The organism is Roseateles sp. NT4 (assembly GCF_051857475.1).
GTDB lineage: Bacteria > Pseudomonadota > Gammaproteobacteria > Burkholderiales > Burkholderiaceae_C > Pelomonas.
Window position 1 is genome coordinate 833,540 of sequence record NZ_JBPZGZ010000002.1, and the last position, 218,226, is coordinate 1,051,765.

Genomic DNA, 218,226 nt, shown 5'->3' on the forward strand with positions numbered 1-218,226 from the left:
GGATACCGTCGTTGGTGCCGATCGAGCTTTTGCTGGCGGCATCCCACTTGAAGCCAAGGATCTGTTCTGCCCGTTCGTTGGACGTGTAGGGCTGCAACACGCAGACCTTCTGCCAGTCGGCAGGTCCCAGCAGGGCCATATCGATAGCAGCGGCGCCCGAGTCGACCAGCGCCGACAGCCGGTCGCTGATGCCTGGATCGGCCCGCGTACATGCCGTCAACAGCAGCGCAGAAGCGACGAGGGCCGCAGCGTTTCTCATGGCTCGCGGCACTAGGCCTCGGTCCGGCCGGAAGACCCGGCGCGCGCGAACTTTTCCCTGACGAGTTGGAGATGCTCCTTGGCCACGAACCACTCGGTGTATCCGCAGTCGCCGCAGACCCGGTTCTCGTACTTAGGCCCATGCAGGGCGCCCACCGGCAGCAGGCTTCCCGTCGTGCCGCCGGCCTGGACGGTGAAGGAAAACAGGTCCTGGCCGCCACAGTGCCGACAGGGTTGGAGAGAGGGCATGCGCTGGTCTCGCGTGGGTGACTGATGCGAGATGACTATGCCAACAAAACGCCCGCCGAAGCGGTCTTGGCCTAGCAACCGGGAATAGGCACATCGCCCATCAAGCCCTCGACCAGGACGAGGCGCCCCGGCGGCGTGGGTTTGAGCTCGCGCGAATCGCCGACACGCTTCAGCCAGCCCTTGTCCACCATGGCCTCCAGCCACGCCACCGCCAGTGGCCCGGCGAAATGGTCGCGGCGTTCGGACCAGTCCACGCAGTCGTAGAGGACACGGCCTTTGGGCAATTCGCCCTCGGGCATCAACTCCTTCAGCGCGTCACGACCCGCCTCGCTGAGGTCATAGCGTCCGTCTGCCGCCGCGGTGACCCAGCCCTTGGCCAGCAGAGCCTCGCGCCACTGCACGCCCAGCTCGCCGGCCAGGTGGCCATAGCAGCTGCGCGCATGCCGCAGGCCGCGCATCTCGGGCTTCTGCCAGCGCTTGAGGTCGGCCGCCGGCTCGTCGATGCCGTCGCGGCGGTCGGCGACGCGCAGCAGGGCTTCCAGCGCATGGGCCACATCACCATCGGCCAGGCCGAAATAGCGATGACGCCCCTGCGGCCGCACGCGGGCCAGGCCCTCGTCGACCAGCAGCTTCAAGTGCGCCGACATCGTGGCCGCGCCAACGCCCGCATGCGTGGCCAGCTCGCCCGCCGTGTGCAGGCGGCCGTCGAGCAGGCGGGCCAGGGTGCGCGCCCGCGTCGGGTCGGCAATGGCCGCCGCGATGCGCGCCAGACGCGGCTCAGCACTCATCGCGGCACCTGCTCGCGCTCGTTGAGCCCGTAGTCGCGCACGACATGCGCCACCCGCAGCCGGTAGTCCTGGAACAAGCCGCCGCGGCCGGCCGCCTGGGCCTGGCGATGCCTCTCCATCTCGCGCCAGCCACGCACGGCTTCTTCATCGCGCCAGAAGGACAGCGACAGCAGCTTGTCCGGGTTGGTCAGGCTCTGGAAGCGCTCCACCGAGATGAAGCCGTCCATCCGCTCCAGCAGCGGCTTCAAGGCGGCCGCATGGTCGAGATAGGCGGGCCGGCCCTCGGCCGTGGGTTCGACTTCGAAGATGACGGCGATCATGGGCGCACATCCTCACAGAAAGTGCGCTCCTCGCGCAGGATGAAGCGCTGGCGTCGCGCGAACTCGAAGTTGGCCCGCGCTTCGGGGTCGGCCTTCAGCCGCGTGCGGTAGTCCTCGTAGGCCGCCAGCGAGTCGAAGCCGACCAGGCCCCAGGCTTCGTAGTTCGTGCCCTCGTGGGGCAGCCAGTAGCCGAGCAGGCGGCCACCCAGGCGGGGAATGATGTGGCCCCAGGCCTGGGCGTATTCGCGGAAGGCCTCGCGCTGGACCGGGTCGAGTTCGTAGCGGATGAAGCAGGTGATGGGCATGGTGGGCTCGCTGGGCGTTGAAGGAATGCACCCAGTGTGTGGCGACCGCGCCCCTCGATGCTTCGCTGCGCAACGAAGCGTCGCGCGATGATGGCGCTGCCACCCAGGACCACAATGAAGCCTCTACGTCGCGCCCTTCTCCTCTTGCTGCTGGCAAGCCTGGCCATGACCGCGCGGGCCCAAACCCCGCAGCCCGCCCTCGAACTCGTCGTGCTCGGCTCCGGCGGCCCCGGCGCCACCGGCCGGGCCGGCTCCAGCCATGTGGTGCTGGTGGACGGCGTGCCGCGTATCCTGGTGGACGCCGGGCCGGGCTCTTTCGCACGACTGGGTGAGGCCAAGCTGGCGTTGAACAAGCTGGACCTCATCCTGCTGACCCATCTGCACGCCGACCATGCCGGCGAGCTGCCCGGCCTCGTCAAGGCGCGCGCGGTGTCGTCGGGCCGCCCCATCACGCTGAAGATCTTCGGCCCGGCCGCTCAGCGCGCGCGCCAGCGCGACGATGCCGATTTCCCGTCCACGCGCCGCTTTGTCGAGCTGCTGTTCGGCAGGCAGGGCGCCTTCGGCTATCTGCGCGACTTCTCGGCGCCGCTGACTTTCCAGGTCACCGACATCGCCGCCAGCACGAAGCAGCCCCGCGTGCTGCTGAACGAGGACGGCCTGCGCGTCACGGCCATTGCCGGCCACCACCGCGACGCGCCGGCCGTCATCTACCGCGTAGACCACGGTGGCAAGAGCCTCACCTTCAGCGGCGACATCGACCCGGCCGGCCATGCCGCGCTGCGCCGCCTTGCCGCCGACACCAGCCTGCTCGTCGTCAACAGCGTGGTGCTCGACCCGCCCGATTCGCCGCCCGTGCTCTACACCCTGCACACCGCGCCGACGCAGACCGGCGAGATCGCCGCCGATGTGCGCGCCGGCCAGCTGCTGCTCGCCCACCTGTCGCCGGCAGTCGACGGCCGGCGTGATGCGGTTCAGGCCGCCATCCGCCAGCACTACGCCGGCCCCATGACCTGGGCAGAAGACGGGCTGCACCTCGTGCCCTGACCGGGCCCTTGCAACCAACTGTGTCGGCACCCACGGCAGCCCGGCCCACGGCTATCCTCAGCGCCCCATGCCCCCCGAGCGACACCCCGTTCCCGATCCCGCGCCGTCTCGCGGGGCGGACTGGCTGCTCGGCCCCGAAGGCCAGGGCCGCGGCGCGGTCAAGCTGACGCTGCTGGCGCTGGCGGTCTATGGCTTGTTCGCACTGAACGTGGCTGTGCAAGTGAACCTCGGCCTGATGGAGGCCGGCCCCGGCGCCTGGGTCAGCGGCCTGAGCCTGGCGGGCATCACGGGCTTCTATCTGCTGGTGCGCACCGGCCTGAGCCGCCACCTGGGCAGCGACGCTTCGCTGACCCTGCCGCAGTCGGTCTTCGGCGTGCTGATCACGGCCTGGGGCTATGCCATCGACCCGCCGCTGCGCGGCGCCATCATCGCCATCATGCTGCTCAACCTGGTATGGGGCATGTTCGTGCTGAGCCAGCGCCAGGCCTTCGGGCTCTACCTGTTCGGCCTCATGTCACTGGGCGCCGCCATGGCCTATGGCGCGTCGACCGACCCGGTGCGCTTCCCGCCCGCCGTCGAGGCTCTGCACTTCAGCTTTGCGGCCATCCTGATGACGGCGGTGTCGGTGCTGTCGGTCAACATGGCGCGGCTGCGCGCCAAGCTGGGCGCGCGCACGACCGAGCTGCGCGCGGCCCTGGAGCGCATCCAGTACCTGGCCCATCACGACGAGCTGACGCGCATCAGCAACCGCCGCCACTTGAGCGAGCGCCTGGCCGCCGAGCAGCTCAACCAGCGCCAGAGCGGCCAGACCATGAGCCTGGTGCTGATCGACATCGACCACTTCAAGATGGTCAACGACCGCCACGGGCACGCGGTCGGCGATGCCGTGCTGCGTCATTTCGCGGCGGCCCTGCAGGCGGCCCTGCGCAGCACCGATTTCGCCGGCCGCTGGGGTGGCGAGGAGTTCCTGGTCGTCACGCCGCAGGCCAGCGCGGCAACGGCGGCAAGCCTGGTCGAGCGCCTGCGCGACACCCTGGCCTCGACCTCCTTCGACAGCCTGGTGCCGGGCCTGCACATCACCTTTTCGGCCGGCGTGGCCGAGTGCGCGCCGGGCGAGGATCTGCACCTCGCCATCGAACGCGCCGACCGGGCGCTTTACCAGGCCAAGCAAACCGGGCGCGACCGCACGGTCAGCCAGTTCGCTCCGCTGGTCTGAATTTGCGGGCCGAGCGCCGGGCCGCTCCCTAGCCGGGCCCGCCTTTGGCGATGTGCTTGCGGCTCGATGCCGCAAGCATCGCCGTCCCCTCGGGGGACCGACCGGACACGCCCGCGTTCAGCGGCGCGGGCCCGGGCGAGGGGCTCACAAGGGCGCGACCGGGATGCACAGTTCGCAATCGAACACCCCGGTCTTGAAGTCGAACTTCGAGGCTGGTCCATAGTGCTCGAAGCAGGGCCGCGCATCCAGCTGCAGCCCGCTGCTGGGCAGCCACTGACCCATCATGGCCGCCCAGGCGGCACCGATTTCCGCGGCCGTGCCAACAAAGTCCAGGGCCGCATAGCGGCCGCCGGGCAGCTCGGTGACGAGGGCGCCGCCATTGGGCACCCAGCTGTCGGGCACGGCCACGCCGGCGTCGTAGCGGCATTGCTCGGGCGGCACCAGGCTGGGGTCGTCGTGGCCGATGCCGAAGCGGGCCACGGGGCCGAGGTTCTGCGTGGCCAGCCAGGGGTTGAAGGTCTCGGCCCAGAAGCGGCCGAGTTCGGGGCCATAGGCGCCCTGGTAGCGCAGATAGCCCATGCGCACGGGTTGGCGGTCGATGAGGCGGACATTCACGATGGTTTCTCCTTCGTCGTCGTGACGGTTGCGGGAGAAGCCATGCTCGTCGGCGCGCCACGCGCCGCCCTGATCCAGATTGCTGTCGGCCTGATCGATATTGCGCCACTGCGTCGGTGAATGGCCGAAGCGGGTCTTGAAGGCACGGGCGAAGGCCTCGGCCGAGCCATAGCCCACGCCCAGGGCAATGCTGAGCACCGTCGACTCGGGCTGGCCGCGCAAGCGCTGGGCGGCCTTTTCCATGCGGCGGCGCGCCAGGTAGTCGCCCAGGGTCTCGCCCATCCAGGCGAGGAAGAGGCGGTGGAAGTGATAGGGCGAGAAGTGGGCGACTGCGGCCAGGGCCTCGAGGTCGAGGGGCTGGTCCAGATGCCGGTCGATATGGGCCTGCACGCGATGCATGCGCTCTACGTACTGGCGGCGGCTGGCATTGGGCGCGTTCATGCCCAGGCCTTCGCCAACGCGCGCATCACGTCGGCGTGCACCGCGTTGAGCTCATCAGCCGACGCTTTGGAGTTCGACTGGAAGGCCACGACGACCCAGGGCGAGCGGCCGCCCGGCGGGAAGACCAGGGCCACGTCGTTGGCGGCGCCGCGCGAGCCGCTGCCGGTCTTGTCGATGACGCGCCAGCCTTCGGGTGCACCGGCGCGCAGCCGCTTCAGTCCGGTCCGCGAGGCCTGCAGATCGGCCCACAAACGCGCCTGGTTGGCACGCTTCAGGCCGGAGCCGAGCAGCAGATGCTGCAGCGTCCTGGCAAAAGCGCGCGGCGTGCTCGTGTCGCGCTCGTCGCCCGGCGCGTTCTCGTTGAGTTCGGTCTCGAAACGGTCCAGGCGCGTGACCGTGTCGCCCTGCTGGCGCAGCCAGGCCGTCAGGCCGGCGGGTGCGTCGCAGCAGCGGCGCAGCAGCACATTGGCGCAGGGGTTGTCGCTCTCGACGACGATGCCCTGGACCAGCTCGGCCAGCGTCGCCTGGCCCCGTGGCAGGTAGCGGTCAAAGGCCGGCGAGTGCGGCACGCGATCGCTCTCGCGCAACGGCACAGCGTCATTCCAGCCCCAGCGGCCGGCCTCCACGCCCTGGGCCACGCGGGCGGCGAGCAGGATCTTGAAGGTCGACGCGATGGCGAAGCGCTCGTCGGCACGATGGCCCATCACGCGGCCGCTGCCGGTATCGACGGCGAAGAAGCCGAGGCGTCCCTGTACCCGGCGCTCCAGTGCGGCGAAATCCACGACCGCTGCGGGTCTCGCGAAAGCGGGCAGGGCAGCCAGCACGGCCGCTTGGAAAACCAGAGTACGACGCTTCATGCGGCGCATTCTCGCGGGCACTGGCACCAGCCCGGTGCAAGGGGCACCGACCGCGCCCGTCCGAAAACTGACGGGTCCGTCAGACTTGCGCAACAACGTCGCCATGACGCCAGCGTTTCGCATGCTGCATCCGCACAATCGCCGCCGGCCCAGCTTTCGGGCCGCCAAATTTGGAGTTGTTGCCCGATGTACGCCCCCCGTCTCAGCCTCCTGGCCCTCGCCCTCGGCGCCGCCCTGCCGGCCCTGGCCCAGGAAGCCCCCAAGGACCGCAGCCAGCTCGAAACCGTCGTCATCACGGCCGAGCGTCGCGCCGAGAACATCCAGGACGTGCCCAACGCCGTCAGCAAGATCAGCGGCGAGAAGCTCGATGTGCTGGCCTCCGGCGGCCAGGACCTGCGCTTCCTGTCGGGCCGCGTGCCCAGCCTGAACATCGAGTCCAGCTTCGGCCGCGCCTTCCCGCGCTTTTACCTGCGCGGCTACGGCAACACCGACTTCCGCCTCAACGCCTCGCAGCCGGTCAGCGTCATCGTCGACGACGTGGTCCAGGAGAACCCCATCCTGAAGGGCTTCCCCATCTTCGACACCGCTGCCGTCGAAGTGGTCGCCGGCCCGCAGGGCACGCTGTTCGGCCGCAACACGCCGGCCGGCGTCGTCAAGTTCGACTCGGTCAAGCCCAGCCACAAGCAGGACGGCTATGCCAGCGTGACCGTCGGCAACTACGGCACCGTCAACCTCGAGGGTGCGGCCAACCTGCCGCTGTCCGGTGACTGGGCCGCCCGCATCTCCGCGCAGAGCCAACGCCGCGCCAACTGGGTCGACAACACCGCCCCCGGCGCCGTCACGCCCAAGACCGAGGGCTACCGCGACACCGCCGTGCGCGCCCAGGTGCTGTTCGAGCCGCACAAGGAATTCAGCGCCCTGGCCAACCTGCATGTGCGCGACCTCGACGGCAGCCCGCGCCTCTTCCGCGCCAATGCCATCAAGCGCGGCACCAACGACTTGGCCGACGGCTTCGAGGCCGACAAGGTCGCCTTCAACGGCGTCAACGATCAGACCCTGAAGCAGTACGGCGGCAGCCTGCGCCTGAAGTGGTCGCTGCCCGGCATCAACATCTACTCGATCACCGGCGGCGAGCATGTGAAGCCCCTGTCGCGCGGCGACATCGACGGCGGCGTGCCCGGCCAGGCCGGCGTGCCCTTCCAGTCCGAAACCGGCAGCGGCATGAACGGCCACCGCCAGCTGACCCAGGAAGTGCGCCTGGAGTCCAACACCAGCGGCCCGCTGAGCTGGCAGACCGGCGTCTACCTCTTCAACGAGCGGTACACGATCGACAACATCACCTACAACACGACGACCCACGCCGACGTCGACCACATCTACACGTCACAGACCAACAAGGCCGGCGCCGTGTTCGGCTCCATCAACTACGCCGTCAGCCCCGAGCTGAAGCTGCGCGCCGGCCTGCGCTACACCAAGGACAAGAAGGACCTGTCCAGCACCCACGCCGGCACGGGCCTGTTCAACACGTCCACCGGCACCAGCGCCAGCACCGACGACGGCAAGTGGAGCGGCGACCTGTCGGCCACCTGGAAGCTGGACAGCACGACCAACCTCTACGCCCGCTACGCCAACGGCTTCCGTGCCTCGTCGATGCAGAACGCTTCGGCCTTCGCCGGCCAGTCGCAGGCCGGCCCGGAGAACGTCAACTCCTACGAAGTGGGCTTCAAGAGCGAACTGCTCAAGCGCACGCTGCGCCTGTCGGGCTCGCTGTTCACCTACACCGTCAAGGACCTGCAGTTGACGGCCGTGGGCGGCAGCAACAACGCCACCCGCCTGCTCAACGCCAAGAAGGCCAGCGGCAACGGCGCCGAGCTGAACCTGGAAGCCCTGATCACGCCGGACGTGCTGGTGACCTTCGGCGGCTCGCTGAACAACACCAAGATCAAGGACGCCGGCCTGGGCGTGCCGCCGGGCGGCTCGCTGAAGGTGGGCACCGGCTTCCCGACGGTGCTGGACCCCATCGTCAATGGCAACGCCATGATCGACGGCAACCCGCTGCCCAATGCGCCCAAGTGGACCTACAACCTGACGGCGCGCTGGAGCATCCCGCTGCCCAGCGGTGACGAGGTCTATGTCTACACCGACTGGGCCTACCGCTCCAAGGTCAACTTCTTCCTGTACGAGGCGACCGAGTTCACCGGCAAGGCCCTCACGGAAGGCGGCCTGCGCGCGGGCTATGTCTGGGGCAATGGCAAGTACGAGGCTGCCGGCTTCGTGCGCAACATCACCAACCAGGTCCGCGTCACCGGCGCCATCGACTTCAACAACCTGACGGGCTTCATCAACGACCCGCGCACCTACGGCGTGCAGTTCAAGGCGATGTTCTGAGGCTTATCTGCCGCCATGCAAAGGCCGCCTTCGGGCGGCCTTTTTCATGCGCCACGTGCCCGCAACCGCATCGCCAAGCCCACCGGCCCCATGGACAGCTGCAGATGCTCGCGTGGCGCCTGGCCATCGGGCGTGTCGACGCTGACGATGTCGAAATGGCGCAGCAGGGCCGCCATGGCCAGCTTGATCTCCATAAGCGCCAGATAGCGCCCCGGGCAGATGCGCGGCCCGGCGCCGAAGGGCATGGACAGGCGCTTGGCCGCGCCGGCCTGCCTGGCGTCCTCCAGCCAGCGATCGGGGTCGAAGGTCTTGGCATGGTCGAGGTGGCGCTCGCTCGTCGGATCGCGGCGCATCACGCCCATGACGATCATGCCGGCCCGCAGCTGCACGTCGCCCACCTGCGTGTCGCGGATGGCCTGCAGAGTGTTGATGGGCGCGACCGGCCGCAACCGCATGGTCTCGTGGGCACAGGCGTCCAGATAGTCCAGCTCGCCCAGTTGCTCCAGCGAGGGCAGGGCGGCGTCGCCGCAGGCCCGGTCGACCTCCTCGCGCGCCCGGGCCATCACGTCGGGGTGGCTCCACAGCAGCCAGACCATCCAGGCCAGGGTGTTGGCCGTGGTGTCCTCGCCGGCCAGCAGCATGGTCAGCACATTGCCGGCCACCTGCTCGTCGTCGATGCCACTGCCCGGTTCATCGGCGGCCACGATCATGGCCTCGAGCAGATTGGTGGGCTCTTCGCGCAGCGCGGGGTTGGCGGCCATGCGGGCTCGTGCCTTGGCGATGAAGCCCTGCACCGCCGCCTGCACTTCGGCCACGCTGCGCGTCAATGCGCGGTCTTCGGCCGAGGGCCACCAGCGCCAGGTCGGCAGCAGCTTGAAGATGCGCGCGAACAGCATCGGGAAGATGCGGTTCAGGTGCTGCTGGATGATGTCCTCATCGGACTCCAGCGTGTTGACGTCCTCGCCAAAGGCCAGGCCGGCCACGGCATCCACCGTGAAGCGCATCAGGTCGGCCTGCAGCTCGATGCGACGACCGTCGCTCGCGGCCCGTTGCCAGCGCCCGATGAGGCGCTCGGCCACGCGCTGCAGAAAGGGGTGGTAGCGCTTCACGTGCACCGGATCGAAGCCGGCCATGACCATGCGGCGCTGGCGCTTCCAGACCTCGCCATTGGAGATGAACAGGCCGCTGCTCATGCCCATCTCGGCACTGATGTCCTGCAGCCGGTTGCTGCGCTGGAATCCGTCCGGGCGGTCGCGCAGCACGGTGCTGATCAGCGCGTGGTCGCCGACGACGACGATGCGCCGCTTGCCCAGCGTCAGCTTGAAGATGGGGCCGAACTCCTCGCACCAGGCCTCGACCTGCTGGTGCACCCGCGTCGAGTCCATCTGCAGCAGATTGCCGAACACCGGCACGCCGCGCGGGCCGGGCAGGTCGGCGAACTGGCGCAGCGCGCCAGCGGGAGGGGCGGCGAGGGTGTCCATCGGGGCAGTTTAGGAGGGCGCCCCGGGCACCCATGCCCTCTGGATTGTGGAGATCGCCTCAGTAAGCTGTCGCCATGCCCTTCATGCCCCACCGTCATTTCGCTGCCCTGTCCCTCACTTTCGCGTTGGCCCTGCCGGCCCTGGCCGCCAAGCCCGGTGAGGTGCTGCCGCCCGACGCCCTCGCCACCGCCACCCCGCTCACGGCCAGCGGCCACCAGGGCTGGCGGCCCGGGCGTGAACTGCGCTTCGGCGACTACGCCACCCGCGACCTGAAGTCGCGCGGCCAGACCCGGACCACCGCCTGCCCCAACGGCTGCTCCAAGACCGAACTGGGCGTGTACAGGAGCCGCTTCGAAGAGGCTTTCAGCACCTCCAAGCACCAACTGCGCTACACGCTGGTGGCTGCCGCCGGCGAAGAGGTCGATGTGCAGCTCACCAGCCAGCTCGACCAGCAGCGCCGCGACTGGATGGTGCGCTGGTTCGGCCTGCCCAAGGACTTCGGCGTCGAGATCAGTCGCCAGATCAGCGTCATCGGCACCGTCCAACCCACGGGCGAAGAGCAGGCCGGCTGGCGCTTCGCCTTCTTCGACGACGAGCGTGGCGCCCTGCTGCAGGGCTGGGCCGAGGACGACACCGGCCGGCACCTGAAGCTCACACCGCTGCAACGTCTGGCCGACCGGCATGGCGACGGCGCCATCACGCTGAACGGCGTCGCGCTGGGCTATGCCTTCGAGCTGGACGGCAAGGTCGTGGCCGCGGTCGCCACCATGGGTGCCGGCACCGTGTGGTTCAGCCCCGAACTCACGGCCGAACAGCGGCTGCCGATGGCAGGCCTGGCTTCGGCCTTGCTGCTGCGCAAGACCTTCTGAGGCCGCCCGGCCCGCGTCAGGACGGCATGCGAGTGACGTGACTGACCACGAGGGTCCAGCGTCCATCCACCCGCACCAGCGTGTCCGTGAAGCGGACGTCGACGGCGAAGGGCTTGCCGCCGGAGCGGCCCTTCAATGACGTGATGCCCTGGACGACTGCGGTATCTCCATACACGCGCGCCGTCATGCCATGGTTCTCGAAACGTTCGTACTGCGGGTCACCGTCCCGCACCTCCTGGATGGCCTGCGCCCGGCTTTGAACTTCGGCGGTCGTGCTGACGAGGGTGAACTCCGGTGCCAGCAGCCGCTCCAGCGCCGCAAGATCACGCAAGCGGAACGCGTCACATGCGGCCTGCGTGGCTGCCATCGCTTCCTGCTCCTGCGTCGATGCGCCCAGGGCAGGTCCCATGGCAAGCACCAGCAAGGTGGCGCTGACGAAACCGCGAATGCGAACGGGGATCATGCGGGGCGACCTCCTCGATCAGGCAACGAAGATCTTGCCGGGGTTCAGGATGCCCAGCGGATCCAGCGCCTGCTTCACCGCCCGCATCAGCGCCACTGCCTCCTCGCCCGTCTCATCGAGCAGGAAGCCCTGCTTGTGCAGGCCGATGCCATGCTCGCCGGTGCAGGTGCCTTCCAGTGCAATCGCCCGCGCCACCATCTGCGCGCTCAGCCTCTCGGCCGTCGCCAGCTCCTCGGGCAGTGCCGGGTCCAGCAGATAGGCCATATGGAAATTGCCGTCGCCGACATGGCCGACGATGAAATAGGGCAGGCCGGCGGCCTCGACTTCGGCAATGCTGGCGTTGATGTTCTCGGCCAGGCGCGAGATGGGCACGCAGGTGTCCGTCGTCACCGCCCGGCAGCCGGGGCGCATCTGCAGGCCCGACAGATAGGCGTGGTGGCGCGCCGTCCACAGCCGCGTGCGGGCCTCGGGCGTCGTCGCCCACTCGAAGGCCTCGCCGCCATGGTCGGCCGCCACGTCCTGCACGGTGGCCGCCTGCTCGGCCACGCCGGCCTCGCTGCCGTGGAATTCCATCAGCAGCATCGGCGCTTCCTTGAGCCCCAGCTTGTCGTGGGCGTTGACGGCCTTGATGGCGTTGGCGTCCAGCAGCTCGCAGCGTGCGATGGGCACGCCGATCTGGATGATCTGCATGGCCGTGCGCACGGCCGCGTCGATGCTGGGGAAGAAGCAGACCGCGGCCGACACGGCCTCGGGCAGGGGGTGTACCTTGACCGTCAGCTCGGTGATGACGCCCAGGGTCCCTTCGCTGCCGATGACCAGCCGCGTCAGGTCATAGCCGGCGCTGCTCTTCCTGGCGCGTGAGCCGCTGCGCACGACCTCGCCACAGGCATTGACGAAGCGCAGGCCCAGCACGTTCTCGCGCATGGTGCCGTAGCGCACGGCGTTCGTGCCGCTGGCCCGCGTGGCCGCCATGCCGCCGAGCGACGCATCGGCACCGGGATCGATGGGGAAGAACAGGCCTTCGTGCTTCAAAGCTTCGTTGAGAGCCTTGCGCGTGACGCCAGGCTGCACGGTCACCGTCAGGTCCTCGGCATCGATGCGCAGGATGGCATTCATGCGCGACACGTCCAGGCTGATGCCGCCCTTGATCGCCAGAAGATGGCCTTCCAGCGACGAGCCGGCGCCATAGGGAATGACCGGCACACGATGCTGGGCGCACAACGCCACGACCCGCGCCACCTCGGCCTCGCTCTCGGCAAAGACGACGGCCTGGGGCGGCGGTACGTCGAAGACCGATTCATCGCGGCCATGCTGTTCGCGCACCGCCAAAGCCGTCGAGCAGCGCTCGGCGAACTCGGCCCTGAGGGCGTCCAGCAAGGCAGCCGGCAGCGGCGGGGTGGCGAAGGATTCGGGCGCGTTCATGACAGGCAACTCCGGAAGGCGAGCAAGGATTGTGTTGCAGTGAACCCGCCGTGGTGACAGCATGGGCACACAGCGAACCCGGGAGACCTGCATGGACCCCACCCTGACCTTGCTGCTGCTCATCGCCGCCGTCGTCCTGATCACCTTGGCCGCCGTGCGTTTCGATCTGCTGGCCGCGCGCTGGCGCGAGGTCTTCCGCGACCCACCGCCGCCCCATGACGCGCCGCCCGCGCCGCGCTGGTCGCCGGCCACGGGCTTCCAGCCTCACGAAGCACCGGTGCACAAGCCCGCCTTCCACCGCAGCGGCAGACGGCACTGAGAACGAGATTCAGGCAGGATGCGGGTCCGACCACAGACCCGCATCCGCCATCATGGGCAACCGACTCTCTCAGATCGCCACCCGCACCGGCGACGACGGCACCACCGGCCTCTCGGACGGTAGCCGCGTACCCAAGACCCATCTGAGGGTCGAGGCCATGGGCGACGTCGACGAGCTGAACTCCAATCTCGGCCTGCTGCTGGCCGAGCCCCTGCCCGACGACATCCGCGACCTGCTCGTCACCATCCAGCACGAGCTCTTCAACCTCGGCGGTGAACTGTCATGGCCGGGTGGCGAACTGCTGAAGGACGCGGCGGTGCTGCGCCTGGACGAGGCCCTGAAGCATTACAACGAGCATCTGCCGCGGCTGAAGGAATTCATCCTGCCAGCCGGCACGCGCAGCGCGGCCATCGCCCATGTCTGCCGCACCATCGCCCGCCGCGCCGAACGTGCCGTCATCCTGGTCGCCGCCAGTGAGACCGTGCGCGCCGCGCCGCGCCAGTATCTGAACCGCCTGTCCGACCTGCTCTTCGTGCTGGCCCGCGTGCTGAACCGCGCCAACCTCGACGGCCTGGGCGGCGACGATGTCTATTGGCAGAGTGAGCGCATGAAAAGGCTCGACGCCGCAGAAAACTGAAACGAGGAGGCCCCATGAAGATCACCGGTCAATGCCATTGCGGCACCGTGCGATTCACGGCAGAAGCGGACCCTGCCCGGGTCTTTGCCTGCCACTGCGCCGACTGCCAGATCATTTCGGGCGGGCCTTTCCGGGCCGTGGTGCCGGTTCCTGTCGAGCAGGTCGAACTGCAGGGCACGCCCAAGAGCTATGTGAAGGTGGCCGCCAGCGGCAACCGCCGCGCCCAAGCCTTCTGCGCGGAGTGCGGCACCCAGCTTTTCGCCACCGAGGCCGACCAGCCCAAGACGCTGAACATCCGCCTGGGCTGCGTCAACGAACGGGCTCAACTGAAGCCCGTGGTGCAGGTCTGGAAGAGTTCAGCCATGCCCTGGCTGCACGATCTGGACAGCGTGCCGGCCCACGGCAAGGGCCGCGACAGCGCCCTCGTCTAGCCCTTGCGGCGGCCCCAGACCTTGTAGGCCAGCCAGGCCCAGCGCAGGCCGCGCCACAGCTTGCCGCGGCGGTCACGGCCGGCTCCGGCAAACAACGCGGCAGCACCGCTGGCCGTGGCCAGCACCACGGGACTGGCCAGCAGATCGCGCCATGCCAGGATGCGCACCACCCAGCCGTCGGCGCGCTTGCCGATGTCGTCGACCGACAGGGCCGCCTGGCCGCGCATCACCTCGGAAGCCAGCAGCAGATTGGCCTTGCGCTGGGCGCGCAGGGCCGGGTCGTCGGGGATGCGGGGAATCATGGCCCGGCCTGGCGGCGCAGCGCGTCGGCATCCGCGCGCAACTCACCAATGCTGGACTGGAACAGGCTGGCCGGCTGGTCGATCAACTTCTTGACCTTGGCGACGGCGACAACCGCAGCCGCAATCAGCACGACGGTACTGACGCCGAGCGCCAGCAGCCGGTAGCTGTCCCAGAGCATCACGGTGATCAGCACCAGGCCCATCAACAGGCCGAAGCCCGCCAGCAAGGCAGCCAGCACCGCCCACAGCAGCAGGCTGGCGATGCGCTCCTTCTCCTCCTGCGCCTCGATGGCGAACAGCTCGAGCCGGATGCGGCCGAGCGTCAGCAGCGAGACCCCGAGCCGCCGCAGCGGCGCGGAGACGGGTTCCTTGGCGTCGCTCAAGTCGTGCTCAACGGCGGCCGATCAGCACGCCAAGAGCGAGGCCGACGGCTGCCGCAGCGCCGATGGCCTGCCAGGGGTTGGCGTGCACATAGTCGTCGGTCGCCGTGGCTGCATCCTTGGCGCGCTGGATGGCTTCATGCTGGGCATCCAGCAACTTTTCCTTGGCGCCGGACAAGCGGTCCTGGATGCGGGCGCGCAAGGCCTTGACCTCGCCATCCGCCTTGTTTGTCGTGGCGGTCATCAGCGCATCGATGTCGTCCATCACGGCACGGAAATCGGTGGCCAGTTTTTCCTTCGCCTGGGTTGCGTCACTCATTGTTGGCTCCTGGTCGGGGGGATCAAACACGTTGGAAGCCTAACGCGATTGACCGGGGCCTGACACGCACCACCACGAATGAAGCGGGCTTGTCCTACAAGGCCGCGGCCGCCTGTTTCAGGCGCGCTGCAAAGGCCTCTCGCAGGGCCGTCGGCGCGACCACTTCGACCTGGCCGGCGTGGCGCAGCAGGTCCATCAGCAGCTCGGTATCGTCGACATAGGGCAGGCGCAGGCACCAGCGACCATCGGGCAGGAATTCGCTCTGCTGGGCCGGGTGCCATTCCTCGCGCGACACCCAGGCGGCCGTACCGGCACTGAACACCAGCTCGGCCTCGCGCGGTATGCCGCCGGCGAAGATGCCATAGCCCTGGTCCAGCTCAGCTTCCAGTTCGGACAGTGGCACGGGCTTGGCAGCCGTCTCCAGCAGCGTCGCCGTCTCGATGCCATCAAGGGCAAAGCGGCGGTAGGCATCGCTGGCATGACACCAGGCGTCCAGATACCAGGCATAGCGGTGGTGGACGAGGCGCTGCGGCGAGATTTCGCGCTCGCCAGCTACGGCATCGCGCTTCTTGCGATAGCGGATGGCCAGGCGCCTGCGCTTGACGACGGCACTGCCCACGGTCTCGAAGCTGTCGCTGGCCACGCGCCGGCGCGCCGTACCGATGAGCTTGACGCGGCGCCTGAGCTCGTCGGCCTCGGCCGCATCCACGCCCAGCATGCCGGTGATCTTGTCGAACATGGGCTGCAGATGGCGGCCGACCACGCCCTGCTCGTCCAGGCCGGCCAGCATCTGCTGCATGGTCAGCAGGGCGTGCAACTCGGCCTCGTTGAACCAGACCCCCGGCAGCTCATGCTTGCCGCCGCGCCACTGCTGGCCGAAGCGGTAGCCGTTCTCGCCGGCGTCGTACTCGATGGGCGCGTCCATGCGCTCACGCAGATAGGCCAGGTCGCGCTTCAGCGTCGCCGGCGACACCTCCAGGGCCTCGATCAGCGTCGCAAAGGACACGCAGCCCCTGGAGCGGATCAGCTGCTCGATCTTGTAGAAGCGTTCGGTGCGGTCCATGCCGGACAGACTCCTGAAAATATTTACAGTGTTTTCCAGGTGGATCATCTCATGAGCCAGCTGGCTCACAAACTGCTCCCAAGGCCCGCGATTCAACGGCGTGCCTCTCAATCAGGAGTCAGTCATGCAAGCCGTCATCAACACCCAGATCGCCGCCCGTCCCGCCCTGGTCCAGTTCGACCTGGACATGGACGACGCCCCGGCCGCCATCAGCGCCCACGAGCGCACCGGCCTGGCTCTGGGCCGCGACTACGCCCTGCATGGCGTCACGCCGCCCATCGCCCACCTCTACCCGCAGTCGCCGCTGCAACGCGGCTGGCTGTCCGCACGCGGCCGCCCGGTGCGCCAGCCCGCCAGCCCTCAGGTCGAGCGCTGGCTGTCCCTGCGCACCCATGCCTGGGCACGGGGCCGCAGCTTCGAGGACATCCAGCTGACGCCCCACCACCTGGCCCAGCTCGACACCCAGCATTGCCCCATCACCCGCGAGCTGCTGGACGATGAGGCCTACAGCATCGACCGCGTCCGCGACGACGCCGGCTATGCCGCTGGCAACCTGGCCGTCATGAGCCGCCGCGCCAACCAGGCCAAGGGCCAGCGCGGCCACCAGGCGCTGACCGAGATGGCCACCAGCTGCGCCGCGGGTCCCATCAGCCGCATCGGCGGCCTGGCCGAAGCCGAGTGGGAGCGTCTGTCGGTGCTGGCCAGCTTCGTGACGCCGCTGAGCCATGAGCAGGCCGCCCAGATCCCGCTGCGCGTGCTGCCGCCGAACCGCCTGCGCCTGTTCAACCCCATCCAGGCCCTGCAGGCCCTGGTGACACGCCAGCTCGCCACGCCGGGCTGGAGCGCCCGCCTGAGCCGCCTCGAGGCCCTGCTGCCGACCGATATCCTGCGCACCGACTTCAACCGCTTCCTGCTGGCCCTGGCGCCGCGCGTGCTGGCCGCTGCCGAACTGCAGGAGCCGCACCAGATCCGCTGGGCGCTGGAAGACGCCTGGGCCTTGCCCCTGGTGCAAAAGCGCTGGACCCGCTTCGCGTTGCAGCTGACGGCTGCGCAGGCCGAGAACCTGGTCGAACGCGCGGCCGCCAAGAAGCTCAGCCCCGTGCACATCCAGCGCCACGACGACGCGACCGACGGCTGGGCCCTGGCTTCAAGGGGTTACGCCGCCTGACGCCGACTTCTCAAGACAAAAGCGCCCCGAGGGGCGCTTTCTCTTCGCCCGGACGGGCGGAATTCAGACCAGGGAGCGGTGCAGGCGGATTTCTTCGACGCGGGCGCCGCCGACTTCCGTCGTGCGGGCGCTGCCGAGCTCGCGCTTGAAGCCGGCCAGCTCGAAGAAGCGCAGGGCGCGCTCGTTGCGCAGATAGCACCACAGCGTGGCTTTGGTGCAGCCTTCTTCCTGCAGGCCGTCGCGCGTGGCATCCCACAGCGCCAGGCCCACACCCTTGTCCCAGTGGACCGGGTCGGCAAACAGGGCCCAGACCTCGCCGGTCGTGGCCGGCGTGCCCTTGTCGCGCGAACGATCGAAGCCGGCGAAGCCCATGATCTTGTTGTCGAGGTGGGCCACGATGACTTGCGGCTCGCAGAGGTCGATGGCTTCACGCCAGAAGGCCTGGCGCTTCTGCACCGACATCGCATCCAGCGCGGCGGCAGGCAGCAGGGCCTTGTAGGCGTCTTGACTGGCAGCGACGTGGATCTCGGCGATGGCCTTGGCATCGCGCAGAGTGGCGGGGCGAACCTGGATCACGGACATGGAACTTGAAATAGCACGGGACGAAAGGGCGCGATTGTCCTTGTCCGATCACGACAGACGGGGTCTTGACAGAATTTTTTATACGCTCATGCCGCCACGGAATTCACCCGCCTGGCCTTGACGTGCTCGACCAGCCCGCGCCTGAGCCAACGCAGCGGCGTCCTCTGCAACTCCAGCATCAGAGCATGGTCGACGGCCATGTCGCCGAGGTCCATCGCGAAGCGGCGCGCGACCTCGCCCTGAACTTTCGGTAACAACTCCGCCGTCACCCGAGCGTCGGCCAAGGCCCGATGGGCACGGCCATCGAAGCGGATGTCGTGGAACTGCGTGATGGCTCCCAAGCCATGGCTCTTCGCCTCCGGCCACAGCCGCCGCGACAGCAGCACGGTGCAGGCGAAATCATGCGCTGGATCGCGGGCGACGCCGGCGCGTTCCATCTCGGCCTGCCAGAAGCCCCGATCGAAAGCAGCGTTATGCGCAACCAACGGACAGCCCGCGGTGAAGCGGGCCAGTTCGCACATGACGGTTGCCGAATCGGGCGCATCCGCCAGCATCGCGTTCGTGATGCCGGTCAGGGACTGGATGTGGGGCGGCACCCACGCACCGCTGTTCATCAGGCTGCTCCAGGCGTCGACGACCTCGCCATCGCGCACCAGCACGGCCGCAATCTCCGTGGCACGCCCCCCGGTGGTCGGGCCCAGGCCCGTCGTCTCGAAGTCAACGACAGCGATGGTTTCCATCAAGACCTCTTCAAGACTGCTTGGGCGGGTGCTTGATGGCATTCATCGCCAACTTGCGTTCGACGGCGGCCTCCAGGTCGACGCCGCCATGGTCGGCGATCTGCACCAAGTAGAGCAGCACGTCGGACAGCTCTTCGCCAAGATGGCGGCGCTGGTCTTCATCGAGGCTCAGTGATTGCTCCGGCGTCAGCCACTGGAAGATCTCCAGCAGCTCGGCAGCTTCCACCGTCATGGCCATCGCGAGGTTCTTCGGGGTCTGGTAGGGCTGCCAGTCGCGGTCGGCGGCGAACTGGCGCAGACGGCGCTGCAGGGCTGGAATGTCCATGGAAAGATGTCCGATGTATTCCAAACTGTATTCAAGATTTCAAATTGGTGGTCGTAGTAGAGGGCGCCTCCCGCTGTGGACAAAGGCAAAAACCCCAACCACGTCAAGCGCTTGGCAGCGGCACAAGCCTGTGCGCCGACCCCGGTATGAATTGGCTCCCGATTGGGAACAACTTCGCGAACCGCTGTCGGGCTGTGGATATCTGGACGGTTGTCCCAGGGCCATCCACAGACTTGTCAGGCCAGACCGTCCTCAAGCCTTCAGCGTTGTTTCTTTACGCGACTGAGGGGAAAAACGAACGACCGTTCTAAAAAGCTGCGGCTAGAGTTGCGCTCCCGAATTTGAATGCGCCGTGCAGTTGCGGTGTCGCCTAGGAGACAACAATGAAACCCTTCCTCACCCGGATCGCCGCCGCCTCGGTGGCGCTGTTGGGCAGTGTGCTGGTGGCCGGCTGCGGCGGCGGCGCCACGGCCGACACGACCCCCCGCGTCTCCATCACTTCGGTCAAGGTCTTCGGCGACAGCATCCAGGACAGCGGCACCTTCGGCTACAAGTTCACCGTCCAGAGCACGGACAACCTGATCTACGCCGAGCGCGTCGCGGCCAACTACGGCCAGACGCTGTGCAACTTCTTCGTCTTCACGGGCACGACCTTCGCAGCCAACACAGCGAAGACGGGCTGCACCAACTACTCCATCGGCGGCGGCCGCATCACCTACACCGGCGCCGGCGGCGCGGCCAACCCGCTGAACGTGGGCACGCAGATGGCCACCTACGCGGCGGCTGGCAGCTACACGGCCAGCGACCTGGTCATCATCGACGGCGGCGGCAATGACGCGGCCGACCTGGTCGGTGCCTACCTGACCATCCCCAAGGACGGTGCCAAGACCTATTCGGCCCTGCTCGGCACGCTGCTGACCCCGGCCCAGATCGGCGCGGCCCTGCAAGGCGGCGCGGCTACGACCGGCCAGATCGGCGCGACCTACATGACGGCCCTGGCCGACAAGTTCGCGGCCCAGATCAAGGCCAGCGTCCTCGACAAGGGTGCCACCCATGTCGTGCTGATGAACATGCCCGACGTCAGCTACACGCCGCGCTTCCAGATGGTGCTGGACAGCATCGCCGCAGCCAGCGGCGGCGGCACGACCGGCGCCGCCGCACGTGCCCAGGCGCAAGGCCTGTTCCAGGGCTGGATGACGGCCTTCAACACCGAGCTGGCCGCCAAGTTCGCCGGCAACGACAGCGTCATCGTCATCGACTTCTACAAGGCCTTCCAGGACCAGGTGGCGACGCCCGCCCAGTTCGGCCTGACCAACGTCAAGACGCCGGCCTGCCCCATCACCGGTGTTGGCAGCGACGGTCTGCCGACCTACAACTTCCCGACCTGCACGGCCGCGGCCCTGTCCGCCGCGCCGCCCGCCGGTGTCAGCGGTGGTGCCGACTGGTGGAAGAGCTATGCCTTCTCCGACAGCTTCCACCCCACGCCTTATGGCCACCAGCTGACGCAACAGCTGATCGGCAAGGCCCTGGCCACCAAGGGCTGGCTGTAAACCGCGCCTCGACACACGGAGATAACCCATGAAAACCAAGTTCCTCCTCGGTGCCGCGGCCGCCCTGATCGCGTCCCTCGGTGCCAGCAGCGCCTTCGCGCAATCGGCCGGCAGCATCGTCGTCTATGGTGGTGCCGCCCAGATCACCCCCCATGTCGAAAGCGGTGACCTGACCGCCCCCAGCCTGGCCGGTACCAAGGTCGACGTGAAGAAGGCCTCGTCCTTCGTCGGCGGTGTGACCTACTACTGGACCGACAACATCAGCATCGACCTGCCCATCGCGCTGCCCTTCAAGCACGATGTGGTCGGTGCCGGCGCCATCGAAGGCGTGGGCAAGCTGGGCACCGTCAAGTCCCTGCCGATGACGCTGCTGGCCCAGTACCGCTTCGGCGAAGCCAACAGCACCTTCCGCCCCTTCGTCGGCGCGGGCGTCACCTATGGCTACTTCTTCAAGCCCAAGTCGACGGCCACGCTGTCCGGCATCACCGGCGGCACGCCCAGCAACCCGACGACCCTGTCCATGAAGAGCCGCTTCGGCACGACCATGGAACTGGGTGGCGCCTTCAACATCACCAAGGACTGGTCTGCCAGCCTGTCGGTCACCAAGACCTTCATCAAGACGACGGGCAGCCTGTCCACCGGCCAGACCATCGAGACGACGCTGGACCCGGTGTCGGTCAAGTTCGGCATCGGCTATCGCTTCTGAGTCCGACGCCTGCAAGCGCGTCATCGAGAGGGAGCCTGCGGGCTCCCTTTTTCGTGGCTGAACGGGAAGTCCTCCGACATGGGCTGGCGCATTCCGAAGGCAGACTGGGCCATCCCGGCAGCCCTCGTGCAGCCATGCACCGCTTGAAACTGGTCCCGCTGATCGCGGCCTGCGCCGCCTTCAGTGCCTGCACCCGATCCGCCGAAGCGCCCATGGCGGCTTCAGCCTCGGCACCCGCGGCCTCGGAAGCGCCCGGCGGCTGGCTCGGCCGATGGCAAGGCCCGGAAGGCACCTTCCTGGAAATCACCGGCGGCCCGGGGACCTACAGCATCACGGTGCAGAACCTGGACGGGCCGCGGCGTTTCGATGCCAAGGCCGGCACCGACACCCTGGTCTTCACGCGCGACGGCGTGCTGGAGGCCGTCCGCGCCGGCAGCGGCCCGCAGACGGGCATGAAGTGGCTGGCCGAGAAGCGCGACTGCCTCATCGTCAAGGTGGGCGAAGGTTATTGCCGCGACTGACCGGGTCGCGGTGTCAGGTTCCTCACCGTCCACGCGACGCAGGCTGATGAAACGCCTGTTCATGCTGCTGATGGCCAGTGCCACCTCCTTCGCCGCTCTCGCCCAGACCTGCCCCGGTGCCACCACGGTGCAAAGCGGTGCGACGGTGCCGCGCGTCGTCGAGCTCTACACCTCCGAAGGCTGCTCCTCCTGCCCGCCTGCCGATCGCTGGCTGAGTTCGCTGAAGGGGCAACCTGGCCTCATCACAGCCGCCTTTCATGTCGACTACTGGAACGGCCTGGGCTGGCCGGACCGTTTCTCCAGCCCGGCTTTCACGGAGCGGCAGAAGCAGGGCGTCGGCGTCAACGGCTCGCGCTATGCCTACACACCGCAGATCGTCATCAACGGGCGGGATTGGCGCAGCGCCTCGTTGCCCGCTGCCAGTTCGGAGCCGGCCCGCGTTCGGTTGGCTTGGAGCCGCAACACCGGCGGTGAACTGAAGCTCGGCGCCGAGGCCCTGGCCGGCGCGCCTTCGGTCATCCAGCTCTGGTGGGTGCGCGTCGAGGATGGCCACAGCAGCCGCGTGCGCGCCGGTGAGAACCGCGGCGAGACGCTCAACCACGACAGCGTGGTGCGCGAATACGTCCGGCTGCCGAACTGGGATGGGCGCAGCCCCGCCGAATGGGCCGTTCCCGCAAACGCTGGCGAAACCGGCCACCGCAGCCGCTGGATCGCCGTGGCCAGCGACGCCAGGGATGGCAAGGTGTTGCAGGCCGTGGAGATCGGCTGCTGAACCTGGCCTCAAGTTTCAATCGTTGCGCAGCCGAGCAACAACTGCAGCCGAAGACCGGCTCGGCCGCAGCCCCATTGAAACCTGGTGTTCGCAGACTGGAGGCATTCCATCAGCCCCAGGACGCAATGCCATGCAACTCGCCACGCCGACCTCCGCCCGGCCCTGCACCCGCTTCGATGCCCAGGTCGAGGAACTCCACCGCCTGGCACGTGCCGTCGAGGCGGGAAGCCCGGCCGCGCGTGCCGGCCTGCTGCAATGGCTGGACGGCGTGCAGCAGTCCGACGACCCGCGCCATGTGGGCCTCTATGTCTTCGGCGCCGCGCTCGCGCAGCGCCTGGAAGGGCGTACGGCCATCCAGGCCAATCTCTATCTGCAGCGCTACGAGCGGACCCAGATCGAGCTGTTCAACCTGCTGGGCCGCGCCCTGCCCTTTGTCGGCCTGGCCACGACGGTCTGCAACCAGGCCATTGCCCGAGCCTGCCGCGGCGCGCACAGCGCCGTGCTCATCGACGTCGGCATCGGCACCGGCCGGCAGGTGCTGCATCTGCTGCCCGCCCTGGTCGCCCAGGGCCTGCGCGAATTGACGGTCATCGGCATCGAGCCGGCCGAGGCTGCGCTGCAGCAAGCGCGCGAGCAGCTGGAGCAGGCGGGCCGCAAGATCGGCCTGGCCCTGCGCGTGCTGCCGGTGCTTGGCAGCGTCGAGTCGCTGGAGGAAGGCCAATGGGCGCTGATCCGTGGGGTCTGCGCTGCAAGCTCGCCCATCATCAATGCCAGCTTTGCCCTTCATCACATCGACGACGACGAGCAGGGCCGCGACCAGCGCCAGTGCGTGCTGCAGCGGCTGCATGAGCTCGACCCCGCGCTGCTGGTGCTGGCCGAGCCCGATGTCGACCACCTCGAGACGGCGCTCTACCCGCGTTTTCGCAACTGCTTCGCGCATTTCAATGCCGTCTTCGACACGCTGGACCGGCTGGAGCTGGAGCAGGCCGAACGTGATGCCCTCAAGGTCGGCTTCTTCGGTCGCGAGATCGCCGACATCCTCGGCCAGCCCGAGGGCCGCCGCAGCGAACGCCATGAATCGGCCTCTCAATGGCTGCGCCGGCTTGCCGATGCCGGCTTCGACGTGGCGGTCGACGAGTCGGTGGCCGCCGTCGGTATCACGCGGGGCCCGGTGCGGCTGCGCCGCCGCACCTATCACTGCTCGCTGGAGGCTGGCGGCGAGCCCGTGGTGGCGCTGTTCTGCGCCAGGCCGCAGCGTGCGCTGCACTGAGCCGGGCGTCACAGACAATCCAGTTTTCCATTGAGCCTCCCCGCCATTGCTCACCATCCGCCCCGCCTCGGCTGAAGACACAGCCGCGCTGCAATCCCTTTACGCCGAAGCCATCACCAACGCCGACTGGCTGCCGGACAGCGCCAGGCAGTCCCCCCGCTTCGCCGAGGTGTCCCTGAACGAGGTGGTTCATGTCGCGATGGGCGACGACGGCCGGCTGCTGGGCCTGATATCCGTGCAGGTGGCCGATCCCTTCATCCACCACCTCTATGTGGCGCCGCAGGCGCGGGGCCAGGGCGTGGGACAGCAGTTGCTGACCTCGCTGCTGCCCTGGCTGCCCAAGCCATGGCGGCTGAAGTGTGTGAGCCTCAACACCCGGGCATTGGCTTTTTATGCCAAGGCCGGCTGGCGTGAGGTGGGCGCCGGTGCATCGGACCACGGCGCCTACAAGGTGCTCGGCTGCGACTGACGAGACCGCGCTGCCGCAGGTGTCCGGCGACACCGTCGTCGATCACGAGCAGGTCACGGGCCTTCGGGAAGGCGTGGTCGAGGCCGTTGCCGTCTACCAGGTGACCGATGGCCTGATCCGGACGGTCTGGTTCTTCTAGCGGGACGACCTCAGGCGATGCCCACCACCTTGTGCATCTGCACCGACAGCCGCCACTGCGGATGGGCCATGCAATAGGCCACCGCCGCCTTGGTGTGCTCGCGCTGCAGCACCGAATCCATGGGCTGCAGGAAGAAGTTCTGGAAGTCCAGACCGGCGAAGCGCTCAGGCTGGGCCAGCGGCTGGGGATAGACCAGCTTCAGTTCGTGGCCCGAGGTCAGCACCAGGGGTGCGTCGGCCTTGGGGCTGACGCAGATCCAGTCCAGCCCCGGCGGTGCCGGCTGGGTGCCATTGGTCTCGACGGCCACCTCGAAGCCACGCGCGTGCAGGGCGTCGATGAGAGGCGTGTCCAGCTGCAGCAGCGGCTCGCCGCCGGTGCAGACCACATAAGGCCTGCCACCGCCGGGCCAGGCCTTGGCAATGGTGTCGGCGAGTTCATCGGCCGTCGCGAACTTGCCGCCGCCCACACCATCGGTGCCGACGAAATCCGTGTCGCAGAAGGTGCAGACCGCCGTTGCGCGGTCCTGCTCGCGGCCGGTCCAGAGATTGCAGCCGGCAAAGCGGCAGAACACGGCCGCGCGGCCGGCCTGGGCGCCCTCGCCCTGCAGCGTGAAAAAGAGTTCTTTAACGCTGTACGTCATACGGGGATCAGTTCTTCGGAGTCAGCGCGGCTGACGATGGCGCCCGAGCCGCGCGTCTCGTACAAGTCCACGCGGTCGATCTGCGGCAGCACGCCGCCACCTTCGCGCAGCACCCAGGCGGCGATGGACGCCGCGTCGCCATCGGGCAAGTTGGCGATCTCGAACAAGGGGTGATGGTCCAGGCGCTTGAAGATCGGGTTGAACAGCGTCTTCACATCGCCGAAGTCCACCGTCCAGCCCATGACCTGGTCCAGCGGTGCCGCCAGGTGCAGGCGCAGCGTGAAGGTGTGGCCATGGATGCCGGCCAGCGGGTGACCATCGGGGGCTTGACGCATGCGAACGGCACTGTCCAGCGTCATCTCCTTCCAGATGCGGTAGCTGCTGCCATTGAAGTTGGCGCCGCTGGAGCCGGTCTCGTAGACGGTCACCCAGCTCAACTCGGGCAGCTCGGGCTTCAGCCGCTGCCAAAGCCAGGCCGAGATGTTCTCGCTGGTCGGGTTCTGCAGGCCGGCGATGTCGTTCAGGCAGCGGTAGTTCAGCTCGAAATGCAGCGGCGCCCAGACCTCGTCGAGATGGTCGTAGTCGATGGACAGGTCGCGCTCGCCGAGGTCCGCGTTGGCATGCAGGATGACCTCGAAGCCATGGCCATGCATGCGGCCGCATTGGTGACCGGCCGGCACATTGGGCAGCTGGTGAGCGGCCTGGAAGCGGTAGCGCCGCCAGACATGGGCATGGCCGGCGTTGTCCAGGTCCACGCCGCTGTGGGTGGTGCTCTGCACGCCGACCTGCACGATGCCCGGCACGGCCAAGCGGGAGCGCACCCAGCGCGCCAGGTTCTCGTCGGTGGGCTCGGCCAGATGGTCGTTCAGCAGGGCATGATCCAGAGGCATGACCGTCTCGGCCATGCGGGCACGCAGCGCCTCGACCTCGCCTCCAGGGAAAGCCGCCCAACCCGCCGGCAAGGCGGTGCGGACGGTGGCGAAATAGCTGTGGCCATGCAGGCCATGGCTGCGGTGCGAGGCGGGCAGGGCGGGAATGCGGCAGGCCGACTCGAAGCCGGCAGAGGCGCAATGAAGGACCGAAACTGACATGCCCCGATTGTCCCTTGGGGTTTCAAAGCCTGCTTGACTTGAAGTGGGCTTGAGCTTTTAGTCTCCAACGCCATGAATCTTTCTGACCCGATCGACGCGCCCGACCGCGCGTCCGAAAACAAGCTCTTCGCCCCTGGCCGCAGCGCCGCTTGCATCGGCGCCGTCGCCCTGATCTCCATGCTGGCCTTCGAGTCCATCGCCGTCGCCACCGCGATGCCGGCCGTGGCCGAGGCGCTGAACGGCCTGCCCTATTACGCGCTGGCCTTCGGCGCGACGCTGGCGACCTCGGTGCTGGGCATGACGGCCGCCGGCCAGCTCTGCGACAAGCGTGGCCCCTATCGCGCGGCCCTGGCCGGCCTGGCGGCCTTCCTGGCCGGCCTGCTGCTCGCCGGCCTGGCGCCGTCCATGCAGATGCTGGTGCTGGGGCGCGCCCTGCAGGGCCTGGGCAGCGGCGTACTGGGCGTGACGCTGTATGTCGGTGTCGGACAAGTGGTGCCGCCGTCGCTGCACCCCAAGATGTTCGCCATGTTCGCGGGGGCCTGGGTGGTGCCGGGCCTGGTCGGGCCGGCGTTGGCGTCCTTCCTCGTGCAGTGGGTCGGCTGGCGCTCGGTCTTCCTGGTTGTCGCGGCGGCGGTACCGGTGGCTGCGGCGCTCGTGCTGCCGGCACTCAAGCGAGTCGGCACGGGCACCGGCGAGGAACTGCGCTGGGGCGCCATGCGCTGGGCCCTGCTGGCCAGCGTCGGCGCCCTGACCCTGCACAGCGCCAGCCAGCAGACCGGCACCAACTCGGCCCTGCTGTTCGCGGCCGGGCTGGTGGTTGCCGGCATTGCCGCCCGGCTGCTGCTGCCCACCGGCACATTGAGGGCGGCGCGCGGCCTGCCGACGGTCATTCTGCTGCGCGGCCTCATTGCCGCCACCTTCGCCAGCGCCGAGGCCTTTCTGCCGCTGATGCTGACCCAGCATTTCGGCTGGAGCCTGACCCAGGCCGGTATGGCGCTCAGCGCCGGCGCTGTGACCTGGAGCATCGGCAGCGCCCTGCAGGCGCGCGTGCACAAACCGGAGTCGCGCCGCCTGCTGCTCCCGGGCGGTTTCACGCTGACGGCGCTGGCTCTGTGCGTCGTCATCTCACCGCTGCTGTTCGCCCTGCCCTCGGCCCTGGTCGTGGTGGGTTGGATCCTGGTTGGCCTGGGCATTGGCCTGTCCTTCCCCATCCTGTCGGTGCTGCTGCTCAAGCTGTCGCCGCCCGAACAGCAAGGCAGCAACACCTCGTCGCTGCAGCTCTGCGACGCCCTGACCAGCAGCGCCGCCCTGGCCCTGGCTGGCCTGCTGTTCGACCCCGTCACGCGCCAGGTCTTGCCGGTGCTGCTGCTGGCCCTGGGCCTCGTCACGGTCGCCGCCCTGCTCAGCCCGAGGGCTCAACCCACGACGAGATGAAAACGCTTTCTCCGTAGTGGCACACTGCGCCGTCTTCCCCGGGAGAGGTGCATGGGTTTCGTGACGACGCGCAGCATGGCCAAGGACTACGACGTCATCGTCGTAGGGTCGGGCGCCGGCGGGGGCCAGACGGCCTACACGCTGGCGCTGGAGGGCGTGAAGGTGTTGATGCTGGAGGCCGGTCGCCACTACGACTTCCGCACCGAGACACCGATGTTCCAGACCAACGGCGACGCGCCCCTGCGCGGCGCCAGCACGCCGGACAAGCCCTTCGGTTTCTACGACGCGACGGTGGATGGCGGCTGGCAGGTGCCGGGCGAGCCCTACACGCAGGCCTCCACGGACGAGACCCAGCGCTTCGACTGGTGGCGGGCCCGCATGCTGGGCGGCCGCACCAACCACTGGGGCCGCATCTCGCTGCGCAACGGCCCCTACGACTTCAAGCCCCACAGCCGCGACGGCCTGGGCTTCGACTGGCCCATCAGCTACGAGGATGTCGCGCCCTATTACGACAAGGTCGAGATGCTGGTCGGCATCTACGGCAGCAACGACGGCCTGGAGAACACGCCCGATTCGCCCGAAGGCTGCCTGCTGCCGGCACCGGCCATGCGGGTCGGCGAGCGCCTCATCAAGAAGCATGCGGCGACGCTGGGCGTGCCCGTCGTGCCCATCCACCGCGCGGTGCTGACCAAGAAGCTCGACGACGCCCGCATCCCGGCCCTGCTCCACCCCGGCAACCCGCGCGCTCAGGCCTTGGTCGCCCAGGCCATGCGCGACCGGGCGGCCTGCTTCTGGGCCACGCCCTGCGGCCGCGGCTGCTCCATCGGCGCCACCTACCAGAGCCCCGCCGTCCACCTGCCGCCGGCCCTGGCCAGCGGCAATCTCGACGTGCTCTGCGACGCCATGGTCTACGAGGTGACGACCAAGGACGGCAAGGCCCGCGGCGTGCGCTTCGTCGACCGCAAGACCGGCAAGCACATCGAGGCCAAGGCCCGTGCCGTCGTGCTGGCGGCCAGTGCCTGCGAGTCGGTCCGCATCCTGCTGAACAGCAAGCCCGGCGGCCTGGCCAACAGCAGCGGCAAGGTCGGGCGCTACATCATGGACACCGTCGGCAGCGACCTGTCGGGCCAGGTGCCCGCGCTGGAGGGCCTGCCGCCCCACAACGAGGACGGCGCCGGCGGCGGCCATGCCTATGCGCCCTGGTGGCTCTACCAGCAGCAGGGCCGCGACTGGGCGAAGAAGCTCGGCTTCCCACGCGGCTATCACATCGAGATCAGCACCGGCAAACGCATGCCCACCTCGGGCACCGGCGCGGGCCTGGAGGGCTACACCCAGGGCAGCTATGGCGCGAAGTTCAAGCAGGACGTCAGGCGCCTGTACGGCAGCTTCGTCTACTTCGCGGGCCGCGGCGAGATGATCCCCAACGAGCAGTCCTGGTGCGAGATCGACCCCACCGTGAAGGACCGCTTCGGCATCCCGGTGCTGCGCTTCCACTGGCAGTGGGCCGAACACGAGACCCGCCAGGCCGCCCACATGCAGAAGACCTTCGCCGACATCGTCACCGCCATGGGCGGCAAGGTGCAGGGTGGCGGGCCCGAGCTGGACGGCGTCAAGGCCATCGCACCGGGCGGCTCCATCATCCACGAGGTGGGTGGCACCATCATGGGCGCCGATGCGCGCACCTCGGTCACCAACGGCTGGGGCCAGACCTGGGACGTGCCCAACCTCTTCCTGTCGGATGGCGCGCCCTTCGCGTCCAACGCCGACAAGAACCCGACCCTCACCATCATGGCCCTGGCGTGGCGCCAGGCCGACCACATCGTCGACCGTCTGCGCAGGAAGGAACTCTGAGCATGGACCGCAGAACCACCCTGCAATGGATGCTGGCCGCCAGCGCGGCCCTGGGCACCGAGATGTCCGCCGGTGCGACGCCGGCCAAGCGCTCGGGAGGCAAGTCCAGACAAGGCTATGGCACCGACCCCAAGCTGACACCGACCTACCGCAGCGGCGAGCTGTGGCCGCTGACCTTCAAGCCCGAGCAGTCGCGCACGGCCCAGGCGCTGTGCGGGCTCATCATCCCGGCCGACGAGAGCTCACCGAGCGCCGCGCAATTGAAGGTGCACCTCTTCATCGACGAGTGGATCAGCGCGCCCTACCCCGACCAGGTCAAGGACAGGGACGTCATCGTCCAGGGCCTGGTCTGGCTGGAGGCGGAGAGCGCCAGGCGCTTTGCCGGCAAGCGTTTCGACCAGCTCGAAGCGTCCCAGCAGGCGCAGATCGCCGACGACATCTGCTGGGTGCAAAAGGCCAGGCCCGAGTTCGCCACCGCGGCGCGCTTCTTCAAGCGCTTTCGCGACCTGACGGCCGGCGGTTTTTATACGACGCCCGAGGGCAGCAGGGACCTCGGCTTTGTCGGCAACGTCCCGTCCGTCACTTTCGACGGACCTCCCCTCAAAGTCCTGCAGATCGTCGGAGTTTCCTGATGCGCCAACTCACCGCAATCGCCGCCAGCCTCGCTCTCGCCACCGCGGCCCACGCCGCCGACATGAACCTCAACACGCTGAGCGCCGACGAGAAAGCCGCCGGCTGGCAACTGCTCTTCGACGGCAAGAGCCTGGACAACTGGCGCGCCAGCGATGCGCCCGGCTCCTTCAGCGTCAAGGACGGCGCCATCGTCGTCCAGGGCCCGCGCAGCCACCTCTTCTATGTCGGTCCCGTGCAGCAGCACGACTTCAAGAACTTCGAGTTCAAGGCCGATGTGATGACCTTCGCCAAGGCCAACTCCGGCGTCTATTTCCACACCAAGTGGCAGGAGGTCGGCTGGCCCAACCTCGGCTACGAGGTGCAGGTCAACAACTCCCACAGCGACCCCAGCCGCACCGGCGGTCTGTGGGGCGTGCAGGACTTCCCCAAGGTCATCGCCCCTGACGGTCAGTGGTTCACGCTGACCATCCGCGTCGAAGGCAAGCATGTCACCACCTTCGTCGGCAACGAGAAGACGGCCGACTACACGGAGGAGTCGCCCATCGTGCGCAAGAAGGGCCTGGAGCAGCGCTATCTGGCCAGCGGCACCTTCGCCCTGCAGGGCCACGACCCGGAGAGCACGGTGCATTTCCGGAATATCAAGGTGCGCGTGCTGCCCTGACGCTCAGCGCGACTCGCCCGAGCCTGTGATTTCCGGGAAGGGCGCCGGCTCCGTCGGGTGCCACTCGACTTGGGTCGGCGCGAAATCGCCATGCGGCTGGACCTCCACCTTTCGCGCCACCAACCGCGCGCATTGGCGCAGGCAGGCCAGGGCGCTCTGCCGAAGGTCGGGCCGGGCCGACTCGCTGAAACAGCACACCGTGCCATAGACCCGGCCGTCCGGCAGGACCACAGGCGTGCTCAGGTGGGTGCCGACCTTGAATTTCAACGTGGGCAGTTCGCCGCTGTTGACCAGCGGGCGGGTGTCGGTGACCAATTCCGGCAGGCGCCCCTCGACGACGCGCTGGCAGTAGCTCTCTTCTAGCGGCGCCACATCGCCGGTTTGCGGGCCATTCGGCACCGAGCCTTCGACGAAGCGAAAAACCCGCTCGCGGCCGATGAACTCGGACACGAAGACCACGTCCATGCGCAGCTGCTTGCGCAGCAGCAGCAGCACATCGGTGATGCTGCGGTCCAGTTCGGGGTCGTAGCCGTCCGCGGTGGCGACCAGCAACTCCGAAATCTTGACCTCCAGCGCTTGCTGGTCCATCGGGTCCAGATACGACATTCGAACGGCTCCGCTAAGAAGTTCTTCTCGAATCATCCACGCAGACGGCGCCCGCAGTCGAGTAACCGAGGGCGGCGGCGGGTGAATTCATTCACGCGCCGGGGCGGGGTGGCGCTGGCGCCTGGTGAAAGGATAGCCCGGTGCGGCCCTCAGGCGCTCGGCGGCGCGCGCAGATCGCTGGCGCGGCGGCCACGGCGGCTGGCGGCCGTGCGCAGGTGCGCGAGGGACTCCACGCGCTTGAGCAGTTCGCGGTCGTTCCAGGGCTTCTTGAAGATGCCGTAGACGCCTTCGATCTGGCCGACGCGGCCGTGCAGCTCGTCGTGGCCGGTGATGGCGATGACGGGCAGGTCCTCGGTGGTCAGGCTGCCGTGCACGTCGGCGATCAGCTCGAAACCGTCCTTGTTGGGCATCTCGAGGTCGGTGATCAGCACGGCGATCTCGGGCTTCTCGTCCAGCTGGGCCATGGCCTCGTTGCCGTCGTTGACCTGGACCACGGTGAAGCCGGCGCCTTCGAGCAGGCGCTTGAGCTTGGTGCGCACGACCGCCGAGTCGTCGGCGACAAGAATGGTGGGCGGGCCCTCGGGCACGACAGGCGCCGGCTTGGGCGGCTGCATGGGCGAGGGCGCCGTGACGAAGGCGCTGGCCATGGACGGCCCGGCATTGGGGCCGGCGTTCGCGCTGATGGGCAGGGGCGGCAGCACCACCGGCGCATTGGCGCGCTGGCCGCCTTCGGGCGGGCGCGGCGGGGGGGTGTACTCGCGCGGCGGACGGTAATCGTCACGCTTGAAGGCGGCGATGAGCACGATGATGGCCAGCGGTATTGCGATCAATACCGGCATCAAATAGGCGCCCAACAACTCCTGCAACTCGTGAAACATCTCCATCCCCGGCGTGTAACAGCGGGCAGCCTAACATCCGCCACAAGGTCACACCATCGAGGAAGCCCGGCATATCTGCACGATATGCCGGCGATTTGCAGCTGTTTACTCAGTCGCGGGAGTTGACGCAACCGCGGCCATTGACCAGGCAGCGGGCGTAGCCGGGGTCGTTCTTGAGCAGGAACATGGCCCGCGCGGCGAAGGCCGAGTCGGCAAAGTCGGCGAACACGCCGTCCACGCCCAGCTCGTAGAAGGTCAGGTATTCGTTGACCGGGCTGCCCTTGTAGTCGCTGGCCAGGCGCTTCTGCTCGCTGCGGAAGGTGTAGGGGTGCACCACCAGGCCCAGCTTGTGCGCGTTGGTGACGATGTCGCTGGGCGCCAACAGTTTGCGGTCGCGTTCGTCGACGAGGCCGTCGCCATTGCTGTCGGCGCAGCCGCCGCCCGCCGCCACCGTCTTGCAGGCGCTGGAGATCAGATAGGTCTTCCAGGGGCCGATGCCGTCGGCATAGGTCTTGACCTCGGCGAGGCCGGCGGGCGTCAGCAGGTCCTTGAACAGGCCGGCGCGGCCGGACACGACCCAGTCGTAGGGCTTGTCATAGGGCTTGGTGAAGTGCAGGCTGCCGTCGGCATTGACGTCGTTGGCGTCCACCAGCTGCACCAGGCGCACGCTGGTCTTGCTGCGCAGGTATTTCAGGTTGGCCGTCTCGAAGGACTGGATGATGACGGGCGCGCTGCGGTGGTTCCAGCCGGCGCGGCTCAGGACGGCCAGCAGCTTGTCCTCCAGCGGCAGGCCCAGGCTCTTGTGATACGTCGGGTGCTTGGTCTCGGGATAGATGCCGATGCGCCGGCCCTCTTCGGCGGACTTGCGCTTGACGAAGGCGATGACCTCTTCGAGCGTCGGGATCTCGAACTTGCCGTCGAAGCTCGGGTCGCGGTCGCTCAGCGGCTGGATGGCGCGCAGCGTCTTGATCTCGGCCAGCGTGAAGTCGCTGGCGAAGAAGCCCGTTTCGGTGGCGCCGTCGATGACGGCGGTGCGCTTGCGCGACGCGAACTGCGGTAGCGAGCCGACATTGGTCGTTGCGATCAGATTCGGCTCGTGGCGGACGATCAGGACCCCGTCCTTGGTCGAGACCAGGTCGGGCTCCACATAGTCGGCGCCCATGGCGATGCCCAGGGCGTAGTTTTCCAGCGTGTGGTCGGGCAGATAGCCGGTGGCGCCGCCGCGGTGGCCGATCACCAGCGGTGCGTTCTCGGCACGGCCGCGGTCATGGGCAGTGGCGCTCAGCGAGGCGAAGACGAGCAGGCACAGGCCGGCCCAGCGAAGGGGTTTGGACATCGAGGGTCTCCAGTCAGGTCAGCGGACCGCGCAGGCTAGAAAGCCTCGGTGACGGCGCCGTGAACCGGGAGCCCCTAACTCCACCGCAGTTGCGTCAAAAGGTGAGGATGAAGCAGGCACCACCGCCGGGCCGCTTGGCATGGCGCACCGTGCCGCCCAGGCCGTGCACCAGCTGGCGGACAACGGCTAGGCCGACGCCGCTGCCGCCCTCGCGGGTCGTGAAGAAGGGCGTGAAGATGCGCGACTCCAGCCCCGGCGCGACGCCCGGGCCGTTGTCGGTCACCGTCAGCCGCAACCGCGCGCCGCGGCTCAGGCGCGCCTCGATCTGCAGCTCGGGCGCGGGCCGCCCGGCGCACGCCTGCAGCGCGTTCTGGGCCAGGTTGATCAGCACCTGCTCCAGCTGAGCCGCGTCGGTGCGCAGGGCCAGGCTCTCCGGTTCGACGCTCAGCTCGACGCGGCCTCCCGCGGCTTCCCAGGCTGGCGCCACCAGGCGCTGCACCGCCTGCAGCAGTGGCAGCAGCGGCGTGTCGGCCAGCGTCGGCGCCGGTGGCTGGCTGACGCTGCGGTAGCGCTCGACAAAGGCCTGCAGATGCGCGGCCCGGCGCGCCAGCGTTGCCAGGGCCGCCTCCAGCTCCTCGTGCTCGCCGGCTGCCAGCAGGGCCGGCGCACTGCTGGCGAGAGACGCGATCGGCGTCAGCGAATTCATGATCTCGTGGGTCAGCACCTGCACCAGCTGGCGCCAGGCGGCCAGGGCCTCGGTCTCCAGCTCCGATTCGATGGGCGCCAGCGCCGCAAGACGCCAAGGCTGGCCCTGCACCGTCAGGGCCGACACGGCCAGCACGGCGCGTTCCTGGCCGTGCTCGGTGGGCAGGGTGACGACGCGCCGGCCGGGGTCGGCCTCCAGCAGCGCCAGCAGGGCCGCGGGTTCGGCGGCGCGGCCCGGGGCGATGAGGCGGCGGGCGGCGGCGTTCAGGGCAAGTGGCGGTGCGCCGGCCGTCAGCCGCCACAGCGCCAGGGGCGCGTGTTCAAGAGCGGCGTCCAGGTCGGGCCGTGGCGGTGGCAGCGGATCGGCCGGCAGGGGTTTGGGTTGACGGGCCAGCCGCGTCAGCGAGGCCCAGCCGAAAGCGGCCGCGATGAGGCCGGCCAAGGCACAGGCGACGAGCACGCGCGGCGAGTCCAGGGACGCGCCCGCCGCGGCGGCGCTGGCCGTCATCACCAGCGCCGATGCGGCAACAGGGACGCGCTCAAAGCCCATGCTTTTCCAGCTTGCGGTACAGCGCCGCCCGGCTCACGCCCAGCAGCTTGGCAGCCTGGCTGATATTGCCGTCGGCCTGGGCAAGCGCTGCCTGAACGGCCTCGCGTTCGCGTTGCGCCAGGTCCAGCCCCGGTTCGACGGATGCAGCTGCCGCGATCTCGGCCAGCCCGAAGTCGGCGAAGCTCAACACCGGCCCGCGCGCCAGCAGCGTCGCGCGTTCGCAGGCCTGGCGCAGCTCGCGCACATTGCCCGGCCAGCGGTAGGCGCACAGCCGGGCCAGGGCGTCCGGTGTCAGCTCGACGGGGCGCTTGGCGAACTGCGTCAGGTAGTGGCGCAGCAGCAGGGCGATGTCAGCAGCGCCGCGTTCGCGCAGCGGCGGCACACGCAGCACCACGGTGTTGAGGCGGTAGAGCAGGTCGGGCCGGAAGCGCTTCGCATCGAAGAGTTCGGCCTCGGCCACATTGGTGGCGGCCAGCACGCGCACGTCGACGGCCACCGGCTTGTCGCTGCCCAGCGGCGTCACCTCGCGGCGCTCCAGCGCGGCCAGCAACTTGGCCTGCTGAGGCAGGGGCAGATTGCCAATCTCGTCGAGGAACAGCGTGCCGCCGGCCGCCGCGACAAAACGCCCCGGCCGCGACTCGCGCGCATCCGTGAAGCTGCCGCGCCGGTGGCCGAAGAGCTCGCTCTCCACCAGGGCTTCAGGCAGCGAGCCCATGTCCACGGCCAGCAGCGGGCCGGCCGATCGTGGTGAGGCGCGATGCAGGGCACGGGCCACCAGCTCCTTGCCGACGCCGTTCTCGCCGAGGATCAGCACGCTGGCCTCGCTGGCGCCCACCTGGGCGATCTGCGCACGCAGCGACTGCATGGCCGGCGAATCGCCCAGCAGCTCGCCCACCGCAGGCGCCGGTGCACGCCGTGCCAAGGCCGCCTGCACGCAGGCCACCAGGCGTTCGTTGGGCCAGGGCTTGGTGATGAAGTCCACCGCCCCGGCCTTCAGGGCCTGCACGGCCAGCTCGACCTCGGCATAGGCCGTCATGACGACGACGGCCGGTGCCTGGCGGCGCGCCATCACCTCGCGCAGCAGCGCCAGGCCCGCCGCACCATCGCTGGCGCCGGGCGTGAAGTTCATGTCCAGCAGCAGCACGTCGGGGGCGATCTCGTCCAGGGCCGCCGCCAGCTCGGCCGGCGCGTGGCGCACGGCCACGGGTGCGAGCCTGCGCAGGGCCAGCCGCGCGGCCAGGGCCACGTCGGGGTCGTCGTCGAGGATGAGGATGCCGGGCATGCGAGGGCGCGACTTTAGGCGGCCCTCGTCCGCCCCGGCAAGGCGGTGTCCGGAAGCGGACAGTGCGGGTGTTCGCAAGCGGACGCCTGGCGGTGGCTTCCCTGGGAAGAATGCCTGGCCCGGCTCTTGCACTGAAGCCCTCATGCCCTCGTTCACACCCCTCAAGTTCGCCTGGCGCCAGCTGCGCGCCGACCCCGGCCAGAGCGCCCTCGTCATTGCCGGCCTGGCCCTGGGCCTGGCCTTGGCGCTGCTGACGGCCAGCTTCCTGCAGGACGCGCTCTGGCCCGATGGCGACCTGCCGCAGCGCGACCGCCTCGTCGCCTTCGAGTTCCAGGCGCGCGGGCCGGGCGGCATCAAGACCGAATGGATGGGCGATGTGCCCACGGTGCCGCTGCAGGCCGCGCTGCGCGAGAGCGGCGCGCCCATGAGCCTTTCGAGCCGGGTGCTGTTCACGCAGCTGCCCTCGCGGGCCGCCGATGCCGGGGGCAGGCAGCGCAGCACGCGGCTCAGCATCGCCCTCGCCGATGCCGATGTGCAGGCCCTGTTCGGCATGCGCCCCCTGGCCGGCGACCTGACGGCCGCCCTGTCCACGCCCGAAGGCATCGCGCTGACGGCGCAGGCGGCCGAGCGCCTGTTCGGCACGGCGCAGGCGTTGGGGCGTAACTTCTCGATCGCGCTGCCCCCCATGCCCGATGGTTCGCCGGGCGGGCAGTTCGCGCTGACCGTCAAGGCGGTGCTGCCCACGCCCAACCCGAACGGCACGCTGGTGTTCGACGCCATCGCCGGCTTCCAGGCGCCGGCCGCCAAGGCCTATCTGAAGCTGTCGGACAGCTGGTACCTGCCCAATGGCCGCCTGTTTGCGCGCCTGCTGACGGGCGCCACACCCGACCAGCTGTCCGCGCTGGCGCAGCGCGTCATGGAAAGGCAGCCCTTGCCGCCAGGCTTCCCCTCCGACTTCCTGAAGGGCGGCGGCAAGCCCGCCTATCTGCGCGCCCTGCCGGTCGCCGACATTGGCCTGCATGGCGCGGGCAGCCCCTACCGGCGCCGCTGGCTGGGCGGCCTGGGCGCCGCGGCGGCCGGCGTGCTGGCCCTGGCCGTCATCAACTTCGTCAACCTGTGGAGCGTGCGCACCCTGCGCCGCCAGCGCGAGATCGGCCTGCGCAAATCGCTGGGTGCGGATGCACCGCGGCTGGCACAGCAGTTCTTTGTCGAGGCGGCCGCGGTTGCCGGCCTCGGCGGCGTCTTCGGCCTGCTGCTGGCCTGGTGGGCCACGCCGCTGGCCGAGGTGCTGATGCAGCGCCAGTTCCATGCGCCGGTCGTCAGCGCCGCCACGGTTGCGCTGACCGCTGCGCTCTGCCTGGCCATCGCGGCCCTCAGCGCCTTGCCGCTGACCTCCATCGCGCTGCGCGTGCGGCCGGCCGAATCCCTGGCCGGGCGCAGCCACAGCGAGGGCGCGGCCAGCCGCTGGCTGCGCCGCCTGATGACGACGCTGCAGTTCGGCGCCGCCGCCGTGTTCGCTTCGCTGGCCTTCACGGTGCTGTGGCAGGCCGAGCATGCCGGCGTGATCCCGCGCGGCTTCGACGTGCAGGACCGCGTGGCCATCGACCTGCCCTGGGAGGCCCAGCCGGCCGAGCTGAATTCGCTGCTGGCCAGCGTGCGCAGCTGGCCCGAGGTCATTGCCGCCAGCGCGGCCGACGACGTGCCGGGGCGCGATTTCTCCAGCTGGTACGGCGAGTTCAAGGGGGCCGGCAGTCAGTCGGTCAGCCTGCGCATCGGCGTGGACTTCCTGCCGGGGTTCCTGCAAACCTATGGCATGCATGTCGTCGCCGGTCGTCTGTCGGCCGACCATGTGGCCGAGGTCGCACAGCACGCCATCGTGCTGGATCGCAGCGCGGTGCGCGCGCTGGGCTTTGCCAGCCCGGAGGCAGCGGTGGGCCAGCTGCTGGGCGCGGCGAGCAATATCGACGGCGGCCGGTCGGCCATGGTGGTGGCCGTCATCGACGACATCCGGCTGGAAGGCCCGCGCAGCCCACCGCAGCCACATGGCATCTGGCCTCAGGCCGAGCGCGGCGGTGGCGCGATCAGCGTGCACAGCCGCGATCCGCAGGTCACGCGTGCCAAGCTGACGGCCCTGGTCAAGCAACGTTTCCCGGACGCGGACGCCCAGGCGCTGCCGGTGCGCGACATGCTGCTGCAAAAGGTGGTGGACGATGCCCGCCTGGGCCGCCTGATCGGCATCGCCGGCCTGCTGGCCCTGGGCCTGGCGGCCGTGGGCATCTACGCGCTGGCGGCCTACACGCTGCGCCGGCGCGAGCGCGAGATCGTGCTGCGCAAGCTGCATGGGGCCGGCGCCGGTGCGGTGGCGGGCCTGCTGGCTCGCGAGTTCGCTGGTGTGCTGGCCGTGGCCTGCGCGCTGGCGCTGCCGGTGGCAGCTTGGCTGTCGCAGCGCTATCTCGCCGACTTTGTCGAGCGTGCACCGGTGGGGCCGTTCTCGCTGTGGGTGTTGCTGGCGGCCGTTGCCCTGCTGGCCGGCGTGACGGCGCTGGCCGTGGCGCGCCATCTGCATGCAGCGCTGGCACTGAGACCGTTGCAGGCGCTGCAGGGATGAGCGCTGTGCTGACCTCGGGCGTCGCGATGGACCGTCGCGTGGCGGTACCGCGCCGCTACGGGCTGATCGTGCTTGCCGCCGCCGCAGCGCTGGCCGTCGCGATGCTGCTGGCGCGCTACTGGCCCCACGGCACCATCGTGGCGCGGGCCGATGTCGAGATCGCCACGGTGAAGACCGGCGCCTTCCGCGATGTCGTCCCGGGCCGCGCAGTGGCCCAGCCCCTGCAGTCCGTGCTGCTGGACACCACGGAGGACGGCCGCGTCGAGCAGGTGCTGGTCAAGGACGGTGCTCGCGTCGAAGCCGGCCAGCTGCTCGTCGTGCTCAGCAGCACCCAGCGTGCCCAGGAGCTGATGGCGCGCTCCAGCGAAGCCGCCCAGCAGCTCGCCAACCTCGCCACCTTCCGCGCCGCCCTCGCCCAGGCCCAGGCCGTGCAGCGCCGCGAAGTGACGCAGGCCGAGTTCGAGCGCGACCGTGCGGCCCGCTTGCACCAGCGCAACCAGGAGCTGGCCGCGCAGGGCTTTCTGTCGCCGTCGGCGCTGGAAGACTCCGCCGACAAGCTCGCCATGGCCCGGCGCCTGCTTGCGCAATTGCAGGCCGACGGCCGCGAGGAGCTGCGCACCCGCGAGCAGTCGGTGCAGGCCATGCAGCGTGCCGTCACCGACCTGGACCAGCGCCTGACCGCCATGCGCGCCGCCAGCGAAGGCCTGGCCGTGCGCGCGCCGGTGGCCGGCCGACTGACCGGCCTCGCGCTGCAGGTCGGCGAGAGCGTGCGCAGCGGCACCCGCATCGGCCGCCTGGACAGCCTGGGCCGCTTCAAGCTGGAGCTGCGCCTGGATGAGTTTCACCTGGGCCGTGTGCGCGAGGGCCTGCCGGCCACGCTGGCTCACGAGGGGCGCGAGCACGCCCTGCACGTGGCGCGCATCGACCCCCAGGTCAAGGACGGCCGCTTCAGCATCGAGCTGGGCTTCGATGCCGATGCGCCGCCGCTGCAGGTCGGCCAGGGCCTGGACGTGCGCCTGACGCTGGGCGACCCGACGCGCGCCCTGCTGCTGCCCGACAGCGGCTTCTACGCCGACACCGGTGGCGCCTGGGCCTTTGTGCTCGACGCCGACGGCCGCCATGCCCAGCGCCGCGAACTCAAGCTCGGCCGCCGCGCCGACGGCGTCGTCGAAGTCCTCGGTGGCCTGCAGGCCGGCGAGCAGGTCGTCGTCTCTCCCTACCGCGCCTTCTCGGGCGCTTTCGCTCTTCAACTGAACTGAACCATGTTCAAGCTCAAACACCTCACCAAGACCTTCCGCAGCGGCGACATCGAGACCACCGCGCTGGACCGCATCGACCTCGACATAGAGGCCGGCGAATACCTGGCCATCACCGGCCCCTCGGGCTGCGGCAAGTCCACGCTGCTGGGCATCCTCGGCCTGCTCGATGCGCCGTCGGGCGGCGAGTACTGGTTCGACGGCCACAACGTCGCGGGCTGGAGCGAGAAGCAGCTGAACGCGCTGCGCCGCGGCCGCATCGGCTTTGTGTTCCAGAGCTTCAACCTCATCGACGACCTCAGCGTGGCCGAGAACATCGCACTGGCGCTGGAATACGGCGAGCTGCCGGCGCGGGCGCGCCGCGAGCGCGTCGACGAGGTCATGGAGAGACTCGGCATCGCCCACCGCGCCGGCCACCGGCCCAGCCAGTTGAGCGGCGGCCAGCAGCAGCGCGTGGCCATCGCCCGCGCGATTGCAGCGCGTCCCGCATTGCTGCTGGCCGACGAACCTACCGGCAACCTCGACAGCGCCCACGGCGCCGAGGTCATGCGCATCCTGCGCGAGCTCAATGTCGAGGGCACGACCCTGGTCATGGTCACGCACTCGCTGGAGCACGCGGCCCAGGCCTCACGCACGCTCAGGCTGCTGGATGGGCGGGTGGTGGTGGATGCGGTCAGCTCGTTGGCGTGAGCCGCGCCGCCGACCTACTCCGCTGACTTCCCGGCGCGGGCCAGCTCGCCGAAGCGCGGGTCCTGGCGTTGCCCGGCATCGCGGGTCGGTCTGCCGACGCCAGGGGGCTCGACAGCTTTGACGGCATCGGCACGCCGAGTCTTCAGCCGCAGGCAGGGCTTCTCGATCAGGAACCAGCTGAGGGCGGCGAGGCTGGCCACCACGGCATAGACCGCGGGCAGCATCAGCCACACATCCGCCTGCGGCCAGTAGGCGCTGGCCAGGTTCTGCACCGGCCAGCCGTACAGATAGATGCCGTAGGACAGATCCGGCCCTTGGTTGATCCTCGACAACAGCGGCACCGGTGTCTCGGCAAACGCCAGCAGCAGATAGCCGCCCAGCCAGATCAGTGCCGGCTCGCTGGCCTGCGGTGAAAACATGCAGGCCAGCAGGGCCGGCAGCGCCAGCAGCACGCCGCGCCGGGTCGGTGCCAGGTGGTTTCTGTACAGATGGAAGCAGCCGCCGGCCAGAAAGCAGGCCAGCAGACGCCACAGCGGATGCTGCCAATAGGTGTAGGGCAGGTGGGGCTCCACCCCATGGACCAGGCGTTCGAACAGCCAGACGCTGAACACGATCACCGTCATCGTCGTCCAGGCCAGGCGCAGGCGCGTCCGGGCCAACACGCCCGCCGCCAGCACCGTGACATAGCAGAAGAACTCCCACCGGATGGTCCACATGGCACCGTTGATCTCGGGATGTGGCCGGTCCGGGAACACCGGCGGCGTGATCGGTGTATACAGAGTCGCCAGCCCTTTGAGGAAGCTCGGGATCGAGAACTCGCTCCAGTACGCGGATGCGCTCGCAACGGCCAGGGGCCCCACCACCAGGGCGCAGACCAGGCTGGCCACGGCAAAGGCCGGAAATATTCGCAGAATCCGCTTCCTCAGGTAGGCCAGCACCTGGGGCTGGCGCTGCCAGCTCTGCAAGATGAGGAAGCCGCTGAGCAGGAAGAAGCAGTCGACGGCGAATTCGCCGAAGCTGAGCGTGCCGAAGAGGCCGGTCAGCAGTTCGCGATGGCGGTCGCCATCGTGCAATTCCGGCCCGTGCGACAGGATCACCAGCGACGCCAGTGCCAGCCGCAAGACATTGAAGTTATTGGTCCGGTGTTCGGACGGGTCCACGAGCGCTCCCTGCCTCGTTAATTTGTCCCCACATTGTTTCCGTCGACCCTGTCACTTCCGATGCCGATATTGCATCAATTTGTACGTTAGGGATTCGCGACCACGAGCTAGGGGGGTGATGACAGCGGTGGCGGCCTTGGCATAGTCGAGGTCGATGCTCGCCACCCAATTCGTCTTCCACCTGGCCCTGCAGCGCGACAAGGTCGAGTCCTTCGACCGTTACCCTTTCAACCTGGCGGCGGTGCGCACGCTGGACCGGCTGGAGTTGCATCCCAAGGTCACCTTCTTCGTCGGCGAGAACGGCTCGGGCAAGTCAACGCTGCTGGAGGCTTTGGCCGTCGCCGTGGGCTTCAACGCCGAAGGTGGCAGCAAGAACTTCAACTTCGGCACGCGGCTCTCGCATTCGGTGCTGCACGAGTATTTGCGCGTGGCCAAGGGCTTCAAGCGGCCGCGCGACGGCTGGTTCCTGCGCGCCGAGAGCTTCTTCAACGTCGCCACCGAGATCGAGAAGCTGGATGAGGGGCCGGGCGGGCCGCCCGTCATCGATGCCTACGGCGGCCGCTCCCTGCACGAGCAGTCGCACGGCGAGTCCTTCCTGAAGCTGCTCAACGAGCGCTTTGGCGGCCGCAGCCTCTTCATCCTCGATGAACCCGAGGCGGCCCTGTCGCCGCAGCGCCAGCTCGATGCGCTGAAGCGCCTGCACGCCCTGGTGCGCCAGGACTCGCAGTTCATCATCGCGACGCATTCGCCGGTCCTGATGGCCTACCCCGACGCCTGGGTCTACCGCTTCGACGCCGACGGCATCCATCGCGTCGGCTATGAGGACACGGCGCATTTCCAGGTCATGCGCGACTTCATGGCCGATCCCCGGCGCAGCCTGCGTGACTTGTTGGCCGACTGAGGGCCTTGCTTTACACCCGGCATGACAGCGTCGTCAATCGGCGCATTTAGGATGCCGGGGGTATGCACCCCCTAATTCGAGGCCTGCTCGGCCTGCTGCTGCTCGGGGCGGGCCAGGTTGCCCGCGCCGACAGCGGCGTGGGCCCGATGGAGGTGCAGTTCCGCAGCGTCACCGTGCCGCAGAACTCGGTCCCGGCCATCGCCCAGGACCGCGCCGGCTTCATGTGGATCGCCACCAACAAGGGTGTCACGCGCTACGACGGCTACCGGCTGCGGGCCATCGAGCAGGTCGGCGACACCATGGCCAAGCGCAGCCTGGGCTGGGTCCGCGCCATGGCGCCAGCAGCCGACGGGCGCATGTGGATAGGCACGGAATTCCAGGGCCTGGTGGCCTACGACCCCGAGCAGGACCGCGTCGAAGCCCATGGCAGCGCCCAGGGCGGCCCCGGGCCGCAGCCGCCCATCCGCGCCCTGGCCGAGGGCCGGGACGGCAGCATCTGGGTCGGCACCCTGGGTCAGGGCCTGTATCGCTACGACCCCAAAAACAAGCGCTTCGAGGCGCATGAGCTGCGCTGGCGTGGCCAGGCCGAAAAGCGGGTGCTCGCCCTGCAGGTCGGCGCCAACGGCGTCGTCTGGGCCGGCCACTGGCGCGGCCTGGCCCGTTTCGTCAACGGTGCCTGGGAGAACCTGGACCTGCCGGGCCTGGAAGCCGGCATGCCGGTGCAGGCCCTGGCCGAGGATCGGGCCGGCCGCGTCTGGCTGGGCACCCAGGACGGGCACCTGGGGGTGGTTGAGCAAGGCCAGGTGCGCTGGGTGCAGACGCTGGACATGCCCATCCATGCGCTGGCCGAAGGCCCCGATGGCCGTCTGTGGGTGGGCTGCAAGGTCGGCCTGCTGTGGATCAACCCGGCCAGCGGCGCCATCGAGGCGCGCCTGCGCCAGGACTCGCGCCGCGTTATGGGCCTGGCCGGCAATGACATCAGCGGCCTGCTGCGAGACCGCAGCGGTGCCATGTGGGTCAGCGGTTATGGCGTGGGCGTGCAGCGCCACCTGTCGCACCCGGCGCTGGCCGTGCGCGGCCCCGACACCGATCTGAACAGCCCGCTGGCCGAGGCCGACGTGCGCGCCGTGCTGGCGCTGAAGAACGGCGAGGTGCTGGCGCCGACCCAGGCCGGCCACATCGCCCGCCTGGACGGCCGCCCCGGCCGCGACCTGGCCACGCTGGGCGAGTGGCCGCGCGAGCGTCGCAGCGTCGTCGAGATCATGGCCGAGGCCGCCGACGGCAGCCTGTGGATGGCCGCGGCCGGCCGCCTGGAGCACCGCGCCGCCAATGGCCGTCTGTTGCGCGACTGGCCGCTGGACGGCGCGCGCGCCCAACAGCTGCTGCTGCGGCCCGACGGCAGCATCTGGCTGGGCATGCAGGAGGGTCTCTACCGCCTGGCCAACGAATCCGCCGCCGCGCTGGAGCGCCTGCATCCGCTCAGCGGGCCCCTGCATGGCGGCATCTATGTGCTGAGCCTGGCGCCCGACGGTCGCTTGTGGGTGGGTGGCCAGCAGGGGCTGTTCCGCGAGAAGGCGCCCGGCGAGAACGGCCTGGAGATCGTGCCCCAGGCGCCCGAGGAAGCCCTGGCCAGCCCCATCGTCATGGGCATGCTGTGGGGCCGCGACGGCCGGCTGTGGGTGGACACGCCGGTCAGCGGCCTGCACCGCCTCAAGGGCTGGGACGGCGAGGGCCGCGCCCGCTTCGAGCGCATCAGCGAGCGCCACGGCATGGAGGGCGTGTTCGGCGGCAACCTGCACGAGGACGAGCAGGGCCGCATCTGGAGCCAGCTCTATGTCTACGACCCGGCCGCCGACCGGCTGGACAGCTTCGGCAGCGCCGAGGGCGCCAACTTTGGCAGCTTCTGGTTCTTTGCCAGCACCGAGCTGCCCGGCGGCGGCCTGCTGTTCGGCGGCAGCCGCGGCCTGCTGCGCGTGCTGCCCGACGCCTACCGCGCGCAGCGCACCAGCCCGCCCCTGGTCATCAGCGGCCTGCGCGTCAACGGCCAGCCCTGGGATCTGCCGCGGCCGGCCCAGGGCCTGACCCTGCCGCCCGGCAAGCGCAGCCTGTCGATCGAGTTCGCGGCGCTGGATTACGCCGACCCGACGCGGCTGCGCTATGAATTCCGCATGGAGGGCCTGGACAGCGACTGGACCCGTGTCGACGCCAGCGGCCGCAACCCCAGCTTCGGGCCGCTCAAGCCCGGCCAGTACACGCTGCAGGTGCGCGCCACGGCCCACCATGCGCTGTGGGGCACGGAACAATTGCGCCTGCCCATCACCCTGGAGCCGGCCTGGTGGGAGACCGATGCGGCCCGCATCGCCGGCGTGCTGGCCGCCTTGCTGGCCATCTGGGCCTGGATGCGCTGGCGCACGCGCTCGCTGCGCCGCCGCGAGGTGGAACTCAAGGCCCTGGTGGATGAGCGCACCGCCGAGCTGCGCGAGCTCAGCCTCACCGACGCGTTGACCGGCCTGCGCAACCGCCGCTACCTGGAGCTGCGCCTGGATGACGACCTGCGCCTGTGCCTGCGCCGCTTCGAGACGCCCGACACCGAGGGCCCGGGGCCGGATGCGGACCTGCTGCTGATGCTGCTGGACCTGGACCACTTCAAGCGCGTCAACGACATCCACGGTCATGCGGCCGGTGACGCGGTGCTGGTGCAACTGGCCGAGCGCCTGCGCAGCGTGTTCCGCGAGACCGATTCCCTGGTGCGCTGGGGCGGCGAGGAGATCCTGGCTCTGGCCCGCGAAACCGAGCGGCGCGACGCCGCCGAGCTGGCCGCGCGTGTCTGTGCCGCTGTGCGCGAGAAGCCCTTCGAGATCGCGCCGGGCGAGACCGTGCACGTCACCGTGTCCATCGGCTTCTGCGCCTTCCCGCTGGACCCGCGCCACCCGCGGCTGTGGGACTGGCGCGCCTGCCTGGCCCTGGCCGACTCGGCCCTCTACGCCGCCAAGGCCCAGGGCCGCGACGGCTATGTGGGCGCCATCCGCGCCAACGGCCTGTCGCCGCGCGAGGCGCCCGACAGCCTGCCGGCCTGGCGGGCCGAGAAGCGTTTGGTCATTGCGCGCAGCAATGCGGTGGACGACGCCCTAACCACCTGAACTTGTGGGGCTGTTCACAGGCCTGGGTGACACTCGGGCCATGAAGCCGCTACACGCCCTCGCAACCGCCCTCTCCCTGCTGCTCGCCACGTCCGCGGCCCTGGCGACCGGCCTGGACACGCAGGAGGCGCAGATCGTCGCCCACGTGAAACGGCTGACGCCCGACGCGCTGAAGCTGCTGGAGCGCAGCGTCCTCGTCAACAGCGGCACCTTGAACCCGGCCGGCGTTCGCGAGGTCGGGGCGCTTTACGCCACCGAGTTCGAGGCCCTGGGCTTCAAGACGCGCTGGGTCGACATGCCGGCCGAGATGAAGCGGGCCGGCCATCTGGTCGCCGAGCGCACCGGCGACAAGGGCAGGCGCGTGCTGCTGATCGGCCACCTCGACACCGTCTTCGAGAAGGACAGCCCCGTGACGCCCTGGGCATCCGACGGCAAGCGCGTGCGCGGCCAGGGCGTGTCCGACATGAAGGGCGGCGACGTCATCATCCTGCTGGCCCTGAAGGCCCTGAACGAGGCCGGTGCGCTGAAGGGCACCACGGTGCGGGCTGTCTTCACGGGCGACGAGGAGCGCGTCGGCTCGCCGGCGGCCGTGGCGCGGGCCGCACTGATCGACGCCGCGAAGCAGAGCGACGTGGCTCTCGCCTTCGAAGGCGCCACCAAGGACGAGCAGGGCCGTGACACCGCCACCATCGGCCGGCGCGCTTCGGGCACCTGGCATCTGGACGTGACGGCCCGCACGGGCCACTCGGCCGGCGTCTTCGGTCGCGACGGCTATGGCGCGCTGTACGAGGCGGCGCGGGTGCTGAATGCCTTCCGCGAGCAGCTCATCGAGCCCGACCTGACCTTCAATGCCGCCACGGTGGTGGCCGGCACCAGCGCGAAGTGGGACGACGGCGAGAGCCAGGGCCAGGCCTTCGGCAAGACCAATGTCATCCCGCGCGACGCCCAGGTGCGCGGCGACCTGCGCTATCTGACCGAGGCCCAGGGCGCCAAGGCCCGCGAGCGCATGCAGGCCATCGTCGAGCAGGCCCTGCCGGGCACGCGCTCCAGGATCAGCTTCCACGAAAGCTATCCGCCGATGGCGCCCACGCCAGGCAACCTCAAGGTGCTGGAGGCCTATTCGGCCGCCAGCGCCGACGCCGGCCTGAACGCCGTCGTGGCCTTCCCGCCCGGCCAGCGCGGCGCGGGCGATGTGCAGTTCGTGGCGCCCATCGTTGACAGCCTCGATGGCCTGGGGGCTGCGGGCGGCGGCGCGCACACGCCGGACGAGTGGCTGGAGATCGCATCCATAGAACAGGGTGCGATCCGGGCGGCGGTGCTCATCTATCGCCTGACGCGCTGAATCAGGCAAAACCCCGGCCGTAGACGTCGGCCGACGGCGCCAAACTGCGTCCCATCCATCGGATGGGAGACAGGCGTGTCGCAGAACACAAACGGGCCGTTCCAGCTGACGCGGCGTCGCGTCATCGGCACCGGCGCGGCGGCGGTGACGCTGCTGGTGCATGAACTGGCCCTGGCCTTCAAGCCGCCTATCATCAAGAACCCTGGCGCCCGGCCGCAGCCCGAAGGCACGCCCGTCCAGCCGCACACGCCGCCCGGCGCGCCCGACTGGTCCGGCGGCCCCGGCAAGGCGCGTTTTCGCATCGACGGCCTGGCCAAGGTGACGGGGCAGAAGATCTATGCGCGCGACTTCCGCGCCGTCGACATGCCTGGCTGGCCGCAGACCGAGCGCATGGCCATGATCCTGCGCGCCACCCAGCCCGGCCTGGCCTTCAGCGGCCTGGACCTCGGGCGCTTGAGCGAAGCCAAGGCCCTGCCGCTGCTGACCATCACGCAGACGCCGCTGACCGGCTTCCCCTGGCCGCAGCGCGACCTGGCTTCGCTGAACCTCTCCTTGCCCTTCTCCAGCGCCGGCGCCGACGGGGTCTCGCAGCTGCTGGTGCCGGTGGGTACGGCGCCGCAGTTCTACGGCCAGCCGGTGGCCATCCTGATCTTTGCCGACGGCAACGCCTACCGCCGTGCCAAGCGCGCCCTGCAGTTCCAGCCCGGCGTCGTGCAGGCCAGCGGCTTGGCCGCGCCGCCGAAGCAGCCCTGGGTGATGGCCTACAGCCCGGTCAACTATCTGACGCGTTACGAGGCGCCGGGCATCGAGCCCTTCTCGCAGGTGCAGGTGGGCTATGCCTCCGACCCCTACCAGCCCGACTCGTCCAGCCAGCCCTACAACAGCACGGCCCGCCAGATGCGGGGCCGCATCGACACCACGCTGCAGGCGCCCGATCCCCATGTGCTGCAAATCGGTGGCAGCTACTCGACGCAGGTGCTGGACCCGATGTTCATGGAGCCCGAGGCCGGCCTGGCTTGGCTGGACAGTTCCGGCACGGGCACGCTCAACCTCGTGCTCGGCACCCAGGCCACCAATGGCGACTCGGGCGACAGCCTGGACCTGTTCAAGGCCTGCCCGACCATCAAGGTGTCCACCGTGGTGCTGAACTCCTGCTACCCCGGCGGTGGCTTCGGCGGGCGCGACGTGTCCACCTTCCCGCCGCTGCTGGCCGTCACGGCGGCACTGGCCGACGGACCGGTGCGCATCGCCCAGGACCGCTATGAGCAGTTCCAGGGCGGCCTGAAGCAGCTGGCCAGCAGGATCACCCAGCGCATCGCGGTGGACACCCGGACGGGCAAGTTCCTCGCCTTCGGCAGCCAGCAGGTCCTGCCCTCGGGCGGCCAGAACAACTACAGCCAGTTCGTCGCCATGCTGGCAGCCTATTGCGGCCTCAGCGGCTACGACATCAAGCAGGCCTATGTGGATGCCATCGCCCAGCCCAGCACCGGCGTCGTGGCGGGCTCCATGCGCGGCTTCGGCGGGCCCCAGGCCAGCTTTGCCGTCGAGACCCTGGTGGACGAGGTGGCCGTGGCCTTGAAGCGCGACCCCATCGAGCTGCGCCAGATCAATGTCTTGCGCGAGGGCGACCGCACCATCACCGGCGCTCCGCTGCAGCAGCCCATGCGCCTGCACGAGATCTGCCGCCGCTCGCGCGAGCATGCGCTGTGGCGCGACCGCGAGGCCGTCAAGCGCCGCAAGGCCCGCGAGGGCATCCGCTACGGTGTCGGCTTTGCGCTGGCCAACCAGGCCTATGGCACGGGCAAGGACGGCGTCATGGCCGAGGTGGCCATGGATGCCATCGGGCGGCTGACCGTGCGCACCAACTGCGTCGACATGGGCAACGGCTCGGCGACGACGCTGGCCATCAGCACCGCCGGCTGGCTGGGCCACAACGCCCACGACATCGTCATGGGCGATGTCGGCAGCTTCAATGCGCTGGACGTCAGCACCTATGCCGGCGGCAATTGGAGCCAGCCCAACTGGACGGCGGCCTTCGCCATGTCCAGCAGTGCCTGCCTGACGGCTTTCCACCAGGTCCACGTCACCGAGCAGGCCAGCCAGGTGCTGTTCCAGGCCGGCCTGCTGCCGGCGGCCGCGGCGCTGTGGGGTGTGCCGCTGGCCCAGGTCCAGGGCAAGACGGTTTGGGACCAGGGTCATCTCACCGCGCCGGGCCTGGCGCCGCTGACGCTGCGCGCGCTGGCCACGCAGGTGCACAAGACCGGTCTCACGGCGGCGGCCATGGTGCATGGCTGCTACGAGGGGTCCTGGGTGGCCGGGACCTATGCCGTGCCGGCCGGGCCGCCCTTGCAGCTGCCCGTTGACGGGCTGTCGCTGCGCGCCGCGGGCCAGTCGAACTGGACGCCCGTGCTGCGGCAGAACGTCATTCCGCCCAAGCCTGCGGCGGCCCTCTATGGCCGCAGCCTGTATGCGCCCTCGGGCGTGCTGGTGGCCGTCGAGATCGGACCCAGGAGCCATGCGCCGCGCGTCGTCGACGTGCAGCTGCTGGTGGATGCCGGCAAGGTCATCCAGCCCGACCTGCTGATGGGTCAGGCCCAGGGCGGCATCGCCATGGGCATCGGCTATGCGCTGCTGGAGAACCTGCCGCTGGAAGCCGGCGGCGCGGGCGACGGTCGCTGGAACCTGGACCGCTATCACGTGGCCCTCAGCGCCGACGTGCCGCTGGCGCGCATGAGCATCACGCCCCTGCCTACCACCGAGACCACCGGCAAGGGCATTGCCGAGGCCGTGCTCTGCCCCATCGCACCGGCCATCGGCAATGCCATCGCCCACGCGACCGGGCAGCGCTTCCGCTCGTTGCCCATCACCGCTGCCGACATCGAAAGGGCCCTGGCATGAACGACCATCTCGTCCCCGTCCAGTTCCACGTCAATGGCCGGCCCATCCAGACCGAGGTGCCGAGCGACCTGCCTCTCGTCGACTTCCTGCGTGAGGAGCTGGGCCTGTCAGGCACGCGGCTGTGTTGCGGCATCGGTGTCTGCAAGGCCTGCACCGTGGCCGCGCGCCGCCAGCCGAGCAGCCAGGCGCAGCCCATGCTGGCTTGCTCAACGCCGGTCGCGCTTCTGCAGGGCCAGTCCATCACGACGGTGGAAGGCACCGGCAGCATGGAAAAGCCTAGCGCCGTGCAGCAGGCCTTCCTCGACCACTTCGCCTTCCAGTGCGGCTACTGCACGCCGGGCTTTGTCATGGCGACCGAGATGCTGCTGGGCCGGCTGCGCGTGCAGCCCGTCCGGCGCGACGGGCTCGATGCGGCCATTGAGGACGCCGTCGGCCAGCACATCTGCCGCTGTACCGGCTATGCCCGTTACCACCAGGCCATCCGCGCCGTCGTGCTGGCGGAGAAAGGCCTGGTGGTCGCATGAGAGCGCTGCTGTTCCTCCTTCTCGCAGGCACCGCCCAGGCCGGGACGCTGTTCGAATACGGCCGCCAATGTGCCGAGCAGATCGCCGAGATACCGGCCTTCAGCTGCATGGCCGGCGAGGAAATCCCCATCACCATCGACGGCAAGCCCGTGCCGGCCGACAAGGCGCCGCCCAGCTGCGACCGGCCCTCGCTGCTGCACCAGGCCGATGCCCAAAGCCAGTGCGTGCCCGGCAGCCGCGCCCTGGTGCTGCGCGACGACAAGGGGGCGCAGATCAGCGCCATCTGCCGCAAGCAGGTGGCGCGCCCGGCGGGCAGTTGGTGGTTCGACGAGATCAATGTCATCTCCCACAGCCTGAAGGACGGCAAGACCTGCTGGTTCACCGCCAAGGCCAAGGCGCCGTTGAGCGCGGCCACGGGCATCGACGGCCGCGCCGTGCCCTCGCCCAGCACCTTGAAGCGCCCGGCAGTGCCGGCCGACAAGGTCTGGCAGACGCCGCATCAGGTGGCGTGGAGCCAGCCCGCCTGCGTGAACTGCCATGACAGCGGGCCCTTCATGTACTCGCCCTACATCGCGCAGACGACGCAGCTGCCGGGCGATCCTTTCGGCTTCTACGAGCCCAAGGCCATCGGCGAGGACTTCAAGAGGGCCTGGTCCAAGCTGCACGCCTTCGGCATCACGACGCGTGGCAACACCTGCACGGCCTGCCACCGCATGGGCAACATGAACTCCTGCCAGGTCGCCATGCAGCAGTCCACCGGCCGCGCGCCTCAGGAGGGGGGCGACGAATGGTCCCGGCGCTTCCCGCAATCGCACTGGATGAGCCCCGGCAATCTGCACAGCCAGACGCAGTGGAACGAGCAGTTCAGCGAGAGCCTGAAGAAGCTGGCGGCCTGCTGCGAGAACCCGCAGGGGGCGGGGTGCAGGGTGGTGGAGTACGGGAGCAAGGGCGCCCAAAGATGACCGTCAAAGGCGTTTGCGTGGGCCTGATCGGGTTCATCGCGGCGGTGGCTTCGAGCGGGCCGGTGCTTGCCGCCGAGCCACGCCTTGAGCAACCGGATTTCACGCTGGAGATCCAGCTCGATGCCAAGGCCAGCCAATTTCTGAAGGCGCACCAGGAATGGGTCGGGTTGAGCATCAGTTTCGCGGACGTCGTCGGACCAGGCGGGGCCAACCTGGCCTCTTTTCGACGCGCAGAAAAGGATTCGTTCTCGATGCGGGTGAAGGACGTGTCTTTCGATCCCGTGCAGGTGAAGCGATTGCGCACCTTGGACTACGAGGTGCTGGTCAACGTCTACTCCGACCACCGTCATCTGGATGGGAATGTGCTGGACTGCGATCTTCTGCAAGCACCGATCAGTCAATTGCAGCGGCGTGTCCACACCATCCAATGCCGCCTGGGCGATTGGGCATCGCAGGTGAAGCCCAAGAGGCGTGTCAGCCCCTCACAAACCTCATCAACCTCCCCCGATAGTCCGGCCTCCCCGCCTCCGCACTCAGCAGCGTCTCGCTGAACTCAAACCCCAGCGACGCCATGCGCTTGCCAAAGGCCGCGCGGTTGCCGCGGTTGGGGTCGACGATGAGCAGCTCGCACCTGGGCAGCGCGTGCTTGTCGATGAAGGTCGCCAGCGCGCCGCCGTCGTCGCGTTCATAGAGCACGTCGCTGCCGATGATGAGGTCGAAGCGACCCTGCACGCGCGGCGCGCCGCCCTGTGAGATCACGGCGTCTTCGCTCCAGTCGCCATGGCAATAGCGCATCGGCGCGAGTTCGTTCAGGCGCAGGTTCTCCAGCAGGAAGGCGCCGGCCAGTGGATGGATGTCGCTGGCCGTGACCTCGGCGCCGCGGCGATGGCAGACCAGGCTGGCCAGTGCCAGGCCGCAGCCGATCTCCAGGATGCGTTCGCCCTCCGGCAAGGGCCGCACGGCCATCGCGGCGGCGAGCCGCAGGCCCGAGGGCCAGACCTGACCGAACAACGGCCATTGCGCAGACGAGATGCCGAGCGCCTCGGCGGCTCCAGCCGGGTCGGCGAACTGGTCGTTGTCGAGCAGGGAGCGGATCTGCAGGTCCGCCGCGCCGTCGATGGCGAGGGACTGGACCTTGATTTCGTAGCCGGGCATGCGCCCTCCGGGGTGACCTGCGTGTTCGAGCGCAATGCGACACGGGGAGGTCAGCGCCGCTGTGGAGTCACAGCGACCGGGCGACAGGCCGGCGGGGCAAGACGGTGGCGGCCGCGCAGTGTGCGGCCGTGGGTCAGTGTAGGCGGATCAGCTCATCAGGCTGTACGGTCCACCGCGCTCCAGCGCCTTCTTGTAGGCCGGTCGCGCATGGATGCGCGCCAGGAAGTCGCGCAGCTTGGGATAGGCGTCCATGTCGCCGCCGCGCACCGCTGCGGCCTCGATGGGGAAGCTCATCTGCACATCGGCCGCCGTGAACTCATTGCCGGCAAACCAGGGCCGTGACGCCAGTTCCGATTCCAGGAAGCGCAGCTGCGAGTCGATATTGGGCTGCACGAAGCCGCCCAGCACCTTGGCCGCGATGCCCTTGGCAATCGGCTTGACGAAGAAGGGCATGGGCGACTTGACGATCTTGCTGAACACCAGCTTCATCAGCAGCGGCGACATGGCCGAGCCTTCGGCGAAGTGCATGAAGAAGCGGTAGCGCAGCGTGTCGGCGTCTTCCGGCGCCGGGTTGGCGGGCTTGAGCCGACCCTGGCCGTAGCGATCCACCAGGTACTCCAGGATGGCACCGCTCTCGGCCACCGTCAGTCCGCCGTCGGTGATGACGGGGCTCTTGCCCAGCGGGTGCACCTGGCGCAGCTCGGGCGGCGCCAGCGAGGTCTTGGCGTCGCGCTGGTAGTGCTTGATCTCGTAGGGGAGACCGAGCTCTTCGAGCAGCCACAGCACGCGCTGCGAGCGGGAGTTGTTGAGGTGGTGGACGGTGATCATGGGCCGCAGTGTAGGCAGGCTCCTAGCGCGGCTCTTCAGCGGCAAGGCTTCTCAAGGCTTGAACCTGCCAGTCCATCTCCGGCTGGAAGGACTCGCGCTGCTGCACGGCGCCATAGCCGCCCTCGCCGTAGACGCTGGCGTAGGCCGCGTACTCGGCCGCGCGCAGGGCCTTGCCCGCCAGGGCGTTGGCGACGGCATAGGAGGCCGACACGGCCGCGTGGCCCACGCCGTCCAGCGAGCGCGAGCCGGGGTGGTGGTTGGCCAACCGGGCCGCCTCCGTTGCTGCGGTCTCCAGCTCGGCGGATGAGGCCCGGCCCTCGAGGTGGCGCACCAGCACGTGCAGGCAGTCGATGACGGCGGGGTCTTCGAGCAGGTGATGCACCCGCTGCACGCAGGCCAGGCCGAAGCGCAGCCTCAACCGCAGCCGCTCCGGCGCATCCAGCGCCAGTTCGCGGGCCAGTCGGTCGAGGGCGTCGTTCACGGGGTCACACGGTGCCCGTATTGACCCGCTCTTCGTCCGGCGCCAGCAGGCGACCAAACAGCAGCTTGACGATGAGCAGGCCGACGCCGGCCGCGGCCACCAGCACCGCGTGCAGTCCCCAGAACTGCGAGCCCGGCATGACCTCCAGCAGGCCGGCCAGCCAGCCGACAAAGGTGTTGCCGAAGAACAGGTGCAGGTAGTACAGGCCGATCATGACGCCCTGCAGGCCGGCCGGTGCGGCGCGCGAGTACAGGGCCAGGCCCACCGGCATGATGTTGGCAAAGCCGATGTCGTTGACCAGGGTGTAGGCGAAGGTCCACAGGATGCTGATCTTGCCGCCGCCGCCCTCGATGGCGAAGGCCGGGATCAGCAGCAGGGCCGGCGCCCCGCAGGCCGCAAAGCAGCCCAGGGCCATCTTGGTGACCTCGTCGGGCTCGCGGCGGCGCGTGGCCCACCAGCGCCAGAAGGCGATCGAGCCCAGCATGGTCAGGAAGCTCACCGTGGCGTCCACGGCCTGCAGCCAGGTGACCGGCACCTCGAAGCCGCCCACGTTCATGTCCATGTGCTGCTGCGACCACAGCGGGTAGGCGTTGTTGAACTGCTGGTTGCCGACGATGGACAGCATCAGCAGCGGGATCATGGCGACCAGCAGGGTGACCTGCAGCGCGCCGCGGCGGCCGATGGGCGGACGGGCTTCCTGCTTGCCGGCTTCGCGCCTGGTTTCGGGCGGCAGGTAGCGGCGACCGGCCAGGTAGACGAACAGGCCGATCAGCATGCCCACGCCGGCCGAGCCGAAGCCCCAGTGCCAGCCCACGCGCTCGCCGAGCGTGCCGCAGACGATGGGCGCGGCGATGACGGCGATCTGCACGGCCAGCATGAAGATCTGGAAGGCGCTGGCGCGGCGCTTGTCGCCCGGCGCGTAGAGGTCACCCACCTGGGCGGCGATATTGCCCTTGAAGCAGCCCACGCCCAGCAGCAGGCAGGACAGGGCCGGCAGCAGCGCCGTCTCGAAGGCCATCAGGAAGTGGCCGGCGGCCATCAGCAGGGCGCCGATGACGACGGTCTTGGTGCGGCCCAGCACGCGGTCGGCCAGCAGGCCGCCGAAGATGGGCGTCAGGTAGACCAGGCCGACGTAGAGGCCGAACACGGCGGAGGCCAGCTGCTGCGGCGAGCGCGGCCCGGTGACGTTCTCGATGGCATGGCGCAGCGCATCCATGCCGGCCACATGGCCGATGTTGGCCGGCATGAAGAGGTAGTTGCTGAGGTAGAGCACCAGCAGGGCCTGCATGCCGTAGTAGCTGAAGCGCTCCCACAGCTCGCAGAAGGACAGCCAGCCCAGGCCGGCGGGGTGGCCCAGGAAGGAACGATCGTGGCGGGCGCGTGCGTCGCTTGTGGCGTCGGCGGCCGCGGTCAGGGTGGCGGAGGTCAAGGGGGTGTCCCGGAAAACTGCGAAAGCCGAGACTGTCCATGGCTGCGGCCGGGCTGGCAATGCGCAATCGCCCGGGCATGACGGCCGTCATGGGGCCGGGCCGCCGTTTTCCTTGCTTACGATGTGGCGCATTCGTCAAGGGAGAGGCTGGGCATGGAGAGCTTTGTCACCGAGGAGCGCCTGGAGCGCAGCCTGGCCCGGGCGGCCTGGAAGACGCCCCAGCAGCTGAGGTCGCTGCGGGCCTGGCGCATACGGCCGACGGACGAGAGGGCGTTGAAGTTCTTCTTCCACACCAACACCCAGGCCAAGGCCGACGCGCTGGCCGCCGTGCTGAAGGCGCGTGGTTATCAACCGCAGGTGCGCAAGACGGGCGCTTTTGTGGACTGGACCGCCACCTGGCTGGAGATGGCGTCGTGGGCGGTCAGCGGCCTCACCCCGCCGCTGCCGATGGCGGAGGACGTCCTGCTCGCCTGGGCCCAGGAGATGTGCCGGCTCGGCCCGCGGCATGACTGCGAGTTCGAAGGGTGGTTCTGCGAGACGCCGGACTTCCTGGAAAAGAACGACGACCACTGGCTGCAGGGCCGTCCGGACGGCACCATGGACCTGGACATCTACCGCTGGAGCGCCGCCTCCGAGGCCGCACTGGCGGAGAACGATGTCTACTGGGTCAGCCCTGGTTCGGGTCTGGGCTCCCTGGAGCCGCTGCAGCGCTACGCCGACAAGATCCGTGGCCTGCGCAGCCCATCGGAAGCGCTGAGTCTGGCGAGCATCGACCAGCTGCCGGCGCTGGAGCAGATCTATCTGCACAAGGCGCCCCAGGCCCATGGCGACTACCGCAAGCTGCCCAAGCTGCGCGGCTTTCGCAGCCTGGACGCCGAGAAGCTCGATCCCCGGTGGCTGAACAACCCCAGCCTGCGCAGCGTGGAACTGCGGCGTCCGCGCAAGCTCAAGACCTTGAAGGCCCTCGACGGCTGGCAGGGGCTGGAGACCCTCATCCTGTCCGGCGCACCGCTGGCCTCGCTGGAGGGCCTGGCGCAGGTCCCGGCGCTGAAAGAGCTGCGCCTGGCGAACTGCCTGAGCATCACCGACATCGGCGAGCTGCCCCAAGCCTGGGGCGTCGAGCGGCTGGAGATGTTCAAGCTGCCCAAGGTGCAGAGCTTCGAGCCCATCGCGGGGCTGAAGGCTCTGCGCTGGGCCTTCGTCCACAGCCGCGACGGCACGCTGGCCAGCTACGAGACCTTTAAGCACTGGCCCGAACTGCAGAACGCCGGCGTGCTGCTGCAGATGGGCCGCGTCGACTTCGAGGCCCTGGCCCGGCACCCATCGGCGGCGGAGCTGATGCTGTACACCCAGAAAGGCTTCGCGCTGCCCGGCGAGGACGAGCTGCGCCGGGTGTTGCAGGCCCACGGCCGCCAGGTGCGCAGCGTCTTCCTGCGGCCCAAGGACGAGTGCCCGTCCATCCACGTCACCTTCGAGTCGCCCTACTGGCGCTTGCCCGCTGCGCATGAAGGGCATGCGCGCATGTTCGTGGAGTGACGCGCGTGAACACCATCCTCGTCAGCGGCGGCAGCGGCTTCATCGCCGGTGTGCTGATCCGCCAGTTGCTGGCCGCTGGCTGGCAGGTGCACGCCACCGTGCGCGACCTGAAGCGCGAGCCGGCCTTGCGCCAGGGGCTGGGCGTGGGCAGCAGCGAACAGCTGCGCTGCTTTGCTGCCGACCTGCTGGCCGACGCCGGCTGGGCCGAGGCGGCGGCCGGTTGCAGCCACATGGCCCATCTCGCGTCGCCGCTGCCTGTGGGCGTGCCGCGCGATGCCAACGACCTCATCACGCCTGCCCGCGACGGCGCCCTGCGGGCGCTGAGGGCAGCCCGCGATGCCGGCGTGCGGCGCGTCGTCATGACATCCTCCGTCGCCGCCATCTCCTATGGCCACGGCCCGGGCGACCACCATTTCACCGAGGACGACTGGACGCGGCTGCAGACGCCCGGCATCCCGGCCTATGTGCAGTCCAAGACGGTGGCCGAGCGCGCCGCGCGCGACTGGGTGGCGCGCGAGGGCAGTGGGCTGGAGTTCTGCACCGTCAACCCTTCCGTCGTGCTCGGGCCGGTAGCCAGTGCCGACTATTCGGCCAGTGTCGTCATCGTGCAGAGCCTGCTGCAGGGCCGCATCCCGGCCATGCCGCGCATCGGCTTCGGCATCGTCGACGTGCGCGACGTGGCCGAGTTGCACTGGCGCGCCCTGACCGCGCCACAGAGCATGGCCGACGAGCGCTTCATCGCCTGCGGCGGTTTCCTGTGGCTGCGTGAGATCGCTGCCATCCTGCGTGCCGAGCTTGGCGAGAAGGCGGGCAAGGTGCCGACCCTGGAAATGCCCGACTGGGCCGTGCGCCTGCTGGCCAAGGTCAGCCCGGCGGTGCGTGCCGCTGCCAGCGAACTGGGCACGACCCGTCACCAGGATTCGACCCATGCCCGCGAGGTGCTGGGCTGGGTGCCGCGCCCGCCGCGCGAGGCCATCGTGCAGACGGCACGTGATCTGGTGGCGTTGCGGGTGGTCTAGCGCAACCAGGCGGCTGGCAGGCCAAGCTCGGCGCGCATCGCCTCGCCGACGTCACAGTACGTGGCCTTGGCGACCTCGCCGTGATCGAATTCGAAATAGATCACCGGCCGGCCGACTTCGCCCTCACGATTGGCGCGCAGCCGGAAGAAGCGGAACCGGACCTGGGCCGCCGCGGCGAAGCTTTCGCCCAGGTCGCGCTCGGCCAGCACCAGTTCGGCGTCACGGCCCCGCGCGGGGCGCAGCAGCCGGAAGTCGTGAAGCAGGCAGTCCGCGCCGCCACCGGCCGTCAGCTCCAGGTGCTCGCCGGCTGCGTCGAACAGCGGCACGATCTGCCACTGCGGCCGCTGCCCTTGTGACACCGGCAGCTCGGCGTACAGCGTCAACACCTCGAAGCCATGGGCATTGAAGTTCTCCCGGTGGGCCAGCATGGCCATGCCGGGCGCAGTGCCGGCCTGCAGGGCGACGCGGTTGATGCCGGGGCGCAGGGCCTGCACGCGGTCGGCAGCCTGGGCCGCAGCGGACCAGAGCAGCAGCGAGCCCAGGCCCATCACGGCGCGACTCGCGCGGTGCAGTGCAGCCATGGTTTTCTCCTTCAGAGCGACGCTGCCATTCTGGACAGCCGCCGTGGAAGAAAAAAGTTGGGCCGCGGAGACTTGCTTCCGCGGTGCCGCGCCTCACGAAGCGGTCAGCGCCGCTTGGAGCCAGAAGATGCGTTGTCCAGCATCGCGTTAAACACGACATCGGCGAGCCAGTCGCCAAAGCCATAGCGTTTGGACTGGGCGTTCAAGCGATCGGCACGCGCGTCCTGCAACTGCGCCACCTCGCGCATGCCGTCCTTCTGCGCCGCCACGGCACGCTGGGTGCTGCGATCGGCCTCGGCGCTCAGGCCGGGGTCGCGAAACTGCGTGGAGGCGCAGCCCGTCAAGGCGACGGTCAGCAGGGCGAGGCGAAATGATCGGGTCATCACGGAGCAGGTCGTCGAGGATGCGTGATGGTAGTGGCTAACTGCCCAAGCGCGCGCCACGTCGCGTGACCTGCGGCGGCACGCCGAAGTTGCGCACGAACACCTCGCGCAGATGGCGCCGGTCGCGGAAGCCCGACTCGCGCGCCACGATCTCCAGCGGGTGGCGGCTCTGCTCGATCATCAGCCGCGCCGCCTCCAGCCTCAGGCCTTCGATGGCCTTGGCCGGGGATTGCCCGGTCTCGGCCGTGAACACGCGGCTGAACTGGCGCGGGCTCAGGTGAGCCACCTCGGCCAGCTCTTCCACCGACAGCGCCTGCTTCAAGTGGGCGCGCGCATAGTCCAGGGCCTGCTGGATGCGGTCGGTCTTGGGGGCCAGCTCCAGCAGTTCGGAATGCTGGGACTGCCCGCCCGTGCGCCGCTGCGGCATGACCAGCTTGTGGGCGACGGCGCGGGCGACGTCCTGGCCCAGGTCGGCCTCCACCATGGCCAGGGCCAGGTCCAGGGCGGCCGTCATGCCGGCCGAGGTCCACAGCGGGCCGTCGACGATGAAGATGCGGTCGTCATCGACCTGGACTTCGGGGTGGCGGGCCTGCAGGTCGCGGGCAAACAGCCAATGCGTGGTCGCGCGCCGCCCGTCCAGCAGGCCGGCCTCGGCGAGTGCAAAGCCGCCCGTGCACAGGCCGGCGATGCGCCGCGCATGGCGCTCTGCACGGCGCAGGAACTTCAGCACCTCGGTTTCAGCCGGCGCCACGATGGGGTCGGAGGCGCCCGTCACCAGCCAGGTGTCGGCCTGGGTGCAGGAGGCCAGGGGCAGGGTGCTGACGCGCACGCCGCTGGACGACATCACATCGCCGCCGGTCACGCTGTAGCAGGCGAAGTCGTAGAACTTGTCTTCGGTGACGAGGTTGGCGAACTCGAAGACGGCCTGCGTCGACAGCGCCATCAGCTGGAAGCCTTCACTGACGATAAAGCCCAGGCGGTGCATGCCGGCCACTTGGTGTTGATGTCTCAAAACATGACTGTATACGTCATTTGAGACATGCGCCTGTGTCCCCAGAATTTGCCCATGTCATTCACTTCCCTTGCGGAGAACCTGTCATGAGCCCTTCGTCTTCCCTTGGCACCGCCCTGATCACCGGCGCCTCATCCGGCATCGGCGCCGTCTACGCCGACCGCCTGGCCCGCCGCGGCCACGACCTTGTCCTCGTCGCCCGCGATGGCGCGCGCCTCGATACGCTGGCCTCCCGGCTGACGGCCGAGACCGGCCGCAAGGTCGAGGTCCTGGTCGCCGACCTCGCCGACGCCACGGAACGCGCCCGCGTCGAGCAGCGGCTGCGCGAAGACGCCAGCATCACCCTGCTGGTCAACAACGCCGGCGTCGGCACACCGGCCAAGCTGCTGGAGGCCGACGTCGAAAAGATGGCCCACATGATCGAACTGAATGTGACGGCGCTGACGCGTCTGACCTACGCGGCCGTGCCCGGCTTTGTCGCGCGCGGCCGGGGTGCGGTCATCAACATCTCATCCATCGTCAGCATCGCGCCCGAACTTTTGAATGGCGTCTACGGCGGCAGCAAGGCCTTCGTGACGGCCTTCAGCCAGTCCCTGCACCACGAGCTGGCCGCCCAGGGCCTGCGCGTGCAGGCCGTGCTGCCCGGTGCGACGGCGACCGAGTTCTGGGAGCGCGGTGGCCTGGCCGTCGAGCACCTGCCCAAGGAGTGGGTGATGTCGGCCGAGGCCCTGGTCGATGCGGCCCTGGTGGGCTTCGACGGCGGCGAGCTGATCACCGTGCCGTCGCTGCATGACGAGGCGCCGCTGAAGGCCTACGAGGCAGCGCGGCAGACCATGCTGGGCCAGCTGTCGAGCAACACGCCGGCGCCGCGCTACGTGACGGCCTGAAGCTCAGAGGTCGGGTGCTTCGTCCACGGCCATCTGCAGCTCCTCGTCATGGAGCTCGGTCCCGTCGACGAAGCCGGCCTTCAGGCGGCACCTGGCCTCGGGCAGCGCCAGGCTCAGGCCACGGCGCTGGCGGATGAAGGTGGCCAGGGCGTAGTTGGACAGGGCGAACACAGGCACCTGCCAGTTGAGCCGGCAGCGCTGGATGAGGCTGGAGTCGAAGTCAGGCTCCACCCAGGGGCCTTCGATGTCGGCGACGCTGCGCAGCTCCAGGGCCATGACTCAATCCCGCAGTGCACGCACCACGGCGGCGATGGTCATGACCGCACCCACCGGGAACATCCAGGCTAACGCCAGGAACACGGCCGACTCATGCCGCATGGCGAAGCCGAAGATGCCGATGCCGAGGGCGAACATGCCCATCAGGAACAGCACCCAGTTGCCGATGGCGCGGCCGGTGTCGCTGACGTCGTCGTCTTCCCAGATGAGCAGCGCAATGGCCAACGGAGCGCAGACCGCCGCCATCAGCCATTTCGGCACATGGTGGCCGTGATGCCCGTCCCAGCGCATCAGCAGCGGGGGCGGGATGCCCAGCAGGATGATGGTGATGATCCTGCGCAACATCGCTAGCGCCCGCGCCGCTGCCACAACGGGCGTTTGCCCTTGAGCTGCCTTTCGATGCCGTCGTTGAGCCGCCCGCGCAGGTCGACGACGGCCTCCAGATGGCCATAGACACCGGGGAAGCGCAGGTCCAGCCACAGCCACAGCGTGCAGATGCGCAAGGCCTGCTCCATGCGGTCCAGGCGGCCGTGCTGGTCGTATTCGTCGAGGAAATAGGGGTCGCCGGCCTTGCCGGTGCGGGCATGGCTGGTCGCCCACGAGGCGAACTGCTCCACCAGCATGGGCAGGCGCGAGTCCACCGGCGCCTGGGCGTACTTGAAGCGCTCCTGCAGCGGCAGGGCGCTGGCGTTGCGGTCCAGCATCTCGGCCAGCTCCAGCATCTGTTCCAGCTCGGCCACGGCGAAGTGGGCGTCGTCCAGGCGCAGCTGCTGCATGAAGATGCTCAGCACCGCATAGAGCTTGTTGACGCCCATGCGCTGGGAGATGGTCTGCACATGCCGCCAGTTGGGCGCCACCGGCGCCTTGAAGTCACGCGGCGCGCGCGGCTCCTTGGGCAGCTGCTGGCGCAGGATCTTCATCGCGTCGGCCTCGGCCTCTTTCAGCACCGAGACAAAACCCTCGTCGTGCATGCCGTAGCGGCCGGCGCGGCCGGCGATCTGGTGCACCTCGCTGACCGACAGCTCGCGGTCGCCGACGCCGTCGAACTTGGTCAGCGTCGAGAACAGCACGCGGCGGATGGGCAGGTTCAGGCCCATGCCGATGGCGTCGGTGGCGACGAGGATGTCGCTGGCGCCGACGGCAAAGCGCTCCGCCTCGCGGCGGCGCACCTCGGGCGGCAGGGCGCCGTAGATGACGCTGACGTTGTGGCCGGCCTGGCCGATCTGGTCGCGCAGCATCAGCACGTCGCGGCGGCTGAAGGCCACGATGGCGTCGCCCGCGTGCAGATGCGTCATGGGCACGGGGGCCGGCATCAGCTGCACATGCTGCTTGCGCTCGAAATGGCGGCGCTCGGGCTTCTCGCCGCACAGCTGCAGCAGCCGCTCGATGGCCGGCGCCGCATAGGCAGAGCCGATGATGATGAGCTCGCGCGCCGGCACGCCGACGATGGCCTGGGTCCAGGCCCAGCCGCGCGAGTCGTCGAAGATCATCTGCGCCTCGTCGATGACGGCCACGTCGACCACATCGCGCGTGTTGACCATCTCGATGGTGCTGGACACGACGCGCGCATCCGTTGCCGGCACGCTCTCCTCGCCGGTCAGCAGCGAGCAGGGCACGCCGCGGCCCACAAGGCGGTCACGCCCCTCCAGGGCCAGCAGGCGCAGCGGCGCCAGATAGGCACCGTCCAGGGCCTGGGCCAGGCGCTCGAAGGCGGCATAGGTCTTGCCGCTGTTGGGCGGGCCCAGATACAGCGTGACCTTGCGGCCCAGCTTGCGCGCCGCGTCGAAGCTGTCCGGATAGCCCTGGAAGGCCAGCTCGCGGCCCAGGCTGGCCAGGGTGCTCTGCTCCTCGACGGTCTGTTCCCAGCGGTCCTGGGCGCGGGTCAGCGCGGCCTTCAGGTCCTCGTAGGGCATGGGCACGCCGCACTCGGCCTGCAGGCGCGGCAGCAGCGACGCGAGCTGGGCCGCATCGCCCATGGCCTCGCTGCGCGCGACGAGGTGGTTCAGGTGCAGGGCCAGCTCGGCCTTGTAGGAGTACTCGGGGGCCTGGCCCAGGCTGTGGCGCAGCGCGGCCGTATCGCCATCGCGGAAAAAGGCCCAGACAGGCTCCTCGGGCACCGGCACGCGGTGGGACAGGTCGATGCGCCAGCCCTCGTGGGCCAGGGTGAGGGGGTGCACGCACAGCCGCGTGAACACCAGGCCTTCGCGGCGCAGGCCCAGGCTGTCGAGCTGGTGCAGGCGCTGCTGCATCTGCGAGCGCAGCGTGTTGGCCATTGGCGTCGCATCGAGTTGAGCCAGTGCGACGGACAGGTGCTGCGGCAGGATCCAGCGGCTGGGCCGGCCACCACCGGCCGCCTTGGAGATCTGAATGCAGCCGAGGCGGTCCAGGGACTCGTCCGTGCCGTCATCGAGGTCGTCCGGCACCAGCACCTGCGGCAGGGCATAGGCGGCCTGGCGGATGCGGGCCCAGTCCTCGGGCGCCAGGGTGGCGGGCAGCCGGGCGGCGTGGCGGGGCTGCGGCAGGGGGAAGGCGGGCGCGGGGGGCTTGGGCGAGGGGGAGTCAGACTTCACGGGGGAAGTGGAACACAGGCGCGCCAGCGCCTGCTCGCTGCCCGGGGCGAAATCAGACGGTGCTGCGTCCGGCCGTGCGGGCCAGCAGGGCCTTCAGGTGCCGGCAGACGTTCTCGCCCGTCGTCGTCAGGCGCAGCGAGCCGCCATGCCATTCCATCCAGTGCAGGGCGACGTAATCGTCGACATAGCCCTCCGCGATTTCGGCCGCGCGTCGCTGCTTGAGCAGGCTGACGGTGGCGAGCAACTCATCGCGAAGCATGTCGCGTCGGGCTGCAGCGGGGAACGTAGCAGATGAGGTCATCGAGATCTCCGGAGGTCATAAACCGACTCCGGAGTTGGAGTGGAACACAGACCTGTGACGAAACCGGTCCGGCCGACGAACGGCGGGCCTATCGTTTGCCCTGTGACCCCCTCCAACCCCTCGGAGAACCCCATGCCACGCGAAATCAAGGTCGTCAGCACCACCGTCGCCGCCCCGGCGAGCCAGGTCTATGAGTTCGCCTCGCGGCGCGAAAACCTGCACCTGTGGGCCTCGGGCCTGGCGTCGGCCGACGTCGAGCAGGAAGGCGACCACTGGGTGGTGACGGGTTCACCCATGGGCCGCATCGAGATCCGGATGGCGCCGCGCAACGACTTCGGTGTTCTGGACCATGACGTGACGACGCCCGATGGCGTCACCACGCACAACGCGTTCCGGGTCACGCCGGTGGATGAGGGCTGTGCGCTGACGTTTGTGGTGCTGAGGACGGCGGGAGCCAGCGATGAAGACCTGGAGCGGGATGCGGCGCATGTGCTCAAGGATTTGAGGGCGTTGAAGGGGTTGGTGGAGCAGCGCGTCGGTCCACGATGATTGCCCCGTGGAAGGTCACGCCGTCTCGCCCATGGCCGCGTCGATCGCATCCAGCAGATCGTGCTGGCTGAAGGGCTTGGCGACCTGGCGAAACCACCGGGCTGAGTCGTCTTCCGCGGTGGTTGGGGCTGGCGCGCCGGCGCCGGCACTGATCGCAATGATGGGGATGCCCGCGGTTCGCGGGTCCTGACCCAGCAGTTGGACCGCTTGGCGGCCGGTAATCTCCGGCATGCGGTTGTCCATCAGGATGACATCGGGCCGGTGCGCCAGTGCCAGCGCGATGCCCTCGCGGCCATTGGTGGCGACTATCAGCTGCAGGTCGGCGCGGTGCGCCAGCTGCGCCTGCACCAGGGACTGGCTGGGCAGGTCGTCCTCGACGAGCAGCACAATGCGTGGGGCACGAGCCGGCGTGGCAGCTTCCAGCCGCGCCAGCGGTTCCGCCCTCGCCGTCGAGGGCGGCGGGGCGGTGTCTCCCACCAGTTCCAGCCAGAAGCAGCTACCGACGCCCGGCGTACTGTCGACGCCGATGCGGCCCCCCATCAGCTCCACCAGATGCTTGGTGACAACCAGTCCCAGGCCAGTTCCTTCGACGGCATGGGCCCCAGCCGCCGACTGTCCCAGCCGGTTGAAAGCCTCGAAGAGGTGGGCCACCTGCTGCGGTGCGAGCCCTGCGCCCGTGTCGCGCACCTCGATACGCACATGCCGGGCGCCGAGGGGTTGGGCCGTCAGCGAGATTTCACCCTGCGGTCGGTTGTACTTGACCGCGTTGGATAGCAGGTTGAGTAACACCTGCTTCAGCCGGGTGCGGTCGGCGATGACGGACAGCGGCTCGGCGGCACCCGCGAAGCACGTCGCCAGCCCGCGCGCCTGAGCCTGCGGAACGATCATGACCTCGCATTCCGCGAACACCTCGCCCAGGGACAGGCGCTGCATCTCCAGCTCCACCTTGCCGGCTTCGATGCGGGCCAGGTTAAGCAGCTCTCCGATCAGCTTCAGCAAATGCTGGCCGGCCGACAGGATGTGCCCGTGGAAGATGGCCTGTCGCTCGGTTCCGAAGCCATGGTTGGGCTGCGACAGCAACTGGGCGAAGCCGATGATGGCGTTGAGCGGCGTCCTCAGCTCGTGGCTCATGCGGGAAAGAAAGTGGCTCTTGGCCTGATTGGCAGCCTCCGCGGCGCTGGTTGCAAGCATGAGTTCGTGGTTGGACGCCTCCAGCTGTCGGGTGCGTACGGCGACGCGCGTTTCCAGTTCGTCGTTAAGAGTCCGGATGGCAACCTCGGTCGCCTTTTGCTCGCTCACGTCCTGCAGCGTCTTGAACCATCGCCGGCCGCCGATGGCGGTCGCATCCTCGACCGGCTCGATGACCTGCGCCACGTGGACCACGCCACCGTCGGGCCGCACCAGGCGGTACTCAGCCTCCACTTTCGCGCCCGTCCGCATGGCCTGCTCGTGAGCCTCGCTGAACCGCCTGCGGTCGTCGGGATGCACCAGCGTGTCCATCCAGCCTTGGTGGGTACGCGGCATGGCCTCAGGATCGCAGCCGGCCAGCTGCGGCAGAGTCTCGGACCAGCTTTCGTAGACGCCGTCCGCACTGGCCACCACGTGGGCCAGCCGCGCCAGGGTCTGGGCGCGGCGCAGCCCGGCCTCGCGCTCGCGCAAGGCGGCCTCGGTCAGCACGCGCTGGGTCACGTCCAGAGGCGCGACGAAGCGTGCCATGCGCCCCTGGTAGGGCATCTCGTGAGAGGTGATCTCGACGTAAATCAGTCGCCCGTCCTTCAGCCGGTGCCGCCAGACGCCGCTGTTGAACACCTGCGCCGGCGTCAGCCGCACCGAGGCCTCCATGGCCGCCACGTCCTCAGGCGGCCGGATGTCGCGGATGGTCATCGAGAGGAATTCCTCCCGCGTGTAGCCGTACTTTTGGCAGGCCACCTCGTTGACGTCCAGGAACTGCAGCGTTTGCAGGTCGTAGACCCACATCGGCGTCGGGTTGCAGTCGAACAACTGCTGGTAACGCTGCGCCTCCGAGTCAGGGACCGTAGGCGAGGCGGGGCCTTCGCTCGGCAACGGCCCCGACGACGTGCTGGTCATGCCCTGGCTCCTCGCGGTGAGTGCCGCTACGTTCGCGGCGCCTTGGGCTGACTCTAGCCAAAACTGAAGTAACCAGGCGATTCACGTCCTGTGCTCGCCTCACAGCGGCTTCGGCTTCGTCCCCTCCGATGGGTTCGCAATCCACGCCTGCAACTCCGCCGCCCGTGCATGCTTGGGCGCCAGCTCGAGGAAGGTCTTGTAGGCCGCCATGGCCTTGCCGTCGTCGCCGGCCTGCAAGCGCGCATCGCCGAGATTGAGCCAGGCCAGAGACCGGCTCGCATCCATCTCCACGGCCTTCTCGAACCACACCGCCGCATCCGCGGGCTTGCCGCGCCGGTAGAGCACAAAGCCCAGGTTGTTGGCCGCCAGCGCGAATTTCGGTTGCAGCTGCAAGGCTTCCTTGAACGCCGCCTCGGCCTCGTCGTAGCGGCGCTCGCGATAGAGCTGCAGGCCGCGGTCGTTGGCGCGTTGGGCGGTGACACGGGCACCGGCATCGACGCGGGCCGTGGGCGCGGCCAGGGCCTGGTCCTTGCCGTCCAGACCCTTGATGGTGACCTGCACGGCGCTGGCACCGCCCGCAGTGGGCGCGGCCTGGCGGCCGGCGTTGCTGGCCTCGTCGAGCTTGACGGCGAGCTGGCTGGCCTTGTCGTCCAGCTGGGCGACGGCGCCGCTCAGGCCCGGCTCCTGGGCCGTCGGCAGCTCGAAGATGAACTCACCGCCTTCGCTGCCCGGCAGGCTGCCGAAGGCCGGTGTCTGGTGGGCGATGGCCGACACAGCGGGCGCGACATAGGCGGCCAGCTCGGTGGCCGTGATGAGGCCGTCGCCATTCAGGTCGGCTTTGCCGCTGAGGGCCTGCAGCAGCGTCCATGTGAACACCGAATGGCCGCCGGGGCCGTCGTCGGCCACCTGCTGGTCGGCACCGCCGGCCGTCATCATCTGGCGGCCGATGCGGCGGGCGTTGGTGCGGGCGAAGTTGCTGTCCATGGCGCTGGACCCGCCGCGAGTCAGGCCCAGGCCGGAGTAGCAGGCGTCGATGACGAAGAGGGCGTGCTTGGCCGTGATGGCCTCGGCCACCTCCTGCAGCTGGGGCATGGCGATGGCGTCGGACTGCAGGTCGTTCAGCCCCGCGTCCACCGGCACGATGTAGCCCACCTCGCGGCCGCTGGGCAGCTTGCGCGTGCTGCCATGGCCGGCAAAGAAGACGAAGACGCGGTCGTCGCGCTTGACCCGCTTGGCGTCGCCGAAGCGCTCGTTCAGCGCCTTCAGGATGTTGGCGCGGGTGGCTTCAGCGTCGGTCAGCAAGGTCACGTTGTCGGCGCGAAAGCCGAAGCGCGTGACCAGGGATTCGCGCACGGCCTGCGCATCACGCACCGCATGCGAGAGCTTGGGCCAGGCCGAGTATTGGTTGATGCCGATCACCAGGGCATGGCTGTCGCGGTACAGCTCGCCGGGGGAGGGCGGCGGTGCGGCGGCGGTCTTGTCGGTGGAGACGACGAACTGGCCGTCCTTGAAGCTCGCGAAGCGCCAGCCCTCGGCGGCGAGCTGGTCCAGCACCAGCGGCAGGGCCTGCACGGTGCGGGCGTGGATGTCGTGGAAGAGCACGATGCCGCGCTGCTGCTTGTCCAGCTCGGCCATCACGCGCGCGGCGATGCTCTTGGGGATGGGATCGCTCCAGTCCAGGGAGTCGACGTTCCACATCATCGAGCGCAGCTTCAGCGCTTCGATGGTGGTCAGCGCGCCGTCGTTGCGGGCGCCATAGGGAAAGCGAAACAAGGCGTCGCCGTTGCGACCCGCCGCGTCGAGCAGCGCCTCCGTGTTGGCGGCTTCTTCCTTGACCTTGACGAGCTCGAACTTGCTCATCAGCCCGTGGGTGAAGCTGTGGTTGGCCAGCTGGTGGCCGGCGGCCAGAACACGCTTGGCGACGGCGCTGCCGTTGCCGGGCTGGATCTTGCCGTCGGCACCGACCTTGCCGAGGTTCTGGCCGAGCTGGAAGAACACGGCCGGCGCGTTGTAGCGCTTCAGGATCTCCAGGATCTCGTCGGTGTAGCGCGCATGCGGGCCGTCGTCGAAGGTCAGCAGCACGGTCTTGGGCGGCAGCTTGTCGCCAAAGACCTCGCGGTCTTTCACGGCCACGCCGCGCATGGCGCCTGATGCCGCGGGCTCGGGCGCCAGGTCGGCCGCGGCGGGCAGCTGGGCGCCATGCTGCTTCATCACCGCCTCGCGCGTGTGCAGGGTCTTCAGCTTGGCGACGTAGTCCGCCCACTTCTCGCGCTTGAGCTCGATGCCGCGCTTGGCAAAGCCGCCGAAGACCTCCTTCAGCTCCTGCTCATAGGCCTTCTCGACCTCGGCCAGCGTGTCCAGGTCGTCCTGGGCGCGGCGGGCCAGCTTGATGCCGTCCAGGGTCTGGGCGTTCTTCAGCCCGCTGGCGAGCTGGCCCAGCACCTCCTTGAAGGCGAGGCGATCGGCGTCGTACCAGCTCTTCTCGCTCTCGATGCGTGTCAGCAGGGCCGCGGTGGCTTCCAGCAATTCGGGCTTGAGCGCCAGGTCAGCCAGGCGCTGCTGGCGCTGCAGCAGCTCATGAAAAAGCTGTTGTCCCAGGGCCTGGACCTCGCGGCGCTGGGCGGGCGGCAGCGTGGCCTCGCCGTCCATCAGCACGACGATCTGGCGATGCAGGCCCAGCACGACTGTGGAGTAGGCGCGCAACTCGTACGCGGCTTCGGCGTCCTGCGCGGCGGAGGCGGCCGGCAATGCGGCGGGCACATCGGCCGGGCGCTTGTTGCAGCCCGTCAGGGCCAGGGCGGTGGTCAGCAGGGCAAGGGAGACAAGGCGCATCGCAACAGGGTGAGAAAAGTCAGCCGCGCGATTGTGGGGCTGCTCGCTCTACTGACAGCGTCGGGTGGCTGACGGGACAACAATGCCGCCCTCCCACAAGGACGATAACGATGAGACTGCTCGCCCTGACCCTGGCTCTCGCCTTCATCGCCCCCAGCCAGGCCGCCACCCCCGCCGAACGCCTGGCCGACGTCGCCACGCGCTACTACGACGCTCGCGCCCGTTTCGACCCGTTGACCGCCACCGAGGGCGGTGACAACCGTTTCGACGACCAGCTGGGGCTGGGCATCGCACCGGCCGAGCGCAGCAAGCGCTTCGCCGCCTGGCGCGGCTTCCTGAAGGAGCTGGCCGCCCTGCCCGACGCCAGCCTGCCGCCCACCGAGCGCCTGAACCGCGAACTGCTGGAGGAGCAGCTGCGCGCCCAGCTCGCCTTCGAGCGCTATCCAGACCACCTGCTGCCCCTGCACCAGATGGGCGCCACGCCCTTCCAGCTGGCCTTCTTTTCCAGCGGCGAGGGCGGCCAGCCGCTGAAGACGGCCGCCCAGCTCGACGCCTATCTGAAGCGCGTCGCCGGCCTGCCGACCTGGTGCGACCAGGCCATCGCCAACATGCGTGAAGGCATCAAGCGTGGCGTGGTGCAGGCGGCCCCTGTCGTCGAGGCGGCCCTGCCGCTGCTGAAGAACCTCGCTGAGGCGGATGCCGCGCACAGCCCCTACACGGCGCCGGTGCGTGCCCTGCCTGAGGGCGTCGCGGCTGCCGACCGCACCCGCCTGACCGAGGCCTACCAGCGCGAACTGGCCGAGCACACCCAGCCGGCCCTGCGTCGCCTGCTCGCCTTTGTCGAGGCCGACTACCTGCCTGCGGCCCGCAAACGCGGCGGCATCGGCTGGACGTCCTTGCCCAACGGCAAGGCCTGGTATCGCCAGTGGGTGCGTGACCAGACGACGACCGACCTGACGCCCGAGCAGATCCATGAGCTGGGCCTCAACGAAGTGGCGCGCATCCAGGGCGAGATCACGCGCATCGCGCCGCAGCTCGGCTTCGAGGGCGATCCGCTGAAGAACGGCGGCCTGCTGGCCTGGGCGCGCACCGACGCGCGCTTCCGCCCGTTCACGACCGAGGCTGAAATCCTGGACGCCTATCGCGGCATCAACTTCATGGTCGCGCCGCAGCTTCCCAAGCTGTTTGGCCAATTGCCGCGCATGGCCCTGGACATCCGCGCCGAGCCCGAGCTGACGCGCGAGACCGCATCCGACCACTACACCGTCGGCCAGGCCGATGGCAGCGCGCCGGGCGTTTTCTGGGCCGTCATCAACGATCCCAAGATCTATTCCGTCTCCACCATGACGGCCCTCTTTCTGCACGAGGGTCAGCCGGGCCACCATTTCCACCTCGGCCGGCAGATGGAGATGCCCCTGCCCGACTTCCGCCGCCGCAACTGGATCAATGCCTATGGCGAGGGCTGGGCCCTGTATGCCGAGACCCTGGGCCACGAACTGGGCCTGTACACCGACCCGGTGGCCTATGCGGGTGAGCTGCGCCTGGAGATCAGCCGCGCCGCCCGCCTGGTGGTGGACACCGGTCTGCACGCCAAGGGCTGGAGCCGCGAGCAGGCGCTGAAGTACTGGATGGACAACACCGGTGCCGGCGAGCAGCAGGCCGTGGCCCAGATCGACCGTTATCTCGCCTGGCCCGGCCAGGCCCTGGGCTACAAGATCGGCGCCTTGAAGATCCAGGAACTGCGCCGCCGTGCCGAGCAGAAGCTGGGCTCGAAGTTCAGCCTGGCGGCCTTCCACGACCAGGTGCTGGGCGCGGGCTCGCTGCCGCTGTCGGTGCTGGAGAAGCGCATCGACGCGTGGATGGCGGCGCAGGCGCATTGAGAAAATGGCGGGATGATTCCCGCCCCGGTCCGAGAAGAAATCCTGCAGCGCATCCGGCGCGCCGAAGCAGAGCATGACGTCCAGGTGCTGCTGGCCGTCGAGTCCGGCAGTCGCGCCTGGGGCTTCGAGTCGCCCAACAGCGACTACGACGCCCGCTTCATCTATGTCCATCGCCGCGACTGGTATCTGTCGGTCGGCCTGGAGGAGCAGCGCGACGTCATCGAATACCCCATCGTCGACGACATCGACCTCAACGGCTGGGACCTGCGCAAGGCGCTGCGGCTGTTCTGGAAGTCCAATCCGGCCTTCGTCGAATGGGTGCAATCGCCCGTCGTCTATGCAACTCGCGGCAGCTTTGCCGAGCGAGTGCGGGCCTTGATGCCTGAGATCTACAACTGCGTCAGCGGCATGCACCACTACCGCAGCATGGCCAAGACCAACTACCGCGGCTATCTGCGCGGCGACGAGGTGCCGCTGAAGAAGTATTTCTATGTGCTGCGCCCGCTGCTGTCGGTGCGCTGGCTGGAGCGCTACGGCAGCGCGGCACCGATCGAGTTCGCCAAGCTGCTGCATCTCGTCGATGACCAGTCGGCGCTGCTCGGCGACGTCCACGAGTTGCTGCAACGCAAGCGCGCCGCGCCGGAACTCGGGCTGTCGGCGCCGGTGCGCCGCATCAATGACTTCATCGAGGCTGAGTTGGAGCGCCTGGAGAACATTCATCCTCAAGCCTTGCAGCGCGGCGAGGTGTTGCCGGGGCTGAACGACGTTTTCAGAAGCTGCCTGTACGAAGCCTGGGCCTGAGGCGGCGCCACCGATCTTTCACCTGACTTGCTGCCGTTCAATAATTCGAGTATTCTGGAAATATGGATGAACAAGATGTCATCAAGGCCCTGGCCGCGCTGGCGCAGCCGGTGCGCCTCAAGGTCTTCCGCGCCCTGGTCGTCACCGGTGAGGCGGGGCTGACGCCCGGCACCATGGCCGAGGCCCTGGGCATGCCGGCCAACACCCTTTCCTTCCACTTGAAGGAGCTGGTCAATGCCGGCCTGGTGACCCAGGAGCGTTCCAGCCGCAACCTCATCTACCGCGCCGCCTATGAGCGCATGAACGGCGTGCTGGGCTATCTGACCGAGAACTGCTGCCAGGGCGCGAGTTGCGCTGTTCCGGCCAAGGGCAACACCTGCTGTTGAGTGCCATGACCACCCACGTCCTCATCCTCTGCACCCACAACTCCGCCCGCAGCGTTCTCGGCGAGGGCATGCTCAACCACTGGGCCGGCAAGCTCGGCAAGGACGTGCGAGCCCACAGCGCCGGCAGCGCACCCAGCGGGCGCATCAACCCTTTTGCCGTCGAGGCGCTGCAGAACGCCGGTGTGGATGCCAGCGGCTATTTCAGCAAGAGCTGGGACCGGTTCAGCCAGGACGGTGCTCCGCCGCTGTCCATCGTCATCACCGTCTGCGACAGCGCGGCGGCCGAGCAATGCCCGGTCTTCTTCGGCGGCCGGGGGCAGCCGGTGAAGGTGCACTGGGGCTACCCCGACCCGTCCAACGCCGAAGGCGGCGACGAGGGCAAGCGCCGCGCCTTCGAGCTGACGCGCCAGGCCATCGGCTATCGCCTGCTGCAGCTGCTGCAATTGCCCCTCGAAAGCCTGAGCAAGGTCGAGCTGCAGCAGGCCCTCGAAGGCATCGCCCGCACATGAGCCTGCCCCGCCAACTCCTTGCTGAAGCGCTTGGCACAGCCCTGCTGCTGGCCGTCGTCATCGGCTCCGGCGTCATGGCTGAGCGCCTGTCGGGCGGCAATGTCGCCCTCGCGCTGCTGGCCAACACGATGGCGACGGTTGGCGGCCTCTATGTCCTCATCGAGGTCTTCGGCCCCATCAGCGGTGCCCACTTCAACCCCGCCGTCAGTGCCGTCATGGCCTGGCGTGGCGAACTGCCGGCGGGCGCGTTGCTGCCCTATGTCGCGGTGCAGCTCGTCGGCGCCATGCTGGGGGCCTGGCTGGTGCATGCCATGTTTGACATGACGCTGCTGCAGTTCTCCACCAAGACGCGGACCGGTAACGGCCAATGGATCGCCGAGGGCGTGGCCAGCTTCGGCCTGCTGCTCGTCATCCTGCGTGCGCCCGCGGGGCGGGCCTCGGCGATGGTGGCGGCCTATATCGGCGCGGCCTACTGGTTCACGGCGTCGACGTCTTTTGCCAACCCGGCCGCCGTGTTCGGCCGCATGTTCAGCGACAGCTTTGCCGGCATCTCTCCGGCCAGCGCGCCGGGCTTCGTGCTTGCGGAACTGGCGGGCGCGGCGCTGGCCGTGCTGGTGAACCGCTGGCTGTCCATACCCGCAGCCGCTTCGCTGCCGTCCTGAAATACCGATAGCACGGGGCCGCGGCCCCGCTGCTTCAACCCAGATAGTTGCTATTGACAACCACATTCCCCTCGCTCACCATGAGCCCAGGTAGTTGCTATTCACATCCAAATGAGCGAATCCGCCCCCGGCAGCCTGTTGCGCGAGGTTGCGCGCCTGTACACCCGCGCCCAGCGCGTCGTGGCCGACTGCTGCCGCACCACCAGCACCCAGTGTCATCTGCTCACCGAGCTGGGCCGCTCCGGGCCGCTGCCGCTGTCCGAGCTGGGCACGCGGGTCAGCCTGGAGAAGAGCTGGGTGTCGCGTGCGGTGGAGGCCATGGCAGCCCGTGGTTGGGTGACCAAGGAGCCGAACCCGCAAGACGCAAGGAGCTGGCTCGTCACGCTCACCGCCGACGGCGAGCGCACGGTGCAAGCCCTGAATCAGACCCTCGATGACCACGCCGAAGCGCTGCTCGCTTCGCTGAGCCCGCACCAGCGCGACGCCGTCGAGACCTCCTTGCTGACCCTCCTGAAGGCCTTGCGCGAAGACCCGGCCGCCACCTGCTGCCTGCCGCCTTCGACCGAGGCCTTGAGGGAGCCCACCCCGGATTCCAAATCATGTTGCTGAACACCTCCATCTCCCTGCGTCAGGCCGGCGCGTCGGACTGGCCCGCCGTCCAGGCCCTGCTGCTGGCCAACAAGCTGCCCACTGAGGGCGCCCAGGCCCATCTGCCCACCTATCTGCTGGCGACCAGCCATGGCGAGGTCGTCGGCTGCGCCGGTGCCGAGGTCTATGGCCACGTCGCGCTGCTGCGCTCCGTCGCCATCGCGCCCGGACTGCAGAAGCAGGGCGTCGGCCGCCTGCTCGTCGAGCGGTTGCTGCGGGAGGCGCGAGCGCGCGGCATCGCGGCGCTGTATCTGCTGACCGTGACGGCGCCTGAGTACTTCGCGCAGTACGGTTTCAAGCGCATGAAGATCGAGGACGTGCCGGCCGCGCTGAAGGCCTCGGCCGAGTTCCAGGGCGCCTGCCCGGCCTGCGCGGCGCTGATGACGCTGGCGCTGCAGGAGGCCCCCGTCGCCGACACGACCTTGCCCGTGGCCGTGCTGGGCGCCGGCCCGGTCGGCCTGGCTGCCGTGGCCCAGCTGATCGAACGCGGCCTGCCCTTCGTCGTGCTGGAGTCCGGCGCCGAGGTGGGCGCCCATCTGCGCGACTACGGCCATGTGCAGCTGTTCTCGCCCTGGCAGTTCAATGTGGACCCTGCGATGGCCCGCTTGCTGGCGCCCACGGGCTGGGCACCGCCGCCAGCCGCCGAACTGCCGCTGGCCGGCGAAGTGCTGGACCGCGTGCTGCGGCCCTTTGCCGCCCTGCCCGCGGTGGCGGCCGGCCTGAAGCTGGGGGCGCGCGTCACGGCCGTCAGCCGCGAGGGCTTCGACAAGGTCAAGAGCGCCGGCCGCGACCAGGCCGCCTTCGTCGTGCGCTTCGAGCAGGCCGGCCAGGCCCAGGAGCTGCACGCCAGCGCCGTCGTCGACGCGACGGGCACCTGGGGCCAGCCCAACCCCGTCGGCGCCAACGGCCTGCCCGCCATCGGCGAGGCCGAGGCTGCCGATCGCATCTTCTACGGCATCCCCGACGTCGCCGGTCCGCTGCGGGGTCGCTATGAAGGCAAGCGCACGCTGGTGGTGGGGGCCGGCCATTCCGCCGCCAATGCCCTGCTGGCCCTGGCGGAGCTGGCCCGCCAGTCGCCCGGCACGCGCCTGGCCTGGGCGGTGCGCTCACCGGCCCTGCAGCGGGTCTTCGGTGGCGGTGATGCCGATGCGCTGCCGGCGCGCGGTGCCCTGGGTTCCTCGCTGCGCCGGCTGCGCGACGGCGGCGCGCTGGAGTTCTTCAGCGGCCTGCGCATCACGCGCATCGAGCGCCTGGGCGACTCGCTGCGCGTGCAGGGTATCGATGCGAAGCAGCAGCCCGTCGTCGTGGAGGGCGTTGACGAGATCGTCTGCGCCACCGGCCAGCGGCCCGACCTTTCGCTCGGCAGCGAGCTGCGCCTGAAGCTCGACCCCTGGCTGGAGTCCACCGAGGCCCTCGGCCCGCTGATCGACCCCAATCTGCACAGCTGCGGCACCGTGCGCCCGCATGGCCATCGCGAGCTGGCGCATCCGGAACCGGGCTTCTACACCGTTGGCGTGAAGAGTTATGGCCGCGCGCCGACCTTCCTGATGGCCACCGGCTTCGAGCAGGCGCGCTCGGTGGTTGCGGCCCTCGCGGGCGACCTTGCCGCGGCGGACCGCGTGGAGCTGCAGCTGCCCGAGACGGGCGTCTGCTCGGTCAATTTGACGCCGGCCGGTGCGGCCAGCGGCTGCTGTGGTCCGGTGGCCGATGCGGCTGCCCCGAGCGCGCCCATCGCTACGTCGACGCCCAAGCGCGGCTGCGGCCCGAGCAGTTGCGCACCCAAGCCGGCGCCCGAGATCGCGGCCGCACCGGCGTCGCGCTGCTGCGGCTGACGATGGCAGCCAGGCGCACCCGCGTTGTCGCCACGCTGGGCACCGCTCAGACGCTGGCAGGGGCTGACACCCTGGCTGTTCGGCCTGCTGCTGGCCGCGTGCCCGGCCCATTGATGAAAGACCCGGCATGAAGATCCGCACCGCCACCCTCGATGACGCCGCTGCCGTCGCCGCCATCTACGGCCCCATCGTGCAGCACACCGCCATCTCTTTCGAAACCGAGCCGCCAGATGCCGCGGAGATGCGCCAGCGCATGGCGAAGACGCTGGCTTCGCTGCCCTGGCTGGTCGCGCAGGACGCCACCGGCGCCGTGCGCGGCTATGCCTATGCCAGCAAGCACAAGGAGCGCGCCGCCTACCAGTGGTCGGTGGACACGACGGTCTATGTGCACGAGGACGCGCGTGGTCAGGGTGTGGGGCGGGCCCTCTACGGCCGGCTGCTGCCGCTGCTCGGCGAGCTGGGCTATTGCCACGCCTTTGCCGGCGTGGCCCTGCCCAACGCCGGCAGCGTGGGCCTGCACGAAGCCATGGGCTTCGAGGCCATCGGCGTCTATCGCAACGTGGGGTACAAGCACGGCCGCTGGCGTGACGTTGGCTGGTGGCAGAAGAGCCTGCGGCCCCTCGATACGCCCGGCGAACTGCTCGCCTTCAAGCCATGACCGACATCACCATCTTCCACAACCCCAAGTGCGGCACGTCGCGCAATGTGCTGGCGCTGATCCGCCATGCCGGCCTGGAGCCGCGCATCGTCGAGTACATGAGCGCCCTGCCCAGTCGCGACGAGATTCGCGCACTGGCCATCGCCGCCGGCCAGCCGCTGCGCGCCCTGCTGCGCGAGAAGGAAACGGCCTTCACCGAGCTGGGACTTGCCGACCCAGCGCTGAGCGACGACGCGCTGCTGGATGCGATCCAGCAGCATCCGGTGCTGCTGAACCGCCCCATCGTCGTGACGCCCCTGGGCACGGCGCTGTGCCGGCCATCCGAGGCGGTGCTGGAGCTGCTGCCGGTCGGCCCGCTGCCGCCCTTCACCAAGGAAGACGGCGAGGTCGTGCACGACAGCGGCAAGCGCCGCGGCTGAGTTCGATCAGGCCGGGTAGTCCGTCGACGCTGCCAGCCCACGCCATGCGGCCGTCTCGGCTTCGACAAAGGCGTGTTTGTCGGCAATGGCCTGCAGCGTGTCCGTGCCCATGGGCAGGCGCAGCGGCGGGTTCTGGGCGTCCACCAGGGCCAGCATGGCTTGCGCCAGGCGCACGGGGTCGCCGGGCTGGTTCAGGCTGATCTGCTTGGCGCGCTCGCGCACGGCACCGGCCGTGGCGGCGTAGTCCGCCAGCTCGCGCGGCGACGTGACCAGGGACTGTCCTTCGAGGAACTCGGTGCGGAAGTAGCCCGGCTCGACGACGGTGGCATGGATGCCCAGCGGTGCCAGCTCGGCATGCAGGGCTTCGGTGATGCCCTCGACGGCGAATTTGGTCGAGCAGTAGACGCCGAAGCCGGCCGCCGAGCGCACGCCGCCCAGCGAAGAAATGTTGATGACATGGCCGCTGCGGCGCTCACGCATCTGCGGCAGCACGGCGCGGGTCACGTTGAGCAGGCCGAAGACATTGGTGTCGTACAGCCGGCGCACCTCGTCGGCGCTGGCTTCCTCGACGGCGCCGAGCAGGCCATAACCGGCGTTGTTGACGAGGACGTCGATGCGGCCGAAGCGGGCCAGCGCGGTGGCCGTGGCCTGGGCGGCCTGAGCCTCGTCGGTGACGTCCAGGGCCACGGCCAGCAGGCCGGGCTGGGCACCGAAGCGCTTCTCGATGACGGCCGCGTCACGGGCCGTCGCGACGACGGCGTCGCCATGGGCCAGGGCGGCTTCGGTGATGCGAGCGCCAATGCCGCGCGAGGCGCCGGTGATCATCCAGACGCGCTTGAAGGTGGTGGGGGTGTTCATGAAGGGCTCCAGGGTTCGGGGTGGTTGAGGTGTCGGCCGATGGAGCGAAATCTAGGGTTTGGATTGCCATCCAACTAGCCCAGAATCTCTTCATTGATTCGCAATGGATTCGTGACAATGGCTTTCAACGAGCTGCGCGCCATCACCACCTTCACCAAGGCCGCCGAGCTGGGCAGCCTGCGCCAGGCCGCGGTGGCCCAGGGCATCACGCCGCAGGCGGCCAGCCAGGCGCTGACGCAGCTGGAGGCCCATCTCGGCGTGCGCCTCTTCCACCGCACGACGCGCCGCCTCAGCCTTACGGAAGAAGGCGAACGCTTCCTGAGCGCTGCCGCGCCCGGCCTGCAGGCCTTGCAGCGCGCATTGCACGGCGCACGCCAGGGCCGCGACGTCATCGCCGGGCCACTGCGCATCACGGCCACCCGCTCGCTGATGCTGCCGGTGCTGTGGCCGGTGCTGGAGGAGTTTTGCGCCCGCCACCCCGAGGTCGAGCCCGATGTGCAGCTGGATGACCGCATCGGCGATTGGGTGGCCGACCGCGTCGACGTGGGCTTTCGGGCCGGCACGCCGCCGGGCGAAGGCCTGATTGCGCGCCACCTGATGCCCTTGCAGCTCATCGTCTGCGCCGCGCCCGCCTATATCGCCAGGCATGGCTCACCGCGCAGCATCGACGAGCTGGACCAGCACCGCTGCAGCGGCTTTCGCCACCCCAGCACGGGCAAGGCCATGCCCTGGGAGTTTTTGGTGAACGGCGAGATCGTCGGGCGCGACGTGGCCTCCATCTTCATGACCAATGACGTCGAGCTGGAGGCCAATGCCGTCGTCGCCGGCCACTGCATCGGCCAGCTCGTCGGCGCGACGGCCGCGCCGCTGATCCGCAACGGCCAGTTGGTGCCGCTGCTGACCGACCATGTCTGCGCCCACCTCGGCCTCTACCTCTACTACGGCAGCCGCGTGGCCCAGCCGGCGCGGGTGCGGGCCTTCATCGACCTGGCCGTGGAGCGCGTGGTGGGCAACACGGCCTTTGTGGTCAGCCCGCAGGAGCTGGCCGCGGTTGCGGCCAAGCGCAAGCCGCGGCGCTGATCAGCCCAGGGCGGGCTTGAGCAGGTCGGCGATGCCGATGCGCTCGGCAAACTCTTCGCGCACCCGCTCGGCCACCGCGGTCACCGCCGCTGCGCCGTCGTCGATGAAGTCGACGACCGAGCGGAAGGGGCGTTGGCCATGCGGCAGGCCGACGATGCGCACGACCTCGTCGGCGACGGCCTGCGGGTCGGCCTCGGGCGGCATCAGCGTGTTCAGCCGCGTGCCCACCTGGTCCATCAGGCCGGCATAGCGCGCATAGGCTGCAGATCGGGCGTCGTCGGCCGGCGCGCCGGCGTTGGCGAAGTGGTCGGTGCCGCTGGTGAAGGCGCCGGGCACGACGATGCTGGTCTCGATGTTGAAGCGGGCCAGTTCGGCACTCATCGTGACGGCCAGCGAGTCCATCGCCGCCTTGGCCGCTGCATAGGGGCCGAGAAAGGGCGGGAAGCCGCCACGCGTGGTCGTGCTGCCGATCCACAGCAGCAGGCCGCGCTGCTGCTCGCGCAGCACGGGCAATGCCGCGCGGTTGACGCGCTGGGTGCCCAGCACATTGGTGTCGAAGACGGCCGTGATCTCCTCCGGCGTGTAGGCCTCGGTGGGCCCGACGACGAGATGGCCGGCGTTGTGCAGCACGACGTCCAGGCGGCCCTGCTCGGCCAGGATGGCCGCCACGGCGGCGTCGGCGCTGGCCTGAGACAGCACATCCAGCTCGACAACGCGCAGGTCCAGGCCGCGGGCGAAGCTCCAGTCGCGCAGCTCGCGCGCCTTGGCGGCGTTCCGGGTGCTCACGCCGCGCATGCTGGCGTAGACGGTGTGGCCAGCGGCGGCCAGGGCCCAGGCGCTGAGGCGGCCGATGCCGCTGGAGGCGCCGGTGACAAGGATGATTTGCTTGTTGGCCATGTCGCTCTCCTTCAGACGATGCCGCCGTTGACGCGCACGGTCTGGCCATTGACCCAGCCTGCCTGCGGGCCGGCCAGCACGCCGACGATGGCTGCGATGTCCTCGGGCTGGCCCAGGCGCTCCAGCGGCGCCATCTTGGCCAGGCGCTCGACCTGCTCGGGCGTCTTGCCGTTCAGGAACAGGGCCGTTGCCGTCGGGCCGGGGGCCACGGCGTTGACGGTGATGTTCTTGCCGCGCAGCTCCTTGGCCAGGATGTTGGTCATGGTCTCGATGGCGCTCTTGGTGGCGGCGTAGACGGCGTAGCCGGGCAGGGCCAGGCCGATGACGCTGGTCGAGAAATTGATGATGCGGCCGCCGTGGCGCAAGCGCTTGGCGGCCTCGCGCATGGCAAGGAAGCTGCCCTTCACATTGATGTCAAAGAGGCGGTCGAAGGTCGCGTCGTCGGTGTCGGCGAGGTGCGGCAGCTCGTTGGCCATGGCGCCGGCGTTGTTGACGAGGATGTCCACGCCGCCGAAGGCCTCGGTGGCGGCGTCGAACAGCAGCTTGGCGGCGCCGGCGTCGGCCACGTTGGCCTGCACGGCGATGGCGCGGCCGCCCTTGGCCTGGATGGCGTCGACGACCTTCTGCGCTTCGACGGCATTGCCGGCGTAGTTGACGACGACGGCGTGGCCATCAGCGGCCAGGCGCTGCGCGATGGCGGCGCCGATGCCGCGCGAGGCGCCGGTGACGATGGCGACGGGGGAAGAGGAAGAAGTGGTGTTGCTCACGGGGTGCTCCAGTCGTTGGTTGGGAGGCAGAACCGCTGGCGGCCCTGTGAGTTCAATGTATTGTTCGGGCTTGTTCGGATAAATCAGACGAACAAGACATCACAATCCAATCCGTCTAAACAATTGGGACAAAACGGCGATGGATCGACTCGATGCGATGCGCCTTTTCGTGCGCATCGTCGACCTGGGCAGCTTCACCAAGGCGGCGGATGAGTTGCAGCTGCCGCGCGCCTCGGTCAGCCTGGCCCTGCAGCAGCTGGAGGCCCGCCTGGGCGTGCGCCTGCTCAACCGCACGACGCGCCATGTCAGCCCGACGCTGGACGGCCAGGCCTACCACCTGCGCTGCCAGCAGATCCTGCAGGACGTGGGCGAGGCCGAGGATCTGTTCCGCAGCAGCCAGCTCAAGCCGCGCGGCAAGCTGCGCGTGGACATGCAGGGCAACCAGGCCCAGCGCTTCGTGCTGCCCTATCTGGGCGACTTCCACGCCCGCTATCCCGACGTGGAGCTGGAGATCGGCCTGGGCGACCGCTTTGTCGACCTGGTGCGCGAGGGCGTGGACTGCGTGCTGCGCTCGGGCGAGCCCAAGGACTCCTCGATGGTGGGTCGGCGGGTGGCCCAGCTGCGCCAGGTCACCTGCGCCAGCCGCGACTACCTGGCTCACCGCGGCACGCCGCGCACGCTGGAGGACTTCGCGACCCACCAGGCCGTCAACTACATCGGCAGCAGCGGCCGCGTTCTGCCCTTCGACTTCGTCGTCGACGGCGAAGCGCACAGCCTGACCCTGCCCGGTCCCGTGACCGTCAGCAGCGCCTCGGCTTATGGCGCCTGCTGCCTGGCGGGTCTCGGCTTCATCCAGGCGCCGCGCTACAACTTCGAGGGTGAGCTGGCGAGCGGCGAGCTGGTCGAGGTGTTCGCCGACTGGCAGCCGGCGCCCATGCCGGTCTATGTGCTCTACCCGCACGCCCGCCAGCTGTCGTCGCGGGTGAGGGTGTTTGTGGACTGGCTGGCGGAGAGGATGGCCAGCGCGAGTTGAAGCGGCGGACGAACTACTAGGATGCGTGGAGCCGGCGCTCATCCGGCAAGGGAGCATCCCATGCTGATCTCTCGCATCCTGGTGGTCCTTGCCCTTCTGCTGAGCCAGGCAGCCCCCTCGGCCGCCCAGGCGGTGGACCCGTTGATCGCCGAGGTGAAAGCCCGCGACGCCGAGCTGTCCGCGGCGCATGGCCGCGGCGACATGGACAGCTATCTCAAAGGCCTGTCCAGACACTACGTCTACACCGACGTGGGCGGTCGCCGCGTCACGGCCGAAAAGCTGGCCGCGCGGCGCAGCAACGACCAGCTTCGCCAAGTGGCGTCGGAGACGCTGGAGGAAGAGGCCCTGCGCGTCTCCGACAGCGTCGTGCTGCTGAGCGGCCTGGAGCGCGCCAGCTTCACCTATTTCGGCGGCCTGCCGCGCCAGGGCAGCACGCGATGGACGGCGCTGTGGGCGCGCGAGGACGACGGTCAATGGCGGCTGGTTGCCGAGACCGCAACGCCGGTGACCGGTGATGGTGGTTTGCCCTTCACGGCGGTCCGCCTGGCTGACAGCGCTGTGAAGTCTCGACAGGGCTTGTGGGCGCTGGCCTTGCCGCAGGCGATGCAATTGCGGCTTAGCGCCGAAGGCGGGCGGCTGATCGGCACGCTGGAAGGCCAATCCCTGCGGCTGACCTTTGTGCCGGCCTCGCCGACGCATTACTACGCGCTGGAGCGGCCGTTCGAGCTGCGCTTTGACGACAGGGATCGACGCAAGCTCACGCTGCTCACCTGGGGCATGGAGACGGCGGCGCAACGCGTCAAGGCCGTCCGCTGAGAATCCTGCGGCCATGCTCGTCATCCACGAATCCGCCACTCGCGTCGAAGAACCCCCGCCTCACGGCGCCATCGGCATGTCCACGGCCTATCGCATCAGCGACGCGGCACCCCAACCGCGCGCCATGGAGTTTCGCAAGCGCGTGCTGCATCCCGGCGCGGCCATCGGTCTGCATGCGCTGGCGCATGACGAGGTGTACTACGTGCTGTCCGGCGAAGGCGAAGTCACGTCGGACGGCGAGACGCAGCGCATGACGGCGGGCATGGCGGCTTATCTCTATAACGGCGCCGTCGTTGGCATCCGCCAGCTCGGCGAGGAGCCGCTGGCCCTCATCGTCAGCTACCCGAACCCGCCATTGCCCTGACCAGGCTCAGGGCCGTCTCGGCGGCCGGGGCCAGCGTGCGGCCGCGCAGCCAGACGGCGTGGGCGTCCACATACAGCTCGCCGAGCGTCTTCAGCCCCTTGATGGGCTGCAGGCCCAGGCTGTCGATGAGGGGCAGGCCGCGCGGCAGGGCGGCGAGCAGGTCGCCGTCGGCGGCGAGGCGTGCGAGCGTGGTGAGGTCGTCGCATTCGACGACGACGGGCAGGTCAGCCGGGCTGGCAAAGCCCAGGCCCTGGGCGACATAGGCCTGCAATTGCGCTGACACCGACACCAGGCCCAGGCCGTAGTGCGTCAGGTCGGCGGCCGTCACGCGCGACGCGCCCAGCAGCGGATGGCCGGCGCGCGCATAGACGCTGCCGCGGATGCGCGAGACCGGCGCGATCTCCACGCGGCTGTTGTCGCCGAGCATGCGCGGGTCTGCGATGAAGAACTCGATGGCCTCGTCGGTCAGCAGGGTCAGCAGGCTGGGCACATTGCCGTAGCGCACGCGGGCGACGATCTGCGGCGCCTGGCGCCTGAGCTCGGCCAGCAGCGGTGGCACCAGAACCGCAGCCGGTACCGGCCCCGCGCCAAAAGCCAGTTCGCCGAGCAGGCCGCCGCGCAGCAGGGCGGCGTCGCGCTCCAGGCAGTCGGCGTCGAAGACCAGGCGGCGCGCCCTCTCCACCAGGGTGCGGCCGGCCGGCGTCAGCACGGCGCCCAGCGGCCCGCGCTCGAAGAGGCGCAGGCCCCAGTCCTCTTCCAAGGCCTGGATGCTGCGGCTGAAGGCGGCCTGGCTCAGGTGCACGCGCTCTGCCGCCGCGACGAAGCGGCCTTCGTCGGCGAGGGCGATGAGATGGGAGAGCTGGCGCAGGTTCATATGCAAGAAACGCAATGAATGCCGGCCAATTATGCGTTGGACGTCAGGGCCGCCACCTTCCATCCTTCGGCCCCGCAACGCAAAGCGAGGGGCAGATCAGGTGGAGTTCGATTACGTCATCGTGGGCGCCGGCTCGGCCGGCTGCGTGCTGGCCGCGCGGCTGAGCGAGGACCCGGCCGTGTCTGTCTGCCTGTTGGAGAACGGCGGGCCGGACAGCAGCGTCCTCATCCACGCGCCAGCCGGCGTCGTTGCCATGGTGCCGACGCGCATCAACAACTACGCCTTCGAGACCGTGCCCCAGCCCGGACTGAACGGCCGCCGCGGCTACCAGCCCCGCGGCAAGACCCTGGGCGGCAGCAGTTCCATCAACGCCATGCTCTATGTGCGTGGCCATCGCTGGGACTACGACCATTGGGCAAGTCTCGGCAATATCGGCTGGAGCCATGAAGAGGTGCTGCCCTACTTCCGTCGCTCCGAGAACAACGAGCAATTCGGCGACGACCCGCTGCATGGCCGCGGCGGGCCGCTGAACGTGACGCTGCCGCGCAGCCCCAGCCCCATCAACCAGGCCTTCCTGGCGGCCGCGGCTCTGCAGGGCCTGCCGCACACGCCGGACTACAACGGCGTTGAGCAGCATGGTGCCTTCGTCTACCAGGTCACCCAGGTCAATGGCGAGCGCTGCAGCGCGGCCAAGGCCTATCTGACGCCCAACCTCGGGCGGCCCAATCTGCAGGTCATCACACGCGCCCAGGCCGCCAAGCTGCGCCTGGCCAACGGCCGTGCCGTGGGCGTGGACTACCGCGTCGGTGGCGTGACCCGACTCGTGCGCGCCCGCCGCGAAGTCATCGTCAGCGCCGGCGCCTTCGGCTCGCCACAGCTGTTGATGCTGTCCGGCATCGGCCCCGGCGCTCATCTGCAAAGCATGGGCATTGATGTGCAGCGCGACCTGCCCGGCGTCGGCCAGAACCTGCAGGACCACATCGATTACGTGCAGACCTGGCGCTGCGCAGCCAACACACCCACTTTCGGCGTCTCGCTGCGCGGTGGCGTGCGCCTGGCCCGTGCCATCGGTGAATGGCGGCGCCAGCGCGCCGGCCTGTTGACCAGCAGCATTGCCGAGTCCGGCGCCTTCATGCGCTCATCGCCCGACGTGGCCGTGCCCGACCTGCAACTGGTCTTCGTCATGGGCATCGTTGACGACCATGCCCGCAAGCTGCACTGGGGCCATGGCATCTCCTGCCATGTCGACGTGCTGAGGCCCTACAGCCGCGGCAGCGTCGAGCTGGCCAGCCCTGACCCGCTGGCCGCGCCGCGCATCGACCCGCGTTTCCTCAGCGACGAGCGCGACCTGGCCCTGCTCGTGAAGGGCGCGCAGATGCAGCAGCGCCTCATCGAATCCAAGCCCTTTGACGGCCTCCGCGGCGAAATGCTCTACCCGGTGCGGGCCGACGACGAAGCCGGCCTCGCTGCAGACATTCGAGCGCGTGCCGACACGCAGTACCACCCGGTGGGCACCTGCAAGATGGGCCGCGACGCCATGGCCGTCGTCGACGAGCGACTGCGCGTCCACGGCGTGGGCGGGCTGCGTGTCGTCGACGCTTCCATCATGCCGACGCTGATCGGCGGCAACACCAATGCACCCACCCTCATGATCGGCGAGAAGGCCGCCGACATGATCCGAGGAGACAACAGATCATGAAGACGACGCTTGCCCTTGTCGCCCTGCTGGCCCTGGCCGGCTGCAGCCGCGAAACCGCAGCGCCGTCCGGCGATGCCAGCGCCACGACGGTGCAGGCCAACGCGGCTTTCGCCAAGAGCCTGCCGCTGTCTGATCAGCAGGACTTCGAAGACGCCAGGCGCGGCTTCATCGCCCGCCCCAGCGGCAAGATCCTGGCCGCCGATGGCAGCGTCATCACCGACTTCGACGCCTTCAACTTTGTCGACGGCGACGCACCGCCCACCGTCAACCCCAGCCTGTGGCGCCACGCCAAGCTGAATGCCCGGATCGGCCTGTTCAAGGTCGTCGACGGTGTCTACCAATTGCGCGGCTTCGACATCGGCAACATGACGCTGATCGAGGGCAAGACCGGCTGGATCGTCGTCGACGCCCTGACCTGCCGCGAGACCGCTGCCGCGGCCCTGGCCTTCGCGCGCCAGCACCTCGGCAACAAGCCGGTCACGGCCCTGCTGTTCTCGCACAGCCATGTCGACCACTTCGGCGGCGCCCTGGGCGTGCTGACGCCCGAGCAGGTCAAGGCCGGCGTGCCGGTCATCGCCTCCAATGGCTTCATGGAAGAGGCCACCAGCGAGAACGTGCTGGTGGGCACGGCCATGGGCCGGCGCTCGGCCTACCAGTTCGGCAAGAACCTGGAGCGCTCGGCTCATGGCCTGGTGGACACCGGCCTGGGCAAGGGCGTGGGCTACGGGACCTTCGGCGTGCTGGCGCCGACCGACCTCATCACCCAACCCACCGAGGAGCGCGTGCTGGACGGCGTACGCATCGTCTTCCACAACGTGCCCGGCGCCGAGGCGCCGGCCGAGATGACGTTCTCGATTCCCGCGCTAAAGGTCTATGGCGGTGCCGAGAACCTGGCCCAGACCATGCACAACCTGCTGCCGGTGCGCGGTGCCAAGGTGCGCGACGCGCTGCGTTGGGCCGGCTACATGCAGGATGCGCTGGACCAGCTGGGCGATGCCGAGGTCTATGTCGGCCAGCACAACTGGCCGATCTGGGGCCATCAGCGCATCGCCGAGTTCATCACCCAGCATCGCGACGTCTACAAATACACCCACGACCAGACAGTGCGCCTCATCAACGCCGGCCTGACGCCGGCTGAGATCGCCGATCAGGTCAAGCTGCCCCCATCGCTGCAGAGCTACTTCGGCACGCGCGGCTATTACGGCGACCTGCGCCACAACGTGAAGGCCGTCTACCAGTTCTACCTGGGCGCCTACGACGGCAACCCGGCCCATCTCGACCCGCTGCCGCCGGTGGAGATGGCCAGGCGCTATGTCGAGCTGGCCGGCGGCGCGGACAAGGCTGTGGCCGTGGCCCAGCAGGCCTTCGACAAAGGCGACTACCGCTGGGCCGCCGAGCTGCTCAACCAGGTCGTGTTCGCCGACGGCGGCCACAAGGCTGCGCGCGAGCTGCTGGCCCGCACCTACGACCAGCTGGGCTATGTTGCCGAGGCCAGCACCTGGCGCAACAGCTATCTGACGGCGGCTGCCGAGCTGCGTGGTGGCTCGCCCCAGCAAGGCATCAATCGCGCCGCCTTTGTCGACATGCTGGCCCAGACGCCCATCGAGCGCTTCCTGGAGGCCATGGCCGCCGGCCTCAACGGCCCGGCCGCCGAGGGCAAGAACTTCAAGATCAATCTGGTGTTGACCGACACGAAGGAGAGCTATGTGCTGTGGATCGAGAACGCCGTCCTCCATCACCGCCGCGCTGAACCGGCCGCCGATGCGAATGCGACGCTGACGCTGACCCAGGGCTTCTTCGTACGCATGATGGCCGGCACCGCCGGCGCCAAGGACATGCTGACCTCGGACGACATCCAGGTGACCGGCAGCAAGATCGACCTGGCGCGCTTCCTGGGCCTGATCGACAAGGCCTCGGGCACCTTCCCCATCGTCACGCGTTGACACGCGCGGGGCCGGCGGTGCGGGCAAAATCGGGCGCTTCTTTCCAAGGACGCATGACCCGTGAAGCACAAGCCCCTGCTTTTGATCGCCGGCCTGCTGATTGCCGCCTCCGCCTTCGCGGCCGATGAGCCGCCTTCCACCCTCGACAAGATCGAAGGGGCCGTGTCGCGCGGTGCCCAGGCCGCCGCCAGCGGTGTGGCGCGCGGCGTTCACGCGGCGGCCAGCGGCATCGAGCGCGGTGCCAAGGCGACGGCGCGGGGCATCGAGAAGGGCGCCAATGCGACGGCCCGCGGCGTGTCCAAGGGTGTGGATGCCGCCGCCAGCGGCGTCAAGAAGGGCGCCGACGCGACGAGCAATGCCGTGCGCAAGACGGCCGACAAGATCGAGGGCAGCGGCAGCAGCGCCCCGGCGAACTAGGACTTGTCGTTGGGCAGGTTGTCCACCGTGTAGAACTCGCTGGCGATCTTCCAGTCGCCGCGCACCTTGAGCAGGTGCAGGATCTTCCAGCCCTGGCCGCCACCGCCCTGCTCGACCAGGCGGGTCTCGAACTTCAGCGACGCCTGGGCCAGGTCGCCGTCGCGTTCGATGTGGATGTCGTAGAAGCGCTGCGCGTATTTGCGACCGCTCTCGAACACCGACTGCCGGAAGCCTGCATAGGCCTGCACGGCGGGCAGCCCTGGCGCGAAGTCGGCCGGCAGCGAGCCCCGCAGGCCCATGAAGGGAATGGACGTGTCCAGCAGCAGGCGCTCGAAGCCGGCGCGGTCGCCCTGGCTCACGCAGCGGGTGTAGGCCTGCAGCACCGCGTTGATGCGCTGGTTCTCAGGGTCCTGGGGGTCGGTGACGGGCGTCATGGTCTGGGCGGCGGCGAGGCCCGCACAGGCCAGCAGCAGGGTGGCAATGCCGGAGGTCAGGGTGGGGCGCATCTCGGTGGCGTGGGTGGAGGGAGGTGGCCCACTCTAGGAAGGCGCCGGCCCCACAACAAGCGAGAGTTTTTCGCCGGATGCTTAAGCGTTGCTCAAGTGTTGGCCGCGTCCAGCCGAGAGCGCACGTCGTCGCGCACGATGCCGGCCAGGGCCGTCACGGCCGGGCGATGCTCCTCGGACTGGTGGCGCAGCGACACCGTCACCGCCGGCAGCGGCGGCAGGCCCAGGGCCGGACCGACGGCCTGCACACCGGCCGGCCGGTGCAGGCCCGCGCGCGGCAGCACGCCCAGGCCGGCGCGGGCCGCGGCCCACAGCGCGGAGACGCTGGTGCTGGTCAAGGCGACCTGCCAGGCGCGGCTTTCGCGCTGCAGCGCGTCCAGGGCCAGGCGGCGGAAGACGCAGGGTGATTCGAACAGCAGCAGCGGCACGGGTTCGCCAGCGCGCACTGCCAACGTGGGCGCGCCAAACCATTCGATGGGCCATTGGCCGATGGCGTCGGGCGCGTCGGCCGGCCCATCGCCAAAGGCCAGGCCCAGGTCCAGCGTGCAGGCGGTCACGCCCGCGTTGACGGCGCCGCTGCCGCAGACCGACACGTCCAGCCTCACCGAACGTTGGCTGGCGGAAAAGCGCGCCAGCGTGTCGGGCAGCCAGCCGTCGGCGAAGTCCTGGGGCATGCCGAAGCGCACCTCGCCGACCAGTTCACCGGCCTGCAGGGCCAGCAGGGCTTCGTCGTTGAGCTGCAGCATACGCCGCGCATAGGCGGCCAGGCGTTCGCCCGCCTCGGTGGGCAACTGTTGCCGGCCCACCTTGCGGAAGAGCTGCTGACCCAGCCTCTCCTCCAGCGTGCGCATCTGCAGGCTGATGGCCGCGGGCGTGCGGTGCAGGCGCTCGGCCGCCTTGCTGAAGCCGCCGAGGTCGACGGCCAGCACCAGGGTGCGCAAGGCGGCCAGGTCGAGGATCATCCGTGGCGTCAATCGAGAGGCCAGGGCATGGCCTTGGGCATCTTGCTCGGGTCGTCGGGCTCGGCCGGCTTCAAGACCTTGTGGCCGGGCGCCTCGGCCTCGCGCCACCAGGGCTGGGCCGGTTCGCCCTTGGCCGGCTCCACGGCCTCGCCCAGGCGCGGCATCAGCAATTGGGCGCCCTGCTTGGGGCCGAGTTCCAGCAGGGTCTCGGCCGGCTGGTCCCAGTCGTGCAGGGCCAGCGAGAAGGTGCCCCAGTGCACCGGCAGGAAGGCGCCGCCGCCCAGCAGCTGGTAGGCCTTCAGCGCGTTCTCCGGGCCGAGATGGATGTCGCCCCAGGAGGGGTGGAAGGCGCCCACCTCGAGCATGACGAGGTCGAAGGGGCCGAAGTGCTCGCGGATGGCCGCGTACTCGGTCGTCAGGCCGGTGTCGCCGCTGAAGAAGACGCGGTGCTTCGGCGTCTCGATGACGATGGACGACCACAGCGTGGCGTTGCGATCGGTCAGGGAGCGGCCCGAGAAGTGTTGAGACGGTGCGGTGTGGATGCGCAGCTCGCCCTTGGGTGCCTGCCAGTGCTCCCACCAGTCCAGCTCGACGATGCGCTCGGCGGGGATGCCCCAGGCTTCGAGGTGGGCGCCGACGCCGAGCGAGGTGATGAAGGGCACGGCCTGCAGCTTGACCAGCTCCTTGACCGTGGCCATGTCGAGGTGGTCGTAGTGGTCGTGGGAGATGACGACGGCATCGAGTGGGGGCAAGGCCTTCAGCGCCAGCGGCACGGGCTGGAAGCGCTTGGGGCCGGCCAGCTGCGAAGGTGAGGCGCGCTTGCCCCAGACCGGGTCGGTCAGCACCCGAAAGCCGTCGATCTCGATCATCACCGTCGAGTGGCCCAGCCAGGTGGCGCGCAGGCCGGTGTCGGTGGGCTTGAGCCAGGCGTCCAGCGGGTTGTGCGCGGGCAGGGGGCCGGCGGGCGTGCGGCGGCCTTCGGAGCAGAGGAAGTCGCCCAGGGACGGCCTCTCGGTGCGGTCGCGCAGCCCCGGCTGGATGGGGTGGACGTTGTGGAAGCCCTCGCCCGAGTCGGTGACCCGGTAGCGCGGCGAGGCCCGCATGCGTTCAAGACGAGGGCCGGTGGCGCGTTTGCCGAGTGACTTCATGGCAGCTGAGGTTGGGGCGAATCTGCCGAGATGGCGGCGCGGCGCGGGCTTTCAAGGCCGTGGGCGGCGCGGGCCTTCCGACATTGGGCGTCGCCGGGCTCGACGCTGCGACAGGTGCTGGAGCGCTGGGCGTAGATGCTGCAACCCACCGACCGCCCGACTTCGCCCTGCAGCGCGACGCAACGGACCGGCTGCGTCTCAGTGCCGGCCATGCAGCGGTGCTGGGGGCTGACCTGGCGCGTCAACGCCACCGGCACCGTGCCGCCGGGCGCGTCGTCGGCCTCGGCCCAGTAGAAGGAGACGCGGAACACGGCGCAGCAGGCGCCGCAGCGCTGGCAGTCGAATTCGTCGGCCATGCCGCGCTCAGGCCTCCGCAATCGCCGCGACGGACACCTTGAGCCCCGGGATGCGCGCCGGCAGCTTGGCACCCTGGCGGGCCGGCGGGTTGGACGGGAACCAGCGCAGGTACTCCTCGTTCATGCCGGCGAAGTCGTCCTCGTCGGCCAGCACGATGGTCACGCTGACGATTTTGTCCAGAGAGCTGCCGGCCGCCTCCAGGATGGCGGTGATGTTGGTCAGGCACTGGCGGGTCTGCTCCTGCACCGTGGTGCCGACGAACTGGCCGGTCTCGGGATCGGTCGGCGCCGTGCCGGACACGAAGACCAGGCCCGCGGCCTTGACGGCCTGGCTGTAGACCGGCGGCGGCTTGGCAGCCTTGGGGGTGTAGACGATGTCGCGGGGCATGCCATCTCCTCTTTGAGTTGCCATCTTTCGGGCCGAGCGCTGGGCCGCTCCCGAGCCGGCCCGCTTGGGCGATGTGCTTGCGGCTCAACGCCGCAAGCATCGCCGTCTCCTCGGGGGACCGACCAGGCTCGTCCGCGTTCAGCGAGGCGAGACTGGGCGAGGGGCATCATTTCATGCCGGCTGATGGCGCGTACCGGCGCCCATGGTGATGAAGAACATGCGGCTGGGCCGGTACACCTTGACCGTGTGCCAGACGCCGCGCGGCACGACGACGGCGCCGCGGTCGGTGATGCGCTGCGAGGTCAGGGCGCCGTCGGCCGTCTCCATCAGGAACTGGATGTCGCCGTCCAGCAGGTAGACGAACTCCTCGCCGTGGGGGTGCATCTCCCAACTGCCCCAGTCGGCGTCGCAGACGAACTCCGACACCAGCCAGTCCTTGCCGAGGGCGTCCAGGGCCTCCTGGGGCTGTGACCAGAACTCGCGGCCGCCGGCTTCCTGGCGGATGGCGCCGGTGGCGTCGAGCAGGGCATAGGTTTCGTCGGGCAGGAACTTCATCGGCAGGTCTCCTGGCGCTGATTGTGCGGGGCCGGTGTGCAACATGCCGCAACCGCGCCGCTTGAAATGCCGGCCGGCGGCGGCATCTGGGACACATGCCTTCCGTCATCAAGCTTGCCGTCCCCGCCGAACTGCTGTCCCTCGTGCGCCTGGCCCAGTTGCTGCAGGCGCTTGAAGGCCAGGGCCATGCGGCCGATCCCCACCAATACCAGCTCCTGGTGCAGAAACTCGGCGCCGAGCTGCGTGAGCACCAGGGCCACGAGTCGTTGGCCGGCCTGCTCGACCACTTCCCCGCCGCGGCCGAGGTCTACGAAAACCTGCAGTACGGCCATGCCGGCCTGGTGCGCGCGCCGCTGGAGATGTCGTTGACGTCGGAGCTGGCGACGCGCGGGCTGCTGGACCGGATGAGGAAGAAGCCGAACTAGGAGCGCCGCAGCCCGATCTCGAAGACGACGCCGTCCTCGACATTGCGTGCCGCGATGCTGCCGCCCATCTTGGCCAGATAGGTCTTGGCGACGAACAGGCCCTGGCCGCGCCTCACGCCGTCCTCGGGCTCGGCATCGCTGACGCCGTAGTCGAAGATGCGTGTCAGCTGCTCGTCGGCGATGTGAGGGCCCTGGTTGTGGATGTCGACGAGGGCCAGTTCGCCTTCGACACGCAGGGCCAGCGTGACGGGTGTGCCGGCCACGCGGTAGCGGTCGGCATTGGTCAGCACATGGGTGATGGCGTCTTCCAGCGGGTACTCGTCGGCCTGGGCCCAGACCGGCTCGCCGGGCGTGTAGGCGACATCGGCAATGCCGGCATAGGCCGCGTTCTCGGCCACCTGGCGCAGGAAGGCATCCACATCCAGCCGGCCCACGGCCAGTGTCGCGGCGGCCAGGGCCTCGCTGGGTGACGCCTGGCCGTAGAGCACCTTGACGGCCTGCTGCATGCGCTGCACATAGCGCCGGCTGGGGTCGGAATCGCCGGCGTGCAGCAGCATCAGCGACTGCAGTGGCGACATGATCTCGTGGCCCACTGCATGCCACTGGTCGTGCTCGCGTTCGGCGCGCAGCTGCTCGCGGCGCAGGCTGTCGCGGGCGTGCTGCAGCAGGTCGGACAGGCTGCCGGCCAGGATGCCCAGCTCGTCGCGGCCGCGCAGGTCGGCCACGTCCAGGGTGCCGAGCTCGAAGCGCTTCTCGTCGGGGCGCTGCAGCTGGTGCGACAGCGCGGCGGCGCGTTGGGTCAGCGAGGCCACACGGCGGATCAGGCCCATCTCGATGATGAGCCAGGCCAGCGCAATTGATGCCAGCATGGCGCCCACCGGCCAGGCCAGCCGGGCGGCGCTGGCGCTCAAGGACCGGTCCAGGCCTTGCAGGTCGCCCGTCAGCGTGATGTCGAAACGGCCGGCCGGCGTCGTCACCGTGTCTCTGGCCTGCAGGGTGTGCGGCATGGCCGGCGCCGGCAGGTGCTGGATCAGGGTCGTCAGCCAGGGCGAGGGTGGCGCGCCGGCCTCCTCTGCGCCTTGCAGCAGCGCGACCAGGTTGTTGCCGCGCTTGATCTGCAGCGTTTCTCCCGGCGCCAGCGTGCCGGACAGCCGCGCCAGCGTCAGCGGCGGCTGACCAATGGAGGCGGCGCTGTCGAACAGCGTTGCACCACCGGGGCCGAGCAGGGCCAGGCTCAGGCCGGTACGGGACAGGTCCGCGGGCGGCCACTGCGGACCGCCGGGCCGGAACAGTGCTTCGCGAAACGCTTCCACCGGCAGGCGGATGGACACCGTCGTGCGGCGCGGGCAGGGCTCCGCCGTGCTGAGGCAGGGGCCCTCGCGCCAGACCCAGCCGCGGAAGTCGCGCTGCGGGCGGGCCTTGTAAGGCAGCGTCGTCGTGTTGCCAGCCTCGCTGACCGTGAAGCCGGGCAGCTGGCCGCGCTGCGCGTCCAGCATCTCGACGGGAGCCAGCCAATGCTGCACGACGCCATCGCGCATCAGGCTGATGCTCACGCGGTGCACATCGGCCAGCTCCAGCGTGCCGCGTGCACGCGACACCAGCGGCGGCGCGTCCAGGCCGGCTACGAGGTAGACGAAGCCGCCCGCATAGGCATTGCTGCCCACCGCGGTGCACAGGCTGGCGCCGCCGGGGTACTGCAGGGCGCAACCGGCCATGTCGACGGCACGCTGGGCCTTGGTCGCATCGTCGAAGTCGATGGCCGCGAACGGCAGCACCAGCGGCGCGACCCAGCCGGCATCCACCTGCGCCGGCTCCGGATTCATCAGCGCGAGCTGGCCCGAGGGGTGGCGCAGCTGCGCCACGATCTCGGCCAGGGATTTGGCGAAGGTCTGCTCGTAGCGCTGGGCGTTGCGCTGCCTCTCCTCGTTCAGCAGGGCCAGGGCCAGGGCCAGCGTGGCCAGGGCCAGGGCGACGAAGACGAGGTGGAAGACGATGCGGTTGCGAAACGCCGCCAGCCCCAAGCGCGGCATGTCGGGCAGCGGGAAATCAACCCGGCCGAGCTTCATCCACCCGTCCAGCGAAAGCCCCGCATCGGGATGTTCTCGATGCCGTCAAAGGCTGGGTCGACGTCGCGGAAGGCGTCGCGGATGGTGGCCACATGCTTGCGCACGTTGTCGCGGTTGCGGCCGCTCTTGACGACGTCGAACAGCTCCTCGTAGCTGACCACCTCGCCGGTGCGCTCGTGCAGCGTGGCGAGGATGCGCTGGGCGGTCAGCGGCAGGTTGATGCGCTGGCCGCGCCACATCGGCGTGCGCTGCTTCAGCGGGTCGAGCTGCAGGCTCTCGTCGCCGACCTTGGCGGCCGTTTTTGGCGCCGGCTCGCGCAGCCGCGCGGTGCGCAGGATGTCGAGGAAGGTCTCGATGAACTCGGCCTCATCGAAGGTCGTCTTTTGCAGATAGTCCCAGGCGTCCAGCGCCTTCATGATGCTGCGGTAGATGGCGGCCGGCATGGCCGACACCACCAGCACCGGCGTGCCCAGGCCCTGCTTGTTGATCTCGTTGATCAGGGCCACGCCGGCATTGCGCTCGCGGCCCAGCTCGATGTCCAGCACGACGAGGTCATAGCGCTCGCGCAGCAGCGCGGCTTCAGCGGCGTCGCGGTCGAACCATTGGTCGACCGTCAGCTCGGGGCGGGCGTTGCGAATCCAGCCGGCCAGCTGCTCGCTGGTGGTGGGGTCGTCTTCGATGACGGCGATGCGGGGCATGACGGGATTATCCGGAGCGCCGGGGGTTCGGCCCTGGAAGGATTCTTCCGGCTGTGTCGGCGACCCTCCCAAAGGATGTCAGACTGGCCGTCGACCCCAATACGCCCCGCATCGCGGCATGGCCGAGCATCCATCGCAGCCCACACAGCAGGCCCTCGTCCAGGCCCTGGCCGCGGCCACGCGCCGGGCCGTGGAACAGCTGTTCACGGAGCATCCGGAAACCTTCTACTACCTCACCCTCGTCACGACGGGCGAAGCCCTGCCGCCGACCCTGGCCGCTTGGTCATCCGAGGCCTTGTCAGCCAAGGCAGGCGCCCCAGGCGAAGTTGACCTGCTCAAGTGGTCGTACGCCGACTCGCCCTATTGCGGCTATGGCCAGCATTGCTTCTTGGAGGTGATCCGCCTCTTCGAGCTGCGGCCCCGCATGACGCACGAGATGGCCTGGGCGGCGTGGGAGGCGGAGCATCAGCTTCGCCTCGATGCGATGGAGATGGCGATGAAACAGCTGGATGAAGAAGGGCTGTTCGGGCGCGGCGATGAGCGGGACGGCATCCTCATTGCCGTGGAAGTGATGCCTCCCGATCCCACCAATGCCGGCCGCGTCCGGCGCCTCAATCCTGCAGGGTCGCCGGTCTTGCAGGCCTGGATGGAGGAGGCGGCTGAGGCGTGAAGCGTCCGATGGGCGTGATGCTCAAACCGGCACCAGCCGCCAGCAGCCGTAGGGGTTGAGGTAGAGCGAGTCCTCGGCGTAGCCGGGGCCGGCGTCGTCGAGCAGCCGGTAGGCCGGGGCGTCCCGGTCGGTGGAGAAGGTCTGGCCGGCCCGGATGGTGGGCGCCTCGGTGAAGAGGTAGCGCGTGAAGCTGCGGATCAGTTCGACCGCCTCGGCCGTGTCGCCACCGTTCTCGACGATGGCATCTCGCAGGCCCAGGTTGTGCATGCCGCAGGAATAGACCTCCGACCCCGTGATGTAGAGCACATAGGCGCGATGGGCGCTGAACAGGTGCAGATCGGCGCACAGCTGCTTCCAGGCCGACGGCGAATGCGCGATGCCGCTGCTTTCCACCTTGACGCCGAGGCCGCCCGCGTCCAGCAGCGCCGCGGCGGCCTGCATCAGGCCTTCGGCCGCGATCGCCGTGCCACCGTTGGCGACCAGGTAGACGACGGCCGCGTGCTCGTCGATGCGCTGCATGTCCGGCGTCTGCGCCCAATGCGGGCCAGCCGCGCGAAAGGCCGCGCCCATGCGCGGATCGCGCGCATGGAACTCCAGCTCGCAAGCCTGCTTCGTGTCCATGTGCATCAACACCTGGCCGGCGAAGAGATAGCCGCTGCCGCCGCGGACGATGGCCTCCAGCAATTCCGAGCGGGACTGCCAGGGGCCGGGGATGCAGAGGACGGTCAGTGGAGCGCTTGGGTTGTCGATCATCAGCTGCCAATGACCCCGCAGGCCACCCGCGCCCCGCCGCCGCCCAGGGGCATGGGGTGGTCGGAATGGTTGTCGCCGCCGGCATGCACCATCAGCGCGTGGTTCTTCACGTCGGCCAGCTTGAGCCGCGGACCCAGCACCGGCGAGCCGGCCGTGCCATCGGCACCCACGAACAGCGGCGGCAGGTCGCCGAGGTGGCCGTCGCCCCAGGGCTCGCCGTGCTTCTTCGTGCCCAGCGGGTCGAAATGGCCGCCGGCGGCGCCGGCCGGCACGGTGGCGCCGTTCGCCTCGGCGGGTGCACAGGAGGGCTTCTCGTGGATGTGGAAACCATGCAGGCCGGGCGGCAGGCCTTTCAGCTCGGGATAGAAGGCCAGGCCATAGGGCGTCTCGACGATGCGCACCGTGCCGACAGCGGCGCCGTCGCCCTGCTTCTCGGCCATGTTCACGCTCACCGTGATCTCGGCGCTGTGGGCCGCTGAGCAGGCCAGCAGGCAGGCGGCCACGATCCATGTGCTTTTCATCGATGTCTCCTTGGGTGCGATGGGGTCAGGATATCCATTGCCGGCCGGCGCAAGGGCCGCCGGCGTAACGGTTTGCCGGGACAGCTCAGACGCTGCGTATCCATTGCTTCAGCACGGCCTGCAATTCCGCAAGCCGGGCGTCGAAGTCTGCCGTTGACGCGAACTCGACCTGGGCGCGGTCTCGGCCCAGCCATTTCAGCAGGCCGCCGGGGTCGGCGATGGCCAGCCCCCCTTCCGGCAGCTCACGGGCCTTGGCGCCCAGATGCAGGATGAGACCGAAACCGGCCTTGGCGCGCAGATGCGTGGTGGCGAAGTACTCGGTCGTGCGCCAGCTCGGCGCATTCCACTTGATGCCTTCGGCGATGGAGTGGTCGACGGCGAGGATGGCGGCCCGCAGCGTTTCGATGTCGGCCTTGAAGGGATGATCCAGCGCCGCCATGAACTGGTCGACGGCCTGCGAGGTGTCGGCGGCGGTCAGCTTGGGCATGGCTGGATTCTGGCGGCAAGGCTGAAGATTTGTCTTTCAAGACGCCCCAGAATCGGCACCTCCCCGAACTGTCGAAGCCGAGTCCGGCGCAGCGCCCAACTGCCATGCGAATTTTCCTGCCTCTTGCTGCCGCCTGCCTGTTCACCGCTGCTCACGCCGGCAGCCTCGATCGCGCCGATCAGGTCGACCTGATCGAACTGGACGGCAAGACGTCCCAGGCCCGGTTGCTGGTCCTGCTGGAGGAAGACAGGGTCAACACGCGCCCGGCGATGAAGTCCCTGTTCAAGAAGGTCAACAACTACCTGGCCTTCGTGGACTCCGGGCAGCTCAAGGAAGCTGCGCCCACCGCCAACCCCAGCTTGCGGCCCAGGATCGTCGTGCATGGCCCCAAGGAGGCCAGCACCGCGGAAATGCCGAACCTGGCCGGCCTGAAGCTGGCTGGCCAGAAGGCCGGCGTAGAGGTGGAGGTGCTCGCCTATCAGCCCGGCATCAGGCCCAGGCCGGTGGCCATCAAGCCCGGCAAGTGATGCCGCGCCCGCTTCAAGGCTTGATATACGCAAACCCCTGGCCCTGCAGCTTGGCCAGGCGGACCACGCCGGCCGGCGTGTAGTCGACCTCAGGCAGGAACTGTTCCTTCTTCAGGTTGCGCCCCTTCATGGTGTTCTCGCAGACCTCGAACTTCACGCCGCGCGCCTTCAGGGCCGTGACCTGGGCAGCGTAGTCGCTGGCATTGGCGTCCTTGTAGCCGGGCATCAGCACATCGACACCTGGCCCCAGGGCCACGACCGTGATCTGGGCCGTGGGGTCGCCATCCAGGTGGTTGCGGATGTTGCGCAGGCCCTTCATGGCCTGGGCCGGGGCGTCGTCGAAGTGGTAGACCACATGCTGCTGGGCCAGCGCATACGTCGCCGAGAAGGACAGCAGCAGGGCTGCAAACATCAGGCGCAAGAAACGCATCGTCATCTCCAGGGGCGGGTAGGCGGCTTCGCAAGCTAAGGCAGGACGCATGCCAGCGTCAATCCGGCCTGACCTGCGGAAGATTCTTTCCGCCCCGCCGGAAGACACCCACCCCGCCCTCCCCTCGTCCCTTCCCGCAGCAATGGGAACCATGGCCGCCATGCATCGCCACAACAACCCAGCGATGCATCACTGCCCAGGAGTCCTCCACCATGCTGCAACGCCTCAAGACCCTCGCCGCTTCCATCCGCAACGCCTTCAATCGCGGAGCCAGCCGCGGCTTTGAGGCCGCATCCGCTTCCGCGCCCGTTGCCGCCCGCTCTTTGCGCCGCGCCCTGCCCCCGCTGATCCTGCTGACGGCCGTGACGGCCGCAGGCTATGCCGTCGTCACCCACCCGCCGCTGCAGGCCGTGCCCCATGGCCAGGCCGCGCTGCGCACCAACCAGTTCAGCGGCGGCACCACCGAGTTCCGCGAGGGCAGCTTCATCCGCTTCCCGGCCCTGCACGAGGTGCGCCTGTTCCCGCTGCGCGACCAGAGCTTCCAACCCGCCAACCTGGCCAAGGCCACCGGCCCGGCGCCGCTGCAGTCGGTCGAGGGCCTGTCGCTGGGCCTGGACATGACGGTGCGCTGGGCCGTGGACGACAGGCGCCTGCCCGAGCTGTCGCGCAAGCTGCCCGACAACATTGAGGCCGACGTCATCGCCCCGGCCGTGCAGGCCGTCGTCTACAAGCAGATCGCCAAGCACACGGTGCGCGAGATCTTCTCCAGCCAGCGCGCCGAGATCGCCAGCGCGCTGGAAGCCGAGCTGCGCGCCAAGCTGGCGAATGACGGCATCCTGCTGAAGAGCGTGCAGATCGGCTCGGTCGACCTGCCGCCCGACTACCGCCGCGGCATGGACCAGATGCTGTCCGACAGCCTGGCCAGCGAGCGCATGCGCTACACGCTGGAAATCTCGGAGAAGAAGGTCAAGGAGACCGAGCTCGAGGCCGCCGCCGACAAGGTGCGCCGCGAGACCGCCGCCGAGGCCGCCGGCCGTGAGCAGATCATTGCCGCCAAGGCCCAGGAGGAGGCCATGAAGCATGTGCTGCCCTTCAAGCAGAAGCAGATCGAGCAGCGCGCCCTGGAAGCCCAGGCGGACAGCGCCGCCCGCGTCCAGCAGGCCGAGGGTCAGGCCAAGGCGCGCCGCATCGAGGTCGACGCCGAGGCCGCCGCACGCCAGAAGCTGGCCGATGCCGAGGCCTATCGCGTCACGCAGATCGGCAAGGCCAATGCCGGCCAGATGGCGGCCGAAGGCGCCCTGCTGACCAGGCACCCGCTGCTGGTGCAGAAGGCCATGGCCGACAAGCTGTCCGACAAGGTGCAGGTCATCATCGCCCCGCCCGGCTCGGGCGGCTTCATCGGCAACGCCCTGCTGGGCGGCACCCAGCCCAAGGCCACCGCTGCCGAAGGCAACGGCGAAGCCACCACGGAGAAGGAGTAAGCCATCATGCGTCGTATCGCACTGATCATCGTGGCCTCCGCGGTGGCCGCCGTCATCATGTCGGAGGCCGACGCTGCGCCGGCGCCCGAGCTGCCGGTCTTCCCGCGCGCCGGCCTCGTCGTGCAGGACTCGCCGCTGCGCGGCGCGCCGCGCGACACTGCCTCGCTGCAGGCCCAGATGGGCCGTGGCGAGGCGCTGGAGATCCGCGCCGAGCGCGCTGACCACTGGCAGGTCTGGGACTACCGCCGCGAGCGTGGTGGCTGGATGCGCAAGGGTCAGGTGCTGCTCATGCCGCGCGGCGACGGTGCCAGCGCCGAACTGCTGGCACAGCTGCACCTGGCGCGCCAGCAATGGGGGACCGAAGGCCTGGGACTGGGCCTGGCCGCGGCCTATGTGCAGGCCGCCAGCAAGGACGAGATGGCCGGCCCCGGCGGCGCCGATGCGCTGGAGGCCATGGGTCAGTTTGCCGAGCGCATCGCCGACCGCGCCTCGCTGCGCGACGCCAAGCCCGCCGAGGGCCAGTTGGCCGCGCAGATGGACGTCGCGGCCCGCTACGGCCTGAAGTTCGAGTCCTTCGACGCCGAGGAAGGCCGCGTGCAGGTCTGCTACGAGGGCGAGGCCTTCCGCCGCCTGCTCGTCACCGCCGCCGCGCCCGAGCAGCGCGTGCGCGCCGCCCTGGCCATCACGCGGCCCGATTGCCTGAACCCGCATGCCACGGCGCGCGAGGCCGAGGCGCGTGACCAGTGGCGTCAGCAGGTGCTGTCACAGGTCGACGCGGCCGCGCTGCCGAGCTATTGGAAGAACCGTCTGCTGATGCGTCGCGCCAGCGTCGCCGCCAGCCTGGCCTTTGCCCAGGCCCGCCGTGGCGCCGGGGGCGAGGCCGTGCCGGCCCTGGCCGAGTTCGCCGGCATCGCGCCGAGCGAGCTGACCGAGGACGACCAGGCCGCCTATGCCGATGCCGCCATGCGCGTCAACGCGGCGCGCTGGCTGGGCACGTCCACCACCGCGCGCGACTTCGGCACCGTGCAGCTCACGCTGCAGCCCGGTGCCGACGGTGAGCGTTGCGTCGAACTGAAGGAAGGCGGCAAGCTGGCGGCGCGCCGCTGCAGCTATGGCCAGATCGCGCTGGCCTCGGCCTCGCTGAACCGCGAGGGCCGCGCCCTGTCCCTGGCCGCCCAGCCGCTGGATGGCTGGCGCGAGCTTTGGGTCTTCCTGAAGGAGCCGGGCAAGAACGGCGGCTGGCGCGTCGAGGTCATGCCGCCCGCACCGGCCCAGCCGGGCCTGGGGGTGGCCGAGTTCGCCGGCTGGGTGCCGGGTGGTGCGCAGATGCTGCTGGCCCGGGAGTTCCGCGCCGAAGGCAAGTACCGCCGCAGCTTTGAGGTCGTGTCGCTGGCCAACCTGGCCACCGAGCGCCAGTCCAGCGAGCCCGCCTTGATGGGCGCCTTCCAGCGCTGGAGCGACCCGGCCTGGCGCGGCAGCTCGCCGATCCGGCGTTGATCTTGCGGGCCGAGCGCTGGGCCGCTCCCGAGCCGGCCCGCTCTGGCGATGTGCTTGCCGGTCAATCCGGCAAGCATCGCCCTCCCCTCGGGGGCTGAGGCCGGACACGGCAAGTCCTGTGGACTTGGCGTGCCTGCCGAAGAGCAGCCGCTCTGTCGGCTGCGCGGTCTGCAAGACCGGTCAAGGTACTCCTTGGACGGGGGGCTCCAGTTCAGGCCGCCAGCGCCAGCGCCTCATCGCCCTGCACCGGCAGCACCAGCCGGGCCACCGTGCCCTGGCCCGGCTGGCTCTCCAGCTCCAGGCTGCCGCCCAGCATGCCGCTGACCAGGCTGTGGGCGACGAACAGGCCCAGGCCGCTGCCGCCCTGGCCGAAGGTGGTGGTGAAGAAGGGCTCGAAGGCGCGAGCCAGGTCGGCGGCCGGCATGCCGGCGCCGTTGTCGTGCAGCTCCAGCGTCAGGCGGTCGCTGCTGCGCCGGGCCATCACGCGAATATGGCCGCCGCTGTTGTTGCGGAAGGCATGCAGGCAGGCGTTCTCCAGCAGCTGTTCCAGCACCTGCTGCAACACCTCGGGATAGCCTTCCAGCACGAAGCGCTCGGGCAGCTCGCTGGTCAGCCGCACGCGTTCGACGGCCAGGCGGGATTGCACGCGCGCCCAGGCCTGCAGCACGGCCTCGCGCAGGTCGAAGCGCGAGCGCACGGCACGGCCGCTGCCCTCGGTCAGCTCCTTGAAGCGGTTGACCAGGCGCAGCGCCCGGTCGACGTTCTGCTCGACCAGCTCGGTGCCGGCCTGGGCCTGCGCCACCCACTCGACCAGCTCCTGGCGCTTCAGCGGCGCGCCGCCGGCCATGCGCTCGGCAAAGCCGGCGCTGCCGGCACGCAGGGCGCTGGCACTCAGCAGCGCGTTGCCCAGCGGCGTGTTCATCTCATGGGCGATGCCCGCCAGCAGCTGGCCCAGGGCCGCCAGCTTGCGGCTGTTGACGAGCTCGTCCTGGGCGGCCAGCAGCTCGGCGGTGCGGGCCTGGACCTGTTCCTCCAGCCACTGGGCCGTGCGGCGCCTTTCCTCGTCGCGGCGGGCCTGGTCGATGGCGATGCCGGCGAGGTGGCTGGCGATGTTCAGCGCGCTGATCTCCTCAGGGCTGGGCCGGCGCACCTCGCGGTAGTACATGGCGAAGCTGCCGATGACGCCCTGGGTGGCCGCATGGATGGGCGCCGACCAGCAGGCCTTGAAGCCATAGGGCAGGGCCAGGGCCTTGTAAGCCGCCCACAGCGGGTGGGTGGCGATGTCGTCGACGATGACGAGGCGATCGTCGTGCATGGCGGTGCCGCAGGAACCCGCCGTGGGCCCGATCTCGGCGCCCTCCAGCGCCTGCATGTAGTCGTGCGGCATGCGCGGGCCGGCGCCCACATGCACATGCCGGCCGTCCAGGTCGAGCAGCAGCACGGTGCAGTACAGGCCCTCGAACTGCGATTCGATGAGGGCCGTCAGCCGGTTCAGCACCGGGGTCAGCGGCTGGCCGGAGGCGACCATCTCCAGCAACTCGTTCTTGGCCTGGTTCAGCACCTCGGCGAACTGCATGCGGCTGACGTCCACCATGCAGACGGCTACCTGCGGCTCGCCTTCGCGCTCGGTCAGCGTCAGGTGCAGCTCGTGGGGTCGGGTCTCGCCATCACGGGTCTGGAAGGTCCAGGGCAGGCTCAGCGAACCGCCTTGCTGCAGCTGCGCCAGCACGCTGTCCAGCGTGGCCGCGGAGGGGCGGCCGTCGGGCTGGCGCAGCGGGCACAGCAGGGACAGCGGCATGCCGCGCAGGGCCTGCGCGTCATAGCCCAGCACCTTGGCCCGGCCCGAGGCTGCGCCGACGATGGGCAGCTCCGGCGTGGCCTTCACGAGCAGTATCGCGACATGGGTCATGTCGTCCATCTCGGCCTCCGCTGAGTTGCGAGCTTATGCAGCCCGCTGAAGTCCGACTGTGCCCCATCCGGGCCATTCGCCCAACTACTGTCAGAAATGAGGAGTGACTGGCGCCAGAATGCCGGCCATTGCCACCGACCTGCGGACCCGAACATGCCCCAGATGCTGCTCATCGTCGAACCCATTGGCCAGCGTGCCGAACGTGGCCGCGTCGCCGGCGAGGCCGTCTACCAGCGCATGCTGGACTTCACCGCTGAACTGAAGGAGACCGGCCTGCTGCTGGGTACCAACTCCCTGGGCTCGGCGGCCAAACGCTATGCCAAGCGCGAGGGCGGCGCCCAGGTCTGGGACGGCCCCTTTGCCGAGGCCAAGGAGATGGTGGGCGGCTATTTCCTGCTCGACACCGAAGACCCTGCCGTCGCCATGGCCTGGGCCGAACGCTGCCCGGCGGCCGAATGGGCCACGGTGGAGATCCGAGGTGTGGGTCCCTGCTATATGTGAGCCCCTCGTCCAGTCGCGCCGCACTGAACGCGGTCGCGCCTGACCGATCCCCCGAGGGGATGGCGATGCTTGCGGCGTCGAGCCGCAAGCACATCGCCCGGCGGGCCGGCTCGGGAGCGGCCCAGCGCTCGGCCCGGAAACCCCCAGTTTCGAAATACTGGTAGTTTCCCGAGGCTTGTCGAAACCGGGCCGCATGGATCGTCGTGGGAATGAAGGCAGCGAATCAAGGCGCTGCCACCCACCCAGGAGACCCGCCATGCGATTCATGATCCAAGTCCGCGCCAACGCCGTCAGCGAGCGCGGCGACCCGCCCGGCCCCGAGTACGCCAAGCTCTTCGAGGAGATGGGCGCTTTCCACGAGGAGATGGCCCGTGCCGGTGTGCTGCTGGACGGCGCCGGCCTGCGTCCCAGCCGTGACGGCTGGCGCCAGCGCTACGAGGCCGATGGCAGCGTGCGCCGCATCGACGGTCCCTTCGCCGAGACCAAGGAGCTGATCGCCGGCTACACGCTGATCCAGGTGCGCTCCGTCGAGGAGGCCCAGGCCTGGGCCAGCCGCTTCCCCATGCCCTTCATCGGCATGGCCTGCGAGGTCGAGGTGCGCCGTCTCTACGAAGACGCCGACTTCGCCCCCGGCGGCGACATGGCCATCCGCAGCGAATGAGGAGCATGTCATGAGCAACCTCTCCATCATCTTCATCTGCCTGGGTGTGGCCCTGGCTCTGCTGCTGGCCTATGCCGCCACGCGGCCCGACGAGTTCAAGGTCGAGCGCCGCCTGCGCATCGCCGCGCCCGCCGACAAGCTCTGGCCCCTGGTCAGCGAGCTGCGCAGCTTCAACCGCTGGAACCCCTACGAGCGCAAGGACCCGCTGATCAAGAGCGCCTACAGCGGCGCGGCGGCCGGCGTGGGTTCGCGCTACGACTGGGACAGCAAGGAGGTCGGCAGCGGCAGCCTGGAGATCGTCAGCCAGCAGCCGGGCAAGGCCGTGCAGTTGAAGCTGGATTTCGTGAAGCCCTTCGAGGCCCACAACCAGGCCGAGTTCGCGCTGCAGCCCACGCCCGACGGCGCCACCGAGGTGCGCTGGACCATGAACGGCCCGGCCAACTTCATCAGCAAGTTGATGGGCGTCTTCATCAACATGGACAAGATGGTGGGCCGCGACTTCGAGGACGGCCTGCAGAACCTGCGCCAGATCGCGGAGGCCCAGTGATGAAAGACCTGCAATTCGGCATCGACATTGCAGCGCCCGCCGCCCGGGTCTGGGACTGCATGTTCGACCCCCTCGCCTACCGAGACTGGACCAGCGCCTTCGCCGAGGGCTCCTACTTCGAAGGCCATTGGGAAGCCGGCCGCCGCCTGCGCTTTCTGGACCCGCGCGGTTTCGGCATGGAGGCTGTCGTCGACGTGGCGCGGCCTCACGAAGAGCTGTCGCTGCGCCTGGTCGGCGAGATCAGGGACGGCCGCCCCGTCACTGACAGCGCCCTGCATGGCGAACCGGCCCGGGAGCGCTATGTCTTCAGCGCCACGCCGGCCGGCGGCACGCGGTTGGCCATCCACCTGCAGAGCTGGGACGACGGCTTCACCGACTTCCTGAACACGACCTGGCCCCAGGCCCTGCAGCGGCTCAAGGCCCTGTCCGAGTCGACGCACTGAAAGGGAACACCATGCAGATCAAGATCGCCTCCGTCTTCGTCGACGACCAGGCCAAGGCCCTGGCCTTCTACACGGAGAAGCTCGGCTTCAAGAAGATGGCCGACATCCCCATGGGCCCGACCTACCGCTGGCTGACCGTCGTGTCGCCCGACGGCATCGAAGGCGTTGAACTGGCCCTCGAGGCCCTGGGCTTCGCGCCGGCCAAGGTCTATCAGAAGGCCCTCTACGACGCCAACATGCCCTGCACCGCCTTCGTCACCACCGATGTCGAGGCCGAGGCGCAGAAGCTGCGCGAGCGCGGCGTCGTCGTGCGCGGCCAACCCGAGAACATGGGTCCCATCAAGGCCGTCATGTTCGAGGACGGCTGCGGCAACCTCATCCACCTCGTCCAACCCCTGTGAGCCCCACCATGAGCCACGCGCACAAGCAGATCTTCGTCAACATGCCCGTCAAGGACCTGGCCAAGAGCAAGGCCTTCTTCGAGGCTGTCGGTTACAGCTTCAACCCGCAGTTCACCAACGACAAGGGCGCCAGCCTCATCCTCGGCGACAACCTGTTCGCGATGCTGCTGGCCGAGGACTTCGCCCGCACCTTCACGCCCAAGACCTTCCCCGACCCCAAGACCAACACCACCGGCTGGGTGTGCCTGAGCTGCGACAGCCGCGAGGAAGTCGATGCCCTCGTCGCCAAGGCCAAGGCCGCCGGCGGCAACATCCCCAGCGAGCCGCAGGACTACGGTTTCATGTACGGCCACGGTTTCGAGGACCTCGACGGCCACCACTGGGAACTCGTCCACATGTCCGGTATGCCTCCCCAGGCTTGAACAGGAGATCACCATGCAGATCCAACCCAAGATCCAGCCCTTCATCTGGTTCGAGAAGGGCGCCGAAAACGCCGTGGCCCACTACCAGAAGGTCTTCGGCGCCGACCAGGTCCGCGTCATCGACACCCAGCGCTGGGGCGAGAACTCGCCCGGCGCGGCCGGCACGGTCATGATCGTCAACTTCGAGCTGTTCGGCACGCGCATGACGGTCTTCAACGGCGGCTCGCACTTCAAGCTCACCGAGGCCTTCTCGCTGACCGTCGTCTGCGAAGACCAGGCCGAGATCGACAAGCTCTGGGAGCAGCTGCCCGCCAACGGCGGCGCGCCCCAGGCCTGCGGTTGGGTCAAGGACGCCTGGGGCCTGTGCTGGCAGATCATCCCCAAGGACTGGTTCGACATGGTGCGCGACCCCGACCCGGCCCGCGTGCAGCGCGTCTTCCAGGCCGTCTGGAAGATGCAGAAGATCGACCTCGCAGCCCTCAAGGCTGCCTACAACGCGGCCTGACCGTGGATCATGCAGAACTGGCCGCGGGCGTCTGGCGCATCGAGCGCAGCCGCCTCGTCGGCGCCGCGGCCAAGATGCTGCGCGACCTCGACGAGGCCGAGGACTGCGCCCAGGACGCCCTCATCGCCGCCATGGAAACCTGGCCGCGTGACGGCCAGCCCGCCAACCCTGCCGCCTGGCTGATGACCTCCACCCGCAACAAGGCCCTGGACCGGCTGCGCCGCCGCGCCATGCTGGAGCGCGAGCACGAGCATCTCGCGGCCGATGACGAGGCCATGGGCACTCATGTCGTGCCCGACTTCGTCGACCACCTGGACGCGGCGCGCGACCAGGCCGAGATCGGCGACGAGCAGCTGCGCCTCATCTTCATTGCCTGCCACCCGGTGCTGCCGCGCGAGGCCCAGGTGGCGTTGACGCTGCGCCTGCTCGGCGGCTTGGAGACGGCCGAGATCGCGCGCGCCTTCCTGCAGCCCGAGGCCACCGTCGCCCAGCGCATCGTGCGCGCCAAGAAGGCGCTCAACGGCCAGGCCTACGAGCTGCCCACGGCCGACGAGCGCGAGCAGCGCCTGGGCGCGGTGCTGGCCGTCGTCTACCTGATCTTCAACGAGGGCCACAGCGCCGGCAGCGGCGCCAGTCTGCTGCGCCCGGCCCTGTGCGACGAGGCCCTGCGACTGGCGCGCCAGCTGCAGCATCTGCTGCCCGCCGACTCCGAGGTGCACGGCCTGGCTGCGCTGCTGGAGATCCAGGCCTCCCGCCTGCCCGCCCGCATGGACGCGCAAGGCCGACCCGTGCTGCTGCCCGACCAGGACCGCCGCAAGTGGGACCCGCTGCTGATCCGCCGCGGCCTGACCGCGCTGGAAGGGGCGCTGCGCATGGGCGAGCCCGGTCCCTACACGCTGCAGGCCGTCATCGCGGCCTGCCATGCGCGTGCGGCCCGCGCAGAAGACACCGACTGGCGCGCCATCGTCGCGGGCTATGACCGCCTGCTCGCCCTCAACCCGTCGCCCGTCATTGCGCTGAACCGCGCGGTGGCCGTCAGCTTTGCCGACGGTCCGGCCGCGGCCCTGCCGCTGCTGGAGCAGCTGGCGGCCGAACCCCAGCTCAAGCGCTACCCCTTCCTGGCCGGCGCCCAGGCTGACGTGCTGGAGCGCCTCGGCCGCGTGGGTGAGGCGCGCGACGCCTATCTGCGCGCGGCAGAGCTGACCGACAACGAGGTCCAGCGCGCGCTGTTGCAGGCCCGCGCGACGCGTCTCGCGAATTGAGCCCGACGGCGCTATTTGCGCCGGATGAACTTCACCGCTGCCAGCACGCCCAGGGCCAGGGCCACCAGCGGCCAGCTGCCGGGCTCGGGTGTCGGGCAGGGCGGAGTGCCGGGCACGCCGCAGTTGGCCTGGGCGCTTGCCAGCACGGGCATGAGGGCCAGGCTCGCCGCGGCCACGCGGGCTGCGATGGAAGACAGGGTGGTCATGGCGTCCCCTCGTCCGGAATCTTTCCGGTGCGAAGAGCTTGGGCGGTCTGGCCGCCCGTTTCAAGCTGTCTAGTCCTGCAAACCGAGGGCAGACCCCGCGGATCGGGGGCCTACTTACAGATCAGGCAAATGTCGGGAATCAAGCTCAGCAAGGCCAGCGTGGCGATCCACAGCAGCATCGCAAACGCCGTCGCCAGGAGGGAGCGAGACCTCATGGCAAAACCACCGACCGACCCATACAGCACCGCCGGAACGATGGCAATGAAAAAGCCATTCGCTCCTACTGCGGCCACTGCCAGCAGTACTCCGATCAGCATCAGCGGTAGGCTCAGCAGGTAGCGTAGCAAGTCGAGAGCTCCTGCCTTGCTCCACCAGCGCTTGGCGCCAGCTGTTTTGGGACTTGATGCCCAAGGCGCCTGCCCCTCAGGGAGTGAACTCCAATCGTTGAACGGGCCGAAGTACGCGAGACACGACGGGCATCTATCGCACGTCCTGGCGTTCTCCAGCATGCGGTTGCAGTGAGGGCAAAACCAACTCCGGGTCATACGACCGAAAGTATCGAGGTCACTTGGCAGCCTAAAGAACGCGACAGTTCAGTCGCTCAGTGATCGCCGGCGCTGAAACGCGTATCCGGCAGCTGCATCGAGCTGCGCAATTGCATCCGCGTCGAGGGCCAGCTGGTCAGCGGCGGGTTGACGGAGTCGAGGTGGGCCTCGCGGGCCGCGGCCAGGCCCTGGCGGTGGGCCAGCTCGACGAAGGCCTGGGTGGCGTCGCGCGGCAGTGCCTGGGCGTACAGAAAGCCCTGGCCCAGGCTGCAGCCCAGTTCGGTCAGCACCTGCTGCTGTTCCGGCGTCTCGATGCCCTCGGCCACCGTGTGCAGGCCCAGGGCCCGGGCCAGGTCGTGGATGGCCGAGACGATGGCGCGCGCCGTCGGCCCGGCGCGTGGATGGTCGAGGTCGGCGATGAAGGCGCGGTCGATCTTGAGCAGGTCCAGCGGCAGGCGGCGCAGATAGGCCAGCGACGAGAAACCGGTGCCGAAGTCGTCCAGCGCGATGCGCACGCCCAGGGCGCGCAGCCGCGTCAACAGGTCGATGGCATGGCTGCTGTCGTTCAGCAGGGCCGACTCGGTCAGCTCGATCTCCAGCCGGTCGGCCGGCAGGCCGCTGCGCTCCAGCGCCTCCAGCACATGCAGCTCGATGGGACTGCGCTCGAACTGCAGCGCCGACACATTGACGGCCACGCGCAGTTCGCCGGGCCAGCGCGCGGCGTCGCGGCAGGCGACGAGCAGGGCCCAGGCGCCGATGGCGACGATGAGGCCGCTGTCCTCGGCCAGCGGGATGAAGACGGCCGGCGGCACCAGGCCACGGCTGGGATGGCGCCAGCGCATCAGCGCCTCGAAGCCCAGCAGCTTGCCGCTGGCCAACTCGATCTGCGGCTGGTAGTGCATCTCCAGTTGACCCGCGTCGAGGGCGAGGCGCAGGTCGGCCAGCAGGGCGATGCGGTCCTGGGCCTCCTGCTGCATGGCCGGCTCGTACAGGACGAGGCGATCGCGGCCGGCGGCCTTGGCGGCGAACAGGGCCAGGTCGGCGGCGCGCAGCAGCGGGTCGGCGGTCTGGGCGTGGCGGGGCGCGCAGGCGGCGCCGATGCTGGCGCGCACGTCGATCTCGTGACCGGCGATGGTGACCGGCACGCGCAGGGCCGAGCGCAGCTGCTTGCCCAGGCGCTGCGTGGCCTCGGGAGTCAGCTCGCCGCGCAGCAGGATGGCGAACTCATCGGCCGCCAGGCGGGCGACCAGGTCGCCATGGCCGCGCCGGGCCGCCAGGCTGTCGCGCAGCCGCTCGCCGACGGCGGCCAGCAGGTGGTCGCCGGCCGCGTGGCCCAGGCTGTCGTTGACCTGCTTGAAGCAATCCAGGTCCAGCAGCAACACGGTGCAGGGCGAGATGGGCCCGCCGCCGCCGAGATAGAGGGCCAGGCGGCGATGGAACTGGTGGCGGTTGGCCAGGCCGGTGACGGTGTCCTGGTCGGTCAGGCGCAGCAGCTCGCGCTCGCGTTCGCGCACCTCGCTGACGTCGCTGCCCACGCCGCGCCAGCCGCCGTCGCCTTCCAGGCGGCGTCCGCTCAGGGCCCACCAGACGTCCTCCCCGCCGATCTGCAGATGCAGGGCGTGATCGCGCAGGGGCTCATGCGTCAGCAGCGCGTCGCCGAGCCGGTCCAGGCGTTGTTTGGCTTCGGGGTTGTTGGGCGGCAGGTGACGGGTCAGCAGGGCCAGCAGGGGCTCGCCGATGAAGGCTTCTGGCGGGTGACCCAGGCGCTCGGCCATGCGCTGCGACACGTGGCTCAGCCTGCCGTCGCGGCCCAGCTCCCACAGCCAGTCGCTGGCGTGGTGTTCGAAGTCGCGCAGCAGCAGCGAGACCGTGAGCCGGTCACGCGCGGCTTCATGCTGGGCGTGGCGGCCCTGCAGGAAGAGGCGGGCATTGAGCAGGGCCGCCATGCACAGCACGATGGCGTACAGCGGCAGCAGCGGCAGCAGGCCGTCCATCCACGGCAGGGGCAGCAGCATGATGCCCAGGGCCAGCGAGCCGCAGGCGCCGATCACCCAGGCGATGGCCACGGCGGGCAGCAGGGCGAACATCCAGGCCGCGGCGGCAATGGCCCCGGCGGCGGTGGCCACCAGGGGCGCATGCAGGCCGCTCGGCACCTGCTGGGCGACCTGCAGGATCAGCAGCACGTCCAGCACGCCGCCGATCAACAGGTCGAGGGCCAGCAGCAGGCCGGCCTTGATGCCGCGTGGTGGCGCTTCGGGCGAGCGGCGGTAGCGCTCGTGCCACCACAGTGCGAAGTTCAGCCCATTGAGGGCGACCAGCGCCAACAACGTCGGCAGCACCGGCAGCAGGTCCGCATGCCCGCCCAGCGCCACGAGCAGCAGCACCACGGCGATCGCCGTTGCAATGACAGAGGCCGGGAGCTGGTCGACGACGGCGCGCCACTGGTCGCCGCGCAGCCGGGCCGCCTCGGCGGGGTCGCCCGGCACCTTCCAGGCGGCGTCGATCAGCCGCCGAAAGCCCGCCAGCGGTCGCCAGCCTGGCGCGGCAGGCAGGGCAAAAGGGGGCGGAGTCTCGGCCATGGCGAACCCATCCTAGGCGGGGGCCGACAGGCGCGGGTGTGACGCAATGCCTGAGAAATGACTTCTTGCAAGGTGAGTTTTGACATCGACCCGCTTCAGCGCGACGTGGTGTTCTCGCGCAGCATGCGCTGCATCAGCGTGAAGAAGCGGTCGTAGAACTCGCCCGCCGGAATGGTTTCGGAGGCGACCTTGACAAGGGCATCGTCGCTGGACGACAGCGGCACCGAGATCGATCCCAAGGCGCTGAGGCCCAGGCTGGCAGCCTGGTTGCTCTTCTTCAGCGCGTAGCGGTCCTGCTGGGCGCTGACATAGGCGGTGGCGATCTGCTGCTTGGGTCCGTCGCCCACGCAGACGACGTTGAAGGCGATCTCGACATGCACCTCGCCCGCAGGCTGGAAATGCTTGGCGCCCTGCACGACACCGCTGGCGGCCTTGCTGATGACGTAGCCCTGGCTGAGCAGGGCGCGGCGCGCGGCCTCGCAGGTGTCTTCGACATTGGCGTCGAAGAGCCGCGAGAAGGTCTCCTCGGCGGCAAAGCTCTCGCCCTGGTAGACCGACTTCTCGGCTTTGATCGACCGGGCGGGCAGACCGCTGCAGCCGGCCAGCGACACGGCCAGCAGCGCTGGCACGGCAAGGGAAAGGAGGCGAGGCATGGGGCGATTATTCCGTTGTCGAGGGCGGCGCGGGGGTGACGGCCGGCAACGCGGCGCTCCCGGCTCGCGATGACAGGGGTTTCAGAGCATGGCCATCAGGCCGGCCAGCCAACCGCTGGCCGTGGCCGGACGCCACACCAGGTGGACCTGCTCGACGCACTCGTAGGGGCAGTCGGGTACCGTCAGCCGCACGAGGTCGCCGTGCTGGGCCAGCGCGAAATCGGGCAGATAGGCCAGGGCCTGGCCGCTGCGCACCAGGCTGATCAGCAGCTGCAGGTCGTCCAGCCAGAAGCGGATGCGCCGCGGCAGGCGATCGTCGCGCCAGCCGTCGGCGCGGCTGCCGCGCTCCAGGCCGCAGAACATGGAGTGCTGTGGGCAGGCGAAGTCGTGCTGCAGCACTTCGGCCGTCGGCACCGTGCTGCGTTCGGCCAGCGCGTGGCTGCGGCCGGCGGCCAGCTGCATGCGGATTTCGCCCAGGGGTTTCGTTGCCAGTCCGGTCGGCAGGGCGGCGCCCAGGGCCACGCCGGTGACCAGGGCCAAGTCGCCTTCACCGCGGGCCAGCGCAGCCAGGGCAGCGTCCTCGAACAGCGTCACGAAGTTCAGGCTGGCCTGCGGCTGGCGCTCGGATAGCCGGGCCGCCAGCGCAGCACCGAACCCCCATTGCAGTACAGCGGGCGCCAGCAGGCGGCAATGTGAGCGCAGGCTCACGCCGCGGAACTCGGCCTCGGTCTGCTCGGCCAGCGTGACAAGGGCCAGGGCCCGTTCGCGCAGTCTTTCGCCGGCCGCGTTCAGGCGGATGGCCTTTCCGATGCGGTCAAAAACGGGGGTGGCGAGGGACGCTTCCAGCCGCTTGACAGCCTTGGACAGGGCCGACGGCGTCTGGTGCAACTCGTCCGCCGCAGCGCGCAGATTGGCGTGGCGGGCGATGACGAGAAAGCTGCGCAGGTCGGCGATGTCCATGGGTTTTGTGTCTTGCTGGGCATCGATTATCGACTTTGTTTTGCTTCACAGGCATCATCTGCGGCGGGAAGATCGCCGCCATGGACGCACATCTGAACAACCGGCAGTGGCTTTACCGCCGCCATCCCGAGGGCCTGGTCGGCCCCGAGCATTACGAGCTCGTCACGACGCCGCTGGCGACGGCGCTGTCGGCCGGCGAGGTGCTGGTGGAGGCGCGGTACTGGTCGGTGGACCCGTATATGCGCATCAACCAGTCCCTCAAGCCCACCTACAACGAGCTGCCGCATGCGCTGGACACGGTGCAGACGGCCGGCGTCGTCGCGCGTGTGCTGGCTTCGTCGGTGCCCACGCTGACGGCAGGCGACTGGGTCGAGGGCATGCTCGGCTGGCAGACGCATGCGCGCGTCCACCACTCGGTGCTGCGCAAGCTCGACCCGGCCCTCGCGCCGCCGTCCACGGCCATCGGCGTGCTGGGCATGCCGGGTCGCACGGCCTGGTTCGGGCTGATGGAGTCGGGCCTGCCCAAGGCGGGCGAGGTGGTCGTGGTGTCCGGCGCGGCCGGCGCCGTGGGTTCGCTGGTGGCGCAGTTCGCGCTGAAGAACGGCTGCCGCGTGCTGGGCATTGCCGGTGGCGCAGCCAAGTGCGGGTGGCTGCGTGAAAAACTCGGGCTGACCTGGACGGTGGACTACAAGGCCCACACGGATGCCGAATCGCTCGCGAGCGAGATCAAGGCGCTGACGGGCGGCGTGGACGTCTATTTCGACAATGTCGGCGGCTGGATCACCGACGCTGTCATCCCCCTCATCAACCGCCGGGCCCGCATCGTCATCTGCGGCGCCATCAGCCAGTACTCGGGCGGCCTGGACGCGCCCGAACTGGGCCCGCGCTTCCTGCACCACATGCTCTACCAGCGCGCCACCATCCAGGGCATGCTGGCCCGCGACTATCTGCACCGCATGGACGAGATGCTGCGCGTCGTCGGACCCATGGTGCAGCGGGGCGAGATCGTCTTCGAGGAGACGGTCGTGGAGGGCTTTGACCAGTTGCCGGCGACGCTGCAAAGCCTGTTCACCAGCGACCATCGCGGCAAGCTCATCGTGGAGGCGCAAGCATGAAGCGCCGCGCCCTGTTGACCCTGGCCGCGCTGCCACTGCTGGCGCGCGCCGAAGAGACCGCCATGGGTGGCCACGGCATGGCTGTCTTCGGTGGTCGCGAGGGCCTGTATGCCTCGCATCTGCCGATGTTCCATACGCCGCACGACACGCAGCTCGTGTTCCGCTTCCACCTGGCCGACGCGGCTGCCGACCGAGCCCTGCGCGAGACGCTGGCGCGCCGGCCCAAGCTCTGGACCTTCGACCCCGAGGCCTTCGATCTGCTGCGCTTTGCGCCCGGCCACGCCCAGCCGTTGCGCGATTTCAAGGCGCGTTTCTTCGAAGGCCATTTCGAGCGCGGCGGCAAGCCGCAGAAGGCCGAGCAGCGCGTCGTCGTGGACGAGGTGCTGGTGTTCCGCCGCCTGAGCCCGGCCGAGCGTGATGCGGCGACGGGGCGCTACCGCCTCATCGGCCAGGGCCAGGAGTGGTTCGCCTTCAAGACCATCGACCGCCGGCCCGACTTCGACCACATCGTGCGCCTGCACTCGCCTGGGGTGAAGGGCGAGGTCGATGTCGCGCTGCAGGGCGTCAAGCGACCCGATGTGCAGCGAGCTTTCAAGGCCAGGGGCCTGACCGAGATCTACTTCGAGACCGACGACCTGCGCTGATCCGTCCGGCGTCAGCTCTGCCGCACCCGGTCCCGGGCCACGGCCAGCCAGCCCACCAGCGTCTCGGCGTCGACGGGCTTGGAGGCGTGGTCGTCGAAGCCGGCCGACAGGGCCATGTCGCGGTCCTGCAGCGAAGCCAGGCCCGACAGCGCGATCGCATAGCTGCGGGAGCGGCCATCGCGCATCTCGTGGGCGCGCACCCAGCGCATCAGCTCGAACCCGTCCTGGCCCGGCATGGCCAGGTCGCTGACGATGGCATCGAAGGAGCGTGTCTGCAGCGTCGCCATCGCGGCACTCACGGAGCCTGCCGTCTCGACACGGGCGCCGACGAGGCGCAACAGCTCGCCCAGTGCCTCGCGGGCCTCGGCGTCGTCGTCCACCAGCAGCACCGACAGTCGCAGTTCGCTGCCGATGACGTCGGACGGCACCTGCGACTTGGGCGCGCCGGCGGGCGCATCCAGGGCCGGGAAGCGCACGATGATGCGCAGCCCCTTGCCCAGGCCATCGCTGAGCGCGGCGACGGTGCCGCCATGCGCCTGCGTCAGGTACTTGACGATGGACAGGCCCAGTCCCAGCCCGCCGTGCTCGCGCGTGCGGCCCATATTGGCCTGCGTGAAGCGTTCGAACATGCGGCCCAGCAGGTCTTCCGAGACGCCGACACCGGTGTCCGAGACCGACAGCTCCAGCAGCCCGCCAAAGCGCGTCAGTGCGACCTCGATGCGGCCGCCGCTGGGCGTGAACTTCAGCGAGTTGCTGACGATGTTGCTGACGATCTGCTGCAGGCGCCGGCTGTCGCCGTTGACCATGTGGCCCATGCGCAGGCCGCTGCTGGTCAGGCTGAGCTCGCGTGCCCGCGCGGCGGGCTGCATGCTCTCCAGCACCGCCGCCACGCAGTCACCGAGGTCGATCAGCTGCTGGTCGATGACGAAGCGGCCTGAGGTGATGCGCGAGGCGTCCAGCAGGTCGTCGATGAGCTGGGCCTGGGCTCGGCACTGGCGCAGGATGGTTGCGATCGCCTTGCGCTCGGGGCTCTTGTCTGCACCGGCAGCACCGTCGGGCAGTTGCGGCTGCATGCGATCCAGCACCGCCGCCCAGCCCGAGATCACGTTGAGCGGTGCGCGCAGCTCATGCGACACCAGGGCCAGAAACTCGTCCTTGGCCGTGTTGGCCTGCTCGGCCTCGCCGCGGGCCGTCTCCGCATGGGAGACCGCCAGCTTCAGGTTGTCGATGTCCTCGAACACGATGACGGCGCCATCGATGCGGTCGTCCGAGGTGCGGTAGGCGCGCACGTTGACCAGCCACCAGCGGCCGCTGGCGTCGCGGTATTCGGTCTTGGTGGCGGCCAGGCCCTTGACGGCCACATCCACCATGCGCTCGATGTCGGTGGTGGAGAAGCGGTTGTTCAGTGTCGGCAGTGGCTGGCCGACGCTATCGGGCTGCAGCGAGAACAGCTCTGCCGCCTGGGGCGTGAAATGGCGCAACCGCAGGTGCCGGTCCAGCAGCACGACGGGCAGAGGGATGCCCTCGACGAGGTTGCTGAGATCGTCGTTGGCGACGGCCAGCTGGTCGTTGCGGACCTTCATCTCCTCGTTCAGCGAGTTCAGCTCCTGGTTGGTCGACTCCAGCTCCTGCTTGGCGCTCTGCAGCTCCTCGTTGGCGCTCTGCATCTCCTCGTTGGCGCTGAGCATCTCCTCGTTGGACGTGCGCAGCTCCTCGTTGGCCGACTCGAACTCGGTCACCATGGTGCGCAGCTGGGCGTGGGCCGAATCCAGCTCGGTGGACAGCGTCACCACCGTGCGCTCGAGGTCGCTTTCGCGGCTGCCGCCGCTGTCAGTGCGCAGGGCTTCGAGGTTGAGGGTGTCGCCGGCCTGCTCCTGGATGGTCAGCAGGCAGTGGCGGGCGTCCGCGCCCACGGTGAAGGGCAGGGCCTCCAACGCGTAAACCTTGCCATCGATCGGTACCCTTTCCCGACGTACCGGCGCACCCGATTGCTTGGCCTCGAGCAGCGCGGTGCGGACCGGGACATTCAGTTCGGGCCGCAGCAGCCGCGACAGCGACAGCGTGGCTTCGCCGGTGGCCGGCGCGACGAAGGCGGCCACGTCCCCACGGAACTGCACGACGTCCCCAGCTTCGTTGACAACGAAGCCTGGCGGTACATAGCGTTCCATCGCGCAGCGATTGACGGCCAGTTCGACCTGGTCGGTCTGGACCTTGGCGCGAGGCACGGCTTCGTCGCGGGGTGCGGCCCAAGGCAGCAGGGCTTCCGCCGGCCAGCCACGCCGCGGACGCGGGCCTTCGGCTGCCCTTCGGTACAGATGCGGGTGGCCGGCATGCTCGAAGCCCTGCGCCGCTGACGCTGCCTCGGCGCGGCCCAGCAGGATGTAACCGTCCGGGCGCACGGCATAGTGCAGCACGCCCATCACATGCTCCTGCGCCTCCTTGCGCAGATAGATCAGCATGTTGCGGCAGCTGATCAGGTCCATGCCCAGGAAGGGCGCGTGCGTCATCAGGTTGTGCCGCGCGAACACGCACATCGCCCGGATGTCCTTGCGAATGATGAAGCTGCCGGCGTTCTGCACAAAGGCCTTGGCGACATAGGCCTCGGGCACGTTCTCGACCGAAGCGGCCGAATAGAGCCCCGCCCGGGCCGTCTCGATGGAGGCCTCGTTGATGTCGGTGCCGAAGATCTGCACCTTGCTGTTCAGGCCGTTGGCATCCAGCGCTTCCCGCAGCAGCATGGCGATGGTGTACGCCTCCTCGCCGGTCGAGCAGGCAGGCACCCATACCCGGATGGCGTCGCGGCGCGACTCGATGAGCTTGGGAATGACGCTCAGGCGCAGCACGTTGACGAACTCGGCGTCGCGGAAGAAGGCCGTGACGCCAATCAGGATGTCGTCGCGCAGCGCTGCGGCTTCCTGCGGGTCGGTGCGCAGGTGCTGCAGATAGCCGGTCACATCACGATCTTTTTGCAAAAGTACCCGCCTCAGGAAGCGCCTTCGCAGGTTGACGTCCTTGACGTAACCGAGATTGGTGCCGGTGCGCTCCTGCACGAGCGCCAAGGCAGTCGAGAGCGCATCGCTGTACGAATCCTCGGGCTGTGTCGCCGTCGCATTGCCGAAGCGCTCCATCAACTTGGCGGCGATGTCCTCGACGGGCAGCACCTCGTCAGCCAAGCCTGTGTTGATGGCGGCAATCGGCATGCCATCGTGGTTGGCCGAGGATGGCGCCTGCACCAGCACCAGGCCGCCGCTGGCCTTGAGGTCGACGACGCCGGCCGCGCCGTCGCTGCCGGTGCCGGACAGGATGACGGCGGCGGCCTCGACATCCGGGTCCTGCGCCACCGACGCCAGGTAGATGTCGATGGGCAGGTGCAGGCCCGGTGCGCGCTTGGTGATGCGGAAGTGGCCGTCCAGCGCCGTGGCCGTGGCGTCTTCCGGCAGCACATAGACGCGGTCGTGCTCGATCTTGCGCATGTGCGCCAGCCGCTCCACGGGCATGGCCGTGTGCCGCTGCAGGATGGCGTCGAGCTGGGTCTGCTGGGTCGGGTTCAGGTGGCTGATGACCAGCACTGCGAAGCCCGGCCGCTCGGGCAGCCCCGCCAGCACGGCGGCGAAGGCCTCGATGCTGCCGGCCGATCCGCCAAGAACGGCGACTTTCACGGGTAGCTGTTCTTGCTGCATGTCTTTGATGGGGGATGTCGCAGTCTAGTGGACGGGCGTGTCAGGATGCGGGTGTGATTCCCAGTATGGAAAGCATGATGGACCAACCCAGCGTCACCCTGATCCAGCGTCAGGGCTATCAGTTCGAGCATCACTACGCGCCCGACATCCCGGTGCTGCTGTCCGACGAGCCCGTCCCCTTCGGCACGGGCCTCGGGCCCGACCCGGTCGAGCTGCTGGCCTCGGCCGTGGGCAACTGCCTCAGCGCCTCGCTGTGGTTTGCTTGTCAGAAGTACAAGGACGACCCCTCGCCGCTGCGCACCGAGGTCAAGGCGAGCGTGGGCCGCAATGAGCACGGGCGCAACCGTGTGCAGGGGCTGGCTGTCGACCTGCACCTGGGCAAGCCGGCGAGCGAGCTCGGCCACATCCAGCGCGTCCTCGACACCTTCGAGGACTTCTGCACCGTCACCCAGAGCGTGGCGCCTGCCATCCCCGTCACGTTGCGGGTGCTGGACAGCACCGGTGCTCTCTTGAAGCCCGCCGCGGCCGGCTGATTCTTTGCGGGCCGAGCGCCGGGCCGCTCCCTAGCCGGCCCGCGCCGGCGATGTGCTCGCGGCTCGATGCCGCGAGCATCGCCGTCCCCTCGGGGGATCGGTCAAGGTACTCCTGGACGAGGGGTTTCAGTTCAGGCGGGCATCTCCAGGCCCAGCTCCTTGAGGATGTCTTCGCGGAGCTTGTCCATCTCGGGGCTGATGAGGCGCCGCGGATGCGGCATGTCCAGTTCGAAGCGGGCCTGGATGCGCGTGGGCCGCGGCGACAGCACGAGGATGTGGTCGGCCATGTAGAGGGCCTCGTCCACGTCGTGGGTGATGAGCAGCACCGTGTGCTTCTCCTCGGCCAGGATGCGCAATAACTCGTTGCGCATGCGCAGGTTCATCAGCGCGTCCAGGGCCGAGAAAGGCTCGTCCAGGTACAGGATCTCGGGCTTGACGATGAAGGCCCGGGCCAGTTCCACGCGCTTGAGCATGCCGCCCGACAGTTCGTGCGGGTAGGCGTTCTCGAAACCCTTCAGCCCCACCATGGCGGCGTAATGGTCGGCCAGGGCGGCCTTGTCGCTGCCGTGCTTTTCGCTCAGGCCGAACATCAGGTTCTGCTGCACGGTCAGCCAGGGGAAGACCGAGCCGTATTGCGAGATGACGATGCCCTGCGGGCTGGGGCCAGGGTGGGGCTGGCCGTCGATGAGGACGGCGCCGCTGTCGGGCTTCTCGAAGCCCGCGAGGATGTTCATCAGCGTGGACTTGCCGCAGCCCGAAGGCCCGACGATGGCGACGAACTGGCCCTCACCGACCTCGAAGCCCAGCCCATCGATGACGGGCAGCAGCTGGCCCTTGGCGGCCTTGAAGGCCTTGTTCAGGCCTTGGACGGCAATCTTTGCAGGCATATCAGTGATCCAGTGTTGCGGGCCGAGCGACGGGCCGCTCCCTAGCCGGCCCGCCTTGGGCGATGTGCTCGCGGCTCAACGCCGCGGGCATCGCCGTCCCCTCGGGGGACCGGCCAGACTCGCCCGCGTCCAGCGCGGCGAGCTGGGGGAGGGGCTTCAACTCAACGGACATAGCGCCACCGCACGGTTTTCAGTTTTTCGAGCAGGCGCGTGATGCCGTCCAGCAGCAGGCCGATGACGCCGATGATGATCATGGCGGCGATGACGAGGTCGTAGCGGTTGCCCGCGTTGCGCGAGTCCATGATCAGATAACCCAGGCCCGAGCGCAGCGCGATCATCTCGGCCGCCACCACCACCAGCCAGGCCACGCCCACACCCACGCGCATGCCGACGATGATCTCCGGCAGCACGGCCGGGATGACGACGCGGCGGAACAGCACGCCGCGCGACACACCGAAGTTGGCTGCCGCGCGCAGATAGCGCCGGTCGATGGTGTGCACGCCCGAGGTCGTCTGCACGATCAGCGGGAAGACCGAGGCCATGAAGATCAGGAAGATGGGCGCCACGTCGCCGACGCCGAACCACAGGATGGCCAACGGAATCCAGGCGATGGGCGAGATGGGCCTGAGCATCTGGAAGATGGGGTTGAAGGTGCGGTAGGCGCCCGTCACCCAGCCCATCCACAGGCCCAGCGGAATGCCGACCAGCATGGCCAGACCGAAGCCGATGCCGACACGCATCAGCGACGCGGTGATGTGCTCCCACAGCGTGCCGTCCTCGGCCAGCTCCATCGTGCCGGTGACGACGGCCCAAGGCGTCGGGAAGATGGGGCTCTCCGAGCGGACCACGATCCACCACCACACCCCGATGACGAGGGCGATGACGGCCAGGGGCGGCAATATCTTGGCCAGGCGCGAGTTCAAGCAGAGGTCTCCGTGGTGTTCTTGTTGCGGTGCTGCCAGCGCCACTTCAACCGCGGCCAGCCGGCCTCGGGCGTGGGCGCGACGATGACGGCCATCTGGCCGCTGGCATGGGCGCTGCAGGCAAAGCTGTAGGTCGATGCGACCTCGAAGGGCAGGCGAAAACTCTGGCCCGGCATGATGAGGACGGGCCCGAACTGCTGGGGCACTTCGTCCTTGTTGCGCAGAAGCAGCTGGTCGTTGAGCCCGAGCGTCAAGTGGATGGTGTCGGGCAGGATCTCGACCTTGTCGCCGGCCATGCGGCGGGCGTAGGTGCCGGCCGGAATCTCGAAAAGCTCGTCGCGTGAGGCCAGCTCGAGAGGCGCGAAGGCGGCCCAGGCCAGCGGCGCCAGCGCCACCACCGGCAGGAGCCACAACAGCCGCTTCACTTGGCCGCCAGCAGCAATTGGATGTCGTGCACGAAGTCCTTGGCCTCGTGGCCATAGGGCATCATGGCCCGCAGCCTGCCCGTGCGGTCGATCAGCCAGACCGAGGTCGAGTGGTTCATGCCGTAGGCATTGGGCTGCTTGGCCGCGATCTTCTCGGCGACGACGCCATAGCGCTTGCGCATGGCGGCCAGCTTGTCGGGCGCCTCGGTGCCGCCGACAAAGCTCTTGTCGAAGGCTTCCAGGTATTGGCGGATGCGGTTGACGTCATCGCGTTCGGGGTCGACGGTCACGTAGACGACTTGCACGTCGGCGGCGTCCGTGCCGAGCTGTTTGCGCGCCTGGGCCAGCGTGGCCAGTGTCGTCGGACAAACCTCGGGGCAGTTCGTGAAGCCGAACACCAGCAGCACCAGCTTGCCCTTGAAGCGGGCAAGACTCAGCGGCGCGCCGTCACTGCCCTTGAGCGCGAACTCGGGCGCGGGCTGGGCGGGCTCGAAAACGCCGGCCTTCAGGCGCGGCGTGTTCGCGGTGGCGGCCAGCGGCAGGCTTGCCAGCAACAGGACACGACGCTTCATATCGTGATCGGCGCCGCCTTGGTCGCCTTGACGAAACTGTCGTCCACGTATTTCTCGTAGGCGATGGGCTGCTTGATGGTGCCGGCCTCGATGGACAGCTGCATCAGCTCGTCGAACTCGGTGCGGATCATGCGCAGGTCGCCGTAGGTGACGCGGTCCGTCGGGTTCTCCATCACGAAGCGCAGGATGTTGGGGTCCTGGTTGAAGAACTTGCGCCCGGCGGCGATCTGGATGGCTTTCTCGCGGTTGGCGGCGCCCAGGTCCAGCCAGTTGCCGGCGCCCTGCACATGGTCGACGAGGTTCTGCACCAGGGGGCGGTTGTCCTTGATGAGTTCCTCGCGCACGGTCAGCACGCAGCAGATGTAGTTGCGCCATTCGTCGCGCGTCATGCGCAGCGGCTTGGCGTAGCCGGCACGCTGGGCGGCGGCGCCGAAGGGTTCGCCGGTGCAGTAGGCGTCCACGGCCTTGGCGAAGAGGGCGGCCGGCATGTCGGGCGGCGGCATCTCGACGATCTGGATGTCCTTGGGCGTCATGCCCTCCTGGGCCAGCATCTTGCGCAGGAACAAAAAGTCCACCGCGAAGCGGCTGGGGATGGCGATGCGCTTGCCCGTCAGGTCCTTGAACTTCTTGTAGGGCGAGTCGGTGCGCACCATGATGACAGCGCCCGAGCGGTGGCCCAGAGACACGATCTTGACCGGGATCTTCTTGTCGGCCAGGTCCATCACCAGGGGTGCCAGCATGTAAGCGGCCTGGATGCCGCCCGTCATCAGCGATTCCTTGATCTCGGGCCAGCCGTTGTACTTGCTGTATTCGAACTGGAAGGCCGAGCTGCCCGCGGCCTTGTTGTTGGCCGCCCGGGCCGAGCAGGCGATGGGCAGGGTCAAATTGCAGGTGACCGGCAGGCCGCCGACGATCAGCGGGCTAGGCGCAGCGGCAGCCGAAAGCGGCAAGGCCGCAGCCATGGCGCCTTGCAGCAGATGGCGGCGGCTCAGCCCGGCCGGCGGTGGGGAAGAGGGCAGTTCGGAAGTCATGACAGCGATTTCAGCAATGTGCCCGCTTGGCGCAGGCTGTCCATCCGGGCTGACCGAATTGTGCCTATGTACCTACCTGAGCTGCTCCCAGCTCAATCCATGCTTGAGCAGGTATTTGCGCAGCCGGTCGGCGTCGTTGACGACCTGGCGCTTGTCGCGGGAGCGGTGGAAGAGGCGGCGTCCGGTCTCGGACAGGCTGCTGCTTCGGCGGCAGACGTCGGCCACCGCCTGGAGCTGAAGCTGGTCGAACAGGTCCAGGGCCTGCCAGCTCTCCTCACCGAGAACGGCGGCGAGATCGACCTGGGCGCTGGTGTCGACGGCGTCGCGCTGCCACATCCAGCGCAGGCGCAGGATCTCGGCCTCGACGAGGGCGGTGTCGATGCGGCCACCCTCAGCCAGCGTGGCCAGGCGGGTGATGCTGGCGGACAGGTCGCGGAAGTTGCCGCTCCAGTGGGCGTTGGCGGACTGCGCAAAGGCCAGATAGCGCGCCCGGGCTTCGGTGTTGAAGCGCACGGCCTGCTGGAGTTCGGCGCCGGCGCGTTGCAGCAGGTGATCGATATTGGGCGCCAGGTCCTCGGGCCGCTCTGCCAGGCCGGGCAGCGTGTAGGACCAAAGGTTGATGCGGGCGAACAGGTCTTCGCGGAAGCGCCCGGCCGCGACTTCCAGCCGCAGGTCGCGGTTGGTGCCGGCCACGAGCTGGAAGTCGCTGGCCACCTCGCGGTCGGCGCCGACGGGGAAGAACTTCTTCTCCTCGACCGCCTTCAGCAGCATGGCCTGCTCGTCGGCACCCAGCTCGCCGATCTCGTCCAGGAAGAGCACGCCGCCGTCCGCCGCGCGCAGCAGCCCGGCGCGGTCGGCCGCGGCGCCGGTGAAGGCCCCCTTCTTGTGGCCAAACAGCGTCGATGCGGCGCCATCGCCTCGCAACGTCGCGCAGTTCACCTCGACGAAATCGCCGGCGACCTGGTGGCGGGCCTTCTTCAGCTCGTACATGCGCCGGGCCAGATGCGACTTGCCGGCGCCCGTCGGCCCCGTCAGCAGCACCGGCGCCCGCGAGCGCACGGCCACGCGCTCGACCTCGGCGATCAGCGCATTGAAGGCGGGGTTGCGCGTGGCGATGCCGCTCTTCAGGAAGTCCAGCGCGTCGGCCTGGGCCTGCTCGAAACGGCGCGCAAGGTCGTCGTAGCGGGAGAGATCCAGGTCGATCAGCGTGTAGGTGCCGGCATTGCCGCGTGTCTGGCGCTTGGGCGGCGAGGTCTGCAGCAGCACGCCCGGAATGAAGCGCGACTCGACCAGCAGAAAGAGGCAGATCTGGCCGACGTGGGTGCCGGTCGTGATGTGCACCCAGTACTCCTCGGCGTCGAGGTCGAAGTCATAGGTGCGCACCCAGTCATAGAGGGCGCCATAGACCTCGCCAAAGTCCCAGGGATCGCGCACGCCCATGGGTGCCAGACGCACCTCGGTCTGCGGCGATGCCGAAGCGATGTCGCGGCTGACCTGCTCGGCCAGGCCAATGTGGCCGGGCGCATGCAGCAGCTCGATGCGATCGACGACCAGGTCCTCGTGTTGGGCCATGGACACCGTCGGCCGCCATTTCTCCCAGCGGCCGCTGCCCTGGCCGCTGTCGAGCTGGCTGCCGAGGAAGCCGATCATGACCTTGCGCTTGGGCATAGATATTCAACTAGTTAGCTAGCTGGAATTCTAGTTTTATGGACGGGCAAAAAATCGAGAGCCGAGATGGTTGGACGTCAATGTCCATGCAAATCAATGAGTTGCGAGATTTTCAGGCGAGGAAATGAAAGCTGGCACACCCGTTGCAAAGAGAAGCGGCACAAGTTGAATGCAAGCAGAAAGCAAATGGTCAACACCCAACTCTTCCACACCGCCAACGGCGCCCTGCTGCCCGCAGCCACCGCCCGCAACCAGGCCGGCGCACCCGCCTATGCGCTGAGCGCGCGCCACCAACTGGCCCAACTCGCCGCCACCGGTTGCCTGAATTCCACCTTCTACGCCGACGCCGAAGCCCAGTTCGACCAGATGCTGGCCCTGGCCCAGTCCGTCGACGCCGAGTTCGTCGCCAAGACGGCGGTCTATGCCCGCCAGGCGCACATGAAGGACATGCCCGTGCTGCTGGCCGCGCAGCTGGCTGTGCGCGACGTGGCCTTGCTGGCCAAGGTGTTCAGCCGCGTGGTCGACAACGGCAAGACCCTGCGCGGCTTCGTGCAGATGCTGCGAAGCGGCCAGCTCGGCCGCAAGTCGCTGGGCTCGCGTCCCAAGAAGCTGGTGCAGCAATGGCTGCTGTCGGCGACCGAACAGCAACTGCTGAACGCCGCCGTCGGTACCACGCCGTCCCTGGCCGATGTGGTCAAGATGGTTCACCCCAAGCCCGCCGAAGCCTGGCGTGCCGCTTGGCTCGCCTGGTTGATCGGCCGTCCCTTTGACGCCACCGCCCTGCCGCCGCTGACCGCTGCCTTCGAGCGCTTCAAGCACGAGCTGGCTGAAGGCAAGGCACCCGCTGAAGTGCCCGCCGTGCCTTTCCAGCTGCTGACCGCACTGCCGTTGAAGACCGAGCACTGGGCGCAGATCGCCCGTGACGGCTCCTGGCAGATGGTGCGCCAGAACCTGAACACCTTGGCCCGCCAAGGCGTGTTTGGTGTGAAAGGGATGGAGACGGTCGTGGCCGACAAGCTGCGCGACCCGGAAGCCGTTCGTCGTGCCCGCGTGCTGCCCTTCCAGCTGCTGTCGGCCTACAAGGCAACCGGCGCTGACGTGCCGGCCGTGGTGCGGGAAGCGCTGCAGGACGCGCTCGAGGCGGCTCTGGCCAATGTGCCGGCCTTCGCAGGCCGCGTGGTTGTCTGCCCGGACGTGTCCGGGTCGATGAGCTCGGCGGTGACGGGCAACCGTGGTTCCGCAACGTCTTCCGTGCGCTGTATCGACGTGGCCGCTTTGGTGGCTGCGGCGATCTGTGCCAAGAACCGTCAGGCCCGCGTGCTGCCTTTCGAGCAGGACGTCGTGAAGCTGCAGCTGAACCCGCGTGACTCGGTGCTGACGCAGGCCCAGGCGCTGGCGGCCATCGGCGGCGGCGGTACCAATTGCAGCGCACCGCTGTCCTTGCTGAATCGCGAGAAGGCCGAGGTGGACGTGGTGATCCTGGTCTCCGACAACGAGTCCTGGGTCGACGCGAACCGCCGTGGCGCGACGCAGACGATGCAAGAGTGGGAACAGCTGAAGCGGCGCAACCCGCGTGCGCGGCTGATCTGCCTGGACCTGCAGCCCTACGCGACCACCCAGGCCGTGGAGCGGGCCGACATCATGAATGTCGGCGGCTTCTCGGACGCCGTGTTCACGATGATGGCGCGCTTTGCCGCCGGCCAGACAGGTGCCGAGCACTGGGTGGGCGAGATCGACAAGATCCAGCTCGACCCTCAGTAGCAGAAAGAAGAAAGCGTTTGAAGGGAGCCTCGGGCGAATGCCCGCAGGACTACAGCACCAACAGGTCGCCGCAGGCCCGCAAGCCTGCAACGGAGAACCCGTAGACCGCGTCCTGCGACTCTCGTCGCTCGAGGCTCCCCTTCAACTTCAATGATTTGCGTCGTCGCGTGGCGAATGCCGGTGGGACTACATCCAAAACTGATGTCTCACCACCTGTTTGTCGCCCGCGGGGGCCTTGTTTTCCGGTACGAATGCCGGCAGGACTACATACGGTACGCCGGGGGTTCGAATCCCCGGCCCTGGGCAGCCAGGGCGGCTAACGTCTTGCCTCTCTAGTCGCACCTTTTTGTTTTCGGCGTCGCAAGGCGAATGCCGGTGGAACTACAGCCTTTCACGCTCGTGGTCGCGGGTTCGAGTCCCGCCGGTCCCATACAGGGGGACCGTAGCTCAGGGGATAGAGCACGACTGTTTCACCAACCCTTGTCGCCCTGCGACGCCACTTTGGATTTGAACGAGAAGAACATGGACACCAAGAACTACAACCTCTCCCAGCCCGACGGCGGCGTGCCCATCAAGGCCTGGACCCGCGGTGTGCCCGTGGAGCCCAGGGCGCTGGAACAGCTGGCCAACGCGGCCAAGCTGCCGGTCGTCTTCAAGCATGTGGCGGCCATGCCCGATGTGCACGTGGGCATTGGCGCCACCGTGGGCTCGGTGATTCCGACGCTGAAGGCCATCATCCCGGCGGCCGTCGGTGTGGACATTGGCTGCGGCATGATGGCCTGCAAGACCACGCTGACCGCCGAGGACCTGCCCGACAACCTGGGCCCGCTGCGCAGCGCCATCGAGCGCGCCGTGCCCCACGGCTCGGCGCCCAAGCATCGCGGCCGCGACCCTGGCGCCTGGGAGAACCCGCCTGACTTGGTGGACCAGGCCTGGGCCGGGCTCGTGGACGAGTTCGACTCGCTGTGCGAGCTGCATCCGCGCATCAAGAACACCAACAACCGCAAGCACCTGGGAACCCTGGGAACCGGCAACCACTTCATCGAGGTCTGCCTGGACGAGGCCGGTTCGGTCTGGTTCATGCTGCACTCGGGTTCGCGTGGCGTGGGCAATGCCATCGGCACCCACTTCATCGAGCTGGCCAAGAAGGATGCCGAACAGCATCAGCGCAACCTGCCCGACAAGGACCTGGCCTACTTCGAGGAAGGCGCGCAGTATTTCGGCGACTACGTGCGCGGCGTGGGCTGGGCGCAGCGCTTCGCGGCCAAGAACCGCGAGGTGATGATGGCCAACCTGATCGCCACCGTGCGCACCGTCATCACCAAGCCCTTCGAGGCCCATGTGGAAGCGGTGAACTGCCACCACAACTATGTGCAGCAGGAGCACCACTTCGGTCACGACGTGTTCGTGACCCGCAAGGGTGCGGTGAGCGCCAAGCGTGGCCAGCTGGGCATCATCCCGGGCAGCATGGGCGCGCGCAGCTTCATCGTGCGCGGCCTGGGCAACCCGGAGAGCTTCGACAGCTGCAGCCATGGCGCCGGCCGCGTGATGAGCCGTACGCAGGCCAAGAAGATGTTCACGCTGGCCGATCAGATCAAAGCGACCGAAGGCGTCGAGTGCCGCAAGGACGAGAACGTCATCGACGAGATCCCGATGGCCTACAAGGACATCGATGCCGTGATGGCCGCGCAGCACGACCTGGTGGAAGTGGTCTACACGCTCAAGCAGGTCGTGTGCGTGAAGGGATAGGACAACAAGGAGAACAAGAATGATCGAGATTGACGGCAGCACCGGGGAAGGCGGAGGCCAGGTGCTGCGCACGTCGCTGGCCCTGTCGCTGTGCACCGGCCAAGCCGTGCGCTTCCAGAACATCCGTGCGCGCCGACCCAAGCCGGGCCTGATGCGCCAGCACCTCGCCTGCGTGCAGGCGGCCGCAGCTGTCAGCCATGGGGCGCGCGTGGAAGGGGCCGAGCTGGGCTCGCAGACCCTGGTCTTCGAGCCCGGCGAGGTGCGCGCGGGCGAGCATCACTTCCACATCGGCTCGGCCGGCAGCTGCACCCTGGTGCTGCAGACCGTGCTGCCGGCCTTGATGACGGCGGTGGGCGAGAGCCAGCTGACGTTGTCGGGCGGCACGCACAACCCGATGGCGCCGCCCTTCCATTTCCTGGAGCGCAGCTTCGCGCCGCTGTTGCAAAAGCTGGGCGTGGGCCTGGAGCTGAAGCTGATGCGGCATGGCTTCTACCCGGCCGGCGGCGGGCGCTTCACGGCGCGCATCGCGCCGACCGCGCATCTGACACCCGTGGACGTGCTGAGCCGTGGCGAGCGTGTGGACGCCTTCGCGGAATGCCTGTCACCCGGCATTCCCGGCCGCGTCGCCTGGGCGGAGCTGTCGCTGCTGGGCGAACGCATGAACTGGCCGCGGGACAAGCTGCTGCAGGGCACCGCCCGCCAGGACGAAGGTCCGGGCAATGCGCTGATGGCGACGCTGGCCTACACGGAGCTCACCGAGCTGTTCACCAGCTTCGGCGAGAAGGGCCGCCCGGCGGAGCAGGTGGCGCTGGAAGCGGTGCGCGCGGTGCAGGACTATCTGCGCAGCGACGGTGCCCTTGGCGAGCATCTGACTGACCAGTGGATGCTGCCGCTGGCCCTGGCCGTGCACGCGACCGGCCGGCCCGCCGCCTTCAGCTGCACGATGCTGAGCCTGCATGCGCGCACCCAGATCGAGACCATCACGGTCTTTCTGCCGGTGCGTTTCAGCACCGAGCGGATTGGCAATTCCTGGCGCGTCGGGGTGTCGATGGCTGAATGAGCGCCGATGGGGGCACCCGCTGCTACGCTGCGCGCCCCCATGCGACACCTCATTCCCGCCGACGTCCGCGTCGTCCTCACTTCGAACCGCGGCCTGCGCGCCGTGCTGCTGGCCGACTTCCTCGTACTGCTCAATGAGCTGGGGAGTGCGGTCATCCTGCCGTGGTGGCTGGCCAGCCGAGGCGGCGCGCAGGCGATTGCGACGTTCAGCGTCGCATTGGCAGTCGCGGCCTTCTTCATCGTGCCGGCCGTCTCGCCGTTGGGGGACAGGATCTGCAAGGCTCGACAGATCACGTCGGGGCTGGGTTGCCTGTGCGGCGTGGCGGTCGCGATGGTGGCGCTGTCCTTCAGCGGTGTTTTCAACGTGCCGGCTCTGGCCATGTTGGCCATCGTGCAGGTGCTCGCCGCGTCCTTTGTCGACCCGGCGCGCGATGCCGTGCTGCCTGAAGTCACCACGCCGGCCAGCCTGCCTCTTGCCCTGCGCCTGCGCAAGACGACGCATGCGGTGGCCGGCATCGTCGGCCCGCTTCTGGCCGGCGCAGCGCTGGGCGTGGCGGGTGTCACGGCCACCTTGTGCGGCTCCATTGCGATGCTCGCGGTCGCCATGCTCGTGGCCTCACGGATTCCGAAGGCCGTCACTGTGAAGCCGCGGAGCGGCGGGTTCGATGCCTGGTGGAGCGAGTTGCGCGCCGGGCTGGCCGCCAAATGGCGTGTGCCCATGGAGCGCGGCTGGACGCTGGTGAACTTCGCCGTCTGGATCTTTCAGGGGCCGGTCGTGGGCATGCTCATTCCGATCAAGGTACATGCACTCGGCCTGCAGGGGCAGTGGTTGGGCCTGTGCCTCGGTGCACTCTCGCTGGGGGTGTTGTTGGGCAGTGTCTTCGGCTCGCAAATGCTGGTGAATCGCTTCGGCCGCTACCGCGTGCGTGTGGGTCTGGGCTTCAGCGAGGGTATCGCACTGGCCGCAGTCGGGCTGTCGATGTCGCCGTGGCTGATGCTGACCGGACTGCTGGTGGCCGGCTTCTGCAACGCGGCGATGAGCCTCGTAGGCGCAACGCATCGGGCGCTGGCCATTCCGCAGGAGTACCGCGTGCGCATGTTCGCCGCCGGGTCGATGACAACGCGGCTCGCCGGCGCCATCGGCCCGGCCCTGGTCGGCACGGCTTTGGCAAGCCACAGCGTGACTTGGGTCTACACAGCCTGGAGTTTGCTGATGGCCGTTTGCGTGCTCGGCTTCCTCGCCGTGCCGCGCCTGAAGGAGTTCCTGACGCTGGAGCATGGCGAGATCGAGGACTGGTACCGACGCCAGTACCCCACCGTGTTCCGGTAGCGCGCAAAAAAAAAGGCGGCCCGCAGGCCGCCGTCTTGGCATCGGATCAGACGTGGATCTCAGGGGTACAGGCCGCGCTCCTCGCGTGCCTGCAGCACCCGCGTGCAGGCCACCGTGAAGGCGGCGGTGCGCAGCGGGATCTTGTGCTGCTCGCCCGTCTCCCAGATGTGCTTGAAGGCGCCGATCAGGATCTTGTCCAGGCGGACATTGATCTCGTCCTCGGTCCAGAAGAAGGACGAGAAGTCCTGCACCCATTCGAAATAGGACACGGTCACGCCGCCGGCGTTGGCGATGACGTCGGGCACGACGACGATGCCGCGGTCGGCCAGCACGGCCTCGCCGTCGGGCGTGGTCGGGCCGTTGGCGCCTTCCAGCACCAGGCGGGTCTGGATGCGCTGGGCACGCTCGGCGGTGATCTGGCCTTCCAGGGCGGCCGGGATCAGGATGTCGCTCTTGATGTCCCAGAACTCTTCGTTGGCGATGGTGTCACCGCCCTTGAAGCCGGCCACGCCACGGGTCAGGGCCACGTGGTCGAGCAGGCTCTGCATGTCGAAGCCGTTGTGGTTGACGATGGTGCCGGTGTGGTCCTGCACGCAGACGATCTTGGCGCCGTTGGCGGCAAACAGCTTGGCGGCGATGGAGCCGACGTTGCCGAAGCCCTGCACGGCGACGCGGGCGCCTTCCATGTCGATGTTCAGGCGGCGCATGGCTTCACGGCCCACGACGAAGACGCCGCGGCCGGTGGCGGCCACGCGGCCCAGCGAGCCACCCAGGGGGATGGGCTTGCCGGTGACGACGCCGGTCGCCGTGGCGCCGACGTTCATCGAGTAGGTATCCATCATCCAGGCCATGATCTGGCCGTTGGTGTTGACGTCAGGAGCCGGAATGTCCTGGTTGGGGCCGATGATGATGCCGATCTCGCTGGTGTACCGGCGCGTAACCTTTTCCAGTTCCTTCATCGACAGCAGCGACGGATCCAGGCGGATGCCGCCCTTGGCGCCGCCGTAAGGCAGGTTGACGGCGGCGTTCTTGATCGTCATCCAGCCCGACAGGGCCATCACTTCTTCCAGCGTCACGTCGGGGTGGTAACGCACGCCGCCCTTGCCGGGGCCGCGCGTCAGGCTGTGCTGGACGCGGTAGCCCTCGTAGTGGGCGATGGTGCCGTTGTCCAGCTCGATGGGGATGTCGACGATGAGGGCGCGCTTGGGGCGGCGCAGGGTCTCGACCCAGCGGCTCAGGCTTCCCAGATAGGGCTCGACGGCATCGATCTGCGACAGATAGGTCCCCCACGGACTGTTGCGAGTGGGCGAGACAAACGACAGGTTGGGCATGAAATGCTCCGTAACTTTTGAGTGGGGCGAACGGTATCGCGAAGCCCGCCCGTCTCGCCACGACTTGTCTAGCCAAGTGCGTATGCGCTCATGCAAGGCGTGCATGGCATCGGTTTCCAGTGCCGGATTTCACGTCCGGGACGCCCCGGCGGGCGGTTGAGCGCCGCCCGCATACCATCCGGCAGTGACCTCCCTCGACCTCGCCCTCCTCTATCTGGTGGCCGCCGTCTTCGGCGTGGTCATCTGCCGTTCCCTGAAGCTGCCCCCCATGCTGGGCTATCTGGCCGTCGGCGTGCTGATCGGGCCCAACGCCCTGGCCTTCGCCCACGATTCGGCCTCCATCCAGTACCTGGCGGAGTTCGGCGTCGTCTTCCTGATGTTCGCCATCGGGCTGGAATTCAACCTGCCCAAGCTGCGCGCCTTGAAGACGGCCGTCTTCGGCATCGGCATGGCCCAGGTGGTGCTGACCATCGCCGGCGCCATGGCCGGCAATGTGCTGCTGATCGCCGGCTTCGCCATGCTGGGCATCGCCTGGGAGATGGGCTGGCAGGGCTCGCTGGTGCTGGGTTCGGCCATGGCCATGAGCTCGACGGCCATCATCGTCAAGCTGATGGCCGAGCGCCTGGAGCTGGAAAGCCCCCACGGCAAGCTCGTCATGGGCGTGCTGCTGTTCCAGGATCTGGCCGTCGTGCCGCTGCTGGTGCTGATCCCGGCCCTGAACAGCAGCGGCAGCGAAATGATGACTGCCCTGGCCTGGGCAGGGCTCAAGGCCGCCGTGCTGCTGACCCTGCTGCTCTATGGTGGCCAGAAGGTCATGCGCTGGTGGCTGACCCTGGTGGCGCGCCGCAAGAGCGACGAGCTCTTCATGCTCAACCTGCTGCTGGTCACCCTGGGCCTGGCCTGGCTGACCGAGCACTTCGGGCTGAGCCTTGCCCTGGGCGCGTTTGTCGCCGGCATGCTGATCTCGGAGACCGAATACCGCCACCAGGTGGAGACCGACATCCGGCCCTTCCACGACGTGCTGCTGGGCCTGTTCTTCATCACCATCGGCATGAAGCTGGACTGGCGGCCGCTGGTGGACAGTTGGTGGCTGGTCATCCTGCTGACGCTGGCGCCGGTGGTGGCCAAGTTCGCCCTCATTGCCGGTCTGGCGCGCCTCTTCAAGTCCCCGCCCGGCGTGGCTCTGCGCACCGGCCTGTACCTCGCCCAGGCCGGCGAGTTCGGCTTCGTGCTGCTGACCCTGGGCGCCCAGCAGGGCCTGGTGGCCCAGCAATGGGTCAGCCCGGTGCTGGCCAGCATGGTGCTGTCCATGCTGGGCACGCCCATCCTCGTCATGTACAGCAACCGCATCGTCATGAAGTTGTCCAGCAGCGACTGGCTGATGCAATCGGTGCAGCTGACGATGATCGCCAAGAAGAGCATCCAGTCCGAGGCCCACGTCATCATCTGCGGCTACGGCCGCTCGGGCCAGAACCTGGCGCGGTTGCTGGAGGGCGAGCACATCCCCTATATGGCCCTGGACCTGGACCCCGACCGCGTGCGCCAGGCCGCGGCGGCCGGCCAGAGCGTCGTGTTCGGCGATGCGGCCAAGGTGCAGAGCCTGATGGCCGCCGGCCTGGCGCGGGCCAGCGCCGTCGTCGTCAGCTATCACGACACGCCGTCGGCGTTGAAGATCCTTCACCTCGTGCGCGAGCACGCGCCCAAGGTGCCGGTCGTCGTGCGCACCATTGACGACACCGACCTCGAGAAGCTCAAGACCGCCGGCGCCACCGAGGTGGTGCCCGAGGCCATCGAAGGCTCGCTGATGCTGGCCTCGCATGCGCTGGCCCTGGTCGGCGTGCCCATGCGCCGCGTCATCCGCATCACCCGCGATGCGCGTGACAAGCGCTACGGCCTGCTGCGCGGCTATTTCCATGGCGCCGACGACGACACCGTCGACGAGCTCGACCAGGCGCGGCTGTCATCGGTCACCCTGCCCAGCGCCAGCCCGCATACCGGCAAGCTGCTGGATGACCTCGCCCTGCATGCCCTGGGTGTCGCCGTGGTGTCACTGCGGCGTGCCAATGGCAAGGGCCTGCTGGTCGACGGCGCCACGCTGGCCGGCGGTGACACCCTGGTCATCAGCGGCATGCCGGCGGCGCTGGCCCTCGCTGAAGAGAAGCTGCTCGGCGGTTGATGCCTGGGTGACAAGCGCGCGTGGCGCGCTGCGCCACACTGGCGCCATTCCACCAGGAGCCGCGCCATGAACTTCGACTACAGCCCCAAGGTCGCGCAGATGCGCGAGCGCCTGCTCGCCTTCTTCGACGAGCACATCTACCCGAACGAGCGCCGCTATCTCGAAGAGGTCGAAGCCAACCGCCGTGCCGGCAACGCCTGGGTGCCCACCAAGGTCATCGAGGAGCTCAAGCCCAAGGCCCGCGCGGCCGGGCTGTGGAACCTCTTCCTGCCCAAGTCCAATCGCGCGCCCGAGGGCCTGTCCAATCTCGAATACGCGCCGCTGTGCGAGATCATGGGCCGCGTGTTCTGGGCGCCCGAGGTCTTCAACTGCTCGGCGCCGGACACCGGCAACATGGAGACGCTGGAGCGCTATGCCTCCGAGGGGCTCAAGGACCAATGGCTGGAGCCGCTGCTGCGCGGCGAGATCCGCTCGGCCTTCCTGATGACCGAGCCGGCCGTGGCCTCGTCGGATGCAACCAACATCGAATGCCGCATCGAGCGCGATGGTGACGACTACGTCATCAACGGCCGCAAGTGGTGGAGCTCCGGCGCCGGCGACCCGCGCTGCGCCGTCTACATCGTCATGGGCAAGACCAATGCCGATGCCGGCAGGCACGAGCAGCAATCCATGATCGTCGTGCCGGCCAACGCGCCGGGTATCCGCGTGATCCGCCCGCTGTCGGTGTTTGGCTACGACGATGCGCCGCACGGTCACATGGAAGTCGAGCTGAAGAATGTGCGCGTGCCGGCCGGCAACATCCTGCTCGGCGAAGGCCGCGGCTTCGAGATCGCCCAGGGTCGCCTCGGCCCCGGCCGCATTCATCACTGCATGCGCAGCATCGGCGCCGCTGAACGTGCGCTGCAGCTGCTGTGCGAACGCGCCATCGCCCGCACGGCCTTCGGCAAGACCATCGCCCAGCAGACGGTCACGCAGGAGCGCATCGCCGAGTCGCGTTGCATGATCGAGCAGGCCCGCCTCTTGACGTTGAAGGCGGCCTACATGATGGACACGGTGGGCAACAAGGTCGCCAAGGCCGAGATCGCGATGATCAAGATCGTCGCGCCCAATATGGCCCTGCAGGTCATCGACTGGGCCATCCAGGTCTTTGGTGGCATGGGCGTTTCCGACGACACGCCGCTGGCCATGATGTGGGCCCACCAGCGCACGCTGCGCCTGGCCGATGGCCCGGATGAGGTGCATCGCAACTCGCTGGCCAAGCTGGAACTGGCCAGTCACATGAAGCTGCCGGCGGACAGAGTCTCGATGCCCGTCACGCGGGGCGGCTGAGACCTGAAGCCCCTCGCCCAGTCGCGCCCTGCTGAACGCAGGCGCGCCTGGTCGGTCCCCCGAGGGGACGGCGATGCTCGCGGCGGGCCGGCTAGGGAGCGGCCCGTCGCTTGGCCCGAAAATCAACCGCGAGCGGTCGCCAACACGAAATCTGGATGGATGTCCCGCGTGCCATGGCGCGGGAAGGCGATGCGCACCAGCTCCTCGGTGCAGGCCTGCACCTCGCCCCAGCCAAAGCGGCGCACGCGCACACGCTGGCCGGGAGCGAAGGCGGCGGCTGGCGCCTCCTGGACCTCGGGCTGCGGCGCCTTGATCTCCGTGGCCAGCAGGCCCTCGAAGCGCGCGCAGCTGTCGCAATGCCCGCAGCGGCCCGAGTCGCTGTCCGGTGTCTCGCCAAAATGGGCCAACACGCTAGCCCAGCGGCAGCCACCGGCCTTGGCATAGAGCACCATGGCCGCGAGGCCGTCCTTGCCGCTTTGCACGCGTTGCTGGGCCGCGGCTTCGGCGGCCTCGACGACGGCCTCTGGTCCGCGCCGTGTCGCCGGGCGCAGTCCATCCGCCTCGTTGCCGCGCAGCGCACGCACTGAGCGCAGCGCCGCCAGCACCTTGTCCAGCCGGCGTTGCGGCAAGCGCGCCATCTCGGCCAGCGCGGCCGGCAGCCAACCGCCCTGCGGCGTGTGGCTGGCCAGGGCACGCCAGACGGTACCCAGCTCCTCACGGGACGGCGCCTGGCCGCCAGCAAAGAACTGCTGCAGCGCCCGGTCACCCTCACGGAACAGCAGCACGCAGTCCGCAATGTCGCCATCGCGCCCCGCGCGGCCGAACTCCTGCACATAGGCTTCGATGGAGGCTGGCATCTGCGCATGCAGCACGAGGCGGATGTCGGGCTTGTCGATGCCCATGCCGAAGGCGTTGGTCGCGACCATCAGACGCGTCTCGTCGGCCATGAAGGCCTCCTGAGCCGCAGCCCTGTCCTTGGCCGGCAGCTTGCCGTGATACAGCCCGACCGGCAGTTCGGCCTCGCGCAGCGCACGGTGCAGGGCGGTGGCTTCGCGCACCGTGGCGCAGTAGACGATCGCACTGCCGCCGTCCAGCGCGCGCAGCCGGCGCAGGATGAGCTCGCGCCTTTCCTTCTCGGTCTGCGGCAGCTCCACGGCCAGGCGCAGATTGGGTCGGTAGACGCCATGGCACAGCACGCCGTCACGCGGGATGTCCAGGGCTGCGGCGATCTCGCGCTGCACCGGCGCCGAGGCGGTCGCGGTCAGCGCCAACACAGGCGGTCGGCCCAGCGCCCGGCGGGCGTCACGCAGCGCGCTGAAGGCGGGCCTGAAGTCGTGGCCCCATTGCGAGATGCAGTGCGCCTCGTCCACCACGAGCAGCCCGACGCGTTGCTCCTGCAGCAGGCCCAGCGTGCGTGCATCGGCCAGGCGCTCGGGCGTCGTGAACAGCACGCGGACGGCACCGCGCGCCAGCAGAGCTTCGCTCTCCAGCCGCGAGTTCGCATCCAGACCGGAGTGCAGCTGGCGCGCCGCCACGCCCTTGGCCTGCAAGGCGTCGCACTGGTCCTTCATCAGCGCAATCAGCGGTGAGATGACCACGGTGAGGGCACCGTTCAGCACGGCGGGCAACTGGTAGCACAGCGATTTGCCAGCGCCCGTGGGCATGACGGCCAAGGTGCTCTGGCCGGCCAGCACGCGGGCGATGACCTCGCCCTGGCCGGGGCGCAGCTCGCGCAGGCCGAACACCCGCTTCAGCGTGGCGCGCAGTTTCACCGGGGTGACGGGTTCGCGCGGCGGCAGCTTCTCGGGGATGGGCGCGGGCGAAGGCGACGGATCGTCTTCGCGCGGGTCGGCACCGGGCAGCAGGCGACCTGCGGCGGTCATCACGGCGGTGGTCATGCCGCCGCCGCTGCAGCCACGGAACCCGCCTTGCGGCAACCCAGCACGCCCGTCACGCGGTTCAGCACCTCGGGCGCCCAGCCCATGCCCATGTGGCTGGCCTGCACCTCGATGTCGCGGGCCAGCGGCCAGCGGCTGGCATGCGTGCAGGCCTCCCAGGACACCACGCCGTCGCGGCGGCTGTACAGCGACACGGTGGGCACCGGCGGCGGCTCAGCCAGGCGTTCGCGCAGGGCGGCCTCGGTCGGGGCGGCCTTGCCGTTGAGCAGGCGGAACAGCCAGCCCACGTTGGTGTCGTCGACGCTGCCGTTGAAAGGCGTGCCGATGGTGACGACATGGTGGACGCGGTCATGCCAGCGCTTGGCCAGCTCGCGGGCATAGAAGCCGCCGAGGCTCCAGCCGACGAAGCTGACCTCGCGCGCCGGCGCCACGCGCTCGTGCAGCCTGTCGGCCAGCTGTTCCAGCCAGGCATCGACATCGCCGCGCGGGCCGGTGTTCATGCCCTGGCCCCAGTCGAGGGCGCGAAAGCCCGAGCGTTCCAGGTGGCGGCGCAGCGGCCACAGCGTCAGGCCGTCGGTGCCGAGGCCCGGGAAGAGCACCACGGTATGGCCGGCGCCGATCTGCGTGGCCGGCTTGCGCCAATGCATCAGCGCTTGCCACGCTTCCACCGTGGCCCGCGCGGGCTCCGAGGCGAGCAGCGACAGCGCCGGCCGCCGGTTGGACGCGGCGGTCGGCTTGGGTGTCAGGGTCACGACGGGAGTGGTGGTGGTCATGGCTGGGGTGGCGCAAGCCAATGAATTTGTCGATGGCCCGATGCTGGGGCTGCGGGACAGGCCGCCGTGCCAGCGCGGCGCCACAGCCGCTGTAGGACGACGCTGGCCGGCGCAGCAGGCGGCGCTGTCCGACGCGAGGCCGGCGAACCCGCAGGCACACTGCGGCGCCATGCAAGCCTTCTTCAAACCCTATCTCGTGGCCCTGCTCATCATGGGCGTGCTGGACGCGCTGTGGCTCGGCTGGCTGGCCCGCGACTTCTATCGCCAGGAGATGGGCGCCCAGATGGCCGACCCCATCCGCTGGGTGCCAGCCCTTGCCTTCTATCTCGCCTATCCGGCCGCCCTGGTGGCGCTGGCGTTGTTTCCGGCCGGCCAGCCGCTGGGCCAGCAGATCGCGCGCGCCGCCCTGGTCGGCCTGGTGGCCTATGGCGTCTATGACCTGACCAACCTGTCCACCCTGCGCCACTGGCCCTTGAAGCTGGCGCTGGTGGATACCGTCTGGGGCTGCTTTGCAAGCACCGTGTCTGGTGGGGTCGCCGCCTGGGTGGCGGAGCGCTGGCGCTGACAGAATGCGGGGATGGCCAAGCCTGCCCCCAAGCTCAACCCGGAAGAAGTCAAGCGCGTCATCGCGACCGCCTTTGAAGATGTGCCGCCTTACAACAAGGTGCTGCTGACCCATGGCATTGGCCATGGTGAGCTGGTGGCGCTGCTCAAACGCGAACTGACGCCGGCGGCCTACAAGCTCTGGGCGGCCAAGGGCAAGGGCAGCAAGGGACCCACCAAGAAGGCGACCTGGCCCCATGGTCGCTGAGTTGAAGCTGCCACGCCGCTCCGTCCTTGCGTTGCTGGCCGCCATGGCGGCCTGCAGCGATCCCGATGCCCGCATCCGCAACCGCATCGACACCGGCTGGCATCGGGACGATCTGGAAGCCTTGCTGCTGCACTGGCACAGCCACGCCGTGCGTCCCGACGGCAGCTTCCATCTGGCCTTCGATCGACGCTGGCAACCGCTGCCGCAAGCCGAGCTGGAGCTGACCGGCCAGGCTCGCCTGGTCTACGCCTTCGCCGCCGGTCACGAGTTCATCCCGGACGCGGGTTACATCAAGGTCGCCCGGCGCGGCGCCGACTATCTGCTGCAGCGCTTCCGGGACCCGGTGCATGGCGGCTTCCTGCACAGCGTGGGGCCGGACGGCGCCCCCAGGGGTGGCGTCAAGCGGGCCTATGGCCATGCTTTCGCGCTGCTGGCCCTGGCCGATGTCTATCGCATCGGCGGCGACGTGCGCTACCGCGACGCCGCCCTGCAGGCCTGGCGCGAGATCGAGCTCAACTTCTTCGATCCCACGGGCGGGCTCTACAGCGAATGCGAGCGCGACTTCAAGCCCATTGCCGGCGGACGCACGCAAAACCCCGTCATGCACATGTTCGAGGCCCTGCTGGCCCTGCGCGAGTCCACCGGCGACAGGCTGGCCGAGGCGGGAGCCCGCCGCGTGGGCGACTTCGTCGTCAACCAGCTGATGCAGGGCCAGGCCGAGGGCAGCGCCCATATCCCCGAGTGGTATGACGAGGCCTGGAAGCCGCTGCCGACCAAGGAAGCCGGCGGCTATATCGACATCGGCCACCAGTTCGAGTGGAGCCATCTGTTGACGACGGGCGGCGTGGTCTCGCCCATCTATCCCCAGGTGGCTGAGCGCGTGCTCTCGTATGCGCTGGCCACCGGCTATGACGACATCGACGGCGGCTGCAGCCAGCGGGCCTTCCCCGACGGCATCAAGACCGACACCCGCAAGGGCTGGTGGCAGCAGGCCGAATGCCTGCACGCGCTGATGGTCGCCGCCAAGGAGTCGGCGCGCAACGACCTGTGGCGACGCTACGAGCAGACGCAGGAGCTGATCAAGAAGCAGCTCATCGACATCGAGCACGGCGGCTGGCAGGCCGCCGACGCCCTGCCTTGCAAGACCGGCGGCTGCCAGGATGTGCAGCCCGACCCGTATCACATGGTGCGCCTGCACCAGGCGGCCTTGAAGCTGGCCAGCGGCTGAAGACCCGTCGCCAACACCCCGCACGCCCTCCGTAGCGAGGGCGTTGTTGTTCCTGCTTCACAGAGGCCTCGAACCGGCGTTCTGCATGGTGCCGAATCCCTGTGTCGAGCCTGGGGAAGCCTGCTGGTTAACCCGGACATGCGATGCGAAAACCAGCATCGAGAAGTCCAAAAATGTGATTAGCCGCGAATCGGTCGGCCCCCTAGCATGAATTCAGACCCGAGCCCACCAGCCCTCTAGAGGCTGAAGACGCTGAGCGGGTTTGGACCTGCCTACCCATAACGATTCCCGGAGACACGATGAAGAACCAAGGCCTGGCGCCGCTGCCTGCGCGCGCCCATTCCCAGACCTTTGCCCTCAGCCTGACCGCCGCCGCCGTGCTGGCCGTCCTGTCCGGCAGTGCGCTGGCCCAGGAAGCCGCCAAGGCCGAGTCGCTGGACACGGTGACCGTTACCGGCGTGCGCGCTTCGCTGACCAAAAGCCTGGCCAACAAGCGCACCAACGACCAGGTCGTGGAATCGGTCGTCGCCGAAGACATCGGCAAGCTGCCCGACAACAACGTCGTCGAAGCGCTGCAGCGCGTGACCGGCATCCAGGTCACCAACCGCGCCGGCGGCGAAGTCGGCACCATCTCGATCCGCGGCCTGCCCGACATCGCCACGACCTGGAATGGCCGCAACATCTTCACCGCCTCCGGCACCCAGGTGGCGCTGCAGGACATCCCGTCGACCCTGGTCCGCCAGATCGACGTCTACAAGACCCGCGACGCCGGCCAGCTGGAAAACGGCATCGCCGGCCAGATCGACGTCAAGTCGCTGCGCCCCCTCGACTTCAGCGGCTCGAAGTTTTCGCTGCTGGCGCGGGAAACCTATCTCGACCCGGCCAAGAAGGCCAATCCGCAGCTGAGCGCGCTGGCCAGCAACCGCTGGAAGACCGACGCGGGTGACTTCGGTGCCCTGGTCAATCTGTCGATGGTCAAGACGGACTACCGCAACGAGAGCGTGACGCCCGGGGCCATGGTGCCCTTCGTCAGCCCGAATGCGGCCGAAGTTCCGGCCGGCTACACGCCGCTGCAGCGCGTCTTCGACAACAACATCTGGACGCCTGGCACCTACACCGGCCTGCCGCAGCAGGCGGGTTCGACCCTGAACTTCAACGGCACGGCACGCCCGTATTACCTGGCGCGTGACGCCGTCTTCCAGAGCGATGTCCAGGGCGAGCGCAAGCGCCCGGCCGCCAACGTCGCCCTGCAATGGCAACCGAACGCAGACGCCGTGTACACGTTCGAGGCGATGTACAACGGCTATCGCGACAAGTCCTTCAACCGCCTGCTGTTCAGCTTCGTGGACTGGTGGGGCAGTCTCGGCAGCAACCCCGCGGGCACGATCACGACATTCCCGGGCACCAACGTCATCAAGACGCGGACCGTGAATGACGTCTACGGCTTCAACAGCGGCGACTACACCACCTCGGCTACCGATTCCCGCATCCTTGCCCTGAACGGCAAGTGGAATCTCGGTGACCGTCTGCGGCTGGACGGCGATGTGTCCTACCAGACCAGCAAGTTCCACTCGGAATTCACCGCCACCCGCATCGATCGCGTCGCGCCGTCCATCACCGTCGATTTCAATTCGGGCGGCGGCAACATGGCCTTCAAGTTCAACAACAACGCCGACCTGGTGGACCCGGCCAAGTGGAACGTGGCGCAGTTCTACGACAACGCCAACCGCAACGAGGGCAGCGCCGGAACCGCCAGCCTGAACGGTGTCTACGACGCCGACTGGGGTCCGCTGAAGACGCTGAATTTCGGCGCGCGTTTCGACAGCCGCAAGGCCTCTGAAGCCAACCGGACGCAATCGGCCTTCCTGGGGCGCAACCTGGCCTCGCTGGGCGCCGACTACTACCACGTCAACTCGAATTTCGGCAGCGACATCTCGGACGTGCCGCGCTCCTGGATCGAGCCGAATGCCTACTTCATCCGCGACAACATCGATGCGTGGCGCAAGCTCTACAACTCGGTCGATGCGAACTTCCTGACGACCGACAAGCTGAGTCTGCAGAAGACCTTCGATGTGAAGGAAGACACCACCAACCTCTTCCTGATGGCGGACACCGAAAGCCAGCTGTTCGGCCGCACCCTGCGCGCCAACTTCGGCGTGCGCTATGTGCAGGTCGATACCAGCATGACCGCCTACGCCGTCGACGCCACCACCAAGGTGGTGACACCGACTAACGGCGAGAAGACCGCCAGGAAGTTCCTGCCCAGCCTGACGCTGCGCTACGAGCCGGCCAAGGACGTGCTGGTGCGCTTCAACTATGGTGAAACGCTGCGCCGGCCGGGCTTCGGCGATCTGAATCCGGTGCTGCAACTCAGCGACGACGTCTCCCGCGTCGGCTATGGCGGCGGCGGCGGTGGCAACCCCGGCCTGGAGCCGACGCGCTCCAAGAACCTCGACCTGACGGGCGAGTGGTACTTCCAGAAGGACAGTGCGATCTACGGCACCGTGTTCCAGCGCAAGATCGAGGGTCTGGTCGTGCCGTTGCGCCGCCGGGTCCACGTCGATCCGGCCAACGACCCCTTCCGCAACTCGACCTCGGGCGGCGACCACACGAACGGCTACGACTACGTCATCAGTTCGCCGGTCAATGCGTCCAACGGCAAGATCAGTGGCCTCGAACTGGGCACGGTCTACTTTCCGAAGGGCCTGCCGGGCCTGCTGGATGGACTGGGCTTCCAGGGCAGCGTGACGCGCCTGACCTCGTCGCAGAACGTGCCGACGGCCAACAGCGCCGGCGAGATCGTCTCTCAGCTGGAGACGCCCTTCTTCGGCGTGTCCAAGCTGTCGTGGAATGGGACGCTGGCCTACGAGAAGGGCCCGGTCGGTGCCCGCCTGTCCTATGTCCGTCGCTCCGCCTTCCTGGCCGCCAACGAAGCTGCGCTGTTCGCCAACCCCATCGGCATCTGGCGCCAGCCGGAGAAGAGCGTGGATTTCCAGCTGACCTACAACATCAACGATCGCATGGCGCTGGACATCAGCGGCGTCAACCTGACGAACGAGATGCAGCAGCAGTACTACCACTTCGGCGACGCCGGCAGCCCGGAGATCACCAACTTCGGTACGGTCCAGATCGGGCGCGCGTTCTCGGTCGGTTTCCGCTGGAAGCTTTGAGTCGAGCCTGTGCTCGCCGGGCGTTGCAGGGATCTTCCCGGCAGCGCCCTTTTTCCATCTGGCAGTACCCATCATGTCCGACTTGCTTGAGGCGCTGATCCGCCAGCGCGCCGACCCCCACATCTCCCGCCACGCCGATGGCAATTACTACTTCACCGCCTCGGTGCCGCAGTACGACCGCATCGAGATCCGGCGTGCAACGACCATCGAAGGCCTGGTCGATGCGCCGATCTTCGACGTCTGGCACAAGCCCGACACGGGGCCGTACTCCGAGCTGATCTGGGCGCCCGAGCTGCATTTCAACGACGGCGCCTGGTATGTCTATTTCGCCGCGGCGCCGACACGTGCTCTGGATGGCCTGGGCATGTTCCAGCACCGCATGTACGCGATCCGGAATGCCGCCCAGGACCCGTTGGGCGGCGCCTGGGAGTTCCTCGGCCAGGTCGATACCGGCATCGACAGCTTCTGCCTGGACGCCACCACCTTCAGCCACCGCGGCCAGCTCTACTACCTGTGGGCGCAGAAGGACCCGGCCATCGCCGGCAACTCCAACCTCTACATCGCGCCGATGCAGACGCCCTGGCAGCTGGCCGGCGCACCGGTGCTGCTGAGCCGCCCGGAGCACGACTGGGAATGCCGCGGCTTCCTCGTCAACGAGGGGCCGTCGGTGCTGATCCGCCACGGCCGCGTCTTCATCAGCTATTCGGCCAGCGCGACGGACGAGAACTACGCCATGGGCCTGCTGTGGGCCGACGAAGGCGCCGACCTGCTGGACCCGGCGAACTGGCGCAAGTCCGTCCAGCCGGTGATGCGCAGCTGCGCCGAGGACAGCGTCTTCGGCCCCGGCCACAACAGTTTCACCGTGACGGACAACCCCGACGAGGTGCTGCTGGTCTATCACGCCCGCACCTACACCGAGATCGAGGGCGACCCGCTGTGGAACCCCGACCGCCACACCTTCGTGAAGCCGCTGCGCTGGTCGGCCGACGGCATGCCCCTCTTTGGCAAGCCTTCCCGGCGCGATTGATGCCGGTTTCGATATCGGTACGCCGAGTTAATTGATTGGATCGCGTATCCCTCCGCTCCTAGCATCGTTTCCATGCGGCAAACCTGCGTGCCGCCAGAACGACCTCCGAGACAAGACATGACGACTGACGACAAGAAGAGCAAGGTCAAGCTGCGCTCCGCCGAGTGGTTCGGCACCCAGGACAAGAACGGTTTCATGTACCGCTCCTGGATGAAGAACCAGGGCATCCCCGACCATGAGTTCCAGGGCAAGCCCATCATCGGCATCTGCAATACCTGGAGCGAGCTGACGCCCTGCAATGCCCACTTCCGCAAGCTCGCCGAGCATGTGAAGAAGGGCATCCTGGAAGCCGGCGGCTGGCCGGTCGAGTTCCCGGTCTTCTCCAGCGGCGAGAGCAATCTGCGCCCCACCGCCATGCTGACGCGCAACCTCGCCAGCATGGACGTCGAGGAGAGCATCCGCGGCAACCCGGTCGACGCCGTCGTGCTGCTGGTGGGCTGCGACAAGACCACGCCGGCCCTGCTGATGGGCGCGGCCAGCGTCGACGTGCCGGCCATCGTCGTCACCGGCGGCCCCATGCTGAACGGCAAGCTCAACGGCAAGAACATCGGCTCGGGCACGGCCGTCTGGCAGTTGCACGAGCAGGTCAAGGCCGGCGAGATCAAGATGCACGACTTCCTGGCCGCCGAGGCCGGCCACTCGCGCTCGGCCGGCACCTGCAACACCATGGGCACGGCGTCCACGATGGCCTGCATGGCCGAGTCGCTGGGCACCTCCCTGCCGCACAACGCGGCCATCCCCGCCGTCGATGCACGCCGTTATGTGCTCGCCCATCTGTCCGGCATGCGCATCGTCGACATGGTGTGGGAAGACCTGCGCCTGTCCAAGGTGCTCACCAAGCAAGCCTTCGAGAACGCCATCCGCGTCAATGCGGCCATCGGCGGCTCCACCAATGCCGTCATCCACCTCAAGGCGATCGCCGGCCGCATGGGCGTGGAGCTGGAGCTGGAAGACTGGACCCGCATCGGCCGCGGCACGCCCACCGTCGTGGACCTGCTGCCCTCGGGCCGCTTCCTGATGGAGGAGTTCTATTACGCCGGCGGCCTGCCCGGCGTCATCCGCCGCCTGGGCGAGGCCGATCGCCTGCCGCATCCGCAGGCCCTGACCGTCAACGGCAAGAGCCTGTGGGACAACTGCGTCGACGCGCCCATCTACGACGACGAGGTCATCCGGCCGCTGGACAAGCCGCTGATCGAGGATGGTGGCATCTGCATCCTGCGCGGCAACCTCGCGCCGCGCGGCGCCGTGCTCAAGCCCTCGGCCGCCACGCCCGAGCTGATGAAGCACCGCGGCCGTGCCGTCGTGTTCGAGAACTTCGACGACTACAAGGCCCGCATCGGCGACCCCGACCTGGATGTCGACGCCAGTTGCATCCTCGTCATGAAGAACTGCGGCCCCAAGGGCTACCCCGGCATGGCCGAGGTCGGCAACATGGGCCTGCCGCCCAAGCTGCTGGCCCAGGGCATCAAGGACATGGTGCGCATCTCCGACGCGCGCATGAGCGGCACCGCCTACGGCACCGTCGTGCTGCATGTGGCGCCCGAGGCCCGCGCGGGTGGGCCGCTGGCGGTCGTGCAGGAAGGCGACTTCATCGAGCTGGACTGCGCCGCCGGCCGCCTGCACCTGGACGTGCCCGAGGACGAGCTGCAGGAGCGTCTGAAGGTCTGGGCCGCGGCCCAGACCGTGGACCCCGCCGACGCCACCGGCTATCGGCACCTCTACATCCAGCACGTGCTGCAGGCCGACGAGGGCTGCGACTTCGACTTTTTGCGTGGCTGCCGAGGCTCGGCCGTGCCGCGCCACTCCCATTGAGGTCTGAATCCATGAGCAACACCATTCAAGGCCTGGCCCTGATTGGCGGCGAAGCGGTGCGCGGCAAGGGTGCCGCCTTCCAGGCCTTCGACCCCAGCAGGAACGAAGCCCTCGGCCCCGACTTCAACGCTGTCGATGCCGCCCAGGTCAGCGAGGCCTGCGTCCTCGCCGGCGCCGCCTTCGACGCCTTCCGTGCGACGAGCGACCACGAGCGAGCCGACTTCCTCGACCAGATCTCGGCCCAGATCCTGGCCCTCGGTGACGACCTCATCGTGCGCGCCATGGCCGAGACCGGCCTTCCACGCCTGCGCCTGGAAGGCGAGCGCGGCCGCACGATGAACCAGTTGAAGCTGTTCGCCGAGCTGCTGCGCGAAGGCAGCTGGCAGGACGCCCGCATCGACACCGCCCTGCCGCAGCGCCAGCCGCCGCGGCCCGACCTGCGCCTGCGTTTTGTCGGCGTCGGCCCCGTGGCCGTCTTCGGCGCCAGCAACTTCCCGCTGGCCTTCTCGGTGGCGGGTGGCGATACCGCCGCGGCGCTTGCCGCAGGCTGCCCCGTCGTCGTGAAGGCGCACTCGGCCCACCCGGGTACGTCCGAACTGGTCGGTCGCGCCGTCGTCGAGGCGGTGCGCAAGTCCAATCTGCCCGCCGGCGTCTTCGCCCTGCTGACCGGCAGCGGCCATGGCATCGGCGACACCCTGGTGCGCCACCCCGCCATCCAGGCCGTCGGCTTCACCGGCTCGCGCAGCGGCGGCATCGCACTGATGGCCGCGGCCGCGGCGCGCCCCCAGCCCATCCCGGTCTATGCCGAGATGAGCAGCATCAACCCGGTCGTCCTGCTGCCCGGCGCGCTGGCCGAGCGGGGTGCCGACATCGCGACCGGCTTTGCTGCGTCCCTCACCATGGGCGTGGGCCAGTTCTGCACCAACCCCGGCCTGGTGCTGGGCATCGCCGGCGCCGACTTCGACCGCTTCGCCAAGGCCGCGGCTGAAGCACTCAAGCCTGTCTCCGCCGGCACCATGCTGACCCCCGGCATCGCCGGCGCCTACCAGCGTGGCGAGGACCAGCTCGCCGGCCAGGCCCAGGTCGACACGCTGCTGCGCGGCGCCTCCGCCGGCTGCCAGGGTGCACCCAGCCTGTTCAAGACGACCGGCGCGGCTTTTCTCGCCAATCACCAGATGTCGGCCGAGATCTTCGGCCCGGCTTCCCTGCTGGTCGCATGCAAGGACGAGGCCGAACTGCTGGCCGTCATCGAGGGCCTGGAAGGTCAGCTGACCGCCACGCTGCAACTGCAGGATGACGACGAGACCGATCTCGCCGCCGCCCGCGCCTTGCTGCCCGCACTGGAACGCAAGGTCGGCCGCATCCTGGCCAATGGCTATCCCACCGGCGTCGAGGTGTCGACGGCCATGGTCCACGGCGGGCCCTTCCCGGCCACGTCCGACGGCCGCAGCAGCTCCGTCGGCACCGCGGCCATCCAGCGCTTCCTGCGCCCGGTCTGCTATCAGAACCTGCCGCGCGCCCTGCTGCCGGCCGTGTTGCGCGAACCGAATGAGCGCGGCGTCTGGCGGCGCCGTGATGGTGCATTGACCCGCAACTGAAATCCAACAAAGCCACAGAGACACAGAGACACAGAGAGAAAGCACCACTGCCTCTGTGTCTCTGTGCCTCTGTGGCTGTGTTCTTGAGAACAACGAAGGAGACAACACGATGAAGAAGCAACTGCTCGCCCTGGTGGCGATGCTCGCGGTGAACGCCAGCGCGCTGGCCGCCGACATCAAGCTGGTCGTCAACGCCGACCAGCCCGGCCCCGTCATCCACCGCAATGTCTACGGCCAGTTCGCCGAGCATCTCGGCACCGGCATCTACGAGGGCATGTGGGTGGGCCCCGAGTCCAAGATCCCGAACGTGCGCGGCTGGCGCAAGGACGTCGTCGCGGCGCTGAAGGAACTCAAGGTGCCGCTGGTGCGCTGGCCCGGCGGCTGCTTTGCCGACGAATACCACTGGCGCGAAGGCATCGGCCCGCGCGGCAAGCGCCCGGTCAAGGTCAACACCACCTGGGGTGGCGTGCCCGAGAATAACGCCGTCGGCACCCACGAGTTCTTCGACCTGGTCGAGCAGCTGGGCGCCGAGGCCTATGTGAACGGCAATATGGGGACCGGCAGCCCGCAGGAAATGGCCGAGTGGCTGGAGTACATGACGGCCGAGGGCAAGTCCACGCTGGCGGAACTGCGCCGCAAGAACGGCCGCGACAAGCCTTTCCGCGTGCACTACTTCGCCGTGGGCAACGAGACCTGGGGCTGCGGCGGCAATATGCGCCCCGAGTACTACGCCGACATGTACCGGCACTGGGCGACCTTCCTGAAGACGCCCGAGAACAACCGGCCCAAGTTCATCGCCAGCGGCGGCAACGACACCGACACGACGTGGACGGATGTCCTCAGCAAGAGCGTGCGCTTCAACTTCGATGCCATTGCTCACCACGCCTACACCTTCCCCAGCGGCAAGTGGGAAGGCAAGGGCTCGGCCGTCGGTTTCCCCGAGGGTGAGTGGATCTCCATGCTGTCCCAGGTCGGCAAGATCGACGACACGCTGACCCGCAGCACGACCATCCTCGACAAGAACGATCCGCAGAAACGCCTGGCGCTGTACTTTGACGAATGGGGCAGCTGGTACGACCCCGAGCCGGGCAGCAACCCCGGCTTCCTGGTCCAGCGCAACACGCTGCGAGACGCGCTGCTGGCGGCCCTGCACTTCAACGTCTTCCACGCCCATGCCGACCGGGTCAAGATGAGCAATGTCGCGCAGATGGTCAATGTGCTGCAGGCCATGATCCTGACATCCAAGGACAAGCTTGTCCTGACGCCGACGTATCACGCCTTTGCGCTGTACACGCCCTTCCAGGACGCCACCTCGCTGCCGGCGAAGATCGAGAACAACCCGGTCTACAAGGTCGGCAATGTCGAGATGCCCGGCATCTCCGCCACGGCGGCGCGGGCCAAGGACGGCAAGCTCTACATCGGCCTCGTCAACTCGAATGCGAACGAGGCGGCCGAGCTGACCCTGCAGGTGGGGGCCACCGCCCCCAAGGCCGTCAAGGGCCAGCTGCTGACCGCTGGCGCGATGGATGCGCAGAACGAACTCAGCAAGCCGGCCCAGGTCGTGCCTCAGGCCTTCGAGGCCCAGGCCGCCGGCGGCAAGCTGACGCTGAAGCTGCCGGCCAAGTCGATCGTCGTCGTCGCCGTCGAGGGCTGAGCGCCCGCTCGGCCAGCGTTTCCCCGCCATCCGCAACCCTGGGCCTGCCGTGCTGCTTGCCCAGGCTTTGCGCTGCGTGCGAGGTCCGCACGCGGCATATCAAAACCAGGATCAACCGCGCCTGGAATGTCATTGGTGCGCCGCCGCCGAGCCTCCTAGGCTGCAGCGGACATCACCACCAGACCCGGAGACAAATCCATCATGGCCTTTCAGAACCGACGCGACTTCCTCGCAGGCTCGGCCGCCCTTGCGCTGACCGGTTGCGGCGGCGGAGGCGGTGGCGCGTCCTCGCCGGCGCCCAGTCCCGCACCGGCACCGGCACCGGCACCGACCCCCGCGCCTGCACCCACGCCCGCTCCTGCCCCCACACCGACCCAGTCGCCCATCAGCTTCACCAACGTCTCCGTGCATGACCCGTCCGTCATCCGCGTCGACGGCACGGCCTATGTCTTCGGCTCCCACCTCGCGGCCGCCAAGACCACGGACCTGATGAACTGGACCCGGCTGGCCGATGGCGTCAACAACAGCAATCCACTGTTCGGAAGCAAGGTCACGACCGAGTTGGCCGACACCTTTGCCTGGGCCCAGGTCACCGACCTGTGGGCGCCCGATGTCGCCAGGCTCGACGACGGCAAGTTCTACATGTACTACTGCGCCTGCAAGGGCGACTCGCCGCGCTCCGCCCTGGGTGTTGCCGTGGCCGACAAGGTCGATGGACCCTATGTCAACAAGCAGATCCTGTTGAAGTCCGGTATGTGGGGGCTGGCCAGCGAAGACGGAACTGTCTACGACGCCACCGTCCACCCCAACGTCGTCGACCCCCAGGTCTTCAAGGACGCGGCCGGCAAGCTGTGGATGATCTACGGCTCCTACTCGGGCGGCCTCTTCATCCTGCAGATCGACCCGGCCACCGGCCTGGTGAAGCCCGGCCAGGGCTATGGCAAGCACCTGATGGGCGGCAACCACGCGCGCATCGAGGGCGCCTACGTCCTCTACAGCCCGCAGAGCCAGTACTACTACCTGTTCTGCTCCTTCGGCGGCCTGGATGCGGCCGGCGGCTACAACATCCGCGTGTCGCGCTCGCGCGCTCCCGACGGCCCCTATGTCGACGGCGCCGGCACCGACATGGCCACGGTCAAGGGTGCGGCGGGCACGGTCTTCGACGACGCCAGCATCACGCCTCACGCGATGAAGCTGGTCGGCGGCCACCAGTTCGCGCTGGCCGCCGGCGAGACCGGCACGGCCCTGGGCTATGTCTCGCCCGGCCACAACTCGGCCTACTACGACGCGACGACCCAGCAGTACTTCATCATCTTCCACACGCGTTTCCCCAACACCGGCGAGGCCCACGAGGTGCGTGTGCACGAGATGCACCTGAACGACGACGGCTGGCTGGTCATCGCACCGCTGCGCTATGCGCCACTGAGCCTGGCCACGCCGGCGCAGACGGTCGATATCAGCGCGGCCCAGGCAGCGGGAACCTACAAGCTCGTCAACCACGGCCTGGACATCACGGCGACGACCAAGCCCTCCATCAACGTCACGCTGAATGCCGACGGCACAGTCAGCGGCGGCATGACGGGCACGTGGACCACCAAGGCCGGCAACAAGCTGTCCCTGACGTCGGGCACCACGACCTATGTCGGCGTGCTGTCGCGGCAGTGGCATACGAATGCCGGCGCCTTCGCGGTCAGCTTCAGCGCGCTGTCGTCGGGTGGCGTGTCACTGTGGGCAATTCGCACGGGGGCTTGAAGATGCGCGCCCTGCTGCTGGCCCTTGCCCTCGTCGTCAGCGGCGCGGGCGCGGCCACGCAGGGCTTCCCGCTGGACCGGGTGCGCTTGCTCGACGGGCCCTTCCTCGAGGCGCAGACCACCGACCTGCACTATCTGATGGCCCTCGACCCCGAGCGCCTGCTGGCGCCCTTCCGCCGTGAGGCCGGCCTGCCGGTGCCGGTGCCGAGCTATGGCAATTGGGAGTCGTCGGGCCTGGATGGCCATATGGGCGGCCACTACGTCTCGGCCCTGGCCCTGATGGTCGCCTCGACCGGTGACGCCGAGGTCAAGCGGCGCCTGGACTATGTCATTGCCGAGTTGAAGCGCTGCCAGGACGCCCTGGGCACGGGCTATATCGGTGGCATCCCCGATGGCGCCAAGGCCTGGAGCGAGGTCGCAGCCGGTCAGCTCAAGGTCGACAGCTTCTCCGTCAACGGCCGCTGGGTGCCTTGGTACAACCTGCACAAACTCTTCGCCGGCCTGCGCGACGCCTGGGTGCATGCAGGCAATGCCGACGCGAAGCAGATGCTCATCCGCATGAGCGACTGGGCCTTGCGCCTGACCGCGCCGCTGACGGATGCGCAGATGCAGGACATGCTGCGCAGCGAGCACGGCGGCATGAACGAGGTGCTGGCCGACGTGGCCGAGATGACGGGCGACCGGCGCTATCTGGCCCTGGCCCGCCGCTTCTCCCACCAGGCCATCCTGCAGCCCCTCGCCGCGGGCGAAGACAAGCTGACCGGCCTGCATGCCAACACGCAGATCCCCAAGGTCATCGGCTTTGCGCGCATCGCCCAGCTTGGCGGCGAGGACGAAGGCCGGCGCGCGGCAGAGTTCTTCTGGCGCACGGTGACGGAAAAGCGCACGGTCGCCATCGGCGGCAACAGCGTCAAGGAGCACTTCCATCCGGCCGACGATTTCAGGCCCATGTTGAATGAGGTCGAAGGGCCCGAGACCTGCAACAGCTACAACATGCTGAAGCTGACGGCGCTGCTGCAACGGGAGCATCCCGAGTGGGGCAGCTACGCCGACTTCTACGAGCGCACCCTCTACAACCACATCCTCGCGTCCCAGCATCCGGGCGAGGGCGGCTTCGTCTACTTCACGCCGATGCGGCCCCAGCACTACCGCGTCTATTCGCAGGTGGACCAGGGCATGTGGTGCTGCGTGGGCTCGGGCATCGAGAGCCATGCACGCCACGGCGAGTTCATCTACGCCCACGATGGCGACTCGCTCACCGTCAACCTCTTCATCGCTTCCGAGCTCGACTGGCGCGAGCGCGGCGCCCACATCACGCAGACCACCCGTTTTCCCGACGAGTCGCGCACGCGGCTGACCGTGCACGAGGCCGGCGAGTTCGCGCTGAAGATCCGCTACCCGGGTTGGGTGGGGCCTGGCGCCTTGAAGGTCAAGCTCAACGGCAAGCCGATCGCCGTGAAGGCCAGGCCGGGCGGCCATGTCGAGCTGCGCCGCGCCTGGGCTGCTGGCGACCACGTCGATGTCGAACTGCCGATGCGCACGGCGCTGGAGCCCATGCCCGGCCTGAAGCACTACGTCGCCGTGCTGCACGGCCCCATCGTGCTGGCCGCCAAGACGCCGCAGCCCGGCGAGGCCCTCAGTTTCAAGGCCGATGGCTCGCGCATGGGCCATATCGCTCAAGGACCCGTCTGCCCGCAGGAGGCCGCGCCCGTCTTTGTCAGCGACAAGGCCGACTTCGTGCGCCGATTCAGGCCGGTGCGCGGCCAGCCGCTGACCTTCACGGCGCCTGGTCTCATCCAGGGCGGCAAGGGCAGCGAGAACCTGCAGCTCATTCCCTTCTTCCGCCTGCATGACTCGCGCTACATGGTCTATTGGGCGCACGGCACGCCGGCCCAGCAGAGCCTGATGCGCGCCGAGCTGGCCCAGGCCGAGGCGGTGCGCCTGGCGCTGGACGCCCAGACCCTCGATCAGGTCGCTCCCGGCGAGCAGCAGCCCGAGTCCGACCATGGCTTCAAGGGCGAGGAGGTCGAGTCCGGCATCGCGCCGGCTGGGCGCTGGCGGCATGCAAGGCAGTGGTTCAGCTATGAGCTCAACGATCCCCAGTCTCAAGCCCGCGTGCTGCGGTTGACCCTGGCCAGCGGTGACGCCGGCCGGCGCTTCGACGTCGTTGTCAACGGCCGCGTCATTGCCGAGCTGGAGCTGGCGACCGAAGCCCAGGCTCTCTACAGCCGCGACATCCCGCTGCCGGCCGATCTCGTCGCCTCATCGGGCGGAAAACTCAGCGTGCACTTCGTGGCAAGACCCGGCTCCATCGCCGGCGGCCTCTACGGCCTGCGGCTGCTGCGTTAGGTTGACGACAGGGGCCGGCAGCCTTTCCACTGCCCCCATGCCGCTGACCCGCCGCACCTGCCTCGCCCTTGCCGCCACGCCGCTCGCTGCCCGCGCCGCGCCCGAGGTTGTCATCGCCCTCGACAGCCAGAACCCGCCTTTCATGTATGCCGGCCGCGATGGCCAGCCCCGCGGCGTCTATGCGCTGCTGCTGCGTACGGTGTTCGCCCAGCTGGATGTCCCGGCGCGTATCGTCTGCCTGCCCTGGCCTCGCGCGCTGGCGGGCCTGGACCGCGCCGAGCATGGCGTGGGCGGCCTGTATGCGACGGCCGACCGCCAGGCGCGCAACGATTTCAGCCAGGCCCTGCATGTAGAGACCATCCGGGTCTACACGCGCCGCGGCGGCCTGAGGCTATTCGACCGCATCGACGATCTGCGCGGCCTGCGCGTCGGCGTGCTGCGGGGCTGGAGCTATGGCGACGCCTTCGATGCGGCCGCGCGGGCGGGCGCCGTGCTGGTCGAGCCGGTGTCCTCCGATTCTCAGAACTTCGGCAAGCTGGAGCGCGGCTTCCTGGATGTGGCCATCGCCATCGAGCAGTCCGGCGACGCCTTGCTGGCCACAGGCGACTACCCCTCGGTGCGTGCGCTGCCCAACCCGCTGACCGAGAACCCGACCTATCTGGCCTTCAACAAGTCGGCCCAGCAGCGGAATTTGATCTCTCGTTTCGACGAGAGCTTGGACAAGCTGCGTCGCAGCGGCGAGCATGTCCGTATCGTCAGCCTGGGGCTGCGTGACTAGCCATACCGCTTTCGGTATGCCTTGGCCGAGAAATGTCATTGGTCGCGCATCGCTCGCCTTTCTACGATGGCCGTCACAAGACCGACCCATACGGAGACAGACATGAAGATCCTGCGCCGCAGCCTGCTGGCCGCCGCTTTGCTGACCCCCGCGCTCCCTGCGTTTGCCGCGCCGCTGGTCATGGGCTTCTCCCAGGTGGGTGCCGAGAGCGAATGGCGCACGGCCAACACCGCCTCCGTGAAGGCCGCGGCCAAGGAGGCCGGCATCACGCTGAAGTTCGCCGACGCGCAGCAGAAGCAGGAGAACCAAGTCAAGGCCATCCGCAGCTATATCGCCCAGAAGGTCGACGTCATCGCCTTCTCGCCCGTCGTGGAAAGCGGCTGGGACACGGTGCTCAAGGAGGCCAAGGCCGCCGGCATCCCCGTCATCCTGACCGACCGGTCCGTCAAGGTCGCCGACCCGTCGCTCTACGCCACCTTCATCGGCTCGGACTTCGTCGAGGAAGGTCGCAAGGCCGGCAGGTGGGTGGTGGAGCGCGCCGCCAAGGCACCGGGCGGCGCACTGAACATCGTCGAGCTGCAGGGCACCGTGGGCTCGGCGCCGGCTATCGACCGCAAGAAGGGCTTCGAGGAAGTCATCAAGGCCAATGCCAAGCTGCAGATCATCCGCTCCCAGTCCGGCGAGTTCACGCGTGCCAAGGGCAAGGAGGTCATGGAGTCGTTCCTGAAGCAGCGCGACAAGAAGATCGACGTGCTGTTCGCTCACAACGACGACATGGCCATCGGCGCCATCCAGGCCATCGAGGAAGCCGGCCTGAAGCCGGGCCAGGACATTGCCATCGTCTCCATCGACGGCGTTCGCGGCGCCTTCGAAGCGATGAAAGCCGGCAAGCTGAATGTGACCGTCGAATGCAACCCCTTGCTCGGCCCGCAGCTGATGCAGCTGGCCAAGGACATCGTCGCCAAGAAGCCGGTGGACAAGCGCATCACGGTGACGGAGAGCGTCTACACGGCCGATGTCGCGGCCAAGGAATTGCCAAACCGGAAATACTGAAGTGGCCAGCAGTACCCCGGTGCTGGCGCTGGCCGGCATCCACAAGGGCTTCCCCGGTGTGAAGGCGCTCAGCGACGTCAGCCTGCGCCTCTTCCCCGGCGAAGTGCACGCACTGATGGGCCAGAACGGCGCCGGCAAGTCCACGCTGATCAAGGTGCTGACGGGCCTCTATCAGCCCGACGCCGGCAGCATCACGCTGGACGGCAAGGCCATCGCGCCCAAGCGCACGGAAGACGCACAGGATCTCGGCATCCGCACCGTCTACCAGGAGGTCAACCTCTGCCCCAACCTCAGCGTGGCGGAGAACATCTGCGCCGGGCGCTTCCCGCGCCGCTGGGGCCGCATCGACTGGGCCGCGGTGCGCGCTGAAGCGAAGCGCGTGCTGGCGCAGATGGACCTCGACATCGACGTGACGGCCCCGCTGTCGCGCTATTCGCTGTCGGTCCAGCAGATGGTGGCCATCGCCCGCGCCCTGCGCATCTCGGCGCGCGTCCTCATCCTCGACGAGCCCACGTCCAGCCTGGACGATGCGGCCGTGCAGCGCCTCTTCACCGTGCTGCGCCGCCTGCGCGACCAGGGCCTGGCCATCCTCTTCGTCACCCACTTCCTGGACCAGACCTATGCCCTGGCCGACCGCATCACGGTGATGCGCAACGGCGAGACCGAGGGCGAATACCTGGCGAGCGACCTGAGCCGCCTGGCCCTGGTCAACAAGATGGTGGGCGCGCCGCCCGACCAGCAGCCCAGCCGATTGGACAGCCGCGCCACGGAGACCGGTGCCCCTGTGCTGAAGGCCGAAGGCTTGGGTCGGCGCGGCGCGCTGCACCCACTGGACCTGGAGCTCAGGCGTGGCGAGGTTGTCGGCCTGGCCGGCCTGCTCGGCTCCGGCCGCACCGAGGCCGCACGCCTGCTCTTCGGTGCCGACGCGGCCGATGCCGGCCATGTCGACATGCACGGTCAGACCCGCCGCTGGCATTCGCCGCGTGAGGCCATCGCCGCCGGCGTCGCCTTCTGCTCCGAGGACCGCAAGCACGAGGGCGCCATCCTCGAACTCTCGGTGCGCGACAACATCCTGCTGGCGCTCCAGGCCCGCCACGGCCTGCGCCTCGTCATGAGCCGTGAGCAGCAGCAGGCCCTGGCTGAGGATTACATCCAGCGCCTGGGCATCAAGACGGCCAGCGCCGACACGACGATCGGCCAACTGTCCGGTGGCAACCAGCAGAAGGCCTTGCTGGCGCGCTGGCTGGCGACGAAGCCGGCCGTCCTCATCCTCGACGAGCCGACACGCGGCATCGACGTGCGCGCCAAGGAGGACCTGATGGACCAGGTCCGCGCCCTGGCCGTCGGCAAGAGCGGCGAGGCCGGCATGGCCGTCCTGTTCATCTCCTCCGAGCTGCCCGAAGTCCTGCATTGCAGCGACCGCGTCGTGGTGCTGCGCGACCGCCGCGCCACCGGCGATTACCGCCGTGGCGAGCTGGACGAGCGCAGCGTGCTCGAGGTCATCGCCGCAGAATCTGCATGAAAGAAGCCGCCCTCCCCATGCCTACGCCTCGTGCGCCTGCCGCGCCCCTCTGGCGCCACCCGCTCGCGCGGCCTCTTGCCGCATTGGCCCTGCTGCTGGCCGTCGCCGCCGTCTTCGTGCCGGGCTTCCTGCATCTCGAGATCAAGGACGGCCATCTCTACGGCAACCTGGTCGACATCCTGCACCGCGCGGCGCCCTTGATGCTCGCGGCCCTGGGCATGACCCTGGTCATCGCGACGCGCGGCATCGACGTGTCGGTGGGCGCCGTCGTCGCCATTGCCGGCACGGTGGGCTGTGTGCTCGTGGGGTCGCACGGTCTGGCCATCGCCTTCGCCGCCGCCCTGGGCGCTGCCCTGCTGTGCGGCCTGTGGAACGGCCTGCTCGTCTCGGCCCTGGGCCTGCAGCCCATCATCGCGACGCTGATCCTGATGGTCGCCGGCCGCGGCCTGGCCCAGCTGCTGACCGACGGCCAGATCATCACCGTCTACGAACCGGCGAGCTTTTTCTGGCTGGGCGGTGGCTGGCTGCTCGGCCTGCCGGTGTCGTTGTTCGTCGTCGCGACGGTCGCGGGCTTGACAGCCCTGCTGATGAAGCGCACGGCCCTCGGCCTCTTCATCCAGACCGTCGGCATCAACCCCGTCGCCGCGCGCCTTGCCGGCGTGCGCACCGCCGCCATCGTCTTCTTCGTCTACGTCTACTGCAGCCTCGGTGCGGGCCTGGCGGGGCTGATGATCTCGTCCAACATCAAGAGCGCCGACGCCAACAACGCTGGCCTGCTGCTGGAGCTGGACGCCATCCTGGCCGTGACGCTGGGTGGCGGGCAGCTGAGCGGTGGCAAGTTCAGCCTGGCCGGCAGCCTCATCGGCGCGTTGATCATCCAGACGCTGACGTCCACCATCTATGCGATGGGTGTGCCGCCCCAGGTCACCATGGTCGTCAAGGCGGTCGTGGTGTTCGCGGTCTGCATCTCGCAGTCTTCCTTCTGGTCGACGTGGAGGAAGAAGGCATGAAGCGCCTGCTTGCCGCTCCCTCCTTCACCAGCTGGGTCAGCGTTGCGCTGATGGCCCTGCTCTTCATCGTCGGCGCCGGCAGCTACACGGGCTTCGGCTCCATGCAGGTCGTCCTCAACCTGCTCATCGACAACGCCTTCCTGCTCGTCATCGCCGTCGGCATGAGCTTCGTCATCCTGTCGGGCGGCATCGATCTGTCGGTCGGATCGGTGCTGGCGTTGACGACCATGGTCGCCGCCTGGCTGTTGCAGGTCGCGCACTGGCCGGCGGAGCTGGTCATCGTGACAGCACTGCTGGGCGGTGCGGTCTTTGGGGCGCTGCAGGGCCTGATCATCCACGTTTTCAAGCTGCAGGCCTTCATCGTCACGCTGGCCGGCATGTTCCTGGCGCGCGGCCTGTGCTTTCTGATCAGCGTGGACAGCATCACCATCGATGCGCCGCTGTTCGTCACGCTGTCGCAGACGCAAATCCCTTTGCCCGGTCCTTTCGCCGGCGCCTTTCTGTCGCCCGGTGCGCTGATCGCCATCGCCGTGCTGGGCGCCGGCCTGTGGATCGCGCACTGCACGGCCTTTGGCCGCACCGTCTATGCGATGGGCGGCAGCGAGGCCTCAGCCCTGATGATGGGCTTGGCCGTCGGCCGCACCAAGGTCGCGGTTTACGCGCTGAGCGGCTTCTGCGCGTCGCTGGCCGGTCTGCTGTTCGCCTTCTACATGCTCAGCGGCTATGGCCAGCACGCCCAGGGCGTGGAGCTGGATGCGATTGCCGCCGTCGTCATCGGCGGCACCGTGCTGACGGGCGGTTATGGCTATGTGGCCGGCGCGTTGTCAGGAGTGCTGGTGCTCGGCCTCATCCAGACGCTGATCGCCTTCGACGGCACGCTGAGTTCCTGGTGGACCAAGATCGTCATCGGCGCCCTGCTCTTCGTCTTCTGCGCCGTGCAGCGTCTGTTGTCTTTGAAGAAGGCCTCCGCCTGATCGCGCGTTTGATAGCCTGCGGCCATGCGCTATCTGATCTTTGACTTCAGCGACGGCGACGACGGCATTGCCGCGCTGGAAGCCATGGCCTCGACCCGCGAGGCCGAGCACGAAGCCGTGCTGGCCGAGGCCCAGCAGGTGCTGGACTGGGCCCACGCCCACTTTCCCAGCCGCCACGGCCCCGTCGAGGACGGCCACGCCTGGGACCATGAGCTGCTCGTGCAGCAGGAAGAGGGCGGCTGGCTGACCGTCGCGCTGACGCTGAGCGCGTCGCCCGCATTCCTCGAAGCCTTCCTGGCGGTGTACGGGGAGGTCGACGACGACTGAAGGCCGGCCCCGGCGACGCCGGCCTAACCCTTCAGCGTCTGCTCCAGCACATGCAGCTGCTGGTTGAGCTCGGTGTTCTTCTGGCGCTCGCCGCCGATCTTGCGCACCGCGTGCAGCACGGTGGTGTGGTCGCGGCCGCCGAAGAGTTCACCGATCTCGGGCAGGCTCTTCTGCGTCAGCTCCTTGGCCAGATACATGGCGATCTGGCGCGGCCGGGCGATGCTGGCCGGGCGCTTCTTGGAGTACATGTCGGCGACCTTGATCTTGTAGAAGTCGGCCACCGTCTTCTGGATGTTCTCCACGCCGATCTGGCGGTTCTGGATGGACAGCAGGTCCTTCAGCGCCTCGCGGGCGAGCGTGATGCTGATTTCCTTGTGCGAGAACTTGGCATAGGCCAGCACCTTGCGCAGGGCGCCTTCCAGCTCGCGCACATTGGCACGCACGTTCTTGGCGACGAAGAAGGCCACGTCCTCGGGCATGGGCTGGCCCTCGGCCTCGGCCTTCTTGATCAGGATGGCAACGCGCATCTCCAGCTCGGGCGGCTCGATGGCCACGGTCAGGCCGGCGTCGAAGCGCGAGGTCAGGCGCTCGTCGATGTCCACCAGCCCCTTGGGGTAGGTGTCCGACGTCATGATGATGTGGGCCTTCTTGGCCAGCAGGGCCTCGAAGGCGTTGAAGAACTCTTCCTGGGTGCGGTCCTTGCCGGCGAAGAACTGCACATCGTCGATGAGCAGCAGGTCCAAGGAGTGGTACTTGGCCTTGAGCTCGTCGAAAGTCTTGCGCTGGTAGTTCTTGACGACGTCGGAGATGAACTGCTCGGCGTGCAGATAGAGCACGCGGGCGTCGGGCCTGTCCTTCAGCAGCGCATTGCCGACGGCGTGGATCAGATGGGTCTTGCCCAGGCCGACGCCGCCGTAGATGAACAGCGGGTTGTAGGTGATGCCGGGGGCGCCGGCCACGTGCAGGGCCGCCGTGCGGGCCATCTGGTTGGCGCGGCCGGGCACCAGCGTGTCGAAGGTGAGCTGCGGGTTGATGCGGTGCTTGCTGGCGGCCGGGGCCTGGGAAGGCAGCATGACCACGGGCGCCGCGGCAGGCTTCAGGCTGGCGATGCCTGCGTCCACCGTCGGGATGGGCATCTGCTGGGGCGCCGGACCGGCCGGCAGGCTGATGGCGGCTGCCGAAGGCTCGCGGGCGACCAGGGCCAGCTCCAGCCGCGTCGGGCGGCCGGCCAGTTCGGTCAGGATGGCTTCGATGCGGGCGGCGTACTGGCGACGGATCCAGTCGCGCTTGAAATGGTTGGGGACCTTCAGCGTCGCGATCAGCGCGCTGGCGGCGTCGGCGCTCTCGCCGGCCACGGTCGCCGGTGGCAGCGGCCGGATCCAGGTGTTGAACTGCTGTTCGGGAAGCTCGGTGGCCAGGCGCTCACAGCCGCGCCGCCACAGGTCCGATGCCCAATCCGCCGAATTCATGCCCGCTGTCACCTGCACCCCGTCCGCCCCGTTCTGTTCTTCTAGGCTCATTGTGGAAAACTTGTTCTCGAGCGGTCGGATTGTACGGATCCGGGGCCACCCAAACCGGAGGTTATCCACAGAATTTCGAAGGAGGTCAATCCCTGGCAAACCCGGCTTGAGACCCGCGACTTATTGACCGCGCCGGCGGCTTCTGCTGTAATGCCGGGTTTTCGCGCATTGCGACTTGTTCGCCATGCGCTTTTTAGCCGGGGTCCACCAGTGGGCACCGGTCTCATCGCCGGGTGCCAACCGCTGCGCCCAGCCTGAACAAACCCTCAAAAGAGGTCTCCCATGAAGCGTACCTACCAAGCCTCCAAGACCCGCCGCGCCCGTACCCACGGCTTCCTCGTGCGTATGAAGACCCGCGGTGGCCGTGCCGTCATCGCCGCTCGCCGCGCCAAGGGCCGCAAGCGCCTGGCCGTCTAAGCCGCGCGACGACGCTTTCTCGCGTCGTCAGCCTCCGGGCAACCGATGATGATCGGCAAGCTGCAGCGCCCGGTGGACTTTGAGCGTGTGCTCGGCCGCCAGAGCCGGGCACGCAGCGCGCATTTCGCGCTGCACCACCTTTCGGCCAATCCGGCGCCCAGCGTCTGGCATGCCGCAAAGTTACGCACAGCTTCAGCCGAGTTATCAACAGGCGAATCACAGCCTGTTCACAACCCTGTGGAACATGACCCGCCCGCTGCGCCCTCAGTTCAAGTTGAGGGCTGCTGGGTGGGCATCGTCGTTCCCAAGCGGCATGCCAAGCGTTCCGTGACGCGCCAGCTCTTGAAGCGCCAGATCCGCGCCGCATTTGCCGAACATCCCGGCATGCCGCCGGGTTTGTGGGTCGTCCGCTTGCGCTCGCCTTTTGACCGCCAGAAGTTCCCCAGCGCCGCATCCGACGCCCTGCGTCAGGCCGCCCGCGCCGAATTGGCCCAGCTGCTGGACAAGGCCATGGCTCCCAAGCCGGCCCCGAAGGTATGACGCCGAGTTGGCCGGCCCGCGCGCTGATGGCCATCGTGCGCGGCTATCGTCTGATGCTCAGCCCCTGGCTGGGCAATGCCTGCCGTTTCGAGCCGACCTGCTCGCGCTACTCGCTGGCGGCACTCGAAAAGCACGGCGCCCTGGCAGGCAGCTATCTGACCGTGCACCGCATCCTGCGCTGCCATCCGCTCTGCGCCGGCGGGCACGACCCCGTGCCTGACAATGCGCCGCGCCTGTTTTCCCGCCTGACGTCCCCGGTGCCCCGCGCGCCGTCCTCCTCTCCCGAGTCCCTTCCATGACTGATATTCGCCGCACCGTGCTGTGGGTGGTGTTCACGATGTCCCTCGTCCTGCTCTGGGACGGCTGGCAAAAGCACAACGGGCATCCCTCGATGTTCAGCCCGACGCCCAAGACCGTGTCGGCGGCGCCGGCCACGCCCGCTCCGGGCGGCGCGCCAGAGGCAGCAGGTGCAGCGGGTCAAGCCCCGTCGGCGACGGCCGCCGCTCCGGCTGCAGCCCCGTCGGAGCAGATCACCATCCGCACCGACGTGCTGGCGGTCACGGTGGACACGCTGGGCGGCGACATCGTCCGCGCCGAGCTGCCGAGCTATCTGACCTCCTATGACCCGACGGTGACCGACCAGCTGCTGCAGATGGTGCATCTGCAGAAGAAGCCGGAGTTCACACCCCAGCCCATCGTCCTCTTCAACGCCGCCCAGCACTACCGCGCCCAGACCGGTCTCATCAGCGACCAGGGCACGCGTCTGCCGGCACGTGCCTATGTGGCCGTGGCCGGTGACCGTCAGCTCAAGGACGGCCAGGAATCGCTGCAGCTCAAGCTGGAGTCGCCGGCGGTGGACGGTCTCAAGATCGTCAAGACGCTGACTTTCCGTCGTGGCGTCTACACCGTGGACGTCACCCACGAGGTCATCAACGTCAGCGGCGTCCCGTTGACGCCGCGCCTGTACCTGCAGCTCGTGCGCGACGGCAGCACCGTGACCGGTGGCGCCGCCTTCACGCCCAGCTTCACCGGCCCGGCCGTCTACAACAGCGGCACCAAGTTCAAGACGCTCAAGTTCGAGGACATCGACAAGGGCAAGGTCGACATCACCAAGCAGGCCGATGACGGCTGGGTGTCGATGGTGCAGCACTATTTCGCCAGCGCCTGGCTGGTGAACCAGCAGGGCAAGCGCGACTTCTTCGTCCAGAAGGAGCTCGGCCAGGTCGGCGTGCGCGCTGACACCTACGCCGCCGGCATGGTCTTCACCCTGCCGACGATCGACCCTGACAAGAGCGTCACCCAGCAGGCCACGCTGTTCGCCGGCCCGCAGGAAGAGAACAAGCTCTCCGCCCTCGCCCCCGGCCTGGAGCGCGTCAAGGACTACGGCATGTTGACCATCCTGGCCGAGCCGCTGTTCTGGCTGCTCGACAAGCTGCATGGCTTCATCGGCAACTGGGGTTGGACCATCGTCGCCCTGGTGCTGCTGCTGAAGATGGCGCTGTACAGCCTGAATGCCAGCGCCTACAAGTCCATGGCCAAGATGAAGGCCCTGGCGCCCCGCATCAATGAGATGAAGGAGCGCTACAAGGACAAGCCGCAGGAAATGCAGCAGGAGATGATGAAGATCTACCGCGAGGAGAAGGTCAACCCCATCGGCGGTTGCCTGCCCATCTTTGCGCAGATGCCCATCTTCATGGCCCTGTACTGGGTGCTGCTGTCCACCGTCGAGATGCGCCAGGCGCCGTGGATGCTGTGGATCACCGACCTGTCGGTGCGCGACCCCTACTTCATCCTGCCGCTGCTGATGATGGCGTCCAGCCTGTTCCAGGTCTGGCTCAATCCGCCGGCCCAGGACCCGATGCAGCAGAAGATGATGTGGATCATGCCCGTCGCCTTCGGCATCATGTTCTTCGTGTTCCCGTCCGGCCTGGTGCTGTACTGGCTGACGAACAACATCCTGTCCATTGCCCAGCAGTGGATCATCAACAAACGGTTGGGCGTGAACTGATTCACACCCCCTGAATGAGCCCCCGCACGCGGGGGCTTTTTTCTTGGCGCCGCCAGCAGTTCAATAGCTACGCGGGGCAGAGAACACCGGCTCGGACGAGTCTCACGAGAGCACTCGAACCGAGCCTCCCCCGCGCCAACACCTGAAAGCAGCCGCCTTCACATCCAGTGACGGCGGCTGTTTTCCTTTCTGGGCCGCGACAATCGAACCCATGCTCGCCCGACACGCCGACCCCATCGCCGCCATCGCCACCGCTCCGGGGCGAGGCGCCGTCGGTATCGTGCGCGTGTCGTCGCCGCAAGACCTGGCCCCGCTGATCCAAGCCCTTTGTGGTCGTGCGCTGAAACCGCGCGAGGCGAGCTATCTGCCTTTCCGTGACGCCAACGGTGCGGCCATCGACCAGGGTCTGGCCCTGCACTTTCCGGCACCGCATTCCTACACGGGCGAGCATGTGCTCGAACTCCAAGCGCATGGCGGCGCCGTCGTCATGCAATTGCTGCTGGCCCGCGTCATCGAGGCTGGCGCCAACCTGCGGTTGGCCGAGCCGGGCGAGTTCACGCAGCGCGCCTTCCTGAACGGCAAGCTCGACCTGGCCCAGGCCGAGGCCGTGGCCGACCTCATCGACGCCAGCACCGAAGCCGCTGCGCGCAGCGCCAGCCGGGCCCTGGGCGGCGCGCTGTCGCACGAGGTCGGCGTGCTGCGCGACCAGCTCATTCAGCTGCGCATGCTGGTCGAAGCGACGCTGGACTTTCCAGAGGAGGAGATCGACTTCCTCGAAAAGGCCGATGCCTTTGGCCGGCTCGATCGCCTGACTGCGCAGCTGGGTGCCGTGCAGGCCCGCACGCGCCAGGGGGCGCTGCTGCGCGACGGCCTCAAGGTCGTGCTCGCCGGCCAACCCAACGTCGGCAAGAGTTCGCTGCTGAATGCGCTGGCCGGCGCCGAACTGGCCATCGTCACGCCCATTCCCGGCACGACGCGCGACAAGGTCAGCCAGACCATCCAGATCGAAGGCGTGCCCCTGCACATCACCGACACCGCCGGCTTGCGTGACGAGACCGCCGACGAGGTCGAGCGCATCGGCGTGTCGCGTTCCTGGGATGCGATCGCCGATGCCGACGTCGTGCTCTTCCTGCACGACCTGGGCCGCGTCGGCCAGGCCGACTACGAGGCCGAGGACGAGCGCATCCGCGCGCGCTTGGGCCTCGTGGATGCAAGCCGCATCGTGCAGGTCTTCAACAAGGCCGACCTCGCTGCTGCCCCGGCCGGCGAGATCGCGCTGAGCCTGAAGACCGGCGACGGACTCGAAGCGCTGCGCCAGCGCCTGCTGCAGACCGCCGGCTGGCAGGCCGTGCCCGAAGGCCTCTTCATCGCCCGCGAGCGCCATGTGCAGGCCCTGGCCCGCACCGCCGAGCATCTGGAGCAGGCCCGCGCCATCGCCGAGCAGCGCGACGCGGCCCTGGACCTGCTGGCCGAGGAGCTGCGCCTGGCCCACGACGCCCTGGGAGAAATCACCGGCGCCTTCTCGGCGGACGAGCTGCTGGGCGTCATCTTCAGCAGTTTTTGCATCGGCAAGTAATCCGCCAGGCCTCCTTATGCGTTCCTGACGCGCCACTGCTTACGGTGGTGTTGTCTCGATGCCCGAGGAGGTCGCATGCGACGCCTTCAACACTTCAGCTTCATCGCCACCGCGATCGAGCCCCGCCAGCCGGCAACCCAGACCCGGCCCGCAACGCCCGCCAGCCCGCAGCCGCGCGACGAGATGTGGCGCTCGCGGCGCGTGCTGTCCGGATCGGACTGGATGGACGCCTGGGTGCGCAAGCCCGGTCAGCGCTAGGCCGCGCCCGGCACCCGAGGCGCCGATTTCAGGGGGCGAAGCGGACGGCAGCCGGCACGACCGAGGCTAAAGTGAAGGACGGTTTTTCTTCAGCGTCCCTCATGCTGACACCTTCTCGAGACGCCCGGTCCTTGCTCGGCGCAGCCACCACCGTCGCAGGCCTGCTGGCTGCCATCGTGCTGGGCCTGACCGGCTGTGCCACCCCGGCGCCGACCGCCACCGAGTCGCGCCAGCCCGTGACCATCCTCGTGTCCATCGACGGCTTCCGCGAGGACTACCTGCGACGCGGCGTGAGTCCCACGCTGTCGCAGCTGGCAGCCGATGGCGTCTCGGGCGTCATGCACCCCTCCTTTCCGACCAAGACCTTCCCCAACCACTGGACGCTGGTGACGGGCCTGCGCCCGGATCGCCACGGCATCGTCGGCAACCGGATGGAGTCGCCCGAGCGCAAGGCGCCCTTCACGATGTCCACGGACGACCCCTGGTGGTGGAACGCCGCACCGCCCATCTGGGTGGATGCGGAGAAGGCCGGCGTGCGCACCGCCGTCATGTTCTGGCCGGGCGCCAACGTCGCCATCGGCGGCATGGAAGACGTCGACGGCCACAAGCAGGTCGAGGGCACGCGCCCCTCGGACTGGATGCAATACCACCAGGCCATCACCGACGTGCAGCGCGTCAACACGGTGCTGGACTGGCTGCGCCGGCCCGCCGAGATCCGCCCGAAGTTCGTGACGGTGTACTTCGAGAAGGTCGACACGGCCGGCCATGACTACGGTCCGGACAGCGCGGAAACCACGCGGGCCGTGGCCCAGGTCGACGGTGCGATCCGCGCGCTGCTGGCCGGCCTGAAGCAAATGGCCCAACCGGCCAATCTCGTCATCGTGGCAGACCACGGCATGGCCGCCACCAGCAGCGAACGCACGATCGCGCTGGACAGGCTGGTCGACCCCAAGCTTTACCATTTGGTCGAGACCGGCACCTTCGCCAGCCTCGCTCCGCTGCCCGGCATGGAAGCGCAGGTCGAGAAGGCCTTGCTCGTCCCTCACGAGCACATGCAGTGCTGGCGCAAAGCCGACATCCCGGCGCGCTTCCATTACGGTTCGAACCCGCGCATTCCGCCGATCCTGTGCCTCGCCCAGCCGGGCTGGCTGGTGCTGGCCGCCCCGCCGCGCAAGGCCGCCACCGGCGGCAACCATGGCTACGACCACATGGCGCCGGAGATGAACTCGCTGTTCATCGCGACCGGCCCCGCCTTCACCGGGGGCCGGGTGCTGCCAGGCTTCGACAACGTCGAGGTCTACCCGCTGCTGCGCCGGCTGATGGGTCTGCCGGCGGCCACCGGCGTCGATGGCGACGGCGCCGTCTTCCGCGACGTGTTCAGTCGTCGTTGAACAAGGCGTCGGCCAGGTAGAGGCCGGGCTCGACGCTCATGCCGAACAGGCTGCCCGACAGCGGGCGGGCCATCAGGTCGGCCGTCGAGAGCCCCTCGCGCGCCGTCGTGACCAGCATCTGGTCGCCCGCCGGACCGCCGAAGGCGGGACAGGTGACATTGCTGACCGGGACAGAGTAGCGCCCGAGCAATCGACCGTCCGGTGCATAGCGCGCGACGGCAGCATTGCCCCATTCGGCGTTCCACAAGCAGCCCTTGGCGTCCATGGTGGAGCCGTCGGGCCAGCAGTCGTCGTCGTATTCCTTCTTGGCGAACAGGCGCGGCTCGCTCACCTGGGCGCTGGCTGCGTCGTAGTCGCAGACCATCATGCGGGTGGTGGTCGTGTCGCAGTAGTGCATGCGCCGGCCATCGGGGCTGAAGCAGATGCTGTTGGAGATGCCCACGCCGTCCAACGCCAGCCGGCGCAGGCCGTGGGCCAGCGAGTATTGGTAGAAGCTGCCGATGCGCTGGCGCGGGTGGGCTTCGTCCAGCGTGCCGAAGACGAAGTTGCCGCTGCGATCACAGCGGCCGTCGTTGGCCCGCGTGGTGGGCAGATGGGCCTCGAGCGGCGTGATCGTCTCGGGCTCGGCGGCGACGCTGCCGGTGGCCTGCAGGTCGGGCAGGGTCAGCCGCGCCAGGCGCTTGGCCATGGCGAGGATGAGGGCGCCCGAGCGGCCGTGCACAAAGCTGCCGACGCGCTCGGGCAGGCGTACCTGCAGCGTCTCGCTCGCGCCGGGTGTCCAGGCGTGGATGCAGGAGCCCTCGATGTCGGTCCACCACCAGCGGCCGCTGGGGGCATGCCACTGGATGCCTTCACCCAGGCGGTTGGGTTGGGCAAGGGCGAGGGCAAAGGGATGTTCAGCTTGGCTCATCGGGGCGGGCGGGGGACTTGGATTCGAGAGCGGCGCGGGCCTGCTTGCGCGCTATTGCCGAGGCATGGCGCTGGCGCTCTTCGGGGGTGAAGGGTCGCAGCGGCGGCACGGGCACGGGCTTGTTGTCGTCACCGACGGCCACCATCGTGAAATAGCAGCTGTTCACGTGGCGGGTTTCCTGGGTGCGGATGTTTTCTGCCACGACCTTGATGCCGACTTCCATCGACGAGCTGCCCGTCATGTTGACGCTGGCCAGGAAGGTGACCAGCTCGCCCACGTGGATGGGCTGACGAAAGATGACGCGGTCCACGGACAGCGTGACGACATAGCGCCCGGCATAGCGGCTGGCGCAGGCATAGGCCACCTGGTCCAGCAGCTTGAGGATGTTGCCGCCGTGGACGTTGCCGGAGAAGTTGGCCGTGTCCGGTGTCATCAGCACCGTCATCGTCAGTTGGTGGGCGGGCAGGTCCATGGCGCGATCCTCGTCAGGAGAAGCGATGGATTGTGGTGCTGCGCCATGTCTCCCCGGGCCTCAGCACCGTCGAAGGCCAGTCCTCGCTGGCTTCGTGATGCGGTGAGTCGGGGTTGTGCTGGGTCTCCAGGCACAGGCCGTCGCCCTGGCGATAGATGCGGCCGTTCGGCCCGCACAGGCTGCCGTCGAGGAAGTTGCCGGAATAGAACTGCATGGCGGGTTCGCTGGTCAGCACCTGCATGCGGCGGCCGGAATGCGGATCGTCCAGCGTGGCGGCGAGGCGCAGGCCGTCGGCGTCCGGCTCGCCGTCGAGCAGGAAGTTGTGGTCATAGCCCTTGGCGACGAGCAGCTGCGGATGGGCCTTGCGGATGCGGGCGACGATGGCGGTGGGCTGGCGGAAGTCGAAGGGCGTGCCTTCGACCGATGCGTGGCGCTGTGGGATCAGGTGCTCGTCGACCTCGCTGTAGCGGGACGCCGGGATGGTGAGGCGATGGCGCAGCACGCTGCCGTCGCCGGCGAGGTTGAAGTAGTCGTGATGGGTCAGGTTGACGACGGTGGCGCGGTCGGTCGTGGCCTCGTAGCCGATGCGCCAACTGTTCTCGGTCGCGCTGACGGCGTAGCGCACACTGACCTTGAGCTCACCGGGGAAGCCTTGCTCGCCATGCGGGCTGGTGTAGCTGAACAGCAGCGCAGCGGCTTCACCGGCGCAGGGCTCCACAGGCTCGGCCGTCCACAGCCGATGGCCGAAGCCTTCGGTGCCGCCATGCAGGCAATTCGGCCCGTCGTTGCGGGCCAGCGGGTAAGTCTCACCGTCCAACTCGAAGCCGGCGTGGGCAATGCGGTTGCCGTAGCGGCCGACGATGATGCCGAAGGACGGGTTGCGGTGGACGTAGTCGTCGAGGTTGTCGAAGCCCAGCACGACATTGCCGCTCTGGCCTTGGGCATCCGGCACCCACAGGCCGGTGACGATGCCGCCCAGTGTGATGGCGCTCAGCTTCAGTCCGAGGCCATTGCCCAGCGTGTACTCATGGACGACACGGCCGTCGGGCAGACGCCCGTACTCGACGCACTGCATGCTCAGACCCAACCGCCGTCAACGATGAAGTCTTGCGCCGTGCACATGGCGCTGTCATCGGCCGCGAGGAACAGTGCCATGCGTGCGATGTGATCAGGCATCAGCGGCTCGTTGATGCACTGACCCTTGGCGATCTCCTGCTTGGTCTCCTCGGTGACCCAGAGCTTCAATTGCTTCTCGGTCATGACCCAGCCCGGCACCAGCGTGTTGACGCGGATCTTGTACGGTCCGAAGTCGCGCGCCAGGCAGCGCGTCAGCCCCTGGGCCGCGGCCTTGCTGGCGGTGTAGGCCGGCATGCCACCCTGCTTGAGCATCCAGCTGATGGAGCCGAAGTTGATGATGGAACCAAAGCCGGCAGCCTTCATGTCCGGCAGCACAGCCTGGGCGGTGAAGAACTGGTGCTTGATGTTGACGGCGACGCTGGCGTCCCAGAACTCCGGCGTGGTGTCTTCCACCGCATGCCGCTTGTCGTTGGCGGCGTTGTTCAGCAGCACGGTGAACGGCCCGGTGCGCTCGCGCAGGGCCGCAATGGCAGCGCGCAGGGATTCGACCTGGGACAGGTCCGCTGCCATGAACTGAGGTGCGTGGCGCGACGTCGCAGCCAGGCGCGCCGCCAACGCCTTCCCCTCCTCGGCCGCCAGATCGATGAAGGCCACCTTGGCCCCTTGAGCGGCAAAGGCCTCGACCAGCGTTTCGCCGATGCCGGTGGCGCCCCCGGTGATCAGGACGGCCCGGTCCTGCAGGCTGGGGTAGAGGGCATAGGAACTCATCGAACTGTCTCCGAAGCAAAGCAGTCGCCCGGCTGCTTTGGCCTGGCATTGATCGAATTATTAGTCATACTTTTTTGTTTGCAAAGCCAACAAATTTCGGGTTAACCCCAATCAACTCGCCTAAATAGTCATACTTTAATGCGGACCATTGCCGGCGATGACAGCTGGCCGCCCACCGCCCGACGGTGCGCGCATTCCAAACTTCCAGAGACAAGGGCCCCATCATGAGCGCCTCCACCACCCGCCCTACGCGACCGTACCGCGGCGTCTTCCCCGTCGTCCCGACCATCTTCCACGCCGACGGCACGCTGGACCTCCCCGGCCAGTTGCGCTGCGTCGACTTCATGATCGACGCCGGCTCCACCGGCCTGTGCATCCTCGCGAACTTCTCCGAGCAGTTCGTGCTGGCTGATGCCGAACGCGAGACCCTGACGCGTGCCATCCTCGAGCATGTGGCCGGCCGCGTGCCCGTCATCGTCACGACGACGCATTACTCGACACAGATCTGCATCGAGCGCAGCCAATTCGCGCAGTCGCTAGGTGCCGCCATGGTCATGGTCATGCCGCCGTACCACGGCGCCACCTTCCGCGTATCCGAAGGCCAGATCGAGAGCTTCTACCAGCGCCTGTCCGACGCGATCTCGATTCCCATCATGATCCAGGACGCCCCGGTGGCCGGTACGCCGCTGTCGGTGCCCTTCCTGGCGCGCATGGCGGCCAACATCGCCAACGTGAAGTATTTCAAGCTGGAGATGCCCCAGGCCGCAGCCAAGATGCGCGAGCTGATCCGCGTCGGCGGTGCCGCCATCGAAGGCCCGTGGGACGGCGAAGAAGCCATCACGCTGCTGGCCGACCTGGATGCCGGCGCCACCGGCGCCATGACAGGCGGCGGCTTCCCGGACGGCATCCGCAAGATCTTCGATGCCTTCCACGCCGGCGACCGCGAGGAAGCCGTGGTGCAGTACGGCCGCTGGCTGCCGCTGATCAACTACGAGAACCGCCAGGGCGGCATCCTGACGGCCAAGGCGCTGATGAAGGCCGGCGGCGTCATCGAGAGCGACGCGCCACGCCACCCCTTCCCCGAGATGAGCCCCGAGACGCGCGCCGGCCTGCTGGACGCGGCCAAGCGACTCGATCCCCTGGTTCTCCGCTGGGGCAAGTGATGCGCGCGCTGTTCGCAGCGTTGCTCGCGCTGTGCTTGGCCGCTTCTGCCTGCGCCATGGAGCCGCAGGGCGATACCAGCGCGCATGACCCCACGCTGCTGATCCAGGGCGAGCGCTGGTTCGTCTTCACGACGGGCAAGGGTCTGCAGCGGCTGGAGTCCACCGACGCCGGCAAGACCTGGCGTCGTCTCGCGCCTGTGTTCAGCGAGCCGCCCGCCTGGTGGCTTGATGCCGTGCCCGAACACAAGGGCCTGGATGTCTGGGCGCCCAAGCTGTTCGCGCATCGCGGCCGCATCTGGGCGCTGTACTCCATCTCCACCTTCGGCAAGAACCGCTCGGCCATCGGCCTGGTCAGCAGCGACAAGGCGGACGGCGCTGAGTGGCGTGATGAGGGCCTGGTGGTGCAGAGTCGCGCGGAAGACAACTTCAATGCCATCGACCCCGACCTCTTCGCCGACACCGACGGCAAGCTGTGGCTGAGCTACGGCTCCTTCTGGGGCGGCATCCGCTTGACCGAGCTGAGCGCCGACACATTGCGGCCCACTGGCGAGACGAAGTTCATCGCCAGCCGCAAGGGCGGCATCGAGGCACCGACGATTGCTCGTCGTGGCGACTGGGTCTATCTCTTCGCCTCCTACGACCTCTGCTGCCGCGGCGCCGCCAGCAGCTACAACATCCGCGTCGGCCGCGCCCGCAGCGTCCAAGGTCCCTACCTCGACCGCGACGGCAAGGACATGATGGACGCTGGCGGTACGCCGCTGCTATCGGGCGGCACGCGCTGGAAAGGCCCCGGCCACCAGGACGTGGTGGGTGATTGGCTCGTTCATCACGCCTACGACAGTGAACGCGGCGGCAAGCCGCATCTGCGCATCAAGCGCCTGAGCTGGTCCGACGATGGCTGGCCTGTGATTCCCTCACAAGAAGATTGAACCGGAGACCCACCGTGGCTGGCCTGAAGCTGGAGAACGTCTGCAAGCGCTATGGCGCGGTGCAGGTCATCGAGAACCTGTCGCTGGACGTGGCCGAAGGCGAGTTCGTCGTCTTCCTCGGCCCCTCGGGCTGCGGCAAGACCAGCCTGTTGCGCATGGTGGCCGGCCTGGAGGAAGTGACGGGCGGCCGCATCCTGATCGGCGACCGCGACGTGACCGTCGCCCCGCCGGGCCAGCGCAACCTGGCCATGGTGTTCCAGCACTACGCCCTCTACCCGCACATGACGGTGCGCGACAACCTCGCCTTCGGGCTGAAGAACATCGGCATCCCGGCCGACGAGATCGCCAAGCGCATCACCGAGTCGGCCCGCATGCTGGAGCTGGACACGCTGCTGGACCGCAAGCCCGGCCAGCTCTCCGGCGGCCAGCGCCAGCGCGTCGCCATCGGCCGTGCGGTAGTCAAGGAGCCGGGCATCTTCCTGTTCGACGAGCCGCTGTCGAATCTTGACGCGGCGCTTCGTGGCCGCACACGGCTGGAGCTGGCCCAGCTGCACCAGCGCCTGGGCGCGACCATGGTCTTCGTCACCCATGACCAGATCGAGGCCATGACGCTGGCCACGCGCATCGTCGTCATGAAGGGTGGGGCCATCGAGCAGGTCGCCACGCCGGCCGAGCTGTATCGCCGGCCCGCTACGCGCTTTGTCGCCAGCTTCATCGGCACGCCGGGCATGGGCTTTGTGCCGGTGCAACGCGCGCCGGACGACCGCGGCCGCGTGGTCGTGACGGTGCCCGGAGGCCAATGGGTCACGACGCGTGTCGCGGCTGAAGGGCTGCCCGCTCAAGGCCTGACCTTGGGCATCCGTCCCGAGAACCTGCGCGTGGCCGAACAAGGCCCACTGCGCGGCCGCGTCGAGCTGGTCGAGTTCCTCGGCGAGCGCACGCTGGCCCATCTCAAGCTGGAAGGCGACACGCCGCTGATCGTCACCGTGCCGGCGGGTGTCTCGCCCAAGCTGGGCGCGTACGTGGCCGTCAGCGTCGACGTGGCCGAGGCGCACCTCTTCGACGAGAGCGGTCGTGCCTATCACGCGCAGGAGTCATTGGCATGAGCGCGGTCGGCCTGCGCGCCTCGCGCCCGGCCTATGCCCTCTTCGTGCTGCCCTTCGTGGCGCTCTACGTGCTGCTGCTGCTGTGGCCGCTGGCCAAGGGCGTGTGGATCAGCTTCCACGACCACGACCTGCTGTCCGACGACAGCCTGTGGGTGGGCTTGGCCAACTATCAGGAGCTGTGGGGCGACGAGGTCTTCCACCAGGTCGTCTGGAACACGATTCGCTTCGTGGCCATCAGCACGCCCATCTTCGTCGTGCTGTCGCTGATGCTGGCCCTGGCGCTGAATCGCCAAGGCAAGCTCGCGACCTTCCTGCGCGCCACCTTCTTCTGCGCGTCGGTGTTCTCCGTCACGCTGATCACGCTGGTGTGGAAGCTGGCACTCATGCCCGAGCGCGGCCTCATCGCGCAATTCTTTGCGGCCCTGGGCCTGCCCGAACTGCCGCTGCTGACCAGTGACAACCTCGCGCTGCTGACCGTGGCCCTCGTTACGGTCTGGTGGATCATCGGCCTGCCGATGATCATGTTCCTGTCGGCCCTGCAGCAGATTCCCTCGGACATCTACGAGGCCGCCGCGCTGGACAACACGCCGCGCTGGCGCGTGCTGACCCACATCACCCTGCCCAGCCTCAAGCGCGCCATCATCCTCGTAGCCCTCATCGAGGTGATCCGCCAGTTCCAGGTCTTCCCGCAGATCATGCTGATGACCAATGGCGGGCCCAACAACACGACACGCTCGGTCGTGCAGTTCATCTACGAGCAGGCCTTCATGCAGCTCTCGCTGGGCTATGCCACGGCCGCTTCGCAGGTGCTGCTGGCCATCATGCTGATCGGCGTTTCCACCCAGCTCTGGCTGGAACGCGACAAGGGAGGCCAGCGATGAACCCGCTGCTGCGCCGCGGTTGGTTCGACCGCTTCGTGATGGTCGCGCTGACCCTGCTGGCCCTGGCCTGGATGGCGCCGCTGCTGTGGGTGCTGGCGCTTTCCTTCAAGCCCAACGAGTTCCTGCTGACGCGCACCGACGTCTTCCTGGCGCCGCCCTACACGCTGGCCAACTACCTGGACATCCTGCAGACCTCACAGGTCTTCCGCTGGCTGGGCAACAGCGCGCTGGTGGCGCTGCTGCAGACCGTGGGTGTGCTGGTGCTGTCGTCCCTGGCCGGCTATGGCTTTGCGCGTTGCGAGTTCCCCGGCCGCAAGTGGCTGTTCGCCCTTGTCATGTTCGGCCTGGCCGTGCCGGCGCAGTCGGTCTTCATCCCGCTGCACCGCCTGTTCTCGGAGTGGAACCTGCAGAACACCATTGCCGGCCTCGCCCTGCCCGGCCTGGCGGCGCCCTTCGGCGTCTACCTGATGACGCAGTACTTCAAGGCCATCCCGGCCGAGCTGGAAGAAGCCGCGCTGCTGGACAACGCCTCGCGCTTCAAGACCTTTCTGACCATCATCCTGCCGCTGACGCTGCCAGCGCAGGCGACGCTCGGCATCTTCACCTTCCTGGCCTGCTGGAACGACTACCTCTGGCCGCTGGTCATCGCGACCCAGCCGGACATGTACACGCTGACCCGCGGCCTGGCCTCCACGCAAACCAACTTCGCACAGTCCGAGGGGCTTGGCTTCCTGATGGCGCAGGCCGTGTTCGCCGGCATGCCGGCCCTGATGCTGTATCTCTTCTTCCAGCGCCATCTGGTGACGGCCGTGGCCGGGACGGGCAAGGCATGAAGCGACTCCTGATCTGCCTGTTCGCCGCGCTGCTCGCTGCCTGCGGGGCGAAGGACAACTCGGGTGAAAAAACCGAGATCACGCTGATGCGCTTCTTCGGCAGCTGCGAGGCGCAGTACGGCCAGGTGGTGAAGACGTCCGAGGGACTGGGCGAGTGCGGCATCGTCACGGCGCTCGTCAACGAGTTCAACGCCACCCACCCCGACATCGTCGTCAAGACGCAGATCGGCGAATGGGGGCCCTATTACGACCAGCTCACCGCGCGGCTGGTGGCCAAGGACATCCCGACCGTCGCCGTCATGCACGAGTCCGCCCTGGGCGACTATGTGCGCCGCAAGCTGGTGCTGCCGCTCGATGAGGACTTCAAGCGCGTGGGTGTGCCGGTGGACGACTTCACCGAGCACGCGCGCCGCGGCACTGCCTTCAACGGCCAGACCTATGCCTTGCCCTTCGACACCTGGGCCTGGCTCTGGCACATCAACACCGGCCTGATGAAGAAGGCCGGGCTCAGCGAGCTGCCGCGCTCACCCGAGGAGTTGCTGGCCCAGGCGCGCCAGTTCAAGCAGCGCACCGGCAAGCCCTATTTCGCCTGGGCCGTGGCCAACGAGACGGCGGCCAACGACCGCACCTTCCTGACCCTGGTCGCGCAGCAGAACGCGAAGCTGTTCTCCGACGACGGCAAGACCATCAACATGCACCAGCCCGCCGTCGTCAACGCGCTGACGCTGATGCAGACGCTGTATCGCGAAGGCCATGTGCGGCCCAACCTTGATTACGCCGCCGCCAACCAGGCCTTCCTGAACGGCGAGGCGGGTGTGGTCGTCGTCGGCACCTGGACCATCGACCAGTTCCTGCGCGAATCGCAGAAGCCCGAGTCCAAGCTGCAGGGCGCCTATGTGGTGAAGCCCTTCCCGCAGCTTTACGCCAAGCCGGCGGTGTTTGCCGACGGCCACTCCTGGGCGCTGTTCAAGGGCGGCGCCAAGGATGCCAAGGCGCATGAGGCCAGCGTCAAGTTCCTGAAGTTCGTCTGGGAGCGCAGCGCCGAGTGGTCGCGCACCGGCCATCTGCCCGTCAGCAAGACCGTGGCCGAGAGTGCCGCCTTCCGCGCCCTGCCCATGCGCGAGGCCCTGACCGAGATCACCCAGACCGGCATCGGCATGCCGGGCAATGTGCCGACCCAGCGCGCCATCGAGCTGCTGATCGGCGAGGACGTGGCCAACGTGATGATCTCCGGCAAGCCCATGGAAGAAGTGCAGGCCAGCGTCGAGAAGCGGGTCAACAAGGCATTGAAGAAGGCACGCCGCTGATGTTTGAAGCCCAACTCATCGTCGACCGCGATTTCTCCGTCGCGCCGCTGGACCGTCGCCTGTTCGGCGTCTTCGTCGAACACCTGGGCCGCTGCGTCTACAACGGCATCCACGAGCCCGGCCACCCCACGGCCGACGAGCACGGCTTTCGTGGCGACGTGGCGGAGCTGACCCGGGAGCTGGGTGCCACCATCGTGCGCTATCCCGGCGGCAACTTCATGTCGGGCTACAACTGGGAAGACGGAGTCGGGCCGAAGGACCAACGCCCGCGGCGGCTGGACCTGGCCTGGTTCTCGACCGAGACCAATCAGGTTGGGACGCACGAGTTCATGGCATGGTGCCGCAAGGTCGGCATCGAGCCCATGTTCGGCGTCAACCTCGGCACGCGCGGGCCCGACGAAGCGCGCCACTACCTCGAGTACTGCAACCATCCCGGCGGCACGGCGTTGTCGGACCTGCGCCGCAGCCATGGCGCCGAGGAGCCGCTGGGCATCAAGTTCTGGTGCCTGGGCAACGAGATGGACGGCCCCTGGCAGATCTGCCAGAAGAGCCCGGAAGAGTACGGCCGCATCGCCAAGGAGACCGCCAAGCTGATGCGCTGGGTGGACCCGAGCATCGAGCTGGCCGCCTGCGGCTCTTCGGCCTACGACATGCCGAGCTACGGTGCCTGGGAAGACCGCGTGCTGGAGCACTGCTTCGAGTTCGTCGACTACCTGTCGCTGCACAGCTACTTCGTGAAGCCTCCTGCGGATACGAGCACCGAGAGCTTCCTCGCGCAGATTGAGACGAATGCGCGCTACATCGAGGACACGGTGGCGATTGCGGATTCGGTCGCGACACGCAAGCGCTCCACCAAGCGACTCAAGCTGTCCTTTGACGAATGGAACGTCTGGTACCGCGCCCGCCATGGCGAGCACCTCAAGCAAGCCGGCTGGCCCGAAGCGCCGCCGTTGCTGGAAGAGGTCTACACGGCCGAGGACGCGCTGCTCATCGGCGGCATGCTGACCATGTTCATGAACCATGCCGACCGGCTCAAGGTCGCCTGCATGGCCCAGCTCTGCAATGTCATCGCGCCCATCATGACCGAGCCCGGTGGCGCGGCCTGGCGGCAGACGATCTTTCATCCCTTCGCACAGGCTGCGCGCTGGGCGCATGGCGAGGTGCTGCGCGCGGTGGTCAAGTCTCCCGGCTATGCCAACACCAGGCATGGCGAGCTGCCCTATCTGTGCGCCAGCGTCGTCGATGACGCGGCCAGGGGACAGACGGCGGTCTTCCTGCTGAACCGCAGCCTCACTGACGAGATGGACCTGTCCATCACGCTGCGCGGCCTGGGCTTGGCTCGCGAGCTGGTGAAGGCCGAGCAACTGCATTCGACGGATCTCGACGCCACCAACACCGCAGACGCGCCCGAACGCGTCGCTCCCCAAGCTCTCGACGGCATTGCGATCGAAGGCGAGCAACTCCGCGTGAAGCTGAGGCCCGCCTCCTGGAACGTCATCGTCACGAAAGCCGTTCGCGCATGAACAGCAGCTGGAACAACCCCCTCATCGAACAGCGCGCCGACCCGCATCTGAGTCGGGTCGACGGCCGCTACTGGTTCACCGCCTCGGTGCCCAGCTACGACGCCATCGAGATCCGCAGCGCCGACAGCATTCCCGGTCTGACCACCGCTCCCGCCAAGGTGATTTGGCGCAAGCACGACAGCGGAGCTATGAGCTTCCATGTCTGGGCGCCCGAGCTGCATCGCATCGACGGCCGCTGGTATGTCTACTTCGCCGCCAGCGAGCGCGACGACATCTGGAAGCTGCGCATGTATGTGCTGGAGTGCGAAGGCGACGATCCGCTGCGCGACGCCTGGGTGGAGCGTGGCCAGATCATCACGCCCGAGGACGGCTTCTCGCTGGACGCCACACCCTTCGAGCACCAGGGCAAGCGCTATCTGTGCTGGGCGCAGAAGAGCCCGCCGACGGAGAGCAACCTCTACCTCGCAGAGATGGCCAACCCCTGGACCTTGAAGAGCGAGCCCGTCGTCATCACGCGGCCGGACCTGGCCTGGGAACGCATCGGCTTCTGCGTCAACGAGGGCCCGGCCCTGCTGAAGCGCCACGGCCGCGTCTTCATCGCCTACTCGGCCGCTGCGACCGACGCCAACTACTGCATGGGCCTGCTGTGGGCCGACGAGAACGCCGATCTGCTCGACCCCAAGAGCTGGCACAAGTCGCCCGCGCCAGTGTTCAAGACGGATGAATCCGTCGGTCAGTTCGGCCCCGGCCACAACAGCTTCACGACAACGCCCGACGGCCAGATCGATCTGCTGGTCTATCACGCCCGCAACTACCGCGACATCGTCGGCGACCCGCTCAACGACCCCAACCGCCACGCGCGCGTGCAGGCTTTCGGCTGGCGCGACGACGGCTTCCCCGACTTCGGAACGCCGGTCGCCGACGGCCTCTACTCGCCATGAAACTTATCGCCTCGCTCCTGCTCGCCATCCCCGCCTTGGCACAAGCGCTGAGCAGCCCCGACGGCCAGCTCCAGGTCGACGTGTCGGTCAACGACCAGCAGCAGCTGGTCTACACGGCGCAGCGCGCCGGCCAGCCGGTGCTGCTGGCATCGCGCTTGGGCCTCGTGCTGGAGCAGGGCGACTACGCCAACGGCCTCAAGCTCCTGGACACATCGCCGGTCAAGACTCATCGCGAGCAGTACACGCTGGCGGCTGGCAAGAAGAGCAGCATCGACTACCGCGCCAACGAGCAGCGCTTCACCCTCGCCAATGCCGCCGGCCAGCAGCTCGTCCTCACGCTGCGCGCCTCCAACGACGGCCTGGCGCTGCGCTACACGATCGACGGCGCTGGCCGGAAGACCTTCAAGGACGAGCTGACCAGCTTCGCCTTCACACCCGAAGTCCGCGCCTGGCTGCAGCCCATGTCCGTCGCCAAGACGGGCTGGAAGCGCACCAACCCCTCCTACGAAGAGCATTACCAGGCCGACATCCCCGTCGGCACCGCCGCCCCCTCTCATGCGGGCTGGGTCTTCCCCGCGCTGTTCCGCTCGGGCGCCAACTGGGTCGCCATCACCGAGGCCGGCATGGACGGGCGTTTCCACGCCTCGCGCCTGGCCAGCGACTCCACCGGAGGCACCTATCGCATCGGCCTCCCCGAGGCCAGCGAGGTCAATACTGGCGGCGGTCTGCTGGCCGACATCGACGGCCCGCTGATGACGCCCTGGCGCGTGCTCGCCATCGGCCCGTTGAAGACGGTCATGGAGTCGACGCTGGGCACCGACCTCGCCGCGCCTGCCGTCGCCTTCGACAAGGCCAAGCTCAAGCCCGGCCCCGCCTCGTGGAGCTGGGCCCTGCTGAAGGACGACGGCACGGTGTTCGAGGTGCAAAAACGCTTCATCGACTACGCCGCCGACATGCACTGGCCCTACACGCTGGTGGACGCCGACTGGGATCGCAAGATCGGCGACGCCAGGATGAAGGAGCTGGCCGACTACGCCAGGGCCCAGGGCGTTGGCCTGCTGGCCTGGTACAACTCCTCGGGCGCCTGGAACGACACCGAGTACAGCCCCAAGAGCGCGCTGTTGACCCAGGCCGACCGTGCCAAGGAGTTCGCCCGCGTGAAGGCCATCGGCATCAAGGGGCTGAAGGTCGACTTCTTCGGCGGCGACGGCGCGTCCATGCAGGCCTATTACGTCGACCTGCTGAAGGAAACGGCGGAGGCTGGCCTGCTGCTGAACTTCCACGGCGCCACGCTGCCGCGCGGCTGGAGCCGCACCTATCCCAACCTGCTGACGACCGAGGCCGTGAAGGGTTTCGAGTTCGCCACCTTCACGCAGGACGACCAGGACAAGGTCGCCCGTCATGCGGCCATGCTGCCCTTCGCGCGCAACCTCTTCGACCCCATGGACTTCACGCCCATGGTGTTTGGCGACATCCCCAACATCCAGCGCGCGACACGCAATGGTTTCGAGCTGGCCGAGAGCGTGATCTTCCTGTCGGGCATCCAGCACTACGCCGAGACGCCAGAGGGCATGGCCACGGTGCCGGCCTTTGTGAAGACGCTGCTGCGCGAGCTGCCACGGCACTGGGACGAGGTGCGCTTCCTCGACGGTGAGCCCGGCAAGTTCGTCGTGCTGGCCCGCCGCGCCGGCAAGCAGTGGTTCATCGCCGGCCTCAACGCCGACGACAACTCGCGCGATGTTCAACTGGACCTGAGCTGGCTCGGCAAGCGCCAGGGCCAGCTCATCAGCGATGGTGAGGGTCCGCGCGACTTCATCGAAGGCAAGCTGGCGGCACCCGCGGCCCAGCTCACGCTTTCCCCCAAGGGTGGCTTTGTCGCCCGCTTTCCATAATGCGCGCTTTGTTCGATCGCCTGCCGCTGATGAAGACTCGAGCCGATCACTCCACCTACAGCGCCCAACCCGAGGGCAAGAGCCAGCATGGCCGCATCGTCAGCGAGCTGGGCCTGGCCATCGTCGGCGGCGAGTTTAAGCCCGGCGACAAGCTGCCGCCCGAGGCCCAGCTGCTGGAGCGCTACGAGATCAGCCGCCCCGTGCTGCGCGAGGCCGTGCGCGTGCTCGTCGCCAAGGGGCTGGTGGTGTCGCGCCAGCGCGCCGGCGCCATCGTCCGGCCGCGCAACGAGTGGCATCTGCTCGACCCCGACGTGCTGTACTGGCTCATCCAGTCCCGGCCCCAGCGCGACTTCGTGCAGACCCTGCTGGAAGTGCGCCGCATCTTCGAACCTGCCGCCGCCGCCCTGGCCGCCCGCGCCGCCACCGAAGAGCAGCTGGCCGGCATCGCCACAGCCTACGAAGGCATGGCCGCTGCCAAGACGACGGCCGAGCTGCTGGAGCCCGACCTGGCCTTCCACCGCCGCATCGCCGAGGCCACCGGCAACGACCTGCTGGCCTATATCGGCAACATGCTGTCGCTGGCCCTGCGCGAGTCCATCATCCTGTCCAGCCAGCTGCCGAATACGCACGACCTTTCCCTGCCGCGCCACAAGGCCATCCTGACGGCCCTGCAGGCGCGTGACGCCGTCGGCGCCCGCCAGGCCACGCTGGTGCAGCTGGAGGAAACCGGCGACGACATCAACACCGTGCTGGCCGCCGACGGCCGCGTGAACTTGGCTTGATATGGCACGCGACGACGACGAAGACAACGGCGCGTCGCTGACCGACGCCAGCCCCAATCCCAACTGGTTCCTGCGTGCGCGCCTGAAGACGCGCCAGCTGCTGCTGCTGATCGCGCTGGACGACGAGCGCAACATCCACCGCGCCGCCGAGGTGCTGTGCATGACGCAGCCGGCCGCGTCCAAGCAGCTCAAGGACCTGGAGGACATGCTGGACGTGAAGCTCTTCGAGCGCCACCCGCGCGGCATGGAGCCCACGCTCTACGGCGAGACCATGATCCGCCACGCCCGCATGGCGCTGACGTCGCTGTCGGCGGCCCATGACGACATCGTGTCGCTGAAGAACGGCCTGGCCGGCCAGGTCGAGGTCGGCGTCATCATGACCCCGGCCATGGGCCTGCTGCCGCGCGCCATCGCGCGCATCAAGCTGCAGGCGCCCAGGCTGCGCATCGGCGTGCACATGGAGTCGAGCAAGCAGCTGCTGGACATGCTGCAGCGGGGCAAGCTCGACTTCATGATCGGCCGCATCGTCGAAGAGGAAGACGCGGCCGGCCTGCACTACGAGGAGCTGACCGTCGAGCCCGCCTGCGCCGTCGCGCGCGTCGGCCACCCGCTGCTCAAGGAAGACAACCTCAAGCTCGCCGACCTGGCCGACCAGCCCTGGATCCTGCCGCCGCCCGGCAGCGTGCTGCGCCACCGCTGGGAGCTGATGTTCCGCCGCGCCGCGCTGGAGCCGCCGTCCAACAACGTCGACACGACGGCCCTGCTGCTCATCACCGCCCTGCTGCAGCAGACCGATTCATTGCATGTGATGCCGGTGGAAGTGGCGCGCTACTACGCGTCACTCAATGTGCTGGCCATCCTGCCCATCGACCTGCCCTGCCACATGGACGCCTTCGGCATCATCACCCGCGAAGGGCATCTGATGTCCCCCGGCGCGCGGCAGCTGCTGCACGAGGTCAGGTCGGCAGCGCGCGACCTCTATTGAGCGGCTCATTCCTGGGCCAGGAAATAGGCCGGGCTGGCCAGCAGCAGCGAGACCAGATCGGCCTGGCGGCTGGTGCCGGTCTTGTTGAAGACGCTCTTCAGCTGCGACCGGACGGTGTTGATGGAGGTGCCGCGCTCCGCGGCCAGGTCGTCCAGCGTGAGGCCGGAGCACAGGGCGGCGGCCAGCTCGGCCTCGCGCTTGCTGAGGCCGAACAGCTGGCGCACCGTGTCGGCCGTGATGCTGGGCGTGGCCTCGGGGTCGAAGACGAAGAGCAGTGCGGCGCCCTGCATGCGGGCCTCGTCCTTCAGCCGCAACGGCGCCAGCATCAGCACCAGCGGCGTGCGGCCGCGCCGCGGCAGGGACACGACGCCGTTCAGCACTGATCCCTGGCCCTGGCTGGCGCGCAGCACCTTGGTCAGTTCGAGGTTGAGGCTGCGCGTCGCCTCGGCATCGCGGGTCACCAGATGCCCGTGCTCCACCCACAGCGCCTGCCGGCTCGCGAGCAGCGTGTCGGCGCTGCGGTTGCTGTGTGCCAGCCGGCCGAACTCGTCGAACAGCAGGGTCGGCATGGCGAGCACGTCCAGGCTGCTGGCCAGCAGGTTCTGCCCCAGCTGCATGTCGGTGAAGCGCTGCCGCATCTGGAAGGCGCGCTGCATATGCGGCACCAGACGGTTGAACACATCGATCTCGCCACGGCTGAAGGGCGGCTGGCTGGGCGATCGCTGCAAGAAAACCTGGGTCAGCCAAGGTCCCTCGCGCAGGATGGTGCCGCCTGCGGCATAGGCCACGCCTTGCGGGACGATCCATTCCTTGTAGAAGCGCGTTTGCGGAAAGCGTTCGGGATGGGGAATATCGAGGTTGCTGGCGTAGAACGAGGCGATCGGAGCCTCCCTCATCTGCATCGCCAACAAATCCTCTGGCGCGTAGACGAGCGCATAGCTTTCCAGCCATCGCAAGTCGAACCCGTGTGTCCACAGGACCTTGGCTTCCTGGCTGCTCTCGTTGCGGATGATCAGCTGCGCGGCTTTCAGGTCAAACGCATCGCACCAGGTCTCGATGAAAGCCTGGAAACCCTCGGGCGCCAGCACGGCTTCATAGAGAAGACCGAGCAGCAGGTCAAAGCTGGCGAGCGGCGTGTCTGTCAGACCGTTGTCGATCATCGAAGTGGATCGTTTTTTGTCGGTTGCCAGGACAAGCCGGTCGAAGGATCCGTTTCCAACGGTGTCGCCGGCATGCGCCCCCTGGCTTCCTCCCCATGGGCGGCGCGATGCTAGCGACGCCGCGTGACGGGCGCCAATCGAAACCATCACTTCTGTGGATTCACCGGCCGGCGATGCGGCGTGCCCGTTCGGCCTCGTCGCGGTAGAACGCCGGGACCGTGTCGCCCCAGAGTTCCACCGCCCGGGCGGCACTCGCCGCTGCGCCCGCCGCGTCACCGGCGTCCTGCTCGGCCTCGGCCTGCAGGCCCAGGGCCAGGGCCTGCATCCAGCGGCGGCTGGCGTTGTCGCCCTGGCTGGACTCGTCCTGCATCAAGGCCTCGGCCTCGCGGGCGAGGCGCAGCTTGTCGGCCGGCCTGTCGCTGGCGCGGCCGGCCCACCAGGCGGCTTCGGCGCGCCAGCGGCTGAGGTAGAAGTCGCCGGCCAGCGCGCTGGCGGGAGGGAAGGCGTACAGCGAGTCGCGCAGCGCGCGGGCAGCCGCGGGGCTGGGGCTGGCCTCCCAGCGGGCGCGGGCCTCGCTCAGGCCCAGCAGGGCAAGGTCGCGCTGGGCCGCCTGGTTGTGCGGGTCGCGCGCCAGCTCCTGCCGCAGCGCGGTGCGGGCTTCGCCAAGCTGGCGCGTGGCCTCTTCGTGTTCGCCGGCGAGGCTGGCAATGCGGGCGGCCGAGATGTGTGCCGGCACCCGCTGGTAGCGGTAGTTGCTGTTCTGCGGATCGATACGCACGGCGGCGGCACGCAGCTCGAGCACGGCGACGATGTCGCGCCTGGCCAGGGCCAGGTCGCCGTTGAGCACGGCCCAGTTGGCGCGCAGCTGGTGGCCCCAGGCCGCTTCATGCGCCCATTCGGCAGAGTCGGGCTGCAGTGCGCGCAGCTTTGCGAACAGCTCGACGGCCTCGGTCAGCAGACGACCGGCCCCTGCCAGGTCCCCGAGCTGGGCCTGCATCGGATTGCCGCCCTGGATCAGGCCCAGGCGGCCGGTGACCGTGGCGAGCTGGGCCAGGCTTTGCGGATCGCGCGGATCCAGCGCCAGCACCTGCTGGTTGAGGGCCCGGGCACGCTGCAGGGCCGCGACGCTGTCGCTGAGCCGGCCGGCGCGGCTGGCCAGCAGGGCGCGACCCTGGAACATGTCGGCTGCCTCGCGCAGCGCGATAGCGTCACGCGCGACGGCGGCCAGGTAGAAGGGCTGCAGCGCGATGGCCTTGTCGATGTCGCGCCGGGCGGCGTCCAGCCTTTCCTGGCTGGGGGAAAAGCCGTCGCCCTGCAGCTCGGCGATGCGCGAATAGCTCTCGGCCAGCTCGCGTGCCAGCGCCGGCTGGCGGGCGAGATCGGGGCCGAGTTCGGCGGCCAGGCCGTCGAGGTAGCGCAGCGCATCTTGCAGCAGGGCCTCGCGGGTGGCGAGACTGCCCGGCAGCTGGGCGATCTGGTCGTGATAGCGGAAGACGAGCTGGCGTGCCAGCTCGCGCAGCTGCGTGAAGCGGGCCTCGGCGCGCGCCTGGGCGGCGTGGGCCTCGCGCATCTGCCACAGCGTGCCGGCGAGGCCGACGACCAGGGCCAGCGCGGCGATGCCGGCGAGCCCGACGGCGAGCCGGTGACGCCTGACGAAGCGCGCCGCGATATAGCCCGGTGTCGGCGCCCGGGCGCTGACGGGATGGCCTGCAAGATGGGCGCGCAGGTCGGCGGCCAGCGCGTCCACGCTGACATAGCGGCGCGCCGCGTCCTTCTCCAGCGTCTTCAGCAGGATGTTGTCGAGGTCGCCCTTCAGGCGCTCGCGCGTGCGCCACCAGCCGGCCGAGGGCTCGCGCGGTTCGCCGAGGCTGGACGGCCGCGTCGGCGTTTCGTTCAGCACGGCCTGGGCCAGGGCCTGCGGTGTCTGCGCTTCGCGGCCATAGGGGCGCTGGCCGGTCAGCAGCTGATAGAGCAGCACGCCGAGGGAGTAGACGTCGGTGGCGGTGCCGACCGGCTCGCCGCGCACCTGCTCGGGGCTGGCGTGGCTGGGCGTGAAGGGGCGGGCCTGGGTGTGCTCGGCATCCTCGGGGTCCAGCGCCTTGGCGATGCCGAAGTCCAGCAGCTTGACTTGGCTGTCATCCGTCACCAATACATTGCCCGGCTTGAGGTCGCGGTGCACCAGCAGATGGCGGTGGGCGTGGGCCACCGCGTCGGCCAGTTGCAGGAACAGCCGCAGCCTGGCCTCCAGCGGCAGCCCGTCGCAGGCGGCGTCGATGGGCCGGCCCTGCACCCTTTCCATGACGAAGTACGGCAGGCCCTGGGGGCTGAGGCCGGCGTCCATCAGGCGCGCGATGTGGGGATGGTCCAGCCGCGCCAGCGCCTGGCGCTCCTGGGCGAAGCGCTGCAGCACGGCGGCCGAGTCCATGCCGCGCTTGAGCAGCTTGATGGCGGCCTCGCCCTCGTAGGCGCCGTCGTCGCGCTGCGCCAGCCAGACTTCGCCCATGCCGCCGCTGCCCAGCGGGGCCGTCAGCCGCCAGGGCCCGAGGCGCAGGCCGGCGTGGCCGCTGGCGATGGCCGGCGTCGCGAGGAAGTCGGCCGCGTCTTGGGTGGCCCCGGGGTCATGGGTCAGCAGCGACAGCACTTCGGCCACCGCCTCGGCCGGCTCGCCGCTGGCGCGCAGCCAGGCGGCACGCTCGCCCGTCGGCAGGTCCAGCGCCGCGTCGAACAGGCGCCGCACGGCCGGCCATTGCTCGGGGGGGCACTTCGGCGTCGTCATGCCCTCAGTGTGCCCGCCCCGGGGTGCCCGCTCAGCGCGGCGCCTTGGTCAGGGCGATCAGCTCCTGGGTGCTGGTCACCACGCCCGTCGGTGCCGGCAGCGTGATCGTCGTGACGTTCTTGGGCATCATGAAGGGCACGGCATTGGTGGTCCACAGCGTCACCTGCGTCGGCGCCGCGAAGGCGTCCTTCATCAGCGGCAGCACCGCCGCCAGCAGCGGGCTGGACGCGGCCGGCCCCTGGACCTGGAAGTCCTTGACCGTGAACTCGACGCGGTATTTGCACGAGTTGGCGAAGCTGCCCGCCAGCGTCGTGACCGTCTCGTTGGCGTCGCGGTTGACCTGGAACTCGTACTTCAGGACGACCGCGGTGGCGCCGCCCAGCGACGCGAAGCCGTCGGTGACGCTCTTGCCGGTGATGGTGGCCGTGACATTGATCTTGCCGCTGCCGCCGCCCGGGATGCCGGCGGCGGTGAGGCGCTGCTGCCAGTCGGGCGGGTCATAGGTGGTGACGGTGTCGTTGGCACCGGCCGCCGCCGCGTCCTCGCCGAGCACGGCGCCGGTGACCGGGTCCAGATAGACCTTGCCGCCGGCGAGACCGTTGGCGGTCAGCGTGGCGACCGTCGCCGTCTGGCCCTTGTAGCTGCCGGCCGTGAAGTCGTACTTCACCGTCATCGTCGTGGAGCCGGCCTGGCTGGAGGTCTGGCGCAGCGTCAGCGAATCGCCGGCCTTGGCGACCAGCGGCACGCACTCGTTGCCGGCGGCGGGCGCCGGGGCCGGTGCAGGCGTGGGAGCGGGTGCAGGCGCGGGAGTCGGTGCGGGAGCTGGAGCCGGCGTAGGCGCAGGTGCGGGTGCTGGGGCCGGCGCTGGCGCTGGCGCGGGTGCAGGTGCAGGTGCAGGTGCAGGTGCAGGTGCAGGTGCGGGTGCGGGTGCGGGTGCGGGTGCCGCGGGCGCAGCGGCTGCCGGATCAGGCGCGGGATCGCCACCGCCACCGCAGGCGACCAAGGCGGTGGTCAGCAGCAGGGAGAGCGGAGCCAGGTTTTTGGGTCGGGGAGCGGGTCGCATGGTGAACCTCATCGCGAAAAAGCCGGAAAAAGCCGGACCTGTCTGCTTACGCCACGTGGCGGCGCCAAAAGGCTCACGGAGATTCAAAAACACCCGCCGCTAGGATGTGGCATCGATGAGCGAAGAACTGCCCCTGTCCGATGTGACCGTCTGGCTCAACCAGCAGGCCGCCGATGCCGATGGCGTCGGCAACCACCTGTTCGCAGTGCTCTACGACGAACTGCGCCGCCTGGCGCGGGGCCATCTGCGCCACGAGGCGGCTGGCCACACGCTGTCGGCCACGGCGCTGTCGCATGAGGCCTGGTTCCGGCTGGCGGCGCAGACGCGTACCCAGTGGCGCAACCGCGGCCATTTCCTGGCCGTGGCGTCGATGATGATGCGGCGCATCCTCGTCAACCATGAGCTGGCGTGGCGGGCCGACAAGCGCGCGGCCGAGCGGGCGGCGATCACGTTGTCGGGCCTGGAGCAGCTGGCGCTGCCCGCCGACCGGGACGTGGTGGCCGTGCACGAGGCCCTGCTGGCGCTGGAGGCCGTGGACGCCCGCGCGGCCAAGGTCGTCGAACTGCGCTTCTTCGGCGGCCTGGAGAACGAGGAGGTCGCCGAGGTGCTGGCCATCTCGCTGGCCACGGTCAAGCGCGACTGGACGTTGGCGCGCGCCTGGCTGCACCGCGAGCTGACCGACGGCTAGGCGCCGAAGCCGCTCAGTCCAGTGCGACGACCCGGTCGCCCGCTTGCGGCCGGCAGCCCACCGCCAGCGGCGCGCCGCCCTCGCGCTGCACGACGCCCTGTGGGCCATGGCAGAACTCGATGCGCCGCGCCGCCGGCCAGCGCCGCAGCGCCAAGGCCTCGAGGCTGTCGGGCAGGCTGGTCTGCACGACGCTGGCACGCAGTTGCTCGCGGGGCTGGTCGTCGAAATGCAACCAGGGCATGAAGTGGCCAGCCACCATCAGCCAGCCCGGCACCTGGACGGGTTCGGGCGCATAGCCCTCGCGCTGCAGCCAGGCCTGGGCATCGGCCCGTGTGCGGGTGCCACCCGCGGCTGCGGCGATCAGCTCGGCGACCCACTGGTTGCAGTTCTGGTATTGCGTGCTGAAGGGATAGGCGTTGGCGCTGTAGCGGGCGTTCAGCAGGCCCAGCGCAACGGGCTTGTCCAGGGCGGTGGCGGCCAGCGGTGCGGCGGCCTCGGGCGGCAGCAGCACCAGGGTGACATAGCCGACGTCGACGTCGTCGCTGCCCGATATGAAGCCGGCCAGGCCCTGGTCGAACAGGCGGGGCTGACCCTCGGCGCAGGCGTAATAGAGCTGGCGCACGGCCCAGGGGGTGTCCAGACCCGAGGCCAGGGCCACGGCGGCATGGGAATAGCGCAGGCCAAAGCGCGACAGGTCGGTGCCTGAGCGCGCGATCAATGCCGCCGGGCTGCCGGATTCGGCCAATGCCTGGCGGATGACGGCGGTGAAGCGCAGCAGCTGGTCCTGCTGGGCGGCGGAGACCTCGCGCTGGGGGTCACAGCCTCGGGGGAGTGCGCCGGCCTGGGCGGCGCCTGCCGCCAGCAGCGCGCCCGCCGCGAGGGCGGCCCGGATCAAGGCGTGACGACGCGCGCGGCCAGCTCGCGATGCCAGGCGTCTTCCAGCACCAGAAAGAAGGCCTTGCCCGTGTCGGCGTGCGCAAAGGCGACGCCGTACGGCTGGGTCGTGGCCTGCACCTCGTCGCCGACGCTGACGGTGCGGGCGGCCAGGGCCTGCTGGGGCAGGGTCAGCTCGACGGGCTCGGCGCCTTCGCGCTCCAGCTTCAGGCGCAGCTTGCCGGCTGTGTCAGCCTGGGCGACCTCGGTGACGCGGTAGCGGCCCTCGGCGCGGCGTTCGCCGCCCGCGCTGCTGTTGGACGAGCCCTTGAAGGAGTCCGACACGCTGCCCGAGGCGGATGAGCCGGCGTCGGCGGCGGACGAGGCCGTGGTGGACGAGGCCAGGGCGGCCTGCGTGGCCAGGGCCAGGACGGCGGGGAGGGCGAGATGGACGAGGCGCATCGTGGGCTCGTGATGAGGGTGAGAAGGACCAACGATAGCGCGGATGTGTCAGCGCTTTGTTACCGCGAGCCGTCTTCCAGCGAGTCGAGGATGGGACAGTCGGGCCGCTCGTCGCCATGGCAGCTGTGCACCAGCTGCTGCAGCGTCGCCTTCATGGCCTGCAGCTCGGCGAGCTTGGTCTCGAGTTCATCAAGATGCTGCTGGGCCAGGTCGCGCACCTCGCGGCTCGGGCGCTCGCGGTCCTGCCACAGGCCGAGCAGGGCGCGGATCTGCTTCAGCGAGAAGCCCAGGTCGCGCGAATGGCGGATGAAGCGCAGCAGGTGCAGCTCCCGCTCGCCGTAAACGCGGTAATCGGCCTCGCTGCGGGCCGGCGGCGGCACCAGACCGATGCTCTCGTAGTGCCGGATCATCTTGGCCGACACGCCCGAGGCACGGGCTGCGTCGCCGATGTTCATGGCGTTCCTCCGGCCGCCTTGCCGCGCCAGCGCTTCAGCGTCAGCGCATTGGCGACGACGCTGACGCTGCTGAAGGCCATGGCCGCGCCGGCAATGACGGGGCTGAGCAGGCCGAAGGCCGCAAGCGGGATGCCGACGACGTTGTAGGCAAAGGCCCAGAACAGGCCCTGGCGGATCTTGGCGTAGGTGCGGTGCGAGATATCGAGGGCATCGACGACGAGGCGTGGGTCGCCACGCATCAGCGTGACGCCGGCGGCTTCGGTCGCCACGTCGGCGCCGCCGGCCATCGCAAAGCCCACCGACGCGGCGGCCAGCGCGGGACCGTCGTTCAAGCCATCGCCGACAAAGGCGACGACGGCGCCGCTGTTGCGCAGGGTCTGCACCGTGGCTGCCTTGTCGCCGGGCAGCACCTCGGCATGGACTTCGGTAATGCCGAGCTGGCGCGCCACGCCGGCCGCAGCGCCGCGGCTGTCGCCGGTCAGCATGACGGTGCGGATGCCGCGGGCCTGCAGCTCCGCGACTGCCTCGGCGGCGGTGTCCTTGATGCGATCGCCAAAGGCCAGCAGGCCGAGCAGGCGGTTGCCTTCGACTAGCCAGGAGACGGTGTGGCCCTCGGCCTCCCACCGCTCGGCATCGGCCGAGGCTTCGGCGCCCAGCTCCTGCGCGAGGCGTGCGCTGCCGAGCGAGAGCTTGCGACCTTGCACGAGGCCCTCGACACCACGGCCCGGCAGGGCGCGCGCCTGCTCGACGGGAAGCGCGGGCAGGCCCTTGGCCTCGGACAGCACGGCCAAGGCCAGCGGGTGGCTGCTCGTGCGTTGCAGTGCCGCCGCCAGTTGCAGCACGTCCTCGCGGCTCACGCCTGCGGCCGGCAGCACCGCGCTCAGCGTGGGCTGACCCACCGTCAGCGTGCCCGTCTTGTCGAAGGCGACGACGCTGACCGCATGGGCCAGCTCCAGGGCCTCGGCATCCTTGATGAGGATGCCCTGGCGGGCCGCGACGCCGGTGCCGGCCATCAGCGTCGTCGGCGTGGCCAGGCCCAGGGCGCAGGGGCAGGCGATGACGAGGACGGCCACCGCATTGATGAGGGCCTGCTCGGCGTTGCCGGCGTAGAACCACCAGCCGGCAAAGGTCAGGGCGGCGACGACGAGCACCACCGGCACAAAGATGGCGCTGACGCGGTCGACGATGCGCTGGATGGGCGCCTTGGCGGCTTGCGCCGACTCCACCATGCGGATGATGCGGGCCAGGGCCGTCTCGGCGCCGATGGCCGTCGTGCGCACGGTCAGAGCGCCCTCGGCATTGATGGCGCCGCCGGTGACACGCTGGCCTTCGCTCCTGGCGACGGGCAGGCTCTCGCCGGTGATCAGCGACTCGTCCACATGGCTGCGGCCGCTGACAATCTCGCCGTCGACGGGGATGCGGTCGCCCGGGCGCACGGCGACGAGGTCGCCCACGCGGACTTCGGCCACCGGCACTTCGGTCTCCACGTCACCGCGCAGCACCCGCGCCGTGGCTGGCCGCAGCGCATTCAGCGCGCGGATGGCATCCGTCGTCTGGCGCTTGGCGCGCTGCTCCAGGAATTTGCCTAACAACACCAGCGTGATGACGGCGGCCGAGGCCTCGAAATAGAGATGGCCATGGCCCGGGTGGCGGTCCAGCAGATAGACCGACAGGCCATAGGCCGCCGACGTGCCCAGAGCGACCAGCAGGTCCATGTTGCCGCTGCCGGCGCGCAGGGCGCTCCAGCCGGCCCGGTAGAAGCGCGCGCCGAGGACGAACTGCACCGGCGTGGCCAGCAGCAGCTGCAGCCAGCCGGGCAGCATGAGGCCCGTCAGCATGGGCAGCATCAGCGGCAGGGTCAGCACGGCGCCGAGCGCTACCGGCCACCAGGCAGGCAGGCCGCCGCGGGCTTCGGGTACGGGCGGCGCGGCCGCCTCGACGGCGGTGGCCGGGTAGCCGGCCTTGTCGAGGGCGGCCGTCAGCGCGGCGACCGGCACATTGGGCAGGGCCTGGATGCTGGCCTTCTCGGTCGCCAGATTGACGCTGGCCTGCTGCACGCCGGGGACGGCCTGCAAGGCCTTTTCGACGCGGCGCACGCAGGACGCGCAGCTCATGCCGCTGACCTGCAGCGTCACGTCGTTCAGGGCGGAAGTGGGGCTCATCGGGGTGATGTCGGTGGGATGGATGTCGCCATCCTCAGCCTTCCCATGATGGGAAGGTCAACAGTGTCCGCCGAATGGCCTCGCCCCGCGAGGGCCGGGGCTTACCAGGCCATCTCGCCCTTGTTGACCTTGGCACCGATGTCCAGCGCCAGCCCCAAGCCCGCCTGCGGGTAGGCCTGCTGCATCGTGGCGATCAGCGCGCTCGCGTTGGCGGCCTTGGGCAGCTCGGTCTCGAAGCGTTGCAGATAGGCCTGGGTATAGCGGATGGCGCTGTCATCCAGGGCCGTGCCGGCGGCCATGTGGCCGGGCACGACGAGGGCGGGCTTCAGGCTCAGCATCTCGTTCAGCTGAGCCTGCCAGGCCGCGCGCTCGGCAGGCTTTTGCGTGTCGGCCGTCCACACATGCAGGCCGCCGAAAACGGCGATATTGCCGACGATGGCGCGGCTGGACGGGATCCACACCCAGGGGCGATGGGCCAGCGGGCCGGTGGTGCCGCGCACCTCGATGGCTTCGCCGTCGACGGTCAGGGTCTGGCCCGTCATGGCCGTGGGCACGACGGGCTGACGCGGCGCATTGGTGCCCATCTTGGGTCCCCAGAACGCCAGCTTGCCGGCCAGCTTGGCCTGGATCTTGTCGCGCACGGCCGGCGTGGTCAGCAGCTGGGCTTCGGGGAAGAGGCTCTTCAGCACCTCGGCGCCGAAGTAGTAGTCCGGATCGGCCTGGCTGATGAAGATGGCCTTCAGCGACTTGCCGCTGTCCAGCACGTTGGCGGCCACGCGCAGGGCGTCGGCGCGGGTGAAGCCGCTGTCGATGACGACGGCTTCGGTCTTGCCGCTAACGACGACGGCGTTGACATGGAAACTGCCGGCGTCGGCGTTGTAGACCTTGACGGTCAGCGGCGAGGCCGGCGCCTGGGCCAGGGCGGCACCGGTGGCGACGGCGGCCAGCGTGGGCAACAGCAGGCGGGCGAAGCGGCGGGTCTGGAAGAAGGACATGGCGGTGTTTCCGGTGGGGTTGAATCGACGGACTCACTGTATTTATCGCGGTTCAGTAGATAAAGTCCGCTTCAATCGAATATTTATTGCATCAATCGTTGCAATGGACCGCCTGACCGCCACCCGCGTCTTCGTCACCGTCGTCGAGCAGGGCAGCCTGACCCAGGCCGCCGACCGGCTGGAGATGTCCACCGCCATGGTCAGCCGCTACCTGGCCGCCATGGAGGCCTGGCTGGGTGCGCGCCTGCTGCATCGCACGACACGGCGGCTCAGTCTGACCGAGGCTGGGCAGTCGGCGCTGGCGTCCTGCCGCCAACTGCTGGACCTGAGTGAAGACGTCGCCCACCAGGTCGGCGCCGCGCGGCGCGAGCCCTCGGGGCGGCTGCGCATCACCTGCTCGCCGTCCTTTGCCGAAGCCCAGCTCGCGCCTGCATTGATCGACTTCCAGCGCCTGCATCCCCAGGTGGGCTTCTCGCTGACCGTGGCCGACCGCAGCGTGGACCTGGCGGCGGAAGGCATAGACCTCGCCGTGCGCATCACCAACACGCTGGAGCCGACGCTGATCACGCGGCCGCTGGGCGTGTGCCGCTCGGTGCTGTGCGCTTCGCCGGGCTATCTGGCCGAACGCGGCCGGCCCGAGACGCTGGAGGCGCTGGCGGCCCACCGCTGCCTGGCCCATACCTTTGTCAGCGCGGCCCAGTACCGCTTCCGCCATGCCGGCCAGGTCATGGAGCTGCCCATCACCGACGTCTTGTCCACCAACGACGCCGCCGTGTTGCGTCGCGCGGTGCTGGCCGGCGGCGGTCTGGCCATCCTGCCGACCTATTTCGTCGGCGAAGACCTGCGCGAAGGCCGCCTCGTCGGCTTGCTGCCCGACTACGAGCCCGAGCCCCTGGGCGTGCACGCCGTCTTCCTCTCGCGCCAGCACCAGCCGTTGGCGCTGCGCTTGTTGGTGGACTTCCTGGCCGAGCGCTTTGGTGGCGGCGACACGCCGCCCTGGGATCGCGTCAGCTGAGTTGCAGGGTTTGGGTGAGGTGGCTCCAGACCGCTTGCACCCGCTGCAGATGGCGGGTCTCGGGGTGGGTCAGCAGCCAGAGCTCGGTCTCGGCCTCGTCCAGCGGCTCGGTCAGCCGGCGCAGCTCGCGCCGCGGCTCGGCGAGAAAAAGCGGCAGCACGCCCACGCCCAGGCCTAGCGCCACCAGCTCGGCCACGCTCTGCACGCTGCCGGTGCGGAAGGCCGGCTGCAGCGTCGGGAAGTGCTTCTGGCGCCAGCGCACCGAGGGGTGTTCGGGCAGCCCGTCATCCGGCGCCACCCAGGCCACGTCGCCAGCCTCGACCTGGTCCCAGTGCTTGATGGCGCTGGATCTCGCGGCATAGAGGGCGACGCGGATGGGGCCGACGCGGCGGCCGATCAGATGCGACGGCGGCTTGCTCGTCGCGCGCAGCGCGATGTCGGCATCGCGCCGCGACAGGCTGGCCAGCTCATTGCCCGTGTGCAGTTCGAACTGCAGCCGCGGCTGCTCACGGTGCAGCGCCGAGAGCGCGGGCGCCAGCAGGCCGTGCAGCAGCGTGTCCGTCGTCGTGATGCGCACCGTTCCGGCAGCCTGCCCCGGCTGGGCCTGGGCCGCCGCACGGGCCGCTTCCAGCGCGGCTTCGACCTGCTCGGCCTGGGCGGCGAGTGCGCGCGCCAGCTCCAGGGCCTTGTAGCCATGTCGGCCGCGGTCGAACAGGGCCTGGCCCAGTCCGCGCTCCAGGCGCTGCAGCATGCGAAACACCGTGGAGGCATTGACGTCGAGCCTCTCGCCGGCGGCGGCCAGTGTGCCGGCGCGGTGCAGGGCCAGCACCAGGGTGAGGTCGGCGGGCGCGAGTTCGTATTGCATGGATGCAATCGGAGTTGACTGATTTGCGTATTTTCATGCGCCATACGCCTACCTACATTGCCGCACCGCAACACCTTTTCTGGAGATGCTCCATGGCTTCCTCGACCTCACTCGGCCTGCTGCTGCTGCGCCTGTCCCTGGGCCTGATGTACCTCGCCCACGCGGGCCTCAAGCTCTTTGTCTTCACCCTGCCCGGCACGGCGCAGTTCTTTGCCGGCCAGGGCCTGCCGGGTGCCTTGGCCTATGTCGTCTTCGCGGCAGAAGCCCTGGGCGGAGTGCTGCTGCTGCTCGGCGTCTACCCGCGCCAGATCGCTCTTGGCCTGGTGCCCATCCTGCTCGGCGCGACCTGGGTGCACCTGCCCAACGGCTGGGTCTTCAATGCGCCCGGTGGCGGCTGGGAGTACCCGGTCTTCCTGGCTGCCGTGTCGGTCGTGCTGTGGCTGGCCGGCGACGGAGCCGCGGCCCTCAAGCGCAGCGAGCGCTTCACGCTGGGAGCTGCGACATGAGCTCGCTGACGCTGATCAGCCATGCGCTCTGTCCCTATGTGCAGCGCGCCGCCATCGTGCTGAAGGAGAAGAACGTGGCCTTTGAACGTCTGGATGTGAACCTGTCGAACAAGCCAGATTGGTTCCAGCGCCTGTCGCCGCTGGGCAAGACGCCGGTACTCAGGGTCGACGGCGAGGCCATCTTCGAGTCCGCCGTCATCTGCGAATACCTCGACGAGACCCAGGCGCCGCGTCTGCACCCGGCCGAGCCGCTGGCGCGGGCCCGCGAGCGGGCCTGGATGGAGTTCGGCTCGGCCGTGCTGAGTGGCATCGCGGTGCTTTACAGCGCGGTCGATGACGCGGCGCTCGACAAGGCCTATGGAGCCCTGCGATCGCGCTTTGAGCAGTTGGAAGCCCAGTTGGGAGAGGGCCCCTGGTTCGCCGGCCGCCGCTTCGGCCTCGTTGACGCGGTCTTCGGTCCCGTCTTCCGCTACTTCGACGTCATTCCGCCGGATGGCTTGTTCGATGGCCTGCCTCGCATGCAGGCCTGGCGCGAGGCCTTGGCTGGCAGGCCGTCGGTGCGAGAGGCGGTTTCAGTGGGCTACGCCGAGAGGCTGCGCGGCTTTCTGCTCGAGCGCGGTACGGCGCTGTCGCGGAGGCTGCGCGGCGTACAGCCGAGCTTGAGCGATGCGGTGAACTGGTCCCCCTGAGCGGGCGCCGCCGGAGGCAGACGGCTTGGCGCAAGGGATCAGGCCCGCGGCGCAACACTGGGACACACATCCCGGGCGTGCGCCGCAGTAGAGTTTTTGTGATCACTGGCCGCAACACACCCAAGGACCCAAGATGACTTCCACGACATTGCTGCGCATCGCCCTGGTCTCCGCGACTCTGGTCACGGCCTCCTCCATGGCACTCGCCGCTGGCACGCGCCAGAACCACCATTGCAAGGCGGCTGACGGCACGATGGACATGGCGAAGAACAAGAAGGCCTGCCTCGCAGCCAAGGGCACCTGGGTCAAGGACGCGCCGCCCGCCGCCGACGCCGCCTCGGCGCCCAAGAAATAGGGCCAACACGCCATCAGCAGCGCGGCTTCCAGCGCAGGGCCTGGACCGGTCTGCCGTTCGATGGATCGGTCACTACCAGGGCGACCTCGCGCGCGCCGTCCAGGTCGCCTTCGTACTCAAGACGCACGGGCGCGCCCGTCGCCAGCTTGAACGGCCGCAGCTTGCGGTAGTCGCGCACGACGAAGTCATGCTTCAGCGTCCGCCCGGCGTTCTCGCCGCCGCCCACATAGCTGCTCAAGCCGTTCTCGCTGGCGGCCCAGTAGCCGGCCAGTTCCAGCGGCTGGGACGCCTGCGACGACAACTGTGCAATGAGCCGGCCGCCCTCGGCCTGCATCTCCACCGTCACACCCGCATCCACGGCGGCCGGGACGGGCGGCAGCGTGCGATCCCGTCCGTTCACCAGCACCTGGGGCGTGTAGATGGCGGGCGCTCCGCTGAAGGCCAGCGCCTCCTTCTGCCGCCGCGTGTAGGCGGCGCTGGCATAGCGGTCCTTCCAATGCTTGTCGTCGAAGTAGTCGACGTGGAAGGCCAGCGGCAGCAGGGACTTGTCGCCGGCTAACGTCGACACCCAGGCTTCGATGGGCGGGCAGGAGCTGCACTTCTCCGAGGTGTAAGTCTCGATCACAGTGGGCGGCGTGCCGCTGGCTTTCAGCGCACAGCTCTCGGCCGCCATGGCCGGCAAGGCCGCCGCGAGGACAGCCGCCAGCGCGACCACCAGCAAGGCCGCCGCCCATCCTTCAGAAGCGGTACGTCGCGTTGACATAGGCGAGCCTGCCGCGCGGGTCGTACAGCGACACGTCGTAGCCGTACTGGAACTGGTTGCTGACGAAGATATAGGTCGGCGGGTCCTTGTCGAGCAGGTTCTTGACGCCCAGCGTCAGCTGCAGGCCGCGCCAGCCTTTCCAGCTGAGCTGCGCGTCGTAGATCGCCTGGCTGGGCACGCGGTGGGCATTGCCGTTCAGGTCATCGCCGTCGCGATAGCCGGTGTAGTAGTTCTGCACCAGCGTGGCCGACCAGGCCCCTTTCGTCCACGTCGCGCTCAGCATGTGCTTCCAGCGCAGCACGACACCGCCGCCATTGGCGCCCAGCACCGGCGAGCCATCGCTCTCGACCGTCGTGCCGACCTTGTGCGACAGGAAGCCACCCGGGCTGGCCTCGTCGAACTTGCTCATATAGGTGCCGACGAGGTTCACGTCCAGGCGTCCCAAGGCAAAGGTGTCGCGCCACAGCAGATCGACGTCGAAGCCGGACAGCCTGGCGTCACCGGCATTGGTCAGGGCCGTCGTGATCTGCTGGATCTCGTTGGCCGGGCTGACCTTGACGAGGCCGGCATAGGCCGGGTCGCCGCGCCGGAAGCCCGACACCACCTCCTGAGCCGAGGGCGTGTTGATGATGTCCTTGAGGCGGATCTTGAAGAAGTCGACCGTGGCCGAGAACTGCTTGATGGGCGACAGCACGAAGCCCACCTGCTGCTGGCGCGATTTCTCGGGCTTGAGAGCCGGGTTGCCGCCCGCCAGCGCATTGACCTGCAGATCGGTCTGGCCCGTCGCGGGGTCGTCGAACTGCTCGGAGGAGCCCAGGGTCTGCGGTGTCCACAGGTCGACCAGCGTCGGCGCCCGGAAGCCCGTGCCGGCCGACGCGCGCAGCACCAGGCCGTCAGCCGCCCGCCAGCGCAGGCTGCCCTTGGTGTTGGTGGACGAGCCGACATCGTTGTAGCGGTCGTTGCGGGCCTCGATGGAGGCCTCGAGCGCCTTGAACACCGGCACGCTCAGCTCGCCAAACAAGGCCTTGACGTTGCGCGAGCGGTCGATAGGTGCCACCGAGCCGCCCAGGCCGGCGATGTCGCCGCTGAAGAGGGCGGCGGAAGGGTCGGTCTTGTAGGCCTCCTTGCGATATTGGAAGCCGACGGCGTACTGGGCCGCGCCGCCGGGCAAGGTGAAGGCCGGGCCGGTCACCTTGCCGTCCACGACGTCGGTCTTGGCCAGGCCGTTCAAGGTCTGGCCGGCGTAGGCCGTGGCCTTGAGCTTGTCGACCAGCTGTTGCGGCTGCTGTCCACCTGGCGCCCAGGGGTTCCAGAGGCTGTTGTTGGCGGGGTCGTTGATGACGGCCGCATAGCCAACCTGAGAGAAATAGCCGTTGACGGCCTGGCCCCTGAGCTTGCTCTCGTTGTGCGAGGCGGCCAGCTCGTAGTCATGCTCGCCGACATGGCCGCTGGCGCCCAGGGTGGCGCGGGTCTGGGTGCTGATGTCGGTGTTGATGCGGCTGCCCAGGGCCGATTCGCGCACCGTCACGGCCAGCGGTTTGCCGATGAGGTCGGTAAAGCCGCGCGACTGCAGATAGGCCGTGGGGTAGTTGGGGTTGCCGGGCAGCAGCAGCAGGGCCGGGTCCACATGCTTCTGTACGAACAGGTCGTCGGTCTCCAGGAAGGAGGCCCGTATGGGGCTGGATTGAAAGCTCTGCGTGACCTTGCTCTGGCCCCAGATCACGTCGGCGAAGACCTCGAGGTTGTCGCTGGCCTTCCAGGTCAGGTTGGCGGTGAGGTTCTTCAGCTCGCGGGTCGGGATGAGGCCGACATAGGGCGCACTGTCGAAGGAGCAGACCGGCGCACCCTGGTAGCCGCCGGCGGCGCGCTTGAACATGCCGATGCTGCTGCAGTCGACGGGGCTGCCGTAGCTGCTGTTGGGCGAGCGGAAGAAGCGGTAGCCCGGCGTACCCTCCACCTCCTGCAGCGTCTTGCCCGGGATCCAGGGGCCTTCGATATTGCCCTGGCCGGTGGCGCCGTTGGTGTAGAAGGGCGGCACATTGCCGCTGCGGGAGAAGTCGCGCTCGCGGCCGTAGAGGGCGTCCTCCTTCTCGTAGGCGGCCGACGCGACGACGCTGAAGCGGTCGGCGTCCAGGTCGCCGAAGCCGGCGACGACCGAGGCCTTGCGGTTCTTTCCGCCGCCGTCGCGCGTCGGCGCGCCGGTGGAGACGCCGACCTGCACGCCGTCGAAGGACTTGGTCAGGATGAAGTTGACGACACCGGCGACCGCGTCGCTGCCGTAGACGCCCGAGGCGCCGTCCTTGAGGATCTCCACGCGCTCGATGGCGGCCAGCGGGATGGTGTTGACGTTGACCGAGGCCTGGGCACCGCCGGGGAAGGGCGCGAGGCGCCGGCCGTTGACCAGCACCAGCGTGCGGTCGGCCGTCAGGCCGCGCAGCGAGACCGAGGACAGGCCGCCCGTCGATGCGCCCGCGCCCATCGCATTGGTCGTGGAGCCCATGCTCGACGCCGCCGAGATCGACGCCAGCAGCTGCTCGGTGCTGGTGGCGCCGGTCCGTGCGATATCGGCCTTGGTGATGATCTGTACCGGCAATGCCGTCTCGGAATCGACGCGCTTGATGGAGGAGCCCGTGACGACCACGCGCTCGAGCGGCTGCCCGGGCGCATCGGGCGTCTGCGCGAAGGCGCTCGCAGACAAGCTGATCGTGAAGAGGCTTCGAACCAGCAGGGCGATGGGTTGGAGGGGATGTTTCATGGCTGCACGTCGTCTCATGCGGTTGGGACGAGTCAGTCTGAGACGGCCCCCTGGCAGCGGACAGAGCCACTTGCCGAGCACTCAGTTGGAGCCAATTGCGGGCACAGGGAAAGCTCTCCGTGCCGGTCGTCATGGGCGAATCTAGGGGGGGCTGGAGGCGTCGCCCACCACATCGGCCAGGCATTCGCCCAGCATCGCCGTGGCCGCGTTGATCTGGGGCACCGACAGCGCGGCAAAGCCCATCAGCAACCCGGGGCAACGCGGCTGCTTCGTGAAGTGATGTTCCACCGCATGCAGGCCCAGGCCGCGCGATGTGGCGAGCGCGATCAGCGCGTTGAGATGGACGTAGCTGAGCTGCGGCATCCAGCAGATCAGGTGCATGCCGCCGCCGCTGTCGTCGATCTGCACGAGAGCCCCGCAGTGGGCTTGCAGGCCTGCCAGCAGCGCACGCCTGCGCTTCTTCAGTTCGAGGGTGGCGCGCTTGAGGTGGCGCACATAGGCGCCGGTCGAGATCAGGCGCGCCACCGCCGCCTGCTCCACGGCGCTGCAGCGCATGTCGGCCAGCATCTTGGCCTTGACCAAGTCGCGGCGCAGCGGCTCGGGCGCAATGATGTAGCCCAGCCGGATGGAGGGCAGCAGGGTCTTGGTGAAGGTGCCGATGTAGAGCACACGACCGCTCTCGTCCAGCGAGTGCAGCGCGGACGGCGGACGGCCGTCGAACTTGAACTCGCCGTCGTAGTCGTCCTCCAGGATCCAGAAGCCTTGGGTCGCCGCGCGCTCCAGCATGGCGGCCCGGCGCGGCAGTGACATCACCCGCCCGGACGGGAACTGGTGCGAAGGCGTCACATAGGCGAGCTTGACGCCCTTGCCGGGCATGGCCTCGACGACGATGCCTTCGTCGTCCACCGGCACATGACGGACCACCGCACCATGGGCCGTGAAGGCCTGGGTCGCCAGCTGGTAGTGCGGCTCCTCGAGCACCACCGTCTCGCCCTCGTCGACAAGGATGCGCGCGGCCAGCGCAATCGCCTGCTGGGTGCCGTTGACGATGATGACGTCGGCCGCGGTGCAGCGGATGCCGCGGTATTTGCCCAGGTGGTCGGCGATCTGTTGGCGCAGCTCCATCAGGCCCTGGGCCGGCGCACCGTGGGCGCCGGTGTGCTGCGCTGCGTGGATGAGGGCGCGCCGCCAGATGGTGAAGATGGCCACGTCCACCATGGGCTCGCCGTATTGCAGATTCCAGCGCAGCCCTTCCTCGCGCTTTTCCAGCGTCACCGGCGGCAGCGACCTTACGCGGCCGGCGTAGCGGCTTTGCGCCTGTACGGGCGGCGGTGCAGGCGCTGCCTGCTGCCGCGGCGGGCTGGCTGCAACGCGTGTGCCCGAGCCCGATTTCGCCACCGCGAACTGCTCGGCGCACAGCGACTCATAGGCGGCGATGACGGTGTTGCGCGACACGCCCAGCCGGGTGGCCAGGTCCCGTGTCGAGGGCAGGCGGGACCCGACGGCCAGGCGGCCGTCCTGTATGCCCTGCTTCAAGGCCCTGAGCACCTGCGCCTGCAGATCACCCACGCCGTCCAACGCGAGAAACATCCTTCACTCCAGCGGGTCTGACAGCGACGAAGGCGCGGCGCCCTGTGCCGTGGCAGCGTAGCAGGACAAGAGGCACGTTGCCCTTAAGCTCGGCGGACGCAGCCATCCGAGGTCAACGCCATGAAGAGTTTCGTCACCCTGCGGCGCCATGCGGCCTGCACGGCCGTACTGCTGCTGTCGATCTTGCAGCCCGCCAGGTCCGCGGAAAGCGGCGCCGTCATGGCGGCAATGCCTGCCTCGGCCAGCAGCACTCCGGCGCCTGTGGGTGGCGGCGTGCTGTTCTGGTCCTTCGAGCAGCAAAAGGCCGGCTATCCCCATATGGAGGACCAGTTCCCGACCCGGCTCGTGAAGCGCGGCGCGACGGTGACGCCGTTGCCGGTGGCCGACAAGCCGCTGGAGCTGACGTTCAAGGTCGCGGACCAGACCTGGACCGTCGACGACTACATGGCTCGCAACCGCGCTGCCGGCCTGCTGGTGCTGAAGGACGGCCGCGTCGTGCTCGAGCGCTACGGGCTCGGCCAGACGCCGCAGATGCGCTGGACCAGCTTCTCCGTCGCCAAGTCCTTCTCCTCGACCCTCGTTGGCGCCGCCATCCGCGAGGGCCGCATCAAGAGCCTCGACGACGCGATCACGGCCTACCTGCCGGGTCTCAAGGGCTCGGCCTACGAGGGCGTCACCATCCGGCAGCTCCTCAACATGACGTCGGGCGTGCGCTGGAATGAAGACTATGGCGACCCCAATTCCGACGTCGCCCGCTTCGCCAACGAGCCTTCGGTCAATGGCTCCGATCCGGTCGTGACCTATATGGCGCGGCTGCCGCGCGAAGCGGCGCCGGGCAGCAAATGGGTCTACAAGACGGGCGAGACCAATCTCGTCGGTTCGCTGGTGCGGGCGGCCACGGGCAGGACGCTGTCCGACTACCTGTCCGAGAAGGTCTGGCAGCCGCTGGGCATGGAGGGCGACGCCTACTGGATGCTCGACCGCTCCGGCGCCGAGATTGCGGGTTGCTGCCTCTCGGTCACGCTGCGCGACTATGGCCGCTTCGCGTTGTTCTTCATGCGCGGCGCACGCCTGCCCGACGGGCGGGCCCTGGTGCCGGACGGTTGGGTGGAGCAGGCGACCACCACGACGCGCGAAGCCACCGAGGTCCTGCAGGGCCGCGGTGGCTATGGGCTGCAATGGTGGACGACGCGCGGCAAGGCCTACCGGGCTTCGGGCATCTTCGGCCAGGGCCTATGGATCGACCCCGAGCTGAATCTCGTCGTGGTCACCCAGAGTGCCTGGCCGGGCGCCACCGACGCGCCGTCGGCCCTGGTGCGGCAGGCGCTGATCGATGCGATCACAGCGAAGTACCGGCAGCAGTGAGCCTGGCTTGAGCAGCAGCGTCTCTAGCCACAATGATGCGATGAACCTCTCCCGCCGAGTCGTCCTCCTCGCAGCCCTCGTCTCAACGCTGGCTGCTGCTGAGCCCGCCTATTTCCCGCCCCGTGGCGACTGGGCGCGAGCCGCGCCGGCGGCCGTGGGCCTGGATGCCGCGAAGCTGGCCGAGGCCATCGCCTATGCCCAGGCGCACGAGAACCCGGCACCGCGCGACCAGGGCCTGGCGCTGGCGCAGAGCTTCGGCAAGAACGAGCCTTTCTATGGCGGCCAGATCGGCCCGACGCGCGAGCGCGCCGCCATCAATGGCCTTGTCATCCGCCGCGGCAAGGTGGTGGCCGAGTGGGGCGACACGCGGCGTGTGGACATGTCGCACAGCATCACCAAGACCTTTCTGTCGACGGTGGTCGGCCTGGCCTGGCAACAAGGGCTGATCAAGAGCACCGACGACCGCGCGGCCGACGCCATGCCGCCTGGCGTCGACCTGTTCACCTCGGCCAAGAACGCGCCCATCAGCTGGGAGCATCTGTTGCGTCAGACCAGCGACTGGCAGGGCACGCTCTGGGGCAAGCCCGACTGGGCCGACCGTCCCGTCGGCAAGACGCCCGAGGACTGGCCCAACCGGCCCGTCTACGAGCCCGGCAGCCACTACAAGTACAACGATGTGCGCGTCAATGTGCTGGCCTATGCGGCCCTGCAGGTCTGGCGCCGGCCCCTGCCCGAGGTGCTGCGCGAGCAGGTCATGGACCCCATCGGTGCGTCCAGCCGCTGGCGCTGGTACGGCTATGACAACAGCTGGGTGGACCTGGACGGTGCCCGCGTGCAGTCGGTCTCGGGCGGCGGCCACTGGGGCGGCGGCCTTTTCATCGACGCCTGGGACATGGCGCGCTTCGGCTATCTGCATCTGCGCCAGGGCGAGTGGCAGGGCCGCCAGATCGTGTCGCGCGACTGGATTGCCAAGGCCCGCACGCCGGGGCCGGCCAATGACGAATACGGCTACTGCAACTGGTTCCTGAACACCGGCCGCAAGGCCCTGCCGGCGGCGCCCGAGAGCAGCGTGACCTTCCGCGGCAATGGCCAGAACATCATCTACGTCGACTGGGAGAACGACCTCGTCGCGGTGGTGCGCTGGATCGACAACGGGCCGGCGCTCAACGAGTTCACCGCCAGGCTGCTGGCCGCCGTGAAGCGCTGAAAAGCGCCAGACAGGTTCAGATCTTCAGCTGGGCGAAGGCGGCCTGCAGGCCGGCCACGCCGCCCACGCGCTGGTCGTTGATGAAGATCTGCGGCATCTGGCGCACCGACGGGCCGCACTTCTCGAAGAAGGCCATGCGCTGCTCGTCGTCGTCGATCTTGATCTCCTCGAAGGCCAGGCTGCGGGCCTTGAGCAGGCTTTTGGCGGTGTCGCACTGCGGGCAGGCGGACTTGGAATAGACGACGATCTTGAGTTGCATGGCCGAAGTCTAAGGGGCGTCGTTAGCATCAGGCTCTCGTGTCCTGACGGAGAAACCCCATGACCCTGCGTCGATCCGATGTCGTCCGCGCCGCTGCCGCCGCGCTGCTGGCCCCCTGGGCCCTGGGCGCCGGCGCTGCCGAAGAACCGCGCCGCAAACCCGACCTTGGCGACGCCGCCGAAGGCACTTACGAGGGCGATGTGATCTCCGATTCCAAGGGCTCGTCCAAGAGCGGCGTGACGCTGACGGTCACGCGCATAGCCAAGAACCTGGTGCGGGTCACGTCCAACTATCCGCGCCTGCCGGTGGTGGACGTGCCGCTGACGCTGGCCATGGGCAAGATCCTGCAGGCCCGCGGCGACAGCGTCTTCCTGCTCGACCGCTCGCAGTCGCCGGCCAAGCTGGACGTCAGCTTCTTGAACGAGGTGAGCTGGTCGGGGTTGCGACGCTCCTGACGCCAGTGCTCAGGAACCGATGACCGTCTTCAGTCGAGGAAGGTCCAGGTGACGGCGCCATCGAAGTGCCGCACATGGACGCCCTTCTGCAGCTCGGGGTCGAAGTTGTTCAGGTTGACGCCGTGCCGGCTGCCGGCTTCGGGGCCCAGCGGCTCCCAATGAGTCGGGCTGCCGCAATGGGCGCAGCGGATATTGCGCAGGGTCTTGTCACCCCAGATGTACTCGGCGGTGTTTTCGGGATGCCCCTCGACCTTGACCGTGCCGAATTCGTAGAAGGCCCAGAGCCCCCCGGTGCGGCGGCACAGCGAGCAGTTGCACTTGGTCGCCTTCTCGGGTGCGGAGGGCAGGGTCAGGCGTACGGCGCCGCAGTGGCAGCTGCCTTGCAGCAGGGAGGTGGCGTTCGAGGGCTTGTCCATGGTGGCTGACGATAGCGACGTTTGTCGACATGCGCGAGTTCAGATGAGGGGCCTGCGATGTCGCCGCGCTGCTCCGAGAACGACCAGACTGCCCATCGACAGCAGGGCCAGGGTGCTGGCCTCGGGGACTGTGGGAATCTGCGTCACGACGGAGACCGAGGCGACTGCCCCGGCGCCGGCGAAGCTGGCCGTCAAGTTGGCGTTCCCGAGTTGCAGCCCTGACAGCAGGACCGCCGATGAGAGCTGCCCGGCGGGGACGGTGGCCCCGCCGCCGCTGACGATCAGGATGGACGGATCGGAACTGACGATCTGGATGAAGGTGTCCGTGGCCACGGGTGCATCGAGCACCACCTGCAGCGGCACGGGCTCCGTCGGCGCATTGACGCTGCCCAGCAGGCTGAAGTTGCTGCCCATGTTGAAGCTGAAGGTCTCGGCGGCGGCCAGGCCGGATGTGCCCACCAGGGCGAGGACAGCGAGCTTCAGGATGTATTTCGCGATCTGCATGAGAGTCCCCTGAGTCGGCTCGGCACGCCGGCGACATGCCCGCGATCCGCTCGAGCCGGCCGCGACTCTAGGGAGGTCTCGAAGGCGGAACATCACCTCACCTCAATGGTCCGATCCTGCGTGCGATTTGCGTCTGACGCGCGAGCCCTTCAGGGCGCGGCTGCAATGGGCCGGCGCCTCACCATCATGTGCGAAGCCAGCGTCAGTCCGAGGCTGTCGTAGAAGGTCGCAGCGCCGACGTTGTCCCGGGTGGTCAGCAATTCCAGCCGGGACGCACCCTTGTCGGCCGCGATGTCGAGCAGACGCTGGACGACGGCCCGGCCCAGGCCCTGGCCGCGCGAGGCCGGGTCGAGCACCAGCACGTGCAGATACATGTCCAGCACGCCGCTGAACGGTCCCCACTTCCAGGAATGGACGGTGAGGCCGCAGGGCGTCTGCACGCCACGCCTGTGGACAAGATGGGCAACCGCCGCCGGCTGAGGGCCTGTCAGCGTGCGGGTCAGGAAGTCGTCGGTGGCCTTGACCTGAGGCACACCCTCGTCGCGGGCCAGCTGTTCCAGATAGGCGCGCACCCGTGGCATCTGGTCGGGTTGGGGCGGGAGGAGGTCGATCTCGGCGAGCGGCATGCCCGCAGTATCTGGTGCCTGGCCTAGCGGTAGCGATCGAAGGCCGGCCGGGCCAGGGCGGCCAGCATGGCCACGCCTGTGTAGTGGCCGACGAGCTGGGTGATCTCGATCAGCGCCGGCTCGTCGAAATGACTGCGCAGACGGGCCCAGGTCGCGTCGTCGACGTTCAGGCGCTGGACCAGGCCATCGACGAGTTCGAGGATGGCCAACAGCTCCGGGGTCCAGAGCGCCGCCTCGGGCATGTCTGCGCGCAGGTCGGCGATCTGCGCATCGGTGAGTCCCATGCGCCGCGAGATCGTCTGCTCGTGCAGATTGAACTCGTAGTCGCAGCGCGCCATGGCGCAGGTGCGCAGGATGACGGCCTCGCGCAGCGCCGGGGCCAGGCGCTTGCGGTCGGCCAGGCCGGTGGGACCGAGCAAGCCGCTGTCCACCATCTCCTTGAACAGCTCGCCATGGCGGGCCACGGTCAGAAAGATCTGCGGCGGCGGCATGCCGGCGGGCAGCAGGCGGTTCATGCGCTCGGCCAGGTCCGACGGCAGGGGCAGGGGTTGCGGGGCGATGCGAGGGGCAGAAGAAATGTTCATGCTTCGAAATCAGAAGCGTTGCGGTGGGCGGACTCTAGCCGCTGTTGCTTCTAAAATCAAAGCATGACCACAAAACGCCTCGCCAAGCTGGTGGCGGCCGGGGAGCCGGCCTCAGGGAAAGACGCGATCAATGCGGCCCTGGAGCTCTTCCATCGCCGCTGGACGCTGCGCATCCTGTGGGAGCTGCGCGGCGAAGACGCGAGCCTGAACTTCCGCGCCCTGCAGGCCGCCTGCGGCGACCTGTCGGCTTCGGTGCTGAACCAGCGCCTGGCGGAGTTGCGCCAAGCCCTGCTCGTCGAGCATGACGCGGGCAGCGGCTACCTGCTGGCGCCGCAGGGACGCTCGCTGCTGGTGGCCATAGAACCCCTGCTGCAATGGGCGCCCCGGTGGGCGCGTGAGGTGCAGAAGGCTGGCGCTTAGGCCGGAACTCGCACAGCGAGGCGCGCCTTCTCGATGGCTGCGATCAGCACTTCTTCCGAATAGGGCTTGCCCAGCAACTGGGTCACGCCGGCGGCCTGGGCCTGCTCCTGCTTGTCGTCGGAGGAGGTGATCATCAACACGGGCAGATGGGCCGTGGCCGCAGCAGCGCGCACCTGGCGGGTCAGCTCGAAGCCGTCGATGCCAGGCATCTCGACGTCGGTGATCAGCACATGGGGGCGCTCGGCAGCCATCAGTTCCAGGGCCTGTTCGCCGCTCTCGGCAAGGGCGACGCGGTAGGTCTGGCCGATCAGCAGCCGGCTGATCTTGACGCGGACGATCTTGGAATCGTCGGCGACCAGGACCAGGGTCTCGTCGGCGCGCAGTTCGCGGGTGTCTTGGGCGGCGACGGCCACTGCAGCTTCGGCCGCTGCACGTTCAGCAGCAGCCGCTGCAGCCGCTGCCTGACGGGCGGCCTCGGCGGCTTCGCGGGCCGCCTGCTCTTCCGCCTGGCGGCGAGCCGCGGCCACGCGTTCGGCTTCGGCCTGCGCGGCAGCCAGCGCCTCGGCTTCCCGGGCGGCGCGCTCGTCTTCCTGGCGCTGCAGCTCGGCGGCCTCGCGGGCGGCCTGCTCGCGGGCCAGGCGCTCGGCCTCGGCCTTCTGTTGAGCTTCCAGTTCAGCCTGGCGTCGTGCTTCGGCCTCGCGGGCGGCCGCTTCCTCGGCCAGGCGCCGGGCTTCGGCGCGTTCCTGGGCCAGGCGCTCGGCTTCCGCGGCTTCGGCCGCCTCACGGGCGGCCTTCTCTTCCGCTTCGCGAGCCAGCCGCTCGGTTTCGAGGCGTTCCGCCTCGGCGCGCTCTTCGGCCAGGCGGCGGGCCTCGGCGGCCTCGCGCGCAGCCTGGGCCTGGGCTTCCAGGCGGGCGGCTTCTTCCTGTTCGGCGCGGGCCCGTTCGGCCTCCAGCGCTTCTTCCTCGGCGCGCTGCTGGGCCAGGCGCTGGGCCACGGCGGCCTCGACCTCGCGCAGCGCCTGGGAGTCGGCATCCTGGCGCGCGGCCATCTCGGCCGACACATGCTGGGCGCGAGCGGCATGCTCGGCCTGATCCTGCATCAGGCGCTCGGCTTCGCGGCGCTGGGCGTCGGTGCGGGCCTTGTGTTGCCGGCGGCGGCCGAGCCAGAGCAGGAACAGCACGACGGCAGCCGCCAAGGCGGCCAGGGTCCAGGTCAACAGCTCGTTCATCTTCGGGGGCGTGCGGGACTACAAAAGTCGCACATCATCGCGCCACTGGGTGTCCGCTCGGCGAACAGGCCTTTCGAAGGGGGCGCCAGGTGGCGTCGTTTGTCACGCCACAGCGGGCGGATTTCAGCGCTGGGGCGGGGGCAGCAGGCCGGCCGTGCGGGCCACGCTGCCGGGTGCATCGTCCTCGCCGGGCACGAAAAGCGTCAGCACGACCGCCAGCACCGACACCACCAGGGTGACGGTGAACTTGAAGCGGGGCGACGTGGGCATGGACCCCATGGTGGGCCATGTCGGCGCGAGCCGCTCCCCCTAACTCGTTGGTAAATGCTGACGGCGTGTTGGCAGCAGTCGACGGAATTGCCCCGGCGTGGTGCCCAGCACCGCCTTGAAGCGCTGGCTGAGATGACTCGCACTGGCGTAGCCGCAGGCCGCGGCGATATCGGCCAGCGGCAGGTCGGTGTCGCCCAGCAGGGCTCGAGCCCGGTCCAGCCGGCGCGCCGCCACCCAGTCGTGCACGCTGCAGCCCATGGAGGCGCGGAACATGCGTGCGAAGTGGAATTCCGACAGATGGGCCTCGGCGGCCAGCCGCGGCAGGCTGAGTTCGGCGCCGTCGAGATGGGCATCGACGAACTCCAGCACACGCCGGCGCGCGACGCCCGAGAGGCCGCCTGCCGCGCGTTCGGCGCGTTGGCGTTGGCGCGGCTGGGCCGCCTGCAGCACGAGGTGGTCGAGGGCAGCCTGACTCAGGCCATCGATGCGAAAGCGCTCGGCCGGGTCCTGCCAGTCCAGCGCCGCGACGTCCTGGCCCCAGCGGGCCAGCACCGCGTCGGCACCAAAGATGCGCTGCTCCAGCGTGATGGCGCGCGGCTCGGCGTCCAGCAGGCGCACGGCGCGGTCGGCCCAGGCGGGGGCCGACAGGTAGAGGTGGACGAAGCGCAGCGGCCCGGCGACGTTCCAGTGCGACTCGTGCTCGGCCGGCAGGATGCAGTGGCAGCCCGGCGAGCCGGTCTCGCGCGGCGTCTCGATGAGGTGGGTGGCGTGGCCGCCCTGCAGATAGACCGACAGGGTGTGGTGGCCGGGCCGCTGGTAGTCCATGCGGCCGCCGTGGTTGTGCCATTGCACCAGGCGCAGGCCATCGGTGAGGGCGACTTCGCGTTCCCGGCGTGCGTTGGAGCGGCCCAGCACGTCGAAGACGGGCTCGTCAGCGGTGGCGCCGGCGGTCAGGGAAACCATGCCGGGATGCTAGGGCCGCGCGGCTTTCCCGTGTCGTGATGGGGTCGACGATGCGCAGGATTCTGCAATCACGCCCCGGCCGGGCACGCCATGCTGGCGGCATGAATGCCTTGCTGTATGTGCTCGTCGTCCTGATCTGGGGCACGACCTGGATCGCCCTGAAGTGGCAGCTCGGGCCCGTGCCCATCGCCCTGTCCATCGCCTACCGCTTCGCCCTGGCGGCCCTGTTGCTGTTCGCCTGGCTGGCCTGGCGGCGCCAACTGGTCGTGCCACGTGGGCGAGCGCTCACCTGGGTGCTGGCTCAGGGCCTGTGCCTGTTCTGCCTGAACTTCGTCTGCTTTCTGAACGCCAGCCAGACGGTGGCCAGCGGCCTGGTGGCCGTGGTCTTTTCCAGCGCGGCGCTGTGGAATGCGCTGCTGGCCCGCGTGGTGCATGGGCGGGCCATTGCGCCCCAGGTGCTCGCGGGTGGGGCGCTGGGCTTGGGCGGACTGGTGCTGCTGTTCTGGCCCGAGATCAGCGGCGGCCATGCCAGCGCCGTCGGCTTGGCCTGGGCCCTGGGCGGTACGTTGTGCTTCTCGACCGGCAATCTGCTGTCGGCGGCCCTGCAGGGTCAGGGGCTGAAGCCGGTGCAGACCAATGCCTGGGGCATGGCGGTCGGCACGACCATCCTGGCGGGCTATGCGCTGCTGGCCGGCGTGCCCTTTGCGTTCGACGCGAGCGCCCGCTATGTCGGCGCGCTGCTCTATCTGGCCATTCCCGGCTCGGTCATCGGCTTCACGGCCTATCTGACCCTGGTCGGGCGGCTGGGCCCGGAGCGGGCGGCCTACAGCACGGTGCTGTTCCCGGTCGTCGCGCTGAACGTGTCCGCCTGGGTGGAGGGCTACCAATGGACGGCACCGGCGCTGATGGGCTTGCTGCTGGTGATGGCAGGCAATGTGCTCGTGTTCAAGCGGCGCGCTGCAGTGCCGCCTCTTCAACATCGATCCGCACCACCGCGAGCCACGTGACCACCAGCACGGCGGGCAGCAGCGCCAGGAAGCCGATCTGCATGAACGCCGCGGCCCCGGCCATGGCGCCGGCGCCGAAGGCCAGCACCGGCCAGAGCAGCTTGCGCAGCCGCTCGCGCGTGCCGGGTGCGGCGCGGCGCAACGCCACGTCGGTGGCGTCGATGACGAGCTGGGTCACGTTGCCGGTCATCACGGTGTGTGGCGTCAACTTGGCGAGGGGCAGGCGGCCGGTGGCGTTCTGCACGCCCATGGCCGCTGCGCCCAGGCAGCCTGCCAGCAGCACCCAGGGCGCGTCGCTCTGCGGTGCCGGGTGGGCCACGAGGCCGGCCGCCATGAAGGCGATGAGCAGCACGGCCTGCGTGCCGAGCAGCCAGCGCTGCGACGTGCTCTGCCGCCCCTCGCAGACGAGTGCGATCAGCCGCGCGACGACGACGCCGGCGATGAACGCCGGGAAGGCCAGCAGCTTGAGCAGCACGCCGTGGCCCGGCCGGGCCAGCTCGGCGCCGATCAGCACGAAGTTGCCGGTGACGTGGGCCGTGAACAGGCCGAACAGGGCGACGAAGCCCAGCGTGTCGACATAGCCCGCGACGGCGGCGAGCAGCGGGGTGGCGCGGTTCGGTGCGATGGGCATGGTCAGAACGCGAAGCAGCTGCAGCCGAGGGCACCCCAGAAGCCGCGCACGTCTCGAGCGGGCGTCTCCCGGGCCAGGGTCGCACCGTGAGCATGGGCGTGCACGCCGCAGGCCTTGGCGCACAGGCAGTCGGCGCTGACCGATTGGAGGCGGCGGTAGTGGCCCGGCACGGTGGCGACGGGCGACCAGCTCGGCAGCACGGGCAGGGCCGGCGGGTCGAGGTCGCGGAACCGGTCTGCCGCGTGCACGACGCGGCCGCCCACGACGGTCAGCACCGACTCGATGCCGCCAATCTCGTCTTCCGGCACACGCAGGTAGTCTGCCGACAGCACGGCCAGGTCGGCCAGCTGCCCCACCTGGAGGCGGCCCTTTTTGCCTTGTTCGTTGGAGAACCAGGCGCTGCCCGCAGTCCACAGCTCCAGCGCGGCTTCGCGGCTGAGGCGCTGGGCGCCGGGGTAGAGCGTCAGGCCGCCGACCGTGCGGCCGGTGACCAGCCAGCTCAGCGCCGTCCAGGGGTTGTAGCTGGCCACGCGGGTGGCATCCGTTCCGCCGCCGACCGGCACGCCCATCTCCAGCATGCGGGCCACGGGCGGCGTCTGCTCGGCCGCCTTCGCGCCGTAGCGTCCGACGAAGTACTCGCCCTGGAAGGCCATGCGGTGCTGGATGGCAATGCCGCCGTTGAGGGCCTTGACCCGCTCGATGTTGCGCGCGCTGATGGTCTCGGCGTGGTCGAACATCCAGTGCAGGCCATCGAAGGGGACGTCGCGGTTCACCTTCTCGAACACGTCCAGCATGCGACTGATGGACTCGTCATAGGTGGCGTGTAGGCGGAACGGCCAGCGGTGCTCGACGAGGTGGCGCACGACGGCCTCGAGCTGGCCTTCCACGTCGGGCGCGAGCTCGGGGCGGGGCTCCAGGAAGTCCTCGAAGTCGGCCGCCGAGAACACCAGCATCTCGCCGGCGCCGTTGTGGCGCAGGAAGTCGCTGCCGTCACCGGGCTTGACCTGCGAGGTCCAGCTCTTGAAGTCGTCCAGCTCCATGCCCTTGCGCTGCGTGAACAGGTTGTAGGCGATGCGCACCGTGAGCTGGCCCTCGTCGGCGAGTTTCTGGATGATCTGGTAGTCGTCGGGGTAGTTCTGGAAGCCGCCGCCGGCGTCGATGGCGCTGGTCACGCCCAGGCGGTTCAGCTCGCGCATGAAGCGGCGTGTTGAGTTGATCTGCGCCTCGGGCTCCAGCTTGGGGCCCTTGGCGAGCGTGGCGTAGAGCAGCATCGCGTTGGGCCGGGCGATCAGCAGGCCGGTGGGGTTGCCGGCCGCGTCGCGCTGGATCTCGCCGCCCGGCGGGTTGGGCGTGTCGCGGTTGTAGCCCACGGCGCGCAGCGCGGCGGCGTTGAGCAGCGCGCGGTCGTAGAGATGCAGGATGAAGACCGGCGTGTCGGGCGCGGCGGCATTGATCTCGGCCAGCGTGGGCATGCGGCGCTCGGCAAACTGGAACTCGGTCCAGCCACCCACCACGCGCACCCACTGCGGGTGCGGCGTGCGCTGCGCCTGGGCCTTGAGCATGGCCAGCGCGTCGGCCAGCGACGGCACGCCTTCCCAGCGCAGTTCGAGGTTGTAGTTGAGGCCGCCGCGGATCAGGTGCAGGTGGCTGTCGTTCAGGCCGGGGATGGCGCGGTGGCCTTGCAGGTCGACGACGCGCGTGGCCGGGCCGGCCTCGCGCATCACGTCGGCGCGGTCACCGATGGCGCTGAAGACGCCGTCGGTGATGGCGACGGCCTCGGGGTTGGGCACGGCGCGGTCCAGCGTCGTGAAGCGGCCGTTGACGAAGATCAGGTCGGCGGGCATGGGCTCACTCGCGGGTGGCGTGGATGGACGGGCCCTGGATCATCCGCTTGGCCAGCGGTACGGCCTGCTCGCCGGCCAGGATGCCCAGCAGGCCCAGCAGCGCGATGACCGGCGGTGCCGGCGAGCGCACGCCCAGCAGCCCGTAGATGATGCCGACCAGCAGGCCGGCACCGAGGGACAAGAGGTAGACCTTCATGGTGCCGGCTCCTGGCTGTGCGTGAGGCGTTCAGCCTTCGTGGCCGCCAAACATCGTCTGCGCATAGGTGATGCCCAGGCCGTAGGCGCCACCCAGCTTCTTGGCGATGCCGGTGGTCTGCTCATAGGTCTCGGTGCGGGCCCAGTCGCGCTGCAGCTCCAGCAGGTATTGCACCGACGTGATCGGGCGGGCGCCGGCCTGGATCATGCGTTGCATGGCGCGCTCGTGAGCTTCCACGGACACGTCGCCCGAGGCGTCAGCCACGACATAGGCCTCGAAGCCCTGGTCAATGGCCGACAACACCGGGCCGACGATGCACACCGACGTCCACAGGCCGGCGAAGACGATGCGGCCCTTGCCGATGCGGTTGACTTCCTGGATGACGTTGACATCTTCCCAGGTGTTCATCGACGTGCGGTCGATGGCGGCCTGGCCGGGGAAGGCGGCCTTGATCTCGTCGAACATCGGGCCCGAGAAGCTCTTCTCGGCCACCGTCGTCAGGAGGGTGGGCACCTTGAATTCGGCCGCAGCGTGGGCCACCAGGCCGGCGTTGTTGCGCAGCAGCGTGGCGTCGATGGAGTGGGTGGCGAAGGCCATCTGCGACTGGTGATCGATCAGGACCAGCGCGTGGTCGGTCGGGTTCAGCAGGGATTGGGCGGGCTTGGCGGTGGCGATGGGCATGAGGGCGTCCTGGAGTTGGTCAAAAATTTGAACTGCAAGCTGCCTTCGGGAATTCCTCAGGCGTGCCGCTACTCTAGGCAGGCCGCCCGGGTGAAGATAGCGATGCTTTCTCATCGACTTGATCAAATAATCTGACCAATGAAACTCAGCCTGGAAGTGCTGATGGTGCTGGACGCCATCGACCGCCGCGGCAGCTTCGCGGCGGCCGCCGAGGAGCTGCACCGCGTCAGCTCGGCCATCAGCTACCAGGTGCAGAAGCTCGAGTCCGACCTCGGCGTGACGCTGTTCGACCGCAGCGGCCACCGCGCCGTGCTGACGCCGACCGGCCGACTGATGGTGGACGACGGCCGCCAGCTGCTGCGCGCCGCCCAGGCGCTGGAGGTGCGCGCGCTGCGCATGGAGCGGGGCTGGGAGACGACGCTGCGCATCGCGGCGGACGTGACCGTCCCCTTCGCGCTGCTGGTGCCAGAGGCCGCGCGCTTTGCGGGCGATCACCCCGAGACCGAACTGCGCTTCAGCCGCGAGGTGCTGGGCGGCTGCTGGGATGCACTCGTCACGCGCCGGGCCGACCTGGCCGTGGGTGCGGTGGGCGAGCCGCCGGCGGGCGTGGGCCTGTCGGTGCGTCCGCTGGGCGAGCTGGAGGTGGCCTTCTGCGTGGCGCCGGGTCACCCGCTGGCCGATGCGCCCGAACCGCTGACCTGGGAGCAGATTCAGCCACACCGTGTCGTCAGCATGGCGGACAGTTCACACCGCCTGCCAGCACGCAGCCTCAACGTGGCAGCCGGCCAGCCGGCGCTGAGCGTGCCCGACCTGGACGCCAAGCTCCAGGCCCAGCTCGCCGGCCTGGGCTGCGGCCACCTGCCGCTGTGCATCGCGCAGCCGCACCTGGACGCGGGCCGGCTGCGCTGCAAGAGCCTGGCCGAGGCGCGGCCACCGCAGCGCTTTCATCTGGCCTGGCGCACGGCGGACAACGGGCCGGCCTTGAGCTGGTGGCGGGAGCGGCTGAACCGGCCGGATTTCATCTCGGCCGAGGTGATTGCTGCCCAGATGTGATCAGGCTTTCTTGCGCTCCAGCAGCGCCATCGCCTCACCCACCAGCCCGCGCCTGAAGGCCAGCACGCAGACGATGAAGATCAGCCCGGTGACGAGGCTGACCGATTCGCCCAGGCTGTTGAACCAGGCCACGCCGGTCAACTCGCCCAGCCAGTTGCCGAAGTCGCCGATCTTGTTCTCCAGAGCAATGATGACGAGGGCGCCGACCATGGGGCCCACGAGGGTGCCCATGCCGCCCACCAGCGTCATCAGGATGACGAGGCCGGAGGTGGTCCAGATCGCGTCGGTCAGCGTCGCAAAGCCCAGCACCAGGGTCTTGGTGGCGCCGGCCAGGCCCGCCAGGGCCGCGGACAGCACGAAGGCCAGCAGCTTGAAGTGGGCGGTGTCGTAGCCCAGCGACGTCGCGCGGGCCTCGTTCTCGCGGATGGAGGTCAGCACCTGGCCGAAGGGCGAATGGACGATGCGGTAGATCAGCCAGAAGGCGGCGATGAAGATGCCGAGCACGACGTAGAACAGCGTCAGGTCGCTGTGCAGGTCCAGCCCGAGGAAGCTGCCGCGCGGCACCGACTGCAGGCCGTCTTCCCCGCCCGTGAAGGGCGCCTGCAGGAAGAAGAAGTACAGCATCTGGGCCAGGGCCAGCGTGATCATCGAGAAGTAGATGCCCGAGCGGCGGATGGCCAGCAGGCCAAACACCAGCCCCACGGCGGCTGCGCCGGCCATGCCGGCGATGAGACCGACCGGCGTCGGCAGGCCCCAGACCTTGAGCGCATGGCCGCAGACATAGCCGGCCGTTCCCAGGAAGGCCGCGTGGCCGAAGGACAGCAGGCCCGTGAAGCCCACCAGCAGGTTGAAGGCGCAGGCGAACAGCGCGTAGCAGAGCACCTTCATGACGAAGACGGGATAGACGCCCAGCGCCGGCAGCAGCGCGATGCCGATGAAGAGGGCGGCGTAGCCGATGAGCTTCTTGTTGTCGTTCATTTCTCTTTTCCGAACAGCCCGGCCGGACGGACGAGAAGCACGATGGCCATGACGACGAAGACGACGGTGTTGGACGCCTCGGGATAGAAGACCTTGGTCAGGCCCTCGACGATGCCCAGGCCCAGGCCGGTCAGGATGGAGCCGAGGATGGAGCCCATGCCGCCGATGACGACGACGGCGAAGACCACAATGATGAGGTTGGAGCCCATCAGCGCCGACACCTGCAGGATGGGTGCGGCCAGCACGCCGGCAAAGGCCGCCAGGGCCACGCCGCCGGCATAGGTCAGCGTCACCATGCGCGGCACATTGATGCCGAAGGCCTGCACCAGCTTGGGGTTCTCGGTGCCGGCGCGCAGCTTGGCGCCCAGCGACGTCTTCTCGATCAGCGCCCACACCGCAAAGCAGACGATCAACGAAGCAACCACCACCCAGCCGCGGTAGTTGGGCAGGATCATGAAGCCGAGGTTGGTGGCGCCCTGCAGCGCGTCGGGCACCTGGTAGGGCTGGCCCGAGACGCCGTAGACGCTGCGGAACACGCCTTCGATGACCAGGGTGATGCCGAAGGTCAGCAGCAGGCCGTAGAGGTGGTCCAGCTTGTAGAGCCACTGCAGCATCGTGCGTTCGATGACGATGCCGATGAGGCCGACGGCGAAGGGCGCGAGACCGAGCATGAACCAGTAGTTCAGCCCCAGGTATTCCAGCCCCATCCAGGCGAAGAAGGCCCCCATCATGTACAGCGCCCCGTGGGCGAAGTTGATGATGTTGAGCATGCCGAAGATGACCGCCAGGCCCAGGGACAGCATCGCGTAGAACGAGCCGTTGACCAGGCCGAGCAGCAGCTGACCCAAGAGGGCCGGCAGGGGAATACCAAACAGTTCTGTCATGTCACGCTTGTCTCAGGAATAGGCCACAGAGACACAGAGGCACGGAGAGAGCAGCAAAGGGAATTCCTCCGTGTCTCTGCGCCTCTGTGGCTGTGTTCATTTCTTCACCAGCGGGCACTTCGAGTCGGCGAGTTTGGTGAAAGCCTCGTCGCCCGGGATCTTGGTCACGACCTTGTAGTAGTCCCACGGTTCCGTCGATTCCTTCACCGACTTCACCTGCATCAGGAACATGTCATGGATGCCGCGGCCGTCTTCCTTGCGGATGGTGCCAGTCGTGTAGAAGTCCTTGATCGGCGTGTCCTTCATCTTGGCGATGACCTTGTCGGCGTCGTCGGTCTTGGTCGCCTCGACGGCCTTCAGGTAGTGCATCACGGCCGAGTAGTCGGCGGCCTGCAGCGACGAGGGCATGCGCTTCATCTTCTCGAAGAAGCGGCGGCTCCAGGCGCGGGCCTCGGGGCTCTGGTTCCAGTACCAGGAGTCGGTCAGGTACATGCCCTCGGTGGTCTTCAGGCCCAGGGAGTGCACGTCGTTGATGAACATCAGCAGGCCGGCGAGCTTCATGCCCTTGGTGATGCCGAACTCGTTGGCGGCCTTGACGGCGTTGATGGTGTCGCCGCCAGCGTTCGCCAGGCCCAGGATCTGGGCGCCCGAGCCTTGGGCTTGCAGCAGGAAGCTGGAGAAGTCGCTGGCGTTCAGCGGGTGCTTGACGCTGCCCTTGACCGTGCCGCCGTTCTTCTGCACAACGGCCGTGGTGTCGGCCTGCAGGGCCGCGCCGAAGGCGTAGTCGGCGGTCAGGAAGTACCAGTTCTTGCCGCCCGCCTTGGTCACTGCGCCGCCGGTGCCGTTGGCCAGGGCCACGGTGTCGTAGGCGTAGTGGATGGTGTAGGGCGTGCAGTTGGCATTGGTCAGCGCCGAGCTGCCGGCGCCAATGGAGATGAAGGGCTTCTTCTTCTCGGCCGCGACGGTGGCCATGGCCAGGTTGGCGCCCGAGTTGGTGCCGCCGATCAGCAGATCCAGGCCCTGGGTGTCGATCCACTCGCGTGCCTTGGCCGAGGCGACGTCGGCCTTGTTCTGGTGGTCGGCAAAGATCAGCTCGACCTTCTT

Annotated in this window: 216 protein-coding genes and 1 pseudogene (2 of these 217 only partly in view); 115 read left to right on the plus strand and 102 right to left on the minus strand. The window is 68.7% G+C overall.

Translation table 11 applies throughout. The features are described from left to right. From ACS5PN_RS13510 to ACS5PN_RS13530, 5 genes are all read right to left on the minus strand, one after another. On the minus strand, positions 1-259 hold the 5' portion of the coding sequence (locus ACS5PN_RS13510) for a hypothetical protein (RefSeq protein ID WP_439464479.1). Its footprint begins 164 nt before the window's first position; only the first 259 of its 423 coding nucleotides appear in the window; the start codon lies at positions 257-259; the stop codon falls past the left edge of the window. A gap of 11 nt (positions 260-270) precedes the next feature. Next, a complete protein-coding gene (locus ACS5PN_RS13515) occupies positions 271-507 on the minus strand; it encodes a hypothetical protein (protein WP_439464480.1) in 237 nt (78 codons plus the stop codon). Positions 508-578: 71 nt separating this feature from the next. Further along, positions 579-1,295 carry an ArsR/SmtB family transcription factor gene (locus tag ACS5PN_RS13520; RefSeq protein ID WP_439464481.1) on the minus strand — a complete coding sequence of 239 codons (717 nt, stop codon included), beginning with the start codon at positions 1,293-1,295 and terminating at the stop codon, positions 579-581. After that, on the minus strand, positions 1,292-1,615 hold the full coding sequence (locus ACS5PN_RS13525; protein WP_439464482.1) for an antibiotic biosynthesis monooxygenase family protein: 324 nt from the start codon (positions 1,613-1,615) through the stop codon (positions 1,292-1,294). The genes ACS5PN_RS13520 and ACS5PN_RS13525 overlap by 4 nt, the downstream gene beginning before the upstream one ends. Next, entirely contained in the window at positions 1,612-1,920 is a 309-nt protein-coding gene (locus ACS5PN_RS13530) for an NIPSNAP family protein (protein WP_439464483.1), read from the minus strand. Before ACS5PN_RS13530 ends, ACS5PN_RS13525 begins: the two co-directional genes overlap by 4 nt. 114 nt (positions 1,921-2,034) lie before the next feature. On the opposite strand from ACS5PN_RS13530, the gene ACS5PN_RS13535 reads away from it, so the two are divergent. Both ACS5PN_RS13535 and ACS5PN_RS13540 read left to right on the plus strand, forming a co-directional pair. Then, complete coding sequence (locus ACS5PN_RS13535) at positions 2,035-2,964, plus strand: MBL fold metallo-hydrolase (RefSeq protein WP_439464484.1); 930 nt, start codon at positions 2,035-2,037, stop codon at positions 2,962-2,964. A gap of 67 nt (positions 2,965-3,031) precedes the next feature. Continuing rightward, complete coding sequence (locus tag ACS5PN_RS13540; protein ID WP_439464485.1) at positions 3,032-4,180, plus strand: GGDEF domain-containing protein; 1,149 nt, start codon at positions 3,032-3,034, stop codon at positions 4,178-4,180. A gap of 144 nt (positions 4,181-4,324) precedes the next feature. Here ACS5PN_RS13540 and ACS5PN_RS13545 read toward each other — a convergent pair whose 3' ends face one another. Further along, positions 4,325-5,236 carry an AraC family transcriptional regulator gene (locus ACS5PN_RS13545; RefSeq protein WP_439464486.1) on the minus strand — a complete coding sequence of 304 codons (912 nt, stop codon included), beginning with the start codon at positions 5,234-5,236 and terminating at the stop codon, positions 4,325-4,327. After that, positions 5,233-6,093, minus strand: coding sequence for a class A beta-lactamase (gene bla / locus ACS5PN_RS13550; RefSeq protein ID WP_439464487.1), 861 nt, complete (start codon positions 6,091-6,093; stop codon positions 5,233-5,235). The genes ACS5PN_RS13545 and bla overlap by 4 nt, the downstream gene beginning before the upstream one ends. A 186-nt stretch (positions 6,094-6,279) precedes the next feature. Here bla and ACS5PN_RS13555 point away from each other — a divergent pair, with 186 nt between their 5' ends. Next, positions 6,280-8,481: a TonB-dependent receptor gene (locus ACS5PN_RS13555; protein ID WP_439464488.1), complete on the plus strand. Its 2,202-nt coding sequence runs from the start codon at positions 6,280-6,282 to the stop codon at positions 8,479-8,481. 44 nt (positions 8,482-8,525) lie between these two features. Here the strand turns inward: ACS5PN_RS13555 and ACS5PN_RS13560 are convergent, their stop codons facing one another. Next, on the minus strand, positions 8,526-9,962 hold the full coding sequence (locus ACS5PN_RS13560) for a cytochrome P450 (RefSeq protein WP_439464489.1): 1,437 nt from the start codon (positions 9,960-9,962) through the stop codon (positions 8,526-8,528). A 74-nt stretch (positions 9,963-10,036) separates the two neighbouring features. On the opposite strand from ACS5PN_RS13560, the gene ACS5PN_RS13565 reads away from it, so the two are divergent. Continuing rightward, the gene (locus ACS5PN_RS13565; protein WP_439464490.1) at positions 10,037-10,831 is read left to right on the plus strand and encodes a hypothetical protein; all 795 of its coding nucleotides are present in this window, start codon (positions 10,037-10,039) and stop codon (positions 10,829-10,831) included. 16 nt (positions 10,832-10,847) lie between these two features. On the opposite strand, the gene ACS5PN_RS13570 is transcribed toward ACS5PN_RS13565, so the two are convergent. Beyond that, entirely contained in the window at positions 10,848-11,294 is a 447-nt protein-coding gene (locus tag ACS5PN_RS13570; RefSeq protein ID WP_439464491.1) for a nuclear transport factor 2 family protein, read from the minus strand. Positions 11,295-11,312: 18 nt separating this feature from the next. Beyond that, positions 11,313-12,716: an FAD-binding oxidoreductase gene (locus tag ACS5PN_RS13575; RefSeq protein ID WP_439464492.1), complete on the minus strand. Its 1,404-nt coding sequence runs from the start codon at positions 12,714-12,716 to the stop codon at positions 11,313-11,315. Between the two features lie 91 nt (positions 12,717-12,807). On the opposite strand from ACS5PN_RS13575, the gene ACS5PN_RS13580 reads away from it, so the two are divergent. From ACS5PN_RS13580 to ACS5PN_RS13590, 3 genes are read left to right on the plus strand one after another with little or no spacing between them, the layout of a single operon-like run. Next, entirely contained in the window at positions 12,808-13,035 is a 228-nt protein-coding gene (locus ACS5PN_RS13580) for a hypothetical protein (RefSeq protein ID WP_439464493.1), read from the plus strand. Positions 13,036-13,087: 52 nt separating this feature from the next. Then, positions 13,088-13,672: a cob(I)yrinic acid a,c-diamide adenosyltransferase gene (locus ACS5PN_RS13585; protein ID WP_439464494.1), complete on the plus strand. Its 585-nt coding sequence runs from the start codon at positions 13,088-13,090 to the stop codon at positions 13,670-13,672. A gap of 14 nt (positions 13,673-13,686) precedes the next feature. After that, positions 13,687-14,103 carry a GFA family protein gene (locus ACS5PN_RS13590; RefSeq protein ID WP_439464495.1) on the plus strand — a complete coding sequence of 139 codons (417 nt, stop codon included), beginning with the start codon at positions 13,687-13,689 and terminating at the stop codon, positions 14,101-14,103. Here the strand turns inward: ACS5PN_RS13590 and ACS5PN_RS13595 are convergent. The 4 genes from ACS5PN_RS13595 to ACS5PN_RS13610 form a co-directional block, all read right to left on the minus strand. Beyond that, a complete protein-coding gene (locus tag ACS5PN_RS13595; protein ID WP_439464496.1) occupies positions 14,100-14,405 on the minus strand; it encodes a hypothetical protein in 306 nt (101 codons plus the stop codon). The two genes, ACS5PN_RS13590 and ACS5PN_RS13595, sit on opposite strands and share 4 nt — an antisense overlap. Continuing rightward, complete coding sequence (locus ACS5PN_RS13600; RefSeq protein ID WP_439464497.1) at positions 14,402-14,788, minus strand: phage holin family protein; 387 nt, start codon at positions 14,786-14,788, stop codon at positions 14,402-14,404. Before ACS5PN_RS13600 ends, ACS5PN_RS13595 begins: the two co-directional genes overlap by 4 nt. A gap of 7 nt (positions 14,789-14,795) precedes the next feature. Then, positions 14,796-15,104, minus strand: coding sequence for a DUF883 family protein (locus ACS5PN_RS13605; RefSeq protein WP_439464498.1), 309 nt, complete (start codon positions 15,102-15,104; stop codon positions 14,796-14,798). A gap of 94 nt (positions 15,105-15,198) precedes the next feature. Beyond that, positions 15,199-16,167, minus strand: coding sequence for a helix-turn-helix transcriptional regulator (locus ACS5PN_RS13610; protein ID WP_439464499.1), 969 nt, complete (start codon positions 16,165-16,167; stop codon positions 15,199-15,201). A 124-nt stretch (positions 16,168-16,291) separates the two neighbouring features. Between ACS5PN_RS13610 and ACS5PN_RS13615 the strand changes: the two genes are divergently transcribed. Beyond that, a complete protein-coding gene (locus ACS5PN_RS13615) occupies positions 16,292-17,335 on the plus strand; it encodes a hypothetical protein (protein ID WP_439464500.1) in 1,044 nt (347 codons plus the stop codon). Between the two features lie 63 nt (positions 17,336-17,398). On the opposite strand, the gene ACS5PN_RS13620 is transcribed toward ACS5PN_RS13615, so the two are convergent. The 3 genes from ACS5PN_RS13620 to ACS5PN_RS13630 form a co-directional block, all read right to left on the minus strand. After that, positions 17,399-17,917 (minus strand): GNAT family N-acetyltransferase, encoded by a 519-nt coding sequence (locus tag ACS5PN_RS13620; RefSeq protein ID WP_439464501.1) that lies wholly within the window; start codon positions 17,915-17,917, stop codon positions 17,399-17,401. 86 nt (positions 17,918-18,003) lie between these two features. Continuing rightward, positions 18,004-18,657 carry a 3'-5' exonuclease gene (locus ACS5PN_RS13625; protein WP_439464502.1) on the minus strand — a complete coding sequence of 218 codons (654 nt, stop codon included), beginning with the start codon at positions 18,655-18,657 and terminating at the stop codon, positions 18,004-18,006. Positions 18,658-18,667: 10 nt separating this feature from the next. Then, positions 18,668-18,982, minus strand: coding sequence for a nucleotide pyrophosphohydrolase (locus ACS5PN_RS13630; RefSeq protein ID WP_439464503.1), 315 nt, complete (start codon positions 18,980-18,982; stop codon positions 18,668-18,670). Positions 18,983-19,365: 383 nt separating this feature from the next. On the opposite strand from ACS5PN_RS13630, the gene ACS5PN_RS13635 reads away from it, so the two are divergent. The 6 genes from ACS5PN_RS13635 (at position 19,366) to ACS5PN_RS13660 (ending at position 24,270) form a co-directional block, all read left to right on the plus strand. Continuing rightward, the gene (locus tag ACS5PN_RS13635; protein ID WP_439464504.1) at positions 19,366-20,532 is read left to right on the plus strand and encodes an SGNH/GDSL hydrolase family protein; all 1,167 of its coding nucleotides are present in this window, start codon (positions 19,366-19,368) and stop codon (positions 20,530-20,532) included. 28 nt (positions 20,533-20,560) lie between these two features. Next, positions 20,561-21,238: an OmpW/AlkL family protein gene (locus ACS5PN_RS13640; protein ID WP_439464505.1), complete on the plus strand. Its 678-nt coding sequence runs from the start codon at positions 20,561-20,563 to the stop codon at positions 21,236-21,238. Positions 21,239-21,372: 134 nt separating this feature from the next. Beyond that, positions 21,373-21,759, plus strand: a complete 387-nt coding sequence (locus ACS5PN_RS13645) for a hypothetical protein (protein ID WP_439464506.1) — start codon at positions 21,373-21,375, stop codon at positions 21,757-21,759. 46 nt (positions 21,760-21,805) lie between these two features. After that, the gene (locus ACS5PN_RS13650; RefSeq protein WP_439464507.1) at positions 21,806-22,531 is read left to right on the plus strand and encodes a DUF1223 domain-containing protein; all 726 of its coding nucleotides are present in this window, start codon (positions 21,806-21,808) and stop codon (positions 22,529-22,531) included. 130 nt (positions 22,532-22,661) lie between these two features. Then, positions 22,662-23,801, plus strand: a complete 1,140-nt coding sequence (locus ACS5PN_RS13655; protein ID WP_439464508.1) for a GRAS family protein — start codon at positions 22,662-22,664, stop codon at positions 23,799-23,801. Between the two features lie 46 nt (positions 23,802-23,847). Beyond that, the gene (locus tag ACS5PN_RS13660; RefSeq protein WP_439464509.1) at positions 23,848-24,270 is read left to right on the plus strand and encodes a GNAT family N-acetyltransferase; all 423 of its coding nucleotides are present in this window, start codon (positions 23,848-23,850) and stop codon (positions 24,268-24,270) included. 149 nt (positions 24,271-24,419) lie between these two features. Here ACS5PN_RS13660 and queE read toward each other — a convergent pair whose 3' ends face one another. Beyond that, the gene (gene queE / locus ACS5PN_RS13665) at positions 24,420-25,049 is read right to left on the minus strand and encodes a 7-carboxy-7-deazaguanine synthase (RefSeq protein ID WP_439464510.1); all 630 of its coding nucleotides are present in this window, start codon (positions 25,047-25,049) and stop codon (positions 24,420-24,422) included. Next, positions 25,046-26,140, minus strand: a complete 1,095-nt coding sequence (locus tag ACS5PN_RS13670) for a 6-carboxytetrahydropterin synthase (protein ID WP_439464511.1) — start codon at positions 26,138-26,140, stop codon at positions 25,046-25,048. Before ACS5PN_RS13670 ends, queE begins: the two co-directional genes overlap by 4 nt. A gap of 72 nt (positions 26,141-26,212) precedes the next feature. Between ACS5PN_RS13670 and ACS5PN_RS13675 the strand changes: the two genes are divergently transcribed. Genes ACS5PN_RS13675 through ACS5PN_RS13690 form a run of 4 tightly spaced genes read left to right on the plus strand, consistent with a single transcriptional unit; the run spans position 26,213 to position 30,719 of the window. Then, positions 26,213-27,574, plus strand: a complete 1,362-nt coding sequence (locus ACS5PN_RS13675; protein WP_439464512.1) for an MFS transporter — start codon at positions 26,213-26,215, stop codon at positions 27,572-27,574. Positions 27,575-27,625: 51 nt separating this feature from the next. Beyond that, positions 27,626-29,425 (plus strand): GMC family oxidoreductase, encoded by a 1,800-nt coding sequence (locus ACS5PN_RS13680; protein WP_439464513.1) that lies wholly within the window; start codon positions 27,626-27,628, stop codon positions 29,423-29,425. Between the two features lie 2 nt (positions 29,426-29,427). Next, positions 29,428-30,057 (plus strand): gluconate 2-dehydrogenase subunit 3 family protein, encoded by a 630-nt coding sequence (locus ACS5PN_RS13685; RefSeq protein ID WP_439464514.1) that lies wholly within the window; start codon positions 29,428-29,430, stop codon positions 30,055-30,057. Continuing rightward, a complete protein-coding gene (locus tag ACS5PN_RS13690) occupies positions 30,057-30,719 on the plus strand; it encodes a 3-keto-disaccharide hydrolase (protein WP_439464515.1) in 663 nt (220 codons plus the stop codon). Before ACS5PN_RS13685 ends, ACS5PN_RS13690 begins: the two co-directional genes overlap by 1 nt. 3 nt (positions 30,720-30,722) lie before the next feature. Here ACS5PN_RS13690 and ACS5PN_RS13695 read toward each other — a convergent pair whose 3' ends face one another. The 5 genes from ACS5PN_RS13695 to ACS5PN_RS13715 form a co-directional block, all read right to left on the minus strand. Further along, a complete protein-coding gene (locus ACS5PN_RS13695) occupies positions 30,723-31,325 on the minus strand; it encodes a GAF domain-containing protein (protein WP_439464516.1) in 603 nt (200 codons plus the stop codon). A gap of 149 nt (positions 31,326-31,474) precedes the next feature. Continuing rightward, the gene (locus tag ACS5PN_RS13700) at positions 31,475-32,209 is read right to left on the minus strand and encodes a response regulator (RefSeq protein WP_439464517.1); all 735 of its coding nucleotides are present in this window, start codon (positions 32,207-32,209) and stop codon (positions 31,475-31,477) included. A 103-nt stretch (positions 32,210-32,312) separates the two neighbouring features. Further along, the gene (locus tag ACS5PN_RS13705) at positions 32,313-33,539 is read right to left on the minus strand and encodes a glycerophosphodiester phosphodiesterase (protein ID WP_439464518.1); all 1,227 of its coding nucleotides are present in this window, start codon (positions 33,537-33,539) and stop codon (positions 32,313-32,315) included. A 94-nt stretch (positions 33,540-33,633) separates the two neighbouring features. Next, the gene (locus tag ACS5PN_RS13710) at positions 33,634-34,794 is read right to left on the minus strand and encodes a sensor histidine kinase (RefSeq protein ID WP_439464519.1); all 1,161 of its coding nucleotides are present in this window, start codon (positions 34,792-34,794) and stop codon (positions 33,634-33,636) included. Then, the gene (locus ACS5PN_RS13715; RefSeq protein WP_439464520.1) at positions 34,784-36,076 is read right to left on the minus strand and encodes a sigma-54-dependent transcriptional regulator; all 1,293 of its coding nucleotides are present in this window, start codon (positions 36,074-36,076) and stop codon (positions 34,784-34,786) included. The genes ACS5PN_RS13710 and ACS5PN_RS13715 overlap by 11 nt, the downstream gene beginning before the upstream one ends. Before the next feature lie 142 nt (positions 36,077-36,218). Between ACS5PN_RS13715 and ACS5PN_RS13720 the strand changes: the two genes are divergently transcribed. From ACS5PN_RS13720 to ACS5PN_RS13730, 3 genes are read left to right on the plus strand one after another with little or no spacing between them, the layout of a single operon-like run. Then, positions 36,219-38,684, plus strand: a complete 2,466-nt coding sequence (locus ACS5PN_RS13720) for an FtsX-like permease family protein (protein ID WP_439464521.1) — start codon at positions 36,219-36,221, stop codon at positions 38,682-38,684. Further along, positions 38,681-39,943, plus strand: a complete 1,263-nt coding sequence (locus ACS5PN_RS13725) for an efflux RND transporter periplasmic adaptor subunit (RefSeq protein WP_439464522.1) — start codon at positions 38,681-38,683, stop codon at positions 39,941-39,943. The genes ACS5PN_RS13720 and ACS5PN_RS13725 overlap by 4 nt, the downstream gene beginning before the upstream one ends. 3 nt (positions 39,944-39,946) lie before the next feature. Continuing rightward, positions 39,947-40,630: an ABC transporter ATP-binding protein gene (locus ACS5PN_RS13730; RefSeq protein WP_439464523.1), complete on the plus strand. Its 684-nt coding sequence runs from the start codon at positions 39,947-39,949 to the stop codon at positions 40,628-40,630. Between the two features lie 14 nt (positions 40,631-40,644). On the opposite strand, the gene ACS5PN_RS13735 is transcribed toward ACS5PN_RS13730, so the two are convergent. After that, the gene (locus ACS5PN_RS13735) at positions 40,645-41,790 is read right to left on the minus strand and encodes an acyltransferase family protein (RefSeq protein ID WP_439464524.1); all 1,146 of its coding nucleotides are present in this window, start codon (positions 41,788-41,790) and stop codon (positions 40,645-40,647) included. Positions 41,791-41,944: 154 nt separating this feature from the next. Between ACS5PN_RS13735 and ACS5PN_RS13740 the strand changes: the two genes are divergently transcribed. From ACS5PN_RS13740 to ACS5PN_RS13770, 7 genes are all read left to right on the plus strand, one after another. After that, positions 41,945-42,691, plus strand: coding sequence for an AAA family ATPase (locus ACS5PN_RS13740; RefSeq protein WP_439464525.1), 747 nt, complete (start codon positions 41,945-41,947; stop codon positions 42,689-42,691). 62 nt (positions 42,692-42,753) lie between these two features. Beyond that, positions 42,754-45,831: a ligand-binding sensor domain-containing diguanylate cyclase gene (locus ACS5PN_RS13745; protein ID WP_439464526.1), complete on the plus strand. Its 3,078-nt coding sequence runs from the start codon at positions 42,754-42,756 to the stop codon at positions 45,829-45,831. A 40-nt stretch (positions 45,832-45,871) separates the two neighbouring features. After that, entirely contained in the window at positions 45,872-47,173 is a 1,302-nt protein-coding gene (locus ACS5PN_RS13750) for a M20/M25/M40 family metallo-hydrolase (RefSeq protein ID WP_439464527.1), read from the plus strand. 75 nt (positions 47,174-47,248) lie between these two features. After that, positions 47,249-50,071: a xanthine dehydrogenase family protein molybdopterin-binding subunit gene (locus ACS5PN_RS13755; RefSeq protein ID WP_439464528.1), complete on the plus strand. Its 2,823-nt coding sequence runs from the start codon at positions 47,249-47,251 to the stop codon at positions 50,069-50,071. Continuing rightward, positions 50,068-50,595 carry a (2Fe-2S)-binding protein gene (locus ACS5PN_RS13760; RefSeq protein WP_439464529.1) on the plus strand — a complete coding sequence of 176 codons (528 nt, stop codon included), beginning with the start codon at positions 50,068-50,070 and terminating at the stop codon, positions 50,593-50,595. The genes ACS5PN_RS13755 and ACS5PN_RS13760 overlap by 4 nt, the downstream gene beginning before the upstream one ends. After that, positions 50,592-51,557, plus strand: coding sequence for a hypothetical protein (locus ACS5PN_RS13765; protein ID WP_439464530.1), 966 nt, complete (start codon positions 50,592-50,594; stop codon positions 51,555-51,557). The genes ACS5PN_RS13760 and ACS5PN_RS13765 overlap by 4 nt, the downstream gene beginning before the upstream one ends. Next, positions 51,554-52,108: a hypothetical protein gene (locus ACS5PN_RS13770; protein ID WP_439464531.1), complete on the plus strand. Its 555-nt coding sequence runs from the start codon at positions 51,554-51,556 to the stop codon at positions 52,106-52,108. The genes ACS5PN_RS13765 and ACS5PN_RS13770 overlap by 4 nt, the downstream gene beginning before the upstream one ends. Here ACS5PN_RS13770 and ACS5PN_RS13775 read toward each other — a convergent pair. The 4 genes from ACS5PN_RS13775 to ACS5PN_RS13790 form a co-directional block, all read right to left on the minus strand. After that, on the minus strand, positions 52,032-52,712 hold the full coding sequence (locus ACS5PN_RS13775; protein ID WP_439464532.1) for a class I SAM-dependent methyltransferase: 681 nt from the start codon (positions 52,710-52,712) through the stop codon (positions 52,032-52,034). The genes ACS5PN_RS13770 and ACS5PN_RS13775 overlap by 77 nt on opposite strands. A gap of 147 nt (positions 52,713-52,859) precedes the next feature. Continuing rightward, positions 52,860-53,540 (minus strand): glutathione S-transferase family protein, encoded by a 681-nt coding sequence (locus tag ACS5PN_RS13780; protein WP_439464533.1) that lies wholly within the window; start codon positions 53,538-53,540, stop codon positions 52,860-52,862. Between the two features lie 22 nt (positions 53,541-53,562). Then, on the minus strand, positions 53,563-54,021 hold the full coding sequence (locus tag ACS5PN_RS13785; RefSeq protein WP_439464534.1) for a hypothetical protein: 459 nt from the start codon (positions 54,019-54,021) through the stop codon (positions 53,563-53,565). Positions 54,022-54,025: 4 nt separating this feature from the next. Beyond that, positions 54,026-55,450 carry a peptide MFS transporter gene (locus ACS5PN_RS13790; protein WP_439464535.1) on the minus strand — a complete coding sequence of 475 codons (1,425 nt, stop codon included), beginning with the start codon at positions 55,448-55,450 and terminating at the stop codon, positions 54,026-54,028. A gap of 153 nt (positions 55,451-55,603) precedes the next feature. Between ACS5PN_RS13790 and ACS5PN_RS13795 the strand changes: the two genes are divergently transcribed. Then, complete coding sequence (locus tag ACS5PN_RS13795; RefSeq protein ID WP_439464536.1) at positions 55,604-56,986, plus strand: leucine-rich repeat domain-containing protein; 1,383 nt, start codon at positions 55,604-55,606, stop codon at positions 56,984-56,986. Between the two features lie 5 nt (positions 56,987-56,991). Next, complete coding sequence (locus ACS5PN_RS13800; protein ID WP_439464537.1) at positions 56,992-58,005, plus strand: NAD-dependent epimerase/dehydratase family protein; 1,014 nt, start codon at positions 56,992-56,994, stop codon at positions 58,003-58,005. Here ACS5PN_RS13800 and ACS5PN_RS13805 read toward each other — a convergent pair. The 3 genes from ACS5PN_RS13805 to ACS5PN_RS13815 all read right to left on the minus strand — a co-directional run bounded on the left by ACS5PN_RS13805 (position 58,002) and on the right by ACS5PN_RS13815 (position 59,954). Beyond that, the gene (locus ACS5PN_RS13805) at positions 58,002-58,586 is read right to left on the minus strand and encodes a hypothetical protein (RefSeq protein WP_439464538.1); all 585 of its coding nucleotides are present in this window, start codon (positions 58,584-58,586) and stop codon (positions 58,002-58,004) included. The two genes, ACS5PN_RS13800 and ACS5PN_RS13805, sit on opposite strands and share 4 nt — an antisense overlap. Positions 58,587-58,690: 104 nt before the next feature. Further along, positions 58,691-58,969, minus strand: coding sequence for a hypothetical protein (locus tag ACS5PN_RS13810; RefSeq protein WP_439464539.1), 279 nt, complete (start codon positions 58,967-58,969; stop codon positions 58,691-58,693). 37 nt (positions 58,970-59,006) lie between these two features. After that, positions 59,007-59,954: a GlxA family transcriptional regulator gene (locus ACS5PN_RS13815; protein WP_439464540.1), complete on the minus strand. Its 948-nt coding sequence runs from the start codon at positions 59,952-59,954 to the stop codon at positions 59,007-59,009. 113 nt (positions 59,955-60,067) lie between these two features. On the opposite strand from ACS5PN_RS13815, the gene ACS5PN_RS13820 reads away from it, so the two are divergent. After that, entirely contained in the window at positions 60,068-60,868 is an 801-nt protein-coding gene (locus tag ACS5PN_RS13820) for an SDR family NAD(P)-dependent oxidoreductase (protein ID WP_439464541.1), read from the plus strand. Positions 60,869-60,871: 3 nt separating this feature from the next. Here the strand turns inward: ACS5PN_RS13820 and ACS5PN_RS13825 are convergent, their stop codons facing one another. The 4 genes from ACS5PN_RS13825 to ACS5PN_RS13840 are packed head-to-tail and all read right to left on the minus strand — an operon-like array spanning position 60,872 to position 64,015. After that, the gene (locus tag ACS5PN_RS13825; RefSeq protein ID WP_439464542.1) at positions 60,872-61,144 is read right to left on the minus strand and encodes a hypothetical protein; all 273 of its coding nucleotides are present in this window, start codon (positions 61,142-61,144) and stop codon (positions 60,872-60,874) included. A gap of 3 nt (positions 61,145-61,147) precedes the next feature. Next, the gene (locus ACS5PN_RS13830) at positions 61,148-61,489 is read right to left on the minus strand and encodes a hypothetical protein (RefSeq protein ID WP_439464543.1); all 342 of its coding nucleotides are present in this window, start codon (positions 61,487-61,489) and stop codon (positions 61,148-61,150) included. Positions 61,490-61,491: 2 nt separating this feature from the next. After that, complete coding sequence (locus tag ACS5PN_RS13835; protein WP_439464544.1) at positions 61,492-63,714, minus strand: helicase-related protein; 2,223 nt, start codon at positions 63,712-63,714, stop codon at positions 61,492-61,494. Positions 63,715-63,766: 52 nt separating this feature from the next. Beyond that, the gene (locus tag ACS5PN_RS13840; protein WP_439464545.1) at positions 63,767-64,015 is read right to left on the minus strand and encodes a hypothetical protein; all 249 of its coding nucleotides are present in this window, start codon (positions 64,013-64,015) and stop codon (positions 63,767-63,769) included. Positions 64,016-64,147: 132 nt separating this feature from the next. Between ACS5PN_RS13840 and ACS5PN_RS13845 the strand changes: the two genes are divergently transcribed. Next, positions 64,148-64,564, plus strand: a complete 417-nt coding sequence (locus tag ACS5PN_RS13845; RefSeq protein WP_439464546.1) for an SRPBCC family protein — start codon at positions 64,148-64,150, stop codon at positions 64,562-64,564. Between the two features lie 15 nt (positions 64,565-64,579). Here the strand turns inward: ACS5PN_RS13845 and ACS5PN_RS13850 are convergent, their stop codons facing one another. Both ACS5PN_RS13850 and ACS5PN_RS13855 read right to left on the minus strand, forming a co-directional pair. Beyond that, on the minus strand, positions 64,580-66,652 hold the full coding sequence (locus ACS5PN_RS13850) for a PAS domain-containing hybrid sensor histidine kinase/response regulator (RefSeq protein WP_439464547.1): 2,073 nt from the start codon (positions 66,650-66,652) through the stop codon (positions 64,580-64,582). A 99-nt stretch (positions 66,653-66,751) separates the two neighbouring features. Further along, positions 66,752-69,484 (minus strand): polysaccharide deacetylase family protein, encoded by a 2,733-nt coding sequence (locus tag ACS5PN_RS13855; RefSeq protein ID WP_439464548.1) that lies wholly within the window; start codon positions 69,482-69,484, stop codon positions 66,752-66,754. A 110-nt stretch (positions 69,485-69,594) separates the two neighbouring features. Here ACS5PN_RS13855 and ACS5PN_RS13860 point away from each other — a divergent pair, with 110 nt between their 5' ends. The 9 genes from ACS5PN_RS13860 to arsC all read left to right on the plus strand — a co-directional run bounded on the left by ACS5PN_RS13860 (position 69,595) and on the right by arsC (position 77,279). Next, positions 69,595-71,364 (plus strand): DUF885 domain-containing protein, encoded by a 1,770-nt coding sequence (locus ACS5PN_RS13860; protein ID WP_439464549.1) that lies wholly within the window; start codon positions 69,595-69,597, stop codon positions 71,362-71,364. A gap of 12 nt (positions 71,365-71,376) precedes the next feature. After that, positions 71,377-72,165: a nucleotidyltransferase domain-containing protein gene (locus ACS5PN_RS13865; protein ID WP_439464550.1), complete on the plus strand. Its 789-nt coding sequence runs from the start codon at positions 71,377-71,379 to the stop codon at positions 72,163-72,165. Positions 72,166-72,227: 62 nt separating this feature from the next. Further along, positions 72,228-72,551, plus strand: a complete 324-nt coding sequence (locus tag ACS5PN_RS13870; RefSeq protein ID WP_439464551.1) for an ArsR/SmtB family transcription factor — start codon at positions 72,228-72,230, stop codon at positions 72,549-72,551. A 5-nt stretch (positions 72,552-72,556) separates the two neighbouring features. After that, positions 72,557-73,060, plus strand: coding sequence for an arsenate reductase ArsC (locus ACS5PN_RS13875; RefSeq protein ID WP_439464552.1), 504 nt, complete (start codon positions 72,557-72,559; stop codon positions 73,058-73,060). Then, positions 73,057-73,722: an aquaporin gene (locus ACS5PN_RS13880; protein WP_439464553.1), complete on the plus strand. Its 666-nt coding sequence runs from the start codon at positions 73,057-73,059 to the stop codon at positions 73,720-73,722. Before ACS5PN_RS13875 ends, ACS5PN_RS13880 begins: the two co-directional genes overlap by 4 nt. Positions 73,723-73,833: 111 nt before the next feature. Further along, positions 73,834-74,331 (plus strand): MarR family winged helix-turn-helix transcriptional regulator, encoded by a 498-nt coding sequence (locus ACS5PN_RS13885; protein ID WP_439464554.1) that lies wholly within the window; start codon positions 73,834-73,836, stop codon positions 74,329-74,331. Then, positions 74,322-76,202 carry an arsenic resistance N-acetyltransferase ArsN2 gene (gene arsN2, locus ACS5PN_RS13890; RefSeq protein ID WP_439464555.1) on the plus strand — a complete coding sequence of 627 codons (1,881 nt, stop codon included), beginning with the start codon at positions 74,322-74,324 and terminating at the stop codon, positions 76,200-76,202. Before ACS5PN_RS13885 ends, arsN2 begins: the two co-directional genes overlap by 10 nt. Before the next feature lie 127 nt (positions 76,203-76,329). Further along, on the plus strand, positions 76,330-76,860 hold the full coding sequence (locus ACS5PN_RS13895) for an arsinothricin resistance N-acetyltransferase ArsN1 family B (RefSeq protein ID WP_439464556.1): 531 nt from the start codon (positions 76,330-76,332) through the stop codon (positions 76,858-76,860). After that, a complete protein-coding gene (arsC, locus tag ACS5PN_RS13900) occupies positions 76,857-77,279 on the plus strand; it encodes an arsenate reductase (glutaredoxin) (protein ID WP_439464557.1) in 423 nt (140 codons plus the stop codon). The genes ACS5PN_RS13895 and arsC overlap by 4 nt, the downstream gene beginning before the upstream one ends. A gap of 6 nt (positions 77,280-77,285) precedes the next feature. Here the strand turns inward: arsC and ACS5PN_RS13905 are convergent, their stop codons facing one another. Then, on the minus strand, positions 77,286-78,137 hold the full coding sequence (locus ACS5PN_RS13905; RefSeq protein WP_439464558.1) for an oxidoreductase: 852 nt from the start codon (positions 78,135-78,137) through the stop codon (positions 77,286-77,288). A 117-nt stretch (positions 78,138-78,254) separates the two neighbouring features. Between ACS5PN_RS13905 and ACS5PN_RS13910 the strand changes: the two genes are divergently transcribed. Beyond that, complete coding sequence (locus tag ACS5PN_RS13910; protein ID WP_439464559.1) at positions 78,255-79,217, plus strand: LysR family transcriptional regulator; 963 nt, start codon at positions 78,255-78,257, stop codon at positions 79,215-79,217. Here ACS5PN_RS13910 and ACS5PN_RS13915 read toward each other — a convergent pair whose 3' ends face one another. Together ACS5PN_RS13915 and ACS5PN_RS13920 are read right to left on the minus strand one after the other, a co-directional pair. Beyond that, entirely contained in the window at positions 79,218-80,114 is an 897-nt protein-coding gene (locus ACS5PN_RS13915) for an SDR family NAD(P)-dependent oxidoreductase (RefSeq protein WP_439464560.1), read from the minus strand. An 11-nt stretch (positions 80,115-80,125) separates the two neighbouring features. Continuing rightward, positions 80,126-80,881, minus strand: a complete 756-nt coding sequence (locus ACS5PN_RS13920; protein ID WP_439464561.1) for an SDR family oxidoreductase — start codon at positions 80,879-80,881, stop codon at positions 80,126-80,128. Between the two features lie 139 nt (positions 80,882-81,020). Between ACS5PN_RS13920 and ACS5PN_RS13925 the strand changes: the two genes are divergently transcribed. From ACS5PN_RS13925 to ACS5PN_RS13935, 3 genes are read left to right on the plus strand one after another with little or no spacing between them, the layout of a single operon-like run. Next, complete coding sequence (locus ACS5PN_RS13925) at positions 81,021-81,914, plus strand: LysR substrate-binding domain-containing protein (protein ID WP_439464562.1); 894 nt, start codon at positions 81,021-81,023, stop codon at positions 81,912-81,914. Between the two features lie 60 nt (positions 81,915-81,974). Then, the gene (locus tag ACS5PN_RS13930) at positions 81,975-82,730 is read left to right on the plus strand and encodes a YybH family protein (protein WP_439464563.1); all 756 of its coding nucleotides are present in this window, start codon (positions 81,975-81,977) and stop codon (positions 82,728-82,730) included. 13 nt (positions 82,731-82,743) lie between these two features. Then, positions 82,744-83,094: a cupin domain-containing protein gene (locus ACS5PN_RS13935; protein WP_439464564.1), complete on the plus strand. Its 351-nt coding sequence runs from the start codon at positions 82,744-82,746 to the stop codon at positions 83,092-83,094. Here the strand turns inward: ACS5PN_RS13935 and ACS5PN_RS13940 are convergent. Next, positions 83,066-83,968, minus strand: coding sequence for a LysR family transcriptional regulator (locus ACS5PN_RS13940; protein WP_439465568.1), 903 nt, complete (start codon positions 83,966-83,968; stop codon positions 83,066-83,068). The genes ACS5PN_RS13935 and ACS5PN_RS13940 overlap by 29 nt on opposite strands. 100 nt (positions 83,969-84,068) lie before the next feature. On the opposite strand from ACS5PN_RS13940, the gene ACS5PN_RS13945 reads away from it, so the two are divergent. The 3 genes from ACS5PN_RS13945 to ACS5PN_RS13955 are packed head-to-tail and all read left to right on the plus strand — an operon-like array spanning position 84,069 to position 88,027. Next, entirely contained in the window at positions 84,069-85,667 is a 1,599-nt protein-coding gene (locus tag ACS5PN_RS13945; protein WP_439464565.1) for a GMC family oxidoreductase, read from the plus strand. Beyond that, the gene (locus ACS5PN_RS13950; protein WP_439464566.1) at positions 85,664-87,610 is read left to right on the plus strand and encodes an alkyl/aryl-sulfatase; all 1,947 of its coding nucleotides are present in this window, start codon (positions 85,664-85,666) and stop codon (positions 87,608-87,610) included. The genes ACS5PN_RS13945 and ACS5PN_RS13950 overlap by 4 nt, the downstream gene beginning before the upstream one ends. Before the next feature lie 60 nt (positions 87,611-87,670). Then, positions 87,671-88,027 carry a hypothetical protein gene (locus tag ACS5PN_RS13955; RefSeq protein ID WP_439464567.1) on the plus strand — a complete coding sequence of 119 codons (357 nt, stop codon included), beginning with the start codon at positions 87,671-87,673 and terminating at the stop codon, positions 88,025-88,027. On the opposite strand, the gene ACS5PN_RS13960 is transcribed toward ACS5PN_RS13955, so the two are convergent. From ACS5PN_RS13960 to ACS5PN_RS13985, 6 genes are all read right to left on the minus strand, one after another. Beyond that, positions 88,024-88,533, minus strand: coding sequence for a hypothetical protein (locus tag ACS5PN_RS13960; protein ID WP_439464568.1), 510 nt, complete (start codon positions 88,531-88,533; stop codon positions 88,024-88,026). The two genes, ACS5PN_RS13955 and ACS5PN_RS13960, sit on opposite strands and share 4 nt — an antisense overlap. A gap of 92 nt (positions 88,534-88,625) precedes the next feature. Beyond that, a complete protein-coding gene (locus ACS5PN_RS13965) occupies positions 88,626-89,495 on the minus strand; it encodes a LysR substrate-binding domain-containing protein (RefSeq protein ID WP_439464569.1) in 870 nt (289 codons plus the stop codon). Between the two features lie 8 nt (positions 89,496-89,503). Beyond that, entirely contained in the window at positions 89,504-90,643 is a 1,140-nt protein-coding gene (locus ACS5PN_RS13970; protein WP_439464570.1) for an MBL fold metallo-hydrolase, read from the minus strand. Then, a complete protein-coding gene (locus ACS5PN_RS13975) occupies positions 90,640-90,999 on the minus strand; it encodes a YkgJ family cysteine cluster protein (protein ID WP_439464571.1) in 360 nt (119 codons plus the stop codon). Before ACS5PN_RS13975 ends, ACS5PN_RS13970 begins: the two co-directional genes overlap by 4 nt. A gap of 7 nt (positions 91,000-91,006) precedes the next feature. Next, positions 91,007-91,387: a RidA family protein gene (locus ACS5PN_RS13980; RefSeq protein WP_439464572.1), complete on the minus strand. Its 381-nt coding sequence runs from the start codon at positions 91,385-91,387 to the stop codon at positions 91,007-91,009. A 171-nt stretch (positions 91,388-91,558) separates the two neighbouring features. Then, entirely contained in the window at positions 91,559-91,942 is a 384-nt protein-coding gene (locus ACS5PN_RS13985; RefSeq protein WP_439464573.1) for a cupin, read from the minus strand. Positions 91,943-92,037: 95 nt separating this feature from the next. On the opposite strand from ACS5PN_RS13985, the gene ACS5PN_RS13990 reads away from it, so the two are divergent. Then, positions 92,038-92,367 carry a hypothetical protein gene (locus ACS5PN_RS13990; RefSeq protein ID WP_439464574.1) on the plus strand — a complete coding sequence of 110 codons (330 nt, stop codon included), beginning with the start codon at positions 92,038-92,040 and terminating at the stop codon, positions 92,365-92,367. Here ACS5PN_RS13990 and ACS5PN_RS13995 read toward each other — a convergent pair. Next, positions 92,364-94,433, minus strand: coding sequence for a sensor histidine kinase (locus ACS5PN_RS13995; protein ID WP_439464575.1), 2,070 nt, complete (start codon positions 94,431-94,433; stop codon positions 92,364-92,366). The two genes, ACS5PN_RS13990 and ACS5PN_RS13995, sit on opposite strands and share 4 nt — an antisense overlap. Next, on the minus strand, positions 94,430-95,131 hold the full coding sequence (locus ACS5PN_RS14000) for a response regulator transcription factor (protein ID WP_439464576.1): 702 nt from the start codon (positions 95,129-95,131) through the stop codon (positions 94,430-94,432). Before ACS5PN_RS14000 ends, ACS5PN_RS13995 begins: the two co-directional genes overlap by 4 nt. Before the next feature lie 118 nt (positions 95,132-95,249). Between ACS5PN_RS14000 and ACS5PN_RS14005 the strand changes: the two genes are divergently transcribed. Further along, complete coding sequence (locus ACS5PN_RS14005) at positions 95,250-95,801, plus strand: DUF4303 domain-containing protein (RefSeq protein WP_439464577.1); 552 nt, start codon at positions 95,250-95,252, stop codon at positions 95,799-95,801. 21 nt (positions 95,802-95,822) lie between these two features. Here ACS5PN_RS14005 and ACS5PN_RS14010 read toward each other — a convergent pair whose 3' ends face one another. From ACS5PN_RS14010 to ACS5PN_RS14020, 3 genes are all read right to left on the minus strand, one after another. Beyond that, a complete protein-coding gene (locus ACS5PN_RS14010) occupies positions 95,823-96,554 on the minus strand; it encodes a DUF4261 domain-containing protein (protein WP_439464578.1) in 732 nt (243 codons plus the stop codon). After that, on the minus strand, positions 96,554-97,075 hold the full coding sequence (sodC, locus tag ACS5PN_RS14015; protein WP_439464579.1) for a superoxide dismutase [Cu-Zn] SodC: 522 nt from the start codon (positions 97,073-97,075) through the stop codon (positions 96,554-96,556). Before sodC ends, ACS5PN_RS14010 begins: the two co-directional genes overlap by 1 nt. Before the next feature lie 85 nt (positions 97,076-97,160). Next, complete coding sequence (locus ACS5PN_RS14020; protein ID WP_439464580.1) at positions 97,161-97,562, minus strand: DUF1801 domain-containing protein; 402 nt, start codon at positions 97,560-97,562, stop codon at positions 97,161-97,163. Positions 97,563-97,666: 104 nt separating this feature from the next. On the opposite strand from ACS5PN_RS14020, the gene ACS5PN_RS14025 reads away from it, so the two are divergent. Then, complete coding sequence (locus ACS5PN_RS14025; RefSeq protein WP_439464581.1) at positions 97,667-98,089, plus strand: DUF6572 domain-containing protein; 423 nt, start codon at positions 97,667-97,669, stop codon at positions 98,087-98,089. Between the two features lie 13 nt (positions 98,090-98,102). Here ACS5PN_RS14025 and ACS5PN_RS14030 read toward each other — a convergent pair whose 3' ends face one another. Next, positions 98,103-98,519 carry a DsrE family protein gene (locus ACS5PN_RS14030; protein ID WP_439464582.1) on the minus strand — a complete coding sequence of 139 codons (417 nt, stop codon included), beginning with the start codon at positions 98,517-98,519 and terminating at the stop codon, positions 98,103-98,105. Positions 98,520-98,731: 212 nt separating this feature from the next. Between ACS5PN_RS14030 and ACS5PN_RS14035 the strand changes: the two genes are divergently transcribed. Further along, positions 98,732-100,000, plus strand: a complete 1,269-nt coding sequence (locus ACS5PN_RS14035) for an SPFH domain-containing protein (RefSeq protein WP_439464583.1) — start codon at positions 98,732-98,734, stop codon at positions 99,998-100,000. Between the two features lie 6 nt (positions 100,001-100,006). Beyond that, complete coding sequence (locus ACS5PN_RS14040; protein ID WP_439464584.1) at positions 100,007-101,497, plus strand: hypothetical protein; 1,491 nt, start codon at positions 100,007-100,009, stop codon at positions 101,495-101,497. Positions 101,498-101,708: 211 nt separating this feature from the next. Here ACS5PN_RS14040 and ACS5PN_RS14045 read toward each other — a convergent pair whose 3' ends face one another. Then, the gene (locus tag ACS5PN_RS14045) at positions 101,709-103,415 is read right to left on the minus strand and encodes a sensor histidine kinase (RefSeq protein WP_439464585.1); all 1,707 of its coding nucleotides are present in this window, start codon (positions 103,413-103,415) and stop codon (positions 101,709-101,711) included. 144 nt (positions 103,416-103,559) lie between these two features. On the opposite strand from ACS5PN_RS14045, the gene ACS5PN_RS14050 reads away from it, so the two are divergent. The 8 genes from ACS5PN_RS14050 (at position 103,560) to ACS5PN_RS14085 (ending at position 108,148) form a co-directional block, all read left to right on the plus strand. Next, positions 103,560-103,907: a YciI family protein gene (locus ACS5PN_RS14050; RefSeq protein ID WP_439464586.1), complete on the plus strand. Its 348-nt coding sequence runs from the start codon at positions 103,560-103,562 to the stop codon at positions 103,905-103,907. 256 nt (positions 103,908-104,163) lie between these two features. After that, positions 104,164-104,568: a YciI family protein gene (locus ACS5PN_RS14055; protein ID WP_439464587.1), complete on the plus strand. Its 405-nt coding sequence runs from the start codon at positions 104,164-104,166 to the stop codon at positions 104,566-104,568. Between the two features lie 10 nt (positions 104,569-104,578). Continuing rightward, entirely contained in the window at positions 104,579-105,115 is a 537-nt protein-coding gene (locus tag ACS5PN_RS14060) for an SRPBCC family protein (RefSeq protein WP_439464588.1), read from the plus strand. Then, a complete protein-coding gene (locus ACS5PN_RS14065) occupies positions 105,115-105,558 on the plus strand; it encodes an SRPBCC domain-containing protein (RefSeq protein WP_439464589.1) in 444 nt (147 codons plus the stop codon). Before ACS5PN_RS14060 ends, ACS5PN_RS14065 begins: the two co-directional genes overlap by 1 nt. A gap of 11 nt (positions 105,559-105,569) precedes the next feature. After that, complete coding sequence (locus tag ACS5PN_RS14070) at positions 105,570-105,959, plus strand: VOC family protein (protein WP_439464590.1); 390 nt, start codon at positions 105,570-105,572, stop codon at positions 105,957-105,959. An 8-nt stretch (positions 105,960-105,967) separates the two neighbouring features. Continuing rightward, positions 105,968-106,381, plus strand: a complete 414-nt coding sequence (locus ACS5PN_RS14075) for a VOC family protein (protein WP_439464591.1) — start codon at positions 105,968-105,970, stop codon at positions 106,379-106,381. Positions 106,382-106,394: 13 nt separating this feature from the next. Beyond that, positions 106,395-106,886, plus strand: a complete 492-nt coding sequence (locus tag ACS5PN_RS14080) for a VOC family protein (protein ID WP_439464592.1) — start codon at positions 106,395-106,397, stop codon at positions 106,884-106,886. Between the two features lie 2 nt (positions 106,887-106,888). Next, entirely contained in the window at positions 106,889-108,148 is a 1,260-nt protein-coding gene (locus ACS5PN_RS14085; RefSeq protein WP_439464593.1) for an RNA polymerase sigma factor, read from the plus strand. Between the two features lie 11 nt (positions 108,149-108,159). Here ACS5PN_RS14085 and ACS5PN_RS14090 read toward each other — a convergent pair whose 3' ends face one another. The 5 genes from ACS5PN_RS14090 to ACS5PN_RS14110 form a co-directional block, all read right to left on the minus strand. After that, positions 108,160-108,354 (minus strand): PEP-CTERM sorting domain-containing protein, encoded by a 195-nt coding sequence (locus ACS5PN_RS14090; protein ID WP_439464594.1) that lies wholly within the window; start codon positions 108,352-108,354, stop codon positions 108,160-108,162. A 110-nt stretch (positions 108,355-108,464) separates the two neighbouring features. Further along, complete coding sequence (locus ACS5PN_RS14095; protein WP_439464595.1) at positions 108,465-108,701, minus strand: hypothetical protein; 237 nt, start codon at positions 108,699-108,701, stop codon at positions 108,465-108,467. A gap of 254 nt (positions 108,702-108,955) precedes the next feature. Beyond that, a complete protein-coding gene (locus ACS5PN_RS14100; RefSeq protein WP_439464596.1) occupies positions 108,956-111,478 on the minus strand; it encodes a putative bifunctional diguanylate cyclase/phosphodiesterase in 2,523 nt (840 codons plus the stop codon). Between the two features lie 95 nt (positions 111,479-111,573). Continuing rightward, entirely contained in the window at positions 111,574-112,131 is a 558-nt protein-coding gene (locus ACS5PN_RS14105) for a DUF2242 domain-containing protein (protein WP_439464597.1), read from the minus strand. An 81-nt stretch (positions 112,132-112,212) separates the two neighbouring features. Further along, positions 112,213-113,091 (minus strand): LysR family transcriptional regulator, encoded by an 879-nt coding sequence (locus ACS5PN_RS14110; RefSeq protein ID WP_439464598.1) that lies wholly within the window; start codon positions 113,089-113,091, stop codon positions 112,213-112,215. Positions 113,092-113,171: 80 nt separating this feature from the next. On the opposite strand from ACS5PN_RS14110, the gene ACS5PN_RS14115 reads away from it, so the two are divergent. Both ACS5PN_RS14115 and ACS5PN_RS14120 read left to right on the plus strand, forming a co-directional pair. After that, positions 113,172-114,206 (plus strand): NADP-dependent oxidoreductase, encoded by a 1,035-nt coding sequence (locus ACS5PN_RS14115; RefSeq protein ID WP_439464599.1) that lies wholly within the window; start codon positions 113,172-113,174, stop codon positions 114,204-114,206. Beyond that, entirely contained in the window at positions 114,203-114,850 is a 648-nt protein-coding gene (locus ACS5PN_RS14120) for a hypothetical protein (protein ID WP_439464600.1), read from the plus strand. Before ACS5PN_RS14115 ends, ACS5PN_RS14120 begins: the two co-directional genes overlap by 4 nt. A gap of 11 nt (positions 114,851-114,861) precedes the next feature. Here the strand turns inward: ACS5PN_RS14120 and ACS5PN_RS14125 are convergent, their stop codons facing one another. After that, positions 114,862-118,509: a CheR family methyltransferase gene (locus ACS5PN_RS14125; RefSeq protein WP_439464601.1), complete on the minus strand. Its 3,648-nt coding sequence runs from the start codon at positions 118,507-118,509 to the stop codon at positions 114,862-114,864. Between the two features lie 98 nt (positions 118,510-118,607). Here ACS5PN_RS14125 and ACS5PN_RS14130 point away from each other — a divergent pair, with 98 nt between their 5' ends. Then, positions 118,608-119,063 (plus strand): OsmC family protein, encoded by a 456-nt coding sequence (locus ACS5PN_RS14130; RefSeq protein WP_439464602.1) that lies wholly within the window; start codon positions 118,608-118,610, stop codon positions 119,061-119,063. 131 nt (positions 119,064-119,194) lie between these two features. Here ACS5PN_RS14130 and ACS5PN_RS14135 read toward each other — a convergent pair whose 3' ends face one another. The 6 genes from ACS5PN_RS14135 to rtcR all read right to left on the minus strand — a co-directional run bounded on the left by ACS5PN_RS14135 (position 119,195) and on the right by rtcR (position 124,569). Beyond that, positions 119,195-119,950 (minus strand): ABC transporter ATP-binding protein, encoded by a 756-nt coding sequence (locus ACS5PN_RS14135; protein WP_439464603.1) that lies wholly within the window; start codon positions 119,948-119,950, stop codon positions 119,195-119,197. A gap of 161 nt (positions 119,951-120,111) precedes the next feature. Beyond that, a complete protein-coding gene (locus ACS5PN_RS14140) occupies positions 120,112-120,873 on the minus strand; it encodes an ABC transporter permease (protein ID WP_439464604.1) in 762 nt (253 codons plus the stop codon). Next, positions 120,870-121,286: a cupredoxin domain-containing protein gene (locus ACS5PN_RS14145; RefSeq protein WP_439464605.1), complete on the minus strand. Its 417-nt coding sequence runs from the start codon at positions 121,284-121,286 to the stop codon at positions 120,870-120,872. The genes ACS5PN_RS14140 and ACS5PN_RS14145 overlap by 4 nt, the downstream gene beginning before the upstream one ends. 8 nt (positions 121,287-121,294) lie before the next feature. After that, positions 121,295-121,870 carry an SCO family protein gene (locus tag ACS5PN_RS14150; RefSeq protein WP_439464606.1) on the minus strand — a complete coding sequence of 192 codons (576 nt, stop codon included), beginning with the start codon at positions 121,868-121,870 and terminating at the stop codon, positions 121,295-121,297. After that, complete coding sequence (locus ACS5PN_RS14155; RefSeq protein WP_439464607.1) at positions 121,867-122,901, minus strand: ABC transporter substrate-binding protein; 1,035 nt, start codon at positions 122,899-122,901, stop codon at positions 121,867-121,869. Before ACS5PN_RS14155 ends, ACS5PN_RS14150 begins: the two co-directional genes overlap by 4 nt. A 72-nt stretch (positions 122,902-122,973) precedes the next feature. Beyond that, the gene (rtcR, locus tag ACS5PN_RS14160) at positions 122,974-124,569 is read right to left on the minus strand and encodes an RNA repair transcriptional activator RtcR (RefSeq protein WP_439464608.1); all 1,596 of its coding nucleotides are present in this window, start codon (positions 124,567-124,569) and stop codon (positions 122,974-122,976) included. 186 nt (positions 124,570-124,755) lie between these two features. On the opposite strand from rtcR, the gene ACS5PN_RS14165 reads away from it, so the two are divergent. The 4 genes from ACS5PN_RS14165 (at position 124,756) to ACS5PN_RS14180 (ending at position 130,468) form a co-directional block, all read left to right on the plus strand. After that, positions 124,756-126,330: a vWA domain-containing protein gene (locus ACS5PN_RS14165; protein WP_439464609.1), complete on the plus strand. Its 1,575-nt coding sequence runs from the start codon at positions 124,756-124,758 to the stop codon at positions 126,328-126,330. Between the two features lie 522 nt (positions 126,331-126,852). After that, positions 126,853-128,079, plus strand: a complete 1,227-nt coding sequence (locus tag ACS5PN_RS14170) for an RtcB family protein (RefSeq protein WP_439464610.1) — start codon at positions 126,853-126,855, stop codon at positions 128,077-128,079. Positions 128,080-128,098: 19 nt separating this feature from the next. Then, positions 128,099-129,139, plus strand: coding sequence for an RNA 3'-terminal phosphate cyclase (gene rtcA, locus ACS5PN_RS14175; protein WP_439464611.1), 1,041 nt, complete (start codon positions 128,099-128,101; stop codon positions 129,137-129,139). A 39-nt stretch (positions 129,140-129,178) separates the two neighbouring features. Next, complete coding sequence (locus tag ACS5PN_RS14180) at positions 129,179-130,468, plus strand: MFS transporter (protein WP_439464612.1); 1,290 nt, start codon at positions 129,179-129,181, stop codon at positions 130,466-130,468. A 59-nt stretch (positions 130,469-130,527) separates the two neighbouring features. Here ACS5PN_RS14180 and ACS5PN_RS14185 read toward each other — a convergent pair whose 3' ends face one another. After that, on the minus strand, positions 130,528-131,799 hold the full coding sequence (locus ACS5PN_RS14185; RefSeq protein ID WP_439464613.1) for a Glu/Leu/Phe/Val family dehydrogenase: 1,272 nt from the start codon (positions 131,797-131,799) through the stop codon (positions 130,528-130,530). Between the two features lie 184 nt (positions 131,800-131,983). On the opposite strand from ACS5PN_RS14185, the gene ACS5PN_RS14190 reads away from it, so the two are divergent. Both ACS5PN_RS14190 and ACS5PN_RS14195 read left to right on the plus strand, forming a co-directional pair. Then, positions 131,984-133,975, plus strand: a complete 1,992-nt coding sequence (locus tag ACS5PN_RS14190; protein WP_439464614.1) for a cation:proton antiporter — start codon at positions 131,984-131,986, stop codon at positions 133,973-133,975. Between the two features lie 66 nt (positions 133,976-134,041). Continuing rightward, the gene (locus tag ACS5PN_RS14195; protein ID WP_439464615.1) at positions 134,042-135,304 is read left to right on the plus strand and encodes an acyl-CoA dehydrogenase family protein; all 1,263 of its coding nucleotides are present in this window, start codon (positions 134,042-134,044) and stop codon (positions 135,302-135,304) included. Between the two features lie 122 nt (positions 135,305-135,426). On the opposite strand, the gene ACS5PN_RS14200 is transcribed toward ACS5PN_RS14195, so the two are convergent. Continuing rightward, positions 135,427-137,202, minus strand: coding sequence for a RecQ family ATP-dependent DNA helicase (locus tag ACS5PN_RS14200; protein WP_439464616.1), 1,776 nt, complete (start codon positions 137,200-137,202; stop codon positions 135,427-135,429). Further along, on the minus strand, positions 137,199-137,975 hold the full coding sequence (locus ACS5PN_RS14205; RefSeq protein ID WP_439464617.1) for an esterase/lipase family protein: 777 nt from the start codon (positions 137,973-137,975) through the stop codon (positions 137,199-137,201). Before ACS5PN_RS14205 ends, ACS5PN_RS14200 begins: the two co-directional genes overlap by 4 nt. Positions 137,976-138,144: 169 nt before the next feature. Between ACS5PN_RS14205 and ACS5PN_RS14210 the strand changes: the two genes are divergently transcribed. The 16 genes from ACS5PN_RS14210 (at position 138,145) to ACS5PN_RS14285 (ending at position 159,099) form a co-directional block, all read left to right on the plus strand. Beyond that, complete coding sequence (locus tag ACS5PN_RS14210) at positions 138,145-138,540, plus strand: DUF2177 family protein (RefSeq protein ID WP_439464618.1); 396 nt, start codon at positions 138,145-138,147, stop codon at positions 138,538-138,540. Positions 138,541-138,552: 12 nt separating this feature from the next. Continuing rightward, on the plus strand, positions 138,553-138,786 hold the full coding sequence (locus ACS5PN_RS14215) for a DUF2805 domain-containing protein (RefSeq protein ID WP_439464619.1): 234 nt from the start codon (positions 138,553-138,555) through the stop codon (positions 138,784-138,786). Continuing rightward, complete coding sequence (locus tag ACS5PN_RS14220) at positions 138,776-140,014, plus strand: AGE family epimerase/isomerase (protein ID WP_439464620.1); 1,239 nt, start codon at positions 138,776-138,778, stop codon at positions 140,012-140,014. Before ACS5PN_RS14215 ends, ACS5PN_RS14220 begins: the two co-directional genes overlap by 11 nt. A 299-nt stretch (positions 140,015-140,313) precedes the next feature. Beyond that, positions 140,314-143,184: a TonB-dependent receptor gene (locus ACS5PN_RS14225; RefSeq protein ID WP_439464621.1), complete on the plus strand. Its 2,871-nt coding sequence runs from the start codon at positions 140,314-140,316 to the stop codon at positions 143,182-143,184. Positions 143,185-143,257: 73 nt separating this feature from the next. Next, a complete protein-coding gene (locus tag ACS5PN_RS14230) occupies positions 143,258-144,211 on the plus strand; it encodes a glycoside hydrolase family 43 protein (protein WP_439464622.1) in 954 nt (317 codons plus the stop codon). 117 nt (positions 144,212-144,328) lie between these two features. Then, positions 144,329-146,083, plus strand: coding sequence for an IlvD/Edd family dehydratase (locus ACS5PN_RS14235; RefSeq protein WP_439464623.1), 1,755 nt, complete (start codon positions 144,329-144,331; stop codon positions 146,081-146,083). A gap of 11 nt (positions 146,084-146,094) precedes the next feature. After that, entirely contained in the window at positions 146,095-147,681 is a 1,587-nt protein-coding gene (locus ACS5PN_RS14240; protein ID WP_439464624.1) for an aldehyde dehydrogenase (NADP(+)), read from the plus strand. A gap of 109 nt (positions 147,682-147,790) precedes the next feature. After that, the gene (locus tag ACS5PN_RS14245) at positions 147,791-149,335 is read left to right on the plus strand and encodes an alpha-N-arabinofuranosidase (RefSeq protein WP_439464625.1); all 1,545 of its coding nucleotides are present in this window, start codon (positions 147,791-147,793) and stop codon (positions 149,333-149,335) included. Between the two features lie 201 nt (positions 149,336-149,536). Continuing rightward, entirely contained in the window at positions 149,537-151,087 is a 1,551-nt protein-coding gene (locus ACS5PN_RS14250) for a glycoside hydrolase family 43 protein (protein WP_439464626.1), read from the plus strand. 2 nt (positions 151,088-151,089) lie between these two features. Next, positions 151,090-153,435, plus strand: coding sequence for a beta-L-arabinofuranosidase domain-containing protein (locus ACS5PN_RS14255; protein ID WP_439464627.1), 2,346 nt, complete (start codon positions 151,090-151,092; stop codon positions 153,433-153,435). Positions 153,436-153,472: 37 nt separating this feature from the next. Then, entirely contained in the window at positions 153,473-154,213 is a 741-nt protein-coding gene (locus ACS5PN_RS14260) for a substrate-binding periplasmic protein (protein WP_439464628.1), read from the plus strand. Between the two features lie 102 nt (positions 154,214-154,315). Beyond that, positions 154,316-155,266: an ABC transporter substrate-binding protein gene (locus tag ACS5PN_RS14265; RefSeq protein ID WP_439464629.1), complete on the plus strand. Its 951-nt coding sequence runs from the start codon at positions 154,316-154,318 to the stop codon at positions 155,264-155,266. Beyond that, positions 155,229-156,788, plus strand: a complete 1,560-nt coding sequence (locus tag ACS5PN_RS14270) for a sugar ABC transporter ATP-binding protein (RefSeq protein WP_439464630.1) — start codon at positions 155,229-155,231, stop codon at positions 156,786-156,788. Before ACS5PN_RS14265 ends, ACS5PN_RS14270 begins: the two co-directional genes overlap by 38 nt. A 17-nt stretch (positions 156,789-156,805) precedes the next feature. Next, positions 156,806-157,798 carry an ABC transporter permease gene (locus ACS5PN_RS14275; protein WP_439464631.1) on the plus strand — a complete coding sequence of 331 codons (993 nt, stop codon included), beginning with the start codon at positions 156,806-156,808 and terminating at the stop codon, positions 157,796-157,798. After that, positions 157,795-158,772, plus strand: coding sequence for a galactofuranose ABC transporter, permease protein YjfF (gene yjfF, locus ACS5PN_RS14280; protein WP_439464632.1), 978 nt, complete (start codon positions 157,795-157,797; stop codon positions 158,770-158,772). Before ACS5PN_RS14275 ends, yjfF begins: the two co-directional genes overlap by 4 nt. Before the next feature lie 24 nt (positions 158,773-158,796). Beyond that, a complete protein-coding gene (locus ACS5PN_RS14285; protein ID WP_439464633.1) occupies positions 158,797-159,099 on the plus strand; it encodes a hypothetical protein in 303 nt (100 codons plus the stop codon). A 23-nt stretch (positions 159,100-159,122) separates the two neighbouring features. Here the strand turns inward: ACS5PN_RS14285 and dnaA are convergent, their stop codons facing one another. Next, positions 159,123-160,568 carry a chromosomal replication initiator protein DnaA gene (gene dnaA / locus ACS5PN_RS14290; protein WP_439464634.1) on the minus strand — a complete coding sequence of 482 codons (1,446 nt, stop codon included), beginning with the start codon at positions 160,566-160,568 and terminating at the stop codon, positions 159,123-159,125. 333 nt (positions 160,569-160,901) lie between these two features. On the opposite strand from dnaA, the gene rpmH reads away from it, so the two are divergent. The 7 genes from rpmH to ACS5PN_RS14325 all read left to right on the plus strand — a co-directional run bounded on the left by rpmH (position 160,902) and on the right by ACS5PN_RS14325 (position 166,809). Beyond that, complete coding sequence (gene rpmH / locus ACS5PN_RS14295) at positions 160,902-161,036, plus strand: 50S ribosomal protein L34 (protein WP_054021782.1); 135 nt, start codon at positions 160,902-160,904, stop codon at positions 161,034-161,036. A 45-nt stretch (positions 161,037-161,081) separates the two neighbouring features. Beyond that, complete coding sequence (locus ACS5PN_RS14300; RefSeq protein ID WP_439464635.1) at positions 161,082-161,576, plus strand: ribonuclease P protein component; 495 nt, start codon at positions 161,082-161,084, stop codon at positions 161,574-161,576. After that, the gene (gene yidD / locus ACS5PN_RS14305; protein WP_439464636.1) at positions 161,573-161,875 is read left to right on the plus strand and encodes a membrane protein insertion efficiency factor YidD; all 303 of its coding nucleotides are present in this window, start codon (positions 161,573-161,575) and stop codon (positions 161,873-161,875) included. Before ACS5PN_RS14300 ends, yidD begins: the two co-directional genes overlap by 4 nt. Then, positions 161,872-163,584, plus strand: a complete 1,713-nt coding sequence (gene yidC / locus ACS5PN_RS14310) for a membrane protein insertase YidC (RefSeq protein WP_439464637.1) — start codon at positions 161,872-161,874, stop codon at positions 163,582-163,584. The genes yidD and yidC overlap by 4 nt, the downstream gene beginning before the upstream one ends. A gap of 211 nt (positions 163,585-163,795) precedes the next feature. Beyond that, a complete protein-coding gene (mnmE, locus tag ACS5PN_RS14315; RefSeq protein WP_439464638.1) occupies positions 163,796-165,160 on the plus strand; it encodes a tRNA uridine-5-carboxymethylaminomethyl(34) synthesis GTPase MnmE in 1,365 nt (454 codons plus the stop codon). Positions 165,161-165,235: 75 nt separating this feature from the next. After that, on the plus strand, positions 165,236-165,418 hold the full coding sequence (locus tag ACS5PN_RS14320; protein WP_439464639.1) for a hypothetical protein: 183 nt from the start codon (positions 165,236-165,238) through the stop codon (positions 165,416-165,418). 101 nt (positions 165,419-165,519) lie between these two features. After that, positions 165,520-166,809, plus strand: a complete 1,290-nt coding sequence (locus ACS5PN_RS14325; protein ID WP_439464640.1) for an ectonucleotide pyrophosphatase/phosphodiesterase — start codon at positions 165,520-165,522, stop codon at positions 166,807-166,809. Here ACS5PN_RS14325 and ACS5PN_RS14330 read toward each other — a convergent pair. The 4 genes from ACS5PN_RS14330 to ACS5PN_RS14345 are packed head-to-tail and all read right to left on the minus strand — an operon-like array spanning position 166,796 to position 170,036. Further along, complete coding sequence (locus ACS5PN_RS14330; protein WP_439464641.1) at positions 166,796-167,719, minus strand: SMP-30/gluconolactonase/LRE family protein; 924 nt, start codon at positions 167,717-167,719, stop codon at positions 166,796-166,798. The genes ACS5PN_RS14325 and ACS5PN_RS14330 overlap by 14 nt on opposite strands. After that, a complete protein-coding gene (locus ACS5PN_RS14335; RefSeq protein WP_439464642.1) occupies positions 167,706-168,191 on the minus strand; it encodes an acyl-CoA thioesterase in 486 nt (161 codons plus the stop codon). Before ACS5PN_RS14335 ends, ACS5PN_RS14330 begins: the two co-directional genes overlap by 14 nt. 13 nt (positions 168,192-168,204) lie before the next feature. Further along, positions 168,205-169,266 (minus strand): aldose epimerase family protein, encoded by a 1,062-nt coding sequence (locus ACS5PN_RS14340; protein WP_439464643.1) that lies wholly within the window; start codon positions 169,264-169,266, stop codon positions 168,205-168,207. 2 nt (positions 169,267-169,268) lie between these two features. Beyond that, on the minus strand, positions 169,269-170,036 hold the full coding sequence (locus tag ACS5PN_RS14345) for an SDR family NAD(P)-dependent oxidoreductase (RefSeq protein WP_439464644.1): 768 nt from the start codon (positions 170,034-170,036) through the stop codon (positions 169,269-169,271). Positions 170,037-170,260: 224 nt separating this feature from the next. Here ACS5PN_RS14345 and ACS5PN_RS14350 point away from each other — a divergent pair, with 224 nt between their 5' ends. From ACS5PN_RS14350 to ACS5PN_RS14400, 11 genes are read left to right on the plus strand one after another with little or no spacing between them, the layout of a single operon-like run. Continuing rightward, positions 170,261-171,199: a dihydrodipicolinate synthase family protein gene (locus ACS5PN_RS14350; RefSeq protein ID WP_439464645.1), complete on the plus strand. Its 939-nt coding sequence runs from the start codon at positions 170,261-170,263 to the stop codon at positions 171,197-171,199. Further along, on the plus strand, positions 171,199-172,128 hold the full coding sequence (locus ACS5PN_RS14355; protein WP_439464646.1) for an arabinan endo-1,5-alpha-L-arabinosidase: 930 nt from the start codon (positions 171,199-171,201) through the stop codon (positions 172,126-172,128). The genes ACS5PN_RS14350 and ACS5PN_RS14355 overlap by 1 nt, the downstream gene beginning before the upstream one ends. Before the next feature lie 14 nt (positions 172,129-172,142). Then, complete coding sequence (locus ACS5PN_RS14360; RefSeq protein WP_439464647.1) at positions 172,143-173,234, plus strand: ABC transporter ATP-binding protein; 1,092 nt, start codon at positions 172,143-172,145, stop codon at positions 173,232-173,234. Continuing rightward, positions 173,231-174,115 carry a carbohydrate ABC transporter permease gene (locus ACS5PN_RS14365; RefSeq protein WP_439464648.1) on the plus strand — a complete coding sequence of 295 codons (885 nt, stop codon included), beginning with the start codon at positions 173,231-173,233 and terminating at the stop codon, positions 174,113-174,115. Before ACS5PN_RS14360 ends, ACS5PN_RS14365 begins: the two co-directional genes overlap by 4 nt. Continuing rightward, a complete protein-coding gene (locus tag ACS5PN_RS14370; RefSeq protein WP_439464649.1) occupies positions 174,112-174,948 on the plus strand; it encodes a carbohydrate ABC transporter permease in 837 nt (278 codons plus the stop codon). Before ACS5PN_RS14365 ends, ACS5PN_RS14370 begins: the two co-directional genes overlap by 4 nt. Then, positions 174,945-176,255, plus strand: a complete 1,311-nt coding sequence (locus ACS5PN_RS14375; RefSeq protein WP_439464650.1) for an extracellular solute-binding protein — start codon at positions 174,945-174,947, stop codon at positions 176,253-176,255. The genes ACS5PN_RS14370 and ACS5PN_RS14375 overlap by 4 nt, the downstream gene beginning before the upstream one ends. Further along, entirely contained in the window at positions 176,255-177,778 is a 1,524-nt protein-coding gene (gene arfA / locus ACS5PN_RS14380) for an arabinosylfuranosidase ArfA (protein ID WP_439464651.1), read from the plus strand. Before ACS5PN_RS14375 ends, arfA begins: the two co-directional genes overlap by 1 nt. Continuing rightward, positions 177,775-178,719, plus strand: a complete 945-nt coding sequence (locus ACS5PN_RS14385) for a glycoside hydrolase family 43 protein (RefSeq protein ID WP_439464652.1) — start codon at positions 177,775-177,777, stop codon at positions 178,717-178,719. Before arfA ends, ACS5PN_RS14385 begins: the two co-directional genes overlap by 4 nt. Beyond that, a complete protein-coding gene (locus ACS5PN_RS14390) occupies positions 178,716-180,611 on the plus strand; it encodes a glycoside hydrolase family 97 catalytic domain-containing protein (RefSeq protein WP_439464653.1) in 1,896 nt (631 codons plus the stop codon). The genes ACS5PN_RS14385 and ACS5PN_RS14390 overlap by 4 nt, the downstream gene beginning before the upstream one ends. A gap of 29 nt (positions 180,612-180,640) precedes the next feature. Continuing rightward, positions 180,641-181,393, plus strand: coding sequence for a FadR/GntR family transcriptional regulator (locus tag ACS5PN_RS14395; RefSeq protein ID WP_439464654.1), 753 nt, complete (start codon positions 180,641-180,643; stop codon positions 181,391-181,393). A gap of 1 nt (position 181,394) precedes the next feature. Continuing rightward, a complete protein-coding gene (locus ACS5PN_RS14400; protein ID WP_439464655.1) occupies positions 181,395-182,378 on the plus strand; it encodes a LysR family transcriptional regulator in 984 nt (327 codons plus the stop codon). A 5-nt stretch (positions 182,379-182,383) separates the two neighbouring features. Here the strand turns inward: ACS5PN_RS14400 and ACS5PN_RS14405 are convergent, their stop codons facing one another. The 3 genes from ACS5PN_RS14405 to ACS5PN_RS14415 all read right to left on the minus strand — a co-directional run bounded on the left by ACS5PN_RS14405 (position 182,384) and on the right by ACS5PN_RS14415 (position 187,377). Continuing rightward, positions 182,384-183,538, minus strand: a complete 1,155-nt coding sequence (locus ACS5PN_RS14405) for a helix-turn-helix transcriptional regulator (protein WP_439464656.1) — start codon at positions 183,536-183,538, stop codon at positions 182,384-182,386. Between the two features lie 160 nt (positions 183,539-183,698). Further along, on the minus strand, positions 183,699-186,314 hold the full coding sequence (locus ACS5PN_RS14410) for a protein kinase domain-containing protein (RefSeq protein ID WP_439464657.1): 2,616 nt from the start codon (positions 186,312-186,314) through the stop codon (positions 183,699-183,701). A 31-nt stretch (positions 186,315-186,345) separates the two neighbouring features. Then, entirely contained in the window at positions 186,346-187,377 is a 1,032-nt protein-coding gene (locus ACS5PN_RS14415; RefSeq protein ID WP_439464658.1) for a hypothetical protein, read from the minus strand. Between the two features lie 115 nt (positions 187,378-187,492). Here ACS5PN_RS14415 and ACS5PN_RS14420 point away from each other — a divergent pair, with 115 nt between their 5' ends. Further along, positions 187,493-188,065: an ECF-type sigma factor gene (locus ACS5PN_RS14420; protein ID WP_439464659.1), complete on the plus strand. Its 573-nt coding sequence runs from the start codon at positions 187,493-187,495 to the stop codon at positions 188,063-188,065. A gap of 13 nt (positions 188,066-188,078) precedes the next feature. Here ACS5PN_RS14420 and ACS5PN_RS14425 read toward each other — a convergent pair whose 3' ends face one another. The 5 genes from ACS5PN_RS14425 to ACS5PN_RS14445 form a co-directional block, all read right to left on the minus strand. Continuing rightward, positions 188,079-188,960 carry a DUF2145 domain-containing protein gene (locus ACS5PN_RS14425; protein WP_439464660.1) on the minus strand — a complete coding sequence of 294 codons (882 nt, stop codon included), beginning with the start codon at positions 188,958-188,960 and terminating at the stop codon, positions 188,079-188,081. Next, entirely contained in the window at positions 188,957-189,400 is a 444-nt protein-coding gene (locus ACS5PN_RS14430; RefSeq protein WP_439464661.1) for a hypothetical protein, read from the minus strand. The genes ACS5PN_RS14425 and ACS5PN_RS14430 overlap by 4 nt, the downstream gene beginning before the upstream one ends. A 59-nt stretch (positions 189,401-189,459) precedes the next feature. Then, positions 189,460-189,855 carry a Cu(I)-responsive transcriptional regulator gene (gene cueR / locus ACS5PN_RS14435; protein ID WP_439464662.1) on the minus strand — a complete coding sequence of 132 codons (396 nt, stop codon included), beginning with the start codon at positions 189,853-189,855 and terminating at the stop codon, positions 189,460-189,462. Beyond that, a complete protein-coding gene (locus ACS5PN_RS14440) occupies positions 189,852-192,017 on the minus strand; it encodes a heavy metal translocating P-type ATPase (protein WP_439464663.1) in 2,166 nt (721 codons plus the stop codon). The genes cueR and ACS5PN_RS14440 overlap by 4 nt, the downstream gene beginning before the upstream one ends. Positions 192,018-192,118: 101 nt before the next feature. Further along, positions 192,119-193,012 (minus strand): MBL fold metallo-hydrolase, encoded by an 894-nt coding sequence (locus ACS5PN_RS14445; protein ID WP_439464664.1) that lies wholly within the window; start codon positions 193,010-193,012, stop codon positions 192,119-192,121. 103 nt (positions 193,013-193,115) lie between these two features. Between ACS5PN_RS14445 and ACS5PN_RS14450 the strand changes: the two genes are divergently transcribed. Continuing rightward, positions 193,116-194,027: a LysR family transcriptional regulator gene (locus ACS5PN_RS14450; protein WP_439464665.1), complete on the plus strand. Its 912-nt coding sequence runs from the start codon at positions 193,116-193,118 to the stop codon at positions 194,025-194,027. Here the strand turns inward: ACS5PN_RS14450 and ACS5PN_RS14455 are convergent. Beyond that, positions 194,020-194,892: a LysR family transcriptional regulator gene (locus tag ACS5PN_RS14455; protein WP_439464666.1), complete on the minus strand. Its 873-nt coding sequence runs from the start codon at positions 194,890-194,892 to the stop codon at positions 194,020-194,022. The two genes, ACS5PN_RS14450 and ACS5PN_RS14455, sit on opposite strands and share 8 nt — an antisense overlap. Positions 194,893-194,984: 92 nt before the next feature. Between ACS5PN_RS14455 and ACS5PN_RS14460 the strand changes: the two genes are divergently transcribed. From ACS5PN_RS14460 to ACS5PN_RS14470, 3 genes are all read left to right on the plus strand, one after another. After that, the gene (locus ACS5PN_RS14460) at positions 194,985-195,398 is read left to right on the plus strand and encodes a DoxX family protein (protein WP_439464667.1); all 414 of its coding nucleotides are present in this window, start codon (positions 194,985-194,987) and stop codon (positions 195,396-195,398) included. Further along, complete coding sequence (locus ACS5PN_RS14465) at positions 195,395-196,087, plus strand: glutathione S-transferase family protein (protein WP_439464668.1); 693 nt, start codon at positions 195,395-195,397, stop codon at positions 196,085-196,087. Before ACS5PN_RS14460 ends, ACS5PN_RS14465 begins: the two co-directional genes overlap by 4 nt. A gap of 133 nt (positions 196,088-196,220) precedes the next feature. Then, positions 196,221-196,442, plus strand: coding sequence for a hypothetical protein (locus tag ACS5PN_RS14470; protein ID WP_439464669.1), 222 nt, complete (start codon positions 196,221-196,223; stop codon positions 196,440-196,442). 13 nt (positions 196,443-196,455) lie between these two features. On the opposite strand, the gene ACS5PN_RS14475 is transcribed toward ACS5PN_RS14470, so the two are convergent. The 3 genes from ACS5PN_RS14475 to ACS5PN_RS14485 form a co-directional block, all read right to left on the minus strand. Then, positions 196,456-197,205, minus strand: coding sequence for a DUF1223 domain-containing protein (locus ACS5PN_RS14475; RefSeq protein WP_439464670.1), 750 nt, complete (start codon positions 197,203-197,205; stop codon positions 196,456-196,458). Next, positions 197,180-199,960, minus strand: a complete 2,781-nt coding sequence (locus ACS5PN_RS14480; protein ID WP_439464671.1) for a TonB-dependent receptor — start codon at positions 199,958-199,960, stop codon at positions 197,180-197,182. Before ACS5PN_RS14480 ends, ACS5PN_RS14475 begins: the two co-directional genes overlap by 26 nt. Before the next feature lie 141 nt (positions 199,961-200,101). Beyond that, entirely contained in the window at positions 200,102-201,550 is a 1,449-nt protein-coding gene (locus ACS5PN_RS14485) for a PLP-dependent aminotransferase family protein (RefSeq protein WP_439464672.1), read from the minus strand. 120 nt (positions 201,551-201,670) lie between these two features. Between ACS5PN_RS14485 and ACS5PN_RS14490 the strand changes: the two genes are divergently transcribed. Together ACS5PN_RS14490 and ACS5PN_RS14495 are read left to right on the plus strand one after the other, a co-directional pair. Continuing rightward, a complete protein-coding gene (locus tag ACS5PN_RS14490; RefSeq protein ID WP_439464673.1) occupies positions 201,671-202,915 on the plus strand; it encodes a serine hydrolase domain-containing protein in 1,245 nt (414 codons plus the stop codon). Between the two features lie 40 nt (positions 202,916-202,955). Next, on the plus strand, positions 202,956-204,122 hold the full coding sequence (locus ACS5PN_RS14495) for a serine hydrolase domain-containing protein (RefSeq protein ID WP_439464674.1): 1,167 nt from the start codon (positions 202,956-202,958) through the stop codon (positions 204,120-204,122). Between the two features lie 16 nt (positions 204,123-204,138). Here the strand turns inward: ACS5PN_RS14495 and ACS5PN_RS14500 are convergent, their stop codons facing one another. Then, on the minus strand, positions 204,139-204,381 hold the full coding sequence (locus ACS5PN_RS14500) for a glutaredoxin family protein (RefSeq protein ID WP_439464675.1): 243 nt from the start codon (positions 204,379-204,381) through the stop codon (positions 204,139-204,141). A gap of 59 nt (positions 204,382-204,440) precedes the next feature. Between ACS5PN_RS14500 and ACS5PN_RS14505 the strand changes: the two genes are divergently transcribed. Then, on the plus strand, positions 204,441-204,836 hold the full coding sequence (locus ACS5PN_RS14505) for a hypothetical protein (RefSeq protein ID WP_439464676.1): 396 nt from the start codon (positions 204,441-204,443) through the stop codon (positions 204,834-204,836). A gap of 29 nt (positions 204,837-204,865) precedes the next feature. Here the strand turns inward: ACS5PN_RS14505 and ACS5PN_RS14510 are convergent, their stop codons facing one another. The 4 genes from ACS5PN_RS14510 to ACS5PN_RS14525 all read right to left on the minus strand — a co-directional run bounded on the left by ACS5PN_RS14510 (position 204,866) and on the right by ACS5PN_RS14525 (position 206,966). Further along, entirely contained in the window at positions 204,866-205,252 is a 387-nt protein-coding gene (locus ACS5PN_RS14510) for a GFA family protein (RefSeq protein WP_439464677.1), read from the minus strand. Positions 205,253-205,291: 39 nt separating this feature from the next. Further along, a complete protein-coding gene (locus ACS5PN_RS14515) occupies positions 205,292-205,756 on the minus strand; it encodes a PEP-CTERM sorting domain-containing protein (protein ID WP_439464678.1) in 465 nt (154 codons plus the stop codon). A 149-nt stretch (positions 205,757-205,905) separates the two neighbouring features. Then, positions 205,906-206,382 carry a GNAT family N-acetyltransferase gene (locus tag ACS5PN_RS14520; RefSeq protein ID WP_439464679.1) on the minus strand — a complete coding sequence of 159 codons (477 nt, stop codon included), beginning with the start codon at positions 206,380-206,382 and terminating at the stop codon, positions 205,906-205,908. Positions 206,383-206,405: 23 nt separating this feature from the next. Next, positions 206,406-206,966 carry a carboxymuconolactone decarboxylase family protein gene (locus tag ACS5PN_RS14525; RefSeq protein ID WP_439464680.1) on the minus strand — a complete coding sequence of 187 codons (561 nt, stop codon included), beginning with the start codon at positions 206,964-206,966 and terminating at the stop codon, positions 206,406-206,408. A gap of 63 nt (positions 206,967-207,029) precedes the next feature. Here ACS5PN_RS14525 and ACS5PN_RS14530 point away from each other — a divergent pair, with 63 nt between their 5' ends. Then, on the plus strand, positions 207,030-207,386 hold the full coding sequence (locus ACS5PN_RS14530) for a winged helix-turn-helix transcriptional regulator (RefSeq protein WP_439464681.1): 357 nt from the start codon (positions 207,030-207,032) through the stop codon (positions 207,384-207,386). Here ACS5PN_RS14530 and ACS5PN_RS14535 read toward each other — a convergent pair. The 3 genes from ACS5PN_RS14535 to ACS5PN_RS14545 form a co-directional block, all read right to left on the minus strand. Further along, on the minus strand, positions 207,383-208,615 hold the full coding sequence (locus tag ACS5PN_RS14535) for a response regulator (RefSeq protein ID WP_439464682.1): 1,233 nt from the start codon (positions 208,613-208,615) through the stop codon (positions 207,383-207,385). The genes ACS5PN_RS14530 and ACS5PN_RS14535 overlap by 4 nt on opposite strands. Before the next feature lie 123 nt (positions 208,616-208,738). Beyond that, entirely contained in the window at positions 208,739-208,885 is a 147-nt protein-coding gene (locus ACS5PN_RS14540; protein ID WP_439464683.1) for a hypothetical protein, read from the minus strand. 39 nt (positions 208,886-208,924) lie between these two features. Further along, positions 208,925-209,848, minus strand: coding sequence for a helix-turn-helix domain-containing protein (locus ACS5PN_RS14545; RefSeq protein WP_439464684.1), 924 nt, complete (start codon positions 209,846-209,848; stop codon positions 208,925-208,927). A 101-nt stretch (positions 209,849-209,949) separates the two neighbouring features. Here ACS5PN_RS14545 and ACS5PN_RS14550 point away from each other — a divergent pair, with 101 nt between their 5' ends. Next, positions 209,950-210,855, plus strand: a complete 906-nt coding sequence (locus ACS5PN_RS14550; protein WP_439464685.1) for a DMT family transporter — start codon at positions 209,950-209,952, stop codon at positions 210,853-210,855. On the opposite strand, the gene ACS5PN_RS14555 is transcribed toward ACS5PN_RS14550, so the two are convergent. The 4 genes and pseudogenes from ACS5PN_RS14555 to ACS5PN_RS14570 all read right to left on the minus strand — a co-directional run bounded on the left by ACS5PN_RS14555 (position 210,794) and on the right by ACS5PN_RS14570 (position 214,207). Continuing rightward, positions 210,794-211,486 carry a YoaK family protein gene (locus ACS5PN_RS14555; RefSeq protein WP_439464686.1) on the minus strand — a complete coding sequence of 231 codons (693 nt, stop codon included), beginning with the start codon at positions 211,484-211,486 and terminating at the stop codon, positions 210,794-210,796. The two genes, ACS5PN_RS14550 and ACS5PN_RS14555, sit on opposite strands and share 62 nt — an antisense overlap. Positions 211,487-211,488: 2 nt before the next feature. Further along, on the minus strand, positions 211,489-213,330 hold the full coding sequence (locus ACS5PN_RS14560) for an amidohydrolase (protein ID WP_439464687.1): 1,842 nt from the start codon (positions 213,328-213,330) through the stop codon (positions 211,489-211,491). A 16-nt stretch (positions 213,331-213,346) separates the two neighbouring features. Next, positions 213,347-213,526: pseudogene (locus ACS5PN_RS14565) on the minus strand (DUF1427 family protein); the annotation flags it as partial. A gap of 30 nt (positions 213,527-213,556) precedes the next feature. Next, positions 213,557-214,207, minus strand: a complete 651-nt coding sequence (locus ACS5PN_RS14570) for a hydrolase (RefSeq protein WP_439464688.1) — start codon at positions 214,205-214,207, stop codon at positions 213,557-213,559. 138 nt (positions 214,208-214,345) lie between these two features. On the opposite strand from ACS5PN_RS14570, the gene ACS5PN_RS14575 reads away from it, so the two are divergent. Continuing rightward, positions 214,346-215,260 (plus strand): LysR family transcriptional regulator, encoded by a 915-nt coding sequence (locus ACS5PN_RS14575; protein WP_439464689.1) that lies wholly within the window; start codon positions 214,346-214,348, stop codon positions 215,258-215,260. Here ACS5PN_RS14575 and ACS5PN_RS14580 read toward each other — a convergent pair whose 3' ends face one another. From ACS5PN_RS14580 to ACS5PN_RS14590, 3 genes are all read right to left on the minus strand, one after another. After that, on the minus strand, positions 215,261-216,238 hold the full coding sequence (locus tag ACS5PN_RS14580) for a branched-chain amino acid ABC transporter permease (protein ID WP_439464690.1): 978 nt from the start codon (positions 216,236-216,238) through the stop codon (positions 215,261-215,263). Beyond that, entirely contained in the window at positions 216,235-217,122 is an 888-nt protein-coding gene (locus ACS5PN_RS14585) for a branched-chain amino acid ABC transporter permease (RefSeq protein WP_439464691.1), read from the minus strand. Before ACS5PN_RS14585 ends, ACS5PN_RS14580 begins: the two co-directional genes overlap by 4 nt. A 96-nt stretch (positions 217,123-217,218) precedes the next feature. Beyond that, a protein-coding gene (locus ACS5PN_RS14590; protein ID WP_439464692.1) for an ABC transporter substrate-binding protein crosses the window boundary here: on the minus strand, positions 217,219-218,226 show its 3' portion. 189 nt of this gene lie beyond the right edge of the window; only the last 1,008 of its 1,197 coding nucleotides appear in the window; the start codon falls outside the window, past its right edge; it ends in the stop codon at positions 217,219-217,221.

What these genes read in the sequence shown, in the direction of transcription:
- ACS5PN_RS13515 (WP_439464480.1), bottom strand. Translation starts at nt 507, where the DNA reads ATGCCCTCTCTCCAACCCTGTCGGCACTGTGGCGGCCAGGACCTGTTT.
- ACS5PN_RS13520 (WP_439464481.1), bottom strand. Translation starts at nt 1,295, where the DNA reads ATGAGTGCTGAGCCGCGTCTGGCGCGCATCGCGGCGGCCATTGCCGAC.
- ACS5PN_RS13525 (WP_439464482.1), bottom strand. Translation starts at nt 1,615, where the DNA reads ATGATCGCCGTCATCTTCGAAGTCGAACCCACGGCCGAGGGCCGGCCC.
- ACS5PN_RS13530 (WP_439464483.1), bottom strand. Translation starts at nt 1,920, where the DNA reads ATGCCCATCACCTGCTTCATCCGCTACGAACTCGACCCGGTCCAGCGC.
- ACS5PN_RS13535 (WP_439464484.1), top strand. Translation starts at nt 2,035, where the DNA reads ATGAAGCCTCTACGTCGCGCCCTTCTCCTCTTGCTGCTGGCAAGCCTG.
- ACS5PN_RS13540 (WP_439464485.1), top strand. Translation starts at nt 3,032, where the DNA reads ATGCCCCCCGAGCGACACCCCGTTCCCGATCCCGCGCCGTCTCGCGGG.
- ACS5PN_RS13545 (WP_439464486.1), bottom strand. Translation starts at nt 5,236, where the DNA reads ATGAACGCGCCCAATGCCAGCCGCCGCCAGTACGTAGAGCGCATGCAT.
- bla (WP_439464487.1), bottom strand. Translation starts at nt 6,093, where the DNA reads ATGAAGCGTCGTACTCTGGTTTTCCAAGCGGCCGTGCTGGCTGCCCTG.
- ACS5PN_RS13555 (WP_439464488.1), top strand. Translation starts at nt 6,280, where the DNA reads ATGTACGCCCCCCGTCTCAGCCTCCTGGCCCTCGCCCTCGGCGCCGCC.
- ACS5PN_RS13560 (WP_439464489.1), bottom strand. Translation starts at nt 9,962, where the DNA reads ATGGACACCCTCGCCGCCCCTCCCGCTGGCGCGCTGCGCCAGTTCGCC.
- ACS5PN_RS13565 (WP_439464490.1), top strand. Translation starts at nt 10,037, where the DNA reads ATGCCCTTCATGCCCCACCGTCATTTCGCTGCCCTGTCCCTCACTTTC.
- ACS5PN_RS13570 (WP_439464491.1), bottom strand. Translation starts at nt 11,294, where the DNA reads ATGATCCCCGTTCGCATTCGCGGTTTCGTCAGCGCCACCTTGCTGGTG.
- ACS5PN_RS13575 (WP_439464492.1), bottom strand. Translation starts at nt 12,716, where the DNA reads ATGAACGCGCCCGAATCCTTCGCCACCCCGCCGCTGCCGGCTGCCTTG.
- ACS5PN_RS13580 (WP_439464493.1), top strand. Translation starts at nt 12,808, where the DNA reads ATGGACCCCACCCTGACCTTGCTGCTGCTCATCGCCGCCGTCGTCCTG.
- ACS5PN_RS13585 (WP_439464494.1), top strand. Translation starts at nt 13,088, where the DNA reads ATGGGCAACCGACTCTCTCAGATCGCCACCCGCACCGGCGACGACGGC.
- ACS5PN_RS13590 (WP_439464495.1), top strand. Translation starts at nt 13,687, where the DNA reads ATGAAGATCACCGGTCAATGCCATTGCGGCACCGTGCGATTCACGGCA.
- ACS5PN_RS13595 (WP_439464496.1), bottom strand. Translation starts at nt 14,405, where the DNA reads ATGATTCCCCGCATCCCCGACGACCCGGCCCTGCGCGCCCAGCGCAAG.
- ACS5PN_RS13605 (WP_439464498.1), bottom strand. Translation starts at nt 15,104, where the DNA reads ATGAGTGACGCAACCCAGGCGAAGGAAAAACTGGCCACCGATTTCCGT.
- ACS5PN_RS13610 (WP_439464499.1), bottom strand. Translation starts at nt 16,167, where the DNA reads ATGGACCGCACCGAACGCTTCTACAAGATCGAGCAGCTGATCCGCTCC.
- ACS5PN_RS13615 (WP_439464500.1), top strand. Translation starts at nt 16,292, where the DNA reads ATGCAAGCCGTCATCAACACCCAGATCGCCGCCCGTCCCGCCCTGGTC.
- ACS5PN_RS13620 (WP_439464501.1), bottom strand. Translation starts at nt 17,917, where the DNA reads ATGTCCGTGATCCAGGTTCGCCCCGCCACTCTGCGCGATGCCAAGGCC.
- ACS5PN_RS13625 (WP_439464502.1), bottom strand. Translation starts at nt 18,657, where the DNA reads ATGGAAACCATCGCTGTCGTTGACTTCGAGACGACGGGCCTGGGCCCG.
- ACS5PN_RS13630 (WP_439464503.1), bottom strand. Translation starts at nt 18,982, where the DNA reads ATGGACATTCCAGCCCTGCAGCGCCGTCTGCGCCAGTTCGCCGCCGAC.
- ACS5PN_RS13635 (WP_439464504.1), top strand. Translation starts at nt 19,366, where the DNA reads ATGAAACCCTTCCTCACCCGGATCGCCGCCGCCTCGGTGGCGCTGTTG.
- ACS5PN_RS13640 (WP_439464505.1), top strand. Translation starts at nt 20,561, where the DNA reads ATGAAAACCAAGTTCCTCCTCGGTGCCGCGGCCGCCCTGATCGCGTCC.
- ACS5PN_RS13645 (WP_439464506.1), top strand. Translation starts at nt 21,373, where the DNA reads ATGCACCGCTTGAAACTGGTCCCGCTGATCGCGGCCTGCGCCGCCTTC.
- ACS5PN_RS13650 (WP_439464507.1), top strand. Translation starts at nt 21,806, where the DNA reads ATGAAACGCCTGTTCATGCTGCTGATGGCCAGTGCCACCTCCTTCGCC.
- ACS5PN_RS13655 (WP_439464508.1), top strand. Translation starts at nt 22,662, where the DNA reads ATGCAACTCGCCACGCCGACCTCCGCCCGGCCCTGCACCCGCTTCGAT.
- queE (WP_439464510.1), bottom strand. Translation starts at nt 25,049, where the DNA reads ATGACGTACAGCGTTAAAGAACTCTTTTTCACGCTGCAGGGCGAGGGC.
- ACS5PN_RS13670 (WP_439464511.1), bottom strand. Translation starts at nt 26,140, where the DNA reads ATGTCAGTTTCGGTCCTTCATTGCGCCTCTGCCGGCTTCGAGTCGGCC.
- ACS5PN_RS13675 (WP_439464512.1), top strand. Translation starts at nt 26,213, where the DNA reads ATGAATCTTTCTGACCCGATCGACGCGCCCGACCGCGCGTCCGAAAAC.
- ACS5PN_RS13680 (WP_439464513.1), top strand. Translation starts at nt 27,626, where the DNA reads ATGGGTTTCGTGACGACGCGCAGCATGGCCAAGGACTACGACGTCATC.
- ACS5PN_RS13685 (WP_439464514.1), top strand. Translation starts at nt 29,428, where the DNA reads ATGGACCGCAGAACCACCCTGCAATGGATGCTGGCCGCCAGCGCGGCC.
- ACS5PN_RS13690 (WP_439464515.1), top strand. Translation starts at nt 30,057, where the DNA reads ATGCGCCAACTCACCGCAATCGCCGCCAGCCTCGCTCTCGCCACCGCG.
- ACS5PN_RS13695 (WP_439464516.1), bottom strand. Translation starts at nt 31,325, where the DNA reads ATGTCGTATCTGGACCCGATGGACCAGCAAGCGCTGGAGGTCAAGATT.
- ACS5PN_RS13700 (WP_439464517.1), bottom strand. Translation starts at nt 32,209, where the DNA reads ATGGAGATGTTTCACGAGTTGCAGGAGTTGTTGGGCGCCTATTTGATG.
- ACS5PN_RS13705 (WP_439464518.1), bottom strand. Translation starts at nt 33,539, where the DNA reads ATGTCCAAACCCCTTCGCTGGGCCGGCCTGTGCCTGCTCGTCTTCGCC.
- ACS5PN_RS13710 (WP_439464519.1), bottom strand. Translation starts at nt 34,794, where the DNA reads ATGGGCTTTGAGCGCGTCCCTGTTGCCGCATCGGCGCTGGTGATGACG.
- ACS5PN_RS13715 (WP_439464520.1), bottom strand. Translation starts at nt 36,076, where the DNA reads ATGCCCGGCATCCTCATCCTCGACGACGACCCCGACGTGGCCCTGGCC.
- ACS5PN_RS13720 (WP_439464521.1), top strand. Translation starts at nt 36,219, where the DNA reads ATGCCCTCGTTCACACCCCTCAAGTTCGCCTGGCGCCAGCTGCGCGCC.
- ACS5PN_RS13725 (WP_439464522.1), top strand. Translation starts at nt 38,681, where the DNA reads ATGAGCGCTGTGCTGACCTCGGGCGTCGCGATGGACCGTCGCGTGGCG.
- ACS5PN_RS13730 (WP_439464523.1), top strand. Translation starts at nt 39,947, where the DNA reads ATGTTCAAGCTCAAACACCTCACCAAGACCTTCCGCAGCGGCGACATC.
- ACS5PN_RS13740 (WP_439464525.1), top strand. Translation starts at nt 41,945, where the DNA reads ATGCTCGCCACCCAATTCGTCTTCCACCTGGCCCTGCAGCGCGACAAG.
- ACS5PN_RS13745 (WP_439464526.1), top strand. Translation starts at nt 42,754, where the DNA reads ATGCACCCCCTAATTCGAGGCCTGCTCGGCCTGCTGCTGCTCGGGGCG.
- ACS5PN_RS13750 (WP_439464527.1), top strand. Translation starts at nt 45,872, where the DNA reads ATGAAGCCGCTACACGCCCTCGCAACCGCCCTCTCCCTGCTGCTCGCC.
- ACS5PN_RS13760 (WP_439464529.1), top strand. Translation starts at nt 50,068, where the DNA reads ATGAACGACCATCTCGTCCCCGTCCAGTTCCACGTCAATGGCCGGCCC.
- ACS5PN_RS13765 (WP_439464530.1), top strand. Translation starts at nt 50,592, where the DNA reads ATGAGAGCGCTGCTGTTCCTCCTTCTCGCAGGCACCGCCCAGGCCGGG.
- ACS5PN_RS13770 (WP_439464531.1), top strand. Translation starts at nt 51,554, where the DNA reads ATGACCGTCAAAGGCGTTTGCGTGGGCCTGATCGGGTTCATCGCGGCG.
- ACS5PN_RS13775 (WP_439464532.1), bottom strand. Translation starts at nt 52,712, where the DNA reads ATGCCCGGCTACGAAATCAAGGTCCAGTCCCTCGCCATCGACGGCGCG.
- ACS5PN_RS13780 (WP_439464533.1), bottom strand. Translation starts at nt 53,540, where the DNA reads ATGATCACCGTCCACCACCTCAACAACTCCCGCTCGCAGCGCGTGCTG.
- ACS5PN_RS13795 (WP_439464536.1), top strand. Translation starts at nt 55,604, where the DNA reads ATGGAGAGCTTTGTCACCGAGGAGCGCCTGGAGCGCAGCCTGGCCCGG.
- ACS5PN_RS13805 (WP_439464538.1), bottom strand. Translation starts at nt 58,586, where the DNA reads ATGGCTGCACTGCACCGCGCGAGTCGCGCCGTGATGGGCCTGGGCTCG.
- ACS5PN_RS13810 (WP_439464539.1), bottom strand. Translation starts at nt 58,969, where the DNA reads ATGACCCGATCATTTCGCCTCGCCCTGCTGACCGTCGCCTTGACGGGC.
- ACS5PN_RS13815 (WP_439464540.1), bottom strand. Translation starts at nt 59,954, where the DNA reads ATGCACCGCCTGGGCTTTATCGTCAGTGAAGGCTTCCAGCTGATGGCG.
- ACS5PN_RS13820 (WP_439464541.1), top strand. Translation starts at nt 60,068, where the DNA reads ATGAGCCCTTCGTCTTCCCTTGGCACCGCCCTGATCACCGGCGCCTCA.
- ACS5PN_RS13825 (WP_439464542.1), bottom strand. Translation starts at nt 61,144, where the DNA reads ATGGCCCTGGAGCTGCGCAGCGTCGCCGACATCGAAGGCCCCTGGGTG.
- ACS5PN_RS13830 (WP_439464543.1), bottom strand. Translation starts at nt 61,489, where the DNA reads ATGTTGCGCAGGATCATCACCATCATCCTGCTGGGCATCCCGCCCCCG.
- ACS5PN_RS13840 (WP_439464545.1), bottom strand. Translation starts at nt 64,015, where the DNA reads ATGACCTCATCTGCTACGTTCCCCGCTGCAGCCCGACGCGACATGCTT.
- ACS5PN_RS13845 (WP_439464546.1), top strand. Translation starts at nt 64,148, where the DNA reads ATGCCACGCGAAATCAAGGTCGTCAGCACCACCGTCGCCGCCCCGGCG.
- ACS5PN_RS13850 (WP_439464547.1), bottom strand. Translation starts at nt 66,652, where the DNA reads ATGACCAGCACGTCGTCGGGGCCGTTGCCGAGCGAAGGCCCCGCCTCG.
- ACS5PN_RS13855 (WP_439464548.1), bottom strand. Translation starts at nt 69,484, where the DNA reads ATGCGCCTTGTCTCCCTTGCCCTGCTGACCACCGCCCTGGCCCTGACG.
- ACS5PN_RS13860 (WP_439464549.1), top strand. Translation starts at nt 69,595, where the DNA reads ATGAGACTGCTCGCCCTGACCCTGGCTCTCGCCTTCATCGCCCCCAGC.
- ACS5PN_RS13865 (WP_439464550.1), top strand. Translation starts at nt 71,377, where the DNA reads ATGATTCCCGCCCCGGTCCGAGAAGAAATCCTGCAGCGCATCCGGCGC.
- ACS5PN_RS13870 (WP_439464551.1), top strand. Translation starts at nt 72,228, where the DNA reads ATGGATGAACAAGATGTCATCAAGGCCCTGGCCGCGCTGGCGCAGCCG.
- ACS5PN_RS13875 (WP_439464552.1), top strand. Translation starts at nt 72,557, where the DNA reads ATGACCACCCACGTCCTCATCCTCTGCACCCACAACTCCGCCCGCAGC.
- ACS5PN_RS13880 (WP_439464553.1), top strand. Translation starts at nt 73,057, where the DNA reads ATGAGCCTGCCCCGCCAACTCCTTGCTGAAGCGCTTGGCACAGCCCTG.
- ACS5PN_RS13885 (WP_439464554.1), top strand. Translation starts at nt 73,834, where the DNA reads ATGAGCGAATCCGCCCCCGGCAGCCTGTTGCGCGAGGTTGCGCGCCTG.
- arsN2 (WP_439464555.1), top strand. Translation starts at nt 74,322, where the DNA reads ATGTTGCTGAACACCTCCATCTCCCTGCGTCAGGCCGGCGCGTCGGAC.
- ACS5PN_RS13895 (WP_439464556.1), top strand. Translation starts at nt 76,330, where the DNA reads ATGAAGATCCGCACCGCCACCCTCGATGACGCCGCTGCCGTCGCCGCC.
- arsC (WP_439464557.1), top strand. Translation starts at nt 76,857, where the DNA reads ATGACCGACATCACCATCTTCCACAACCCCAAGTGCGGCACGTCGCGC.
- ACS5PN_RS13905 (WP_439464558.1), bottom strand. Translation starts at nt 78,137, where the DNA reads ATGAACACCCCCACCACCTTCAAGCGCGTCTGGATGATCACCGGCGCC.
- ACS5PN_RS13910 (WP_439464559.1), top strand. Translation starts at nt 78,255, where the DNA reads ATGGCTTTCAACGAGCTGCGCGCCATCACCACCTTCACCAAGGCCGCC.
- ACS5PN_RS13915 (WP_439464560.1), bottom strand. Translation starts at nt 80,114, where the DNA reads ATGGCCAACAAGCAAATCATCCTTGTCACCGGCGCCTCCAGCGGCATC.
- ACS5PN_RS13925 (WP_439464562.1), top strand. Translation starts at nt 81,021, where the DNA reads ATGGATCGACTCGATGCGATGCGCCTTTTCGTGCGCATCGTCGACCTG.
- ACS5PN_RS13930 (WP_439464563.1), top strand. Translation starts at nt 81,975, where the DNA reads ATGCTGATCTCTCGCATCCTGGTGGTCCTTGCCCTTCTGCTGAGCCAG.
- ACS5PN_RS13935 (WP_439464564.1), top strand. Translation starts at nt 82,744, where the DNA reads ATGCTCGTCATCCACGAATCCGCCACTCGCGTCGAAGAACCCCCGCCT.
- ACS5PN_RS13940 (WP_439465568.1), bottom strand. Translation starts at nt 83,968, where the DNA reads ATGAACCTGCGCCAGCTCTCCCATCTCATCGCCCTCGCCGACGAAGGC.
- ACS5PN_RS13950 (WP_439464566.1), top strand. Translation starts at nt 85,664, where the DNA reads ATGAAGACGACGCTTGCCCTTGTCGCCCTGCTGGCCCTGGCCGGCTGC.
- ACS5PN_RS13960 (WP_439464568.1), bottom strand. Translation starts at nt 88,533, where the DNA reads ATGCGCCCCACCCTGACCTCCGGCATTGCCACCCTGCTGCTGGCCTGT.
- ACS5PN_RS13965 (WP_439464569.1), bottom strand. Translation starts at nt 89,495, where the DNA reads ATGATCCTCGACCTGGCCGCCTTGCGCACCCTGGTGCTGGCCGTCGAC.
- ACS5PN_RS13970 (WP_439464570.1), bottom strand. Translation starts at nt 90,643, where the DNA reads ATGAAGTCACTCGGCAAACGCGCCACCGGCCCTCGTCTTGAACGCATG.
- ACS5PN_RS13975 (WP_439464571.1), bottom strand. Translation starts at nt 90,999, where the DNA reads ATGGCCGACGAATTCGACTGCCAGCGCTGCGGCGCCTGCTGCGCCGTG.
- ACS5PN_RS13980 (WP_439464572.1), bottom strand. Translation starts at nt 91,387, where the DNA reads ATGCCCCGCGACATCGTCTACACCCCCAAGGCTGCCAAGCCGCCGCCG.
- ACS5PN_RS13985 (WP_439464573.1), bottom strand. Translation starts at nt 91,942, where the DNA reads ATGAAGTTCCTGCCCGACGAAACCTATGCCCTGCTCGACGCCACCGGC.
- ACS5PN_RS13990 (WP_439464574.1), top strand. Translation starts at nt 92,038, where the DNA reads ATGCCTTCCGTCATCAAGCTTGCCGTCCCCGCCGAACTGCTGTCCCTC.
- ACS5PN_RS13995 (WP_439464575.1), bottom strand. Translation starts at nt 94,433, where the DNA reads ATGAAGCTCGGCCGGGTTGATTTCCCGCTGCCCGACATGCCGCGCTTG.
- ACS5PN_RS14000 (WP_439464576.1), bottom strand. Translation starts at nt 95,131, where the DNA reads ATGCCCCGCATCGCCGTCATCGAAGACGACCCCACCACCAGCGAGCAG.
- ACS5PN_RS14005 (WP_439464577.1), top strand. Translation starts at nt 95,250, where the DNA reads ATGGCCGAGCATCCATCGCAGCCCACACAGCAGGCCCTCGTCCAGGCC.
- ACS5PN_RS14010 (WP_439464578.1), bottom strand. Translation starts at nt 96,554, where the DNA reads ATGATCGACAACCCAAGCGCTCCACTGACCGTCCTCTGCATCCCCGGC.
- sodC (WP_439464579.1), bottom strand. Translation starts at nt 97,075, where the DNA reads ATGAAAAGCACATGGATCGTGGCCGCCTGCCTGCTGGCCTGCTCAGCG.
- ACS5PN_RS14020 (WP_439464580.1), bottom strand. Translation starts at nt 97,562, where the DNA reads ATGCCCAAGCTGACCGCCGCCGACACCTCGCAGGCCGTCGACCAGTTC.
- ACS5PN_RS14025 (WP_439464581.1), top strand. Translation starts at nt 97,667, where the DNA reads ATGCGAATTTTCCTGCCTCTTGCTGCCGCCTGCCTGTTCACCGCTGCT.
- ACS5PN_RS14030 (WP_439464582.1), bottom strand. Translation starts at nt 98,519, where the DNA reads ATGCGTTTCTTGCGCCTGATGTTTGCAGCCCTGCTGCTGTCCTTCTCG.
- ACS5PN_RS14035 (WP_439464583.1), top strand. Translation starts at nt 98,732, where the DNA reads ATGCTGCAACGCCTCAAGACCCTCGCCGCTTCCATCCGCAACGCCTTC.
- ACS5PN_RS14040 (WP_439464584.1), top strand. Translation starts at nt 100,007, where the DNA reads ATGCGTCGTATCGCACTGATCATCGTGGCCTCCGCGGTGGCCGCCGTC.
- ACS5PN_RS14045 (WP_439464585.1), bottom strand. Translation starts at nt 103,415, where the DNA reads ATGGACGACATGACCCATGTCGCGATACTGCTCGTGAAGGCCACGCCG.
- ACS5PN_RS14050 (WP_439464586.1), top strand. Translation starts at nt 103,560, where the DNA reads ATGCCCCAGATGCTGCTCATCGTCGAACCCATTGGCCAGCGTGCCGAA.
- ACS5PN_RS14055 (WP_439464587.1), top strand. Translation starts at nt 104,164, where the DNA reads ATGCGATTCATGATCCAAGTCCGCGCCAACGCCGTCAGCGAGCGCGGC.
- ACS5PN_RS14060 (WP_439464588.1), top strand. Translation starts at nt 104,579, where the DNA reads ATGAGCAACCTCTCCATCATCTTCATCTGCCTGGGTGTGGCCCTGGCT.
- ACS5PN_RS14065 (WP_439464589.1), top strand. Translation starts at nt 105,115, where the DNA reads ATGAAAGACCTGCAATTCGGCATCGACATTGCAGCGCCCGCCGCCCGG.
- ACS5PN_RS14070 (WP_439464590.1), top strand. Translation starts at nt 105,570, where the DNA reads ATGCAGATCAAGATCGCCTCCGTCTTCGTCGACGACCAGGCCAAGGCC.
- ACS5PN_RS14075 (WP_439464591.1), top strand. Translation starts at nt 105,968, where the DNA reads ATGAGCCACGCGCACAAGCAGATCTTCGTCAACATGCCCGTCAAGGAC.
- ACS5PN_RS14080 (WP_439464592.1), top strand. Translation starts at nt 106,395, where the DNA reads ATGCAGATCCAACCCAAGATCCAGCCCTTCATCTGGTTCGAGAAGGGC.
- ACS5PN_RS14090 (WP_439464594.1), bottom strand. Translation starts at nt 108,354, where the DNA reads ATGACCACCCTGTCTTCCATCGCAGCCCGCGTGGCCGCGGCGAGCCTG.
- ACS5PN_RS14100 (WP_439464596.1), bottom strand. Translation starts at nt 111,478, where the DNA reads ATGGCCGAGACTCCGCCCCCTTTTGCCCTGCCTGCCGCGCCAGGCTGG.
- ACS5PN_RS14105 (WP_439464597.1), bottom strand. Translation starts at nt 112,131, where the DNA reads ATGCCTCGCCTCCTTTCCCTTGCCGTGCCAGCGCTGCTGGCCGTGTCG.
- ACS5PN_RS14110 (WP_439464598.1), bottom strand. Translation starts at nt 113,091, where the DNA reads ATGGACATCGCCGACCTGCGCAGCTTTCTCGTCATCGCCCGCCACGCC.
- ACS5PN_RS14115 (WP_439464599.1), top strand. Translation starts at nt 113,172, where the DNA reads ATGGACGCACATCTGAACAACCGGCAGTGGCTTTACCGCCGCCATCCC.
- ACS5PN_RS14120 (WP_439464600.1), top strand. Translation starts at nt 114,203, where the DNA reads ATGAAGCGCCGCGCCCTGTTGACCCTGGCCGCGCTGCCACTGCTGGCG.
- ACS5PN_RS14130 (WP_439464602.1), top strand. Translation starts at nt 118,608, where the DNA reads ATGGACCAACCCAGCGTCACCCTGATCCAGCGTCAGGGCTATCAGTTC.
- ACS5PN_RS14135 (WP_439464603.1), bottom strand. Translation starts at nt 119,950, where the DNA reads ATGCCTGCAAAGATTGCCGTCCAAGGCCTGAACAAGGCCTTCAAGGCC.
- ACS5PN_RS14150 (WP_439464606.1), bottom strand. Translation starts at nt 121,870, where the DNA reads ATGAAGCGTCGTGTCCTGTTGCTGGCAAGCCTGCCGCTGGCCGCCACC.
- ACS5PN_RS14155 (WP_439464607.1), bottom strand. Translation starts at nt 122,901, where the DNA reads ATGACTTCCGAACTGCCCTCTTCCCCACCGCCGGCCGGGCTGAGCCGC.
- rtcR (WP_439464608.1), bottom strand. Translation starts at nt 124,569, where the DNA reads ATGCCCAAGCGCAAGGTCATGATCGGCTTCCTCGGCAGCCAGCTCGAC.
- ACS5PN_RS14165 (WP_439464609.1), top strand. Translation starts at nt 124,756, where the DNA reads ATGGTCAACACCCAACTCTTCCACACCGCCAACGGCGCCCTGCTGCCC.
- ACS5PN_RS14170 (WP_439464610.1), top strand. Translation starts at nt 126,853, where the DNA reads ATGGACACCAAGAACTACAACCTCTCCCAGCCCGACGGCGGCGTGCCC.
- rtcA (WP_439464611.1), top strand. Translation starts at nt 128,099, where the DNA reads ATGATCGAGATTGACGGCAGCACCGGGGAAGGCGGAGGCCAGGTGCTG.
- ACS5PN_RS14180 (WP_439464612.1), top strand. Translation starts at nt 129,179, where the DNA reads ATGCGACACCTCATTCCCGCCGACGTCCGCGTCGTCCTCACTTCGAAC.
- ACS5PN_RS14185 (WP_439464613.1), bottom strand. Translation starts at nt 131,799, where the DNA reads ATGCCCAACCTGTCGTTTGTCTCGCCCACTCGCAACAGTCCGTGGGGG.
- ACS5PN_RS14195 (WP_439464615.1), top strand. Translation starts at nt 134,042, where the DNA reads ATGAACTTCGACTACAGCCCCAAGGTCGCGCAGATGCGCGAGCGCCTG.
- ACS5PN_RS14200 (WP_439464616.1), bottom strand. Translation starts at nt 137,202, where the DNA reads ATGACCACCGCCGTGATGACCGCCGCAGGTCGCCTGCTGCCCGGTGCC.
- ACS5PN_RS14205 (WP_439464617.1), bottom strand. Translation starts at nt 137,975, where the DNA reads ATGACCACCACCACTCCCGTCGTGACCCTGACACCCAAGCCGACCGCC.
- ACS5PN_RS14210 (WP_439464618.1), top strand. Translation starts at nt 138,145, where the DNA reads ATGCAAGCCTTCTTCAAACCCTATCTCGTGGCCCTGCTCATCATGGGC.
- ACS5PN_RS14215 (WP_439464619.1), top strand. Translation starts at nt 138,553, where the DNA reads ATGGCCAAGCCTGCCCCCAAGCTCAACCCGGAAGAAGTCAAGCGCGTC.
- ACS5PN_RS14220 (WP_439464620.1), top strand. Translation starts at nt 138,776, where the DNA reads ATGGTCGCTGAGTTGAAGCTGCCACGCCGCTCCGTCCTTGCGTTGCTG.
- ACS5PN_RS14225 (WP_439464621.1), top strand. Translation starts at nt 140,314, where the DNA reads ATGAAGAACCAAGGCCTGGCGCCGCTGCCTGCGCGCGCCCATTCCCAG.
- ACS5PN_RS14230 (WP_439464622.1), top strand. Translation starts at nt 143,258, where the DNA reads ATGTCCGACTTGCTTGAGGCGCTGATCCGCCAGCGCGCCGACCCCCAC.
- ACS5PN_RS14235 (WP_439464623.1), top strand. Translation starts at nt 144,329, where the DNA reads ATGACGACTGACGACAAGAAGAGCAAGGTCAAGCTGCGCTCCGCCGAG.
- ACS5PN_RS14240 (WP_439464624.1), top strand. Translation starts at nt 146,095, where the DNA reads ATGAGCAACACCATTCAAGGCCTGGCCCTGATTGGCGGCGAAGCGGTG.
- ACS5PN_RS14245 (WP_439464625.1), top strand. Translation starts at nt 147,791, where the DNA reads ATGAAGAAGCAACTGCTCGCCCTGGTGGCGATGCTCGCGGTGAACGCC.
- ACS5PN_RS14250 (WP_439464626.1), top strand. Translation starts at nt 149,537, where the DNA reads ATGGCCTTTCAGAACCGACGCGACTTCCTCGCAGGCTCGGCCGCCCTT.
- ACS5PN_RS14255 (WP_439464627.1), top strand. Translation starts at nt 151,090, where the DNA reads ATGCGCGCCCTGCTGCTGGCCCTTGCCCTCGTCGTCAGCGGCGCGGGC.
- ACS5PN_RS14260 (WP_439464628.1), top strand. Translation starts at nt 153,473, where the DNA reads ATGCCGCTGACCCGCCGCACCTGCCTCGCCCTTGCCGCCACGCCGCTC.
- ACS5PN_RS14265 (WP_439464629.1), top strand. Translation starts at nt 154,316, where the DNA reads ATGAAGATCCTGCGCCGCAGCCTGCTGGCCGCCGCTTTGCTGACCCCC.
- ACS5PN_RS14270 (WP_439464630.1), top strand. Translation starts at nt 155,229, where the DNA reads ATGTCGCGGCCAAGGAATTGCCAAACCGGAAATACTGAAGTGGCCAGC.
- ACS5PN_RS14275 (WP_439464631.1), top strand. Translation starts at nt 156,806, where the DNA reads ATGCCTACGCCTCGTGCGCCTGCCGCGCCCCTCTGGCGCCACCCGCTC.
- yjfF (WP_439464632.1), top strand. Translation starts at nt 157,795, where the DNA reads ATGAAGCGCCTGCTTGCCGCTCCCTCCTTCACCAGCTGGGTCAGCGTT.
- ACS5PN_RS14285 (WP_439464633.1), top strand. Translation starts at nt 158,797, where the DNA reads ATGCGCTATCTGATCTTTGACTTCAGCGACGGCGACGACGGCATTGCC.
- dnaA (WP_439464634.1), bottom strand. Translation starts at nt 160,568, where the DNA reads ATGAATTCGGCGGATTGGGCATCGGACCTGTGGCGGCGCGGCTGTGAG.
- rpmH (WP_054021782.1), top strand. Translation starts at nt 160,902, where the DNA reads ATGAAGCGTACCTACCAAGCCTCCAAGACCCGCCGCGCCCGTACCCAC.
- ACS5PN_RS14300 (WP_439464635.1), top strand. Translation starts at nt 161,082, where the DNA reads ATGATGATCGGCAAGCTGCAGCGCCCGGTGGACTTTGAGCGTGTGCTC.
- yidD (WP_439464636.1), top strand. Translation starts at nt 161,573, where the DNA reads ATGACGCCGAGTTGGCCGGCCCGCGCGCTGATGGCCATCGTGCGCGGC.
- yidC (WP_439464637.1), top strand. Translation starts at nt 161,872, where the DNA reads ATGACTGATATTCGCCGCACCGTGCTGTGGGTGGTGTTCACGATGTCC.
- mnmE (WP_439464638.1), top strand. Translation starts at nt 163,796, where the DNA reads ATGCTCGCCCGACACGCCGACCCCATCGCCGCCATCGCCACCGCTCCG.
- ACS5PN_RS14320 (WP_439464639.1), top strand. Translation starts at nt 165,236, where the DNA reads ATGCGACGCCTTCAACACTTCAGCTTCATCGCCACCGCGATCGAGCCC.
- ACS5PN_RS14325 (WP_439464640.1), top strand. Translation starts at nt 165,520, where the DNA reads ATGCTGACACCTTCTCGAGACGCCCGGTCCTTGCTCGGCGCAGCCACC.
- ACS5PN_RS14330 (WP_439464641.1), bottom strand. Translation starts at nt 167,719, where the DNA reads ATGAGCCAAGCTGAACATCCCTTTGCCCTCGCCCTTGCCCAACCCAAC.
- ACS5PN_RS14335 (WP_439464642.1), bottom strand. Translation starts at nt 168,191, where the DNA reads ATGGACCTGCCCGCCCACCAACTGACGATGACGGTGCTGATGACACCG.
- ACS5PN_RS14340 (WP_439464643.1), bottom strand. Translation starts at nt 169,266, where the DNA reads ATGCAGTGCGTCGAGTACGGGCGTCTGCCCGACGGCCGTGTCGTCCAT.
- ACS5PN_RS14345 (WP_439464644.1), bottom strand. Translation starts at nt 170,036, where the DNA reads ATGAGTTCCTATGCCCTCTACCCCAGCCTGCAGGACCGGGCCGTCCTG.
- ACS5PN_RS14350 (WP_439464645.1), top strand. Translation starts at nt 170,261, where the DNA reads ATGAGCGCCTCCACCACCCGCCCTACGCGACCGTACCGCGGCGTCTTC.
- ACS5PN_RS14355 (WP_439464646.1), top strand. Translation starts at nt 171,199, where the DNA reads ATGCGCGCGCTGTTCGCAGCGTTGCTCGCGCTGTGCTTGGCCGCTTCT.
- ACS5PN_RS14365 (WP_439464648.1), top strand. Translation starts at nt 173,231, where the DNA reads ATGAGCGCGGTCGGCCTGCGCGCCTCGCGCCCGGCCTATGCCCTCTTC.
- ACS5PN_RS14370 (WP_439464649.1), top strand. Translation starts at nt 174,112, where the DNA reads ATGAACCCGCTGCTGCGCCGCGGTTGGTTCGACCGCTTCGTGATGGTC.
- ACS5PN_RS14375 (WP_439464650.1), top strand. Translation starts at nt 174,945, where the DNA reads ATGAAGCGACTCCTGATCTGCCTGTTCGCCGCGCTGCTCGCTGCCTGC.
- arfA (WP_439464651.1), top strand. Translation starts at nt 176,255, where the DNA reads ATGTTTGAAGCCCAACTCATCGTCGACCGCGATTTCTCCGTCGCGCCG.
- ACS5PN_RS14385 (WP_439464652.1), top strand. Translation starts at nt 177,775, where the DNA reads ATGAACAGCAGCTGGAACAACCCCCTCATCGAACAGCGCGCCGACCCG.
- ACS5PN_RS14390 (WP_439464653.1), top strand. Translation starts at nt 178,716, where the DNA reads ATGAAACTTATCGCCTCGCTCCTGCTCGCCATCCCCGCCTTGGCACAA.
- ACS5PN_RS14395 (WP_439464654.1), top strand. Translation starts at nt 180,641, where the DNA reads ATGAAGACTCGAGCCGATCACTCCACCTACAGCGCCCAACCCGAGGGC.
- ACS5PN_RS14400 (WP_439464655.1), top strand. Translation starts at nt 181,395, where the DNA reads ATGGCACGCGACGACGACGAAGACAACGGCGCGTCGCTGACCGACGCC.
- ACS5PN_RS14405 (WP_439464656.1), bottom strand. Translation starts at nt 183,538, where the DNA reads ATGATCGACAACGGTCTGACAGACACGCCGCTCGCCAGCTTTGACCTG.
- ACS5PN_RS14410 (WP_439464657.1), bottom strand. Translation starts at nt 186,314, where the DNA reads ATGACGACGCCGAAGTGCCCCCCCGAGCAATGGCCGGCCGTGCGGCGC.
- ACS5PN_RS14415 (WP_439464658.1), bottom strand. Translation starts at nt 187,377, where the DNA reads ATGCGACCCGCTCCCCGACCCAAAAACCTGGCTCCGCTCTCCCTGCTG.
- ACS5PN_RS14420 (WP_439464659.1), top strand. Translation starts at nt 187,493, where the DNA reads ATGAGCGAAGAACTGCCCCTGTCCGATGTGACCGTCTGGCTCAACCAG.
- ACS5PN_RS14430 (WP_439464661.1), bottom strand. Translation starts at nt 189,400, where the DNA reads ATGCGCCTCGTCCATCTCGCCCTCCCCGCCGTCCTGGCCCTGGCCACG.
- cueR (WP_439464662.1), bottom strand. Translation starts at nt 189,855, where the DNA reads ATGAACATCGGCGACGCAGCCCGTGCCTCGGGCGTGTCGGCCAAGATG.
- ACS5PN_RS14440 (WP_439464663.1), bottom strand. Translation starts at nt 192,017, where the DNA reads ATGAGCCCCACTTCCGCCCTGAACGACGTGACGCTGCAGGTCAGCGGC.
- ACS5PN_RS14445 (WP_439464664.1), bottom strand. Translation starts at nt 193,012, where the DNA reads ATGTCCTTCTTCCAGACCCGCCGCTTCGCCCGCCTGCTGTTGCCCACG.
- ACS5PN_RS14450 (WP_439464665.1), top strand. Translation starts at nt 193,116, where the DNA reads ATGGACCGCCTGACCGCCACCCGCGTCTTCGTCACCGTCGTCGAGCAG.
- ACS5PN_RS14455 (WP_439464666.1), bottom strand. Translation starts at nt 194,892, where the DNA reads ATGCAATACGAACTCGCGCCCGCCGACCTCACCCTGGTGCTGGCCCTG.
- ACS5PN_RS14460 (WP_439464667.1), top strand. Translation starts at nt 194,985, where the DNA reads ATGGCTTCCTCGACCTCACTCGGCCTGCTGCTGCTGCGCCTGTCCCTG.
- ACS5PN_RS14465 (WP_439464668.1), top strand. Translation starts at nt 195,395, where the DNA reads ATGAGCTCGCTGACGCTGATCAGCCATGCGCTCTGTCCCTATGTGCAG.
- ACS5PN_RS14470 (WP_439464669.1), top strand. Translation starts at nt 196,221, where the DNA reads ATGACTTCCACGACATTGCTGCGCATCGCCCTGGTCTCCGCGACTCTG.
- ACS5PN_RS14475 (WP_439464670.1), bottom strand. Translation starts at nt 197,205, where the DNA reads ATGTCAACGCGACGTACCGCTTCTGAAGGATGGGCGGCGGCCTTGCTG.
- ACS5PN_RS14480 (WP_439464671.1), bottom strand. Translation starts at nt 199,960, where the DNA reads ATGAAACATCCCCTCCAACCCATCGCCCTGCTGGTTCGAAGCCTCTTC.
- ACS5PN_RS14485 (WP_439464672.1), bottom strand. Translation starts at nt 201,550, where the DNA reads ATGTTTCTCGCGTTGGACGGCGTGGGTGATCTGCAGGCGCAGGTGCTC.
- ACS5PN_RS14490 (WP_439464673.1), top strand. Translation starts at nt 201,671, where the DNA reads ATGAAGAGTTTCGTCACCCTGCGGCGCCATGCGGCCTGCACGGCCGTA.
- ACS5PN_RS14495 (WP_439464674.1), top strand. Translation starts at nt 202,956, where the DNA reads ATGAACCTCTCCCGCCGAGTCGTCCTCCTCGCAGCCCTCGTCTCAACG.
- ACS5PN_RS14500 (WP_439464675.1), bottom strand. Translation starts at nt 204,381, where the DNA reads ATGCAACTCAAGATCGTCGTCTATTCCAAGTCCGCCTGCCCGCAGTGC.
- ACS5PN_RS14505 (WP_439464676.1), top strand. Translation starts at nt 204,441, where the DNA reads ATGACCCTGCGTCGATCCGATGTCGTCCGCGCCGCTGCCGCCGCGCTG.
- ACS5PN_RS14510 (WP_439464677.1), bottom strand. Translation starts at nt 205,252, where the DNA reads ATGGACAAGCCCTCGAACGCCACCTCCCTGCTGCAAGGCAGCTGCCAC.
- ACS5PN_RS14515 (WP_439464678.1), bottom strand. Translation starts at nt 205,756, where the DNA reads ATGCAGATCGCGAAATACATCCTGAAGCTCGCTGTCCTCGCCCTGGTG.
- ACS5PN_RS14520 (WP_439464679.1), bottom strand. Translation starts at nt 206,382, where the DNA reads ATGCCGCTCGCCGAGATCGACCTCCTCCCGCCCCAACCCGACCAGATG.
- ACS5PN_RS14525 (WP_439464680.1), bottom strand. Translation starts at nt 206,966, where the DNA reads ATGAACATTTCTTCTGCCCCTCGCATCGCCCCGCAACCCCTGCCCCTG.
- ACS5PN_RS14530 (WP_439464681.1), top strand. Translation starts at nt 207,030, where the DNA reads ATGACCACAAAACGCCTCGCCAAGCTGGTGGCGGCCGGGGAGCCGGCC.
- ACS5PN_RS14535 (WP_439464682.1), bottom strand. Translation starts at nt 208,615, where the DNA reads ATGAACGAGCTGTTGACCTGGACCCTGGCCGCCTTGGCGGCTGCCGTC.
- ACS5PN_RS14540 (WP_439464683.1), bottom strand. Translation starts at nt 208,885, where the DNA reads ATGCCCACGTCGCCCCGCTTCAAGTTCACCGTCACCCTGGTGGTGTCG.
- ACS5PN_RS14545 (WP_439464684.1), bottom strand. Translation starts at nt 209,848, where the DNA reads ATGGTTTCCCTGACCGCCGGCGCCACCGCTGACGAGCCCGTCTTCGAC.
- ACS5PN_RS14550 (WP_439464685.1), top strand. Translation starts at nt 209,950, where the DNA reads ATGAATGCCTTGCTGTATGTGCTCGTCGTCCTGATCTGGGGCACGACC.
- ACS5PN_RS14555 (WP_439464686.1), bottom strand. Translation starts at nt 211,486, where the DNA reads ATGCCCATCGCACCGAACCGCGCCACCCCGCTGCTCGCCGCCGTCGCG.
- ACS5PN_RS14560 (WP_439464687.1), bottom strand. Translation starts at nt 213,330, where the DNA reads ATGCCCGCCGACCTGATCTTCGTCAACGGCCGCTTCACGACGCTGGAC.
- ACS5PN_RS14570 (WP_439464688.1), bottom strand. Translation starts at nt 214,207, where the DNA reads ATGCCCATCGCCACCGCCAAGCCCGCCCAATCCCTGCTGAACCCGACC.
- ACS5PN_RS14575 (WP_439464689.1), top strand. Translation starts at nt 214,346, where the DNA reads ATGAAACTCAGCCTGGAAGTGCTGATGGTGCTGGACGCCATCGACCGC.
- ACS5PN_RS14580 (WP_439464690.1), bottom strand. Translation starts at nt 216,238, where the DNA reads ATGAACGACAACAAGAAGCTCATCGGCTACGCCGCCCTCTTCATCGGC.
- ACS5PN_RS14585 (WP_439464691.1), bottom strand. Translation starts at nt 217,122, where the DNA reads ATGACAGAACTGTTTGGTATTCCCCTGCCGGCCCTCTTGGGTCAGCTG.